This window comes from Actinocorallia aurea (assembly GCF_054783995.1).
In genome coordinates, this window is record NZ_BAAGPQ010000002.1 from 280,003 (window position 1) to 505,867 (window position 225,865).

208 protein-coding genes, 4 tRNA genes, 2 pseudogenes and 1 riboswitch (2 of these 215 running past the window's edge) are annotated in these 225,865 nt (G+C 71.7%); of the genes and pseudogenes, 102 read left to right on the plus strand and 112 right to left on the minus strand.

Features of this window, described 5'->3' with window-relative positions; translation table 11 throughout:
* Positions 1–1,452, plus strand: the 3' portion of a protein-coding gene (locus ACYVOM_RS01525; protein ID WP_460301356.1) for a beta-propeller domain-containing protein. It extends 474 nt beyond the left edge of the window; the window shows 1,452 of its 1,926 coding nt (coding positions 475–1,926); the start codon falls outside the window, past its left edge; its stop codon occupies positions 1,450–1,452.
* A gap of 48 nt (positions 1,453–1,500) precedes the next feature.
* Here ACYVOM_RS01525 and ACYVOM_RS01530 read toward each other — a convergent pair whose 3' ends face one another.
* The 3 genes from ACYVOM_RS01530 to ACYVOM_RS01540 all read right to left on the minus strand — a co-directional run bounded on the left by ACYVOM_RS01530 (position 1,501) and on the right by ACYVOM_RS01540 (position 4,984).
* Positions 1,501–2,601 carry a D-alanine--D-alanine ligase family protein gene (locus ACYVOM_RS01530; RefSeq protein WP_460301357.1) on the minus strand — a complete coding sequence of 367 codons (1,101 nt, stop codon included), beginning with the start codon at positions 2,599–2,601 and terminating at the stop codon, positions 1,501–1,503.
* A gap of 33 nt (positions 2,602–2,634) precedes the next feature.
* On the minus strand, positions 2,635–3,912 hold the full coding sequence (locus tag ACYVOM_RS01535; RefSeq protein ID WP_460301358.1) for a trans-sulfuration enzyme family protein: 1,278 nt from the start codon (positions 3,910–3,912) through the stop codon (positions 2,635–2,637).
* Positions 3,913–3,976: 64 nt separating this feature from the next.
* The gene (locus tag ACYVOM_RS01540) at positions 3,977–4,984 is read right to left on the minus strand and encodes an NAD(P)H-dependent glycerol-3-phosphate dehydrogenase (protein ID WP_460301359.1); all 1,008 of its coding nucleotides are present in this window, start codon (positions 4,982–4,984) and stop codon (positions 3,977–3,979) included.
* A 271-nt stretch (positions 4,985–5,255) separates the two neighbouring features.
* On the opposite strand from ACYVOM_RS01540, the gene cofC reads away from it, so the two are divergent.
* Both cofC and ACYVOM_RS01550 read left to right on the plus strand, forming a co-directional pair.
* Positions 5,256–5,903 (plus strand): 2-phospho-L-lactate guanylyltransferase, encoded by a 648-nt coding sequence (gene cofC / locus ACYVOM_RS01545; protein WP_460301360.1) that lies wholly within the window; start codon positions 5,256–5,258, stop codon positions 5,901–5,903.
* A gap of 10 nt (positions 5,904–5,913) precedes the next feature.
* Positions 5,914–6,114 (plus strand): hypothetical protein, encoded by a 201-nt coding sequence (locus tag ACYVOM_RS01550; RefSeq protein ID WP_460301361.1) that lies wholly within the window; start codon positions 5,914–5,916, stop codon positions 6,112–6,114.
* A gap of 105 nt (positions 6,115–6,219) precedes the next feature.
* Here ACYVOM_RS01550 and ACYVOM_RS01555 read toward each other — a convergent pair whose 3' ends face one another.
* The 4 genes from ACYVOM_RS01555 to leuC form a co-directional block, all read right to left on the minus strand.
* Entirely contained in the window at positions 6,220–6,498 is a 279-nt protein-coding gene (locus tag ACYVOM_RS01555; RefSeq protein WP_460301362.1) for an HU family DNA-binding protein, read from the minus strand.
* A 171-nt stretch (positions 6,499–6,669) separates the two neighbouring features.
* The gene (locus ACYVOM_RS01560; RefSeq protein WP_460301363.1) at positions 6,670–6,927 is read right to left on the minus strand and encodes an SCO5555 family protein; all 258 of its coding nucleotides are present in this window, start codon (positions 6,925–6,927) and stop codon (positions 6,670–6,672) included.
* A gap of 207 nt (positions 6,928–7,134) precedes the next feature.
* Positions 7,135–7,722, minus strand: coding sequence for a 3-isopropylmalate dehydratase small subunit (gene leuD / locus ACYVOM_RS01565; RefSeq protein WP_460301364.1), 588 nt, complete (start codon positions 7,720–7,722; stop codon positions 7,135–7,137).
* Positions 7,723–7,761: 39 nt separating this feature from the next.
* Positions 7,762–9,159 (minus strand): 3-isopropylmalate dehydratase large subunit, encoded by a 1,398-nt coding sequence (gene leuC, locus ACYVOM_RS01570; protein ID WP_460301365.1) that lies wholly within the window; start codon positions 9,157–9,159, stop codon positions 7,762–7,764.
* 79 nt (positions 9,160–9,238) lie between these two features.
* Here leuC and ACYVOM_RS01575 point away from each other — a divergent pair, with 79 nt between their 5' ends.
* Positions 9,239–9,955, plus strand: a complete 717-nt coding sequence (locus ACYVOM_RS01575) for an IclR family transcriptional regulator (protein ID WP_460301366.1) — start codon at positions 9,239–9,241, stop codon at positions 9,953–9,955.
* A 58-nt stretch (positions 9,956–10,013) separates the two neighbouring features.
* Here the strand turns inward: ACYVOM_RS01575 and ACYVOM_RS01580 are convergent, their stop codons facing one another.
* The 4 genes from ACYVOM_RS01580 to pdxR all read right to left on the minus strand — a co-directional run bounded on the left by ACYVOM_RS01580 (position 10,014) and on the right by pdxR (position 15,839).
* The gene (locus ACYVOM_RS01580; RefSeq protein ID WP_460301367.1) at positions 10,014–10,823 is read right to left on the minus strand and encodes a class I SAM-dependent methyltransferase; all 810 of its coding nucleotides are present in this window, start codon (positions 10,821–10,823) and stop codon (positions 10,014–10,016) included.
* A 44-nt stretch (positions 10,824–10,867) separates the two neighbouring features.
* Positions 10,868–12,598, minus strand: a complete 1,731-nt coding sequence (locus ACYVOM_RS01585; RefSeq protein WP_460301368.1) for an AMP-dependent synthetase/ligase — start codon at positions 12,596–12,598, stop codon at positions 10,868–10,870.
* A gap of 54 nt (positions 12,599–12,652) precedes the next feature.
* Positions 12,653–14,260, minus strand: coding sequence for an AMP-binding protein (locus ACYVOM_RS01590; protein WP_460301369.1), 1,608 nt, complete (start codon positions 14,258–14,260; stop codon positions 12,653–12,655).
* Positions 14,261–14,441: 181 nt separating this feature from the next.
* On the minus strand, positions 14,442–15,839 hold the full coding sequence (pdxR, locus tag ACYVOM_RS01595) for a MocR-like pyridoxine biosynthesis transcription factor PdxR (protein ID WP_460301370.1): 1,398 nt from the start codon (positions 15,837–15,839) through the stop codon (positions 14,442–14,444).
* A gap of 103 nt (positions 15,840–15,942) precedes the next feature.
* Between pdxR and ACYVOM_RS01600 the strand changes: the two genes are divergently transcribed.
* On the plus strand, positions 15,943–16,593 hold the full coding sequence (locus ACYVOM_RS01600) for a pyridoxamine 5'-phosphate oxidase family protein (protein WP_460301371.1): 651 nt from the start codon (positions 15,943–15,945) through the stop codon (positions 16,591–16,593).
* Between the two features lie 67 nt (positions 16,594–16,660).
* Positions 16,661–19,885, plus strand: coding sequence for a translocation/assembly module TamB domain-containing protein (locus ACYVOM_RS01605; RefSeq protein WP_460301372.1), 3,225 nt, complete (start codon positions 16,661–16,663; stop codon positions 19,883–19,885).
* Positions 19,886–19,922: 37 nt separating this feature from the next.
* On the opposite strand, the gene ACYVOM_RS01610 is transcribed toward ACYVOM_RS01605, so the two are convergent.
* On the minus strand, positions 19,923–20,606 hold the full coding sequence (locus ACYVOM_RS01610; RefSeq protein WP_460301373.1) for a hypothetical protein: 684 nt from the start codon (positions 20,604–20,606) through the stop codon (positions 19,923–19,925).
* Between the two features lie 349 nt (positions 20,607–20,955).
* Here ACYVOM_RS01610 and ACYVOM_RS01615 point away from each other — a divergent pair, with 349 nt between their 5' ends.
* Positions 20,956–21,327 carry an ATP-binding protein gene (locus ACYVOM_RS01615; protein WP_460301374.1) on the plus strand — a complete coding sequence of 124 codons (372 nt, stop codon included), beginning with the start codon at positions 20,956–20,958 and terminating at the stop codon, positions 21,325–21,327.
* 45 nt (positions 21,328–21,372) lie between these two features.
* Positions 21,373–22,854: a serine/threonine-protein kinase gene (locus ACYVOM_RS01620; protein ID WP_460301375.1), complete on the plus strand. Its 1,482-nt coding sequence runs from the start codon at positions 21,373–21,375 to the stop codon at positions 22,852–22,854.
* A 26-nt stretch (positions 22,855–22,880) separates the two neighbouring features.
* Here ACYVOM_RS01620 and ACYVOM_RS01625 read toward each other — a convergent pair whose 3' ends face one another.
* The 4 genes from ACYVOM_RS01625 to ACYVOM_RS01640 form a co-directional block, all read right to left on the minus strand.
* Positions 22,881–25,145, minus strand: a complete 2,265-nt coding sequence (locus ACYVOM_RS01625) for a HelD family protein (RefSeq protein WP_460301376.1) — start codon at positions 25,143–25,145, stop codon at positions 22,881–22,883.
* 79 nt (positions 25,146–25,224) lie between these two features.
* A tRNA-Glu gene (locus ACYVOM_RS01630) sits at positions 25,225–25,297 on the minus strand.
* 56 nt (positions 25,298–25,353) lie between these two features.
* A tRNA-Glu gene (locus ACYVOM_RS01635) sits at positions 25,354–25,429 on the minus strand.
* A 93-nt stretch (positions 25,430–25,522) separates the two neighbouring features.
* The gene (locus ACYVOM_RS01640) at positions 25,523–26,137 is read right to left on the minus strand and encodes a TetR/AcrR family transcriptional regulator (protein WP_460301377.1); all 615 of its coding nucleotides are present in this window, start codon (positions 26,135–26,137) and stop codon (positions 25,523–25,525) included.
* Between the two features lie 202 nt (positions 26,138–26,339).
* Here ACYVOM_RS01640 and ACYVOM_RS01645 point away from each other — a divergent pair, with 202 nt between their 5' ends.
* The 10 genes from ACYVOM_RS01645 (at position 26,340) to ACYVOM_RS01690 (ending at position 37,487) form a co-directional block, all read left to right on the plus strand.
* Positions 26,340–27,986 (plus strand): MFS transporter, encoded by a 1,647-nt coding sequence (locus ACYVOM_RS01645; RefSeq protein ID WP_460301378.1) that lies wholly within the window; start codon positions 26,340–26,342, stop codon positions 27,984–27,986.
* Between the two features lie 180 nt (positions 27,987–28,166).
* The gene (locus ACYVOM_RS01650; protein WP_460301379.1) at positions 28,167–29,156 is read left to right on the plus strand and encodes a phosphotriesterase family protein; all 990 of its coding nucleotides are present in this window, start codon (positions 28,167–28,169) and stop codon (positions 29,154–29,156) included.
* 47 nt (positions 29,157–29,203) lie between these two features.
* Positions 29,204–30,160: a phosphotriesterase family protein gene (locus tag ACYVOM_RS01655; RefSeq protein WP_460301380.1), complete on the plus strand. Its 957-nt coding sequence runs from the start codon at positions 29,204–29,206 to the stop codon at positions 30,158–30,160.
* A 12-nt stretch (positions 30,161–30,172) separates the two neighbouring features.
* The gene (locus ACYVOM_RS01660; protein ID WP_460301381.1) at positions 30,173–31,303 is read left to right on the plus strand and encodes an FAD-dependent oxidoreductase; all 1,131 of its coding nucleotides are present in this window, start codon (positions 30,173–30,175) and stop codon (positions 31,301–31,303) included.
* Between the two features lie 3 nt (positions 31,304–31,306).
* Positions 31,307–32,227: an alpha/beta hydrolase gene (locus tag ACYVOM_RS01665; RefSeq protein ID WP_460301382.1), complete on the plus strand. Its 921-nt coding sequence runs from the start codon at positions 31,307–31,309 to the stop codon at positions 32,225–32,227.
* Positions 32,228–32,277: 50 nt separating this feature from the next.
* Positions 32,278–33,228: an MBL fold metallo-hydrolase gene (locus ACYVOM_RS01670; RefSeq protein ID WP_460301383.1), complete on the plus strand. Its 951-nt coding sequence runs from the start codon at positions 32,278–32,280 to the stop codon at positions 33,226–33,228.
* A gap of 17 nt (positions 33,229–33,245) precedes the next feature.
* Entirely contained in the window at positions 33,246–34,970 is a 1,725-nt protein-coding gene (locus tag ACYVOM_RS01675; protein ID WP_460301384.1) for a CocE/NonD family hydrolase, read from the plus strand.
* A 5-nt stretch (positions 34,971–34,975) separates the two neighbouring features.
* Positions 34,976–36,163, plus strand: coding sequence for a thiolase family protein (locus tag ACYVOM_RS01680; protein ID WP_460302328.1), 1,188 nt, complete (start codon positions 34,976–34,978; stop codon positions 36,161–36,163).
* A complete protein-coding gene (locus ACYVOM_RS01685) occupies positions 36,160–36,855 on the plus strand; it encodes a 3-oxoacid CoA-transferase subunit A (protein ID WP_460301385.1) in 696 nt (231 codons plus the stop codon). The genes ACYVOM_RS01680 and ACYVOM_RS01685 overlap by 4 nt, the downstream gene beginning before the upstream one ends.
* On the plus strand, positions 36,855–37,487 hold the full coding sequence (locus ACYVOM_RS01690; RefSeq protein WP_460301386.1) for a 3-oxoacid CoA-transferase subunit B: 633 nt from the start codon (positions 36,855–36,857) through the stop codon (positions 37,485–37,487). Before ACYVOM_RS01685 ends, ACYVOM_RS01690 begins: the two co-directional genes overlap by 1 nt.
* A 168-nt stretch (positions 37,488–37,655) precedes the next feature.
* Here ACYVOM_RS01690 and ACYVOM_RS01695 read toward each other — a convergent pair whose 3' ends face one another.
* On the minus strand, positions 37,656–38,783 hold the full coding sequence (locus ACYVOM_RS01695) for an LUD domain-containing protein (protein WP_460301387.1): 1,128 nt from the start codon (positions 38,781–38,783) through the stop codon (positions 37,656–37,658).
* A 114-nt stretch (positions 38,784–38,897) separates the two neighbouring features.
* Here ACYVOM_RS01695 and sigJ point away from each other — a divergent pair, with 114 nt between their 5' ends.
* The 3 genes from sigJ to ACYVOM_RS01710 all read left to right on the plus strand — a co-directional run bounded on the left by sigJ (position 38,898) and on the right by ACYVOM_RS01710 (position 40,395).
* Positions 38,898–39,839 carry an RNA polymerase sigma factor SigJ gene (gene sigJ / locus ACYVOM_RS01700; protein WP_460301388.1) on the plus strand — a complete coding sequence of 314 codons (942 nt, stop codon included), beginning with the start codon at positions 38,898–38,900 and terminating at the stop codon, positions 39,837–39,839.
* An 80-nt stretch (positions 39,840–39,919) separates the two neighbouring features.
* Entirely contained in the window at positions 39,920–40,117 is a 198-nt protein-coding gene (locus ACYVOM_RS01705; protein ID WP_460301389.1) for a hypothetical protein, read from the plus strand.
* Entirely contained in the window at positions 40,114–40,395 is a 282-nt protein-coding gene (locus tag ACYVOM_RS01710; protein WP_460301390.1) for a hypothetical protein, read from the plus strand. Before ACYVOM_RS01705 ends, ACYVOM_RS01710 begins: the two co-directional genes overlap by 4 nt.
* A 2-nt stretch (positions 40,396–40,397) precedes the next feature.
* Here ACYVOM_RS01710 and ACYVOM_RS01715 read toward each other — a convergent pair.
* From ACYVOM_RS01715 to ACYVOM_RS01725, 3 genes are all read right to left on the minus strand, one after another.
* Positions 40,398–40,469: transfer RNA gene (locus tag ACYVOM_RS01715), tRNA-Gln, on the minus strand.
* A 100-nt stretch (positions 40,470–40,569) separates the two neighbouring features.
* Positions 40,570–41,337, minus strand: coding sequence for a fumarylacetoacetate hydrolase family protein (locus ACYVOM_RS01720; protein WP_460301391.1), 768 nt, complete (start codon positions 41,335–41,337; stop codon positions 40,570–40,572).
* A gap of 25 nt (positions 41,338–41,362) precedes the next feature.
* A complete protein-coding gene (locus ACYVOM_RS01725) occupies positions 41,363–42,595 on the minus strand; it encodes a cellulose binding domain-containing protein (RefSeq protein ID WP_460301392.1) in 1,233 nt (410 codons plus the stop codon).
* A gap of 380 nt (positions 42,596–42,975) precedes the next feature.
* On the opposite strand from ACYVOM_RS01725, the gene ACYVOM_RS01730 reads away from it, so the two are divergent.
* Positions 42,976–43,338 (plus strand): antibiotic biosynthesis monooxygenase family protein, encoded by a 363-nt coding sequence (locus ACYVOM_RS01730; RefSeq protein WP_460301393.1) that lies wholly within the window; start codon positions 42,976–42,978, stop codon positions 43,336–43,338.
* A gap of 106 nt (positions 43,339–43,444) precedes the next feature.
* Here the strand turns inward: ACYVOM_RS01730 and ACYVOM_RS01735 are convergent, their stop codons facing one another.
* From ACYVOM_RS01735 to ACYVOM_RS01750, 4 genes are all read right to left on the minus strand, one after another.
* Positions 43,445–43,723 carry a GNAT family N-acetyltransferase gene (locus ACYVOM_RS01735; protein WP_460301394.1) on the minus strand — a complete coding sequence of 93 codons (279 nt, stop codon included), beginning with the start codon at positions 43,721–43,723 and terminating at the stop codon, positions 43,445–43,447.
* A gap of 18 nt (positions 43,724–43,741) precedes the next feature.
* Entirely contained in the window at positions 43,742–45,316 is a 1,575-nt protein-coding gene (gene cimA / locus ACYVOM_RS01740) for a citramalate synthase (protein WP_460301395.1), read from the minus strand.
* 261 nt (positions 45,317–45,577) lie between these two features.
* A complete protein-coding gene (locus ACYVOM_RS01745) occupies positions 45,578–46,669 on the minus strand; it encodes a branched-chain amino acid aminotransferase (RefSeq protein ID WP_460301396.1) in 1,092 nt (363 codons plus the stop codon).
* Positions 46,670–46,857: 188 nt separating this feature from the next.
* Positions 46,858–47,907, minus strand: coding sequence for a 3-isopropylmalate dehydrogenase (locus tag ACYVOM_RS01750; protein WP_460301397.1), 1,050 nt, complete (start codon positions 47,905–47,907; stop codon positions 46,858–46,860).
* A gap of 125 nt (positions 47,908–48,032) precedes the next feature.
* A riboswitch (adenosylcobalamin (AdoCbl) riboswitch) is annotated at positions 48,033–48,174 on the plus strand.
* Positions 48,175–48,176: 2 nt separating this feature from the next.
* On the opposite strand from ACYVOM_RS01750, the gene ACYVOM_RS01755 reads away from it, so the two are divergent.
* Positions 48,177–48,371, plus strand: coding sequence for a CbtB domain-containing protein (locus ACYVOM_RS01755; protein WP_460301398.1), 195 nt, complete (start codon positions 48,177–48,179; stop codon positions 48,369–48,371).
* Entirely contained in the window at positions 48,371–49,114 is a 744-nt protein-coding gene (locus tag ACYVOM_RS01760) for a CbtA family protein (RefSeq protein WP_460301399.1), read from the plus strand. Before ACYVOM_RS01755 ends, ACYVOM_RS01760 begins: the two co-directional genes overlap by 1 nt.
* 81 nt (positions 49,115–49,195) lie before the next feature.
* Here ACYVOM_RS01760 and ACYVOM_RS01765 read toward each other — a convergent pair whose 3' ends face one another.
* From ACYVOM_RS01765 to ACYVOM_RS01775, 3 genes are all read right to left on the minus strand, one after another.
* Entirely contained in the window at positions 49,196–51,280 is a 2,085-nt protein-coding gene (locus ACYVOM_RS01765; RefSeq protein WP_460301400.1) for an AAA family ATPase, read from the minus strand.
* Positions 51,281–51,730: 450 nt separating this feature from the next.
* On the minus strand, positions 51,731–53,320 hold the full coding sequence (gene serA, locus ACYVOM_RS01770) for a phosphoglycerate dehydrogenase (protein ID WP_460301401.1): 1,590 nt from the start codon (positions 53,318–53,320) through the stop codon (positions 51,731–51,733).
* Between the two features lie 90 nt (positions 53,321–53,410).
* The gene (locus tag ACYVOM_RS01775; protein ID WP_460301402.1) at positions 53,411–54,160 is read right to left on the minus strand and encodes a hypothetical protein; all 750 of its coding nucleotides are present in this window, start codon (positions 54,158–54,160) and stop codon (positions 53,411–53,413) included.
* Positions 54,161–54,318: 158 nt separating this feature from the next.
* Here ACYVOM_RS01775 and ACYVOM_RS01780 point away from each other — a divergent pair, with 158 nt between their 5' ends.
* The 3 genes from ACYVOM_RS01780 to ACYVOM_RS01790 are packed head-to-tail and all read left to right on the plus strand — an operon-like array spanning position 54,319 to position 57,478.
* Positions 54,319–54,822 carry a PadR family transcriptional regulator gene (locus ACYVOM_RS01780; protein ID WP_460301403.1) on the plus strand — a complete coding sequence of 168 codons (504 nt, stop codon included), beginning with the start codon at positions 54,319–54,321 and terminating at the stop codon, positions 54,820–54,822.
* A 32-nt stretch (positions 54,823–54,854) separates the two neighbouring features.
* Entirely contained in the window at positions 54,855–55,535 is a 681-nt protein-coding gene (locus tag ACYVOM_RS01785; RefSeq protein WP_460301404.1) for an ABC transporter ATP-binding protein, read from the plus strand.
* Entirely contained in the window at positions 55,532–57,478 is a 1,947-nt protein-coding gene (locus ACYVOM_RS01790; protein ID WP_460301405.1) for an FtsX-like permease family protein, read from the plus strand. Before ACYVOM_RS01785 ends, ACYVOM_RS01790 begins: the two co-directional genes overlap by 4 nt.
* 56 nt (positions 57,479–57,534) lie before the next feature.
* Here the strand turns inward: ACYVOM_RS01790 and ACYVOM_RS01795 are convergent, their stop codons facing one another.
* The 15 genes from ACYVOM_RS01795 to ACYVOM_RS01865 all read right to left on the minus strand — a co-directional run bounded on the left by ACYVOM_RS01795 (position 57,535) and on the right by ACYVOM_RS01865 (position 75,904).
* Entirely contained in the window at positions 57,535–58,434 is a 900-nt protein-coding gene (locus ACYVOM_RS01795; protein ID WP_460301406.1) for an RpnC/YadD family protein, read from the minus strand.
* A 138-nt stretch (positions 58,435–58,572) separates the two neighbouring features.
* Complete coding sequence (locus tag ACYVOM_RS01800) at positions 58,573–59,517, minus strand: NADP-dependent oxidoreductase (RefSeq protein WP_460301407.1); 945 nt, start codon at positions 59,515–59,517, stop codon at positions 58,573–58,575.
* A 122-nt stretch (positions 59,518–59,639) separates the two neighbouring features.
* The gene (gene ilvC / locus ACYVOM_RS01805) at positions 59,640–60,623 is read right to left on the minus strand and encodes a ketol-acid reductoisomerase (RefSeq protein WP_460301408.1); all 984 of its coding nucleotides are present in this window, start codon (positions 60,621–60,623) and stop codon (positions 59,640–59,642) included.
* Between the two features lie 36 nt (positions 60,624–60,659).
* Positions 60,660–61,187, minus strand: a complete 528-nt coding sequence (gene ilvN, locus ACYVOM_RS01810) for an acetolactate synthase small subunit (RefSeq protein WP_460301409.1) — start codon at positions 61,185–61,187, stop codon at positions 60,660–60,662.
* The gene (locus ACYVOM_RS01815) at positions 61,187–62,929 is read right to left on the minus strand and encodes an acetolactate synthase large subunit (protein WP_460301410.1); all 1,743 of its coding nucleotides are present in this window, start codon (positions 62,927–62,929) and stop codon (positions 61,187–61,189) included. Before ACYVOM_RS01815 ends, ilvN begins: the two co-directional genes overlap by 1 nt.
* A gap of 262 nt (positions 62,930–63,191) precedes the next feature.
* The gene (locus tag ACYVOM_RS01820) at positions 63,192–65,879 is read right to left on the minus strand and encodes a putative bifunctional diguanylate cyclase/phosphodiesterase (protein ID WP_460301411.1); all 2,688 of its coding nucleotides are present in this window, start codon (positions 65,877–65,879) and stop codon (positions 63,192–63,194) included.
* Positions 65,880–66,218: 339 nt separating this feature from the next.
* Positions 66,219–67,721 carry an Asp-tRNA(Asn)/Glu-tRNA(Gln) amidotransferase subunit GatB gene (gene gatB / locus ACYVOM_RS01825; RefSeq protein ID WP_460302329.1) on the minus strand — a complete coding sequence of 501 codons (1,503 nt, stop codon included), beginning with the start codon at positions 67,719–67,721 and terminating at the stop codon, positions 66,219–66,221.
* Complete coding sequence (locus ACYVOM_RS01830) at positions 67,712–68,044, minus strand: hypothetical protein (protein WP_460301412.1); 333 nt, start codon at positions 68,042–68,044, stop codon at positions 67,712–67,714. The genes gatB and ACYVOM_RS01830 overlap by 10 nt, the downstream gene beginning before the upstream one ends.
* Positions 68,035–68,520 (minus strand): AAA family ATPase, encoded by a 486-nt coding sequence (locus ACYVOM_RS01835; RefSeq protein ID WP_460301413.1) that lies wholly within the window; start codon positions 68,518–68,520, stop codon positions 68,035–68,037. Before ACYVOM_RS01835 ends, ACYVOM_RS01830 begins: the two co-directional genes overlap by 10 nt.
* A gap of 26 nt (positions 68,521–68,546) precedes the next feature.
* Positions 68,547–70,031, minus strand: a complete 1,485-nt coding sequence (gatA, locus tag ACYVOM_RS01840) for an Asp-tRNA(Asn)/Glu-tRNA(Gln) amidotransferase subunit GatA (protein ID WP_460301414.1) — start codon at positions 70,029–70,031, stop codon at positions 68,547–68,549.
* The gene (gene gatC / locus ACYVOM_RS01845; protein ID WP_460301415.1) at positions 70,028–70,324 is read right to left on the minus strand and encodes an Asp-tRNA(Asn)/Glu-tRNA(Gln) amidotransferase subunit GatC; all 297 of its coding nucleotides are present in this window, start codon (positions 70,322–70,324) and stop codon (positions 70,028–70,030) included. Before gatC ends, gatA begins: the two co-directional genes overlap by 4 nt.
* 85 nt (positions 70,325–70,409) lie before the next feature.
* Positions 70,410–70,862, minus strand: coding sequence for an EAL domain-containing protein (locus tag ACYVOM_RS01850; RefSeq protein WP_460301416.1), 453 nt, complete (start codon positions 70,860–70,862; stop codon positions 70,410–70,412).
* Positions 70,862–72,475: a putative bifunctional diguanylate cyclase/phosphodiesterase gene (locus tag ACYVOM_RS01855; RefSeq protein ID WP_460301417.1), complete on the minus strand. Its 1,614-nt coding sequence runs from the start codon at positions 72,473–72,475 to the stop codon at positions 70,862–70,864. The genes ACYVOM_RS01850 and ACYVOM_RS01855 overlap by 1 nt, the downstream gene beginning before the upstream one ends.
* A 180-nt stretch (positions 72,476–72,655) precedes the next feature.
* Positions 72,656–74,818 (minus strand): NAD-dependent DNA ligase LigA, encoded by a 2,163-nt coding sequence (gene ligA / locus ACYVOM_RS01860; RefSeq protein ID WP_460301418.1) that lies wholly within the window; start codon positions 74,816–74,818, stop codon positions 72,656–72,658.
* Positions 74,819–74,899: 81 nt separating this feature from the next.
* Positions 74,900–75,904: a methionine synthase gene (locus ACYVOM_RS01865; protein ID WP_460301419.1), complete on the minus strand. Its 1,005-nt coding sequence runs from the start codon at positions 75,902–75,904 to the stop codon at positions 74,900–74,902.
* Positions 75,905–76,129: 225 nt separating this feature from the next.
* On the opposite strand from ACYVOM_RS01865, the gene ACYVOM_RS01870 reads away from it, so the two are divergent.
* Positions 76,130–76,561: a hypothetical protein gene (locus ACYVOM_RS01870; protein ID WP_460301420.1), complete on the plus strand. Its 432-nt coding sequence runs from the start codon at positions 76,130–76,132 to the stop codon at positions 76,559–76,561.
* Positions 76,562–76,675: 114 nt separating this feature from the next.
* Positions 76,676–76,969, plus strand: a complete 294-nt coding sequence (locus ACYVOM_RS01875; RefSeq protein WP_460301421.1) for a SemiSWEET family sugar transporter — start codon at positions 76,676–76,678, stop codon at positions 76,967–76,969.
* A gap of 78 nt (positions 76,970–77,047) precedes the next feature.
* Here ACYVOM_RS01875 and mnmA read toward each other — a convergent pair whose 3' ends face one another.
* Complete coding sequence (gene mnmA, locus ACYVOM_RS01880; protein WP_460301422.1) at positions 77,048–78,127, minus strand: tRNA 2-thiouridine(34) synthase MnmA; 1,080 nt, start codon at positions 78,125–78,127, stop codon at positions 77,048–77,050.
* Between the two features lie 89 nt (positions 78,128–78,216).
* On the opposite strand from mnmA, the gene ACYVOM_RS01885 reads away from it, so the two are divergent.
* The gene (locus tag ACYVOM_RS01885) at positions 78,217–79,230 is read left to right on the plus strand and encodes a DUF695 domain-containing protein (protein WP_460301423.1); all 1,014 of its coding nucleotides are present in this window, start codon (positions 78,217–78,219) and stop codon (positions 79,228–79,230) included.
* A 27-nt stretch (positions 79,231–79,257) separates the two neighbouring features.
* Here the strand turns inward: ACYVOM_RS01885 and ACYVOM_RS01890 are convergent, their stop codons facing one another.
* Positions 79,258–80,439 carry a cysteine desulfurase family protein gene (locus ACYVOM_RS01890; RefSeq protein WP_460301424.1) on the minus strand — a complete coding sequence of 394 codons (1,182 nt, stop codon included), beginning with the start codon at positions 80,437–80,439 and terminating at the stop codon, positions 79,258–79,260.
* A gap of 94 nt (positions 80,440–80,533) precedes the next feature.
* Here ACYVOM_RS01890 and ACYVOM_RS01895 point away from each other — a divergent pair, with 94 nt between their 5' ends.
* From ACYVOM_RS01895 to ACYVOM_RS01910, 4 genes are all read left to right on the plus strand, one after another.
* Positions 80,534–81,052, plus strand: a complete 519-nt coding sequence (locus ACYVOM_RS01895; RefSeq protein WP_460301425.1) for a TetR/AcrR family transcriptional regulator — start codon at positions 80,534–80,536, stop codon at positions 81,050–81,052.
* A gap of 136 nt (positions 81,053–81,188) precedes the next feature.
* Positions 81,189–82,367: an MFS transporter gene (locus ACYVOM_RS01900; RefSeq protein WP_460301426.1), complete on the plus strand. Its 1,179-nt coding sequence runs from the start codon at positions 81,189–81,191 to the stop codon at positions 82,365–82,367.
* A gap of 86 nt (positions 82,368–82,453) precedes the next feature.
* Positions 82,454–83,182, plus strand: coding sequence for a hypothetical protein (locus ACYVOM_RS01905; protein ID WP_460301427.1), 729 nt, complete (start codon positions 82,454–82,456; stop codon positions 83,180–83,182).
* A complete protein-coding gene (locus tag ACYVOM_RS01910) occupies positions 83,179–84,228 on the plus strand; it encodes a J domain-containing protein (protein ID WP_460301428.1) in 1,050 nt (349 codons plus the stop codon). Before ACYVOM_RS01905 ends, ACYVOM_RS01910 begins: the two co-directional genes overlap by 4 nt.
* A gap of 57 nt (positions 84,229–84,285) precedes the next feature.
* Here the strand turns inward: ACYVOM_RS01910 and ACYVOM_RS01915 are convergent, their stop codons facing one another.
* The 5 genes from ACYVOM_RS01915 to ACYVOM_RS01935 form a co-directional block, all read right to left on the minus strand.
* Positions 84,286–85,230 (minus strand): electron transfer flavoprotein subunit alpha/FixB family protein, encoded by a 945-nt coding sequence (locus tag ACYVOM_RS01915; protein WP_460301429.1) that lies wholly within the window; start codon positions 85,228–85,230, stop codon positions 84,286–84,288.
* A 13-nt stretch (positions 85,231–85,243) separates the two neighbouring features.
* Positions 85,244–86,023, minus strand: a complete 780-nt coding sequence (locus ACYVOM_RS01920; RefSeq protein ID WP_460301430.1) for an electron transfer flavoprotein subunit beta/FixA family protein — start codon at positions 86,021–86,023, stop codon at positions 85,244–85,246.
* A 258-nt stretch (positions 86,024–86,281) separates the two neighbouring features.
* The gene (locus ACYVOM_RS01925) at positions 86,282–88,186 is read right to left on the minus strand and encodes a serine/threonine-protein kinase (protein WP_460301431.1); all 1,905 of its coding nucleotides are present in this window, start codon (positions 88,184–88,186) and stop codon (positions 86,282–86,284) included.
* A gap of 132 nt (positions 88,187–88,318) precedes the next feature.
* Positions 88,319–89,251 (minus strand): acyl-ACP desaturase, encoded by a 933-nt coding sequence (locus ACYVOM_RS01930; RefSeq protein ID WP_460301432.1) that lies wholly within the window; start codon positions 89,249–89,251, stop codon positions 88,319–88,321.
* Between the two features lie 179 nt (positions 89,252–89,430).
* Positions 89,431–90,204 carry an SDR family NAD(P)-dependent oxidoreductase gene (locus ACYVOM_RS01935; protein WP_460301433.1) on the minus strand — a complete coding sequence of 258 codons (774 nt, stop codon included), beginning with the start codon at positions 90,202–90,204 and terminating at the stop codon, positions 89,431–89,433.
* Between the two features lie 176 nt (positions 90,205–90,380).
* On the opposite strand from ACYVOM_RS01935, the gene ACYVOM_RS01940 reads away from it, so the two are divergent.
* The 12 genes from ACYVOM_RS01940 to hutI all read left to right on the plus strand — a co-directional run bounded on the left by ACYVOM_RS01940 (position 90,381) and on the right by hutI (position 105,456).
* Positions 90,381–93,443: an SNF2-related protein gene (locus tag ACYVOM_RS01940; protein WP_460301434.1), complete on the plus strand. Its 3,063-nt coding sequence runs from the start codon at positions 90,381–90,383 to the stop codon at positions 93,441–93,443.
* Entirely contained in the window at positions 93,443–94,204 is a 762-nt protein-coding gene (locus ACYVOM_RS01945; RefSeq protein ID WP_460301435.1) for an SWIM zinc finger family protein, read from the plus strand. Before ACYVOM_RS01940 ends, ACYVOM_RS01945 begins: the two co-directional genes overlap by 1 nt.
* A 488-nt stretch (positions 94,205–94,692) precedes the next feature.
* Positions 94,693–95,523 (plus strand): glycosyltransferase family 2 protein, encoded by an 831-nt coding sequence (locus tag ACYVOM_RS01950; protein WP_460301436.1) that lies wholly within the window; start codon positions 94,693–94,695, stop codon positions 95,521–95,523.
* A complete protein-coding gene (locus ACYVOM_RS01955) occupies positions 95,520–96,590 on the plus strand; it encodes a GNAT family N-acetyltransferase (RefSeq protein WP_460301437.1) in 1,071 nt (356 codons plus the stop codon). Before ACYVOM_RS01950 ends, ACYVOM_RS01955 begins: the two co-directional genes overlap by 4 nt.
* Complete coding sequence (locus tag ACYVOM_RS01960) at positions 96,587–97,684, plus strand: glycosyltransferase family 2 protein (RefSeq protein WP_460301438.1); 1,098 nt, start codon at positions 96,587–96,589, stop codon at positions 97,682–97,684. Before ACYVOM_RS01955 ends, ACYVOM_RS01960 begins: the two co-directional genes overlap by 4 nt.
* A gap of 2 nt (positions 97,685–97,686) precedes the next feature.
* Complete coding sequence (locus tag ACYVOM_RS01965) at positions 97,687–98,484, plus strand: polysaccharide deacetylase family protein (RefSeq protein WP_460301439.1); 798 nt, start codon at positions 97,687–97,689, stop codon at positions 98,482–98,484.
* Complete coding sequence (locus tag ACYVOM_RS01970; RefSeq protein ID WP_460301440.1) at positions 98,477–99,952, plus strand: lipopolysaccharide biosynthesis protein; 1,476 nt, start codon at positions 98,477–98,479, stop codon at positions 99,950–99,952. Before ACYVOM_RS01965 ends, ACYVOM_RS01970 begins: the two co-directional genes overlap by 8 nt.
* Positions 99,949–102,162, plus strand: coding sequence for a hypothetical protein (locus tag ACYVOM_RS01975; protein WP_460301441.1), 2,214 nt, complete (start codon positions 99,949–99,951; stop codon positions 102,160–102,162). The genes ACYVOM_RS01970 and ACYVOM_RS01975 overlap by 4 nt, the downstream gene beginning before the upstream one ends.
* Positions 102,159–103,085, plus strand: coding sequence for a glycosyltransferase family 2 protein (locus tag ACYVOM_RS01980; protein ID WP_460301442.1), 927 nt, complete (start codon positions 102,159–102,161; stop codon positions 103,083–103,085). Before ACYVOM_RS01975 ends, ACYVOM_RS01980 begins: the two co-directional genes overlap by 4 nt.
* A gap of 20 nt (positions 103,086–103,105) precedes the next feature.
* Positions 103,106–103,390 carry a hypothetical protein gene (locus ACYVOM_RS01985; protein ID WP_460301443.1) on the plus strand — a complete coding sequence of 95 codons (285 nt, stop codon included), beginning with the start codon at positions 103,106–103,108 and terminating at the stop codon, positions 103,388–103,390.
* A gap of 74 nt (positions 103,391–103,464) precedes the next feature.
* A complete protein-coding gene (locus ACYVOM_RS01990; RefSeq protein WP_460301444.1) occupies positions 103,465–104,130 on the plus strand; it encodes a hypothetical protein in 666 nt (221 codons plus the stop codon).
* Between the two features lie 171 nt (positions 104,131–104,301).
* Positions 104,302–105,456: an imidazolonepropionase gene (gene hutI / locus ACYVOM_RS01995; RefSeq protein WP_460301445.1), complete on the plus strand. Its 1,155-nt coding sequence runs from the start codon at positions 104,302–104,304 to the stop codon at positions 105,454–105,456.
* Here the strand turns inward: hutI and ACYVOM_RS02000 are convergent.
* Genes ACYVOM_RS02000 through ACYVOM_RS02015 form a run of 4 tightly spaced genes read right to left on the minus strand, consistent with a single transcriptional unit; the run spans position 105,453 to position 109,715 of the window.
* Positions 105,453–105,929 carry a flavin reductase family protein gene (locus ACYVOM_RS02000; RefSeq protein WP_460301446.1) on the minus strand — a complete coding sequence of 159 codons (477 nt, stop codon included), beginning with the start codon at positions 105,927–105,929 and terminating at the stop codon, positions 105,453–105,455. The two genes, hutI and ACYVOM_RS02000, sit on opposite strands and share 4 nt — an antisense overlap.
* Positions 105,926–107,629 carry a signal peptide peptidase SppA gene (gene sppA, locus ACYVOM_RS02005; protein ID WP_460301447.1) on the minus strand — a complete coding sequence of 568 codons (1,704 nt, stop codon included), beginning with the start codon at positions 107,627–107,629 and terminating at the stop codon, positions 105,926–105,928. The genes ACYVOM_RS02000 and sppA overlap by 4 nt, the downstream gene beginning before the upstream one ends.
* Positions 107,630–107,639: 10 nt before the next feature.
* Positions 107,640–108,128: a PaaI family thioesterase gene (locus tag ACYVOM_RS02010; RefSeq protein ID WP_460301448.1), complete on the minus strand. Its 489-nt coding sequence runs from the start codon at positions 108,126–108,128 to the stop codon at positions 107,640–107,642.
* Between the two features lie 60 nt (positions 108,129–108,188).
* A complete protein-coding gene (locus ACYVOM_RS02015; RefSeq protein WP_460301449.1) occupies positions 108,189–109,715 on the minus strand; it encodes a serine/threonine-protein kinase in 1,527 nt (508 codons plus the stop codon).
* A gap of 110 nt (positions 109,716–109,825) precedes the next feature.
* Between ACYVOM_RS02015 and ACYVOM_RS02020 the strand changes: the two genes are divergently transcribed.
* Positions 109,826–110,224 (plus strand): NYN domain-containing protein, encoded by a 399-nt coding sequence (locus tag ACYVOM_RS02020; RefSeq protein ID WP_460301450.1) that lies wholly within the window; start codon positions 109,826–109,828, stop codon positions 110,222–110,224.
* 16 nt (positions 110,225–110,240) lie between these two features.
* On the opposite strand, the gene ACYVOM_RS02025 is transcribed toward ACYVOM_RS02020, so the two are convergent.
* Positions 110,241–111,002 (minus strand): GntR family transcriptional regulator, encoded by a 762-nt coding sequence (locus ACYVOM_RS02025; RefSeq protein ID WP_460301451.1) that lies wholly within the window; start codon positions 111,000–111,002, stop codon positions 110,241–110,243.
* A 125-nt stretch (positions 111,003–111,127) separates the two neighbouring features.
* On the opposite strand from ACYVOM_RS02025, the gene ACYVOM_RS02030 reads away from it, so the two are divergent.
* From ACYVOM_RS02030 to ACYVOM_RS02040, 3 genes are all read left to right on the plus strand, one after another.
* Positions 111,128–111,352: a hypothetical protein gene (locus tag ACYVOM_RS02030; protein WP_460301452.1), complete on the plus strand. Its 225-nt coding sequence runs from the start codon at positions 111,128–111,130 to the stop codon at positions 111,350–111,352.
* Positions 111,353–111,541: 189 nt separating this feature from the next.
* Positions 111,542–112,921, plus strand: a complete 1,380-nt coding sequence (locus tag ACYVOM_RS02035) for a GH39 family glycosyl hydrolase (protein ID WP_460301453.1) — start codon at positions 111,542–111,544, stop codon at positions 112,919–112,921.
* On the plus strand, positions 112,918–114,159 hold the full coding sequence (locus ACYVOM_RS02040; RefSeq protein WP_460301454.1) for a cytochrome P450: 1,242 nt from the start codon (positions 112,918–112,920) through the stop codon (positions 114,157–114,159). Before ACYVOM_RS02035 ends, ACYVOM_RS02040 begins: the two co-directional genes overlap by 4 nt.
* A gap of 51 nt (positions 114,160–114,210) precedes the next feature.
* Here the strand turns inward: ACYVOM_RS02040 and ACYVOM_RS02045 are convergent, their stop codons facing one another.
* The 4 genes from ACYVOM_RS02045 to hutH are packed head-to-tail and all read right to left on the minus strand — an operon-like array spanning position 114,211 to position 119,975.
* Positions 114,211–115,551 carry a formimidoylglutamate deiminase gene (locus ACYVOM_RS02045; RefSeq protein ID WP_460301455.1) on the minus strand — a complete coding sequence of 447 codons (1,341 nt, stop codon included), beginning with the start codon at positions 115,549–115,551 and terminating at the stop codon, positions 114,211–114,213.
* Positions 115,551–116,753 (minus strand): allantoate amidohydrolase, encoded by a 1,203-nt coding sequence (locus ACYVOM_RS02050; RefSeq protein ID WP_460301456.1) that lies wholly within the window; start codon positions 116,751–116,753, stop codon positions 115,551–115,553. Before ACYVOM_RS02050 ends, ACYVOM_RS02045 begins: the two co-directional genes overlap by 1 nt.
* A 3-nt stretch (positions 116,754–116,756) precedes the next feature.
* On the minus strand, positions 116,757–118,406 hold the full coding sequence (hutU, locus tag ACYVOM_RS02055; protein WP_460301457.1) for a urocanate hydratase: 1,650 nt from the start codon (positions 118,404–118,406) through the stop codon (positions 116,757–116,759).
* A gap of 9 nt (positions 118,407–118,415) precedes the next feature.
* Positions 118,416–119,975: a histidine ammonia-lyase gene (gene hutH / locus ACYVOM_RS02060; protein WP_460301458.1), complete on the minus strand. Its 1,560-nt coding sequence runs from the start codon at positions 119,973–119,975 to the stop codon at positions 118,416–118,418.
* A gap of 143 nt (positions 119,976–120,118) precedes the next feature.
* Here hutH and ACYVOM_RS02065 point away from each other — a divergent pair, with 143 nt between their 5' ends.
* Both ACYVOM_RS02065 and ACYVOM_RS02070 read left to right on the plus strand, forming a co-directional pair.
* Complete coding sequence (locus tag ACYVOM_RS02065; RefSeq protein WP_460301459.1) at positions 120,119–120,673, plus strand: RNA polymerase sigma factor; 555 nt, start codon at positions 120,119–120,121, stop codon at positions 120,671–120,673.
* 34 nt (positions 120,674–120,707) lie between these two features.
* Entirely contained in the window at positions 120,708–121,487 is a 780-nt protein-coding gene (locus ACYVOM_RS02070; protein ID WP_460301460.1) for a hypothetical protein, read from the plus strand.
* A gap of 296 nt (positions 121,488–121,783) precedes the next feature.
* Here the strand turns inward: ACYVOM_RS02070 and ACYVOM_RS02075 are convergent, their stop codons facing one another.
* The 10 genes and pseudogenes from ACYVOM_RS02075 to ACYVOM_RS02120 all read right to left on the minus strand — a co-directional run bounded on the left by ACYVOM_RS02075 (position 121,784) and on the right by ACYVOM_RS02120 (position 130,577).
* Complete coding sequence (locus ACYVOM_RS02075; RefSeq protein ID WP_460301461.1) at positions 121,784–122,689, minus strand: ABC transporter substrate-binding protein; 906 nt, start codon at positions 122,687–122,689, stop codon at positions 121,784–121,786.
* Positions 122,686–123,354, minus strand: a complete 669-nt coding sequence (locus ACYVOM_RS02080) for an ABC transporter permease (protein WP_460301462.1) — start codon at positions 123,352–123,354, stop codon at positions 122,686–122,688. The genes ACYVOM_RS02075 and ACYVOM_RS02080 overlap by 4 nt, the downstream gene beginning before the upstream one ends.
* Complete coding sequence (locus ACYVOM_RS02085) at positions 123,351–124,001, minus strand: ABC transporter permease (protein ID WP_460301463.1); 651 nt, start codon at positions 123,999–124,001, stop codon at positions 123,351–123,353. The genes ACYVOM_RS02080 and ACYVOM_RS02085 overlap by 4 nt, the downstream gene beginning before the upstream one ends.
* Before the next feature lie 35 nt (positions 124,002–124,036).
* A pseudogene (locus ACYVOM_RS02090) lies at positions 124,037–124,840 on the minus strand (ABC transporter ATP-binding protein); the annotation flags it as partial.
* A complete protein-coding gene (locus ACYVOM_RS02095; protein WP_460301464.1) occupies positions 124,837–125,871 on the minus strand; it encodes a LacI family DNA-binding transcriptional regulator in 1,035 nt (344 codons plus the stop codon). The gene ACYVOM_RS02095 and the pseudogene ACYVOM_RS02090, both read right to left, overlap by 4 nt.
* A 101-nt stretch (positions 125,872–125,972) precedes the next feature.
* Entirely contained in the window at positions 125,973–126,941 is a 969-nt protein-coding gene (gene egtD / locus ACYVOM_RS02100; protein WP_460301465.1) for an L-histidine N(alpha)-methyltransferase, read from the minus strand.
* A gap of 9 nt (positions 126,942–126,950) precedes the next feature.
* On the minus strand, positions 126,951–127,697 hold the full coding sequence (egtC, locus tag ACYVOM_RS02105) for an ergothioneine biosynthesis protein EgtC (RefSeq protein ID WP_460301466.1): 747 nt from the start codon (positions 127,695–127,697) through the stop codon (positions 126,951–126,953).
* Entirely contained in the window at positions 127,698–128,960 is a 1,263-nt protein-coding gene (gene egtB, locus ACYVOM_RS02110; protein WP_460301467.1) for an ergothioneine biosynthesis protein EgtB, read from the minus strand.
* Complete coding sequence (egtA, locus tag ACYVOM_RS02115; protein ID WP_460301468.1) at positions 128,948–130,078, minus strand: ergothioneine biosynthesis glutamate--cysteine ligase EgtA; 1,131 nt, start codon at positions 130,076–130,078, stop codon at positions 128,948–128,950. The genes egtB and egtA overlap by 13 nt, the downstream gene beginning before the upstream one ends.
* 202 nt (positions 130,079–130,280) lie before the next feature.
* The gene (locus ACYVOM_RS02120; RefSeq protein ID WP_460301469.1) at positions 130,281–130,577 is read right to left on the minus strand and encodes a 4a-hydroxytetrahydrobiopterin dehydratase; all 297 of its coding nucleotides are present in this window, start codon (positions 130,575–130,577) and stop codon (positions 130,281–130,283) included.
* Positions 130,578–130,746: 169 nt separating this feature from the next.
* Between ACYVOM_RS02120 and ACYVOM_RS02125 the strand changes: the two genes are divergently transcribed.
* The 3 genes from ACYVOM_RS02125 (at position 130,747) to ACYVOM_RS02135 (ending at position 132,991) form a co-directional block, all read left to right on the plus strand.
* The gene (locus ACYVOM_RS02125) at positions 130,747–131,235 is read left to right on the plus strand and encodes a hypothetical protein (protein ID WP_460301470.1); all 489 of its coding nucleotides are present in this window, start codon (positions 130,747–130,749) and stop codon (positions 131,233–131,235) included.
* A 113-nt stretch (positions 131,236–131,348) separates the two neighbouring features.
* The gene (locus ACYVOM_RS02130) at positions 131,349–132,245 is read left to right on the plus strand and encodes an ABC transporter ATP-binding protein (protein WP_460301471.1); all 897 of its coding nucleotides are present in this window, start codon (positions 131,349–131,351) and stop codon (positions 132,243–132,245) included.
* Positions 132,242–132,991, plus strand: coding sequence for a hypothetical protein (locus ACYVOM_RS02135; protein WP_460301472.1), 750 nt, complete (start codon positions 132,242–132,244; stop codon positions 132,989–132,991). The genes ACYVOM_RS02130 and ACYVOM_RS02135 overlap by 4 nt, the downstream gene beginning before the upstream one ends.
* Positions 132,992–132,994: 3 nt before the next feature.
* Here the strand turns inward: ACYVOM_RS02135 and ACYVOM_RS02140 are convergent, their stop codons facing one another.
* From ACYVOM_RS02140 to ACYVOM_RS02180, 9 genes and pseudogenes are all read right to left on the minus strand, one after another.
* Positions 132,995–133,660 (minus strand): response regulator, encoded by a 666-nt coding sequence (locus tag ACYVOM_RS02140; RefSeq protein WP_460301473.1) that lies wholly within the window; start codon positions 133,658–133,660, stop codon positions 132,995–132,997.
* Complete coding sequence (locus tag ACYVOM_RS02145) at positions 133,654–134,925, minus strand: sensor histidine kinase (protein ID WP_460301474.1); 1,272 nt, start codon at positions 134,923–134,925, stop codon at positions 133,654–133,656. Before ACYVOM_RS02145 ends, ACYVOM_RS02140 begins: the two co-directional genes overlap by 7 nt.
* 139 nt (positions 134,926–135,064) lie before the next feature.
* The gene (locus tag ACYVOM_RS02150; protein WP_460301475.1) at positions 135,065–136,075 is read right to left on the minus strand and encodes an HAAS signaling domain-containing protein; all 1,011 of its coding nucleotides are present in this window, start codon (positions 136,073–136,075) and stop codon (positions 135,065–135,067) included.
* Positions 136,072–136,392 (minus strand): PadR family transcriptional regulator, encoded by a 321-nt coding sequence (locus ACYVOM_RS02155; protein ID WP_460301476.1) that lies wholly within the window; start codon positions 136,390–136,392, stop codon positions 136,072–136,074. Before ACYVOM_RS02155 ends, ACYVOM_RS02150 begins: the two co-directional genes overlap by 4 nt.
* Positions 136,393–136,567: 175 nt before the next feature.
* On the minus strand, positions 136,568–137,755 hold the full coding sequence (locus tag ACYVOM_RS02160; RefSeq protein ID WP_460301477.1) for a lipid-transfer protein: 1,188 nt from the start codon (positions 137,753–137,755) through the stop codon (positions 136,568–136,570).
* A complete protein-coding gene (locus tag ACYVOM_RS02165; RefSeq protein WP_460301478.1) occupies positions 137,752–139,005 on the minus strand; it encodes an OB-fold domain-containing protein in 1,254 nt (417 codons plus the stop codon). Before ACYVOM_RS02165 ends, ACYVOM_RS02160 begins: the two co-directional genes overlap by 4 nt.
* Before the next feature lie 10 nt (positions 139,006–139,015).
* Positions 139,016–140,170: an acyl-CoA dehydrogenase family protein gene (locus ACYVOM_RS02170; RefSeq protein ID WP_460302330.1), complete on the minus strand. Its 1,155-nt coding sequence runs from the start codon at positions 140,168–140,170 to the stop codon at positions 139,016–139,018.
* Positions 140,171–140,245: 75 nt separating this feature from the next.
* A pseudogene (locus ACYVOM_RS02175) lies at positions 140,246–141,244 on the minus strand (acyl-CoA dehydrogenase family protein); the annotation flags it as partial.
* Positions 141,244–142,815 (minus strand): AMP-binding protein, encoded by a 1,572-nt coding sequence (locus ACYVOM_RS02180; RefSeq protein WP_460301479.1) that lies wholly within the window; start codon positions 142,813–142,815, stop codon positions 141,244–141,246. The pseudogene ACYVOM_RS02175 and the gene ACYVOM_RS02180, both read right to left, overlap by 1 nt.
* A gap of 157 nt (positions 142,816–142,972) precedes the next feature.
* Between ACYVOM_RS02180 and ACYVOM_RS02185 the strand changes: the two genes are divergently transcribed.
* Together ACYVOM_RS02185 and ACYVOM_RS02190 are read left to right on the plus strand one after the other, a co-directional pair.
* Positions 142,973–143,551 carry a TetR family transcriptional regulator gene (locus tag ACYVOM_RS02185; protein WP_460301480.1) on the plus strand — a complete coding sequence of 193 codons (579 nt, stop codon included), beginning with the start codon at positions 142,973–142,975 and terminating at the stop codon, positions 143,549–143,551.
* Between the two features lie 98 nt (positions 143,552–143,649).
* On the plus strand, positions 143,650–143,946 hold the full coding sequence (locus ACYVOM_RS02190; RefSeq protein WP_460301481.1) for a DUF397 domain-containing protein: 297 nt from the start codon (positions 143,650–143,652) through the stop codon (positions 143,944–143,946).
* A 17-nt stretch (positions 143,947–143,963) separates the two neighbouring features.
* On the opposite strand, the gene ACYVOM_RS02195 is transcribed toward ACYVOM_RS02190, so the two are convergent.
* From ACYVOM_RS02195 to ACYVOM_RS02215, 5 genes are all read right to left on the minus strand, one after another.
* Positions 143,964–144,893, minus strand: coding sequence for an NAD-dependent epimerase/dehydratase family protein (locus ACYVOM_RS02195; RefSeq protein WP_460301482.1), 930 nt, complete (start codon positions 144,891–144,893; stop codon positions 143,964–143,966).
* Positions 144,893–146,401, minus strand: coding sequence for a class I adenylate-forming enzyme family protein (locus tag ACYVOM_RS02200; protein ID WP_460301483.1), 1,509 nt, complete (start codon positions 146,399–146,401; stop codon positions 144,893–144,895). Before ACYVOM_RS02200 ends, ACYVOM_RS02195 begins: the two co-directional genes overlap by 1 nt.
* Positions 146,402–146,469: 68 nt before the next feature.
* Entirely contained in the window at positions 146,470–147,663 is a 1,194-nt protein-coding gene (locus tag ACYVOM_RS02205) for a cytochrome P450 (RefSeq protein ID WP_460301484.1), read from the minus strand.
* A complete protein-coding gene (locus ACYVOM_RS02210) occupies positions 147,660–148,412 on the minus strand; it encodes a glycosyltransferase family 2 protein (protein ID WP_460301485.1) in 753 nt (250 codons plus the stop codon). Before ACYVOM_RS02210 ends, ACYVOM_RS02205 begins: the two co-directional genes overlap by 4 nt.
* 11 nt (positions 148,413–148,423) lie before the next feature.
* The gene (locus ACYVOM_RS02215; protein ID WP_460301486.1) at positions 148,424–149,404 is read right to left on the minus strand and encodes a 3-oxoacyl-ACP synthase III family protein; all 981 of its coding nucleotides are present in this window, start codon (positions 149,402–149,404) and stop codon (positions 148,424–148,426) included.
* Positions 149,405–149,534: 130 nt separating this feature from the next.
* Here ACYVOM_RS02215 and ACYVOM_RS02220 point away from each other — a divergent pair, with 130 nt between their 5' ends.
* The 12 genes from ACYVOM_RS02220 to ACYVOM_RS02275 all read left to right on the plus strand — a co-directional run bounded on the left by ACYVOM_RS02220 (position 149,535) and on the right by ACYVOM_RS02275 (position 162,061).
* The gene (locus ACYVOM_RS02220; RefSeq protein ID WP_460301487.1) at positions 149,535–150,704 is read left to right on the plus strand and encodes a cytochrome P450; all 1,170 of its coding nucleotides are present in this window, start codon (positions 149,535–149,537) and stop codon (positions 150,702–150,704) included.
* A 44-nt stretch (positions 150,705–150,748) separates the two neighbouring features.
* Entirely contained in the window at positions 150,749–151,903 is a 1,155-nt protein-coding gene (locus ACYVOM_RS02225) for a steroid 3-ketoacyl-CoA thiolase (RefSeq protein WP_460301488.1), read from the plus strand.
* A 206-nt stretch (positions 151,904–152,109) separates the two neighbouring features.
* Positions 152,110–153,051, plus strand: a complete 942-nt coding sequence (locus ACYVOM_RS02230) for an MBL fold metallo-hydrolase (protein ID WP_460301489.1) — start codon at positions 152,110–152,112, stop codon at positions 153,049–153,051.
* Positions 153,052–153,181: 130 nt separating this feature from the next.
* Complete coding sequence (locus tag ACYVOM_RS02235) at positions 153,182–154,078, plus strand: SDR family NAD(P)-dependent oxidoreductase (protein ID WP_460301490.1); 897 nt, start codon at positions 153,182–153,184, stop codon at positions 154,076–154,078.
* 51 nt (positions 154,079–154,129) lie between these two features.
* Positions 154,130–155,368 carry a cytochrome P450 gene (locus ACYVOM_RS02240; RefSeq protein ID WP_460301491.1) on the plus strand — a complete coding sequence of 413 codons (1,239 nt, stop codon included), beginning with the start codon at positions 154,130–154,132 and terminating at the stop codon, positions 155,366–155,368.
* Positions 155,369–155,533: 165 nt separating this feature from the next.
* The gene (locus ACYVOM_RS02245) at positions 155,534–156,799 is read left to right on the plus strand and encodes a glycosyltransferase family 4 protein (protein WP_460301492.1); all 1,266 of its coding nucleotides are present in this window, start codon (positions 155,534–155,536) and stop codon (positions 156,797–156,799) included.
* Between the two features lie 48 nt (positions 156,800–156,847).
* Positions 156,848–157,570, plus strand: a complete 723-nt coding sequence (locus ACYVOM_RS02250) for a class I SAM-dependent methyltransferase (protein WP_460302331.1) — start codon at positions 156,848–156,850, stop codon at positions 157,568–157,570.
* The gene (locus ACYVOM_RS02255; RefSeq protein WP_460301493.1) at positions 157,560–158,645 is read left to right on the plus strand and encodes a prenyltransferase; all 1,086 of its coding nucleotides are present in this window, start codon (positions 157,560–157,562) and stop codon (positions 158,643–158,645) included. Before ACYVOM_RS02250 ends, ACYVOM_RS02255 begins: the two co-directional genes overlap by 11 nt.
* Before the next feature lie 126 nt (positions 158,646–158,771).
* On the plus strand, positions 158,772–159,548 hold the full coding sequence (locus ACYVOM_RS02260; RefSeq protein WP_460301494.1) for a hypothetical protein: 777 nt from the start codon (positions 158,772–158,774) through the stop codon (positions 159,546–159,548).
* 121 nt (positions 159,549–159,669) lie between these two features.
* Positions 159,670–160,287 carry a DUF998 domain-containing protein gene (locus tag ACYVOM_RS02265; RefSeq protein ID WP_460301495.1) on the plus strand — a complete coding sequence of 206 codons (618 nt, stop codon included), beginning with the start codon at positions 159,670–159,672 and terminating at the stop codon, positions 160,285–160,287.
* Positions 160,284–161,408: a sensor histidine kinase gene (locus ACYVOM_RS02270; RefSeq protein WP_460301496.1), complete on the plus strand. Its 1,125-nt coding sequence runs from the start codon at positions 160,284–160,286 to the stop codon at positions 161,406–161,408. Before ACYVOM_RS02265 ends, ACYVOM_RS02270 begins: the two co-directional genes overlap by 4 nt.
* Positions 161,405–162,061 (plus strand): response regulator, encoded by a 657-nt coding sequence (locus ACYVOM_RS02275; protein ID WP_460301497.1) that lies wholly within the window; start codon positions 161,405–161,407, stop codon positions 162,059–162,061. Before ACYVOM_RS02270 ends, ACYVOM_RS02275 begins: the two co-directional genes overlap by 4 nt.
* On the opposite strand, the gene ACYVOM_RS02280 is transcribed toward ACYVOM_RS02275, so the two are convergent.
* Positions 162,058–162,717, minus strand: a complete 660-nt coding sequence (locus tag ACYVOM_RS02280; RefSeq protein WP_460301498.1) for a class I SAM-dependent methyltransferase — start codon at positions 162,715–162,717, stop codon at positions 162,058–162,060. The genes ACYVOM_RS02275 and ACYVOM_RS02280 overlap by 4 nt on opposite strands.
* Positions 162,718–162,981: 264 nt before the next feature.
* Between ACYVOM_RS02280 and ACYVOM_RS02285 the strand changes: the two genes are divergently transcribed.
* Positions 162,982–163,170 carry a ferredoxin gene (locus ACYVOM_RS02285; protein WP_460301499.1) on the plus strand — a complete coding sequence of 63 codons (189 nt, stop codon included), beginning with the start codon at positions 162,982–162,984 and terminating at the stop codon, positions 163,168–163,170.
* An 89-nt stretch (positions 163,171–163,259) separates the two neighbouring features.
* Here the strand turns inward: ACYVOM_RS02285 and ACYVOM_RS02290 are convergent, their stop codons facing one another.
* Together ACYVOM_RS02290 and ACYVOM_RS02295 are read right to left on the minus strand one after the other, a co-directional pair.
* The gene (locus ACYVOM_RS02290; RefSeq protein ID WP_460301500.1) at positions 163,260–164,060 is read right to left on the minus strand and encodes an enoyl-CoA hydratase/isomerase family protein; all 801 of its coding nucleotides are present in this window, start codon (positions 164,058–164,060) and stop codon (positions 163,260–163,262) included.
* 3 nt (positions 164,061–164,063) lie between these two features.
* Positions 164,064–164,960: an SDR family oxidoreductase gene (locus ACYVOM_RS02295; RefSeq protein ID WP_460301501.1), complete on the minus strand. Its 897-nt coding sequence runs from the start codon at positions 164,958–164,960 to the stop codon at positions 164,064–164,066.
* A 272-nt stretch (positions 164,961–165,232) separates the two neighbouring features.
* Here ACYVOM_RS02295 and ACYVOM_RS02300 point away from each other — a divergent pair, with 272 nt between their 5' ends.
* From ACYVOM_RS02300 to ACYVOM_RS02320, 5 genes are all read left to right on the plus strand, one after another.
* A complete protein-coding gene (locus ACYVOM_RS02300; protein ID WP_460301502.1) occupies positions 165,233–168,883 on the plus strand; it encodes a multifunctional oxoglutarate decarboxylase/oxoglutarate dehydrogenase thiamine pyrophosphate-binding subunit/dihydrolipoyllysine-residue succinyltransferase subunit in 3,651 nt (1,216 codons plus the stop codon).
* A 132-nt stretch (positions 168,884–169,015) separates the two neighbouring features.
* Complete coding sequence (locus tag ACYVOM_RS02305) at positions 169,016–169,204, plus strand: DUF6104 family protein (RefSeq protein ID WP_460301503.1); 189 nt, start codon at positions 169,016–169,018, stop codon at positions 169,202–169,204.
* 530 nt (positions 169,205–169,734) lie between these two features.
* Positions 169,735–170,913 (plus strand): NAD(P)-dependent malic enzyme, encoded by a 1,179-nt coding sequence (locus ACYVOM_RS02310; protein ID WP_460301504.1) that lies wholly within the window; start codon positions 169,735–169,737, stop codon positions 170,911–170,913.
* Positions 170,914–171,133: 220 nt separating this feature from the next.
* Positions 171,134–172,102, plus strand: a complete 969-nt coding sequence (locus ACYVOM_RS02315; protein ID WP_460301505.1) for a zinc-binding dehydrogenase — start codon at positions 171,134–171,136, stop codon at positions 172,100–172,102.
* Positions 172,103–172,131: 29 nt separating this feature from the next.
* Positions 172,132–172,707 carry a CGNR zinc finger domain-containing protein gene (locus ACYVOM_RS02320; RefSeq protein WP_460301506.1) on the plus strand — a complete coding sequence of 192 codons (576 nt, stop codon included), beginning with the start codon at positions 172,132–172,134 and terminating at the stop codon, positions 172,705–172,707.
* Here ACYVOM_RS02320 and ACYVOM_RS02325 read toward each other — a convergent pair.
* Entirely contained in the window at positions 172,665–172,979 is a 315-nt protein-coding gene (locus tag ACYVOM_RS02325) for a S24 family peptidase (RefSeq protein ID WP_460301507.1), read from the minus strand. The genes ACYVOM_RS02320 and ACYVOM_RS02325 overlap by 43 nt on opposite strands.
* A 92-nt stretch (positions 172,980–173,071) precedes the next feature.
* Between ACYVOM_RS02325 and sodN the strand changes: the two genes are divergently transcribed.
* The 6 genes from sodN to ACYVOM_RS02355 all read left to right on the plus strand — a co-directional run bounded on the left by sodN (position 173,072) and on the right by ACYVOM_RS02355 (position 177,270).
* On the plus strand, positions 173,072–173,464 hold the full coding sequence (sodN, locus tag ACYVOM_RS02330; RefSeq protein ID WP_460301508.1) for a superoxide dismutase, Ni: 393 nt from the start codon (positions 173,072–173,074) through the stop codon (positions 173,462–173,464).
* Between the two features lie 157 nt (positions 173,465–173,621).
* Positions 173,622–174,065 carry an RrF2 family transcriptional regulator gene (locus ACYVOM_RS02335; protein WP_460301509.1) on the plus strand — a complete coding sequence of 148 codons (444 nt, stop codon included), beginning with the start codon at positions 173,622–173,624 and terminating at the stop codon, positions 174,063–174,065.
* A 75-nt stretch (positions 174,066–174,140) separates the two neighbouring features.
* The gene (locus tag ACYVOM_RS02340) at positions 174,141–175,367 is read left to right on the plus strand and encodes a globin domain-containing protein (RefSeq protein WP_460301510.1); all 1,227 of its coding nucleotides are present in this window, start codon (positions 174,141–174,143) and stop codon (positions 175,365–175,367) included.
* Positions 175,368–175,438: 71 nt separating this feature from the next.
* Positions 175,439–175,918, plus strand: a complete 480-nt coding sequence (locus tag ACYVOM_RS02345) for a GNAT family N-acetyltransferase (protein WP_460301511.1) — start codon at positions 175,439–175,441, stop codon at positions 175,916–175,918.
* Between the two features lie 75 nt (positions 175,919–175,993).
* Entirely contained in the window at positions 175,994–176,422 is a 429-nt protein-coding gene (locus tag ACYVOM_RS02350) for an ATP-binding protein (protein WP_460301512.1), read from the plus strand.
* Positions 176,423–176,550: 128 nt separating this feature from the next.
* Positions 176,551–177,270: an RNA polymerase sigma factor SigF gene (locus ACYVOM_RS02355; protein ID WP_230612830.1), complete on the plus strand. Its 720-nt coding sequence runs from the start codon at positions 176,551–176,553 to the stop codon at positions 177,268–177,270.
* A gap of 32 nt (positions 177,271–177,302) precedes the next feature.
* Here ACYVOM_RS02355 and ACYVOM_RS02360 read toward each other — a convergent pair whose 3' ends face one another.
* Positions 177,303–177,770, minus strand: a complete 468-nt coding sequence (locus ACYVOM_RS02360) for a hypothetical protein (RefSeq protein ID WP_460301513.1) — start codon at positions 177,768–177,770, stop codon at positions 177,303–177,305.
* Positions 177,771–177,823: 53 nt separating this feature from the next.
* Here ACYVOM_RS02360 and ACYVOM_RS02365 point away from each other — a divergent pair, with 53 nt between their 5' ends.
* The 3 genes from ACYVOM_RS02365 (at position 177,824) to ACYVOM_RS02375 (ending at position 179,999) form a co-directional block, all read left to right on the plus strand.
* Positions 177,824–178,759, plus strand: a complete 936-nt coding sequence (locus tag ACYVOM_RS02365) for a diacylglycerol/lipid kinase family protein (RefSeq protein WP_460302332.1) — start codon at positions 177,824–177,826, stop codon at positions 178,757–178,759.
* A 332-nt stretch (positions 178,760–179,091) separates the two neighbouring features.
* On the plus strand, positions 179,092–179,355 hold the full coding sequence (locus ACYVOM_RS02370; RefSeq protein WP_460301514.1) for a WhiB family transcriptional regulator: 264 nt from the start codon (positions 179,092–179,094) through the stop codon (positions 179,353–179,355).
* Between the two features lie 254 nt (positions 179,356–179,609).
* On the plus strand, positions 179,610–179,999 hold the full coding sequence (locus tag ACYVOM_RS02375) for a hypothetical protein (protein ID WP_460301515.1): 390 nt from the start codon (positions 179,610–179,612) through the stop codon (positions 179,997–179,999).
* Positions 180,000–180,036: 37 nt separating this feature from the next.
* On the opposite strand, the gene ACYVOM_RS02380 is transcribed toward ACYVOM_RS02375, so the two are convergent.
* On the minus strand, positions 180,037–181,566 hold the full coding sequence (locus ACYVOM_RS02380) for a sensor histidine kinase (protein ID WP_460301516.1): 1,530 nt from the start codon (positions 181,564–181,566) through the stop codon (positions 180,037–180,039).
* 41 nt (positions 181,567–181,607) lie between these two features.
* On the opposite strand from ACYVOM_RS02380, the gene ACYVOM_RS02385 reads away from it, so the two are divergent.
* Positions 181,608–182,783 carry an 8-amino-7-oxononanoate synthase gene (locus ACYVOM_RS02385; RefSeq protein ID WP_460301517.1) on the plus strand — a complete coding sequence of 392 codons (1,176 nt, stop codon included), beginning with the start codon at positions 181,608–181,610 and terminating at the stop codon, positions 182,781–182,783.
* A 108-nt stretch (positions 182,784–182,891) separates the two neighbouring features.
* On the plus strand, positions 182,892–183,629 hold the full coding sequence (locus tag ACYVOM_RS02390) for a GntR family transcriptional regulator (RefSeq protein ID WP_460302333.1): 738 nt from the start codon (positions 182,892–182,894) through the stop codon (positions 183,627–183,629).
* 372 nt (positions 183,630–184,001) lie between these two features.
* On the opposite strand, the gene bioB is transcribed toward ACYVOM_RS02390, so the two are convergent.
* From bioB to ACYVOM_RS02415, 5 genes are all read right to left on the minus strand, one after another.
* Positions 184,002–184,997: a biotin synthase BioB gene (gene bioB / locus ACYVOM_RS02395; protein ID WP_460301518.1), complete on the minus strand. Its 996-nt coding sequence runs from the start codon at positions 184,995–184,997 to the stop codon at positions 184,002–184,004.
* Position 184,998: 1 nt separating this feature from the next.
* The gene (bioD, locus tag ACYVOM_RS02400) at positions 184,999–185,721 is read right to left on the minus strand and encodes a dethiobiotin synthase (protein WP_460301519.1); all 723 of its coding nucleotides are present in this window, start codon (positions 185,719–185,721) and stop codon (positions 184,999–185,001) included.
* Between the two features lie 146 nt (positions 185,722–185,867).
* The gene (gene bsaP / locus ACYVOM_RS02405; protein ID WP_460301520.1) at positions 185,868–186,086 is read right to left on the minus strand and encodes a biotin synthase auxiliary protein BsaP; all 219 of its coding nucleotides are present in this window, start codon (positions 186,084–186,086) and stop codon (positions 185,868–185,870) included.
* 17 nt (positions 186,087–186,103) lie between these two features.
* Positions 186,104–186,316, minus strand: coding sequence for a biotin/lipoyl-binding carrier protein (locus ACYVOM_RS02410; RefSeq protein WP_460301521.1), 213 nt, complete (start codon positions 186,314–186,316; stop codon positions 186,104–186,106).
* A gap of 77 nt (positions 186,317–186,393) precedes the next feature.
* The gene (locus ACYVOM_RS02415) at positions 186,394–187,143 is read right to left on the minus strand and encodes a methyltransferase domain-containing protein (protein ID WP_460301522.1); all 750 of its coding nucleotides are present in this window, start codon (positions 187,141–187,143) and stop codon (positions 186,394–186,396) included.
* 283 nt (positions 187,144–187,426) lie between these two features.
* On the opposite strand from ACYVOM_RS02415, the gene ACYVOM_RS02420 reads away from it, so the two are divergent.
* From ACYVOM_RS02420 to ACYVOM_RS02445, 6 genes are all read left to right on the plus strand, one after another.
* A complete protein-coding gene (locus ACYVOM_RS02420) occupies positions 187,427–188,044 on the plus strand; it encodes a sigma-70 family RNA polymerase sigma factor (RefSeq protein WP_460302334.1) in 618 nt (205 codons plus the stop codon).
* A complete protein-coding gene (gene rsrA, locus ACYVOM_RS02425) occupies positions 188,041–188,307 on the plus strand; it encodes a mycothiol system anti-sigma-R factor (protein WP_460301523.1) in 267 nt (88 codons plus the stop codon). The genes ACYVOM_RS02420 and rsrA overlap by 4 nt, the downstream gene beginning before the upstream one ends.
* Before the next feature lie 58 nt (positions 188,308–188,365).
* Positions 188,366–189,280: an NAD-dependent epimerase/dehydratase family protein gene (locus ACYVOM_RS02430; protein WP_460301524.1), complete on the plus strand. Its 915-nt coding sequence runs from the start codon at positions 188,366–188,368 to the stop codon at positions 189,278–189,280.
* Positions 189,281–189,424: 144 nt separating this feature from the next.
* Positions 189,425–189,562, plus strand: coding sequence for a hypothetical protein (locus ACYVOM_RS02435; protein ID WP_460301525.1), 138 nt, complete (start codon positions 189,425–189,427; stop codon positions 189,560–189,562).
* A 40-nt stretch (positions 189,563–189,602) separates the two neighbouring features.
* On the plus strand, positions 189,603–190,928 hold the full coding sequence (locus tag ACYVOM_RS02440) for an HD-GYP domain-containing protein (protein WP_460301526.1): 1,326 nt from the start codon (positions 189,603–189,605) through the stop codon (positions 190,926–190,928).
* Entirely contained in the window at positions 190,922–192,232 is a 1,311-nt protein-coding gene (locus ACYVOM_RS02445; RefSeq protein ID WP_460301527.1) for an HD-GYP domain-containing protein, read from the plus strand. Before ACYVOM_RS02440 ends, ACYVOM_RS02445 begins: the two co-directional genes overlap by 7 nt.
* Positions 192,233–192,266: 34 nt before the next feature.
* On the opposite strand, the gene ACYVOM_RS02450 is transcribed toward ACYVOM_RS02445, so the two are convergent.
* From ACYVOM_RS02450 to ACYVOM_RS02470, 5 genes are all read right to left on the minus strand, one after another.
* On the minus strand, positions 192,267–193,049 hold the full coding sequence (locus tag ACYVOM_RS02450) for an SOS response-associated peptidase (RefSeq protein ID WP_460301528.1): 783 nt from the start codon (positions 193,047–193,049) through the stop codon (positions 192,267–192,269).
* 9 nt (positions 193,050–193,058) lie between these two features.
* On the minus strand, positions 193,059–194,675 hold the full coding sequence (gene cydC / locus ACYVOM_RS02455) for a thiol reductant ABC exporter subunit CydC (protein WP_460301529.1): 1,617 nt from the start codon (positions 194,673–194,675) through the stop codon (positions 193,059–193,061).
* 125 nt (positions 194,676–194,800) lie between these two features.
* Complete coding sequence (gene cydD / locus ACYVOM_RS02460) at positions 194,801–196,408, minus strand: thiol reductant ABC exporter subunit CydD (RefSeq protein ID WP_460301530.1); 1,608 nt, start codon at positions 196,406–196,408, stop codon at positions 194,801–194,803.
* Positions 196,405–197,433: a cytochrome d ubiquinol oxidase subunit II gene (gene cydB / locus ACYVOM_RS02465; protein ID WP_460301531.1), complete on the minus strand. Its 1,029-nt coding sequence runs from the start codon at positions 197,431–197,433 to the stop codon at positions 196,405–196,407. The genes cydD and cydB overlap by 4 nt, the downstream gene beginning before the upstream one ends.
* Before the next feature lie 10 nt (positions 197,434–197,443).
* Positions 197,444–198,826, minus strand: a complete 1,383-nt coding sequence (locus ACYVOM_RS02470; protein WP_460301532.1) for a cytochrome ubiquinol oxidase subunit I — start codon at positions 198,824–198,826, stop codon at positions 197,444–197,446.
* Positions 198,827–198,970: 144 nt separating this feature from the next.
* On the opposite strand from ACYVOM_RS02470, the gene aroA reads away from it, so the two are divergent.
* Positions 198,971–200,251: a 3-phosphoshikimate 1-carboxyvinyltransferase gene (gene aroA, locus ACYVOM_RS02475; RefSeq protein WP_460301533.1), complete on the plus strand. Its 1,281-nt coding sequence runs from the start codon at positions 198,971–198,973 to the stop codon at positions 200,249–200,251.
* Positions 200,224–201,270, plus strand: coding sequence for a ribosome small subunit-dependent GTPase A (rsgA, locus tag ACYVOM_RS02480; RefSeq protein WP_460301534.1), 1,047 nt, complete (start codon positions 200,224–200,226; stop codon positions 201,268–201,270). Before aroA ends, rsgA begins: the two co-directional genes overlap by 28 nt.
* A 9-nt stretch (positions 201,271–201,279) precedes the next feature.
* Here the strand turns inward: rsgA and ACYVOM_RS02485 are convergent, their stop codons facing one another.
* Together ACYVOM_RS02485 and ACYVOM_RS02490 are read right to left on the minus strand one after the other, a co-directional pair.
* Entirely contained in the window at positions 201,280–202,065 is a 786-nt protein-coding gene (locus ACYVOM_RS02485) for an MHYT domain-containing protein (RefSeq protein ID WP_460301535.1), read from the minus strand.
* Positions 202,066–202,112: 47 nt separating this feature from the next.
* A complete protein-coding gene (locus ACYVOM_RS02490) occupies positions 202,113–202,949 on the minus strand; it encodes a hypothetical protein (RefSeq protein ID WP_460301536.1) in 837 nt (278 codons plus the stop codon).
* A gap of 152 nt (positions 202,950–203,101) precedes the next feature.
* Between ACYVOM_RS02490 and hisN the strand changes: the two genes are divergently transcribed.
* The 3 genes from hisN (at position 203,102) to ACYVOM_RS02505 (ending at position 205,006) form a co-directional block, all read left to right on the plus strand.
* Positions 203,102–203,884 carry a histidinol-phosphatase gene (hisN, locus tag ACYVOM_RS02495; RefSeq protein WP_460301537.1) on the plus strand — a complete coding sequence of 261 codons (783 nt, stop codon included), beginning with the start codon at positions 203,102–203,104 and terminating at the stop codon, positions 203,882–203,884.
* A gap of 62 nt (positions 203,885–203,946) precedes the next feature.
* Positions 203,947–204,138 (plus strand): hypothetical protein, encoded by a 192-nt coding sequence (locus ACYVOM_RS02500; RefSeq protein ID WP_460301538.1) that lies wholly within the window; start codon positions 203,947–203,949, stop codon positions 204,136–204,138.
* Positions 204,139–204,238: 100 nt separating this feature from the next.
* Complete coding sequence (locus ACYVOM_RS02505; protein WP_460301539.1) at positions 204,239–205,006, plus strand: VOC family protein; 768 nt, start codon at positions 204,239–204,241, stop codon at positions 205,004–205,006.
* 78 nt (positions 205,007–205,084) lie between these two features.
* Here ACYVOM_RS02505 and ACYVOM_RS02510 read toward each other — a convergent pair whose 3' ends face one another.
* The 7 genes from ACYVOM_RS02510 to ACYVOM_RS02540 all read right to left on the minus strand — a co-directional run bounded on the left by ACYVOM_RS02510 (position 205,085) and on the right by ACYVOM_RS02540 (position 215,511).
* On the minus strand, positions 205,085–208,084 hold the full coding sequence (locus tag ACYVOM_RS02510) for a bifunctional polysaccharide deacetylase/glycosyltransferase family 2 protein (protein WP_460301540.1): 3,000 nt from the start codon (positions 208,082–208,084) through the stop codon (positions 205,085–205,087).
* 3 nt (positions 208,085–208,087) lie between these two features.
* On the minus strand, positions 208,088–208,576 hold the full coding sequence (locus ACYVOM_RS02515; RefSeq protein WP_460301541.1) for a hypothetical protein: 489 nt from the start codon (positions 208,574–208,576) through the stop codon (positions 208,088–208,090).
* A gap of 326 nt (positions 208,577–208,902) precedes the next feature.
* Entirely contained in the window at positions 208,903–209,688 is a 786-nt protein-coding gene (locus ACYVOM_RS02520) for an SDR family oxidoreductase (RefSeq protein WP_460301542.1), read from the minus strand.
* Entirely contained in the window at positions 209,685–211,028 is a 1,344-nt protein-coding gene (locus tag ACYVOM_RS02525; RefSeq protein WP_460301543.1) for a cytochrome P450, read from the minus strand. Before ACYVOM_RS02525 ends, ACYVOM_RS02520 begins: the two co-directional genes overlap by 4 nt.
* Before the next feature lie 160 nt (positions 211,029–211,188).
* Positions 211,189–212,838, minus strand: a complete 1,650-nt coding sequence (locus tag ACYVOM_RS02530; protein WP_460301544.1) for an AMP-binding protein — start codon at positions 212,836–212,838, stop codon at positions 211,189–211,191.
* Between the two features lie 109 nt (positions 212,839–212,947).
* The gene (locus ACYVOM_RS02535; protein WP_460301545.1) at positions 212,948–214,129 is read right to left on the minus strand and encodes a winged helix-turn-helix domain-containing protein; all 1,182 of its coding nucleotides are present in this window, start codon (positions 214,127–214,129) and stop codon (positions 212,948–212,950) included.
* A 296-nt stretch (positions 214,130–214,425) separates the two neighbouring features.
* Complete coding sequence (locus ACYVOM_RS02540; RefSeq protein ID WP_460301546.1) at positions 214,426–215,511, minus strand: hypothetical protein; 1,086 nt, start codon at positions 215,509–215,511, stop codon at positions 214,426–214,428.
* 44 nt (positions 215,512–215,555) lie between these two features.
* Here ACYVOM_RS02540 and ACYVOM_RS02545 point away from each other — a divergent pair, with 44 nt between their 5' ends.
* The 3 genes from ACYVOM_RS02545 to ACYVOM_RS02555 all read left to right on the plus strand — a co-directional run bounded on the left by ACYVOM_RS02545 (position 215,556) and on the right by ACYVOM_RS02555 (position 218,903).
* On the plus strand, positions 215,556–216,926 hold the full coding sequence (locus tag ACYVOM_RS02545) for an MFS transporter (protein WP_460301547.1): 1,371 nt from the start codon (positions 215,556–215,558) through the stop codon (positions 216,924–216,926).
* 20 nt (positions 216,927–216,946) lie between these two features.
* Complete coding sequence (locus ACYVOM_RS02550) at positions 216,947–217,987, plus strand: glycoside hydrolase family protein (protein WP_460301548.1); 1,041 nt, start codon at positions 216,947–216,949, stop codon at positions 217,985–217,987.
* Between the two features lie 346 nt (positions 217,988–218,333).
* Positions 218,334–218,903 carry a hypothetical protein gene (locus ACYVOM_RS02555; RefSeq protein ID WP_460301549.1) on the plus strand — a complete coding sequence of 190 codons (570 nt, stop codon included), beginning with the start codon at positions 218,334–218,336 and terminating at the stop codon, positions 218,901–218,903.
* 417 nt (positions 218,904–219,320) lie between these two features.
* Here the strand turns inward: ACYVOM_RS02555 and ACYVOM_RS02560 are convergent.
* The 5 genes from ACYVOM_RS02560 to ACYVOM_RS02580 all read right to left on the minus strand — a co-directional run bounded on the left by ACYVOM_RS02560 (position 219,321) and on the right by ACYVOM_RS02580 (position 224,461).
* A tRNA-Met gene (locus tag ACYVOM_RS02560) sits at positions 219,321–219,397 on the minus strand.
* A gap of 61 nt (positions 219,398–219,458) precedes the next feature.
* On the minus strand, positions 219,459–220,223 hold the full coding sequence (locus ACYVOM_RS02565) for a 3-oxoacyl-ACP reductase (RefSeq protein ID WP_460301550.1): 765 nt from the start codon (positions 220,221–220,223) through the stop codon (positions 219,459–219,461).
* A gap of 33 nt (positions 220,224–220,256) precedes the next feature.
* Positions 220,257–221,615 carry an aldehyde dehydrogenase family protein gene (locus ACYVOM_RS02570; RefSeq protein ID WP_460301551.1) on the minus strand — a complete coding sequence of 453 codons (1,359 nt, stop codon included), beginning with the start codon at positions 221,613–221,615 and terminating at the stop codon, positions 220,257–220,259.
* A complete protein-coding gene (locus tag ACYVOM_RS02575) occupies positions 221,616–222,959 on the minus strand; it encodes a glutamine synthetase family protein (RefSeq protein ID WP_460301552.1) in 1,344 nt (447 codons plus the stop codon).
* Positions 222,956–224,461 (minus strand): amino acid permease, encoded by a 1,506-nt coding sequence (locus ACYVOM_RS02580; protein ID WP_460301553.1) that lies wholly within the window; start codon positions 224,459–224,461, stop codon positions 222,956–222,958. The genes ACYVOM_RS02575 and ACYVOM_RS02580 overlap by 4 nt, the downstream gene beginning before the upstream one ends.
* Before the next feature lie 148 nt (positions 224,462–224,609).
* On the opposite strand from ACYVOM_RS02580, the gene ACYVOM_RS02585 reads away from it, so the two are divergent.
* Positions 224,610–225,335, plus strand: a complete 726-nt coding sequence (locus ACYVOM_RS02585; RefSeq protein WP_460302335.1) for a FadR/GntR family transcriptional regulator — start codon at positions 224,610–224,612, stop codon at positions 225,333–225,335.
* 92 nt (positions 225,336–225,427) lie between these two features.
* Positions 225,428–225,865 carry the start of a carotenoid oxygenase family protein gene (locus tag ACYVOM_RS02590; RefSeq protein ID WP_460301554.1) on the plus strand. 1,230 nt of this gene lie beyond the right edge of the window, so 438 of the gene's 1,668 nt are visible here — the first part of the coding sequence; the start codon lies at positions 225,428–225,430; its stop codon lies beyond the right edge, outside the window.

Below are 225,865 nucleotides of genomic sequence, written 5' to 3' on the forward strand. Positions count from 1 at the left end.
GCCGAGATCGACCTCCCCGAGGGCTTCGGCAGAGGGTCCCGGCTGTTCCTGCACGGCGACACCGTTCTTGTCCTCGGCACCGCGATGGACCCGAGGATCGCCTACGACTACTACGACGACGCCTACTTCGACCTTCACGCCGTCCAGATCGACCTCAAGACCCGACAGATCGTCTCCGAGCTGAAGGTTCCCGGGAACCTCGTGGACGCCCGGATGGTCGGGTCGAGCGCCCGCCTCGTCGTCAACGCCGAACCGCGCCTCGACCTCCCCCGCCCGACGAGGCGGCAGATGCGGCACTGGGACGAGGCCGAGTCCCGGCTGCTCGACCGCAACCGCGAGCTGGCCGCGCAAGCGCCTCTGGAAGCGTTCCAGCCGTCCTACACCGTCACCGGGGCAGGCGGCTCCCCCGCGGAGTACCGGGTCCCGTGCGAACGGATCAGCCATCCCGCCGAAGCCGAGGGCCTGTCCATGACGACGATCATGGCATTCGACCTCGCCCGCCCACTCGGCGAGACGAAGGCCTCCACGGTCGTCGGCGGCAGCGGAGAGACCGTCTACGGCACCGCCGACAGCCTGTACGTCACGGAGACCACCAACAGAGACGCCTTCTACGACTGGGAGCCGTCGAAGCTGACGCGTCCGGTGTCTTCCGAGGCCCCCAGCACCCGCGTCCACCGCTTCGCCTTCGACGGGCAGGAGCCGCGCTACACGGGCTCGGGAGAGGTTCCGGGCCTGCTGCTCAACCAGTACTCGCTGTCCGAGCACGAAGGGAACCTCCGCGTCGCCGTCACCGACGCGTCGCAGGAGGAGAGCAGCGTCCACATCCTGTCCACGCAAGGCGCCGAGTTGAGCGAACTCGGCGCGCTCGGCGGGCTGGGGAAGGACGAGCGCATCTACTCGGTGCGCTTCATCGGGGACCGGGGCTACGTCGTCACCTTCCGGCAGGTCGACCCGCTCTACACGCTCGACCTCTCCGACCCGGCCGCACCGCGCGCCCTCGGCGAGCTGAAGATCACCGGCTACTCCGCCTACCTGCACCCGACGGCCGAAGGGCGGCTCCTCGGCATAGGCCGGGAGGCGGACCGCGAAGGCAGGTCCCAAGGGTTCCAGGCGTCCTTGTTCGACGTCTCCGGCGACGAGCCCGCCCGCCTGTCCCGGCTCCACCTGGAGGACACGTACATGGCCGCCGTCGAGTACGACGCCCACGCGTTCCTGTACTGGCCGCAGACAGGCCTGACGGTCCTGCCCGCCGACGACAAGGCCCTAGTCCTGTCAGTCACGCCGGAGAAGATCACCCGGCTGGGCGAGATCGCCCATCCCAGGAGGTACCAGCAGATCAGCCGCGCGCTCTACATCGACGGGTCCCTGTGGACCTTCTCGAACGCGGGCTTCCGGATCTCCGACGCCGCCACCCTGAAGTCCCGGGCGTGGGTCGTCCTGCCCGAGAACTGAGCGCAGGCCGCCCGGATGCCCTCAGGCGTCCGGGCGGGCCGCCGGGCCTCAGCGCAGGCCGAGCGGGCGGGCGAGCGCCGTCTGGATGAGCCGGTCGACCAGTGCGGAGTACTCCAGGCCGGTCGCCGCCCACATCTGCGGGAACGCCGAGGTCGGGGTGAACCCGGGCATGGTGTTGATCTCGTTGAGGACGAGTTCGTGCTCGGGCGTGACGAAGAAGTCCACCCGCGCGAGCCCCTCGCAGCCGAGCGCGTCGAACGCGCGGACGGCGGTGGCGCGCAGCCGCTCGACGACCTCGGCGGGCATCGTCGCGGGGATCTCCAGCCGCGAGGTGCCGTCGAGGTACTTGGTCTCGAAGTCGTAGAAGTCGTGCTCGCCGATCATGACGATCTCGGCCGGGAGGCTCGCCTCGTTGGGGCCGTCGCCCACGCCTTCGAGGACGCCGCACTCGACCTCGACGCCCTCGACCGCCGACTCGATGATCAGCTTCGGGTCGTGCTCGCGCGCGGCCTCGATCGCCGGGACGAGGTCCTCGGCGCGGCTCACCTTGGAGATGCCCATGCTGGACCCGGCGCGGGCGGGCTTGACGAACACGGGCCAGCCGAGCTGCTTCACCTCGTCCAGCTTGCGGTCGCGCTCCAGCCGCCACTCGCGGTCGGTGATGATCACGTACGGGCCGACCGGCAGGCCCTGGGCCTGCCAGACGAGCTTCATGAACGCCTTGTCCATGCCGACGGCGCTGGCCAGCACGCCCGCGCCCACGTAGCGCAGGTTCGCCAGCTCCAGCATCCCCTGGATGGTGCCGTCCTCGCCGTAGGGCCCGTGCAGGAGGGGCAGGACCACGTCCACCTTGCCCAGCGCCCGCGGGATCTCGTGGGGCTCGATGGTGACGAGGCCGGAGGCGTCCGGGTCGAAGGGCAGCGCGAGCGCTGGGCCCTGCCCGGAGACCTCGGGCAGCGCGCCGTCGCTGATCGCCAGCCGCTCGTCGCGGGCGAGGACCCAGCGTCCGTCGCGGGCGATGCCGATGGGCAGCACCTCGTAACGGTCGGGATCGATGGCGGCCATGACGCTGCCCGCGGTGACGCAGGAGATGGCGTGCTCTGAGCTTCGGCCGCCGAACACCACGGCGACTGTGATCTTTTCCGGCATGATGGTTCCGACTCTATCGCCCTCGGCGGCCTGTCAGCCGGGCACGGCCTCCTCGCTGAGACACCCGGCCCCGGACGTCGCACCTCCAGAGTGGGCGACGGCGGCCAGCGTGTCGAGGGCCTCGACCGCGTCCCGGATCAGATCCTCGGCGTCCTCCAGGCCGATGGAGAACCTGACGGCGGCCGGTGCCACCCCGCCTCCGGCGAGCAGCGCGTCGTCGCGGCCGGTCAGCGCGGTGGTTCCGACGTGCGCGACGGTGGTGCGGGTGCCGCCGAAGGAGGTCGCGGGACGGGCCAGGCGCAGCGCGTCGCACAGGGCGATCCCGGCCTCCCGGCCGCCGTGCGGGGTCACGGTGACCAGCGCGCCGAAGCGGGTGCCCTCGGGGCCGCGGTCGAACATGCGGCGCGCCAGGGCGTGCCCGGGATGTCCGGGCAGCCCCGGATATGCCACGGATGCGACCGCGGGATGCCGGGCCAGCGCGGCGGCGAACCGGGAGGCGGTGTCGCACTGCCGGCGCACCCGCAGCGGCAGCGTCTCCAGGCCCCGGCGCAGCAGGAACGCCTCGTCCGGGCCGAGCACCGCGCCGGTGGCGACCCGGACGCGCCGCAGTTCGGCCACCAGTTCCGCGCGTCCCGCCACGGCCCCTCCCACGGCGTCGCCGTGCCCGCCGAGGTACTTGGTCGCCGAGTGGACGACGAGGTCCGCGCCATGCTCCAGCGGACGGCACAGGACCGGGGTGGCGGCCGTGGAGTCCACCGCGAACAGCGCGCCGTGCCCGCGGGCGACCGCGGCGAGCGCGGGCAGGTCGGCGACCTCCATCGCGGGCGTGGACAGCGCCTCGGCCCACACCAGCCGGGTCGCCGGGCGCAGTGCCGCCCTGACCCGCTCGGGATCGGTGAAGTCGACGAAGTCGGCGGTCACCCCGAACCGGGACATCAGCCCGGCGAGCACCTCGTACACGCCCCCGTACAGCGCGCGCGGGGCCACGACATGGCTTCCGGACCGGGTGAAGGCGAGCAGCACGGCGCTGACGGCGGCCATCCCGGAGGCGAAGGCCTGGGCCCCGACGCCCGCGGTGGCCGCCCCTTCGAGGGCGGCCACCGCATCGGCGAACGCGTCGCTGGTGGGGTTGTCGATGCGGCCGTAGAGGTAGCCGCCGCCGTCGTGGACGAGATCGGCGTGCTCGGCCGCGCCGGAGAAGGCGAAGGCGCTCGTGCGGTAGACGGGAAGCCCTACCGGCCGCTGGGCGGGCACGGGCGGCTCGGGAAGCTGGACGGCCCGGGTGTTCTCGCCCCGGGGCCGCTCAGTCATCGACTCTCTCACTCATCGCGACCATGATGTCACGACACGTGAGCGCGGGGTGTGCTTTCGGTGGCTAGACCCCGTAGCGCTCGGGTTTGGGGGAGCGCGACATGAGCTTGAGGTACGCCTCCTCGATCGGCACGCCGTCGTGCATGACCGCCGCGACTACCTCGGTGATCGGCATTTCCACGGCGTGCTCGCGGGCGAGGGTGAGGACGGGGCGGGCCGACTTGACGCCCTCCGCGGTCTGCTTCGTCACCCCGATGACCTCCTCCAGCGTCATGCCCCGGCCCAGGTTCTCGCCGAAGGTCCGGTTGCGGGAGAACGGCGAGATGCACGTGCCCACGAGGTCGCCGATCCCGGCGAGGCCCGCGAACGTCGGCTCCTGCGCCCCGAGCACCACGCCCAGCCGGATGATCTCGGCGAGGCCGCGGGTCATGAGCATCGCCTTGGTGCTGTCGCCGAAGCCGAGCCCGGTGGCGATGCCGACGCACAGGGCGATGACGTTCTTCACCGCGCCGCCGACCTCGCAGCCGATGACGTCGGTGCTGGTGTAGACGCGGAAGTACGGGTTCATGCAGGCGGCCTGGAGGCGCAGCGCGGTCTCCTCGTCGGCGCAGGCCGCGACGGCCGCGCCGGGCTCGCCGCGGGCGATCTCGGGCGCGAGGTTCGGCCCGCACACGACGCCGACGCGCTCGGGGCCGCAGCCCAGCACCTCGGTGATCACCTGGGACATGCGCAGGCTGGTGCCCGACTCGATGCCCTTCATCAGGCTGACCAGGACCGCGTCCTCGGGGATCAGCGGCGCCCACGCGGCGAGGTTCTCGCGCAGCGTCTGCGCGGGGACGGCCAGGCACACGAACTCCGCGCCCGCCAGCGCCGCGGCCACGTCGGTGGTGGCGCGCAGGCCCTCGGGCAGGGACACCCCCGGCAGGTACTCGCTGTTCTGGTGCCGCTCGTCGATCTCACGGACGACCTCGGCCCTGCGCCCCCACAGCACCACGTCGCTCCCGGCGTCCACCAGGACCTTCGCGAAGACGGTCCCCCAGGACCCGGCTCCCATCACCGCAACGCGCGTCACGTCTGTCTACGCTCCTCATGGACGTACGGTCTTTCGGACGGCTCCCGCTCGCACTGGCCCGTCCGGCAGCGCCGTGATCTTCCGCATGATCTCACCGCCGCCGCTCTGAGGGTATCGGCGTCGGGGGGCGCGTCCGCATAAGCCGGTCAGGTCGACCTGTTCACCCCTGCCTCCGCGCCGACCCTGGCGCACATCGGCCATTGCGGAGCCCGGGCCTTCCCGGCGGGCTGGCCGCGGCGAGCCGACCGCGACACCCTAATGTCGTCCTTGTATGTCGAACACCGTCGTCGCCGGTTGGACCCTGATCGTCCCGGTGAAGCCCCCGATGCTCGGCAAGTCCCGGCTGGCCGGGGCGGCCGGAGCGCATCGCGCCGCGCTCGCGCTCGCGGTGGCGCTCGACACCGTGGAGGCGGCGCTGCGCGGAGCCGCGGTAGCCGACGTGCTGGTGGTGACCGGAGATCCTTCGGCCGCCGCCGAGTTCGCCGCCTTGGGCGCCCGTACGCTGCCCGAAGGCCCGCCGCAGGGGCTCAACGAGGCCTTGCGGCGCGGCGCCGAGGCCGTAGGCCCGACCGTGCCCCGGGCGGCGCTGCAAGCCGACCTTCCCGCACTGCGCCCCGACGACCTCTCTTACGCGCTCTCCCTGGCCGCGGACCTTCCCGAGGCGTTCCTCTCCGACATCGCGTCCACGGGCACCGTCCTGTACACCGCGTCCCCCGGCGTCCCGTTCTCTCCTGCCTTCGGCGGGCCGTCACGGGCGCGTCATCTGGCGCAGGGAGCCGTCGAGCTGCCCTGCCCGGAGCTCGGGAGCCTCCGCACCGACGTCGATACCCTCGACGACCTGCGCGCCGCCCTCACCCTGGGCGTGGGCCCCCGCACCGCCGACGTCGCGTCCCGGATCCTGGCGGGCTCCCCCGGCTAGGGTGGCTGCCATGCAGGGCACAGTGAGGGACTTCGACACCGCGACCGCCTCGGGCAGCGTGCTGCTCGACGACGGGAGCGAGCTGGCTTTCGACGCCGAGGCGTTCGCCGCGGGCGGGCTGCGCCTGCTGCGCTTCGGACAGCGGGTGAACCTGGCCCACGACGGCTCCCGCGTCACCGCGATCACCCTGTCGACGCTCCCGCTCCCCTGACCCGGGCCACGCCACCCGGTGCCCGCCGCCCCTGGACGCGCCCGCCCCTGGACGGACGAAGACGCCCGCACATTCTTGCCGTGCGGGCGTCTTCGCGTCGGTCCTCTACTTGCCGGCGACCAGGTTCTTGAAGTCGGCACCGGCCTTGAATTTGGGCACCGACGTCGCGGCGACCTCGATGGTCTTGCCCGTGGCGGGGTTCCTCGCGGTACGGGCGGGGCGGTGCGCCTTCTCGAACGAACCGAATCCGGTGATCGCGACCTTCTCCCCCTTCGCGACCGTCGTCTGGATCGTGTCAAGGAACGCCTCGACGGCTTCGGCGGCTTCTTTCTTGCTGCCGTTCAGCCGTTCGGCGATCGCGTCGACCAGCTCACGCTTGTTCATAGGGTTTACTCCTCCGGCCTTCCCCCGTTGCGCCCCCGAAACTAAGGGCATCGCACGACCCGCACAATCACCTTGTCGCGAGTTTTCCCATGTCATGGGCGAATCCAAAGGCAGATATCGCCCTGCTTATGGTGATTCGTTGGGAAAAGTCGTCAGCGCTCAGGGGCGGCTTCAGGGGTGACCTGAGCCGCTGTCCATGTGGCTGGGGCCGGTGTCCATGTCGTCGAGGAACGCGCCCAGCCGGCGTGCGGCGAGCTCGTGATCGCGCTTGGCGAGGTCGGTGATCGCCAGGAGCTGCCGGTGCAGCCGTCGCCTGGTCTCCCGCGGCAGGGGGGAGATCCGCTGGTGGGCGGTGCGCAGCTGAGCGGCGAGCAGCATCAGGAGCGGGTCGTCCCAGGCCGGTCCAGACCGGTCATCCTCAGCACCCATGGGGCAATTGTCGCAGCCGCCCCGCGGGAGCGGTCCGCGCGGGCCCGGAAAGGCCGGAGAACAGGGCATGTGCCCAGAACACGGACGCGCGCCCCCCGAAACAGTGCGTTCGGAGGGCGCGCGCTCGGACGTGCGGCGGCCGCGTTGGTGTGCGCCCGCCCATCTCTCGGCCTTGGTGCGGGCCGGGGTCTGGCGGCTGCGCCGGACTTACTGGGTGACGGGCAGCCAGGACGGACGGGCCGCCTCGAAGGCGGTGATGTCCTCGGCGTGGCGGAGGGTCAGGCCGATGTCGTCCAGGCCCTCCATCAGGCGCCAGCGGGTGTAGTCGTCCAGGTCGAAGGAGGCGGTGAGGTCGCCGCAGCGGACCTCGCGGGCCTCCAGGTCGACGGTGATCTCGGTCTGCGGGTCGGCCTCGGCGGCGGACTGCAGCTCCTCGACGATCTTCTCGTCCAGGATGACGGGCAGCAGGCCCATCTTCGTGGAGTTGTTGCGGAAGATGTCGCCGAAGCGGGGCGCGATGACGACCCGGAAGCCGTACTGCTGGAGCGCCCACACCGCGTGCTCGCGGGACGAGCCGGTGCCGAAGTCGGGGCCGGCGACCAGGATCGAGGCGCCCTCGTAGACCGGGTTGTTCAGCACGAAGGACGGGTCCTCGCGCCAGACCGAGAACAGGCCCTTGTCGAAGCCGGTCCGCGAGACCATCTTCAGCCAGACGGCCGGGATGATCTGGTCGGTGTCGACGTTGCTGCGCCGCAGCGGCACCGCGCGGCCCGTGTGGACGGTGAACTTCTCCATCGTTGGATCCCCTTCCGGAGGAAAGTGCGGACCGTGCGGCTACAGGTCGGCGGGGGCGGCCAGGCGGCCCTTGACGGCGGTGGCGGCGGCCACGGCCGGAGAGACCAGGTGGGTGCGCCCGCCCTTGCCCTGCCGGCCCTCGAAGTTGCGGTTCGAGGTGGACGCGCTGCGCTCGCCCGCGGTCAGCTTGTCCGGGTTCATCGCGAGGCACATCGAGCAGCCCGCCTCGCGCCACTCGGCGCCGGCCTCGGTGAAGACCTTGTCGAGGCCCTCGGCCTCGGCCTGGATCTTGACCTCGACGGAGCCGGGGACGATCAGCGCGCGCATGCCCTCGGCGACCTTGCGGCCCTTGAGGACGTCGGCGACGGCCCGCAGGTCCTCGATGCGGCCGTTGGTGCAGGAGCCGACGAAGACGGTGTCGACCTTGACGTCGCGCAGCGGGGTGCCGGCCTCCAGGCCCATGTACTCCAGCGCGCGCTCGGCGGCGGACCGCTCGATCGGGTCGGAGAACTCCTCGGGCGACGGGATCGAGGCGCCCAGCGGCAGGCCCTGGCCCGGGTTGGTGCCCCAGGTGACGAACGGGGTCAGCGTGGAGGCGTCGATCGTGACCTCCTTGTCGAAGACCGCGTCGTCGTCCGTCTTCAGGGTCTTCCAGTACGCGACCGCGGTGTCCCAGTCCGCGCCCTTGGGCGCGTTCTCGCGGCCCTCCAGGTACGCGAAGGTGGTCTCGTCCGGCGCGATCATGCCGGCCCGCGCGCCCGCCTCGATGGACATGTTGCAGACCGTCATGCGGCCTTCCATCGACAGGTCGCGGATGGCCTGGCCGCGGTACTCGATGATGTAGCCCTGGCCGCCGCCGGTGCCGATCTCGGCGATGATCGCCAGCACCAGGTCCTTGGCGGTGACGCCTTCGGGCAGCGCGCCCTCGACGTTGACGGCCATCATCTTCGGCTTGATCTGCGGCAGCGTCTGGGTGGCCAGGACGTGCTCGACCTCGGACGTGCCGATGCCGTGCGCGAGGGCGCCGAACGCGCCGTGCGTGGAGGTGTGGGAGTCGCCGCAGACCACGGTCATGCCGGGCTGGGTCAGGCCCAGCTGCGGGCCGATGACGTGCACGATGCCCTGGCCGCGGTCGCCCATGGGGTGCAGCCGCAGGCCGAACTCCGAGGCGTTCTTGCGCAGCGTCTCGACCTGGGTGCGCGACACCGGGTCGGCGATCGGCTGGTCGATGTTCTGGGTCGGGACGTTGTGGTCCTCGGTGGAGATCGTCAGGTCGGGGCGGCGGACCTTGCGACCGGACATCCGCAGGCCGTCGAAGGCCTGGGGCGAAGTGACCTCGTGGACGAGGTGCAGGTCGATGTAGAGGAGGTCGGGTTCGCCCTCGACCCGACGCACGACGTGTGCGTCGTAAACCTTGTCGGCCAGTGTGCGGCCCATCGGTGCACCTCTCTCCGTTGAGATCTTCATCATCTACCTTCGAGTTGCGTCTCATCTATCGAGACGGCAATATCGAGGTATGGACAACTCTAGCGGAGTCGGCGTACTGGACAAAGCAGTTCTCGTCCTCAACGCCCTCGAAGCCGGCCCCGCGTCGCTGGCCCAGCTCGTCACGGCCACCGGATTGGCCCGCCCCACGGCCCACCGGCTGGCCGTCGCGCTGGAGCACCACAGGATCGTGCACCGCGACACGCAGGGCCGGTTCATCCTCGGGCCGCGCCTCGCCGAACTCGCGGTCGCCGCGGGCGAGGACAGGCTGCTGGCCCTGGCCCAGCCGATCCTCACGCAGCTGCGCGACCTGACCGGCGAGTCCGCCCAGCTCTACCGGCGGCAGGGCGACGTGCGCGTGTGCGTCGCGGCCGCGGAACGGTCCAGCGGCCTCCGTGACACGGTACCCGTGGGCGCGTCCCTGCCCATGACGGCCGGATCCGCGGCGCAGATCCTGCTCGCCTGGGAAGAGCCCGACCGGCTCCACCGGGGCCTGCGCGGCGCCAAGTTCACCGCGGCGACCCTCGCCTCCGTCCGCCGCCGCAACTGGGCCCAGTCCATCGGCGAGCGCGAGCCCGGCGTCGGCTCGGTCTCCGCCCCCGTCCGCGGCAGCGGCGGCCGCGTCATCGCCGCGATCTCCGTCTCCGGCCCCCTGGAACGGCTCACCCGCTCCCCCGGCCGCGTCCACGCCGGCCCCGTCGTCGCCGCCGCGGAGAAGATCTCCGAGTCCATGCGGCGCTCCTCCTAGCGCCGCCTCCGACGCGGTGATCGGGCGTTCGAGGGCCCGGCTTCGCCGGGAAGCCCGATCACTCCCGGGTGCTCTCCCGTCTGGGCTCGGGCACCGGTGCCGATTTCGTCAGGCGGAGCTTGCTGTGGGGGGACGGGCCGGCCTCCCAGTCGTCCATGAGGCGGGCGTGGAGGCCGTGCGCCTCGGCGAGGGCGACGAGGGTGTCGGTGCGGTAGTAGAAGTCCTCCTGGAGGACCTGGTGGTCGGTCCGCTCGGTGCGGTCGAAGGTCAGGTCGAAGAAGGCCGCCGCGCGCATGACCCGGCCGACGTGCGCGAAACACTCGTCGATGACCTCGATCGGGGTGTGGCTGAACACACTGTGCGCGTGGATCACGTCGAAGTGATCGTCGGGAAGGCCGGAGAACGTCAGATCGGCGACCAGCATCAGATGCGGCAGCTTGTCCTGGAGGCCGTACTGGACGACGGTGTCGCCCGCGGCGAGCAGGATGTCGGGCGAGATGTCGATCCCGTGGTACCCGCCGGTGTCCAGATAGCGGATGATCCGCCAGCCCGCGCGCAGGTTCCCGCAGCCGATCTCCAGCACCGTGTGGCCCGGCATCAGGCCGTGCGCGCGCAGGTACTCGAACTGGCGGCGCCCGTTGCGCAGCCAGTGCCCGTGACTGGGGCTGCCGACCGCGTCGAACGGGCTCTTGTCGGCGACCTCCGCGCGCATCACCTCGCGGTAATAGGCGACATGGTCCGGCGCGCCCGCGCGCAGCACGAGATCGCGGGCGTACCGGGTCAGGTAGGGCCGGATGCGCGACGGATTGCGCATCGCGTGCCCTACCTGGAACAGAAGACTCGATCGCTGACGCTGCGTGAAGGCCATGCCACGATTCGTACACCCTCAGTAACGAACGTGCCACTCGAACGTCACGCGTACAGGTGGTCGATCTCCGCGGCGTACTTCTCGTGGATGGGCTTGCGGCGCAGCTTCATCGTCGGGGTCAGCTCGTCGCCGCCCGGCTCCCAGTAGCCGCCCACGATCGCGAACTTCTTGATCTGCTCCACCCGCGACAGCTTCGCGTTGGCCTGCTCGACGCCCTCCTGGACGACGGTGAGGATCGCCGGCTCCTTGGCCAGGACCTCCGGGTCGGCGGGCAGGCCGTTCGCGGCGGCGTAGGCGGCGGCCGCGTCGGGGTCGAGCGAGAACACCGCGACGTTGTAGGGCCGCCCGTCGCCGACCACGATGATGCCGCCGAGCAGCGGGTTGTGCGCCCGGATCGTGTTCTCGATGTTGGTCGGCGACATGTTCTTGCCCGCCGCGTTGATGATCAGTTCCTTCTTGCGGTCGATCAGGGTGACGTAGCCGTCGGCGTCGATCGTCGCGACGTCCCCGGTGTGCAGCCAGCCTTCGGCGTCGATCGCCTCGGCGGTCTTCTCCGGGTCGCCCCGGTACCCCTTCATCACCCAGGCCCCGCGCACGAGCAGCTCGCCGTCCTCGGCGATCTTGACCTCGATGCCCTTCAGCGGCCTGCCGACGGTGCCGATGCGGGGCGCGTCGATCGGGTTGGAGATGGCCACCGAGGTCACCTCGGTCATGCCCCAGGCCTCGACGACCCGCAGGCCCATCGCGAGAAGGAACTCCAGGGTCTCCTTCGGGGCGGCGGCCGCTCCGGAGAAGGCGTAGCGCATCTCGTCGAGGCCCAGGAGCTGGCGGATCGTGGCGAAGACGAGCTGGTCGGCGAGCTCGTACTCCTTGGCCAGCTCCGCCGGCACCTCCTCGCCCGCCTGCTCCAGGCGCACCTTGCGCAGGCCGACCTCGAAGGCCCACTCGGCGGCCTTGCGCTTGTCGTCGTCGGCGGCGGCCAGCAGGCTCTGGATGCCGTTCTTCATCTTCTCCCAGACGCGCGGCACCGCGGCCCAGACCGTCGGGCGGACCTCGCCGAGCGCGCCGAGGATCTGGGTGATGTCGGCGACCGACGTGACGACCGTGCCGTGCAGCATGTGCAGCCAGTGCGAGGCCATCCGGTCGACCGCGTGCGCGGACGGCAGGTAGGAGGTGACGCGGTCTCCGCGCCGGACCTCGAAGTCGTGCGCGAGGCCGACGGCGTTGGCCAGGGCCGCCCGGTGGGTGGTCTCCACGCCCTTCGGCGGACCCGTGGTGCCCGAGGTGTAGATGAGGGTGATGACGGCGTCGGCGTCGACCGACTTCCACGCGGAAGCGAAGTCGAACTCTTCGTCCGGCTCCAGGCCGTCCAGGTCGGCGACGTTGATGAGGTGGTCCAGCGAGGCCGCGCCGCCCTCGGTGAGGCGCGCGATGAACTGGTCCTCGGCGACGGCCACCTTCGGTCCGGCGTGGCCGATGATGTAGGCGATCTGCTCGGGCGAGCTGGTGTTGTAGATCGAGAACGGGATCGCGCCCAGGTGCAGCGCCGCGGTGTCGACGAAGTTGAACTCCGGGCGGTTGGTGAGCATCAGCGCGATCCGGTCGCCGGGCCTGATGCCGAGCCTGTGGAGCGCGCGCGCGATCCGCTCGACCTTGGCGGCGTACTCCGCCCACGTGTAGCTCTGGGCTCCGCCCGGAGTGCGCAGGGCCACCTCGTCGGGGATCTCGGCGACCGTGTTCTGGAACGCCTCTACGAGGGTCTTGGGGTGGGACATGGGCGGGCTCCCGGGGAGGTAGGGGGCTGTGCGGTGCGGTCGTGCGGCGGAGGCCTACTTGGTGAGCGCCCTGGCCGTGCCGTAGTCCGCCTTGCCGTTGGGCAGGCGGAGGTCGCGGTCGGTGCGGACGAACGTCTTGGGGATCTTGTAGCGGGCCAGGCGGGCCGCGCAGGCGTCGCGCAGCTCGTCGTCGGAGAGGTCCGCGGTGAGCCTGACGACCGCGACGATCTCGGTGCCCCACCGCTCGGACGGGCGGCCCAGCACGAGCGCCTCGGCGACGCCGGGGACCGCCCGCACGACCGCCTCGACCTCCTCGGCGAAGACCTTCTCGCCGCCGGTGTTGATGGTCATGGAGTCGCGGCCGTGCATCTCGATCCTGCCGTCGGCCAGGTGCCGCGCCCGGTCGCCCGGCAGGACCCAGCGCCGGCCGGCGATCTCCAGGAAGGTCGCCGCGGTCTTGGCGCCGTCGCCGAGGTAGCCGAGCGGGATGGACCCGCCCTTGGCGAGCCAGCCCAGCTCGTCGTCGCCGGGTGCGAGCAGGCGGGTGCGGTCCTCGCTCACGACCACCGCGCCGGGCGTCGCCTGGAAGGCGCTGTCGGCGGTGCCGTACCGGGTGATGTGCAGGCCGCTCTCGGACGAGCCGACCACGTCGAAGATCTTGGTGTGCGGCATCAGCTCGGCCAGGCGCGCCTTGGTGGCCGGGTTGATGGCCGCGCCGGAGTTGATGAGGTGGCGGATGCGGGAGGTGTCGCGCGGCGCGCGCTCCAGCTCGGCGACGAGGGGGCGCACGAACGCGTCGCCGACGACCGGGATGCGGGTCGCGCCCTCGCGCTCCATGAGGTCGAGGGTGGCGACGGGGTCGAACCTGTCGACGGCATCGGGGATGAGGACCGTCGCGCCGCCGAGCCAGCCGCCGAGGGCCGTCCAGGTGCCGGAGCCGTGCATCATCGGCGGCAGGACGAGGACCTTCGCGGCCTCGCGGGCCGCGGCGATCCGGACGATCTCCTCGTTCCCGGCGTAGTGGCCGCCGTCCTTGCGGAGCATGCCGAGGGGGCCTTCGACGAGGTCCTCGATCCGCCACAGGACGCCCTTCGGCATGCCGGTGGTGCCGCCCGTGTACAGGATGTGGAGGTCGTCGGCTCCGGGGGCGGCTTCAGGCGCGCCGTCGGGGGCGGCGGCGAGGGCGTCCTCGTAGTCGAGGGCGCCGGGCAGGAGCGGGTTGCCCGAGTCGTCGGCCACCTGGAGGAGCAGCGGCGCGGTCGCCAGGGAGGGCAGGACGCGCTCCAGGACGGGCGCGAAGGCCGCGTGGTAGAGGATCGCCTTCGGGCGGGCGTCGTTGAACAGGTAGACGAGTTCGTCGTCGACGTACCGGTAGTTGACGTTGAAGGGGGCGACCCTGGCCCGGTGCGCGCCCACGAGGCCTTCGAGGTAGGCGGGCCCGTTGTGGAGGTACAGGGCGAGGTGGTCGTGGTTGGACGTCCAGGCCTCGGCGGGCTCGCCGGTGCGGCCGAGGCCCCGGGCCTCCAGGACGCGGGCCAGCCGGCGCACGCGGTCGGCGGTCTCGGCGAACGTGCGGCGGGTGCCGCGCCAGACCACCGCCTCGCGCTCGGGGATCGCGGCGGCGATCGCTTCGAACAGGTTCGCCAGATCCAACCCAGACATCCGGTGCTGTCCCCCTTCGTAAGCTCTGCGGGGTAGTAAATCATCGCTTACCGGTCATTTTGAAGGCGGGTCTCACCCTAGGGTGACCAGGACCACTCCCGTCAATATGTTCCGGACCGATGCCTCCCCGTCGATGCCTCCCCTTCGATGCCTCGCTGCCGATGCCTCGCGCTCCGGACCGTCAGCCGTCGGGCAGGAGTGCGGCGAGGATCTCGCAGCCCCGGCGCAGCGCGCTCATCGGGGGGGTCGCGTAGCCGAGGACGAGGCCGTGGTGCGCGTGGGGCGCGTGGCTGTAGCGGCGGGTGTCGTCCAGGAGCAGGCCCCGCCCGCGCGCGGCGGCGCGCACCTCGGGAAGGCGCTCCTCGGCGAGCGGGATCATGACGTGCAGGCCCGTGGCGCCGCCGGTGACGCGGTCGCCGAGGACCTCCACCACGAGGGAGCGCCTGCGCGCGTACTCCAGGCGCATCCGGCGCAGGTGCCGGTCGAGGTCGCCGCGCTCCAGCAGCTCGGCCATCGCGTGCTGCACCGGGACGCTGGTCCGGTCGACCAGGTCGAGGCGCAGCTCCGCGATCCGGTCCGCGGTCTCCGGCGCCGCGACGATCCAGCCGACGCCCGGATCGGGGCTGAGCGTCTTCGACAGCGTGCCGAGGAGGACCACCCGGGAGGGGTCGAGGCCGTACAGGGCGGGCAAGGGCGCGACGTCGTAGCGGAACTCGGCGTCGTAGTCGTCCTCCACGAGCAGCGCGCCGGTCCGTCTCGCCCACTCCAGCAGGCGCTCCCGGCGGGCGATGGGCAGCCGGCCGCCGAGCGGGTACTGGTGCGCGGGCGTCGTGTAGAGCAGGGCGAGGTCCTCGGGCAGCCCTTCCACCACGATCCCGTCCCGGTCGACCGGGCAGGCGACGGGTTCGGCGCCGCGCGCGGCGAGGATCGACCGCGCGCGGGTGTACCCGGGGTTCTCCACGCCCGCCCGCCTCCCGGCCGCCAGGAGCGCGGCCACGAGGTCGAGGCCGTTGCCCGTCCCCCGGGTGACGATGACGTTCTCCGGTCCCGCGGCGACGCCCCGGGCGCGGCGGAGGTGGTCGCAGAGCAGGGCGCGCAGGCGCGGCAGCCCGCGGGGGTCGGGGTCGTCGCCCGGCGGATGCGCGGCGGCGGCCCGCCACGCGCGCTTCCACGCGGCACTCCCCACGTCGCCGATCCACGGGCCGCCGGGCCTGAGGTCGATCAGCCCGAGGGCGCGCGCCTCGTCTCGGCTGAGGTACGCCGGCCGCTGCGGCGCCGACTCGGGCCTCGGCGCAGGCGTCGGCTCGGGTGCTCTGGAGCCGACCTCCGCGACGTATGTGCCGGACCCGTGCCGCCCTTCCAGCCAGCCTTCGGCGTAGAGCTGCTGGTAGGCCTCGGTGACGACGGTCCGGCTCACGCCCAGGTCGGCGGCGAACGCGCGGCTGGAGGGCAGCCGCTCGCCCGCGGGCAGCGCACCCGCCCGGATCCGCGCGCGCAGCACCCCCGCGAGCTGGACGCGCAGGGGCTCGGCCGAGGCGCGGTCGAGCAGGACGGGCAGGTCGGCATGGGTCCGGGCCATGGGCGCTCCGTGTCGGGAAGGCTGCTGCGCGGGAAAGTGGTCTTCGATTACCGGGCTGAAGTGGCCATGTTCCGGCGGTCCACTCGGGCGAAGGATAGGGGGCATGCTCTCCTCGACCGAACGCACCCGGCTCCGCCGGGGCGCGCACCGCGCCGGCACCGATCCCGCCGACCTCTACGCGATCCTCGACGCGGGGCTCGTCTGCCACCTCGGCGTGCTCCGGCCGGACGGCGCCCCGATGGTCGTGCCGACGGGGTACGGCCGCATCGGGGACACCCTCTACCTCCACGGCTCCTCAGGCGCCCGCTCGCTGCGGCTGGAAGGCGAGGTCTGCGTCACGGTGACCCACCTGGACGGCATCGTGCTCGCCAGGTCGGCCTTCCACCACTCGCTGAACTACCGCTCGGCGATGGTCTACGGCACACCGCGCAAGGTCACCGACCCTGATGAGCGGATCGGGGCGCTGCGCGCGATCACCGAGCAGCTCGCCCCCGGGCAGTGGGACGCCGTCCGCGCCCCCGACCGCAAGGAGCTCGCCGGCACCCTCGTCGTCGCGCTGTCCCTCGCCGAGTCCTCCGTCAAGATCCGGACGGGGCCGCCCGTCGACGCCGACGAGGACTACGCGCTGCCCGTGTGGGCGGGAGTCCTCCCCCTGCGCACGTCCTACGGCACGCCGGAACCCGATCCGCTGCTCTCCTCCGCCCTGCCCGTCCCCGCCCACATCGCCGAACGCGTCTACCCGCCCGCCCCCTGACGCACCGGTGCCGGTGGTTTCTTTCGGAACTGTGGAAACTTGTGGTGGTTTCTGCGAGATTGGCCTGATGGTTCCGGAGGGGCTGACGGCGGCGGAGCGACGGCTCTGGGCGGCGTATCCGGACGGGGCCACGGTCGACCTGACCAACGCCGACGGCGACCGCGACGTCCGGGCGCGGGTGATCGCCGCGCTGCTGCTCGGGGCCTGCGACGCGGCGCCGGGCAGTTCGCCGGGGATCCGGCTGCGGGGCGCGCGGATCACCGGACGGCTCGAACTGCGGGCCGCGACGGCGGGCTGCCCGCTCGTGCTGACCGAGTGCGTGCTCGAAGAGGCGCCCCAGTTCATGGAGTCGACGACCCGGACCGTCCGGTTCGTCCGGTGCCGGATGCCGGGGCTCGGCCTGGCCCGGCTGCACCTGGAAGGCCTGCTGTCGCTGCGCGGCTCGATCATCGAGGGCGAGGTGCGGCTCGACCACGCCAGGATCGAGGGCGAGATCCACCTGTCCGGCGCGCAGATCGGCGCCGGCCCCGAGAAGTCCGCCCTGTACGGCGAGGGCCTGCGGGTGACCGGGACCGCCGAGTTCAACCGCGGGTTCTCCGCCACCGGCTCCGTGCGCCTCACGCACGCGCGCTTCGGCGGCCGCCTGAACTTCTCCGACGCGGCCGTGGAGGCGGCCGACCAATGGGGCGCGCTGCTGGTCGACAACACCCAGATCGAGGGGCCGTTCGCGCTGTCCGGCGCCTCGGTGCGCAACCCGGGCTCGGTGTCGGTCAGCGCGGGCGGCCTCACCGCGCACGGCTCGGTCTGGATGAACAACGGCTTCCGGGCCGAGGGCGAGGTCCGCTTCATCGGCGCGACGCTGCGCGGCCACCTCACTCTCAACACCGCCCGGCTCGACCGCGCCTCGCTCAATTTGGAGGGCGCGGTGATGTCGGGGCTGGAGGCGCGCGGCCTCATCGTCGACGGCGGCCAGATCCGGCTGGTCAACGCCCAGCTCATCAGCGACGTGGTGCTGCCCGGCGCCCGGGTCACCGGCGGCCGGGACGGGGTCGCGGTGGCCGCCGACGGGATGAGCGCCGCGGCCGTCGAACTCGGCGGCCTGCACGCGACGGGCCGCGTGTCGCTGCGCAACGTGCGGATCGGCGAGGCCGGGCTCGACGGCGCGGTCCTCGTCGCGGGGCCGGACGGCTACGCGCTGCGCGCCGACCGGGCGCACGCGGGCGCGCTGTCGGCCGAGAACCTCACCGCCGAGGGCCGGGTGACGCTGCGGGGCGCGACCTTCGCCGGGGACGTCCGCTTCGGCGAGGCAAGGCTCACCGCCGGCGACGACGGCCTCGCGTTCGTCGCCGACGGCATGGACGCCGCCCACCTCGCCCTCGGCGGCGCGCACGCCACCGGCCTGGTCTCGCTCGACGACGCCCGGATCACCGGGGAGTTCGACCTGCGCGGCGCCGTCCTCGCGGGCGACGACCACGGCGCGGCGCTCAGCGCCACGGGCCTCCACGCGGGCGGCGTGCGGAGCTCCCACCTGCGCGCCGAAGGCCTCATCGCCCTCGACGACGCCCAGATCGTCCGAGAGGTCGACTTCACCTCCGCGTCCCTGGCCGCCGACGAGACGGGCCTCTGCCTTTCCGCCGACGGACTCGCCGCGGGCGGGCTCACCCTGGAGTCCGCCGCCGCGGCCGGGCGGATCTCGCTGCGCGCCGCGGAGATCTCCGGCGACGTCAACCTGGTCTCCGCGGAGGTCGGCCGCGACCTCGAAGGCCGCGCCCTGTCCGCCGACGGCCTCCAGGCCGTGCACGTCCTCGGCTGGGACGCCCGGGTCGCGGGCCGGATCTCGCTGCGCGGGGCCCAGGTCGTCGGGGACCTCGACCTGCGCCAGGCGCGGATCGCGGCGGGGCTGAGCGGGGTCTCGCTGGTCGCCGGCGGGATGAGCGCCGCCCGGATCAACCTCGACGACATGCGCGCCGAAGGCCGCGTCTCGATGCGCGGCGCCCAGGTCGCGCGCGACATCTCCGCGCGGAACTCCCGCACGACCGCCGACGAGAAAGGCTACGCCTTCACCGTCGAGGGCTCCACCGCGGTCAACATCTACCTTTCCGGACTCCATGCCGACGGCGTCGTCTCGGTGCGCGGCACGAACGTCACCAGCGTCATCGACCTGGCCGACGCCGTCCTGCACTCGCCCGGCGGCATCGCGCTCGGCGCCGACTGGCTGACGGCCGGGGGCATCTGGGCGCCGGGCCTGAAGGCCCAGGGCCGGGTCATGCTGCGCGGCTCCCAGGTGAGCGGCGAGATCCGGATGGAGGACGCCCGCCTGGCGGGCGACGGCGCCAAGGCGATCGTCGCCGACGGGCTCAGCGCCGGCTCACTGCGGATGAACAGGGCCGAGGCCACCGGCGAGGTGGCCCTGCGCGGCGCGCGGATCGTCGACATGGTCGACGGCAGGGACGCGGTGTTCTCCCATCCGGGAGAGGTCGCGCTGCGCCTGTCCCTCGCCGACGTCACCGGCGATGTGTTCCTCGGCCGCTCCCGCATCGTCGGGGCGCTGCGCGTGGCCGAGGCGAAGATCGGCCGGATCCTGCAGCTCACCGATGCCGACCTGGTGAACCCGGGCGGCCACGCGATCGAGGCGCGCGGCCTCCACGCGGGCCGCCTGACGCTGCGCCCGGACTCGCTGGCCGGCTCGATCGACCTGGAGCACGCCAGGCTCGGCGTCCTGTGCGACGACGCGGCCTCCTGGCCGGACGTGATCGGGCTGAACGGCCTCACCTACGAGGCGCTGGAGCCGCGGATGCCGGCCGAGCAGCGCCTGGAGTGGCTGCGCCGCGACGAGGACGGGTTCCAGCCGCAGCCGTACGAGCAGCTCGCCGCGCATTACACCCGGACCGGCCAGGAGCGGGAGGCCCAGACGGTCCTGCTGGCCCGCGAGCGCCACCAGAGCGACGGCTCGAACTGGACGGGCCGCGTGTGGGGCCGCCTCCAGGACGTCACCGTCGGGTTCGGCTACCAGCCGCTGCGCGCCGCGACCTGGCTCGCCCTCCTCGTCGCCCTGGGCTCCCTCGTCTTCGCCGTCTCGCCTCCGCAGCCCATCAAGGCCGACGAGCACCCGCACTTCAACGCGGTCATCTACACCCTCGACCTCCTCCTGCCCATCGTCGACCTGGGGCAGGAGCGCGCCTTCGACCCCGCGGGCGCCGACCAGTGGTTCTCGTTCCTGCTCGTCGCCGCGGGCTGGATCCTCGCCTCCACCATCGCCGCGGCCGCCGCCCGCACCATCGGCCGCCGCTGACCGCGCCGCCCCCTCCGCGGCGCGGGCGCGGCGCGCGTCAGCGGCGGGAGAAGGCGAACCCGAGGCCGAGCACGGCGACGAGCAGCGGGCCGGGGAAGCCGGCCATGTACTGGAGCGGCGAGACGCCCGTGAGGAGGGTGAGCCCGCCGAGGACTACGCCGACCCAGCCCAGCCAGGCGGGGACGGCCCGGTGCCGCAGGGACGCGGCGGCGACGGTCACGCCGGTGAGGCCGGAGCCGACCCACAGCCACGGGATCGTGCCGACCCAGTGGGCGCCGACGGTGAGGAACTCGTCCGACAGGGTGGCCTCCTCGCCGAAGCCGAAGATCAGCTCGGTGTCGAGGCCGGTGCCGAGGAGGGTCGCCACCGCCGTCAGGAGCAGGCCGGAGGCGGCGACCGCGGGCAGCAGGCTCTCGGCCGGGAGTGCGCGGCTCAGCCTGCGGTGCAGGCCCGCGGCGAACACCGGCAGGAGCACGGTCGCGGCCATCATCGCCGAGTGCATCACCAGCAGCGGGGTCGTGTGCTCGCCGAGGCCCGCGGCGACCTTGGCCGCGTCGTGCACGGTCGCCGGGTCGTAGGCGGCGCTGATCGCCATGCTCGCCTGGATGCCGACGATCCCCGCGACCCCCGCCGCCGCGCCCGCCCACGCCCAGAGCGACCCGCCCGCGCGCCCCTGCCCTGTCCGCCCTGCCGTGTGCCGTGCCTCTGGAATGCTCGTCATGTCTTCCGCCCGTGTGCGAGGTGTCCGGCCGCCGTCCGGCGACCGTCCCAAGGTCCCCGCCGGGCGGTCCCGCGGACCAGAGACCCCGGTCGCGACCCGCCGCACGGCCCCGGCCGGACCCGTGTCCCCGACCTGTCCCGGCCCTGTACGGGACGGCCTCCGGGACACCGCCGCACCGGGCCGCCGATCACCCCCGCGCCGTCAAAAACAAACAGGACGAAACCGCGTCATGGGCTCGGCGTTCGGGCGTCTGTCAGGCGAATCCCGAGGCAGGCCCCGGCCGGGCGCCCCGGCGCAGCCACGCTCGCCGGCCGCCCGGCCACCGGGCCCATGAGAAAACGGAGCCTGAATGTACGCCCGATCGCGTACCTGGAATCTCGACGACGTGCCCTCCCCGGTCCGGCACGCGCGCCGCGCGGCGGTGAGCACGCTGGCCGAGTGGGGCCTCGCGGCCCTCGCCGACACCGCGGCGCTCCTCGTCTCCGAGCTGGTGACGAACGCCGTCCGGCACGGCAAGCCGCCGGTGCGGCTCACCCTGTCGGTGCGGGACGGCGTCCTCAACGTCGGCGTCCGCGACGCGCTGCGCGATCCGCCCGCGCCCCGGCCCGGCGACGAGACCGGCGGCTTCGGCCTCACCGTGCTCGGCGCGCTCGCCGAACTGAGCACGACGCCGCTGCCCACCGGCAAGATCGTGGAGGCGAGGCTGCGGCTGGCCCACTGATCGCCGGGGCTCTTCATCCCGCTTCGTCCGTGAAACGATGCGGGCATGGACCACTCCCCCGGCGCCGTCGTCGCGGAGCGCTACCGGCTCGTCAAGATCCTCGGCCGCGGCGGCATGGGCGTCGTCTGGCAGGCCTCCGACGAGAGGCTGCGCCGCGACGTCGCCCTCAAGCAGCTCGTCCTGCCGCCGGGGCTGAGCGCCGAGCACCGCCGCCTGCTCGTGGCGCGGGTCGAGCGCGAGGCCCTGGCGGCGGCCAAGCTCAAGCACCCCGGCATCGTCACGGTCCACGACCAGGTGACCGACGCCGAGGGCATCCCCTGGATCGTCATGGAGTACGTCCAGGGGCGCTCGCTCGCCGACGCCGTCAAGGCCGACGGGCCGCTGAGCCCGCGCGAGGCCGCCCGGATCGGCGAGGCGGTCCTCGCGGCGCTCGAGGCCGCGCACGCGCGCGGAGTCGTGCACCGCGACGTCAAGCCCGCGAACATCCTGCTGGAGGACGGCAGGACCGTCGTCACGGACTTCGGGATCGCCGCGGTCGAGGGCGAAGGGCACCTCACCCAGACGGGCTCGGTCCTCGGCACACCCAGCTACATGGCGCCCGAGCAGGTCGGCGCGCAGCCCGTAGGCCCGGCCGCCGACCTCTGGGCGCTCGGCGCGACCCTCTACTACGCCGTCGAGGGGCGTCCGCCGTTCTCCGCGGCCTCTCCGAGCGCCGTCTTCGTGGCCATCGTCCAGCAGGATCCCGCGCCTTCCGCCCACGCCGGACCCCTCGGCCCCGTGCTGGACGCCCTCCTGCGCAAGGACCCTGCGGCGCGTCCCACGGCCGCGGAGACGACGGCCATGCTCGCCCGGGTGGGCTCGGCCCCCGACACGGTCCCGGTCCCGGAGACGGTCGTCGCGTCGCCCGCCGTCCCGGATCCCCTCACCCCCGCGCCCGTGGCCTCAGTGCCGATCACCCCCATGCCGATCACCCCCATGCCGGCCTCGGGCAGGCAGACCACAACCGTGTCGGGCCCTCCGGCCCCGCCCGCGACCGTCGGCCCCGGACCGGAGCATCGGACGCCCCGCCCCGACGGGACGACGGCGAAGAAGCGGTCCGGCAAAGGCAAGCCGATCGCCGCGGCCGTGGCCGTCGCGGCGGTCGCCGCCGCCGCGTTCCTGCTCACGCAGGGCGGCGATCCCGAGACGGGCGGCGGCGGTTCCGGCACGCCCTCGCCGGACCCGACGCTCGCGTCGGTGCCCTCGGCGTTCGTCGGCACCTGGGAGGAGGAGTCCGACTCCTTCTCCCTGCGCCTCGACATCGACAACGGCTCGGTCGGGTCGCACATCGCGCAGCTCAAGGTCGAACGCGGCCAGAACAGGTGCGAGACGCTCGGCAGCCTCGCCTGGGCCACCACCGACAAGATCGTCATCAGGATGGACGACGTCTGCGAGGGCGACGACCGGGTGAGCCTCACCCTCCTCGGCGACGGCCGAGCCCGGTACACGGCCGGAAGCGCCGACGTCACGCTGGGCCAGGAAGACTGAGCCGACGCTGAGCCGACGCCGAACCGCTACCCCTGGAGCCGCCGCAGCGCGGTCGGGAGCGGCCCGGTGTGCGCGACGGTGAGGCGCCGCGTGGCGCGGGTCACCGCGACGTACAGGTCGTGTCCGCCCGCCGGGGACTCGGTGCGGATCCCGGCGGGGTCAGCGATGATCACGGCGTCGAACTCCAGCCCCTTGGACTCGGCCGCCGTCAGAATGACGACGGGTTCGTCCAGGGCCTCGGGGGTGACGCCCCGGGGCACGCCGGGAAGGGCCGCGGTGACGGCGGGATGCCAGGCCGCCGACGTGATGACGGCCACCCTTCCCTCGCCGATGCGCGCGCGCTCGGCCTCGACGAGGGCGGGCAGTCCACTCGGCGAGTCCAAGGGCACCGCGACGGGCGGGTCGCCCTCCTCCCGCACCGAAGCCGGTGCCTCGGCTTCGGGGTCCACCTCGGCGAGGACGTCTTCGGCGAGCCGCATGATGCCCGCGGGCGTCCGGTAGTTGACCAGCAGCCTCAGCTCGCGCCAGCGGTCGTGCACGTAGGGCGAGAGCATCTCGCCCCAGGATGTCGCCCCCGCCGCGCTGCCCGTCTGGGCGAGGTCCCCCACCACGGTCATGGACCGCGCCGGGACGCGCCGCATGACGGCCCGCCAAGCCATCGCCGAGAGCTCCTGCGCCTCGTCCACGATGATGTGGCCGTAGGCCCAGTCGCGGTCGGCGAGCCGTTCCGCGGCGGTGACGGGCCCGCGGTCCTCGCGCTGCCGCTCGGCGAGGTCGGCCGCGGTGATCCCCTCGATCCCGGTCACCTGCAGGACGCCGAGCGCGTAGCGCGCCTCCTCCTCGCGCCGGGCCTCCTCGCGGCGCTCGCGCGCCCGCCCCTCGCGGTCGTCGGTGCCGAGCAGTTCGGCGGCCTCGTCCAGCAGGGGCACGTCCCCGACGGTCCAGGCCGCGCCGGGCTCCCGGTGCAGCGCGCCGAAACCTGCGCTCTCCAGGTACTCGCGGTCGGCGTACAGGTCGGTGAGGAACTCCTGAGCGGTCAGCTCGGGCCACAGCCCGTCGATGAGCGCGCGCACGGCGGGGTCCTGCCAGAGCTGCTCCTTGGCGTACTCCGCGTCGTGCTCGTCGCGCAGCAGCGAGGACCTGTCCTCCAGGATCTCCCGCAGCTCGGCGCTGAGGCCGCCCTCTTCGAGGAGCTTCAGCAAAGGCTCGTCGACCGCCTTCTCCATCCGCTCCAGCTGGTCCTCGGCGAGGGCCGCGAGCACGTCGTGGACGTAGATCCGCCTCTGCAGGTTGTGCGGGGCGCGCAAGGCCAGCGCGTGCTCGTGCGCGCGCAGCGCGGCGACGGTACTGAGCGTCAAGGGCATCCCGTCGGCCTCGATCGTGAGGTCCTCCTCCGGGACGGGCCGGAGGTCGGCGAGCGCGGCGGCCAGGAAGTCGGCCATCTCCGGGCTCCCCTTCACCACCGCGACGTCCGGCGGGTCCGCCGCGGTCGCGTGGACGCCGGGGAACAGCTCGCCGAGGGTGGCGAGGCCCACGTCGGTCTCGCCGAGGCCCGGCAGGACCCGCTCGATGTAGCGCAGGAAGGTCGGGTTCGGGCCGATGATGAGGACGCCGCGGCGGCTCAGGGAGTCGCGGTGCGTGTAGAGCAGGTAGGCGGCCCGGTGCAGCGCGGCGACGGTCTTGCCGGTGCCCGGCCCGCCCTGGACGACCAGGACGCCCTGGAACGCGGCCCGGACGACCTCGTCCTGCTCGGCCTGGATCGTGGCGACCACGTCGCTCATCCGGCCGGTGCGGCCCTTGCGCAGCGTCGACAGCAGCGCCGCCTCGCCGACGAGCCCGGCCCGGTCGGCGGGCCGCATCCCGGCCAGGTCGAACACCTCGTCGTCGAGGTCAACGACCCGGCGGCCCCGGGTGTGGATGTGCCGGCGGCGGGTGAGCGGCCCTGGGTCGAAGGACGTGGCGGTGTAGAACGGCCGGGCGGCGGGCGCCCGCCAGTCGATCAGGACGGGTTCGCCGTCCTGGTCGCGCAGCCCCATCCGCCCCACGTAGAGGGTGTCTCCGCCCTTGCCGTCGATCCTGCCGAAGCACAGGCCGTGCTCGACGGCGGCGAACTGGGCGAGCCTGCGGTACCGCTCGTTCTCGGCGGTGTCGCGGTCGACCTGCTGCTGGAATCCGCCGCCGCCCCCTGCCTCGGCCCGCGCCGACCCCTCGGCCCGCTCGCGGGCCGCGTCGAGCAGCCCGTAGAGCCAGGTGACCTTGCGCTGTTCGTGGTCGATCGCGCTTTCACTCAAGACCCGCAGCTCCCGAACGTCGATGCCCCGGACGTCGAAGAAGCCCCGATCCCATCAGGGATCGGGGCTCTCGAACACGTACCTCCGAGCGGATTCGAACCGCCGCTACCGCCTTGAGAGGGCGGCGTCCTGGGCCACTAGACGACGGAGGCAAGCCTCATATGCAATTGTTTCTTACCACATGCAGTTTTCTTCACTTCGTGAGAAGTGGTACCTCCGAGCGGATTCGAACCGCCGCTACCGCCTTGAGAGGGCGGCGTCCTAGGCCACTAGACGACGGAGGCAGGGAGCCGATCACCGGGGCTTTTTCCTCCCCGGCGGGCCAGCGAGGTAAACAATACCGTCTTCCCAGCCCAACGCAAAACGGGTTCCGCGGGTCAGCGGGGGCCCAGAAGGTCGGACCAGCTGGAGGCGAGTTCGTCGAGCATCTGGTCGCGGTCCAGTTTCCAGTCGGCGCCCGCCCAGTTCTGGGCCACGAAGTCGAGCTGCGCCATGGCGAGGACACCGCGGAAGCGGCGCTGGTGCGGCGCGAAGCGTCCGGCGGCGATCAGGCCGTCCTCGACGTCGCTGATCGCCTCCTCCATCCAGCGCTCGACGAGGTCGCGCAGTTCGGGTTCGGCGGCGGCGGCCTGGCGGCCGATCCGGATGATCGGGTGGATCGCGGGCCACTGCTCGGAGGTGCGCCGGAGCCAGGCCGCGATCACCTCGCGGCTGCCGTCGCGCACCGCCTCGACCAGGCCGAGCGCGGTCGAGCCGTGCTCCGGTGACCGCTCGCGCTGGAGGACCTCGTTGAGGCGCTCGGACACCAGCGCCTTCATCAGCTCCCCCTTGGACGGGAAGTGCGCGTAGAAGGTCACCCGGGTGGTGCCGGCCGCGCTGGCGATGTCCTCGACGGTCGTGGCGAGGTAGCCCTTGCCGGTGAACAGTTCGAGCCCGGCGTCGAGCAGCATCCGCCGGGTCATTTCCTTCTGTGCTTCACGCAGGCTGGCCACGCATGCACCCTAACGCAGGCACAACGCCCCTGATCAGGCAGGAAGCTAAACTTACAGATCAGTCGCTCACTTGACGCCACGTAAGTCAATATGACAACGTGCACAGCTACAGAGCGGGTGATCTCAATCACAAAACACTTGCCGTCCACCCTCGGCTGTGAGCACGAGACCTCCCCGTGAAGACACAAGGAGTCCCATCCCCATGGCCAAGAACCCGCCCGGCCGGACGCCGGGCTACCTCCCCACGGTGGTCGCCGGCTGCTTCGCCGTGCTGCTCGCACAGGTGGCGTACTCGCTCCCCGGCGCCCTCAACGGCACCTTCCAGCAGGAGTTCTCGACGACCGGGTCCCAGCTCACCTGGATCACCGCGGCCTTCGCCATCCCGATGGTCGTCCTGGAGCTCACCACCGGCGTGATCGGCGACCTGTTCGGCCGCAAGCGCCTGCTCCAGGCGGGCGCGGCCCTGACCGTCGTCGGCTCGCTGATCTGCGCCCTGGCGGGCACCGTCCACGTCATGTGGGCGGGCCAGGTGGTCGCCGGGCTCGGCGCGGCGGTCCTCTACCCGATCTCGTTGGCGATGATCGCCGCCGTCGCGTCCGACGAGGAGGGCCGCGCCAAGGCGATCGCGCTGTGGGCGGGCTTCCTGTCGATCGGCGCGGCCATCTCGCCGCTGCTCGGCGGCGCGTTCGCCGACGGGGGCAACTGGCGCGGCGCGTACGGCGTCGTCATCGCCGCCGCCGTGGTCTCCATCCTGATCACCTTCAAGGCGACGGACTCGGCCGCGCCCGAAGGCCGCAAGCTCGACGTCCCCGGCCAGGTCACCCTCGCGGTCGGCCTCGTCGCGCTGCTGTTCGCCGCCACCCAGGGCTCGGAGACCGGCTTCGCCGACCCGAAGATCGTCGCGGCGACCATCGCCGGCGTCGTGCTGCTCGCCGCGTTCGTGGTGATCGAACTGCGCGCCGAGGTGCCGCTGCTCAACCTGCGCCTGTTCGCCAACCGCGCCTATGCGATCGTCGCGATCTCCACGGTCGTCGGCATGTTCGCCTTCCTGGCGATCTGCTACTCGATGAGCATCTGGCTCGGCGCGATCCAGCACCAGAACGCCCTCAGGATCGGCGTCCTGTTCCTCTTCATCCAGGGCCCCGCGCTCCTGCTCGTCCCGGTGGTCTCGCACCTCATCCGCAACGTGGCCCCGCGCTGGGTGCTGAGCGTCGGCTTCGCGCTCATCGCCGTCGCCGGCCTCTGGTGCTCGACGTTCGACGTCGCCGACATGGGCTGGACCCGCTTCATCGCCCCCATGGCGATCATGGGCGTCGGCTTCGCGCTGACCGTCGGATCGATCACCGCGGTCGCGATCAACACGGTCCCGCTCCCGCTCGCGGGCATGGCCAGCGCCACCACCAACCTGCTGCGCGACCTCGGCTTCGCGCTCGGCCCCGTGCTGATCGCCGCGCTGGCGATCGGCAAGGCCAACGACGAGATGCTCGACGGGCTCGGCCAGGCGATCGGGACCTCGGGCCTCCAGTCGCCGTACTCCGACATCGCGGGCGGCATCGCCCACGAGGGCGGCGCCATGGCCATCAACGCCATGCCGGTCGTGCCGGGCCCCGGCGCGAACGCGGCCCCGGTGCCGATGCCGCACCAGCTGACCGACCTCGCGTTCACCTCCCTCGGCGGCGCCTACAACACCGCCTTCCTGGTGGCGGGCCTCTGCGCCGCCGCCGCCGGCGTCCTCACCCTCTTCGGTCTCTTCGGCCGCCACGGCAGGCACGCGCAGACCGATTCCGACGCGGTTTCCCAGCCCGGCGCCCACGGCGGCGAACCGTCACCCGGCCTCATCGGAGCGTGACTTAGACCACGTCGGAGCAGGGCGTCGACAGGGCCTCCACCCTTGCGGGTGGGGGCCTTTCGCCATGGCAGCAAACTTTACTCTGAGAGTGTTTGATTGACATGACGTAAACTCAAGTGACAGCATTCACATCGCGGCGTGATCGCTGTCACTCGCCACCACCCGAGAGGAGTACCAGTGATGGGTGCCCAGACTGCCGAGGACACCGGCAAGACCGTCAACACCGTCCTCGGCCCCGTTCCCGCACGGGAGCTGGGGGTCGTCGCGGTGCACGAGGCCCTGCTGTCGGTGCTGCCGGGCGCGGAGCACGCGTTCGACGTCACCATCGACCGCGCCGAGATCTTCGAGATCCTCGCCGGCCGGCTCCGCGACTTCCGTGCTCACGGCGGCGGCACCGTCGTCGACGCCACCGGCATGTTCCACGGCCGCGACGTGAACCTCTACGAGGCGCTCTCCCGCTCGACCGGCGTGCACATCGTCGCGTCGACCGGCCAGGGCCCCGAGGAGCTGCTCGGCGGCTACTTCCGCACCCCGCAGACCGACCCGCCGACCCCGTGGCCTGCCGAGAAGTTCGCCGACCTGTTCGCCAAGGAGGTCGCCGAGGGCATGGTCGTGCCCCGCGTCGAGCGCCGCGGCGCCGCAGGGCTGGTCGCCACCGCGGGGACCCGCGCGGGCCTGACCGCGACCGACGAGAGCCTGTACCGCGGCGCAGCCCGCGCCGCCCTCGCCACCGGCGTCCCGGTCTCCGTCCGCTTCGGCGGCGACGCCGTGCGCGAGCTCGACGTCGTCCTGGACGAGAAGCTGCCGGCCGACCGCGTCGTCGTCGGCGGACTCGACCGCGAGGACGCCGTCGCCGCCGGAGCGCCCGCCGAGATCGCCCGCCGCGGCGCCTATGTCGCGATCGACCACGTCGGCACCGAGGACGAGCGGCACCTCTCCGACAAGGAGCGGGCCGCCCTCGTCGCGCGCCTCGCGGGAGCCGGCTTCGGCGACCGGATCCTGCTCTCCAGCAGCGCGACCGGCGTCGCCAAGGGCCACGACGGCAACGACGTGCCCTACAGCCACGTCCTGACGACGTTCGTCCCCCTCCTCAAGGCCGAGGGCCTGAGCGACGAGGACGTCCGGCGGATCCTCGTCGCGAACCCCGCGGCCCTGCTGACCGTGCGCTGAGCGCGCGCGACAGCCGAAGACTTCGAACGCCAATTGAGGTGAGTGTTGTGTCGAGAGTGAACACGGTCCTCGGACCGATCCCCACCGAGGAGCTGGGTCTCGTGGCCGTCCACGAGCACATCGGCTACGGCATGCCCGGCTCCGAGCTGGACACCAGGTGGTGGAAGACGCCCGAGCAGCGGTACGAGGAGACCGTCCCCAAGCTGCGCAGGTTCCACGGGTACGGCGGCGGCACGTTCGTCGACGCCACGGGCATCTGCAACGGCCGCGACATCAACTACTACCAGTCGCTGTCGGAGAAGACCGGCGTCCACATCGTCGCCTCCACCGGCTTCGTCGGCGGCGACACCGCCCTGCCGTTCTTCGAGCGGGCGAGCGTCGAGTACCTCGCGGACCACTTCGTCCACGAGATCACCGTCGGGATCGGGAGCACCGGCGGCAAGGCCGGGATCATCAAGGTCGGCGTCAGCCGCGGCGGCCGCATGACCGACCTCGACAAGCGCATCTACCGCGCCGCCGCCCGCGCCGCCAAGGAGACCGGCGTCGGCATCCTGACGCACCTGGCCATCGACGCCGAGAACGCCATCGCGATCTTCAACGAGGAGGAACTCCCCCTCGACCGCGTCCTGTTCGGGCACGTCGACGACGGCGTCAACGCCGACAAGACCCGCGACACCTGGATCGCCGAGCAGGGCGGCCGGATCGGCTTCGACACCTTCGGGTACGAGACCGAACTCCCCGACCCGCCGTTCTGGGCCCGCCCCCGCAAGGACCGCCTGGACCACTTCCTGCGGTTCATCTCCGGCGAAGGCCGCATCAAGCAGGTGCTCGCCTCCGCCGACGCCAACTGCAGCGCGCTGGGCTGGCCGGGCGTCAGGGGCCACACGGTCAACTACATCTTCGAGGACCTCATCCCCGACCTGCGCGCCGCCGGTCTCGACGAGTCCGCCATCAAGACGATCTTCGTCGACAACCCCGCCGACTTCCTCTCGATCAAGAACTGAGGGCCCACCCCCATGAAGTCCGAAGAGCTCAAGAACCTCGACATCGCCATCGTCGGCGCCGGGTACGGCGGCGCGGCGGCGGCCAAGGCCCTCAGCCTGCTCGGCGCGAACGTCAACGTGTACGAGCAGGCGGGCCAGATCCGCGAGGTCGGCGCCGGCATCGGCCTGCGGCCGTCCACGATGGCCCGGTTCCAAGAGTGGGGCATCGCCGAGGCCATCCAGAAGGTCAGCTCCGCGAGCGACTACTTCGAGATCCTCACCGGCGACGCCCACCCGATCATGCAGGAGGAGTGGCCCGAGAAGGAGACCTTCGGCTTCACCACCCACCTGATCCACCGCGGCGACTTCATCGAGGCGCTGCTGTCGGTGCTGCCCGAGGGCATGGTCCACCTCGGCCACAAGCTGGAGAAGATCGAGGACAAGGGCGCCACCTCCGTCCTGACGTTCGCGGGCGGCGCCACCGTCGAGGCCGACCTCGTCATCGGCGCCGACGGCATCAAGTCGGTCGTCCGCAAGGCCCTGTTCTCCGACAACGAGCCGGTCTTCTCCGGCGAGCACGCCTACCGCGCCGTCATCGACATCGACGCCGCCCACGGCATGGTCGTGGACGACAACCTGCGCATGTACATCGGCAAGGGCACGAAGGTCTACCTGCTGCCGCTGCGCCACCGCGGCCAGGTCTCCTTCGACATCACCGCGCTGTGCCCGGACGGCACCTGGGCCCCCGACATCACCGTCGACGACATGGTGAAGACCGTCGAGGGGTTCGACGAGCGGCTCGTGGCGATCACCCGCGAACTCGACCTCGGCACCGTCAACTGCCGCGCGGTCTACGACATCGACCCCGTCGACACCTGGCACACCGGCTCCGTCGTGCTGATCGGCGACGCCGCCCACTCGATGCTGCACCACCAGGGCCAGGGCGCGAACTCCGCGATCCTCGACGCCGGCGCGCTCGCCGACGCGCTCCGCGAGGCCGACTCCGTCGAGGACGCGCTGGCGCTCTTCCAGGCCACCCGCAAGCCGGTCACCGACGAGCTCCAGCGGATCTCCCGCCAGGGCTGGACCGAGGACGAGGTCGACGACGTCTTCCCGGGCCAGAAGCCCGCGTCCCAGAACCCGACCGAGAAGCCGGGGGCCTGAACCATGCCGCTGCATCCCGAGATCGCGCGGATCCTCGCGAGTCTGCCCGCCCCGCCGCCCGGCCCGCTGGACCCGGTCGCGATGCGCGCGGGCGAGGAGGCCGAGGTCGCGCCCGTCGCCGAGCGCCTTGCGCTGCACCGCGTCGAGGACCGCACCGTGAAGACCGCCGCCGGGGACGTCCCGGTGCGGATCTACACCGCGGCCGAGGCCGACTCCTACGGCGTCCTGGTCTACTTCCACGGCGGCGCGTTCTTCCTCGGCAGCCTGGAGACGCACGACCACGTCGCGCGCCACCTCGCCAAGGAGACCGGGCTCAAGGTCGTCTCCGTCGGCTACCGGCGCGCCCCCGAGGCCGCCTTCCCGGCGGGGCTCGACGACAGCTACGGCGTCGTCCGCTGGGTCGCCGAGAACGGCGCGGAGCTGGGCTGGAACGGCCGGGCCCTGGCCCTCGCGGGCGACAGCTCCGGCGGCACCTTCGCCGCCGCCGTCTCCGCGATGGCGCTCGACGACGGCTTCGACAAGATCACCCACCAGGTGCTCTTCTACCCGTCGCTCGACCTCGACTTCGCCGAGGACCGCTACGCGTCGCTGCGCGACAACGCCGTCGGCCACGGGCTGGAGACCGCCGGGCTGAAGCCGTTCAACGCGTTCTACACGGGCAGCGGAGCCGACCCGGCCGACCCGCGCGTCTCCCCGATCAAGCGGGCCGACCTCTCCGGGCTGCCGAAGACACTCGTCATCACCGGCGAACTCGACCCGCTGCGCGACGAGGGCGAACTCTACGGCCGGAGGCTCAAGGAGGCCGGCGTGGACGCGACCGTCAGCCGGTACGACGGGGCGGGCCACGGCTTCGTGCAGCACTTCTTCTGGCTGCCCGAATACCACCGGGCCTTCGAGGAGACCGCCGCCTTCCTGGCGGGCTGAGCCCGCACCGCCGACGCCAGGGCCCCACGACAGAGATCGGAAAGAGCACCATGACCACCGCGAAAGTTCACCCCCTGGTCTCGCCGTGGGGTCGCTTCGGCCTCTACAGCTTCTTCATCGACGCGCCCGAGCCCGCGATCGTCGACACCGGCATCGCCTCCTCGCCCACCGAGGGCATGGCCCCCGCGCTGGCGGCGATCGGCCGCCGCATCGAGGACGTCCGCTGGATCCTGCTGACGCACGGGCACATCGACCACATCGGCGGGGCACACGCCCTGTGGGAGATGACCGGCCGCAGGGCGCAGGTCGTGATCCACGAGGCCGACGCGCCGTTCCTGCGCTCGCGGCAGGCCCACGTGGATGAGTACCTCGCGAACCGCGGGCGGTACCTGAACGACGCCGACGGCGCCGCCAAGGTGGGGGCCGCCGCGAACGCCGTCATCTCCGGCGAGATGGAGCCGACCCTGCTCGTGAAGGGCGGCGAGACCCTCGACCTCGGGGGCGTCGAGGTCTCCGTCCACGCCGTCCCGGGCCACACCGCGGGCTCGGTCGCGTACGTGATCGACGGGCAGCGGTCGGTCTTCGTCGGCGACGCCGTGCAGGTCCACGGCGCGGCCAACGGGTTCCCCGGCTTCGCGGACCCTGCCGCCTACCGCGCCAGCCTCGCCTACCTGCGCGACGAGGTCCGCCCGAACCACCTCTATCTCGGCCACCCGTACCGCCGCACCGACGGCACTCCCTACGGCGTCGAACTCGACGCCGAGCAGGCCGCCGAGGCGCTGCGCGAGAGCCTGGAGATCGAGGGCCGCGTCGGCAAGGCCGCCCACGACTGCCTCTGCGGCGCCGGTGGGCCCCTCGGACTCTTGGAGACCGCGTCTCCCTACTCGCCCTTCCAGCCCGTCGCCGAGGCGGTCGGCTACGAGGGCGACCCCACGCTGGAGCCGTCTCCGTTCTTCACGTCGATGCACGGCTACCGCACCCAGTTCACCGAGCACTCCTGAAAGAGAGGCTTCGCACCATGGCTGAAATCCAGATCATCCAGGCGGGCCTGGACGAGATCACCGTCCGCAAGGACCTCAACGTGCCCATGCGCGACGGCGTCGTCCTGGCCGCCGACGCCTACCAGGGGCTCGACGACAAGCCGCGTCCGGCGCTCGTCGCGCTCAGCCCCTACGGCAAGGAGCTCCAGGCCCTCGCCCTGACGACGCCGCCGCAGCGCCGCCCGAGCCCGATGTGGGACGGCTGCATCGAGGCCGGCGACATCGCGCGCGTCGTCAAGGAGGACTACGTCCACGTCATCGGCGACCTGCGCGGCTCCGGCGCGTCCGAGGGCGAGCACATCGGCAACTACAACGCCGGCGGCGTCCCCCTCGGCCAGGACGCCTACGACTTCATCGAGTGGGTCGCCGCCCAGCCGTGGTGCGACGGCAACGTCGGCATGATCGGCATCTCCTACTTCGGCTCCATGCAGGTGCTGGCCGCGGCCGAGCGCCCGCCGAGCCTCAAGGCCATCTTCGTCTCCGGCGGCCACTACGACTTCTACGAGACGACCTACCACGGCGGCGTCATGTGGTTCATGCCGCGCGCCGCCCGCGAGGGCCGCGGCGGAGACTCCGGCTGGGCGTTCACCGACGGCGTCAAGTCCCGCATGCTGGAGACGTACTCCCCCGACGAGATCAAGCGGAAGGTCGCCGAGCGGCTCAAGGACCCGGACGTCGCGGCCTGGCCGAACCTCGTGCACACCCTGAACTACCCGAAGAACCACGAGGCCTGGTTCGACATCGTCATGAACGAGGTCGACGGCGCGTGGTACGAGGAGCGCAACCCCGTCAACCTGGCCCGGAACATCGACATCCCGGTGTGGCTCCAGATCGACCAGGGCCGCGGCTGGACGATGGACGGCACCATCGAGGCCTACCACGCACTCAAGGGCCCGAAGAAGCTCGACATCGGCCCGTACCCGCCCATGCAGTCGCGCCCCTTCATCGAAGAGCACGACAAGATGTTCCGCTGGTACGAGTACTGGCTCAAGGGCGTCGACAACGGGATCATGGACGAGCCCGCCGTCACCGTCCACGTCGAGGGGTCCCGCCAGACCGTCACCGGGCCGACGTGGCCGCCGAAGGACGTCGAGCACAGGTCGCTGTACTTCCGGCCGCGCCGCAAGCTCTCCTGGGAGCCCGAGCTGATGGGCGCCGAGTACGCCGCGCCCGACGGCTTCTACCAGGCGCCGCTGACGGTCACCGACAAGGTGGAGATCCTCAGCTGGAGCACCGAGGCGTTCACCGCGCCGACCGAGATGATCGGCCAGGGCGCCGCGCACCTCTTCGCCGAGATCGACCAGCCGGACACCAACTTCATCCTGCGCCTGTGGGACGAGGCCCCGGGCGGCAAGCGGCAGCTCATCACGACCGCCTACCTGAAGGCCTCGCACCGCGAACTCGACACCGAGCGCACCACCGAGGGCGACCCGTGGCACCCGCACACCCGCGCGGTGCCCGTCGAACCCGGGAAGATCGAGGAGTACGTGCTGCGGGTCTACCCGTTCGCGGCCACCTTCCTGCCCGGCCACAGGCTGGTCGTCGAGCTGTCCAACGACGAGCCGCTGGCCGACGAGCACAACGCGCTGCTCCCGCCGGACGCGTTCCACCTGCCGGTGGGCCGCCCCGTCACCCACAAGATCTACCGCGACGCCGCGCACCCGTCCCGGCTGGTGCTGCCGTTCACGGTGGAGAACCGGTGAGGGACATGGCTTTCGTCTACGCGGCGGCCCGCACACCGTTCGGCAGGTTCAACGGGGCGCTCTCCGGCGTCCGTCCCGACGACCTCGCGGCGACCGCCGTCACCGGGGTGCTCGCCAAGGCGCCCGCGCTGGACCCGTCGGAGATCGGGGAGATCGTCTGGGGCTGCGCGAACCAGGCGGGCGAGGACAACCGCAACGTCGGCCGGATGGCCGGGCTGCTGGCCGGGCTGCCGGTGTCGGTGCCCGCGACCACCGTCAACCGGCTGTGCGGCTCCTCGCTCGACGCCGCGATCATCGGCTCGCGCGCCATCGACACCGGCGACGCCGACGTCGTCCTCGTCGGCGGCGTCGAGTCGATGACCCGGGCGCCGTGGGTCCTGCCGAAGCCGGACCGAGCCTTCCCCGCCGGGAACACCACCGCGGTCTCCACGACGCTCGGCTGGCGGCTCGTCAACTCGCGGATGCCCGCCGAGTGGACGGTCTCGCTGGGCGAGTGCAACGAGCGGCTCCAGGAGCGGTTCGGCATCCCCCGCGAGCGGCAGGACTCCTTCGCCGCGCGCTCGCACCGGCTCGCGGCCGCCGCGTGGGACGAAGGCTTCTACGACGATCTCGTAATCCCCGTCGAAGGCGTCGAGCCGGACCGGGACGAGAGCATCCGGGCCGGCTCGACACCCGAGAGGCTCGCCGGGCTCAAGCCGAGCTTCCGGCCGGACGGCACCATCACCGCGGGCAACGCCTCGCCGCTGAGCGACGGGGCAGCCGCGGTGCTCCTCGGCTCCGAGGCGGCGGCCGGCCGGATCGGGCTCGACCCGCTCGCCCGGATCGCGGGGCGCGGCGCGTTCGCGCTGGAGCCGCAGATGTTCGGGTTCGCCCCGGTCGAGGCCGCGAACCTGGCGCTGGCGCGGGCCGGGATCGGCTGGGACAGGGTCGGCGCGGTCGAGCTGAACGAGGCCTTCGCCGTCCAGTCGCTGGCGTGCGTGGACGCCTGGCGGATCGACCCCGAGATCGTCAACACCAGGGGCGGCGCGATCGCGATCGGCCACCCGCTCGGCGCGTCCGGCGCCCGGATCCTGGGCACGCTCGCCAAGGTCCTCGTCGAGAGGCGCGAGCGCTACGGCGTGGCCGCGATCTGCATCGGCGTGGGCCAGGCCCTCGCCGTGGTCCTGGAGAACGTGACGGGAGAAGCAGCGTGAGCAAGACCCAGATCCTCGCGACGCCCGACGAGGCCGTGGGCGTCGTCAAGGACGGCGACACGGTGCTCGTCGGCGGCTTCGGCCTCGCCGGGATGCCGTTCGACCTGATCGACGCGCTCATCCGGCACGGCGCGCGGGACCTCACCATCGTGTCGAACAACGCGGGCAACGCCGAGGTCGGCCTCGCCGCGCTGCTCAAGGCCGGGCAGGTCCGCAAGATCCTCTGCTCCTTCCCCCGGCAGGTCGACTCCTACGTCTTCGACGACCTCTACCGGCGCGGCGAGATCGAACTCGAGGTCGTCCCGCAGGGCAACCTCGCCGAGCGGATGCGGGCGGCCGGGGCCGGAATCGGCGCGTTCTACAGCCCGACGGCCGTCGGCACCCCGCTGGCCGAGGGCAAGGAGACCCGCACGATCGACGGACGCGACTACCTGCTCGAATACCCCATCAAGGGTGATGTCGCCCTGATCTCGGCGCACATCGCCGACACGATGGGCAACCTCGTCTACCGCAAGACCGCCCGGAACTTCGGCCCCGTCATGGCCACGGCCGCCGCGACCACCGTCGTCCAGGTCGCCTCGATCGTGGAGGTGGGCGCGCTCGATCCGGAGGCCGTCGTCACCCCGAGCATCCACGTCGACCGGATCGTCCAGGTCGAACCGCGCCACTACACCGTGCAGGGAGCCCGCTGATGCCTCTGAACCCCGACGAACTCGCCGCCCGGGTCGCCCAGGACATCGCCCCGGGCAGCTACGTCAACCTGGGCATCGGCCAGCCCACCAAGGTCGCCGACCACCTCCCCGCCTCCCTCGGCGTGGTCCTCCACACCGAGAACGGCATGCTCGGCATGGGCCCCGCGGCCTCGGGCTCCGACCTCGACCCCGACCTCACCAACGCGGGCAAGGTCCCCGTGACGGAACTCCCCGGCGCGTCCTACTTCCACCACGCCGACTCGTTCGCCATGATGCGCGGCGGCCACCTCGACGTCTGCGTCATGGGCGCCTTCCAGGTCTCGGCCGGCGGCGACCTCGCCAACTGGGACACCGGCAAGCCCGGCTCGATCCCCGCCGTCGGCGGCGCCATGGACCTCGCCATCGGCGCCAAGCGGGTCTACGTGATGATGACCCTGTTCGCGAAGAACGGCAGCCCGAAGCTCGTGCCCGCCTGCACCTATCCCCTGACGAGCGTGGCCTGCGTCAGCCGTGTCTACACCGACCACGCCGTCTTCGAGATCGCCCCCGGGGGCGTCCGACTCCTGGAATCCTTCGGCACCCCCGCCGAGGAGCTCCGCTCCCGCCTGGACGTCCCGCTGCTCACCGGCTGAGGCCGCGCCGACGCCGAACACCGGCTGGCGCGACCCCTGCGTCCTGCTGCTCGATGAGCCCTTCGCCTCCGCCGCGGGCCTCGGCGTCCTGCTCTTGGAAGGACCGGATGCCCGGCGACCCCGGCGGACCGTGCGGTCCGCCGGGGTCGGCGTGTCCCGGCCCGGGGATCAGAAGCCGATGGCCTCGCGCAGCAGCAGCACGGTGGCGCGGCCCGGGTGCGGCTCGGCGTGCAGCACGAGCAGTTTGTTGACCGCGCCCGGCGTGCCGTAGGCCTTCCGGGCCCGTTCGTCCTCCAGCGGCAGGGCGTGCTCCTCCAGGCGGCGCATCGCGGTCGGCAGGTCGGGCACGACCTTCTGCGCGCCGACGATCCAGATCGCCCGGCCCGCGCCGCCGGAGTAGGCCGGCAGCTGGCTGCCGCTGGCCGAGGCGACCAGCAGCGAGCCCGTCTCGGTGACCGCGGCGACGCTGCCGACGACGACGTCCGGGCTGCTGATCAGCCGCCGGATCTCGGCGCCCTCGGTGGCCCGGTCCAGGGCCGTCGCCCGCGGCCGGATCGCGTCGTAGCGGCCGCCGTTGAGGTCCTCCTCGATGCCGGACAGCCGCAGCGTCTCGCTCGCCCCGGTGAAGACCGACTCTCCCGCCGCGATGAGCTCACCGATCCGGCCGCGCGCGGCGGCCGCGTCGTCCAGGATCTCGACGGCGAACCCGTGCTCCCGCAGCGCCGCCGCGGCCCGCTCCAGCCGCGCCGCGGGCGCGGGCGCGGCGAAGTCGGGCCCGGAAGCGGACACGGGCGAGTCGGGTCCGGGCGCCGGCGCGCTCGGGGCATCGTCGTGCTCGTGCGGGGCCCGGCCGGCCGGAGCCGCGGGCGCGGAGCCGCCGAGCGGGGTGGTGTCGAGGTATCTGACCTCGTAGACCCGCTCGGCGAACCGCCAGCCCTCCCGGGTCCGCCGGTACCTGTCGTGGTAGACCGCGAAGTTCTGGCCTTCGAGCCCGTTGCGGAGGCGGACGAGCTCGTACACGAAGGCCCGGCCCGTCGCGGTGTCGCCGTCGATCACCACCGCGCCAGGGTGCGTGTTCTGCACGAAGAAGTCCCACTGGGCCTGCAACCGCTCGCGGCCTACGTAAATCTCCTCCCGGCCGGTCAGCTCGATCGGCACGTTGGGCATGCGCAGCACGCCGTCGTCGGTGAACAGAGCGGCCAGGCGCGCACGGTCGCGCATCATCACCGCGTCGGTGAACTCGGCGCGCAGCGCGTCGATCTCGATCCGGTCGGCCGCGGCCTGAAAATCGGTCATCGTTCTCTCCTGCCATGGGGTTCACTCGTCTTCGCCCCTTCGACCACGCGGCCGCCCGGAATGTGAGGCCGGCGCCGGCCTGACATTCCGGCGGCCTGTCCGGTCGAAGACGGTGTGGACATTCAGATGCGGGCGAGCGGCGAGGACCGGGTACGCGTGAACGGCGAGGACGTGGTCATGGACGAACGGCAGCGGCTGATCAACCTGGCTTACCGGATGCTCGGCTCACTCGCCGACGCCGAGGACGTCGTCCAGGAGACCTACATGCGCTGGTACGCGCTGACCGAAGCGGGGCGGGCGGACATCGAGGTCCCGGCCGCCTGGCTGACGACGGTGGCCAGCCGGATCTGCCTGAACCTGCTCGGTTCGGCACGGGCGAGACGGGAGACATACGTGGGCGAATGGGTCCCGGAACCGCTGCCCGAGCCGACCGAGTGGCTCACCGGGGGCGCCTCCGGCGGCGGCATGGATCCGGCCGAGCGGATCACCATGGACGAGTCGGTGAGCATGGCCTTCCTCGTCGTACTCGAATCGATGACTCCGGCCGAGCGCGTCGCGTTCGTCCTGCACGACGTCTTCCGCTACCCCTTCGCCGAGGTCGCCGAGATCGTCGGACGCAGCCCCGCGGCCTGCCGCCAGCTGGCCTCCTCGGCCCGGCGGCGGATCCGCGCGGCGCGGGCCGACGCGGGCCCGAGCGCCGCGCACGCGGCGGTCGTCCGGAACTTCAAGGCCGCCTGGGAGGCGAACGACATCGGCGCCCTGCTCGGGCTGCTCGACCCCGACGCCGTCTGGATCGCCGACGGCGGAGGCAAGGCCCTGTCCATCCTGGAGCCCGTCGTCGGCGCCGCCCAGATCGCCCGCGCCTACCTCCACATCGCCGAGTCCGCCCCCGCCCTCACCGTCCTGGAACGCACCGTCAACGGCCTCCCCGGCCTGGTGGCCCAGCTGAACGGCACTACCGTCACCGTCTACACCTTCAACATCACCGGTCACCGGATCACCCACATCTGGGCGGTCCGCAACCCGGACAAACTTCACTCCTGGACCACCCCCTGATCCCAACTCTGCGACGGACGCCGTGACACATCGGGTTGTCGGAGTGGACGTCGAGTGGACGTCGAGGGAGCGCGCGGAGCATGGCGGGCAGGAGACGGCTGGGCCGGCGGTTCGGCTGGTTGTGGGCAGAGTACGCGGTGAGCGCCTACGGGTCCGGGCTGGGGTGCGGGGCGTTGCCGCTGATCGCGGTCGGGCCACCGCTGGGCGGAGCGGCGATCGGCCTGTTCGGACCGGTCGCCACCGTGATGGCCGTCGAGCTGGCCATCATCGTCACATGAGCCTGTACACCCCGGTGCTCGCCACCTACCGGCTCGAACAGACCCCGGAACACCTCATCGCCCGCACCTTGACGGCCTGGTCGATCGGCCAGCAGACCTCCATCGCCGTCCTCACCGCCCTCGGCGAACTGCTCGCCGCCCCCGCAGATCTCCGCCTAGGCGACGCGCTGCAAATCGCCTATGTGCTGACCAGGGCGCCCGCAATGCGCTCCCGCAGAGGCCCGGGAATGACGAAGGCGCGTCCTCTTGGGAGAGACGCGCCGCAGGTCAGGCTGTGAAGCTGGGGTACCAGGACTCGAACCTAGAATAACTGAACCAGAATCAGTCGTGTTGCCGATTACACCATACCCCATCGCGCTTGGGGGCTTCCCGTTTCCGGGGGCTCCCTGGCGACCTCTGGAAGCTTACAGGACTTCGGGAGTGGTCGCCAAAACGATTGCGCGGACGCCTGTTCAGTCCCTGGCCACGACGCGGTTGGAGAGGGTGCCGAGGGACTCGATCTCGACGGTGACGGTGTCGCCGATCTCCAGGGGGCCGATGCCCTCGGGGGTGCCGGTGAGGATGACGTCGCCGGGCAGGAGGGTCATCACCTGGGTGATGTGGGCGATGAGGTTGGGGATGTCGTGGACCATCGCGGACGTGCGGGAGTCCTGGCGGACCTGGCCGTTGACCAGGGTGCGCAGGGCGAGGTCGGAGGGGTCGACGCCGGTGACGAGGTACGGGCCGAGCGGGCAGAAGGTGTCGAAGCCCTTGGCGCGCGTCCACTGGCCGTCCTTCTTCTGGAGGTCGCGGGCCGTGACGTCGTTCGCGCAGGTGTAGCCGAAGACCACCTCGTGGGCGCGGGCGACGGACACGTCGCGGCAGACCCGGCCGATGACGACGGCGAGCTCGCCCTCGTAGTCGACGCGCTGGGACAGCTTCTCCGGGTAGAGGATGGTCTGGTTCGGGCCGATCACCGAGGTCGAGGGCTTGCTGAAGATCAGCGGCTCGACGGGCGGCTCGTTGCCCATCTCGCGGGCGTGCTCGGCGTAGTTGCGGCCGATGGCGATGATCTTGTTGGGGATGATCGGCGCGAGCAGCCGCACGTCCGCCAGCGGGAAGCGGGCCCCCGTGAACGTGATGTCCCCGAGGAGCGGGTGCGCGGAGATGACCGCGATCTCCTCACCCTCGACGACCCCGAAAGCGACTTCTTCCCCGACGGCAAACCTTGCGATGCGCATCGTTCCATTTTTCCACAGGGCGCGGTCAGAACCCGCAGGGTGTGCCGCCGAACGCGCAGTCCTGGGGGCGCGACGGGGCTCCGCCGCCGCCGAACCTGATCTCGACGCTCCGGCCGGGGGCGATCGGGGACGTCTCGGCGTCGCTGACGATGGTGACCTCGTTGCCCGGGTCGGTGAGCCTGCCGCCCCAGACGTTGCGGATGTAGGCGCCGGGGTAGGCGAACGTCAGGGTCCAGGACGGGATGGGGTCCGATGAGCCGTTCGTCAGGGTGAGGGTGCCCTCGAAGTAGCCGGTGGAGACCTCGACCGTCTTGTAGACGACCTGGACGCCACCGGGGGTGACCCCCGAAATGGTCTGCGCGTTCTGGTTCGCCGGTGCAGCGGTGGTGGGGGCGGCCCCCGACGTGGGGGCCCGCTGCGGGCCTCCGGGCGTCTGCGGCCAGATGAGGGCCGCGACGGCCCCGATGACGAGCAGGCCCGTGGCGATCACCCCCGGGATGACCAGGCCGATCTTCGCCTTGGGCCGCGGCGGCGTGTAGAGCGCTTCGGCGAGGACCGGCGAGATGGGCGGGTGGACGCGCCGGTCGCTGCGGGGGCGGAGGGTCTCCTCGTCGGCGCCGCCCGGGGTCTGGGTCCGCCCGAGGAGGCCCATCAGTACGGGGAGGGGAGGCTGCGGGCCCGTCTCGTCGTCCGCTCCGACGATCGGGCCGAACACCACGTCGGGCTGCGGCCTGGGCGGCAGCCCGGGAAGTCCGCTCTCGGTCCGCGCGTCGGCGGCGCCTCCTTGGCCGACGGTCTCGGCGGCGGCCCTTCGATCGACGACGGTCTCGTCGCCTACGCCGCTCTCCGGGGGCCTCGGCCTGGGGACGCGCCGTTGGCCGTCGACGTTCGTCTTGCCGGAGATGCCGTGGCCCGCGACGGGTATGTCCCGCTGCTTCGGCGCGGCGTCCACGATCGTCTGATCGGGAGGCTCGGCCGCCTCGGGCGGGGCGTCCACCGTGGTCCGCTCCGCGTCGTCGCGCGGAGACATCGCGGAGGCGGCCTCCACGACCGTTCGTGTGCCGGGGAGCGCGGGCGGGACCGGGGTCCCCCAAGGGGTCTCCGCCATGGGCTCGGTTTCGGGGGTGCGGTCGGTGAGCGTCGCGTCGGGCTCCGTCTCGGACTCCCTCGGAGCCTCCGGCACGGTCTCCGGCGGGGCCTCGCGACGCGCCCTCGCGCGGGCCCGCCTGCCCGGCAGGGGCAGATCCCTGCGGGTCACCCGATCCTTCTTGCCGCCCAACCCCGACTCCTCCCGAACGCGTCCACGGAGTGGGACGCCCCTCGGCCATCCGGAGTTCGCCGCCATCCGCCCGCCGCGGGCCTCTGACCGGAAGTCCCCTCTCCCCTGTCTCCAACGCACGGACGCCGTGCCGGATCCCCTGTTCCGGCATGGATTCGACTCCCGTCGCGGCGCTCGTGCGCCTTCCGCTCCAGAGGGCGCTCCTGTAGCGGGACGCGAGGCGACGGCCCGCAAGCGCGCGGGGCGAGAAGCTCCGAGAGGGTTATCCACAGCGCCGTCGGATGCTCGGCGGGCCCGGCCTATAGCGTGGGGGCGTCGCGCCGGCATGGGGCCCGCGCGACGTGGTGAGGAGGCCTGCCATGTCCGTGGTGAAGATCAACGTGTTGACGGTGCCCGAAGGCATGGGCGCCGAACTGGAGAAGCGCTTCGGCGCGCGCGCAGGGCTCGTCGAGGGGTCGGACGGCTTCGAGGGCTTCGAACTGCTCCGCCCCACCGACGGCACGGACAAGTACCTCGTCTACACCCGCTGGCGCAGCGAGGAGGACTTCGAGAACTGGACCAAGAGCTCGGCCTTCGTGCAGGGCCACGCCAAGGCCGCCGCGGACGCCCAGGCCTCCGGCGAGGGCCACGGGCACGGCCACGGCCACGGCCACGGCGGCCCAGCCTCCACGGGCGCCGAGCTCTGGGGCTTCGAGGTCATCCAGAAGGTGGAGCCCAAGTAGGCGGCGGGCCGGCTCGCTCCGCCGGCCGACGACCGCCCCGCGCCGCCGGGCGGAAATAAGGCGAGCGCCCCTTCGCCGAGTGGCGGAGGGGCGCTGGGCCGCGGGGTCAGGCTCGGAGGTCTTCGTATTCGGGGTGGCGGGACATGTACTCCTTGACGAAGGGGCAGCGGGGGACGACCTTGAGGCCGCGGGCGCGGGCGTCGTCGAGTTCGCCTCCGACGAGCCTGCTGCCGAGGCCCTGTCCTTCGAAGGCCATGTCGATCTCGGTGTGCAGGAACGTGATCACGCCCTCGCGCAGCGAGTAGGTGGAGAAGCCGGCCGGCTCCCCGTCGTCGGTGAAGATCTCGTACCTGTTGTGCTGCGGGTTGTCCGCTACCTTGGGCATGATCGGATTTCTACCAGTTCAGGAAGCGTCGTAACCCGCGCGGAGCAGGCAATACGTCACAGCCTCTTCGAGGGCTTCCCACGAGGCGGCGATGATGTTCTCGCCGACGCCGACGGTGCCCCACTCGGCCTTGCCGTCGGAGGAGTCGATGAGGACGCGGGTGATGGCGTCCGTGCCGTGCGAGCCCTCCAGGATGCGGACCCGGAAGTCGACGAGCTCCAGCGACGCCAGCTCGGGGTAGAGCCGCTCCAGCGCGACCCGCAGGGCCATGTCGAGGGCGTTGACGGGGCCGTTGCCTTCGCCGGTGGCGACGATCCGCTCGCCCTTGGCGTGCACCTTGACGGTCGCCTCGCTGACCTGGGTGCCGTCGGGCCGCTGCTCGACGATGACGCGCCACGACTCGACCTTGAAGTAGGACGTCTTGGCGCCCGCGAGCTCCTCGCGCAGCAGCAGTTCGAAGGACGCGTCGGCGGCCTCGAACGTGTAGCCCCGGGATTCGAGGTCCTTGACCCGGGTGACGACCTCGGCGGCCTTCTCGCCGGAGAGGTCGTAGCCCAGCTCCTTGCCCTTCAGCTCGACCGAGGCACGGCCCGACATCGAGGAGACGAGCATCCGCATGTCGTTGCCGACGCGCGCCGGGTCGAGGTGCTGGTAGAGGTCAGGGTCGACCTTGATCGCGGAGGCGTGCAGGCCGGCCTTGTGCGCGAACGCCGAGTAGCCGACGTAGGGCTGCTGCGACCCGAGGGTGATGTTGGTGACCTCCGAGACGGCGTGCGCGATCCGCGTCATGTCGGCGAGCTGGCCCTCGCTGACGAGGTCCATGCCGCGCTTGAGCTGGAGGTTGCCGACGACGGTGAAGAGGTTGGCGTTGCCGGAGCGCTCGCCGTAGCCGTTGGCGCAGCCCTGGACGTGGGTGGCGCCGGCCCGGACCGCGGCGAGGGAGTTGGCGACGGCGCAGCCGGAGTCGTCGTGGCAGTGGATGCCGACGCGGGCGCCGGTGGAGACCACGTCGTGGACGACCTCGGCGAGTTCGTCGGGGAGCATGCCGCCGTTGGTGTCGCAGAGGGCGACGACGTCGGCGCCGGCCTCGGCGGCGGCCAGGACGGCCTCCAGGGCGTAGGCGCGGTTGGCCTTGTAGCCGTCGAAGAAGTGCTCGGCGTCCACGAAGACGCGCTGGCCTTCGGCCCTCAGGTGGGCGACGGTGTCGCGGATCATCGCGAGGTTCTCGGCGAGGGTCGTGCGCAGGGCCAGCTCGACGTGCCGGTCGTGGGCCTTGGCGACGAGCGTGACGACGGGGGCGCGGGAGTCGCGCAGCGCCGCGACCTGCGGGTCGTCGGCGGCCTTCAGACCGGCCCGGCGGGTCGCGCCGAACGCGGCGAGCTTGGCGTGCTTGAGGTCGAGTTCGGTCCGGGCGAGCCGGAAGAACTCGGTGTCCTTGGGGTTGGCGCCGGGCCAGCCGCCCTCGATGAAGCTCACGCCGAGGTCGTCCAGATGCCGCGCGATGACCAGCTTGTCCTGGACGGTCAGGTTGAGGCCCTCCTGCTGGGAGCCGTCCCGCAGGGTGGTGTCGTAGACGTGAAAGCCGTCACTCATGGGTGGTGCCCCTCAGATCGCAAGGTCCGGCGAAACAAAAAGACCCCCCACGGGACGTGAGAGGTCTGCGCGCCGGCGATGTCCTTTTAGCCGACGCGCCGTCCGATAATGATCAGGCCGGAGCGCATAGTGCTCCGCAGTCTGCCACACGTGTTACAGCCCCGTCACATGAATCTCAGATTACGAGACGCACATCACTGGCCGTCCGGAGAGTGAGACGGGCCTGACGCGTGCGCGTCAAGCCCGCTCCTTCGAGACCGTTCAGGCGAGGTTCGTGATCCACTGGTAGGGGTCGGGGCGGTTGCCGTACTGGATGCCGACGAGTTCCTCGCGAAGACGGAGGGTGACGGGGCCGCCCTCTTCGGAGATGGTGAACTCGCCCTCGGCGCCCTTGACGCGGCCGACGGGGGTGATGACGGCGGCGGTGCCGCAGGCGAAGACCTCGGTGAGGGCGCCGGAGGCGACGTCGGCCTGCCACTGCTCGACGCTGATCGGCTCCTCGGAGACCTTGATCCCGAGGTCGGGTGCGAGGCGGAGGAGGGAGTCGCGGGTGATGCCGGGAAGGATCGTGCCGGTGGTGGGCGGGGTGATGATCCGCGCGTCGGCGCCGGAGCCGTAGACGAAGAAGAGGTTCATGCCGCCCATCTCCTCCACCCAGCGGTGTTCGGCGGAGTCGAGCCAGACGACCTGGTCGCAGCCCTGCGCGACGGCCTCCTGCTGGGCGACGAAGGCCGCGGCGTAGTTGCCGCCGCACTTGGCGAAGCCGGTGCCGCCGGGGGCCGCGCGGGTGTACTCGGTGGACAGCCAGACCGAGACCGGCTTGATCGCGCCGGAGAAGTACGCGGCGGACGGCGAGGCGATCACGCAGAACAGGTACTTGGACGAGGGGTAGTTGACGCCCATGCCGGTCTCGGTCGCGATGATGAACGGCCGCAGGTACAGGCTGTGGCCCTCGCGGGTGGGCACCCAGTCCCTGTCGGCGTCGACGAGCAGGCGCAGCGCCTCGAGGAAGGTCTCCTCGGGCAGTTCCGGCATGGCCATGCGGCGGCAGGAGACGTTGAAGCGGGCGGCGTTGGCCTCGGGCCGGAAGCTGACGATGGAGCCGTCGGGCTGGCGGTAGGCCTTCATGCCCTCGAACAATTCCTGGGCGTAGTGGAAGACCTTGGTGGCCGGGTCCAGGGAGAGCGGTCCGTACGGCCGGAGCTGGGCGTCGTGCCAGCCTCGCTCGGTGTCCCACTCGATGGTGATCATGTGTTCGGTGAACACCTGCCCGAACCCGGGCTCGGCCAGCAGCTTCTCCAGCTCCTCCGGGGACTTGCGCTGCTCGGCGAGCTTGACGGTGAACTCGATCATTTGTCCAAACCTCTTCCGGGTCACCGGGGAACGACCTCCGGTGCTCTCCATTGTGTGCTCTGTCTCACGTTCACGCGACCTGGACCTTCTCGGTGACGCGGACACACCCGGAAAAACCGAAAACGGGCGCGCCGCGTCCGCGGCACGCCCGTCCTGACGACCCTTGAGGGGGACCAGGCGGCTGCCGCCTACCCGGCTACTCGCTTGGCGATGTCGTCGCCGATCTGCTGGGTGCTGCGCGCGCCCGAGCGCTCGGTGAGGTCCTCGCCGACGGCCTTCTCGATCTTGCGCGCCGCCTCGGGCAGGCCGAGGTGCTCCAGCAGCATCGCGACGGACAGGATGGTGGCCGTGGGGTCGGCCTTGCTCTGCCCGGCGATGTCGGGGGCGCTGCCGTGGACCGGCTCGAACATCGACGGCGCGGTCTTGTCCGGGTTGACGTTGCCGGAGGCGGCCAGGCCGATGCCGCCGGCGATCGCGGCGCCGATGTCGGTGATGATGTCGCCGAACAGGTTGTCGGTGACGATCACGTCGAAGCGGGACGGGTTGTTCACGAAGAACATGGTGGCCGCGTCGACGTGGACGTAGTCGGTGGCGACCTCGGGGAACTCCACCGCGACCTGCTTCATGATCCGCTGGTACAGCTCACCGGCGAAGGTGAGGACGTTGTCCTTGTGGACCAGGGTCAGCTTCTTGCGGGGCCGGGTGGCCGCGATCTGGAAGGCGTACCGCACGACGCGCTCGACGCCGAAGGCGGTGTTCACGCTCTCCTGGGTGGCGACCTCGTGCGGGGTGCCCTTGCGGACGACGCCGCCGACGCCGGTGTACGGCCCCTCGGTGCCCTCACGGACGACGATCATGTCGATGTCCTCGGGGGCGACGCCCGCCAGCGGGGTCGAGACGCCGGGGAACAGCTTGACCGGGCGCAGGTTCACGTAGTGGTCGAGGGCGAACCGCAGCTTGAGCAGCAGCCCCCGCTCCAGGGTGCCCGACGGGACGGTCGGGTCGCCGACCGCGCCGAGAAGGATGGCGTCCTGACCGCGGATCTCCTCCAGGACCGAGTCCGGGAGGACCTCGCCGGTCCGGTGCCACCGGGCGGCGCCGAGATCGTAGGCGGTCTGCTCGATCGACAGGTCGTACTGGCCGGCGATCACGTCGAGGACCTTCAGGCCTTCGGCGACGACCTCGGGGCCGATGCCGTCACCTGCGACGACTGCGAGTCGGATGTTGCGGGATGCCATGGCGGCATCCTAGTGCATTCGTCTCAGTCATCGGGCATCCGTCTCACATTTCAGAACACCTCACGAGACGCCCGAGATGTCCGCGCTTGACGGACGGCCCGGCGACAGAGGACCCTCCAAGGGACAAATCAATACAGAGGCGACGGTGTGCAGGAACCCGGTGAGAATCCGGGACGGTCCCGCCACTGTGATCCGGCCGCGTCCGGAGAGTCAGAACACTGACCCGTCGTCCTCCCTGATTCGGGGCGAGGCACCCCGAAAGGAGAACCATGAACACTCCCGAGACCACGGTGGCAACCGGCGCGCAGTCGGCCGCCGTAAGCGATCTCCGTACCTACGTGTTCCTCGCATTCGCGCTCGCCGTGGCGTTCGCCACGCTCTACGCGCTCTTCTTCGCCCCCCAGACCGTCCTGCACGAGCTCGCGCACGACGGCAGGCACCTCTTCGGCGCCCCCTGCCACTGATGGCCGCCGAACCCCTCCCCCGGCTCGTCGGCCGGGGTGTCATCGCCGGTGCCCTCGCCGGCCTGATCTCGGGCGGCTTCGCCTTCCTCGTCGCCGAACCGGTCATGGACCGGGCGGTCGAGCTGGAAGGGGAGCGCTCGGCCGCCGAAGCCGCAGCGGCGGGAATCCACGAGCACGCCGAAGAGGTGTTCACCCGCTCCGAGCAGCACCTCGGCCTCGTCCTGGCCTCGGTGGGGGCGGGCATCGCCTTCGGCATCATCTTCGCCGCCGTCTACTGGGCCGTGTTCCGCCGCACGTCGGCGGAACATCCTTGGCGGCGTGCCCTGACGCTCGCCGGAGCCGCCTTCACGGGCTACTGGCTTCTCCCGTTCGTCCGCTTCCCGCCCAACCCGCCGGGGGTGGGCGACGAGGGGACCCTGCAGCAGCGGACGCTCACCTGGGTCGCGGCGATCGTCATCGGCCTCGCCGCGATGTTCGTCGCGTGGCGGGTCGACGCGGCGCTGCGCGACAAGCCCGCGCACCTCAGGCACCTGGCGACCGGCGCGGTGCCGGTCGCGGGGCTCGCGGTGCTCTTCCTGATCCCCGGCGATCCCGACGAGCTCCCGGTGCCGCCGGAGCTGCTGTGGGACTTCCGGATCCTGGCCGCGGCCTCGGCGGTCATCCTCTGGACGTCCCTCGGCGTCGTCTTCGGGCTCCTCGGCGTCCGCGCCGCGGCGCCTGCACCGCGGCCCGTGCCGGCTTGACCCTGCCGACAGTGCCGACCGCGGCCCTGCCGGCCTGACCGGGCGCGCCGGGCGGACTCCCCTCCGCCCGGCGCGAGTCGGCTAGACCGGCGGCGAGAGCAGGACCGCGAGCCGCTCCGGCCCGGAGACCCCGAGCCGGCCGCAGATCTCGGCGATCTGGTCGGCGACGGTCTTGGCGGCGAGCCCCGTCTGCTCGGCGATCTCCGGCTCGGTCCGGCCTGCCGCGACGAGCCCGGCGAGCTCGTACTGGATGCGGCTGAGGTCGGGCACGGCGGCGGTGCGCAGCGCGGGCGTGCGGACCTGGTCGGAACGCTGGGCGAGCACCCACGCCCGGGTTCCGGCGGCCGCGGCCTGCTGCTTGTCCCAGTGCACCTCGGCGGCCTGCGCCGCGGCCTCCGCCGCGTGCAGCGTCATGCCGAGTTCCTCGAACTCGAACGACACCCCGATCAGCCCCGACCAGTCGCCGGCCGCCGACGCCTCGGCGTGCCTGGCGCACAGTGCGGCCAGGTCTCCTTCGGCGTCCTCGGCGAGGTAGGCCAGCCGGTCGGCGACGACGCCCGCGGCCCCGAGCCGCACCACGTCGTGCAGGGCGGTGAGCGCGTAAGGCCGCAGTTCCAGGGCTTCGGCCGCCGCGGCGGCGTCCAGCAGCCCGTGCACGGCGGCGCCCGTCGCGCCCTGGGCGACGAGCAGCCACGGGCGGGCGAGCGCCACGGGGAACCACAGCGCGCGCAGCGTCGGCAGCGCGCGGCGGTCGGCTTCGGCGAGCGCCTGCCGGGCGGTCGCGAGGTCGCCCGCGAGCGCCGCCGAGTGGGCGAGCTCCCCCAGGCACGGCCCGGCGAACAGCGACCTGCCGCGCGCCAGCATCCGGGCGCCGTCCCAGCCTTCGCGCAGCGCCGCGTGGATCTGGCCGCGGGCCCGCAGCACCCGCGCGCGGGTGGCGGCCCGGGCGACCGGGTCCTCGGACGGGGTGCCGTGCTCGGCGGCGGCGTCGAGGTCGCCGACGCTGATCCACACCCAGGAGCGCGCGAACTCCAGCAGCGGCTGGGACTCCGGCGCCTGCTCGCGCCAGTGCTCGGCGTGCCGCAGGCCCGCGCGCACCTTCTCCAGCGCGGCGGTCGCCTGCCCGGTGAGGGCCGCGGTGACCGCCTCGACGGTGTCGATGCGGGTGCGGATGGCCGGGTCGGCGTCGCTCAGCTCGGCGGCGTCGTCGGCGAGGTCGAACGCCTCGCGGTTGGCCGCGCGGTGCACCGCGAACGCGGCCCGCTGGGCGAGCAGCCGCTGCCGCGCGGCGGGCATGCCGACGGTCTCCAGCGCCACCGACAGGACGCGGTCGGCGTCCTCGGCGCGGCCCAGCCCGTAGGCGAGGACCGCGGCGCGGGCGCAGGCCAGCACGGTGCGGGCCTTGTCCTCGGGGCGGCGCGGCGCGTCGGCGAGCATCAGCTCGGCCTCCTCGGGCGAGCCGAGCGCCGAGAGCAGGGACGCCCGCGCGATGGCCTCCTCGAGGGAGGCGGGGCCGTCTCCGGAACGCGCGGGCACCTCTTTCCACTGGCCGCCGTCCAGGACGCCCGTGGATCTTCCGGCGCGCAGCAGCTCGTGGAGCAGGCGCAGGTCGCCGCCGGTCGCCTCGGCAAGGTACTCGGCGGTCGGCTCGTCGACGTCCTCAAGGACGCCGAGGTCGGCGAGCGGGCTCAGCTCGACGCGGCCGAGTGCGAGCCCGGCGAGCGGCTCGGGCACGTCACCGCCCGCGGCGATCAGGCACATCCGGCCGGAGGTGGCGAGCTCGGCCAGCAGCAGGCCCGAGTCCGCGTCCAGCTCGTGCACGTCGTCGACGACGACCGTGAAGGTGCCCTCCCCCGCACGCGCCAGGAGCGCGGCGGCGCCTCCCGCGACGTCCTTGACGGGCGTGCGGATCGGAAGGAGATGGGCGAAGGCGCCGAACATGACGGCAGGCGCCTGCCCGGCACGGGCCTCCAGCACCGGCGTGTCGACGGTCGCGGCGAACTCGTGGAGCAGCCGGGACTTGCCGACGCCTCCCGGTCCGACGATCACGGCCCCCGCCAGCGACGGGTCGAGGACCGCGGTGCGCACCGCGGCCATGTCGGCGTCCCTCCCGCGGAACGGCCATGCGGTCCCCACATCGGGAGCGAAGATTCCCCAGCGCGTCACGACCAGCCCTCAACTCTCCGGTGCGTCCCGGGCCACACCTCGACCTCGCGGTCACGGACCATCTGACGCCTGCCTTCTGCCGACGGTTCGCAGTTCACCAGTGTCTTTTACAGCGGGCGGTAGCCGCATTTCTCGCCGCCGGGCGGAACTCGGAGAAACAGGCGGCAGCCCTTACGCGGCCGTGAGGAAGTCAAGGCTGCCACCAGAGACGTCCGCTCCAGCATCGCACCTCGCGCCCCCCGTCGCGCGGTGACGGCCCGCGGCCGATTCCGGACACCTGCCGATCATCGGAGCGATTCCTACGGCGAAAGAACGAAATATCCGAATGCGGTGGATAGTCGTCGGTGCGAGGTCCGGCATTCGCCGTCCGGAAAAGAGAGAACGCCCGCCGGTGGCCGGCGGGCGTTCTCTCTTTTCGATCACGGGTGGGCGGCACGCGCCCGGCGGGGGCTACTCGCCCAGCTCGACCCGGCGGACCAGGCCCGCGCCGATCTCCTCGGAGATCGACTCCAGTACCTTCGGGTCGATCGCGGAGTCGACGGTGAGGACGGTGAGGGCCTTGCCGCCCTTGGCGTCCCGGCCGACCTGCATGCCCGCGATGTTGATGTTGAGGTCGCCCAGAAGGCGGCCGATGATCCCGATGACGCCCGGACGGTCGACGTAGCCGAGGACGACCATGTGCGGCGCCGGCGACAGCTCCACGTCGAAGCCGTTGATCTCGACGATCCGCTCCCAGTTGCGCGGGCCCGACAGGGTGCCGGAGACCGAGACGACCTCGCCGTCGGCCATGGTGCCCTTGACGGTGACGATGTTGCGCCACGCCGGGGACTCTTCGCTGGTGACCAGCGAGACCTCGACACCGCGCTCCTGCGCGACCAGCGGCGCGTTGACGAAGGTCACCGACTCCTCGACGACGTCGGAGAACACGCCCTTGAGCGCGGCGAGCTCGATCACCTTGACGTCGTGGGCGGTGATCTCGCCGCGCACGATCACGTCGAGGCGGGCGGGGACGCCGCCGGCCAGCGCGGTGAAGACCCGGCCGAGCTTCTCGGCGAGCGGCAGGCCCGGCTTGACGTCCTCGGCGACGGCGCCGCCCTGGACGTTGACGGCGTCCGGCACGAACTCGCCCGACAGCGCCAGCTTCACGGACTTGGCGACCTGCGTGCCCGCCTTCTCCTGCGCCTCGTGCGTGGAGGCGCCCAGGTGCGGAGTGATGACGATGTTGTCGTGCTTGAACAGCGGGCTTTCGGTCATCGGCTCGCTGGAGAACACGTCGAGGCCGGCGCCGGCGACGCGGCCCTCGGTGAGCGCAAGGTCGAGCGCGGCCTCGTCGACGATGCCGCCGCGGGCGGCGTTGACGATCCGGACCTCGGGCTTCACCAGGTGCAGCTCGCGGTCGCCGATGAGACCGAGGGTCTCCTTGGTCTTCGGAAGGTGGACGGTGATGAAGTCCGCCTGGGCGAGCAGCTCGTCCAGCGACACCAGCTTGACGCCCAGCTGGGCGGCGCGGGCGGCCTGGATGTAGGGGTCGTAGGCGATGACCTCCATGTCGAACCCGGCGAGGCGCTGGGCGACCAGGACGCCGATGCGGCCCAGGCCGAGGACGCCGACGGTCTTGCCCTGGAGCTCGACGCCGGTGTACTTGGAGCGCTTCCACTCGCCCTGCTTGAGGGCGGCGTGGCCCTGCGGGACGTTGCGGGCCGTCGCCAGCAGCAGCGCGATCGCGTGCTCGGCGGCGGTGACGATGTTGGAGGTCGGCGCGTTCACGACCATGACGCCGGCCTTGGTGGCGGCCTCGACGTCGACGTTGTCCAGGCCGACGCCGGCGCGGGCGACGACCCGCAGGCGCTTGGCGTGGTCGAAGACCTCCGCGTTGGCCTTGGTGGCCGAGCGGATGATCAGCGCGTCGACATCGGCGACGGCGGGGAGCAGGGCGGCGCGGTCGGCACCGTCCACGTAACGCACCTCGAAGTCGTTCTCCAGGACGGCGATACCCGCCGGAGACAGCTCTTCGGCTACGAGGACGACTGGCTTGCTCAACGTGGGAATCCTTGAGGTGAGATCTGTGCAGGTGAAAGGCCGCCACGCCCTCGTGCCAGGCCCGTGGTCCACTCTATCCCCGCCCGGGTGTCAGGCCCGACGAGACCGCCCGAACTCCCAGAATCGGCGTGGGCGGGGCAGGGCCGTGCCGTCGATTCCGATCCACAGGCCGTCGGAGAGGTCGATGGTGATCCCCTCGCGGACCTTGGGGTTCTTGAAGCCCGGGGCCAGGACCGTCCCGAAGGGGGCGGTCCGGCGCAGTCCGAGGACCGTCACCTCGACGTCGACGGTCCACATGCCGGCTTCCGGCACTTCGAGGGCGTACTCGAACTCCTCGCCGGAGTCCGAGACGGGGTGGGCGACCGTCTCGTCGCCGTCGCGGAAGATGAGCTGGATCTCCTGGCCCCTGGCCTGGACCCGGGAGATGGCGGCGCGGCCGACGATCTTCAGCCGTCCGCTCCGGTCCCAGGACAGGCCGGTGAGGACGTGGTCGACGCCCACCTCGGCGGTGATGTCGGCGTCTTGGCGGGGCACCCCGCGCAGGTACGGGTAGACGGCGTAGACGCGGCCCCCGACGACGACGGCGCCCTCCTTGTGTCCGGCGAGCTCGTCGGCGATGAGCCGCTCCAGCTCCTCGAACAGCTCGTTCTCGATGCAGAACGCGCGCAGCCTCTCGCCCTCGGGCAGCTCCTGCCGGACGTCGGCGGTGAGCAGACCCCCGAGCAGGCCCTTGGTCGCGGTCACGACCTGCCGTCGCACGGGCTGCTCCACCTCCAGGAACCGCTGGTCGTACACGCGCAGGATCTCGCGGGTGATGCTGAGGGTCGGTGTCGTCGTCACTGGTGAAGGGCTCCCCGTGGGGCGGGCGCGCGGGCGCTGCGGACAACCCTGAACGGTAGGCCCGGAAGGCCTTTTCGCGCGACTCCGACACGGCACACGGCGAACCGGGCGGCCTCTCCCCTTGTCCGGTACATACTCGGTATGCATACTCAGTATGTATGTCGATCCGTCACGGCCTGCTGGCCCTCCTCGCCCGGGGGCCCCGCTACGGCTACCAGTTGCGCGCCGAGTTCGAGGCGGCGACGGGCGGCGCCTGGCCCCTCAACATCGGCCAGGTGTACACGACGCTCGGCCGGCTCGAACGCGACGGCCTCGTCACACGGTCCGAGACCGATGCCGAAGGCCGGCAGTGCTACGCCGTCACCGAGGAGGGGCGGGCCGAGGCCGCCCAGTGGTTCACCGCCCCGATCACCCGCGCCGACCGACCCCGTGACGAACTCGTCGTCAAACTGGCCATGGCGCTCGACGGGCCCGGCGTGGACGTCCGCGCCGTCGTCCACGCCCAGCGCGCCTCGACCCTCGCGGCGATGCGCGACCTCACCCGGCGCAAACTGGCCGCCGCCGAACCCGCCCAGGCACTCGTCCTGGACGCGCAGATCTTCCAGGCCGAAGCCGAGATCCGCTGGCTCGACCACTGCGAACGCTCGCTGAGCGCACGCTGACCGCGTCTCCCCCGACCCCCCGAGGAACGACCATGAGTGTGCTCGACCTCCGCGACGTCCATCGCGACTACGGCTCCGGAGCCTCCCTCGTCCACGCCCTGCGCGGCCTGTCCTTGACGGTCGAGGCCGGCGAGTTCGTCGCCGTCATGGGGCCGTCGGGATCCGGCAAGACGACCCTGCTCAACATCGCGGGCGGGCTGGAGCGGCCGAGCCGGGGCGAGGTCCTCGTCGCCGACCGGCTGCTCACCGGCGACCGCGCCGTCCTGGCCGCCCTGCGCCGCCGCTCCGTCGGCTACGTCTTCCAGGACCTCAACCTCATCCCCGCGCTCACCGCCGCCGAGAACGTCATGCTGCCGCGCGAACTCGACGGCGTCCGCGCCTCCCGGGCCCGCGCCGAGGCGCTCGCCGCGCTCGACGAGGTGGGCCTGGCCGAGGCGGCCGACCGCTACCCCGACGAGCTGTCCGGCGGGCAGCGCCAGCGCGTCGCCATCGCCCGCGCCCTCATCGGCGAACGGAGCCTCATCCTCGCCGACGAGCCCGCCGGGGCCCTCGACTCGGTGTCCGGCGACGAGCTGATGAAGGTCCTGCGCGGCCGCTGCGACGCCGGGGCCGCCTGCCTGATGGTGACGCACGAGTCCCGACACGCCGCCTGGGCCGACCGGACGGTCTTCCTGCGCGACGGCGCCCTCGACGGCTTCGAGGAAACGGCGTGAACGGCCTTCGCGCCCCGCTGCGCCTCGCCTACCGGGACGCCCTGCGCGCCAAGGGGCGCACCGCGCTCGTCCTGGCGATGATCGGCCTGCCGGTCGCCGCCGTCACCGTCCTCAGCCACGTGCTGGGGGCCGTGCACACCGGGAACGCGACCGCCGACCACGTGGACTCCTCAGCGCAGGCCGCCGACTTCGCCGTCTACGCCCTCGTCGCGGCCATGGCCGTGCTCCAGGTCGTCCTGCTGGCCGGTCCCGCGTTCGCGGTCGGGCTGCGCCGGCAGCGGCTGCTGCTCGCCCAGCTCGCGGCGGCGGGAGGCACGCCCGGGCACCTGCGCGCCGTGGTCCTGTCGGCCGGGCTGCTGCTCGGCGCAGCCGCGGCGGTCCTGGGCACCGCGGCGGGGCTCCTCGTCTCCGCCGTCCTGCGCCCCGCCCTGTCCGACGGCATGGACTTCGCGCCCTGGCGGTTCGACGTCACGCAGATCGCCGTCACGGCCGCCGTCGCGGTGCTCAGCGGACTCGCCGCCGCCTACTCCCCCGCCCGCCAGGCCGGGCGCACCGACCCCGCCGCGGTCCTCGCCGGACGCCGCGACGAGCCCCGTGCGAGCCGCGGCCTGCCCGTCCTGGGCATCGTGCTCATCGGCGCCGGGCTCGTCTTCACCAAGATGTCCCTGTGGAGCCTGCGCGAATGGGGGCCCGCCCTCGGGGCCGTGCCCGTCATCCTCGGATTCGTGCTGCTCGCGCCCACCGCCGTGGCGCTGTGCGCCCGGCTCGCCGGGCCGCTGCCGCTCCCGCTGCGCCTGGCCGTCCGCGACGCGGGCCGCCACCGCGGCCGGACCGCCCCGGCCGTCGCGGCGATCACCGCGGCGGTGGCGGCCTTCACCGCCCTCGGCGTCGGCCTCGTCAGCGACACCGAGCAGCGGCGGCTCGAATACCACGGCACGGTCGCCGAAGGGCACACGGTCGTCGGGGACCTGCGGCCGGACACCGCCGTGCGGGTGCGCGCCGCGCTGGAGGCCGCCGTGCCCGAGGGCTCCGTCCACGAGGTCGTCGGGCTCGACGAGTCAGGCCCCGACCTGTCGCCGCAGTGCTCGTGCGTCACGACCGGGCCCGCGTGGGAGCTGCGGCTCGGATCCCGCCACTTCGTCGGCGGCCCGGAGGTCCTGCGGTACCTGCTCGGCCGCGACGACCCGGCGGCCACGGCGGCGCTGGCGCGCGGCGAGGCCGTCGCGCTCGTCCCGAACGGCCTGGAGGGCGGGGAACTGCGCCTCGAATACGCGGACTTCCCCGAAGACGGCTCCGAAGGCCCGTCGAAGGTCCCGGTGCGGGAGATGGCCTTCCCCGCCGTACAGGTGACCGCCTACCTCGACGGGCCCATCGCCGTGCTCCCGCCCTCCCTCGCCGAGAAGACCGGCCTGCCGTCCCACACGAGCGCCTTCGTGGTGACCAGCCCGCTCGACGAGGAGGCGACCGCCGCGCTCGCCCGGGAGCTGCGGCCCTTCGGCGCCGCGGTGATGACCGAGCGCGGCTACCGCGAGTCGATCGCGATGCCCGCTCTCGTCCTCGGCGGCGTCGCCGCCTTCCTCGTCCTGGCCGCGGCCCTGATCGCGACGGGACTGGCCGCCGCCGACTCCCGCCCCGACCTGGCCACCCTCACCGCCGTCGGCGCCCGCCCCCGCACCGTCCGCCTGATCCGCCTCGCCCAGTCCGCCTACATCACCCTTCTCGGCTGCGCCCTCGGCATCCTGGCGGGCCTCCCGCCGGGCATCGCCGTGACCCGCCCCCTCACCGCGAACCAGGAGACCTCCCAGGCCGCCCCCCACGGCGTCATCACCGAAATCCCCTGGTCCCTCCTGGCCGCCGTCTGTCTCGGCACCCCACTCCTCGTCGCCGCCCTCACCGCCCTCACCACCCGCACCACGATCCCCCCGGCCCGCCACCTCACCTGACCGGGGACGGGCAGGGGCCCTTCCCGCACTGCGGGAAGGGCCCCTGCTTCCGTGGATCAGGCCCGGAAGACGTCCTCGGCCGACCCGGCCTCGAAGGCCGCGTCGAACCAGCGGTCCAGGGTCTCCAGGTCGGTGCACTCCAGGACCCTGTCGCGCACCTCACCGGACACGTGGAGGCCGCGCCGCCGCAGCACCCTCAGGACGGACTCGGCCTTCCCCCTGGCCTCGCCCTCGGCCAGGCCCTCGGCCAGGCCCTCGGCCTTGTACTGGGCGCCGAGGCGCTTGGAGTACTCGCTGGTGAAACGGAAGTCCTTGGTGGCCATGATGTGCTCCGCGTGGGCTCGGGCTGGTCCGGTGAGGAGAGCGGTGACGAATTCACTGTACTGAGCCCCGGTGACGGGGTCCAGGGTGTTGAGGGCTTCGAAGACGGCGTCCAGAATTGCCGTTTCTCCCGATTTATCGCCATGAGTGATGGCGGAAAGGACGGCGAGTTCGACATTCCGGAGGGCACCGGACATCGTGGTGACGCGCTCGATGTGCTCGCTCGTGACGACGAGGGGGCGGAGGACGAAACCGGGGTGGCCGATCGCGAGTCCTGCCGCGCACCACTGGCGCACCCGCTCGCTCGTGGTCAGCACCAGCATGACGACGGGGCAGCGCAGGTCATGGAACAGCCGCACCACGTACATGGGCCAGGCGAAGCGGCGGGACTCGTCCTTGCGGAGCTGGACCTCGAAGCACACCGCGAACTCGGGCTCCCCTTCGGAGTTCCGGAAGATGACGGTGCGGTCCCTGGTGAGCTCGACGGGCTTGAGCTCGTTGCTCTCGTCCGAGCCGAGGAAGGGGGTGCAACCCTCCGGGGTCTTGACACCCAGGAGTTCACAGAAATGCGCGACCAGCGACGGATTGTTCCTTATCAGGAGAGTCCGTGCTTCGTGCGCCAGCGATACAGGCATGGAAGTGACGGTAGGCGCACCTGCGGAGGCGTTTCCGGGAAATCTGACTTTCCTGATTTGTATATAGAAGGGTTTGTCCAGATAGAAAAGGAAAGGTCGAGGGGGAAACGGGCCCTCCCGGAGGAGGGCCCCTGTCCGTCAGAGGACGATGACGGTTTTGCCCTTGGATCTGCCGGAGCGGAGGGACGTGATCGCGGCCGGGGCGTCCTCCAGGCGGACTTCGTTCTCCACCCGGACTTTGAGGCGGCCTCCGTCGGCGAGCTCGGCGAGGAGGGCCAGGAGTTCGGAGGTGGTGCGGTTGAAGAGGTTGGCGCCCTGGATGTCGATGGCGGCGAGGGCGTCGGGGTCGGCGGCGCCGAGGGTGCTGATGTAGATGCCGCCGCGGCGCAGGACGCCGGTGATCGGGGTGTCGCCGCGGGTGGCGGTGACGAGGTCGATGACGACATCGATGCCGCCAGGGTGGGCTTCCAGGACGTCCTCGACGACACGGCCGCGCGTGAAGTCGACGGTCTCGGTGGCGCCGAGTTCCGTCAGGTAGTCGGCCATGTCCGGTTCGGCGGTCGCGATGACATGGGCGCCCTTGTTGTCGGCGAGTTGGACCGCCGACTGCCCTACCCCGCCCGTCGCCCCGTTGATGAGCACGACGGTGCCCGGTTCGATCTTGGTGGTCTCCACCAGGTTGTAGGCGGTGCTGCTGGCCGTCGGGAGGGCCGCCGCCCACGTGAAGGGCAGCCCCTCCGGGAAGGTCGCCACGGGCCCGTGCTCGTCGGCCACCGCGTAGTCGGCGTACGACCCCAGGCCCTTCTGGACCCGCATGAACTGCCCGTAGACGGAGTCGCCCACCTTGAACCTGCTGACCCCCGGGCCGACCTTCTCGACGACCCCCGCGCCGTCCGAGCCCATGATCATCGGGAAGTGGTGGTCGACGTTCCCGCGCATGGCCCCGTCGGCGGCCTTCCAGTCGAACGGGTTGATTCCCGCGGCCCGCAGCCGCACGAGGATCTCCCCAGGGCCCGCCTCCGGAGCCGGCAGCTCCATCACCTCGGGAGTCGCCCCGAACTCCGCCACCGCCACAGCACGCATGGTCTGCTCCCCCCGAAGCCGCTGTCCCGTTACCGGGGAAGACCTACCCCGAAGCGGACCGCCCGCACACCCCAAGGGCGTACGGGCGGTAAGCGGGCCGGAAAGACCGCGTCGCGGGGACGTCAGTCGTTCAGCCAGGAGAACATCGGGCGCAGCTTGGCGCCGGTGACCTCGATCGGGTGCGAGCCCAGCTCCTCGCGGTACTTCAGGTGGTTCGGCTGCCCGGCGGCGAACTCGGCCACCAGCTCCTTGGTGAACTCACCCGACTGGATCTCGGCGAGGATCTTCTTCATCTCGGCCTTGGTGTCCGAGGTGATGATGCGCGGGCCGCGGGTGTAGCCGCCGAACTCGGCGGTGTCCGAGACCGACCAGTACATCTTCTGGATGCCGCCCTCGTAGATGAGGTCGACGATCAGCTTCAGCTCGTGGAGGCACTCGAAGTACGCGACCTCGGGCTGGTAGCCGGCCTCGACCAGGACCTCGAAGCCGGTCTTGATCAGCTCGGCGGTGCCGCCGCACAGCACGGCCTGCTCGCCGAACAGGTCGGTCTCGGTCTCCTCCTTGAAGGTGGTCTTGATGCCACCCGCGCGGAGGCCGCCGATGCCCTTGGCGTAGGACAGGGCGAGCGCCCAGGCGCTGCCGGACTCGTCCTTCTCGACGGCCACGATCACCGGGACGCCGCGGCCGGCCTCGAACTGGCGGCGGACCAGGTGGCCCGGGCCCTTCGGGGCGACCATGGCGACGTCGACGCCCGCGGGCGGGTCGATGAGGCCGAAGCGGATGTTCAGGCCGTGGCCGAAGAAGAGCGCGTCGCCCTCCGACAGCTCCGGCTTGATGTCGTTCTCGTAGATGCCGGCCTGGAGGTGGTCCGGGGCCAGGATCATGATCAGGTTCGCCTCGGCGGCGGCCTCGCGCGGGGTGACGACGCGCAGGCCGTCGGCCTCGGCCTTGGCCCGCGACTTGGAGCCCTCGGGCAGGCCGACCCGCACGTCGACGCCGGAGTCGCGCAGGGAGAGCGCGTGCGCGTGACCCTGGGAGCCGTAGCCGATCACCGCGACGCTCTTGCCCTGGATGATGCTCAGGTCAGCGTCGTTGTCGTAGAACATCTCAGCCATGGTGTGGGCTGTTGCCTTTCTCGTGGGTTACGCGCTGCGCGATTCGAGCGCACGCAGAGAACGATCGGAAATGGAGCGGGCGCCGCGGCCGACCGCGATGATGCCCGACTGCACCAGTTCCTTGATACCGAACGGCTCCAGGCACTTGAGCAGCGCCTCTAGCTTGTCACGGTTGCCGGTGGCTTCGATCGTCACGGCGTCGGGGGCGACGTCGACGACCTTGGCCCGGAACATCTGGACGATCTCCAGCACCTGGGAGCGGATCTCCGCGGAGGTGGCGACCTTGACGAGGATCAGCTCGCGCTGCACGGAGGACGACGGGTCGAGCTCGACGATCTTCAGCACGTTGACGAGCTTGTTGAGCTGCTTGGTGACCTGCTCCAGCGGCAGATCCGAGACGCTCACGACGATCGTGATGCGCGAGATCTCCGGGTGCTCGGTCTCGCCGACCGCCAGGGAGTCGATGTTGAAGCCGCGGCGGGAGAACAGGCCCGCGATACGGGCCAGGACCCCGGGCTTGTTCTCGACGAGAACGGAGAGTGTGTGCCGGCTCATCAGTCTTCGTGCTCCCACTTCGGCGCGAGGTCCCGCGCGTACTTGATGTCGTCGTTGCTGGAACCCGCGGCGACCATCGGCCAGACCATCGCGTCGTCGTGGACGACGAAGTCGATGATGACCGGCCGGTCGTTGATCGCCATGGCCTTCTCGATGGCCGCGTCGACCTCTTCGGCGCGCTCGACCCGCAGGCCCTCGCAGCCGTAGGCGTCGGCGAGCTTCACGAAGTCGGGGATACGCTTGGAGTGCAGCTTGGTGTTGGAGTAGCGGCCGTCGTAGAAGAGGGTCTGCCACTGCCGGACCATGCCGAGGTTACCGTTGTTGATGATGGCGACCTTGATGGGGATGCCCTCGATCGCGCAGGTGACGAGCTCCTGGTTGGTCATCTGGAAGCAGCCGTCGCCGTCGATCGCCCAGACGACCTTGTCGGGCGCGCCGGTCTTGGCGCCCATCGCGGCCGGGACCGCGTAGCCCATGGTGCCCGCGCCGCCGGAGTTGATGAACGATCCGGGCTGCTCGTACTCGATGAACTGCGAGGCCCACATCTGGTGCTGGCCGACGCCCGCGCAGTACAGCGCGTCCGGTCCGGCGATCTTGCCGAGCCGCTCGATGACGTACTGCGGGGCGAGCTCCCCGTTCGGCGGCGTGTCGTAGCCGAGCGCGTAGGTCTCCTTCCACGCGTTCAGTTGCTTCCACCAGGCGGTGTAGTCGGCGGTGCGGCCCGCTTCCTGCTCGGCCTTGACCGCGGTGATCAGGTCGGCGATGACCTCGCGGGCGTCGCCGACGATGGGGACGTCGGCGTGCCGGTTCTTGGAGATCTCGGCGGGGTCGATGTCGGCGTGGACGACCGCGGCGTCGGGCGCGAACGAGTCGAGGTTGCCGGTGACGCGGTCGTCGAAGCGGGCGCCGAGCGCGACGAGGAGGTCGGACTTCTGGAGCGCGCCGACCGCGCCGACGGTGCCGTGCATGCCGGGCATGCCCATGTGCTGCGGGTGGCCGTCGGGGAAGGAGCCCAGCGCCATCAGGGTGGTGACGACGGGCGCGCCGGTCAGCTCGGCGAGGACGCGCAGCTCCTCGGACGCTCCGGCCTTGATGACGCCGCCGCCGACGTACAGGACGGGCCGCTTGGCGTCCATGATCAGGCGGGCCGCCTCACGGACCTGCTTGGAGTGCGGCCGGGTGACGGGGCGGTAGCCCGGCAGCCGCATCTCCTCGCCCCAGACGAAGTCGAACGTGGCCTGGAGCGCGTCCTTGGAGATGTCGACGAGGACGGGGCCGGGACGGCCGGTGCCGGCGATGTGGAACGCCTCGACGATCGTCCGGGCGATGTCGCGCGGGTCGGTGATGAGGAAGTTGTGCTTGGTGATCGGCAGGGTGATGCCGGAGATGTCGGCTTCCTGGAACGCGTCGGTGCCGATGGCCTTGGAGGCGACCTGGCCGGTGATCGCGACGATCGGGACGGAGTCCATGTAGGCGTCGGCGATCGGGGTCACGAGGTTGGTGGCGCCCGGACCGGACGTCGCCATGCAGACGCCGACCTTGCCCGTGGCCTGGGCGTATCCCTGTGCCGCGTGTCCCGCGCCCTGCTCGTGCCGGACCAGGATGTGCCGCAGCTTCGCTGAGTCGTAGAGCGGGTCGTACGCCGGAAGGATCGCCCCGCCCGGAATCCCGAACACGGTGTCGACGCCGACGTTCTCCAAGGCACGGACCAGCGCCTGGGCCCCGGTCATCTGCTCGGTCATCTGTACTTCCTTCGGAAGGAGGGAGGGTGGTGAGACGGTGTCGATGGCGGCCGGCGAGTGGGTCCCCGGCCAACAAAAAACCCCTCGCGCCGCAAGGGCGGTCGAGGGGCGCGCACAGGCCGAGGACTTGGCTCAGGCTGCGCGCCTGCCAAGTACTACGAGGATGCGGAAGCTGTTCTGCACACCCCTACTTTTGCCGATGTGACACCTCCAGGTCAAATCCATGTTGCAGATATCTCAGGACTTGAGATAGGAGGCGGGTTCAGCCGGCCTGGACGCCGGGCATCGGGACGACCCCGGGCCTGATCTCCGCGTCGATCCGCGCGGCCGACATGGGGCGGGCCAAGTAGAAGCCCTGGCCGCGGTGGCAGCCCATCTCGCGGAGGGCCCCGTGCTGGGCGGCGCTCTCGATCCCCTCGGCGACGACGGTCAGGCCGAGGTCGGAGCCGAGGCGGATGATCGTCCGGGTGAGGAGGGTGCGGGTCTCGTCGCCGTCCAGGCCCGCGGTGAAGGACGGGTCGATCTTGATGACGTCGACGGGGAGCTGGCCGAGGAAGGCCAGGGAGGCGTAGCCGGTGCCGAAGTCGTCGATCGCCAGGCGGACGCCGAGCTCGCGCAGCACCGCGAGGCGTTCGCCGTGCTGCTCGCCGGGCGGGATCTCGCCGCTCTGGAGCTGCTCGACCAGGACCTCCTCCTTCACCTCGAGGATGAGGGCGTGCGGCGGGAGGCCCGTCTCGGTCAGCGCGGCGGCGACGGTCGCGGCGAACTTCGGGGCGGCGATCTGCCGGGCCGTGAAGTTCACCGACAGGCTGATCTCCCAGCCCTCGGCGCGCCAGCGGGCCGCCTGGGTGCATGCCTCCCGCAGGATCCAGGCGCCCAGCGGCACGATCAGCCCGGACTCCTCGGCGGCGTCCAGGAACTCCTCCGGGGGCATCTGGCGGCCGTCGCGGCGCCAGCGGGCGAGCGCCTCCACCCCGGTGACCCGGCCGTCGGCGAGCTCCACGATCGGCTGGAAGGCGACCTCGAACTCCTCCTCGGCCAGAGCGCGCTGGAGGTCGCTGCTCAGCTCCATCCGGCGGACCACCGCGGCGTGCATCTGGGTCGCGAACACCTCGACCCGGCCGCCGCCCAGCTCCTTGGCCCGGGTCATGGCCAGGTCGCCGTTGCGGATCAGGGACGCCGAGCCTGTCTCGTCGAGGCTGTGCGCCTCTGTGGTGGAGGCGAGGTCGTCGTCGGCGAACGCCACGCCCACGCCCGCGGTCAGCGCGATGCCGCGCTCCCCCACCCGGTACGGCTCGCCGGACAGCACCCGAAGGAGGCGCTCGGCCAGATCGACGACGGACTGGGCGTCGGAGGCCGTCTCGACCAGGACCGCGAACTCGTCGCCGCCCCACCGCGCGACGGTGTCGTCGGCCGGGACCGCGGCGCGCAGCCTCCGCGCGGCCTGGGCCAGCACCTGGTCGCCCGCGGCGTGCCCCGCCGAGTCGTTGACGGCGGTGAACCCGTCGAGGTCGAGGAAGATCACCGCGCTGACGGGGCTGCGGCGGGCCAGCACCTGGCGGGCCCGCTCCTCGAAGTAGGCGCGGTTCGGCAGGCCGGTGAGGCCGTCGTGGAAGGTCAGGTGGTCGACCTGGCGCTTGAGCGCCGCCTCTTCCGACAGGTCACGGATCGTGATCAGCACCCGGCCCGGGGCATAGCGGGAGAACGTGGACTCCGTGGGCAGCCAGGTGCCGTCCTCCGTGCGCAGTCGGCAGGCGAGCCTCAGCGGCTCGCGGGCCCCCTCGTCGCACCGGTTGAGCGCCGCGACGACCTCCGAGACGTCCTCGGAGTGCAGCAGGTCGGTCAGCGGGCGGCCGAGCAGATCGGGCAGGGCGTGCCCGGTGGTCCACTGCTCGCCCGCGTTGACGTACTGGACGGTGCCGGGCTCGTCGCAGATCAGTACGAGGTCCTCGACGCTCTGCGCGAGCGCCCGGAAGTGCTCCTCGCCCGCCCGGACATCCGACTTCAGCCTGTCGTTCTCGCGCAGCAGGTCGGTCAGACGGGCGATGAGGACGAGCAGGGCCGTTCCCGAGACGATCAGCACGACCGGTTCGACCGGGCGGCTGCCCGTCAGGGTGTGCCCGGCCACGAACATCGCCGCGGCGCCCGCCAGCAGCGCGGGCGCGATGCCCGGCCCGACCATCCGGCCGCGCGCCCCGCCCCGGCGCGAGCCCGTGCCGATCCAGGGGGCCGCGCCGAGCAGCAGCAGCCCGGCGAACCGGAACACGTCGCCGATGACCGAGGTGCCGCTCTCCAGCCGGACCGCGGTGTTGATCACGTCGCCGGTGGTGAGCGCGAGCAGCACCAGGTAGGCGACGACGGCGGTGGGCCGCTGCCTGCGGGCCGCGCCCAGGACGAACGGGAGCAGCGCGCACAGCAGGACTATGTCCAGCAGCGGGAAGACGAGTTCCAGAAGGAACTGCACCGGGGCCTCGCCCGACAGCCGGAAGAGGTTCCCGAAGATCGCGTCCCAGCCCAGGACGAACAGCGCCACCCCGCACACGTAGGAGTCCGCGCCGTATCTCAGCCACTGCCTCGCCGAGCGCGGCAGCCGGGTCGGCGCGATGAAGCCCGCGGCGAACGCGACGACGGCCGCCACCCCGAACAGGTCGGCCAGCGACAGGGACATGACCTGTCCCGGGATGACCAGCAGGGTGACCGCGCGGACGACCGCGCTGATCCCCCACAGCGCCGCGGCGGCCCCGAACCAGCGCCACGAGGCGGTGTCCCCGGGCTTGTGCCAGGCCGCGTACAGGAGGCTGCCGCAGGCGGCGGCGCCCGCGCCGGCGGCGAACCAGTCGCTCGTCCAGCCCAGCAGCGCACCGATCGCGTACAGCGCGGCCAACGTGCCGACGATGGTCAGCGGCAGCGCCTGCGCCGGCAGTCGGCGCGGCGATTCCTCGCCTGTCATCGTCGTTCTTGCTCCTGGTTTCGCGCGGCCCGCCGGACGGCCACGGCTCGGCGTGGAAAGCAGGCGGCGCTGCCTGTACGGGCGCCGACCCATGTCGGCACCGTGCCCATCAATCTACGTTCCGTAGGTCACGGAGCGATTGAGGGTGAGTGCCCATCCGGCGACAGAATCTCACGGCGTGTAATCGCGGCAGGGCACGCGCTGCCCCGGCTTGCCGTTTTGTGATCGGGAAGACAGCGGACTGCCGCCGTCGGGACACAGCGTGATCGCCGCGAAGTGACGGCCGGCCGCCGCGAAAGCGGCCGACCATCACGGTGTGTCGCGGATCACCGCCCGGTCCTAGGCCTGGCCGAGGCGCTCCAGGATCAGCTCGCGGGCGCGGCCCGCGTCGGCCTGGCCGCGGCTGGCCTTCATGATCGCGCCCACCAGCGCGCCGGCGGCGGCGACCTTGCCGTCGCGGACCTTCTGCGCGGCGTCGGCGTTGGCGGCGATCACCTGGTCGACGAGCGCGAGCAGCTCGCCCTCGTCGCTGACGACCTTCAGGCCGCGGGCCGCCACGACCTCGTCCGGCGTGCCCTCGCCCGCCAGAACGCCCTCGAACACCTTGCGGGCGAGCTTGTCGTTCAGCTCCCCGGCGTCGACCAGCGCCTGGATGCGCGCGACCTGCGCCGAAGTGATCGGCAGCTCCGGCAGCTCCACGCCCTGGGCCGTCGCGTGGCGGGACAGCTCGTTCATCCACCACTTGCGGGCCGCGGCCGGCGAGGCGCCCGCGGCGATCGTCTCCTCGATGAGGTCGAGCGCGCCCGCGTTGACGACGTCGCGGAACTCCTCGTCGCTCAGCGACCAGGCGGCCTTCACCCGCACCCGGCGGGCGGCGGGCAGCTCCGGCAGGGTCGCCCGGATCTCCTCCACCCACGCCCGCGACGGCGCCACCGGCACCAGGTCGGGCTCGGGGAAGTACCGGTAGTCCTGCGCCTCCTCCTTGGAGCGGCCCGGACTGGTGGACCCGTCGGTCTCGTGGAAGTGGCGGGTCTCCTGGGTGATCTTGCCGCCCGCGTCCAGGACGCCGGCCTGCCGCTCGATCTCGTAGCGGACCGACCGCTCGACGCTGCGCAGCGAGTTCACGTTCTTGGTCTCGGTGCGGGTGCCCCACTCGGCGGCGCCCTTCGGCATGAGCGACACGTTCACGTCGCACCGCATGGAGCCCTCCTCCATGCGCACGTCCGACGCGCCGAGGGCCCGGACCAGCTCGCGCAGCTCCGTGGCGTAGGCCCGCGCGACGAGCGGGGCCTTCTCCTCGGTCGCCTCGATCGGCTTGGTGACGATCTCGATCAACGGGATGCCCGAGCGGTTGTAGTCGACCAGCGAGTGGTCGGCGCCGTGGATGCGCCCGGTCGCGCCGCCCACGTGGGTCGACTTGCCGGTGTCCTCCTCCAGGTGCGCCCGCTCGATCCCGATCCGGTACGTCTCCCCCTCGACCTCGACGTCCAGGTACCCGTCGAAGCAGATCGGCTCGTCGTACTGCGAGATCTGGAAGTCCTTCGGCATGTCCGGATAGAAGTAGTTCTTCCGGGCGAACCGGCACCACTCGGCGATGTCGCAGTTCAGCGCCAGCCCGATCCGGATCGCGAACTCGATGGCCTTCTCGTTCACCACGGGCAGCGACCCCGGCAGCCCCAGGCACACCGGGCAGACCTGGGTGTTCGGGTCGCCCCCGAACGCCGTCGCGCACCCGCAGAACATCTTCGACGCCGTCCCCAGCTCGATGTGCGTCTCGATGCCGAGCACCGGCGAGTACTTCTCCAGCGCCTCACTGAAGGGAACCAGCGTGCTCACAGATATCCCAATCCTTTCAGGGCTTCTTTGGTCTCGTCCGCCCACCGGGCGAAAGCAGGTATCCGTCCCAGCACCTGCAAGCTGATGTCCTCACCGAGACGTCCAAAATAGTCGGTCGGCCGAGTGATCCCGGCCGACCGCAGCGCCTTGGCCAGCACGGCCTTGGGCTCCGCCGCCTTCTCGACAGCCGTCGGGTCGCTCGGCAGCAACCCGACGTCGGCCCCGCGCACTTTCGCGAACGCCGCCCGATCGGCGAGCATCCACGACTCGGTCTCTCGCCTGGGTACCAGGACGACGGTCCGGCAGGCAACCACGGGCTTCAGCGCCATGGCCTCATGCGCCTCGTTGTGATCGGCGTGCACGAACACGAGATGGCAGCGCTTCCCAAGGCCTGCGCAGCCTCGACGAACCGGTCTTTTCCGTGCTTCTTCACCGCAGGGGACGACACTGTCGCCGACAGGTCGAAATCCGCGGCCCGGTTCTCTACCAGCACCCCTTTCAGGAACCTATCGATCACCGGGCGCAGGAAGTCATGGTCTGGGTCTCCCTCAGCGACGAGTCCGGGGACCAGAGGACGGCTCAAAGGTCGCCCTCCCGCACCGTCTCCAGGAAGCGCTCCACGTCCCAGGGAGTGGCTGCGCTTCCCGGAGGGGCCGAACTGGAGCACGTCGGCGACGAGGGTCAGGGCGTCGAAGAGGTTGGATTTGCCGCTGGCGTTGGGGCCTACCAAGGCGAGGAAGGGGGGCACGTCGAGTTCGAAGTCCAGGAAGGACTTGAAGCCGTTGATCTTGATGTTGGTGATCATTGACGTGCCGCCCCTTCGTCGGGCCCCTAGAGGGCCGGGGCCTTGGTGAGGAGGGGGCCGTTCCAGCGGGATTCCAGGGCCTGCTCGACGGCGGCGGCCACGCGGTAGCAGCGGTCGTCGGCGAGGGTGGGGGCCATGATCTGGAGGCCTACTGGGAGGTCGTCCTCGTCGGCGAGGCCGCAGGGGACGGAGATGGCCGCGTTGCCGGCCATGTTGGACGGGATGGTGCAGAGGTCCGCCAGGTACATGGCCATGGGGTCGTCGGCGCGCTCCCCGATGGGGAAGGCCGTCGTGGGAGTGGTCGGCGAGATGAGCACGTCGACCTGGGCGAAGGCGGCGTCGAAGTCGCGCGCGATGAGCGTGCGGACCTGCTGGGCCTTGCCGTAGTAGGCGTCGTAGTAGCCCGAGGACAGGGCGTAGGTGCCGAGGATGATCCGGCGCTTGACCTCGGGGCCGAAGCCCGCGGCGCGGGTGAGGGCCATGACCTCTTCGGCGGAGCGGGTGCCGTCGTCGCCGACGCGCAGGCCGTAGCGCATCGCGTCGAAGCGGGCGAGGTTCGAGGACGCCTCGGACGGCGCGATGAGGTAGTAGGAGGACAGCGCGTAGGTGAACGCCGGGCAGGACACCTCGACGACCTTCGCGCCGAGCGACTCCAGCAGCTCCACGGTCTCGTTGAAGCGGTTCAGGACGCCGGGCTGGTACCCCTCGCCGGCGAACTCCTTGACGACGCCGACGCGCAGTCCCGCCACGTCGCCCTGCCTCGCCGCCGCGACGACCGCGGGAACCGGCTCGTTGATGGAGGTCGAGTCGCGCGGGTCGTAGCCGGAGAACGCCTCGTGCAGCAGCGCCGCGTCCAAGACGTTCCGGGCGAACGGCCCAGGGGTGTCGAGGGAGGAGGCGAACGCCACGAGGCCGTACCGGGAGGAGCCGCCGTAGGTCGGCTTCATCCCGACCAGGCCGGTGACGGCGGCCGGCTGGCGGATCGAGCCGCCGGTGTCGGTGCCGGTGGCCAGCGGCGCCTCGTAGGCGGCGACGGCGGCCGAGGAGCCGCCGGAGGAGCCGCCCGGGATGCGGGTGAGGTCCCACGGGTTGTGCGTGGGGCCGTAGGCGCTGTTCTCCGTGGAGGAGCCCATCGCGAACTCGTCCATGTTGGTCTTGCCGAGGATCACCAGGCCTGCGGCGCGCAGCCGCTCGGTGACCGTGGCGTCGTACGGCGGGACCCAGCCTTCGAGGATCTTCGAGGCGCAGGTGGTGGGCATGTCCTTGGTCGTGAACACGTCCTTGTGCGCGATCGGGACGCCGGCGAGCGGGCCCAGCTCCTCGCCCGCGGCGCGGCGGCGGTCCACGTCGGCGGCCTGCGCGAGCGCGGACTCCGCGGCGACGTGCAGGAAGGCGTTGACCTTGCCTTCGACCTGCTCGATGCGCTCCAGGTGAGCCTGGGTGACCTCGACGGAGGTCGTCTCGCCGGACGCGATGAGGGCGCCCAGCTCGGCTGCGGTCTTGAAGATCATTCGTCCTCCTCCAGGATGCGCGGCACCCGGAACCGCTCGGCTTCGGCGGCGGGGGCGCCGGCGAGCGCCTCGGCGTTCCCGAGCGACGGGCGCACCTCGTCGGCGCGGAAGACATTGGTCAGCGGCAGCGCGTGGGTGGTCGGCGGGATGTCCTCGGCCGCCACCTCCTGCACCCGCGCGACCGCGGACACGATCGCGTCCAGCTGGACGGCGAAGTGGTCGAGTTCGTCGTCGCCGAGCGCCAGCCTGGAAAGCCGGGCGAGATGCGCGACCTCGTCACGGGTGATGGACATGAGTTAAGGGCCGTTCCGGAGTGATCGACTGGGATTCCCTCCCATCCTATGGCCACCCGGCCCGCCGCCCGGCGCGAACGGGCCGTCAGCGCGGGGCGGCGGCCTCGGTGAGCCGCAGGCGGCCCCGCATCCACTCGGTGGCCTCCGCCGGCTCCATCGGACGGCCCAGGTGCCAGCCCTGGCCGCTGTCGCAGCCCATCTCGGCGAGCCGCCGCGCCGTCTCGGCGTCCTCGACGCCCTCGGCGACCGAGCGCAGCCCGAGGGTCCGCACGAGGTCGATGATCGAGCGGACGATCACGGCGTCCTCGGCCGACTCGGAGAGCCGCCGGATGAACGAGGCGTCGATCTTGACCTCGTTGACGGGCAGGCGCTTGAGGCGGACGAGCGAGGAGTAGCCGGTGCCGAAGTCGTCGAGGCTGAGCGGGATGCCGAGGTCGGCGAGGGCGCGGACGGTCTCGGAGGCGTAGGCGGACTCGTTCATGAGGATCCGCTCGGTGATCTCCAGGCAGAACGCCTCGGCGGGCAGCCGCCGCGCCATCAGCTCGCCGGTGATGGCGCGGCGAGCTGGCCGTCGAGGAGGTCGCGGCCGGAGACGTTCACGCTGACCTGGACCCGCAGGCCGTCGGACCACCAGGCGTGCGCCTGGGCGAGGGCGTCGCGCACGACGGCGTGGGTGATCGCCTTCATCAGGTAGGTCTGCTCGGCGAGCGGCAGGAACTCCTCGGGGCCGAGCAGCCCGCGCTCGGGGTGGCGCCACCGCAGCAGGCCCTCCATGCCGAGGAGGCTCCCGTCGGACAGCCGGACCTTGGGCTGGTAGTGCAGTTCGAGCTCGCGCCGGTCGATGCCGCGGCGCAGGTCGCCGAGCAGGCCGAGGCGGGCCGGGGAGTTTCGGTCGCTGGCCGGGGAGTAGATCTCCACGCCCGAGCGGGACTCCTTGGCGACGTACATGGCGACGTCCGCGCGCTGCAGGAGCAGTTCGAAGTCGGGGGCGTGGTCGGGGCTGAGCGCGATGCCGACGCTGCCTTCGAGATCGAAGCTCATGCCGTCGAGGCGGACGGGCTCGCTGAGCGCCGCGCGGAGCCGGACGGCGACCTCCCGGGCGGCGTGCACGTCGCGGACGGACGGCAGCAGGACGGCGAACTCGTCGCCGCCGAGCCTGGCGACGAGGTCGCCGGGGCGGACGCTGTGGGTGAGCCGGTGGGCGATGATCTGGAGGAGCCGGTCGCCGGTGGGGTGGCCGAGGGTGTCGTTGACCTCTTTGAAACGGTCCAGGTCGATGAGGAACAGGCCGACCTTCTGGAGCCTGTCGCCGCGGGCCTCGCGCAGCTGCCGGGCCGTCAGCGCCTCCTCCGCGCGCATGAACAGGAGCTTGCGGTTGGGCAGGCCGGTGAGCCCGTCGTGCAGGGCCTGGTGCTCGCGTCGGACGGAGGCCGCCGCGGTGAGGTAGACGGCGGTGAACGGCAGGATGATCAGCGGGATGAACGCCGGGGACCGGTCCACGACCACCACGACGATCGGGGCGAGCCCGAGCAGGGCGAGGTGGGCCAGCACCTGGTAGGCGAAGTCATGGCGCAGCACCCGCACGAGCCCGATCCGCTCGTGCAGCGCGACGGCCCCGGCGACGAGGACGTCGTTGACGAGGAAGTACGTCATTCCGGCGAGCATCACCGCGGCGAGGTCGTCGCCGTGCGGCACCCACACGTGCGACGGGCCCGCGCCGACCCCGAAGCCCCACAGCACGACCGCGGCGGCGGCCTGCGCGACGGAGTACTGGGCGACGTTGAAGGCCGTCCGGTGCGGGGAGTGCCGCCGGAAGACCCCGCAGACGACCAGCGCGGCGCCCTGGAGCAGCAGGGACGTCGGCAGGCCGGCGTACAGGAGGGTGGCGAAGGTGAACGTGGTGGAGGTGGACGCGCCGTTGTTCTCGTTGGACCCGGGCGTGATGATCGGTTTCAGCTCACCGAAGACCACGAAGCCGGCGAGCAGCCAGAAGCGCGGCTCGGTGAACAGCGCGTCGAGGTCGCGGCCGCTGAGCTGGGGCAGGGTGAACAGCAGCAACAGGGTGCCTGCGGCGGTGACCGCGGTCAGGTAGCCCCACAGCGGCGAGCCGATGCGGGGACACGTGTCCCGCGTGTTGTTCGGGTCCTTCATTCAGCTTCCTCAAGGGACACACCGGATTGAGGTTCAAACAGGTGCTCATGAGGAGAGTACGGCTTTGACTCAGCTTTACGAAACCGGATGCGTACGTTCTGTTACTCACCGATTGATAGCCAAATCGGCATTTGTGCCGGTTTTTCGCCTAGCCTGTGGGCCTTCCCCGCCGAAATCCGGTTACTCCTGGTTCAGGGTTACGGCCTTGGCCGCATCCGGCCCCTGCTCGATCAGGATCTGGAACCCCGCCTCGTCCAGGAGGGGAACGCCCAGCTCAACGGCCTTCGCCTCCTTGGAACCCGCGTTCTCGCCGACCACGACGAAGGACGTCTTCTTCGACACCGAGCCCGCGGCCTTCCCGCCCAGCCTCTGGATCGCGTCCTTGGCCGAATCCCTGCTGAAGTTCTCCAGCGAGCCCGTCACCACGATCGTCAGGCCCGCCAGGGGACGTGGGAGGTCCTCGGCCGTCGTGTCCTCGAGGACGACGCCCGCGGCCCGCCACTTGGCGACGATCTCGCGGTGCCAGTCCACCTTCCACCACTCGATGATCGACCGCGCGATGGTCGGACCGACGCCGTCGACCGCCGTCAGCTCCTCCTCGGTGGCGCTGAAGATCCGGTCGAACGAGCGCAGCTCCCGGGCGAGGTCCTGCGCGGCCCGCGGGCCGACGTGCCGGATCGACAGCGCGACCAGGAACCGCCAGAGATCCTTGGTCTTGGCCTTCTCCAGCTCCGCGAACAGGGTCTCGACGACCTTCCTCGGGCTGCCGTCCTTGTTGACGAAGAAGGTGACGACCTTGTCCTCGCCGGTCTTCGGGTCGATCTTCGGCGTGCCCGAGTCCTGGTCGAGGACGAGGCTCACGATGGGCAGCAGCTTGTCTTGCGTGAGGTGGAACAGATCGCCCTCGTCCTTGACGGGCGCGTCCGCGGGCGCCATCGGCTGGGTGAGCGCGGTGGCCGCGACGTAGCCGAGCGCCTCGATGTCCAGGACGGTGCGCCGGCCCATGAAGAAGATCCGCTCGCGGAGCTGCGCCGGGCAGTGCCGGGTGTTGGGGCAGCGGATGTCCTTGTCGGCCTCCTTGGCGGGGGCCAGTTCGGTGCCGCACTCCGGGCAGTGCGTCGGCATGACGAACTCGCGCTCGGTGCCGTCGCGCAGCTCGGCGACCGGGCCGACGATCTCGGGGATCACGTCGCCCGCCTTGCGCAGCACCACGGTGTCGCCGATGAGCACGCCCTTGCGCGCCACCTCGAACCTGTTGTGCAGGGTGGCCCGCTCGACGGTCGAGCCCGCGACCGAGACCGGCTCCATCAGGCCCCACGGGGTGACCCTGCCGGTGCGCCCGACGCCGACCTTGATGTCGAGCAGCTTGGTGCGCACCTCCTCCGGCGGATACTTGAAGGCGATCGCCCAGCGCGGCGCGCGGCTGGTGGAGCCCAGCCTGCGCTGGATCGCCAGGGAGTTGACCTTCACCACGACGCCGTCGATCTCGTAGGCGGGGTCGTGCCTGTGCTCGCCGTAGAAGGAGATGTACTCCCTCACCGCCGCAAGGTCGGGGACCACCTTGTAGCGGTCGCTGACGGGCAGCCCCCAGGCCGCCAACAGGTCGTAGACGGCGCTCTGGCTCTCGGGGACGGCCGGACCACCCTGCCAGGCCCCGAAGCCGTGCACGATGAGCGTGAGGGGCCGCTGGGCGGTGATCCGCGGGTCCTTCTGGCGCAGCGCGCCCGCGGCGGTGTTGCGCGGATTGCGGAAGGGCTCCTCCCCCGCCGCCTCGCGCTCGGTGTTGAGCTTCTCGAAGACGTCGACGAACATGACGACCTCGCCGCGGATCTCCACGAGGTCGGGCACGTCGTCCCCGGTCAGGACGGTCGGCACCGACGGCATGGTCCTGACGTTGTTCGTGACGTCCTCGCCCACGACGCCGTCGCCGCGGGTGACGCCGCGCACGAGCCTGCCGTTCTCGTAGGTCAGGGCGATGGCCAGGCCGTCGATCTTCAGCTCGCACAGGTAGCCGCCGACGGGCGCGCCCTCCAGCGAGGCCTCGAGGCGCTCCGCCCAGACGGACAGCTCCTCGAAGTTCATCGCGTTGTCGAGGCTCTGCATCTTCTCCAGGTGCGCCACCGAGACGAAGTCGGTGGTGATCGGCGTGCCGACGTTCTGGGTGGGCGAATCGGGGGTGACCAGCTCGGGGAAGGTGAGCTCGATCTCCTCGAGCTCGCGCATCTTCAGGTCGTAGTCGATGTCGCTGAGGGTGGGGTTGGCGAGGATGTAGTACTGGTAGCTCGCCTCGCGCAGCTCCCGCGAGAGCTCCGCGTGCCGCTCGAAATACTGCTCGGCGTCCATCCCTGAACCTCTCTCTCGGCATGCGGCCCCTACCGCGCCCGCACCCCTATCTTCCCGCCCCCCTCTGACAGTTTCCGCCGGTCACTCGGGGGTGTCGGCCAGCGACTTCGCGGCCTTGACGCAGTGCGCGAGCGCCTGTCGGACATATCTGGAAGAAGCTCCGGCCATTCCGCAGGCCGGGGTCACCACGACCTGGCGCGCGATCTCCTCCGCGGGGAAGCCGAAGCGCCGCCACAGCTCGCGGACGGGCGCGACGGACCTGGCCGGTTCCGGCAACCTGGCGTCCACGCCGGGCACGACCCCGAAGAGGAACCCGATCCCGCTCTCGATCGCCTCGCCGATCACGTCGTCGTCTCGCGCGGGGATCGCCGAGACCTCGACGGACAGGGCCTTGGCCCCCGCGCCGAGCAGCACGCCGAACGGGACGTTCGCGGCGCAGCAGTGCACGATCGGGAAGGCGTCGGAGGCCTCCAGGACGACACGCAGGCCCTCCTGGGCGTTGGGCGCGGGGATCGAGCGCAGGGTGCGGAAGCCGCTCGCGGTCGGGACCCGCCCGGAGAGCACGGCGGGCAGCGCGGGCTCGTCCACCTGGAGCAGGACCTCGGCCCCGGGAACGCGGCGGCGCACCTCGGCGACGTGCCGGGCGACCCCTTCGGCGAGCGACTCGGTGAGGTCGCGGACGGCTCCGGCGTCGCGCAGGGCCCGCGCGCCGGACCGCAGCTCGATCGACGCGGCGAGGGTCCACGGCCCGCACACCTGGATCTTGATCGATCCCCCGTCGCGGGCCAGTGGCGAGGCCTGCTCCTCCAGGAGGTCGAGGTCCCGCTTCATGAGGTCGTGGGCGCGCCGCAGGTCGAGGCCGGGGCGGTCGGCGAACCGCCACCCCGACGGCTGGAGGTGGACGGGCAGTTCGACCAGCAGTCCGGCCGAGCGGCCGATCATGTCGGCCCCCGGTCCGCGCTCGGGCAGTTCGGGCAGATGGGGCAGCGGCAGCTCGCCGAACGCGATCTTGGCGACCTCGCCGGCGTCGGTGCCCGGGTAGGAGCCGACACCGGTCGCGCTCGCCTCGGGCCAGGGGAAACTCACCCGCCCATTGTGCCGCCCTTAGCGTGGGCCCCGTCCCGTGCCCTATTCTGCGTCGGCATGCGCGCCCCCCGGCCAGGCTCGGCCCCTCGCAGAGCCCTGAGGGCCTTTCCCACGGCGGTCTGTCTCCTCCTGGCGGCGGCGTGCGGAGGCTATACGCCCACCGGACGGCTCGACTCCGCGCCGCTCCCGACCCCCGATGTCTGTGCGGGCATCCCGGCCGACCTTGTGAAGGACACCCTGGACGCCAAGTCCTTCGTGTGCGATTCCGGCACCGCGGGCGGCACGCACGGGGCCCGGTTCACGGCCGGCAAAGGCAAGCAGGCGGTAGTGCTCGTCATTTCCTACATCAGCAGGTACGACGCGAACTCGAGCCTGGATCTGTGGGAGGTCTACGGCTACGTGGAGAAGGGGCGGGTGTCCCTGATCGGGGTGGGCGCGGGCGAGGACGGCGTCTACGACCCGGCGACGGGCATCGCGGCGGCGCCAGGTGAGCATTTCATCGTCCGGGTGGCCGTGCAGAGCTCCGCGGACCAGCAGAGCTTCGGCGACGGAGGGAAGCTCGTGCCCGTCCTGGAGGCGGCGCTGGTCCTGGGCCAGAAGGCTGTCGCGTCGGCCGCTCCGACCGGGACGGCTTCCCCTCCCGTAATAGCCCCGTAACCAGGAGTTCCCATGTCCGTATCCTGCCTTATGCCGGACATGTGAATGTGACGCGGGTTACTCTCCTGGAACGGTCCCAACACTGGACAAGACCGATGAAGGGAGTTGCGGGCAATGACGAGCCTCGGACTGCTCGCCGGAGCACTGACCACGGGCTGCTGGCTTCCCCAGCTACTGCGATCCTGGCGCACCCGTTCCACCGACGACATCTCCTGGACCTACCTGGCACTGCTCGGCTCGGGCATCGCGCTCTGGCTCGCCTACGGCCTGATGAGCGCGGACCTCGCCCTGATCGCGGCCAACGGCATCACCCTGCTGTTCATCACGGCCATCGCCGGCATGAAGTCCCGCGAGACCGCGCGTCCCGACGTCGCCGAGCCCTCGGCCGACACCCTCACGGGCTCCTGAGCCCCGCCTTCCCCCATCCCCGCCGCGAGACGCGGACCGGACGCGCAGACACGCCCGGTCCGCCCCGTACGGGGGCTCTCAGGAGACCGCCGCGACCCGCGCCGCCGAGACGATCGTGGCCGAGCCGAGGACCGTCTCCCCCGCGTACAGCACCGCGGCCTGGCCCGGCGCGACCCCGCGGGCCGGCTCCAGCAGCCGCAGCCGCAGCTCGTCGCCCTCCCGGGAGGGCTCGCACGGGTAGACCTCGCCGTGCGCGCGCAACTGGACCGCGCAGCGCTCCGGCAGCGGCCCGTCGAGGCCGATGATCCTGTCCGCGACGATCTCGGTGACGTCGAGGGCCTCGCGCGGGCCCACCCGCACGGTGTTGGTCACCGGCGAGATGTCCAGGACGTACCGGGGCTTGCCGTCCGGGGCCGGAGTGCCGATCCGCAGGCCCTTGCGCTGCCCGACGGTGAAGCCGTACGCGCCCTCGTGCTCGCCGACGACCTCGCCGGACTCATCGTCCACGATCGGGCCCTTGGCCGCGCCGAGCCGGGCCGCGAGGAAGCCCCGGGTGTCGCCGTCGGCGATGAAGCAGATGTCGTGGCTGTCGGGCTTGTCGGCGACGAGGAGGTCGCGCCGGGCCGCCTCGGCCCGGATCTCGGTCTTGGTGGTGTCGCCGAGCGGGAACATCGCGTGCCGCAACTGCTCGCGGGTGCAGACCGCGAGGACATAGGACTGGTCCTTGCCCTCGTCGACGCCCCGGCTCAGCACGCCGTCCGACACCTGGGCGTAGTGGCCGGTGCAGACCGCGTCGAAGCCCAGCGCCAGCGCACGGTCCAGCAGCGCGGCGAACTTGATCTTCTCGTTGCAGCGCAGGCACGGGTTCGGGGTGCGGCCCGCGGCGTACTCGGCGACGAAGTCGTCGACGACGTCGGAGGCGAACCGCTCGGCCATGTCCCAGATGTAGAAGGGGATGCCGATCACGTCGGCGGCACGGCGGGCGTCACGGGAGTCCTCGACGGTGCAGCAGCCGCGGGCCCCCGTCCGGTAGGACTGGGGGTTGGCCGACAGCGCCATGTGGACGCCGGTCACGTCATGGCCGGCCTCGGCGGCACGGGCCGCCGCTACTGCGGAGTCGACGCCGCCGGACATGGCGGCGAGCACGCGAAGAGTCATGGTGTTCCCAGGATATCGGCGCCGTCCACCGGTTTACCTGCCGAGCGGGAGGCACCCTCCCCTGAGAAGGCCTTAGCATGGGCGGCGATATGGGCATCTTCAAGCGTTCACGCGACAACTCCCCGGCGGCAGCGGCCATCGCCGAGTTCTGGGAGCGGTGGCCTGAGCTGCGCGAGCGGATCGCGGCGGCGGGCGAGACCCTGCCGACCGACCTGCACGAGGAGATCACTCTGCTGGTCCATCGGATCCACCCGGACCTCGTGTGGGAGATCGACCCCGGCGCGCCCTCCTTCACCGTCAGCGGGCAGGGCGAGGACGAGCTGCGTGGCCTGGCCGAGCGCTGGCGCAAGGGAAGGCCGCGGCGCGACCGCTGGGCCTTCCACGCCGCCCGCCAGGCCGACCCCGAGGCGCTGGGCACCAAGCTCGCCCTCGGCGACCATGAGTTCGACCTCTCCTACGTCAAGCTGGGCATGCGGGTCGACCAGGCGCGGGCGCGCATCGACATCGCCGCCTACCACCCCGACTTCCTGTTCGTGGACGAGGACACCCAGCTCCAGGTCGCCCGGACGGTGCTGGTGTGGGCGCTCGGCGAGGACGACGTGGCCCGCTGGATCGGGGACGTGACCATCGCGATCGAGGCGCCGATGGACGCGCTGCCACCGAACCTCCTGGCCTCGGTGGTGGAGCAGATAGCCGAGCCTTTTAAGGAAGGGGCGTGGCTGAAGGGCGAAGGCCGCACCCCGAGAGGACATCCCGCCCAGATCACCGTCAGGTTCCCGCTGCACCGCCAGGACCACCCGCTGTCCGACCTGCACGTGAGCCTTTCGCTCCCGTACGCGAACTCCGGACCGGACCGGCTGCCCGTGGCGCCGTCGTCGCAGGCGCTGCGCGAGGTGCAGGAGCGGATCGAGGAGCTGGCCGGCGCGGTGCTGTTCCTGCGCGAGACCGGTGACGGCCTGCGCGTCTTCCACCTGTACGCCGACCCCGACTCCGCGGTGGTCGCCGAACTCGACCAGATCGCCGCCGCCTGGCCGGAGGGCAAGGGCAAGATCGAGTCCCGGCAGGACCCGGCCTGGCGGACGGTCCAGCCCTACCGCCTCTGAAGACTCCGGCCCGCCCTGCTCGGCGCCTCAGGTGAGGCCGGCGCGGCGGGCCCGTTCGACGACGGGGCCGATCACCGCGGCGAGCGCCCTGACCTCGTCTTCGGTGGAGCCGTGGCCGAGGGAGAACCGCAGGCTGCCGCGCGCCTGCTCCGAGCTCATCCCCATGGCCAGCAGCACGTGGCTCGGCTGGGCGATCCCGGCCGAGCAGGCCGAGCCGGTGGAGCACGAGACGCCCCGGGCGTCGAGCAGCATGAGCAGGGCGTCGCCCTCGCAGCCGGGGAAGGAGAAGTGGGCGTTGCCCGCGAGCCTGCCGACGGGATCGCCGTTCAGCACCGCGTCGGGGACCTCGGCCCGCACCAGCTCCACGAGCAGGTCGCGCAGCGCGGCGACGCGCCGCACCGTCTCGTCGCGCCGGGCGACGGCGGTCTGCACCGCCGCGGCGAATCCGGCGATCGCCGGGGTGTCGAGAGTGCCCGAGCGCACGTCGCGCTCCTGGCCGCCGCCGTGCAGCACCGGGGTCGGATCGACGCCCTTGGCCAGCAGCAGCGCGCCCACGCCGAGCGGGCCGCCGAGCTTGTGCGCGCTGACGGTCAGCGTGTCGGCGCCCTCGGCGAGGGAGACCGGCAGGAACGGGGCGGCCTGGACGGCGTCGGAGTGGAAGGGGACCCCGCGGGCACGCGCGAGCGCGGCGAGTTCGGCGACGGGCTGGATGGTGCCGACCTCGTTGTTGGCCCACATGACGGTGACCAGGGCGGTGTCGTCGGTGAGGGCGGCCTCCAGGTCGGCGGGGGCGACGCGGCCGAGGCCGTCGACGGGGAGGTGGACGACTTCGGCCGCTTCGTGCTCGGCGAGCCAGTGCACGGCGTCGAGGACCGCGTGGTGCTCGATCGCGCTGGTGATCACCCTGCGGTGGCCGAGGTCGCGGCGCTGCCAGTACAGGCCCTTGACGGCGAGGTTGTCGGCCTCGGTGCCGCCGCTGGTGAAGATCACCTCGGACGGCCGGGCCTGGAACGCCTCGGCGATGATCTCGCGGGACTCCTCGACGACCCGACGGGCACGGCGGCCCGCGGCGTGCAGGGAGGAGGGGTTGCCCACCCGGCCGAGCTGCTCGCTCATCGCGGCGACGGCCTCGGGGAGCATCGGCGCGGTGGCCGCGTGGTCCAGGTACGCCGCGTGTTCTGCGTACGCCGCGCGATCTCCGAGAACCAACGGGGGCTTCCTTCCTCCAGTTCGCCCCATCCTATCCGCCGTCGGGGGGACCCGCATTTGCCTACTGTACCGTCCGGACGGTACAGTAGCCGGTATGAAACGCGAGGCCCTTCTCGACGCCGCGGAGGCCGTGCTCGGCGAGCACGGCAGCCAGGCGCTGACGCTGAACGCGGTCGCCGAGCGCGCCGCCGTCAGCAAGGGAGGGCTGCTCTACCACTTCGCGACCAAAGAGGCCCTGATCGGGGCTCTCGTCGGCCGCGTCATCGACGAGTTCGACGCGCTCGTCGCCGAGCACGCCGAACGCGAAGGCTCCTACACCCGCGGGTTCGTCGAGGCCAGTTTCGCGATCCTCGCCGCCCCCGAAGGGGTGCGCACCACGCGCCGCTGGGCCGCGATCACCGCCGCCGCCTGTTCCGCCGAACTGCGGACCCCGCTCGCCGAGGCCATGCACCGCTGGCACCACCGCGACCCCGCCGAGGAGCCCGACCCGGTCGCGGCCTCCGTCGTCCGGCTGGCGGCCGAGGGCCTGTGGGAGGTCTCCGCGCAGGACCCCGGCGGGTACTCCGCCGAGCAGTTCGCCGCGCTGCGACGAAAGATGCTCGACCTCCTTTAAACCGGCGGCCTCCCCTTCCCTCTTCCAGCGCGTCCGGGTGATCCCGGTCGCGCTTTCCCGGGTCCCCCCCACCTCACCTTCTCCCTCGTCTGTTCCCTCTCGTCTTGTTCTTCGCGTCTTGCCTGGAGTGTGCATCATGCTGTTCCGCGCCCGCTGGGGCACGTTCTTGACCTTCGCGCTCGCCGGGCTGCTCTCGGGGGTGTGGGTCACCCGGATGCCCGCGCTGAAGGACACGTTCGGTCTCGGCGCGGGCTCGGTCGGCGTCGTCCTGCTGGTGTGGGGCCTCGCCGCGATCGTCGCCATGCAGGGACTGCGGTCCTTCATCTCCCGCGCGGGCAGCCGCGCGGTCCTGCGGGTGTCCACCCCCGCCACCGCGGCGTCCGTCGCGCTGCTCGGGCTCGCGCCGGACTTCGGCACGCTGCTCGCCGCGGTCGCCCTGTTCGGCGTGGCGTTCGGCCTCACCGACGTGTCCATGAACGCCCAGGGCTCGGTCGTCGAGCGGGCGGAGCGCCGGCCGATGATGAACCGGATGCACGCGGGCTGGTGCGTCGGCGCGATGACCGGCGGCCTGCTGGGCGCGGGCACGGCGGCGCTCGGCTGGTCGTTCGGCGCCGCGGTGCTGGCCGTCGGCCTCGTGGCGCTGCCTCCGGCGCTGGCACTCGGCCGCACCTACCTGCCCGACCCGCCCGCCGAAGCCGCCGCCGCGGCCGCCCGGGGACGCCGCCGCCTGCCCGGCGTCGTCTACCTGATCGGCGCGGTCACGTTCCTGGCGTTCATGGCCGAGGGCGCGGTCGCGGACTGGAGCGGGCTGCTCCTGCACGACGACCTCGGCGCCGCCCAGGCCGTCGCCGCCCTCGCCTACCCGGCGTTCGAGGCCGCGATGCTGCTCGGCAGGCTCGTCGGCGACCGGGCGCGGGTGCGGTTCGGCAGCCGCGGCCTGCTCACCATCGCCGGAAGCGGGACCTTCCTCGGCATGGTCGTGGTGCTGCTCTCGCCGAACGTCGGCCTCGCCTTGTCCGGGTTCTTCCTCACCGGCCTCGCGGTGAGCGTGATCGTCCCGACGATGATCTCGCTCGCCGGAACCGCCGCGCCCGGCAGCTCGGCGGCCTCCGTCGCCCAGGTCGGCGCCATGGGCTACGGCGGCCTCCTCCTCGGCCCCGTCGTGATCGGCGGCATCGGCGAGTCGACCTCGGTCCGCGCCGCCATGACCGTCGTCCTGCTGCTGTCCGTCGCGATCGTCCTGGCCACCCGCCGCATCCCGCTGCGCGAGGCCTCCGACATCGCCCAGACCGACCGCGAACTCCAGCCGGCCTGACCGGGCCGGTGGACGCGGACGCGCCCGTCTTGGCAAGATTCTCAGCGGAACTCCTCACACCCCCCGAAGGACCGGAGGCCCCGCCGTTGAACCTGCGCCCGATAGGCCCCGGCGAGAACCAGGTGACGCCGGCCAGGCGGTCGGTGCCGGCGCCGACCGGCCCCGGAGCCCCCACGCACAGGGCCGAGCAGCTGGGTCTCGGCGGGACGCGCCTGCGCGACGAGTGCTGGAACGCGCTCGGCCCGAAGGTCCGCGCGAGGCTGGAGGAGACCGCCGGCCGGACCATCGCCTGGTTCGCCGCCGATGACGCCTCCGACCCCGACCGCAGGCCCCTCGCCGCGGTCTTCGGGGACTCGGCCCTGTGCGTCGCCCGGCCCCGGCTCGACGGCGAGCACCGGCCGGTGTACGCGCTGTCGTCCTACCATCTCGGGCCGGTCCGCCACCTCGACGTCGACCACCGGCCCGCGGCCTCCAGCGGCCCCTCGGGCGGCGCGCCGGGCTTCGGCGGTCCGGGCGCGGGCTCCGCGCCCTCCGGCCTGACGGCCGCGGCCCGCGGCGTGCTGGGCAACCTCCCCGAGAAGGCCCAGGTCCTCCTCCAGACGCCTTTCACGGACGGCTCTCCCGTCTCCTACTGCGACTGGTACTACCAGGGCTTCGAGCACCACCTCGACGTGTTCGTCCTCGTCCTCGCCGGAGCCCGGCACGTGACGGTGGCGGCCGGGAGCAAGATCATCCCGGTCGGGCACACCGATGCCACGGCGCACTGGTCCCTGCGCTGCTACCGGGCCGACGTCGTGCGCCGCGTAGGCGCGTGACCGCCTTCGGCGCGCTCCAGGGCCACGACGCCTACGCCGTTCTCGGGCTCTCTCCCGACGCCACGGACAAAGAGGTCCAGGCGGCGCACCGCAGCCTCGTCTTCGCGCACCATCCGGACCGCAACGGAGACGACCCCGCCGCGCGCGAGCGCACCGTGCTGATCAACGCCGCGCGCGACGTGCTCCTCACCGACCGGGCCTCCTACGACAGGTGGCGGACGGCGGAGGACGACGACGGCACGCGGGACCCCTGGGAGCCGCCGGACTCCGATCCATGGGCCGGCGCGGCCTACGGCGCCCCGGCCGAAGCGCCCGACGACCCGTGGGCGGATGCCTCCCCCACCGGGAGCACCCCGGAGCAGGACCTCTCCGACGACCCTTATGACGACCCGTACGAAGACCCCTGGGACGATCTCGACGACCCCTGGGACGACGCGGTCCCCTCCGCCTGGTCGCAGGAGCAGCCGCCGCCGCACTACCCTCCTCCGCCGTATCCGCCGCCTCCCTATGCCCAGCCCGCATATCCCCCGCCCGCATATCCCCGGCCCCCGTACCCTCCGCCCGCGTATCCCCCGCCCCCGCATCACGGGGCGCCGTACCGGGTGAAGCACCGGCTGAGCACCCCGCGCAAGATCGTGCTGGGCGTGCTGGCCCTGTTCTTCTTCTGCCCCTGCTTCCTCAGCCCCCTCGTGGACCTGGTCTCCCGCGCAGAGCCCGTCCCGGAGGTCCCCGCCGCCCTGCGCGGCACCTGGACCGGCACCATCAAGCCCGCCGACAAGGGCGAGGACCCGTGGAAGGTGAGGCTCGTGCTCACCGCCGAAGGCGGCACGACCTCCTACCCCGGCCACAAGTGCAAGGGCACGCTGACGGTCGGCGACAACGGCGAACTCGCGGCCTCGCTGTGGGAGGACTCGACCGGCGGGGACTGCGGCGACTCCCGGATCCGCGTCCTGCTCGACGACTCGCGCCGCCTCGGCATCAAGTACTGCCCGGACGCCGCTTGCGACCGGCCCACCTGGACCGGGGTGCTCAAGCGCGGGTCGTGAGACGCCGAACGCCCCCGGCCGGTGTGGCCGGGGGCGTTCGGTCGAGGAACCGAGCGCTTACTTGCGCTTGGCGATCTCCTCGGTGAGCTGCGGCACGACCTGGAACAGGTCGCCGACCACGCCGTAGTCGACGAGCTCGAAGATCGGGGCCTCAGGGTCCTTGTTGATCGCGATGATCGTCTTGGACGTCTGCATGCCCGCTCGGTGCTGGATCGCGCCGGAGATGCCGGCGGCGATGTAGAGCTGCGGCGAGACCGTCTTGCCGGTCTGGCCGACCTGGAACTGGTGCGGGTACCAGCCGGCGTCGGTCGCGGCGCGCGAGGCGCCGACGGCCGCGCCGAGGCTGTCGGCCAGACCCTCGATGACCTTGAAGTTCTCGGCGTTGCCGACACCACGGCCACCGGAGACGACGATCGACGCCTCGGTCAGGTCGGGGCGCTCGCCCTTCTCCTGCACGACCCGGTCGGTGATCTTCGCGGCCTTGGCGGCGTCCGACAGGGCCACCGAGACCTGCTCGACGGCCGGGCTGCCGGGCGCGGCCGCCAGGGCGATCGCGTTCGGGCGGACCGCGATGATCGGGGTGCCCTTGGTGACCTTGGCGTGCGCGATGACCCCGCCACCGAAGATGGAGTGCTCGGCGACCAGGTCGCCGGTCACGCCCACGACGTCGGTGAGGACGCCGGAGTCGAGGCGGATCGCCAGGCGGCCCGCGATCTCCTTGCCCTCGGCCGTGGCCGGGACGAGGACGGCGCCGGCGCCGGCCGCGAGCTGCTGGAGCACCTCGACCTTGGGCGCCACGACGTAGTCGTCGAGTTCGGCGTCGGCGGCCACGTAGACCTTGGCCGGGCCGTACTCGGCGATCTTGTCGGCCGCGCCCTCGTAGCCCGGACCGATCCAGACCGCGGAAGCCTCGCCCAGGGAGCGAGCGAGGGTCAGGAGCTCGAAGGTGACCTTCTTGACCTCGCCACCCGCGTGGTCGACGAGGACCAGAATCTCTGCCATGTCCCTACTCCCCTTACACGAACTTCTTGCTGGCGAGGAAGTCGGCGATCTTCACGCCGCCGTCACCCTCGTCGCCGACGATCTCGCCCTTGGCGCGCGCGGGCGCGTCGGCGTGGTCGACCACGGCGGAGTAGGCGTTCGCGACGCCGACCTGGCCCGCGTCGATGCCCGCGTCCGCGATGGACAGGGACTCGACCGGCTTCTTCTTGGCCGCCATGATGCCCTTGAAGGACGGGTAGCGCGGCTCGTTGATCTTCTCCACGACGGAGATGACCGCGGGCAGCGACGCCTCGACCTTGTCGAAGCCGGTGTCGGTCTGCCGCTGGACGGTGACCGCGGTGCCGGCGATCTCGACCTTGTTGGCCAGGGTGAGCTGCGGCCAGCCGAGGCGCTCGGACAGCATCGCGCCCAGGACGCCGGTGCGGGCGTCGGTGGACTCCGAGCCCAGGATCACCAGGTCGGCGTCGGCGCGGCTGATGAGCTGCTGCAGCGCGTAGGAGGTCTGCAGCGCGTCGGACCCGACGAGCGCGTCGTCGACCAGGTGGATCGCCTTGTCGGCGCCCATGGCGAGGGCCTTGCGGATCGACTCGGTGGCCTTGTCCGGACCCATGGTCAGGACCGTCACCTCGCCGCCGTGCGCCTCCTTGATGAGCAGCGCCTCCTCGATGGCGTACTCGCAGAGTTCGTTGATGACGCCGTCCGCTGCAGCGCGGTCGAGGGTGTTGTCATCGGACTTCAACTTACGCGGGCTCTCCGTGTCGGGAACCTGCTTCACGCATACGACGATGTTCATGGCCGCTGGCCGACCTCCCTGCAACTTCATCTCTGGGGCTGACTGAATCCTTTGTTGGCTACAGCCTGCCAAACGCCCGAACGTGCTTCGGATCCGGGGGTCAGTCAGACCGTACCCCGATGTTACTCACCGGTAGCACGCACCCGACACCTTGGGGGCCCCGTGCAGGGGATCTCGGGCGCACACGTGGCGAGGATCACACTAACGTGTGCGCGGGACCGCCCGCGGATCTTGCCGGTCCGCGGGACGCGCCGGGCGCTAGGCGATGTCCCCGACCCAGCCCTTGACGGTGTGCCAGGTGTCCTCCAGCCAGGTCGCGAACGACGCGAAGGCACCGGGATCGGGCGGGTTGTCGTAGACCATGAGGGCGAGCACGGCGACCGCCGCACCCACGCACAGCACCGCGATCAGCGCGGGCTCGCGGCGCGGCAGGACCCCGGCCCAGATCCGGGCGAGCTGACGCCGCGTGCCGGTGCCGCCCATCCCCCAGAACTGCAGGAGCACGGCGAGGACCACCCCGACCGTCACCGCGGTGTTGCCCGGCTGCCCGGCCACCACGAGCGCGGTGGCGAGCAGCATGCCGAGCAGCAGGTTCGCCAGCGTGATCACGGCGGTGCCGATCAGCGTGCTCGGCAGGTGCAGCGGGGTGCGCAGGAGCGTGCCGGCGAGATCGGAGTCCCGCTCGCCGCGCCTGACCTGGCGCGACTCGGTGCCCTTGGCGGCCTTGTCGCCCGCCCGCAGCAGGGTCGCCGCGACGAACGCGACCACGAGGGCCGTCGACGGGACCGCCCACGCCAGCGCCAGGACGCCGACGAGCAGCAGGAAGCCGAGCAGCCGGTAGAGGCCGAAGGGCTTCGGCTCGTCGGGCCGTCCGGCCCGCTCCCCGCCCCGGTCGGGCCGGGTCTCGTACCCCTGGTCGCCGCCGCCCCGCTGGGGCTGCCCCTGGGGCTGGTAGGGCTGCTGGGGCTGCTGGGGCTGGTACGGCTGCGCGGGCGGCGGGTACGGGTTCTGGCGGCCCTGCGCGGACGGAGGGCCGTACAAGGACGACGGCGGAGGCGGCGGCGCGTACGGCCGGTCGTCGCTCGTCGCGTACGGGTCGTAGGCCTCGTACGGGTTGACCCCGGTGAACCTCCGGGTCTCGCCCAGCGGCTCGGGGGGCGGCGCGACCGGGGGAAGCTGCCCGACGAAGTCGCTCGGCTGCGCCATCCTCGCGTCGGTCGGCGGCCGGCGCGGGATCTCCCGCATCTCCGGCGGCGGCGAGACGGGCAGCGGCGGCACCGGCGGCCGATGGCTGCGGTGCGCCGAGCGGTCGTCCATGAGCGTCTGGTCGAACATCGTCATCTCGAGGTCGATCCGCTCCGCCAGGCTCGCGATGTGCTTGGCGGTGGGGCGCTCGGCCGGGTGCTGCGCCATCGCGCTGCGCAGCAGCGGCAGCAGCGGCGCGGGCACCCCGTCGAGATCGGGCGTGCCCTGGATGATCTTCGCGAAGATCTGCTCGAAGGTCCCGTTGCCGAACGGCGGGCGCCCGGTGGCCGCGTAGATGACCGTGCCGGCCCAGGCGTGGACGTCGGCGGGCGCCCGGAAGTCCTCGCCGCTCAGCAGCTCGGGCGCGAGGTAGCCGGGCGTGCCGATGACCATGCCGGCCGAGGTCAGCCGGGTGGCGTCGACCGGCTGGGCGATGCCGAAGTCGATGAGGATCGGATCGCCGTTCTCGGCGAACATGACGTTGCCGGGCTTGAGGTCGCGGTGCACGATCCCCGAGGCGTGGATCGCCGCGAGCGCCTCCGCCAGGCCCCATGCCAGCCGCTTGAGCGCGAGCCCCGACAGCGGCCCGGAGTCGTCGATCGTCTGTTCGAGGGTCTTGCCGGAGACGTACTGGGTGACGATGTAGGGCGGCTCGTGGGTCACGTCCGCGTCGATGATCTGGGCGACGAACGGGCTGCGCACGCGCCGCATCGTGTCGACCTCGCGGGCCAGCCGGCGCAGCGCGGTCTCGTCGGAGGCGCCGCGCAGCAGCTTGACGGCCACGGCCCGCCCGGCCGGGTCGGTTCCCCGGCGCACGACTCCCATACCGCCCTCGCCGAGCACCTCGGCGAGCCGGTACGGGCCGATGCTGTCCCCGGACGTGGCGCTACTCCGATCGCTTCGGCCTTGCTGGCTCATCGCGGCCAACCCTACCCCCGGAACATCACGGCCGGGGCGGACGGACGAGGCCCCGGCACCCGTCTCCAGATGAGACGAAGGGCCGGGGCCTTTGGTTGCGTCCGCGACGATTCCGGTCTGCGGAGCGGGTCGTCAGCCGCGCGCGGCGATGCGGGCGCGGCGGGCCTCGCGGCGCTCCTCGAACTTGGTGGCGGCGGCGTCGAGGCCGGCCATGAACTCGGCGAGCTCCTCGCGGGCCTTCTCGCCCTCGCCGTCGAGGCCCTCGATGCCGAAGACGTTCCACTTGCGCAGGACGGGCATGATGACCTCGTCGTGGTGCAGGCGGAGGTCGTAGATGCCGGCGTTGGCGATCGCGACGGACTTGCGCAGGAAGCCGTCGATCGTGTAGCCGGGCATCTGGAAGCCCTTGACGACGTCGACGACGGCCCGCATGGCCTCGTTCGGCGCCACCTCGAAGCCCGCCGAGATGACGTTGCGGTAGAAGATCATGTGCAGGTTCTCGTCGGCCGCGACGCGCTGCATCATCTGCTCACAGAGCTCGTCGCCGGAGGCCCTGCCGGTGTTGCGGTGCGAGACGCGGGTGGCGAGCTCCTGGAAGGAGACGTAGGCGATGCCGTGCAGCACCTTGTCGCCGTGGTCGGGCTCGTAGCCGATCTCCATGTGCTGCATCCGGGCGCGCTCCAGCAACACCGGGTCGATCGCCCGGGTCACCGTGAGGAAGTCGCGGATGACGATGCCGTGCCGGTTCTCCTCGGCGGTCCAGCGGTTGACCCACTGGCCCCAGGCGCCCTCGCGGCCCATGATGCGGCCGATCGTCGCGTGGTAGCCGGGGAGGTTGTCCTCGGTCAGCAGGTTGACCAGGAGGGCCTCGCGGGCCGCGTCGCTGACCTTGGAGTCCTCGGGCACCCAGTCCTCGCCGCCGAGGAACGCGAAGTCGCGGCCTTTGCCCCACGGCACGTACTCGTGCGGGAACCATTCCTTGGCCATCGACAGGTGCCGGTTCAGCTCCCCTTCCACGACCGGTTCGAGCTCGTTCAGCACCTTGATGTCAATAGCTTCCGGCATACCTGGACCTTTCCGGATCTCTGTTGATCGGCCAGGGCTGGGACCCCGGGCCCGGACGCCCTCGCGCCGGGCGCCCCGACGACAGCGTCGGATGACGACGGTTCACCATGCTAGGGCGGCGGGCCCCGCACCGATATGAGCGACGGCTACAACTCCTCCGGGCAGGCTTTGGGGGTAGCTCACAAGTCTTGGTGCCCCTGGGCCAAGTCTTGGTGCCCCTCGGCCTTGAGAAGCCGCCTCCACAGCGCGCCGGATCCGGCCCGGCGCAGCGCGGCGGGCGCCAGCGCGAGAACGGGGAGCAGCGCGCGGTACTGCGCGCCGGGTACGCACCTGTCCTTGCCCCGCGCGACGGCGGCCAGTCCCTCGGCGGCCACCTTCTCCCGCGCGAGCCACACGAGGCCGGTCGGCGCGTCGTCCTCGGTCCGGGTGAAGCCGGGGCACAGCGCCGTCACGTGGACGCCCGCGGCCTTGGCCTCCACGTGCAGGCTCTCGGTGAACGACGCGACGAACGCCTTGGACGCCCCGTACACGGCGCTGCCGGGCGACGGCGCGTAGGCGGCCACGGAGGCGACGTTCAGGATGCCGCCGCTCCCCCGCGCGGCCATCCCGCCGAGCGCGGCATGGGTCAGCTCCATGAGGGCGGTCACGTTGAGCGCGACCTGTCTTCTGGCGTCGTCGGCGGGCAGGTCGGCGAACGCCCCGAACGCGCCGAAGCCCGCGTTGTTCACGAGCAGGTCCACCTCGGACGCCCGCGCGCACACGCGCGCCAGGTCGTCGGGCCGGGTCAGGTCGGCGGGCAGGACCTCAGCCCCGCCCAGCTCGGCGGCCAGCCGCTCCAGCACCTCGCCCCGCCGCGCGACCAGCACCAGGCCCACCCCGCGCCCGGCGAGCCGCCGCGCGAAGCTCTCCCCGATCCCGCTCGACGCCCCCGTCACCATCGCCGTCCGCCACATGGAGCCGCACCCTAAGCCCCGGTGGGCTCCCCGCACAGACCCCGGCCCCTTCTTGCCGGCCGGTCTCGTTTCCGCGGCCGGTCCGCTCCGAACCGGTTCTGTCCCCCGGCTGGTTCTGTTCCCGCAGGTCCCGTCCCCGGCGGGTTCTGTCGGATGCCGCTGGTAGCTTCGCGGGCATGCTGGTGGCGCACGGGGTGTGGCATGGCGGGGCGCTGTGCCTGTGGGCCGAGCACGACGGGAGGCGCGCCGCCGATTCCGGCGTGCACCCGTTCGCGACGCGGGAGTTCGCGGGGACCGCCCTGGAGGGGCAGGTGCGGGGCGCCGCGCGCGTCATGCTGGAGATGCTGCTGCCGAGCGCTGGGGGCGCACCGCTGGCGTCGGGCGAGCTGGGGGTCGCCGCGGCGGCGGAGTCGCCGGAGCTCGCGGTGTGGAAGGTGCCCGCGCTGGTGCTCGATCCGTTCGCGGCGATGGGCGTGCTGAACGCACCGTTCTGGCACGCGGAAGCCGACGAGGGTGCGGACGGCCCCGTCGAGCGCGGGCTCGTGGCCGGGAGCGATCTGCGGTTCCTCGCCGTCGTCGCCGAGGACGCGCTGGAGCTGGCGCGGCGCGGCAGGGTGCTGCCCGCGCTGCGCGAGGAGGACCGCGAGCTCGTGGCGCACTGGCGCGCGGTCGCCGATCCGGGCCGCCTCGCGCGGCTCGCCGCGGCGATGCCCGCCGCCTGCCGTGCCGCGGTGCCGGGCGGCCCGGCCGCCCGGGTGCTCGGCGAGGCGCTGGACGGCCTGGTCGACACCGCGGTGCGGGCGAGCGCCCCGCACCCGCTGCTGCCTGCCCGCACCGGCAAGGCGCCCGAGCGGATCCCGCTCGCCGAACGCTGGACCGAGGCGCTGACGGGGCCGTCCGGGCTCGTCGTGCGCGAGCCCGGCGACGATCCTGCCGAGCTGCGCGCCGAACTCGACTCCTGGCTGCGCGCCGCGCGGCCCGCCGAAGGGCTGCTGCGGCTGACGTTCCGGCTCGTCGAGCCGGCGGCCGAGCCTCTGGAGCCGGAGAAGCCCGCCGAGACCCTCTTCGCCGAGGAGGTCCCGGTGGTCGACGCGCGGCCGTGGCGGGTGGAGTTCCTCGTGCAGGGCACCGAGGATCCGAGCCTTCTCGTGCCCGCCGCGCGGATCTGGGAGGGCGACGCGTTCCTCGAAGGCGCCGAGGAGACGTTGATGGCGGGGCTCGGCCGCGCCCTGCGCGTCTTCCCCGATCTGTCCGGCGCGCTGGACTCGCCCGTCCCGGCCGAGCTGCCGCTGGACGTCGCCGGCGCGTTCCGGTTCCTCAAGGGCGCGGCGCCGCTGCTGGCCGCCGCCGGGTTCGGCGTCCTGCTGCCGACGTGGGCGGGCCGGGAGCGGCTCGGGCTGAAGCTGCGCACCGCCGACCCCGCCGAGGAGAACCCGGACGGCGCGTCGGCGAAGTCCGGGTTCGGGCTGGGCGACCTCGTGGAGTTCCGGTGGGAGCTGGCCGTCGGGGAGGAGACCCTCGCCGAGGACGACCTCGCCGAGCTGGCCCGGCTGAAGACCCCGCTGGTCAGGCTGCGCGGCCGCTGGGTGGAGCTCGACCCCGAGCAGTTGGACACCGCGCTGGACTTCCTGCGGCACGGCGGCTCGGGCGCGATGACCGCGGGCCAGGTCGTGCGCGCGGTCATCCACGCGGGCGAGCAGTCGCTGCCGCTGGTGGCGGTCGAGGCCGAAGGCGCGCTCGGCGACCTGCTGTCCGGTGAGGCCGACCGCCGCATCGCGCCGGTCCCGACGCCCGAGGGCATCGTCGCGACGCTCCGCCCCTACCAGGAGCGGGGCCTCGCGTGGCTGGCGTTCATGGAGGACCTCGGCCTGGGCGCGCTGCTGGCCGACGACATGGGCCTCGGCAAGACGCTGACGGTGCTGTCCCATCTGGTGCGGTCGGTCGAGGCCGGAAAGCGGGAGCCGACCCTCGCGGTGGTGCCGATGTCGCTGGTCGGCAACTGGAAGCGCGAGGCCGCGCGGTTCGCGCCGAAGCTGCGGGTCCACGTGCACCACGGCGCGGCCCGGCACAAGGACGCCGCGAAGCTCGCCGCCGCGGCGGGGGCCGCCGATCTCGTCCTCACCACCTACGGCACGGCCATGCGCGACGCCGACGCCCTGTCCGCCGTCCCCTGGGCGCGGATCGTGTGCGACGAGGCGCAGGCGCTGAAGAACAGCTCCACACGGCAGGCCAAGGCGCTGCGGGCCATCCCCGCGCCGAGCAGGATCGCGCTGACCGGCACCCCGGTGGAGAACCATCTCGGCGAGCTGTGGTCGGTGATGGAGTTCGCCAATCCGGGGCTGCTCGGCCCCAAGCAGGCGTTCCGCGAGCGGTTCGCGGCCCCGATCGAGGCCGAGGGCGACGAGGCCGCCGCGGCGGCGCTCCAGCGGGCGACGCGGCCGTTCATCCTGCGCCGCCTCAAGACCGACAGGTCGATCATCTCCGATCTGCCGGAGAAGCAGGAGATGAAGGTCTACTGCACCCTGACGGTCGAACAGGCGTCCCTCTACCAGGCGACGGTCGAGGACATGCTGGAGCGGATCGCCGAAGCCGACCCGCGCAAGCGGCGCGGGCTCGTGCTGGCCACGATGGCGCGGCTGAAGCAGGTCTGCGACCATCCGGCGCTGCTGCTGAAGGACGGCTCCCGCCTCGAGGGCAGGTCCGGCAAGCTGGACCGGCTGGAGGAGCTGTGCGGGCAGATCCTCGAAGCGGGTGAGAAGGTCCTGGTGTTCACGCAGTACGCCGAGTTCGGCACGATGCTCCAGCCGTACCTGGAGGCGCGCCTCGACCGCCCGGTGCTGTGGCTGCACGGCGGCACCACGCGCGACCAGCGCGACGCGATGGTCCAGCGGTTCCAGGGCGGGTCCGGGCCTTCGGTGTTCCTGCTGTCGCTCAAGGCGGCGGGCACGGGGCTGACGCTGACGGCGGCCAACCACGTCGTGCACTTCGACCGGTGGTGGAACCCCGCGGTCGAGGACCAGGCGACGGACCGGGCGTTCCGCATCGGCCAGACCCGCGACGTCCAGGTCCGCAAGTTCGTGTGCGCCGGGACGATGGAGGAGCGCGTCGACGAGATGATCGAACGCAAGAAGGCGCTGGCCGAGGCCGTCGTCGGCACGGGCGAGGACTGGCTGGGCGAGCTGTCGGTCGCCGAGCTGCGCGAGGTGCTCGCGCTCTCGCCGGACGCGGTGGGCGGCTGATGGCGGCCCCGATCCGCGTCCGCAAGGTGACCCCGCGCGAGACGGCCTCCCCGGCGGACTCCCACTGGTCGCGCCTGTTCCTCACCGCGCTGGCGGGCTTCCTCGGCACCGCCGCGCTCGCCCGCGGGGTGGCCGCCCGCGACCGCGTGCTGCGGCTCGACGTGCGCGCGTACGAGGTGACGGGCCTGGTGCAGGGATCGCGCGAGGAGCCCTACCAGGTGACCCTCGGGCTGCCGGAGATCGAGGGCTGGGAGGAGATCGAGGGCGAGCTGGCGCGGCGCTCGGTCGTCCGGGCGCGGATCCTCGGCGGGGAGCTGCCGCGCGAGGTCGAGCGGGTCTTCGCCGACTGCGGCGTGCCGCTGTTCCCCGAGTCGGCCGAGGATCTGCACGTCATGTGCGACTGCCCGGACTGGGGCGGCGCCTGCGACCACGCGCTCGCCGCGCTGGCGATGCTGGCCGAGGCGTTCGACGACGATCCGTTCCTCATCCCGGCCTGGAACGGCAGGACCCCCGAGGAGCTGCGCACGGCGCTGCGCCGCCGTCCGGCGGCGGCCGCGGCGCGCGAGCCGGAGGGCCCGCCGCTGTCCGCCGAGGGCTTCTGGACGCCGCCCGCGGGCCTCGCCGCGCTGCGCGAGCGCCAGAGCGCGCCGCCCGCTCCTTCGGACCTCCTGCTGACCCTCCTCGACCCGCCCGAGGTGCGGGTGCGGCGGCGCAAGCTCACCGAGGTCCTTGCGCCGGTGTACCGCGCGCTGGGCGACTGAGGTTCCCGCGCACCCGAGTGGCGCCGACAAACCCCTACAAGATCCACCGAGAACCTACAACTCGGGAATTATCAACAAAGCGACCAGATCCGGACGTGGTCGACTTTTCGCACGCGGATACACCTGTGCGTTCAAGAATCTCCGGACGTTTTCAAGATCAATACGAAGATCTGTCCTCGGCGTCATATACCGGTTCCTGCGGGAATGCACGGTGCCGATCTTCGCGTGCGCTAGGCCGAGGCCCATTCGAATGACGAGTCAGACGCCACGGGCCGTCCGAAATGTCCTAGGCATACCACCATCAACCGACCATTTCCATAACGCCGAAGGCTACCAACTCGTTGTAGTGGACCCCTGACTGTCCGCATCGACCCGCTGGTCGTAGGATGGCGGCGTCACCTAACGGATGGCCTTCCGCGTACATCTGAACATCATGAGGGTGGCCTACATCAAACAAGAGCAGATACCCACTCCGCACGGGGGCCCTCATGAACACCCAGCACTCCCTCGGGCCGGCGATGCTGTCGCAGACCGCCCGGCGCAACCGGCTGGACCTGTCCAGGCGGCGGACCCAATGGCCCACGGTCACCGCCGTGATCCCTACTCTCAATGAGGCCGACAATCTCCGATGGCTGCTGCCGCGACTGACCGCGGTGGACGAGGTCGTCATCGTCGACGGGGAATCGACGGACGGCACCGTGGAGATCACCCGGCTGCTGCGGCCCGACGCGGTCATCATCGTGGAGCCCCCGACGGGGAAGGGCACCGCGATGCGCACCGGGATGGCCGCCGCCACGAGCGAGGTCATCATCATGCTCGACGCGGACGGGTCCATGGACCCGGCCGAGTTCGACAGCTTCCTGTCCCTGCTCTGCCGGGGCTTCGAGTTCGTGAAGGGCTCCCGCTACAACTGCGGCGGCGGCTCCGACGACCTCACCTGGCTGCGCGACAAGGGCAACCTCTGGCTCACCCGCACCGCCAACATCCTGTACGGCCAGAAGTGGACCGACCTGTGCTACGGGTACGTCGCGATGCGCCGCAACGTGGTCGAGAAGCTCCAACTCCAGTCGACGGGCTTCGAGATCGAGACCGAGATCTGCGTCAACGCGGTCCGGGCCGGGCTCAAGGTGGCCGAAGTGGCCAGTCATGAGTCCCACCGGCGATTCGGCGAGTCGAACCTCAACACCTTCCGGGATGGTTGGCGGGTGCTGAAGACGATGTTCAAGCTCCGGTTCGCCGGCAAACTCGACAATTCCCACCTGAATCCGACTTTCGAGCCGGTCTCCGTCGGCAGTCTGGCGGCGGCGAGGGCCAAATGAGGACGCACGTCGTCCGACCCTCCGAGCTGGGCGAGCCGGAGGTGCGCCGATGGCGCGAACTGCGCGGAACGGACCCGGCGCTGGGCAACCCGTTCCTCGCCCCGGAATTCGTCCTGGGCGTCGCGCGGTTCCGGGACGACGTGCGGGTGGCGGTCGTCGAAGACGGCGCGGGGGTCGCCGCCTTCTTCCCGTTCGAACGCCACCGGGGCGGCGTCGGCCACCCGGTGGGGTTCGGCCTGACCGACCTCCAGGGCATCGTCGCCGACCCCGCCCTCGACCTTCCCGCGGGCGAACTGCTGCGCGCCTGCGGGCTCGGGGTGTGGGACTTCGACCACCTCATCGCCGGACAGCGCATGTTCGCCCCCTACCACCAGGTGGTGCGGGTCGAGCCCATCATCGACCTGGCCGCCGGCTTCCCCGCGTGGGAGGCCGAGGCCCGGGCGATGGCCCCCAAGACGCACAAGACGATCCGCTACAAGGAGCGCAAGCTCGGCCGGGAGGTGGGCGAGCTGTCCTACGACTTCGCCTCCGCCGAGCCGGACGACCTGCGCCTGCTCATGCGCTGGAAGTCCGCCCAGTACCAGCGGACCGGGCGCACCGACAGGTTCACCCGGCCCTGGATCGTCTCCCTCATGCGGCACTTCCACGAGACGGGCTTCGGCGTGCTGAGCGTGCTGCGCGCCGGGGATCGTCCCGTCTCGATGCACTTCGGCCTGCGGGACGGGGCGTCGATGGCGGGCTGGTTCCCCGCCTACGACACCGGGTTCGCGCGCTACTCGCCCGGGATGATCGGCCATCTGCGGCTGGCGGAGGGCGCGTCCGGATCCGGCCTCGACGAGATCTGGATGGGCCGGGGCGGCAAGGAGTTCAAGGAGTGGCTGAAGAGCCGCGAGATCCCCATCGCCGAAGGCCGGGTGGCCCGTCCGTCGGCGGGAGCGGCCCTGCACTGGGTTCGGCACGTGCCGCTGAACCGGCTGCGCGACAGGGCGCTGGACAATCCGAAGTTCTACCGGCAGGCCGACCGGGTACTGAAGGGCTACGCCAAACTGCGGGGACGGTCGGCATGACTGACACCGGCCGGGAACCCGGCCAGAGCGCAGGCCGCGGGCCTTGCGGGATCCGCGTCTCGGTGGTGATCTGCGCCTTCACCGACAGGCGCTGGGAGGACGTGCTGGCGGCCGTGGAATCGGTCCGCAGGCAGCGGCACCCGGCCCACGAGATCATCCTGTCCGTCGACCACAACACCGATCTGTACCGGCGGCTCAGCGAGACGCTGCCGGACGTGCGCGTGGTCGAGAACGCCGAGGCGCGCGGCCTCTCCGGCGGGAAGAACACCGGGGTGTCGCTGGCCGAAGGCGACGTGGTGGCCTTCCTCGACGACGACGCCGTGGCCGCGCCCGGGTGGCTGGAGGCCTTCGCCGCCGCCTACGCGGCCGACCCGAAGGTCCTCGGCGTGGGCGGGCGCACGCTCTCGCTGTGGCCGGGCTCGCCCGCCTCCACGGAACTGCGCACGCACCTGGAGAAGGGAAGGCTTCTGCGGATCCAGACCGGAGACCCCCATCTTCACCCCGACTCCGCAGAAGCCTTCACCGTCGAAACGGGCCGAAGGCCGCGATGGTTCCCGGATGAGTTCGAATGGACCGTGGGCGGAACGTACCGGGGCATGCTGCCCGGCCCCGTCCGCAACGTCCTCGGCGGCAACGCCTCGTTCCGCAAGGAGGCGTTCGAGGTCGCGGGCGGGTTCTCCAGCGACATCGGCCGCACCCACGCCATCGACCGGCCGCTCGGCTGCGAGGAGACGGAGTTCTGCATCCGCCTCGGCCAGCGCAGGCCGGACGCCGTCCAGCTCTTCGAGCCCGCGGCCGTCATCTGGCACCGGGTCCCTGCGGAACGCACCCGCTTCGCCTACTACCGCTCGCGCTGCTACGCCGAAGGCCTGTCCAAGGCGCTCGTGGCCTCGATGGTCGGCAGCCAGGACGGCCTGTCGAACGAGCGGGCGCACGCCTTCAAGACGCTTCCCCTGGGAGCCCTGCGCGGGGTCGGCGACGCGGCGCGCGGCGACGTCGCCGGGCTCGGCAGGGCCGCGGCCATCACCGCGGGCCTCGGGTTCACCGCCACCGGGTACCTGGTGGGCCGGCGCGCCGTCCGCAAGGGGGGCTGACCATGCCCGGCGTCCCGATCCTCATGTACCACTCGGTCCGCGCCGATCCGCCGCCGGAGACCAAGGGCCTGTCGGTGGACCCGGGGATGTTCGCCGAACAGCTCGCCGTACTGCGGGACCGGGGGTTCACCCCGGTCCCGCTGTCCGGTCTGGCCGGCCTGCACGCGGCGCCGGGCAGCGGCCCGTACGCCGCGGTGCCCAAACCGGTCTGCATCACCTTCGACGACGGCTACGCCGACTTCCACTCCGAGGCGCTGCCCGTCCTTGCGACCTTCGGGTTCCCGGCCACGGTGTTCGTCACCACGGGCTGGCTCGACGACGCAGGACCGGACGCCGCGGGCCGTCCGCTCGACTCGATGCTCTCCTGGGCGCACGTCAAGGAGATCGTCGAGCACGGGATCGAGGTCGGCGCGCACAGCCACAGCCATCCGCAGCTCGACCAGCTCCCCGACGGGGCGCTGCACGACGAGCTGACCCGCAGCAGGCTGCTCCTGGAGGACTCGCTCCAGCGGCCCGTCAAGACGATGGCCTATCCCTACGGTTACTCCAGCGCTCGCGTCAGGCGGGCCGTGGCGCGCGCCGGATACGCCTCGGCGTATGTGGTCGCCAACGACATCGCGCAAGTGCGCTCCGGCTACGCGATCCCCAGACTGACGGTGCAGCGGTCCACCTCCCTTGGCCTTTTCGAGGAGATCGCCGAAGGGAGGCATGGGTTCTTCCGGGAGAAGGCACTGACCAAGGGGTACGCGCTCGTACGCCGCTCCAGGTACCTCTACCGGAAGACGATGCACCATGGCTGACCCCAAGGCCGCGAGCGCGGCCGGCGCCGCCGCGGCCGGCGAGGACATCGCCGGGCTCCTCGGACCCGAGCACGTCGGCCCTGCCCCGCGCGGGCCGCGGCTGGCATGGCTGCGCGGGGAGCTGGGCAACCCGCTGTTCCGCAACGCCTACGCGCTCATGCTCAACGGCGGCCTCACCGGGATACTCGGCCTCGGCTTCTGGATCGCCGCCGGGCACTTCTACGGGCCCGCCGACTTCGGCCGCAACGCCGCGGTCATCCAGGCCGTCATGTGCATCGGCGGCATCACCACGCTGAACTACGTGCTGATGCGCTTCATCCCGCAGGCGGGCCGCTCGTCCGGGCGGCTCATCCTCGCCACGTACCTGTTCGGCTCGGTCCTCGCCGTCCTGCTCGGCGTCGGCTTCGTGCTGTCGCTCGCCTGGTGGGACAGCGCCAACTACGACCACCTCGCCGACCCTGCGCACGCGATCCCGTTCATCGTCTTCATCGCCGCGTGGAACGTCTTCACCCAGCAGGACGCCGCCCTGACGGGGCTGCGCCACGCCGGATGGGTGCCGGTGAAGAACACCGCGTACGGGCTGGTGAAGTTCGTCGTCCTCGCCGGACTCGCCTGGACCCTCGCGCCGTCCGACGGCATCCTGCTCGCCACGATGGTCCCGGTGATCTTCCTGGTGCTGCCGATGGACTTCTTCGTCTTCCGGCGGCTCCTGCCCGAACACGTCGAGCTCACCAAGGACCGCCACCACACCCCGACGCCGCGCGAGATCGGCCGCTACCTCCAGGGCGACTTCATCGGCACGGTCGCCTCCCACTCGGCCATCAACTTCATTCCGCTGCTCGTCGCGGCGAAGGTCAGCGAGGCGGCCAACGGCTACTTCGCGATGGCCTGGATCTTCGGCCTCATGCTCGACCTGCTCGCGCTCAACATGGCGATGTCCCTCACCGTCGAAGGCTCGCACTCGGCCGACGACCTCGCCTCGACCACCCGCGACGCGCTGCGCCGCACCCTGATGCTGCTGGTGCCCGTCTCGCTGCTCGTCGCGCTCGCCGGGCCGTACGTGCTGAACCTTCCGTTCCTGTTCGGCCCGCGCTTCGGCGACGAGGCGGGGCTCGTCCTCGTCCTGCTGGCGCTGTCGACACTGCCGAAGGCGCTCATCGAGCTGTACGTCGGCGTGCTGCGGGTGCGGTCGCGGACCCGTCCCGTCGCGCTCATCCAGGTGCTCCGGTTCGCCGGAGTCGTCGCCGGCGTCGCCGTCTTCGTGCACGACGACCACCTGGCCGCCGTCGGCTGGTCGGTGCTGCTGGTGCAGACCGCGGTCGCGCTCACCGTGCTCCTCCCGCTGCGCCGCGCGGCCCGCGCCGGATCGACCGGCCCGCTGCCCGCCCAGGCGCAGTCCCCGGACTCCATCACCCCTCAGAACCCCGGCCACGACGTGCCGCAGTCTCCGACGGAGGATGGAAAGTGAGCGTGACGACCCGCTCGGCGTCCGAGCCAGAGGTCCTGCCCGCAGATCCGCTGGAGAAGCTGCCGGTCGTCCTGCTGAGCCTGTGCGTCGGGCTCGGCGCGGTCCTGTACTGGGTGCCGCTGCGCGGGGTCACCCCGCGCGACGCGAACGGCCTCGGCCTCATCAGCGTGCTCCCGGCGCCCACCCTGGTCGGCGCCGCAGTCCTCACCCTCACCTTCGTGGCGACGCTCGCGCTGCGCAGGGCCTCGCGGCCGCTCCTCGGCGCGCAGGTCGTCCTCGTCGTCTTCGCGCTGCACACGCTCGCCCAGATCATGGAGCCGGTGGCCCGGTTCCCCACCGTCTGGCAGCACGCCGGATTCATCGAGTTCATCACCCGCACCGGCAGCATCGGCACCAACCTCGACGCCCGCTTCTCCTGGCCCGCGTTCTTCGCGTTCGTCGGATTCGTGGCCAAGGCCGTCGGGGTCACCGACTTCAACCAGGTCTTCAAGTGGTCGCCGGTCGTCATCCAGCTGCTCTACCTGCTGCCGCTGGCGATGATCGTCCGGGTGATGAAGGCCAACTGGCGGGCCAAGTGGTTCGCCGTCTGGCTGTTCCCCGTCGCCAACTGGGTCGGCCAGGACTACCTCGCCCCGCAGGCGTTCGGGTACCTCGTCTACCTGTTCTTCCTGGCGATCCTGCTCACCTGGTTCCGGCCGGCGGTGCTGCGCACCCGGATCCGCGGCAAACGAGGCAGAGGCGACGAGCCGGGCAGGCTGTACTCGTTCTTCTTCGGACCGAAGACCCCCGGTGAGGAACCCGTCCGCGAGGTCGGCCTGTGGGAGCGCCGGTTCCTCGTGCTCCTGCTCGTCGTGCTGCTGCTCGTCGGCACCGCGGCGCACCAGCTCACCCCGTACCTGCTCATCGCCTCCTCGGCCGCGCTCGCGCTGGTCGGCCGCAACGAGCTGCGCGGGCTGCCGATCATCGGCGGGGTGATCTACCTGGCGTGGATCTCCTTCATGGCCTACGGCTACTGGGGCTACGACCCGAAGGGCACCCTGTTCGCGGGCGGCGGCAACCCCCTCCAGACGATCCTGGAGAGCACCTCGGGACGCATCGGCTTCGGCGACCCGGACCTCGGCATGATCCAGCGGCTCCGGATCGTCATCGTGCTCGTCGTCATGGCGCTCACCGTCATCGGGCTGCTGCGCCGCAGGTTCCGCGGCATCGACGACCGGGTCGCGCTGATCCTGCTCATCGTCCCGATCAGCTCGTTCGGCCTGCAGTCCTACGGCGGCGAGATCGCGCTGCGCACCTACATGTTCATGCTGCCCGGCGCGGTGTTCCTCGCCGCGTACGCGTTCTACCCCGACCCCAAGCCGGTCCCGGTGGTGCGTTCGGCGCCGCGCCGCCAGCGGCTGCGCCGGTGGGGTCCGACGGTCCTGGCGAGCACGTTCGCGGTGCTGCTCATGGGCGGGTTCCTCGTCGTGCGGTACGGCAACGAGGCGTTCGAGCAGGTCCGCCCCGGCGAGCTGCGCGCGATCGGCGCGATGCTGGACGACGCGGGCGGCAAACCGATCACCCTCGTGTGGATGTCCGGCGAGATCGTCACCCTGGAGGCGGCGTCGAGCCAGACGCCGCAGGGCCCGTGGGGCTACCGGAACTTCGAGGACTTCACCTACTCCGCGACGCACTTCGCCCAGGAGCCGTACCGGACCCGGATGCTGCAGAAGCCGCCGGTCGGGCCCACCAAGAGCGAGGCGCGCGAACGCCGCCCGAACGTCGCCGACGTCATCGCGGCCATGCAGGAGGAACCGGGCAGCTACCTGTACTCGTCTCGGACCAACGACACCTACCAGGTGCTCAACTTCGGCCTCGCTCCCGACTGGAACCAGCGGCTCATCGCCGAGGTGAAGGCCTCAGGCAAGTTCAAGGAGGTGTACGCGGGCGGCGACGCGTCGGTCTACAAGCTCGTCGAGCAGAAGGGCGAGCCGGCCGAGCGCCCCACCCCGACGGGCCTCGTCGTGGGCATCAGCAACTGGACCCCCGCGGGCCTCATCTACCTGCCCGTCCTCCTCGGCGTCCTGACCGCCCGCGAACTCCGCCGCATCCGCCTCACCCCCGACCAGTGGAGCCGCCTGCGCCCCTACACCGTGGTCGCCTTCCCCCTCTTCATCGGCTTCCTCGCCATCGTCATAGAACGCTTCATCACACTCAAGGGCATGCAATGACGACTCCCCCCTCCCCCGTCCTGACGACCGCGCCCTCCGTCGGGGTGGTCATTCCCACGCTCGATCGGCCTGCGCTGCTTCGGGAGACGTTGGAGTCGGTGCTGGGGCAGGAGTACGCGGGGGTGGTGAAGGCCGTCGTGGTCTATGACCGGAGTGAGCCGGATGGGACGCTGGAGTCGGACGACGCGTTGCGGCCGGTGCGGGTGCTGGCCAACGGACGGACGCCGGGGGCGGCCGGGGCGCGGAACACCGGGCTGCTGGCGGCGGAGACGGACTATGTGGGGTTCTGCGACGACACCGACCTCTTCCTGCCCGGCAAGATCGCCGCTCAGGTCGAGGTGCTGACCGCGGAGCCGGACACCGAAGTGGTCTGCTGCGGGCTGCGCCTGTTCGGCAGGACCATCGAGGAGACCGACCGGGGCGTCCCCCGGCCCCGCGTCACCCGGGAGGACCTCCTCGGCGGGCACAACCCCAACCTGCACCCGTCGGCGCTGCTGCTGCGCGCCTCCGCCGGACTGCTGTTCGACGAGGACATCCCGGGCAGCTACGGCGAAGACTACGAGTTCGTCCTGCGGGCCGCCGGACGCGCGCCCATCCGGCAGATCCCGTTCGTCGGACTGGGCCTGCGCTGGCACGAAGGCTCGTACTTCTCAGTGCTGAACAACGCGCCGCTCATCTCCGAGGCCGCGCAGTGGATGCTCGACCGGCACGACTTCCCGTGCAACGGCTACGCGCACTGGGCGGGCAAGGTCGCCTTCGCCGAGGCGGTGAGCGAACGCAAGGCGTCGGCGCTCAGGTGGATCGGGCGGACCATGGCGGCCCGGCCGCTCGACCCGCGGGCACTGCTCGCGCTCGCGGTCACCGCCGGTGTCCCGGCCTCCTTCATCATGAAGAACCTCGATCGGATCGGACGGGGCGTGTGAGTGCACTGCTGATTCTTGTGATGATCGCCGTTCCGGCGGTCTGCTTCGCCTGGCTGCTGCGCGGCCTCGACCCGCTCGGGAGGGCGATGGTCGGGGTGGCCGCGTCGCTCTGCCTGCTGGTCCTGGTGCCGCAGACCATGATCATCGTCAGGGCGTGGTCGCCGGTCGGCGGCCTCGCGGTGGTGGCCGGGATCTGCGCCTTCCTCGCGGCGGCGGCGTGGCTGCGGCGCCCGTCGACCGGTGCGGAGGCCGCCGCGGTGCCCGCCGCGCGCGCCGATGACGAAGACTGGATTTTCGACGAATAAGGCGAACTCCACGTGAACTGTGGTACTCCAACCGCTGAGGTGGGAGAGTCCCGCCGTCATCGACGGGAGCAGCCGTGTCCGAGTTCAACAGGGTGCAGGAGTTCAAGCAGAGCAGATCGGGGGCTCGCGCGCTGCGCGTGGGCCTCGCCGCGGCGGTCGCCGCGAGCGGTGTGCTCGCGGTCTCCGCGGTGCCCGCTGCGGCCGCGCCGAAGAAGTGCTACACGGGCCAGTGGGTGACCACCGGCCTCAAGGCGAAGATCACCGGTAGGTCCAACGAGACCAAGAAATTTCAGAACGTCTCCTACCAGGGCATGGCGGGCATCAAGCTGAAGCTGCACCCGACCAAGGGCCTGGTCTACGACTTCACCGGCTCCAAGCGCGAGACGTTCGCGGGCGTCGACGTCAACGGCAAGAAGGTCGCGGGCTGGGAGAAGCTGACCGGTGTCCTGAACCTGCCCGCGAAGATCACCGGTGACATGAAGGGCACCATCACCAGCCGCAACAAGAAGGCGAACGGTCCCGCGACCGGCACGGGCATGAACACCAAGCCCGTGCAGGCCTCCTGGGGCACCTGGAAGGTGAAGGACCACGCGAAGATCGGCCACTTCGACACCCCCGTGGTGAAGAAGGCGACCTTCACCTGCACCCCGGGCAAGAAGCTCGTGATCAAGGACGTCCGCAAGTGGGACACCTTCACCGAGACCCTGACCATGAACTTCAAGCCCAAGAAGAAGGCCTAGCTCCCGGCCTGACGACATGGCCCGTCCGTACCCGGGCCTCCTCCGCCGCCGAAGGCGCCCCCACCGCGGGGCGCCTTCGGCGTCTCCGGGGCCGGTGAAGGCTCCTCGGGGCGGGTGCGCGGGCCGACCCCGTCCGTCGCGCGGTGCTCGCGAGATGGGACCCTTGACCCTGTGAGCACGGTCATCACCGGCATCGGGGAACTCCTGACCAACGCGGGGCGGCGGGGAGAGCCGGAGATCCTGAAGGACGCGGCGGTCGTCATGGAGGGCGGCCGGATCGCGTGGGTGGGCGACGCGAAGCGCGCGCCCGCCGCCGACGAGCGCTTCGACGCCGGGGGGCGGGCCGCGCTGCCCGGGTTCGTCGACTCACACGCGCATCTGGTGTTCGCCGGGGACCGCGGGCAGGAGTTCGCGGCGCGGATGTCGGGCCGCGCCTACTCCGCGGGAGGCATCCGGACGACCGTCGAGGCCACCCGCGACGCCGAGGACGACGTGCTGCGCGCGAACGTGGCCCGGCTCGTCGCCGAGATGGCCCGGCAGGGCACGACGACCGTCGAGTGCAAGTCCGGCTACGGGCTGACCGTCCGGGACGAGGTCAGGTCGCTGCGGATCGCCGGGGAGATGGCCGACGAGGTGACGTTCCTCGGCGCGCACGTGGTGCCCGAGGGCATGGACACCGACTCCTACGTCTCCCTCGTCTGCGGCGAGATGCTGGAGGCGTGCGCGCCGTACGCGGACTGGATCGACGTGTTCTGCGAGCGCGGCGCGTTCGACGGCGACCAGACCCGGGAGATCCTGCGCGCGGGCGTCGCGGCGGGCCTGCGGCCGCGGCTGCACGCCAACCAGCTCGGCCCGGGGCCCGGGGTCCGGATCGCGGTCGAGTTCGACGCGGGCTCGGCCGACCACTGCACGTTCCTGACCCGGGCCGACGTCGACGCGCTCGCCGCGTCCCGCACCGTCGCGACCCTGCTGCCGGCCGTCGAGTTCGCCACCCGCCAGCCCTACCCCGACGCCCGGGGCCTGCTGGACGCGGGCGTCGCCGTCGCGCTGGCCACCGACTGCAACCCCGGCTCCTGCTACAGCTCCTCGATGCCGTTCTGCGTCGCACTGGCCGTCCGCGAGATGGGCATGACCCCCTTGGAGGCCGTCCAGGCCGCGACCCTGGGCGGCGCCCAGGCGCTGCGCCGCGACGACATCGGCCACCTGGTCCCCGGCGCCCGCGCCGACCTCCAGATCCTCGACGCCCCCTCCCACCTCCACCTCGCCTACCGCCCCGGCGTCCCCCTCACCGTCGCCGTCTGGAACGCCGGCCAGCGGATGCGCTAACGGTAGCGGCGGCCGATGCGGATGAGGGGGTCGGCGCGGGTGAGGTAGTCGACGGCGAGGACTTCGGCCACGAAGAGGACGTGGTCGCCGGCGGGGATGCGCAGGCGGGTCTCGCATTCGAGGGCGGTGAGGCCGTCCTCGATGATGAGGGCTTCGGAGCGGCGGCCGCGGTGGTGGGGCTGGCCCGCGAGCAGGAGGCGGGCCGACGGCCTGCCTTCGGCGGCGAAGCGGCCCGCCAGGGCGCGCTGGGCGGCGCTCAGCACCGTCACCGCCCAGGCGGGCCTGCGGTGCAGCACCTCGCACAGGTAGGACGCGGCGGCCACGCCGATCATCAGCATCGGCGGGTCGAGCGAGACCGAGGCGAACGAGGTGACGGTCGCGCCGATGTCGTCGCGGCCCTCGCTGACCGTGACGACCGTGACGCCGGTCGCGAAGGACCCCAGCGCCGCGGTGAAGTCCTGCGAGGAGATCACCAGCGCAGATCCCCGGGCATGACCAGCGGGCCGGCCGTCGGGAAGCCGAGCCGGGCGGCGGCGCCGGCGAGCGAGCCCCACGCCTCGAAGCGGGCGGTCGCGGCGGTCCTGTCGTCGCTGGACTCCGGCGGGCGGAACCTGTCGAGCGGCGAGACGTGCGGGAACGACCGGACCGGGGCGTCGGCGGGCAGGCGGGCCTTGCGCCGGGCGAGGTCGAGGGTGTGGTCGAGGCCGCCGAGCTCGTCGACGAGGCCGCGCTCGGCGGCGTCGGCGCCGGTCCAGACGCGGCCGCGGGCCAGGCTCTCGATCTTCGCCAGTTCCATGCCGCGGCCCTGGGCGGCCTTCGCGGTGAAGTCGGCGTAGATGCGGTCGAGTGAGGTGTTGATCCGCGCCCACTCGCCTTCGGAGAAGTCCCGGACGGTGCTGTGCATCGCGGCGTGGTCGCCGAAGGCCGCGGCGCCGAAGCCGACGCCGAGCCGCTCCAGCAGCCCGGTGACGACGGGCTTGCCGGTGTAGACGCCGATCGAGCCGGTGAACGTGCCGGGCTGGGCCACGATCGTGTCGGCGGCCATGGCGACGAAGTAGCCGCCGGAGGCCGCGACGTTGCCCATGGAGACCAGGACGGGCTTGCCGGCGCGGCGGGCGAGGATCACCTCGCGCCAGATGACGTCGGAGGCCACGTAGGAGCCGCCGGGGCTGTTGACCCGCAGCACGATCGCCTTGGTCTTCTCGTCGCGCACGGCCGCGCGCAGCGCGGCGGCGAGGGTGTCGGAGCCGACGGCGCCGCCCTGGCCGGGCACGGGCCCGCGGCCGGAGCGGCCGAGCCGGATCATGCCCTGCGCCTGGATCAGCGCGATCCCGTCGGCGGGCTTGCGCGGCACCCGGTCGGCGAGGCCCGCCCGGGCGTAGCGTGCGACGTACAGTAGCCGGGCGTCGGGTCCGGCGGCCTCGCGGACGCGGGCGTAGACCTCGTCGCGGTAGCAGAGCTCGTCGACGAGGCCCGCGTCCAGCGCCTCGGACGCCAACAGGGGGGCCCGGTCCACGAGGGCGCGGACGTCTTCCTCGCTCAGCCCGCGCGAGGCCGCCACCCCGCCGGTGAACTGCTCGCCGACGGAGGCGACGAGCCGCTCGGAAGCCTCGGCGTGCTCTTCGGTGTAGTGGTTCTCCAGGAACATGTTCGGCGCGGTCTTGTACTCCGCGCGACGCCCGAAGCTAAAGGAGATGCCCGCTTTGTCCAGAGCGTCCTTGACGAACGGCTCGGACAGCGCGAACCCGGTGATGCCCACGTCGCCCGACGGCTGGAGGCACACCCGCTCGAAGGCCGAGGCCAGGTAGTAGGCGGGGGTGCCCTGGCCGGACTCGCCGAACGTCTCGGTCCAGGCGACGGTGAGCTTGCCCGCCGCGCGCAGGCCCGCGACGGCGTCGCGCAGCTCCTGGGCGAGGGCGATCCCGACCGGCCCGTTGATCCGGGCGACGAGCGCCTTGACGCGCGGGTCGGTGCGGGCCTTGCGCAGGCCGTCGAGGACGTCGCGCAGGTGGGTCCGCCGAATCGACATCAGCGCGCTGACGGGGTCGGGCGGGGAGCCCTCGACCAGCCCCTCGGACAGGTCGAGTTCGAGGATCAGCGGAGCGTTGCGGCGGTCGCGCAGCTCCTTCACCGGGCCGAGGGCCGTGAGCGTGTCGAGTCCTTTGAACGCCATGGGTCAAACCCTACGCGCCCGCGCCACCCGCCAGACCGCGCTGGAAGGCCTTGTTGGGGGTCGTGCTGGCCGTGGCGGAGGCCGCGACGGCGCCGTCGGGGTCGACGAGCCGAGCTGCGCAGACCGTCCGGCGGCGGCCGTGGTGGGTGACGGTCCCGATGACGCGGTAGGGCACGCCCTTCTGGACGGTGCGCAGGTAGTCGACGTTCAGGTTCAGGGTGAGCTGGGGGATGAAGTGCTCGCCGAGGCTGGCCGCGGCCAGTCCGACGGCGTTGTCGAGAACGAGGGCGATGAAGCCCCCGTGGGCGCTGCCGCCCGGGTTGCACAGTTTCTCCTCGGGCGTCCAGCCGAGCACGACCCGGCCCGGGTCCGCCTCCAGGACGCGGTCTCCGACGTAGTCCGAGACGCCGCCGAGGCCTTGGCCGATCCGCCCGTCGGCCAGGGCGCGCAGGACTTCGGCCCCCGACAGGGTCTTCCACAGTTCGAATTCGCTTGCCACGAGCGCAGCGTAACCGCTCACTTATGCCAGGTCGGCGGCCGGGGCGGGCCGGGCGGCCGGTCAGGAGTCGCGCTGCACAGTTCCGTCGCCGCCCGCGCCGTCGCCGCCGGTGTAGGCGAGCTGCGCGGTGCCGTCGGAGGCCGTCGTCATCACCAGGGTGCCGCTGGGGCAGGTGCCCGCCGCGTGACTCAGCTCCAGGTCGACGCTGGCGGCCGTGGCCTTGGTCACGGTGACCGTCCCCGAGCACAGGGCGCCGTTCTCCAGCTCGGACTGGCCCGAGCCCTGGCCCTGGAACAGGGTGATCTTGGCGCGGTAGTACACGTCGCCCGCGGCCGCCTTGACCGTCAGGCCGCCCGACCAGTTGCCGGCGAGGGCCGCGGGCACCACGTACGCGCCGTCGCCCCCACCTCCCCCGCCGCCGCCCTGGCCGTTCGGGGAGTCCTCGGCGAAGGCGAAATAGGCGCCCGCGGCCACCAGGCCCGCGACGAGCACACCCGCCACGGTCTTGCCGACCCAGGCGGACCCCCGGCGCGGCCCCTGCTGCGGGGTGAACGGCTGAGGAGTGAACGGCTGGGGCGTGAACGGCTGGGGGGTCGCCACTCCGACGGGGGTCGGCGGGAACGTGGTGGGCGGGAACGTCGCGGGAGGCGGGGGGAACGAGTGGCCGTCACCGGCCTGGCCGGGCCACGGGCCGACGCCCGGGTGGAAGGCCCCCGGCGGCGTCATGGGCGGCGCGAAGGGCAGCGGCCCGGAGGCGTCGCCGTGCGGGACGTCGGCCTCCAGCGCGGACTCCAGCCTGTCGCGGAGCTGGCGGGCGGTCGGCCGGCGCAGCGGGTCCTTGTCGAGGCAGGTCAGGAGCAGCGGGGCGAAGTCGGCGAGGCCGTCGCCGAGGCGCGGCTCGGCGTGCATGACCCGGCCGAGGATCGCCGCGACGTTGGAGCCGTCGTCGTCGAACGGGCCGAAGGGAGCGTGGCCGGTGGCCGCGAAGACCATGGTGCAGGCCCAGGCCCAGATGTCGGACGCGCGCGAGGCCTGCTCCTCGCGCAGCAGTTCGGGCGCCAGGTAGGACGGGGTGCCCATGAGCTGGGGGCGGGTGTGGTGGTCGACGTGCCGGGCGATGCCGAAGTCGACGACGCGCGGCCCGTCGCGGCCGAGCAGCACGTTGGCGGGCTTGAGGTCGCGGTGCACGATCCCCGAGCCGTGGATGGTCACCAGGGCCTGCGCGGTGAAGATCATCAGCCGCTCCAGGTCGCCGTCGCGCAGCGGGCCCGCCTCGGCGACCCGGTCGAACAGCGACGGCCCGTCGACGTACTCGGTGACGATGTAGGGGCGCGGGCCCTCGAAGTCGAAGCCGATGACGCGGGCGATGCAGAACCGCAGCCGCACCTGGAGCGCGGAGTTCATCTCGCGTTCGAGCCTGCGGCGGGCCTCGGCGTCGGTCGCCTTGAGCACCTTGACGGCGACGAGCTCAGGTGAGTCGGCGGAGCGGCCTAGGTAGACGATGCCCTGCCCGCCTTCGCCCAGCCGTTCGAGCAGAGTGAAACGCCCGAGTTCGCGTGGATCGTCGGGCCTGAGTGCTTCGCCCATGGTCCCTCCTGGTTTGCAGGTATCCAACCAAGCGATCGAGAGGGCCGCAACCACCCGACGCCCTTCCGTGATCAAGCGTGTTCTCCTGCCGTCACCCTTACGCTGCCGACATGCGCACCGTGCTGATCGTCGACGCCGCCAACGTCATGGGATCCCGTCCGGACGGGTGGTGGCGGGACCGCCTCGGCGCCGCGCGAAGGCTCCGGGACTCCCTCGCCGGGCTCGGACCGGTCTCCTTCGGGCCCGAGGAGCCCGTCCAGGCCGAGGTCGTCCTCGTGGTGGAGGGGGCGGCGCGGAGCCTTCCGGGGATCGAGGGCGTCACGGTGGTGGCCGCGCCGGGCAGCGGCGACGACACCATCACCGACCAGGTCGGCGCGTTCGGCGACCCGGACGGCGACCCGCCGGTCCGGTACGTGGTCGTCACCGCCGACCGGGGGCTGCGCGCCCGGGTCCAGGCCCGCGGCGCCGAGGTCGCCGGGCCCCGCACCCTGCTCGACCGGCTCGGCTGACGCGCCGGACCGCCCGTCAGAGGTCGATCGCGTAGTCGAGCACGACCCGGTCGGCCGGGATGACGATGTCGCGGCACACCTCCAGCACCCGCTCCCCCGCCATCATCCGCCGCGTGACGGTGATGACGGGCACGCCCGCGCCCATCCGGAGCGTCTCGGCCTCCTCGCGCGAGGGCATCCGCGAGCGCACCGACTCCTCCACCCGGGTCGCCGGATGGCCGAGGTAGGCCAGCTGGGCGGGGGTGCCGCCGGGCCACGGCTCGCGCGCGGGATCGGCGACGGGCGTGCCCGCGACGAAGTCCCAGGGCAGATAGTTCACCGAGATCTGCTGCGGCTCCTCGCGGGCGAAGAACACGAACCTGCGGCGCAGGAGGGCGGTTCCGGCGGGCAGCCCGAAGAGCGCGGCGAGTTCGGGATCCGCGCCGACCCTGCGGTAGCGCCGCTCCAGCCGGTAGTCCGCCCACTCGATCCGCTGGTCGCGGGTGAAGGACGTCGCGGGCTCGGCCGGCGGGGGGTCGGCGGCCTCCGCCCTGTAGCGGTCCATCGCGACCCGCCGGACGGTCGGCCTTGTGCGCACGACCGTGCCGCCGCCCCGCCGCGTCTCCACCAGTCCCTCCGCGCCGAGCACCGCGACGGCCTGCCGGACGACGATCTGGGAGACCTCGTGCCGGGCCGCCAGCTCGACGAGCGTCGGCAGTTTCGTCCCCGGGGCATACGCACCGGAACGAATTCCTTCGCGCAGTTCGTCCGCGATCTTGAGATATGCCGGTCTCGGCACGCGCCACCTCCTCACAGCCACCGCCTCACCCGAGGGAAACGTTCCGGTTACCTGCGGCTTGACGGTTCATCTCGCACGTATCACTTTTGTATACGGAATGTATTGATCGGGGAAGGGACCGGGCGATGGGAGACTTCGCGGATCTGAAAGCGCTGATCGAGGCGGCATATCCGGGATGGCAGGTCTGGCGGAGCGACGCGGGCCGCTGGTACGCGACGAGAACGGGGGACCTCTCCGACGCCCAACTCCAGGCGGGATTGGCCATGACCCTCGCGTCGGACGACGAACCGGGCCTGCGTGAGCTTCTCGCCGACCAGGCGACGAAAAATAACGAGGACGGCGAAACCTAGGAAAACGGCCACTTCCGGCGCGGGGTGCGGGGTCCGGTATGGCTGATCGCTTTCCGGGCAGAGTCTCGGTACCGTGGGTAATTGAACCGTACTTTCCGGGTAAGCCATTCCGGCTGTGAATCCGGGTGAACCAGGGCGGCGGTCCGGCGTTCATACACGGGGAAAGCACAATCCGACTCTGGAGGCACCGTGCAAGGCCACCCTTCGCCGCCGCAGATCCGCAACGCGACAGCTCCCAGGCGCGGCCGGCACGGTCGCAGGAGACCGCTGTGGATCATCGCGCTCGCCGCCCTCGTCACCGGAGCCGCCGTCGCGTCCCTCGTCCTGTACGTCCTCGGCGGCGGCGAGGAGGACCCGGCGCGGCAGCCCGGCGGGGTCGGGGTGGCCCAGGTCGGGCAGATCAGCGCCGGACTTCCCGGTGACTGGACGAACTGGGGCTTCACCCACACCCAGACCAGCCTGGAGACCACCCCGTCGGCCAAGGCCGCCGTGCGCGAGGTGCCGATGCTCCAGGTCCAGCACATCATGGGGTTCGGCGCCGACAACCCCCAGCTCACTCCCGGCCGCTACGACTGGAGCTCCCTCGACCGCCGGATGAAGGACATCAAGGACACCGGCGGCGTCCCGATGCTCACCCTGTGCTGCGCGCCCGACTGGATGAAGGGCGGCCCCGAGGGCGCCACCGACTGGAGCCACCTGGAGGACTCCCCGCTCCCCCAGTTCTTCGACGCGTTCGCCGCCCAGGCCGCCGAGGTCGCCCGCCGCTACCCGGACGTCAGGTACTACTTCGTCTGGAACGAGTTCAAGGGCTTCTTCAACCAGGACGCCAACCGCTGGGACTTCGAGGGCTACACGCAGCTCTACAACAAGGTGTACACCGCGCTGAAGAAGGTCGACCCGGACCTCCAGGTGGGCGGCCCCTACATCCCGGTGAACTCCTACGCCGACGCGCACTCCGCGGCGTCCCGGAGCCTCCGCGGCGAATGGGGCGCCGCCGACCAGCGCGCGATGACCGCCGTCGAGTACTGGCTGGAGCACAAGAAGGGCGCCGACTTCGTGGTCGTCGACGGGTCCTCGCTGCCCGAGGACCGCACCGCCCACGAGGACCCGTTCCGCGACAACGCCAAGTTCGGCGCGGTCACCGAATGGCTGCGCGGCAAGACCGACCTGCCGGTCGTGTGGGCCGAGTGGTACACCGAGCCTGAGGACTCCGGCTGGTCCTCCTCGAAGCTCGCCGCGGTCCAGGCCGACGCGATGATCCGGTTCGCCGCGTCCGGCGCGGCCGGCGCCCTGTACTGGAGCCCGCAGGGCATCGCCAACTGCACGAGCTGTCTGTGGAACGCCAGGGGCGAGGCGCTGCCGCCGCTGGAGCTGCTCCAGAACTTCGTCCGCGCGTTCCCGCCCGGCACGGAGCTGCGCAAGACGGAGGTGTCCGACCCCCAGATCCACAGCCTCGCCTCCGGCACCGACCTCCTGGTCGTCAACACCTCCGAGTCCGCGGTCAGCGCCACCGTCGACGGCGCGCCCCTCGACCTCCAGCCCAACGAGATCAGGTGGATCAAGCTATGAGCACAGCCGCGGACCTCGTCGGCACGGAGTTCTGGGGGCGGCCGCACGCCGAGCGGCACGCGGAGTTCGCCCGGCTGCGGAGTCTGAACGCGCCGGTGTACTACGCCGAGCCGCGGATTCCGCTGGTGCGGGCCGGCAAGGGGTTCTACGCGCTGGTCAGGCACGCCGACGTGGTGGAGGCCAGCCGGAACACCAAGGTGTTCTCCAGCGAGCCGGCGGCGACGTCGCCGGAGCCGCCGCCGTGGATCGCCGCGCTGTTCGGCAGGCCGATGGTGAACATGGACGATCCGCGGCACGGGCGGCTGCGCCGGATCGTCTCGCGGGCGTTCAGCCCCAAGATGCTCGCCGACCTCGCCGACGACATCCAGGCGACCGCCACGGGGATCGTCGACGACGTCCTGCGCGACGGCCCCGCGGACTTCGTCGAGCAGGTCGCGGCCCGCCTGCCGATCGAGGTCATCTGCGCGATGATGGGCATCCCGCCCGAGCAGCGGCCCTACGTCCTCAAGCGCATCGACGTCATGACCGAGTACTCCGGCGTCCGCGGCTCCCTGTTCAGCCCGCGCACGCTGCGGCTGCTCGGCGGGAACCTCAAGGCGATCGTCGACCTGCACCGGCTGGTGGCGAAGATGGGCCGGGAGCGGCGCGGGAACCCGCGCGGCGACCTCGTGTCCGCGCTGGTCAACGCGAACGTCGACGGCGAGGCCCTCACCGTCAGGGAGCTGGGCTCCTTCTTCGACCTGCTGCTCGTCGCGGGCAACGAGACCACCCGCAACGCGCTGTCGCACGGGCTCCGGCTGTTCACCGAGAACCCCGACCAGCGCGCCTATCTGCTCGCCGACTACGACGCGCGGATCGGCCCGGCCATCGAGGAGATCGTCCGGTACGTCTCGCCGATCATCCAGTTCCGGCGCACCCTCAAGGAGCCGTACACGCTCGGCGGCCACGAGTTCCAGGCCGGCGACAAGGTCGTGCTGTTCTACCAGGCGGCCAACCGCGACCCCGAGGTCTTCCCCGACCCGGACGCCTTCGACGTCTCCCGCTCGCCCAACCCGCACGTCGGGTTCGGCGGCCCCGGCGCCCATCTGTGCCTGGGCGCGAACCTCGCCCGGATGGAACTGAAGATCATGTTCCGCGAGCTGTTCACCCGCCTCCCGGAGCTCCGCACCAAGGGCGACCCGGAGCTCCTGCTCTCCAACTTCGACAACGGCGTCGTCAGGCAGGCCTTCGACTTCTGAGACCGCCCCGTCCTTGCGGCCGTGCCCTCCGGGGCGCGGCCGGAGGCGTCCCTAGCCCTTCCAGACCTCGCGGATGGCCGCGTCCAGGTCGGCCTCCAGGGTCGGCAGGAGGAGGTGGCGGCCGTCGCGGACGACGGTGCGGCCGGAGACGACGACGTGGGTGATGTCGGTCGGCGCCGCGGCGAAGACCACGGTGGCGGCCGCGGTGGCGAGGTCGGTGCCGGCGAGGGCGACCGAGTCCAGGGCGACGGTGACGAGGTCGGCGCGGGCGCCCGGCTCCAGCCGTCCCGCGTCCGGCCAGCCGAGCGCCTCGTGCCCGGTGGACGTGGCCGCGGTGAGCAGTTCGAAGGCGGTGAACGAGCCGCGCTGGCCGCTCTTCAGCCGCTCGCCCCACTCGACCGAGCGGGCCTCGGCGAACATGTCGACGAGCGCGTGCTGGTCGGTGCCCAGGCTGAGGTCGCATCCGCCGTCGCGCAGCGCCGCCGCCGGGCCGATCCCGTCGGCGAGGTCGCGTTCGGTCGTCGGGCACAGGCACACCCCGGTCGACGTGCCCGCCAGCAGGTCGAGGTCGGCGGCCGTGACGTGGGTGGCGTGCACCACGACCGTGCGGGGGCCGAGCGCGCCCGCCTCGGCGAGCAGCCGGGCGGGCGAGATGCCGTGCTCGGCCAGGCACTCCTCGTTGTCGGCGCGCTGCTCCGACAGGTGCAGGTGCAGCGGGGCCGCGTGGTCGCGGGCCCAGGCCGCGGCGATCGGGATCTGCTCGCGCGGGACGGCCCGCACCGAGTGGACCGCCGCGCCGATCCTGGCGTGCGGCCGGCGCAGGGCCCGCGCGCGCAGCGCCGACACCCGCCGCGCCCAGATCCGCGCGTCGCCGTCGCTGAACCGCAGCTGCGCGCCGTCCAGGTCGCGGCCGTAGCCGCCGCGCAGGTACAGCGCGTCGAGCAGGGTGATCCGGACGCCCGCCTCCGACGCCGCGTCCAGCAGCGCCTCCCCCATCGCGTTGGGGTCGGCGTAGGGCGTGCCGTCCGGGCCGTGGTGGAGGTAGTGGAACTCCCCCACGCAGGCGATCCCCGCGCGGGCCATCTCCCCGTAGACGGCCCGCGCCAGCGCGAAGTACGTCTCGGGCGTCAGTCTCTCGGCCACCGAGTACATCAGCTCACGCCACTTCCAGAACGTGGCGGCGCCGTGCTGGGCCCTGCCGCGCAGCGCCCGGTGGAAGGCGTGCGAGTGCGTGTTCGCGAAGCCCGGGAGGGTGAGGCCGTGGAGCGGGTAGGCGTCCGACGGGCGGGGCGTGCCGGGGCGGATCGCGGTGAACCTGCCGCCGGAGGCCTCCAGCAGGACGTCGGCGGCCAGTCCGTCCCCGGTCCAGGCGAGGTCCGCGTGCCAGCGCATCACGCCGCCGCCAGATCGCGCAGGACGGCGGCCAGCGCGGCCACCCCGGCCAGGCAGTCCGCCTCGGTGACGTGCTCCTCGGGGGCGTGGGAGACGCCCGTCGGGTTGCGCACGAAGAGCATCGCGGTCGGCAGCCGGGAGGCGAGGATGCCCGCGTCGTGGCCGGCCGCCGTCGGCAGCACGGGCGCGCCGCTGAGGACGGCGAGGATCCTCTTGCGGAGGTCGGCGTCGAAGTCGACGAGCGGCGTGTAGGACTCGGGGGTGAGGCCGAAGTCGACCCCATGGTAGGCCGCGGCCAGCGAGACCCGCTCCCGGATCTCCGCGACGGTCGCGCGCACCACCTCGTCTCCGGGGCCGCGCGCGTCGAGCCAGGCCGTCACGTGCGAGGCGATGACGTTGGTGCCGCCGGGCAGCGCCCTGACCCGTCCGACGGTCGCGCGGGCGCCGTGCCGTTCCGCGGCCTCGCGCGCGGCGATGACGGCGTGCGCGAACGGCTGCATCGGGTCGTGCCTGTCCTCCAGGCGGGTGGAGCCCGCGTGGTCGCCGCGCCCGGCGAAGTCCATGCGCCAGCGGCCGTGCGGCCAGATCGCCCCGGCCACCCCGATGGGGACGTCCAGGGCCCGGCCCTGCTCGACGTGGAGTTCCACGAAGCAGCCGATCCTGCCGAGCAGTCCGTCATCACGGCCTATCTCGTCGGCGCCGCCATCGTCGGTGGCGCGATCGTCGGAGACGGTCTCGGCGAAGGTCGTGCCGGAGGAGTCGGTGAGGACGCGCGCCCGGTCGGGGTCGATCTCGCCGGCCAGCAGGCGCGAGCCGAGGCAGGCGACACCGAACCTGGCGCCCTCCTCCTCGGCGAACGCGGCGACGCCGATCGGGTGGCCCGGCCGGAACCCCTCGGCGCGCAGCAGGTCGATCGCGGCGAACGCCGAGACGATGCCGAGCGGGCCGTCGAAGGCGCCGCCGCCGGGCACCGAGTCGAAGTGGCTGCCGGTCAGGACGGCCTGCCCCCTGCCCTCGGACCACCAGGCGAACAGGTTGCCGTTGCCGTCCCGCTCCACCTCCATGCCGCGCCGCTCGGCCTGCTCGGCGAACCAGGCCCGGCAGCGCAGCTCCGGCTCCGTCCACGCCTGGCGGAAGTAGCCGCCGGTGCCGTCGTCGCGGCCGATCGGCAGCAGCGACGCCCACAGTTCCGTGAAGGTCACCCTTCATCCCTCCATCGGAAGACGCACGCCGCGCTCGGCGGCGACCTCGCGGGCCCGGTCGTACCCGGCGTCCGCGTGCCGGACGACGCCGAGGCCCGGGTCGTTGGTGAGCACCCGCTCCAGCTTGCGGGCGGACAGGGCGCCGCCGTCGGCGACGCAGACCTGGCCCGCGTGCACCGACTTGCCCACGCCGACGCCGCCGCCCTCGTGGATCGACACCCAGGAGGCGCCGGATGCGGTGTTGAGCAGGGCGTTGAGCAGCGGCCAGTCGGCGATCGCGTCGGAGCCGTCGGCCATCGCCTCGGTCTCGCGGTAGGGCGAGGCGACCGAGCCGCAGTCGAGGTGGTCGCGGCCGATCACGAGCGGCGCGGTGATCTCGCCGCGCGCGACCATCTCGTTGAACCGCAGGCCCGCCTCGGCCCGCTCGCCGTAGCCCAGCCAGCAGATGCGCGCGGGCAGGCCCTGGAACCTGACGCGCCGGCCCGCGAGCCGGATCCACCTCCCGAGCGCCTCGTCGCGGGGGAACAGGTCGAGGACCGCCCGGTCGGTGGCCGCGATGTCGGCCGCCGAACCGGACAGGGCGGCCCACCGGAATGGGCCCTTGCCCTCGCAGAAGAGCGGCCTGATGTAGGCCGGGACGAAACCCGGGTAGTCGAACGCCCGCTCGTAGCCGCCCAGCCTCGCCTCGGCGCGCAGCGAGTTGCCGTAGTCGAACACCTCGGCGCCGGCGTCCTGGAACCCGACCATCGCCTCGACGTGCCGGGCCATCGAGGCGCGGGCCCGGCGGGTGAAGCCCGCGGGGTCGTCCTTTCGCAGCTCGGCCATCCGCTCGAACGGGACGCCCTCGGGCAGGTAGCGCAGTGGGTCGTGGGCGGACGTCTGGTCGGTGACGATGTCGACGGGGGCGCCCGCGGCCAGCAGGTCGGGCAGGACCTCGCAGGCGTTGCCGAGCACACCGATCGACAGCGCTCTGCGCTCGTCGCGCGCCTGGACGGCGAGTTCCATCGCCTCGGCGACGGTGAGGACCTGGACGTCGCAGTAGCCGCCCTCGACCCTTCGGTCGATCCGGGACGGGTCGCACTCGACGCAGATCGCCACGCCGCCGTTCATGGTGACGGCCAGGGGCTGCGCGCCGCCCATCCCGCCGAGCCCCGCCGTCAGGGTGATGGTCCCGGCGAGGGAGCCGTCGAAGCGCTTGCGGGCGACCGCGGCGAAGGTCTCGTAGGTGCCCTGGAGGATGCCCTGGGTGCCGATGTAGATCCACGACCCGGCGGTCATCTGGCCGTACATGGTGAGGCCGAGCGCCTCGAGCCTGCGGAACTCATCCCAGGTCGCCCATTCCGGGACGAGATTGGAGTTGGCGATGAGGACGCGCGGCGCCCACTCGTGCGTCTGGAACACCCCGACGGGCTTTCCGGACTGCACCAGCAGGGTCTCGTCCTCGGCGAGGTCCGTCAGCGATCTGACGATCCCCTCGTAGCAGGCCCGGTTCCTCGCCGCCTTGCCCGTTCCGCCGTAGACGATGAGGTCGTCGGGGTGCTCGGCGACCTCGGGGTCGAGATTGTTGTCGAGCATCCGCAGGGCCGCCTCCTGGGGCCAGCCCCGGGCGGTCAGGATCGTGCCGCGCGCTGCGCGCACGGGGAAGTGGCTCATCGCGTCCTCCTACGCCAGCGGTCCGGTGACGGCCTCTGCGGCTTCGAGCAGGGTGCCCCGTCTGACGAGCCGCACGGCGGCCTCTATCTCGGGGGCGAGGAAGCGGTCCGGCCCGGGCGGGAGGACCCGGTGGCGCAGCGCGGCGGTGGCCGCGGCGGTCGCGGGCGCGGCCCGCAGCGGGGCGCGCAGGTCAAGGGCGCGGGCCGCGGTGAGGATCTCGACGGCGAGCACCCGGGCGAGGCCGTCGATCGCGCGACGCAGCTTGCGGGCGGCGTTCCAGCCGAGCGAGACGTGGTCCTCCTGCATCCCCGACGACGGCAGCGAGTCGACGGACGCGGGGACCGCGAGCCGCTTCAGCTCGGCGACGATGGACGCCTGCGTGTACTGGGCGATCATCATCCCGGAGTCCACGCCAGGGTCCTCGGCGAGGAAAGGGGGCAGGCCCGCCGAGCGGGCGCGGTCCAGCATCCGGTCGGTCCGCCGCTCGGACATCGAGGCGAGGTCGGCGACGGGGATGGCGAGGAAGTCGAGCGCGTAGGCCAGCGGGGCGCCGTGGAAGTTCCCGTTCGACTCGACCCTGCCGTCGGGCAGGACCACGGGGTTGTCGATGGAGGCCGCGAGTTCCCGTTCGGCTATCGCGACGGCGTGCGCGAGGGTGTCGCGGGCGGCTCCGGCGACCTGCGGGGCGCAGCGCATCGAGTAGGCGTCCTGGACGCGGTTGCAGTCGGGCCCGCGGTGCGAGGCCATGATCATCGAGCCGGAGAGCAGCGCCCTGAGGTTCGCGGCGGAGACCGCCTGGCCGGGGTGCGGGCGCAGGGCCTGGAGGTCCGCGGCGAACGCCCGGTCGGTGCCGAGCAGGGCCTCGACGCTCATCGCCGCGGCGAGGTCGGCGGTGCGCAGCAGCAGCCGCAGGTCCGCGACGGCCAGGGCCAGCATGCCGAGCATGCCGTCGGTGCCGTTGATGAGGGCGAGCCCTTCCTTGGCGGCCAGTTCCACCGGCCGCAGGCCCGCGGTCTCCAGCGCGGCCGCGGCGGGGACGACCGCGCCGGACGCGTCGCGCACGTCGCCCTCGCCGGTGAGCGCCAGCGCGCAGTGCGCGAGCGGGGCGAGGTCGCCCGAGCAGCCGAGCGAGCCGTACTCGCCGACGACGGGGGTGATCCCCGCGTTGATCATCGAGGCGAGGGTGAGCGCGGTCCGCGGGCGGATGCCGGTGTGCCCGCTGGCCAGCGTGGAGAGCCGGAGCAGCATCATCGCGCGGACCACCTCGCGCTCCACCTCGGCGCCGCTGGTGGCGGCGTGCGAGCGGACGAGCGAGATCTGCAGGCGCACCCGCTGGGCCGGGCCGATGTGCCGGGTGGCGAGCGCGCCGAATCCGGTCGAGATACCGTAGACCGGAGTGGACCGGGCGGCCTGCTCCTCCACCCTCGCGCGCGCCTCGGCCATCACGGCGAGCGCGTCGGCGGTCAGGCCGACCAGTGCGCCGTGCCGGGCCACGGCGACGACCTGCTCCAGGGTGAGCGGGCCCGTGCCGACCTCGATCAGCGGGTGTCCGGCCCGCGCTGCCCCCATGTCCCTAGTCCTGCCCGGATGGGCGGACCCGACACACCGACCCGCCCGCAGGATGCTTGGAGCGACGAAAAGGAGCTCGAAAAGTCCTGTCCTGTTCACTTATGCCCCGCTGAGCGACCATAGTTAGGCGGGTGGATCGGAAGGTGGCGCAGCGAGCGCCGGCCGACGACGCCGAGCTCTCGGCGGCGGTAGGCGCGGCGCAGCAAGGGGACGAGGCGGCTTTCCGGTGCGTCTACCAGGACCTCCAACCCAGACTGCTGCGCTACCTGCGCGCTCTGGTCGGGGAGGACGCGGAGGACATCGCGTCGGAGGCCTGGCTGCACATCGTGAAGGACCTTCCGTCGTTCCGCGGCTCCTACGATGGTTTCCGCGGCTGGGCGACGACGATCGCCCGCAACCGCGCCCTCGACCATGTCAGGATGCGGCAGCGACGGCCCCGCGCCGACACGCAACTGGAAGAGCTGGCCGGGGTCGCGGGCGACGAGGACACCGCGCTGCGCGCGCTCGACGGCCTGGGCACCGAACGGGCGCTGCGGCTCATCATGCGGCTGCCGCGCGACCAGGCCGAAGCGGTGCTGCTGCGGGTCGTCATCGGGCTCGACGCCAAAACCGCAGGCCAGGTGCTCGGCAAGCGGGCCGGAGCGGTGCGGACCGCCGCCTACCGCGGGCTCAAAAAACTCGCCGGAGAAATCCAGTGACACTTCCGACCCACCTGACGCTGAGAAGAGTGAGATGAACGCCAAACGGATCAGCCGAAGGGCCGCCGAGCAGATGCTCGGCGGTGATTCGGCAGGCCATCAGGGCCCTCTCGCCGATCTGCTCGCAGCGGCGGCCGCACCCGGCCGGACCGAGGAGCTGGTCGGTGAGGCCAAGGCCTTGGCGGCCTTCCAGGAGGCGTATCCCGACGGACCGAAGATCGACCTCGACTCCGCCGCAGCACGGTGGGACGAGCAGGAAAGGGCGAAGTCATCATCGCTGGCAGCCGTACTCAGCCGCAGGTCGGCCCGAGCCTGGAGCATCAGGATCTTCGGGACGGTCCTCGTGGTGGGCGCGGTCGGCGGCGTGGCGATCGCGAGCAACGGGGTGCCCGGCCGCAATCCGGCGTCCGCCCCCAAGACGCCGAAGCCCTCGATGACCGCCCCGCAGCTCACCCGCAAGCAGGCCCCGGCCCCCTCGCCGCAGCCCACCGCGCAGTCGTCGCTGGTGGAGATGTGCCGCACGCTGATCGACGGCGAGGGCCGCAAGCAGCTGGAGCCCTTCATCAAGGCGGCCGGCGGCAGGCAGAAGGCGCTCGCCCTCTGCAAGGCGCTGGTCACCGGGCAGGGCGGGGAGCCCGTCCAGTGGCCGGAGGACTGGCCCGGCATGAAGGACTGGCCCACGGCGCTGCCGTCCTGGCCGCGGGAATGGCCGGGCGCGGACCGCACGGACCGGCCCAAGAAGCCGAAGCACGCCAAGCCGCACAAGACCCCCTCCTCGGAACCTCCCTGGTACTCCGGCCTGGAGGACGACTGACCCCATGACCCCGGGCCCGTCCGCGGGCCCCCGACCACAACTGAAGACTCCGGACACCCACGACGGGTTCTGCCCCCGTTCCCGTCAGCCCGGGGTGTCCGGTACCGCCGGAGATCTCCTAGCGCCCTCCGGTCCGGGTGGTGCAGCGTTCCCATGTGCGAGCGGCCGCCCGGTCGCGCGAAGGATCGCCGGCGGAGGAAGCCGTGTTCGCGGACTTTGCCCGGGTCCGCGAACACGGCTCACCGTTTTCAGCCGGTCGGCCGATCAGGGGTGGTCGGCCGACCGGCTGCCTTGTCTCACAGGTTCGCCGACAGCCACTCCTCGGCCACCGCGGCCGCGTCCGTCTTGTCGGTGACGACCTTGTTCACCAGGTCCAGCAGGCCCTGGGTGGTGAGCTTGGCCGAGATCGCGTCGAGCGCCTGCTGGCCGGCGGCCGGGACATCGTCGCCGCGGACCAGCGGGGTGACGTTCTGCAGGCCGAAGACGCCCTTCGGGTCCTCCAGCACCACGAGCTTGTCGAGCACGACCGCCGGGGCGGTGGTGAAGACGTTGCCGACCTGGATGTCGCCGCTCTTCAGCCAGGTGGAGATGTTGCCGCCGCCGGAGCGGTCCGGCTTCCACTCCTTGAAGGTGATCCCGTAGACCTCGTTCAGCTTGTCCTTGAAGCGCTTCTCGAACGGCGCGGGCCCGCCGACGGTGAAGTCCTTGGCCACCGGGGCGAGGTCCTCGATGGTCTTCAGGTTGTTCTTCTCGGCAGTCTCGGCGGTGACGGTGAGGGAGTCGTTGTCCTGCGCGGGTGAGGAGGCGAGGATCTTCAGCCCGGCGGGCAGCTTCGCGGTGACCGCCGCGTTGGTCTCCTCGGTGGTGGCCGGCAGCGCCGCGTTCGCGTCGAGGTAGGCCAGCAGGGCGCCGTTGTACTCGGGCAGCACGTCGATGTCGCCGCTCTCCAGCAGCTTGTAGTAGACCTCGCGCTCGCCGATGCTCAGCTTCTTCTCGACCTTCACCCCGGCCTTCTCCAGCGCGCCGGAGTAGATCTCGGCGAGCAGCACGCTCTCGGGGAAGGCGGCGGAGCCGACGGTGACGGTCCCGCTCTCGGCCGGCGACGCCCCCGAGTCGAGGGGGTTGTCGCTGGAGCCGCCGCCGCAGCCGGCGGCGGCCATGGCGACCAGTGCGGCTCCGGCGATGATCCGCAGGGATCTCATGAGGTGGTGTCCTTTCGCAGTCCCCTGGGGGTGACCAGGCGGGTGAGGAGGGTGAACAGTCCTTGGACGGCGACCGCCAGCACCACGACCAGCACCGAGCCGCCGACGGCCTCGCCGTACTCGCGCAGCAGGATGCCGTCCATGATGTAGCCGCCGAGGCCGCCGAGATTGATGTAGGCGGCCACGGTGGCGGTGGCCACGACCTGCACGGCGGCGGTGCGCGCGCCGAGCAGGATGAGCGGGACGGCGATGGGCAGCTCGACCCGCAGCAGCACCTGCCGCCCGGTCATGCCCATGCCGCGCGCCGCGTCGCGCACCTGTGGCTCGACCTGCCGGATGCCCTCGCAAGAGTTGATGAGGATCGGCGGCACGGCCAGCACGACGAGCGGGATGAGCGCGGCGATCGAGCTTCCGGTGGTGAGCAGGAAGATGAGGACGAGCAGGCCGAGCGTCGGCAGCGCGCGGGCGCCGTTGGCGGTGTTGATCACCGCGAACGCCCAGCGCGGCCCGGCGTGTGCGATGAGCAGGCCGAGCGGGAGGCCGATGAGCAGCGCCACGGCCAGCACCAGCACGGTGTAGCCGACGTGCTCGGCGAGGCGCGTGAGGATGCCGTCCGGACCGTGCCACTGGGCGGGGTCGGTGAGCCACTCCCAGCCGGCGTTCATCGCGTGCTCCAGGGGGTGAGAGCGCGCTGGAGCAGCACGAGCGCGAGGTCGAACACCACGGCCAGCGTGATGATCAGGACGATCCCGGCCAGGACGGGCGTGGTGAACTGGAGGTCGAAGCCGTCCTTGAACAGCTTGCCGAGGCCGCCGATGCCGATGAGGGCGCCGACGCTGACGAGGCTGATGTTGGAGACCGTGGCGACCCGCACCCCGGCCATGATCACCGGGACGGCGATGGGCAGCTCGATCGCCAGGAGGCGGCGCAGCGGGGTGTAGCCCATGGCGATCGCGGCCTGCCGGGTGCTGTCGGGGACCTGGCGCAGGCCGTCGACGACGTTGGGGACCAGCACCGACAGGGTGTAGAGGGTGAGCGGGATGACGACCGTCCAGATCGTGAGGCCGGTGAAGTCCAGCAGCACGAGGAACAACGCGAGGGACGGCACCGCGTACAGGATGTTGGCGACGGTGAGCACGGGCGGGTAGAGCCAGCCCCAGCGGGCGCACAGCACGCCCAGCGGCACCGCGAGGAGCAGGCCGAGCAGCACCGGCAGCAGCGACAGCTTCAGGTGCTCCAGCGTGAGGTCGCCGAACTGGCCGAGATGGCTCGCGATCCAGTCCCACCGGACCAGGGGCTCGTTCTCATTCACAGGGACGCACCGGGCCCCTCCCCGTTCCCGGGGCCGACCGAGTCTTCGGGGCCGACCGGGCGGTCGGCCTCGGGGGTGGCGTCGAGCTCGGCGAAGAACCGCAGCTTGCGCAGGCCGCGCTCGCCGCCGAGGAACTCGGTGACGAACCCGGGCTCGGGCGCGGCGAGCAGCTCGCGCGGCGCGGCGAACTGGGCGACCCGGCCGCCCTTGGCGAAGACGGCGATGCGGTGGCCGAGCCGGACCGCCTCGTCGATGTCGTGGGTGACGAACACGATGGTCTTGTGCAGTTCGGCCTGCAGGCGCAGGAACTCCTCCTGGAGCCCGGCCCGGACCACCGGGTCGACCGCGCTGAACGGCTCGTCCATGAGCAGCACGGGCGGGTCGGCGGCCAGCGCCCTGGCCACGCCGACGCGCTGCTGCTGCCCGCCGGACAGCTGGTGCGGGTAGCGCGCGCCGAGCGCCTCGTCGAGGCCGACCCGCGGCAGCAGCTCCAGCGCCCGGTCGCGGGCCCGCTTCTTGTCCCAGCCGAGCAGCAGCGGGACCGTCGCGATGTTGTCGACGACCGTGCGGTGCGGGAAGAGGCCGCCCTGCTGGATCACGTAGCCGATGCCGCGCCGCAGCTCCGCGGGGGGGCGGGAGGTCACGTCGGCGCCGTCGATGGCGATGGTTCCCTCGGTCGGCTCGACCATCCGGTTGATCATGCGCAGCGTGGTGGTCTTGCCGCAGCCCGAGGGACCGACGAGCACGGTGATCTCGCCGGTCGGGAGGCTGAGGTCGAGGCCGTCGACCGCGACCGTGCCGTCGGCGTACCGCTTGGTGACGCCGGAGAAGGTGATCACTGGGACATCCGATCATTGTGCGGCGCGGCGCCTGCGGGCGGGGCCGTGGAGGCGCGCGGGACCAGGGCGGGCTCGCGGACGACGCGGCGGCCCGGCGGCCCGCCGTCGATGCCCGCGAGGACGAGGCCGACGGCGTCGGCGGCGACCTCGGCGAGCCGCCAGTCGACCGTGGTGAGCGGCGGGGTGAGCAGATCCGAGAGGGCGTGCCCGTCGTACCCGCACACCGAGACGTCGGCGGGGACGCGCAGGCCGAGCGTCCGGGCCGCGTCGTAGACGCCGTAGGCGATCGAGTCGGAGAAGCAGAAGACCGCCGTCGGGGGCGGGGCCTCGGTGAGCAGCTCCCGCGCGGCCTCCGCCGCCTCGGCGCGGCCCGCGCCGCTGATCGCCACCCGCGCGGTGAGGCCGAGCCGGGCGGCCTCGGCGTGGACGTGCAGGTCGGCCGGCCGGTCCGGGGTGCCGGCCAGGGTCGTGGTGAGCACGCCGACGCGGCGGTGGCCGAGGCCGTGCAGGTGCTCCAGCGCGAGCGTCACCCCGCGGCGGTTGTCGAAGACGACCTCGCCGTGTGGGTTCCCGGCGAGGGCGTCGCCGATCGGGACCAACGGGACGGTCTCGGCGAGTTCCGCCCACAGTGCGGCGGCGGGATCGAGGGCCTGCACGATGAGGCCGTCGACCCGCTGCTCGCGCAGCCGCAGCGCCAGGGCGGCCTCCCGGGCCGGATCGCCCGCGGCGTCCAGGATGATGGCGTACCGGCCGCCGGCGAGGAGCTCGCGGCCCACGCGGACCGCAAGATCCTGCTGCCAGTAGTCCTCCAGCGAGCCGCACAGCACCCCGACGGTGCCGGTGCGCCCGCTGGCCAGCGCCCGCGCGATCGGATCGGCCCGGTAGCCGAGTTCGGCCGCGGCCCGCCGCACCCGCCGCTGGGTCTCGGCCGAGGTGTGGATCCCGCGCAGCGCGTAAGAGACCGCGGCCGGCGACAGGCCCGTGGCCCGCGCCAGCTCGCGGATCGTGACACGGCCCCGCGGACTCGGCATGGGACCAGCCTAGATCGGCTCTGTGACAGTTCTTTAGCAGCGTGTTTCGCGGGGTCTTCGTCACACCTCCGTTTCGCCGCCCGTGGAGTGGATCCGGACGCTCATCCGGCGGCGGGAACGGCGAGGGTGAGACTGAAGTCACCGTCGGGATCGGTCCAGAGGGCCCGGATGCCGAACCCGGCCGCGGTCAGTTCCTCCTTCAGCCCCTCGGGGCGGAACTTGGCCGAGATCTCGGTGCGCATCTCCTCGCCCGCGGCGAACTCGACGGTCAGGTCGAGGGCCGCGATCCGCACGGTCTGCGCCGACCGCGCCCGAAGGCGCATCTCGATCCACTCGTCCTCGGCGTTCCACACCGCGACGTGCGCGAACTCCTCGGGCCGGAAGTCCCCGCCGAGCCTGTCGTTGATGACGGCGAGAACGTTGCGGTTGAAGGCCGCGGTGACGCCCTCGGCGTCGTCGTAGGCGCGCACCAGCCTTGCCGGGTCCTTCACCAGGTCGGCTCCGAGCAGGAACGCGCCGTCCTTCCCGACGAGGGAGCGCACCGCGGCCAGGAAGCCGCGGCGCTCGGCCGGGACCATGTTGCCGATCGTGCCGCCGAGGAAGACGACGAGTTCGGCAGGCCCGCCGGGCACCTCCGCGAGGTGCTCCTCCAGATCGGCCACCACCGGCCGGACCGCGAGGCCCGGGTAGTCGGCGGCGATCTTCGAGGCCGCGTCGGCGAGGAACTCCCCGCTGACGTCCACCGGCACATAGGTGTCGAGGGGAAGGGCGTCCAGCAGGAGCCGGGTCTTCTCCCCCGAGCCCGCGCCCAGCTCCACAAGGGTGCGGGCGCCGGTGAGGGTCGCTATCTCCGGAGCGCGCTCGACGAGGATCGCGCGCTCCCTTCGGGTCGGGTAGTACTCCTCCAGACGGGTGATCCGATCGAACAGGGCGCTTCCCCTGTCGTCGTAGAACCACTTGGGCGGGAGCGTCTTGGGCGTCGCGGTGAGGCCGGCGCGTACGTCGGCCCGCAGTGCGGCGTCCAAGGCTCCCGGGGCAAGCAGGATCTCGGGCTTGGGGTGGGCGTCCATGTCACTCCTTCAGCGCAGCGGATGGATGGCCAGTCGGACGGTGTCGCCGTGCCGGTGCGCGGCGACGAGCGAGCGGTCGGGCACCCGCTGCCAGGCGGGATTGCCGTCGTAGGGCTCCGAGGCGATGACCGCCGCCTGGTCGGTCGCGCGCACGAACAGGGAGGCGCCCCAGGCCGTCGCGGCCAGGGAGGCGCCGTCGGAGGCGAGCAGGTTGTAGTCGCCGGGCGCGATCGCGGCGACCGTCCGGACGGTCTCGGCCAGCCCCTCGGCGAGCGCCCGGCCGCCCCGCCAGAACCTGACGGCCCGCGCGAACAGCAGCGCCGAGTCGAGCGGGGCGCGCGCCTCGGGCACCAGCGAGAGGTCGCCGGCCAGCTCGCGCAGCTTGGCCTCGACCGCGCTGAACCCCTCGACGCGCCCGTTGTGGCTGAACAGCCAGCGCCCGCAGCGCATCGGCTGCGCGCCCGACTCCTCGACCGGGAACCCGGGGGTGGCGCTGCGCACGGCGGCGAGCGCGACCGAGGCCGTCAGGATCTCGCTGAGCTCGGCGAACCCGGTGTCGGTCCAGATGGGCTGGGCGCGGCGGTAGCGCAGGGTCCGCTCGCCCGCGTACCAGCCGACGCCGAACCCGTCGGCGTTCAGCTTGTTGCGCGCGCACAGCTTGGGCTCCCACGACTGCCGCTCCAGGGAGTGCGGCGGGCCGTAGACGAGCGAGTGCAGGCTGCGGGGCGGGCCCAGGTAGGCCAGGTGCCTGCACAACTAGACACTCCTCGCGCAGCGGAAGCCGGCGAAGATCTGGCGGCGGATCGGGAGGTCCCAGTTGCGGAACGTGCCGCGGGCGGCGACCGGGTCGGTCGCCCAGGACCCTCCGCGCAGCACCTTGTAGTCAGGGCCGAAGAACACCTGCGAGTACTCCTTGTACGGCTTGACCTGGAACCCCGGGTAGCCGTGGAAGTCCGTGGCCGTCCACTCCCAGACGTCGCCGAGGAGCTGCCGGACCCCCGTCGGCGAGGCCCCATTGGAGAAAGATCCCGTTTTGGCGGGCTGCAACCACTTCTGACCGAGATTGGCCCTCTCCGGGGAGTAGATGTCACCCCAGGGATATCTGCGGGAGCGCTGGGCCGCCTCGTCCCAGCGCGCCGCCTTCTCCCACTCCGCTTCCGTGGGCAGCCTGCGCCCCGCCCAGCGCGCGTAGGCGTCGGCCTCGTACCAGCTGACGTGCTGGACGGGCCGGTCCGGCGGCACGGGCTCCACGTCGCCGAACCTCCGGCGGAGCCAGACCCCTTCGCGGAACCAGAAGGCCGGGGCCTTGGCGTCCTTGTCCTTCCGCCACGCCCAGCCCCGCGGATCCCACCACTCCGGCCGGTCGTAGCCGCCGTCCTCGATGAAGGCCATGTAGTCGGCGTTGCTCACCGGGACCGTGTCGATGAAGAACGGCGGGACGTCCACGACGTGGGCGGGACGCTCGTTGTCGTAGGTCTCGGGGTCGTCGGTGCCCATCGTGAACGGGCCGCCGGGGATGAAGGTCTCGGGGGCGAAAGGGACGATCGGCGAGGGGTCGCCGGCCGGGGGCTCCGCGAGGCCGGCCGGTTCCTTCCGGAGCTGGTGGGTCGCGAGCATCGTCTCGTCGTGCTGGTGCTCGTGCTGGATGACCATCTCGTACAGGTAGAGGCGGTCCTCCCGGAGGTCCTTCAGGGAGTCCAGGACCATGTCCCGGACCGTCCCGATGTAGGAGCGGGCCTCCTCTGGCGGCAGCAACGGCAGCGAAGGGCGGCTCGCGCGGGGGTGCTCGAAGGCGTCGTACAGACCATCGATCTCCGGTCGGAGCGGCTCCACGCCCGCCGCCGCGCGCAGCAGCCACAGCTCCTCGTAGTTGCCGACGTGGGCCAGGTCCCACACCAGCGGCGACATCAGCGGCGACACCTGCGTCGTCAGATCCCGGTCCTCAAGGGCGGTCAGCAGGTGGCTGCGCTCCCGCGCGGCGACGAGTTCCGCCGCGATCCGCTCCTTCACCGCGTCCATGCGTGCTCCCTCTTCAGAACGTCGTCCGCCGGGCACAGCCCCCGGATCACGTACCTTTCGGCGTACTCCTCCACGAGATGCTTGAGCGGCCCGTCCAGCCGTGCCGCCGCGGCCTCGAAGCAGGCGACCGCGGCGCGGGCCAGGACCGGGTCGCGCACCCCGTCGCGCGCCGCGCGCGCCCACAGGCCCGCGGCCGGGGCCGCCGCCTGCTCGGCGGCGTCGGGCGCACGGTCCAGCAGGGCCGCGACGAGCGCGACGGGCACCCGCCAGTACGGCTCGGGCAGCTCGTCGATCATCCGCAGCTCCAGCCAGCCCTGCGGCCGGACCGGCGGGAACAGGGTCGTCAGGTGGTAGCGCAGGTCGTCGGCGGTGGGCGAGCCCTCGTGGATCCACTGCCGGAACGTGAGGCCGGGGTCGCCCAGCCAGCCGTCCTCCCTCCGGATCAGCATGACCCGGGCGTCGAGGGCGTATTCGGCCCAGGCCGTCTCGGGGACGGCGCCGACGGGCGCGGAGGTCCGGCAGCGGTCCAGCCCCGCCCAGACCGCCTGGCGGGTCGAGGCGTAGCCGGTGCGGCGCCCGCCCAGCAGCGGCGAGTTGGCGAACGCGGCGACCAGCACCGGGCCGAGCAGGTGGGCCAGGCGCCAGCGGCGCGCGGCCTCGGCGGCGTCGCCGCCGATGTCGAGGCAGACCTGCACCGAGGCGGTCGAGCACATCATCGTGATGTCCCCGAAGTAGTCGCTCATCGCCCGGTAGCGCGCGTCGTGCACCTGAAGACGGGACGGGCGGTCGGGATCGACGCCCATGCCGACGAGCTCCAGCCCCGGCAGCCTGCGGCGGGTCTCGGCGAGGTCGGCGGCCAGCGCCGCGCAGGCGGCCTCCGGGCCGTCCATCGGCGCCGAGCTCAGCTCCAGCTGACCGCCCGGCTCGAACGTGACCTTGCTCCCGGCGGGCAGCGGCGCGGCCATGGCCTGGCGCAGGCGCTCCACCGGGACGGGCGCGAGGGGCCTGGCCCTCTCGCGGACGAACCATTCGGTCTCGGCTCCGACCGTCCCCGGCGGGCCCTTCTTGAAGCACACTCCATGGACGTACTCATAGACGTCCTCCACGGTCACCGGCACTGCGCCTCCCCATGGGCGTAGGGTCAGTAGCCCTTCCCAGGTGAACCGGATCAGTTGCCACGGACACCCTAGAAAATTCGGTGAAGTCCCGAGATAACTCCCCCACCAGGGCGAATGCCGACATCTTTGGACTATCCCCTTATCGAAGGACGGCTAGTACCAAACGACGGCAAACCCCAGATGATCACCTGCCTCGTCCGGCTCAGGCGCTGCTCTCGCGGGCCGCCCTGTCGATCCGCTCGGCGAGATCGAAGTCCTTGGCTGTGAGCGTCGAACCCGCATCGTGGGTGGTGAGCGTGAACGTCACGTTCCGCCACCGGATGTCGATGTCCGGGTGGTGGTTCATGTCCTCGGCCTCGCGGGCCACCTCGTCCACGATGGCTATCCCGGCCAGGAAGCTCGGCGCCTCCACCGTCCGGGTGATCACGTTGCCGCTGCGCTTCCACCGCGGCACGTCCACCAGTCGCACCAGGATCTCGTCCTCCGACAACCGCGCCATGACGACCCCCTCGCTTCGATGCCGTTCCTCGGGGCCCAGCGAGCACGACGCGGCCCCGGCACCTTCCACCCTAACCGCCCGGCCGCGACCCATCGGTGCACATTTGTTTACAGAGAGTGACGACAGTGGGATAACCCAGTCATCGTCCGCAACTCACCCTGGGAGCCCTTTGCAGACCCGCTGGCTGATCCCGCCCGCGCTCGTCGTCCTCACGGCGGCGTTCTTCGCCGGGCGCCACTGGGCCGAGGGGCCTTATCCCGAAGGCGTCGTGTTCCACGGCACCACGAGGCCCGACCGTGTGGCCCTCGCCGACTTCGTCACCGCCCTGCGCGCAGGCGACGCGGCCCGCCTCAAGTCCCTCGACAGCACCTCGCCCGAAGCCACGGGGCAGGACATAGACGCCGCGGCCACCTACCTCGTCACCGAGTACTCCCGCATTCCCGGGCCCGTCACGGTCACCGTCACGCACCCGTCCCCCACGTCCGCCGCCATGACGGCCTGCCTTCACTTCCCCCCGGACCGCAGCCTCCAGTTCGCCGGGACCACCGCCCGCTTCCCCGGCACCTCCTCCCTCTACTTCGCCGACGCCCACCACTTCGCAGACGAGGCGGAACCCTCCGGCAGCCCCACCTGCGCCGCCCTTTCAGCGCCCCAGTAGTCCCGCTCACCTACGCACCCCTGACGAAAGTGGGGGGCGGCTCCTCTCCTTCGCCCCAAGATCAGGGCCCGCCTCCGTCCGTAGCTTCGGAGCATGCGAGAAGGAGGCGGAACTTGATCACTCTGACGGACCTGACCAAGCGCTACGGCGACGTGACCGCCGTGGACGGGCTCAGCGCCCGGATCGAACCCGGGCTCGTCACCGGATTCCTCGGCCCGAACGGCGCAGGCAAGAGCACCACCATGCGGATGGTCCTCGGGCTCGACTCCCCCACGCGCGGAAGCGCGCTGGTGAACGGGCGGCCTTACCGGGAACTGAAGTGGCCGCTGCGGGAGGTCGGCGCACTGTTGGACGCCCGCGCGGTGCATCCGGGACGCAGCGGGCGCAACCATCTGCTCGCCTTGGCCCGGTCGGGCGGCTTGCCCGCCTCCCGGGTGGACGAGGTGCTGGAGACCGTCGGGCTCGCCAAGGCCGCGCGCCGCCGTGCGGGCACGTACTCGCTCGGCATGAGCCAGCGGCTCGGCATCGCCGCCGCGCTGCTCGGCGACCCTGCGGTGCTGCTGTTCGACGAGCCGGTGAACGGCCTCGACCCCGACGGGGTGCGCTGGGTGCGGACCCTCATGCGGTCGCTGGCCGCCGAGGGCAGGACCGTGCTCCTGTCCAGCCACCTCATGAGCGAGATGCAGCTGACCGCGGACCGCCTCGTCGTCATCGGCCGCGGAAGGCTGCTCGCGGACACCACCGTCGCCGACCTCGTCGCGGACGGCGCGGGCGTGCGGGTCGCGTCGCCGGACGCCGCGGGCCTCGCCGCGCTGGCCGCCCGGCTGCCCGGAGCCCGCGAGACGGGCCCCGGAACGCTGCGCGTCACCGGCACGGCGCCCGAGCGGATCGGCGACCTCGCGCACGAACTCGGCCTGCGCCTGCACGGCCTGGCCGTCGAGGAGGCGTCACTGGAGCAGCGGTACATGGAGCTCACCGGCGAGTCGGTGGAATACGGGGTGCGGGCATGAGCGGGGAACTGCGCGCGGCGGCGGCCGCGGAGTGGACGAGGCTGACGACGGTCCGCTCCACCTGGTGGACGCTTGCGGCGGCGGCCGTCGTCATGGCGGCGAGTTGCGCCCAGATGGGGATCATCCACGCGAACGAGAACACCGACGACCTCGCGGACAACGACTCGGGCGTGCACGCCGTGGGCGCCGTCGCCATCGACTCCTTCACGATGGGGCAGTTCGTACTCTTCGCCCTGGTCGTCCTGTCGGTCAGCGCCGAGTACGCGGGCGGGGGGATCCGCTGGACGTTCCAGGCCGTGCCGGTGCGGGGGCGGGTCTTCCTGGCCAAGGCCCTGGTGCTGGCGCCGGTGATGTTCGTCGCCGGTAGCGTCCTGTGCCTTCTCGGGGCCCTGGCCGCGCTCCCCTTGCTGGGCGAGTGGGGAACTCTGGACGGCCTGGTCGGCGATGCCCTCGTCATGGGCGTCTACTCGGCCTTCATGGGGGTCCTCACCCTCGCGATCGTGTTCGTCCTGCGCAGCGCGGCCGGAGCCTTGTCGGCGCTGTTCGTCCTGCTGATCCTGGTTCCCATCTTCGCGATGGAGGCCGAGTGGCCCGCGGCGGAGGCCCTTCCCAGCCTCGCCGGGAGCGTGTTCATGTCGGGCGTCTCCGACCCCTACCCTCCGGCGGCCGGTCTCGCGATCGTCATCGCCTGGACGGTCGCGGCGTCCCTCGGCGCCGTCCAGGTCCTGCGCAGGCGGGACGTCTGACCGTCAGATGAGCCCCGCCTCATGCGCCTGGATCGCCGCCTGCACCCGGTTGGCGGCGGCCAGGCGCACGAGGATGGAGCTGACATGGGCCTTCACGGTGCCTTCGACGAGGTGAAGGCGGCGGCCTATCTCGGCGTTGGACAGCCCTTGGGCCACGAGCGCGAGAACGTCGCGTTCCCTGGGCGTCAGGCGGGCGACCGCGTCCCTGGCCCTGGCCGCGCGGGCGAAGCGCTCGCCGCCGAGGCCGTCGACGAGGCGGCGGGCTACGGACGGGGCAAGGCAGACCCCGCCGAAGGCCGCGGCCCGGATCCCGGCGAGGAGGTCGCGCGGGTCGCCGGTCTTGAGCAGGAAGCCGTCGGCGCCTTCGGCCAGGGCGCGGGTGATGTAGGCGTCCTCGGAGAAGGTCGTGAGGATCACCACGGCCGTCTCCGGGGCCGTCCTGCGGAGTTCGGCCGCCGCCTCAAGGCCGTCCATGCGGGGCATCCGGATGTCGAGCAGCACGACGTCCGGCCGGTGCGCGAGCACCCCGGCGACGGCCTCGTGCCCGTCCCCGGCCTCGGCCACCACCTCAAGGCCCGGATCGGCGGCGAGGACGGCCCGCACCCCGGCCCGCAGCAGCGGCTCGTCGTCGGCCAGCAGCACCCGCACCCGCGCGCCTTCGGTCACCATGGGCAGCCTTTCGTGTGAACGTGGTAGGCGAGCATCGCGACCCCGAGCGCCCCGACGAGGAGCGCCGGGACCGCCACGGCCGCCGCGAGGCCCCGGCGGGCCGCGCGCCGCCGTGACGTCCGGGCCGCCGCGGACTCACCCTCCTCCGCGGGCTCGGGCTCCATCGCGGGCGGCGGGACGTGCGGCAGCCGCGCGCGGACCGCGAAGCCCTCACCGTCCGGCCCCGCCGCCAGTTCACCGCCGCTCAGCCTGACCCGCTCGCGCAGCCCCGTCAGGCCGTGGCCGCCCCCTGACGCGCCGGGCAGGGCCCCCGCGGGCGGCCGCTCGTTCACGACCTCCACGGCGGTCTCCGCGCCCGTCCGGACCAGGCCGACGCGCACGGCCGCGCCCGGCGCGTGCCGCGCCGCGTTGGTCAGCGCCTCCTGCACGATGCGGTGCGCGGCCCGGTCGGCCAGGGCGGGCGCGGCAGGCCCGGACTCGGTGAGCACGACGGCCATCCCGGAGCCCGCTGCGCGCTCCACCAGATCGGCGACGGTCTCGCCCGCGGGACGCGTGGCCGCCTCGCCCGGCCGGAGGATGCCGAGGATCTCCTGGAGCCGCTCGGTCGCCGCGGCGGTGCCCTCGCGCAGGTCGCCGGCCGCGGCCCGGTGCCGCTCCGGCAGGTCGGCGGCCAGTTCCAGGGCCGCCGCGCGCAGGGCGAGCAGGCTCAGTTCGTGGCCGAGGGAGTCGTGCAGGTCCGCGGCGATCCTGCCCCGCTCGCGCAGCCGCTCGCGCTCCCCCACGAGGCGCTGCTCGTGCTCCAGGCGGCGCGCCCGCTCCCACCCCGCTTCTTCGAGATCGGCGCGCAGCCGCCAGTACCTGCCGAGCAGCCAGGGCAGGACGCCGGCCACGACGAACCACCACGTCAGCACGAACCAGGTCTGCGCGGGCACCCCGTACGCGAGGTTGAGCGCCGCACCCGCGACGAACACCCCGCACAGCGTCCAGACGACGGGCAGGACCCGCTCCATCCGCCGCCCCGCAAGGAGGCTCATCACCGGAATCCCGAACACGAAGTTCCCGTGCACGGCCGTCAGCGCGAGCACCGCGCCCAGTGCCGCCGCCGGGAGCCGCCGCGCCACGGCCACCACCCCGGCCAGCCCCACGAGCCCGAACACCTGCGGCAGGTCGGACTCGCCGACACCGCCGGGGCCCGCCAGCGCGGCGCAGACCGGCGCGGCGAGCACCAGGAACAACCCGGCGTCCTCCCACGTCTCCCTCCGCATGCGCCCGAACCTACCTCTGCCGGGACAGAGGCGCCCCGAACGGGCCCGCCCAGTCCCGCGATCCGCGATGATCGGCTCGTCCACGCTCACCGGGTCGTCGCGCTCAGCACGCCGTCCACGGTCACCGGGTCGGTCGCGGTCATTCGGTGGGCGCGGCGCTCGGCGTCGCGGTGGGGCTCTCGGACGGCGAAGGCCGCGCCTCAGGGGAGGCGCTCCCGGTCGGGACCGGTTCGGGCTCGAAGGGCTCCGCCGGGACCGTCGCCGTGGGGGCCACCGCGGGGAAGGTCGGAGCGCTGTCGTAAGGGTCGAACCCCTGGGCCTCCCCAGGGCAGCTGGGGACCATCGCGCTGACCATCCCGTTCACCGCGCAGATCTCCTTGGGGTAGAGGTTGCCCATCAGGGGGTCCCCTCCCCGTTCGATGTAGCCCCAGCCCTCCGGCGCCGTCAAGATCGGCTCGCCCCACTGGTCGTACAGGAGGACGTCCTTGACCGGTTTGCCGTCTTTGGTGAAGACGTAGATGTTGGCGACGTCCCCCAGCGGTCCCGCGGAGATCGCGACCGCCTCGGCGTGGTCGTCCTCCGCCGTCGCGGCGAAGGCCATCCCGCCGAGGAGGCCGAGGCCGGTGAGGGCCGCGACCGCGAGCACCGCGGCCGTCCGGCGCGGCGCGCCGCGGCGCGCCCTGCTGCCGAGCCACACCGAGCCGCACACCGCCAGCAGCATCACGAGGAGGGCGAAGGGGTCGTTCGGGATGTACGCGCGGCCCTCGCCGAGGATCGCGTTGAGGAGGAACCCGGTGAAGTAGCCGCGGGCGACCCACCAGATCGGGCGCAGGTCTCCCAGGACGACACGCAGGGTCGAGCCGGGCGGGAGCACCGAGTCCTTGACCCGCCGGCGGCGGACGTCGACGGTGGACAGCAGCTCACGGGCCCCCCGCCGCGTCTTGACGGGAGCGGCGTCGGTGTAAGCGGCGCGCAGTTCGGCCGCGTAGGACTGAGGCGTGCCCAGGCGGCCTTCCAGGGGGCCGTCGTGTTCGGCGGCGACCTCGGCGAGGTGCTCTTCCAGGTCCTCCAGGAGCTCCTCCCGGTCGGCCTGGGGGATGTCGGCGAGGGCCGCGCGGACGGCGGCCGCGTACTCGGTGACGGTGCTCATCTCTGCTCCAGGAGGGTGTCCATGGTCCGGGCGAATCCGCTCCACGTCGCCCGGGAGTCCTTCAGGGTCGTGCGGCCCGTGTCGTTCAGGCCGTAGTACTTGCGGTGCGGCCCTTCCTCGGAGGGCACCACGTAGGACGTCAGGGCACCCGCCTTGAACAAGCGCCGGAGCGTGCCGTACACCGAGGCGTCTCCGACGTCGTCCAGGCCGGCCTCCCTCAGCCGCCGGACGACCTCGTAGCCATAGCTGTCGCGCTCGTCGAGCACCGCGAGCACCGCCACGTCCAGCACCCCCTTCAGCAACTGCGTCGTGTCCATGCGCCTCCTCTTTCGCACTACGCACTATTACGTATTCCGAAATAGTGCGCAAGAGAGAAGCCCGCACCCCGGTAGGGATGCGGGCCCTTACTCATTGAGCCCGGTGGCAGGCTCTTGGAGAGCCCGGCTTCGCCGGGGAGCCTGCCACCGGGCCCTTACTCATTGGGCCCGGGCCTCAGCCCGCGCTGAGGACCAGTCCGCTCGTGGGGACGCCGGTTCCTGCGGTGACCAGGACGTTCGCGACGTCGGCGACCTGGTTGGCCGCCGTGCCGCGGATCTGCCGGACCGCTTCGGTGATGCCGTTCATTCCGTGGATGTAGGCCTCGCCGAGCTGGCCGCCGTGCGGGTTCACCGGGAGGCGGCCGTCGATCTCGATGCCGCCGCCGGCCAGGAAGTCGCGGGCCTCGCCGCGGGGGCAGAAGCCCAGTTCCTCCAACTGGTAGAGGACGAACGGGGTGAAGTGGTCGTACAGGATGGCGGTCTGGACGTCGGCCGGGGTCAGGCCCGAGTCGCGCCAGAGCTTCTCGCCGACGACGCCCATCGCGGGCAGCTCGGTGAGGTCGTCGGCGCCGTAGTAGCCGAACATCATGTACTGGTCCTTGGCCGCGCCCTGCGCCGCCGCGGCGATCACCGCGGGACGGTTCGGGAGGTCCCGGGCGCGCTCCGCCGACACCACGAGGATCGCGACGCCGCCGTCGGACTCCTGGCAGCAGTCCAGGAGGTGGAGCGGGTCCACGATCCAGCGGGAGTCCTGGTGCTCCTCCAGCGTGATCGGCCGCTCGTAGAACCAGGCGGCCGGGTTGGTGGCCGCGTGGCGGCGCATCGCGACGGCGACGCGACCGAAGTCCTCGCTCGTCGCGCCGTACTTGTGCAGGTACCGGCGCGCGCACATGGCCACCCAGGCGGCGGGCGTGGACAGCCCGTAAGGCAGGTGCCAGGAGAACTCCAGCCCTTGCGAGGTCGCTCCGCGCGTGGAGTTGGTGGCCTGTCCGAAGCGGTGCCCTGAGCGCTCGTTGAACGCGCGGTAGCAGACCACCGCGTCGGCCTGCCCGGTGGCGACCGCCATGGCCGCGTGCGCCACGGTGCCGCAGGCCGCGCCGCCGCCGTACTCGACCCGCGAGAAGAACCGCAGCTCCCCGATCCCGGTCTCCCGAGCGACGGCGATCTCGGTGTTCACGTCCGCCGAGAACGTCACCAGCCCGTCCACGTCGGCCGGGGTGAGGCCCGCGTCGCGGATCGCCGCGAGAACGGCCTCGGAGGCGAGCTGGAGCTCCGAGCGCCCCGACTCCTTGGAGAACTCGGTCGAGCCGATCCCCGCAATGGCCGCCTTGCCGGAGAGCGTCCGGCCGTTCGATCCGCTCATCGCAGCGTCACCGTCGCGTTCACGTGGTCGCCGAGCGAGACGGTTCCCCGGACGGTCACGGTGTCTCCTTCTCTGGTGCCGGTGAGGACCAGCGCGTCGCCCGCGTAGGCGGGGGCGCCGAGCCTGACCTTCATGCCGGCCAGGACCGCGCCGGGGTTGTTCTCCAGGACGTAGCGCTGGACGAGGGCCATCGTGGTGAGGATGTTGAGGAAGATGTCCTTGGAGCCTTGCGCGCGCGCGAGCGCCACGTCGTGGTGGACGGGAGTGAAGTCCCGCGTCGCGATGGCCGTGGAGATGATGAAGGTGGGCGTCAGGGCGACCTCCAGGGACGGCCAGTCCGAGACGCGCTCGGGAACCGGCTTCGGAGCCGGTGCCGGACGGCCTTCGGGACGCCACTGCGGCAGCGTCACCTCGTCGTCGACCTTCTCGAAGGACAGCTCGACGGGCATCCCGACGGACACCTCCGACGGCTCCGCCCCGAGGACGTTCCCGATGATCCGGGGCCCTTCCTCCAGCTCCACAAGGGCGACCACGTAAGGCGGGGTCCTCCCGGGCACCGGAGGGTGGTGGTGCACGACGTAGCTGTAGACGGTGCCCCGCCCGGACACCACCACGTGGTCGCGCTTCGTGGAGTTGCACGCCGGGCACATCGGCCCCGGCGGGTGCCGCAGCTCTCCGCACTCCCCGCACTTCTGGATGCGCAGCTCGCCTTCGCGCGCGCCCTCCCAGAAGAACTCCGTGTCCTGCCCCACGGCCGGCGCGGAGGGCTTGCCCTTCGGCCTTCGCTTGACGGGCTGGAACTTCAGCACCCTGAACAGCATCTCGGCGACGCGTTCCTCGCCGACGTACCAGGACTGGTACCAGGTGACGAAGTAGCCGAGCCCCATGGCGGTCTGCTTGGGCCCGGCCAGGGCGCCGAACCGCGCGGTGGAGCGCAGCCGCTCCCCCAGCCGGACGGGCCGGTCGTAGGTGTGCTCGCAGTTGACGGCGACGACGCCGGTGTAGCCGCCCGCGTTGAGCGCCTGGAGCACGTCGTCGGCCGCCGAGGGCTCCTTGCGGGTGACCAGGCCGGGCATCGACCACACCTGCGCCATCGCGGGCGGGGCCTCCTCGCCCCAGTCGCGGGTGTCGCCCATGGCCTGCCGCCAGTTGCGGATCATCGCCTCGTTGACGGCGTCCTGCGGCGGCGGAGCGGGCCGCTCGCCTTGCGCGATGAGTCTTTCGGCGAGCGCGGTGAGTTCCTCGTGCACGTCGGTCCTCCTACCGGGGCGCGCGGGGCAGGCCGAGGCCGAGCATCGCGATGAGCTCGCGCTGGATCTCGTTGACGCCGCCGCCGAAGGTGAGCACGACGGCTCCCTTGACGGAGTGGTCGACCAGGTCCATGAAGTGCGCGGTGCCCGGGTCGCCGGGGTCGCCGAACCGGGCGAGGGTCTCGCCGATGATCCGGCCGGTGTCCTGCATCCGCTCCGAGCCGTAGATCTTGGTGGCCGAGGCGTCGGCGGCGCCGAGCCAGCCGAGGGCGGCGTTGGCGGCGACCTGCCAGTTCAGGAACTCGTTGACCCGCAGGAAGCCGTACACCTGCGCCAGGGCGCGCCGCACGGCCGGCTCCTCGATCGTGCCCGTGCGCCGGGCCCACGCCGCGAACCTGTCGTAGTGGTGGCCGATGTTGCCGGCCGGGCCGAGGGTGACGCGCTCGTGGTTGAGCTGGTTGACGATGAGGTTCCAGCCCCGGTTCACCTCGCCGATGACGTCCTTCACCGGGACGTGGATGTCCTGGTAGTAGGACGCGTTGGTGTGGTGGCGGCCGTCCATGGTGACGATGGGCGTCCAGGAGTAGCCGGGGTCCTTGCAGTCCACGATGAGCATCGTGATGCCCTTGTGCTTGGCGCCCTCCGCCGACGTCCTGGCGGCCAGCCAGATGTAGTCGGAGTAGTGGCCGCCCGAGGTGAAGATCTTCTGCCCGTTGACGATGAAGTGGTCGCCGTCCAGCACCGCGGTCGTGCGCAGGGAAGCCAGGTCGGTGCCTGCGCCGGGCTCGGAGTACCCGATGGCGAAGTGGCACTCTCCGGCGAGGATCTTGGGCAGGAAGAACGCCTTCTGCTCGTCGGTGCCGTACTCGATGATCGTCGGCGCGACGGAGTTGAGCGTGATGATCGGGTAGGGCACCTCGGCGCGGGCGATCTCGTTGGCGAAGATCTGCTGCTCCATCGGGCCGTAGCCGCGGCCGCCGTACTCGACGGGGAACGCGACGCCGAGCATCCCGTCGCGTCCGAGCTTGCGGCAGTGCTCGATGTAGGCCCCGCCGAAGGGGTCGCCGGCGATGGCCTTGCGCTCCTCGTCGGTGAGGCACGAGGTGAAGTAGGCGCGCAGCTCGTCGCGCAGGGCCCGCTGCTCGTCGGTCAGCTCGACGAGCAGGCCCTCGCCCTGCGGGGTCGGGCCGGGCTTCTCCGCGGGGTGCCGGAGGTGCGCGCCGAGTGCGTCGAGGGCCGCCTCGGCGCCGCCCAGGAAGTGCGCCCGGTGCTTGCCCTCGGCGAAGTAGCGGTGCAGCGGGTAGGTGACGTCGAGGCCGATGCCGCCGTGCAGGTGCTGGCAGGTGTACAGGGCCTTGGCCACGGGGTCGGCGGCGTTGGCCGCCGCGATGGCGAGCACCTCGTCGACGTCGGGGCGGCCGTGCGCGAGCCGCCAGGCCGCGGCCCACACGGCGACGTCGAGGGCGGTCCGGGCGATGTAGACGTCGCCGACCTGCATGGTGACGGCCTGGAACTCGGCGAGCTTGCGGTCGAACTGCTCGCGGGTCTTGACATACTCGGTCGTCAGCTTCAGGGCGCCGTCGATGACGCCGGAGACCAGGGCGACCGCGCCGAGCGAGGCGTACCGGCGCAGGGCGGTGCCCGCTCCGGAGCCGACCTTCTCGCCGGGGGCGCCGTTCAGCTCGACGCGGGAGAGCGGCTCGGAGGTGGCCGAAGGCTGCGCGGTGAGGACGGCGTCCGAGGTGTTGACGAGGTACGCGTCGTCCCCGACGGGGACAAGGATCCGCTCGGCCTGCGCCGCGTAAGGCACGTAGACGGCTACGCCCGTCAGACGTCCGTCGTCGCCAAGGGTGATCTCTCCGCGCGTGCGAGGTGCGAAGGTGAGGAGCTTCGCGCCTTCGGCGACCGGGGCGAGCGCGGCCACCTGGGCGTCGTCGCCGTGCGCGGCGACGACCGCGCCCGCGGTGAGGACGGCGAGCGCGGGGACGGGGGCGACCGCCCTGCCGATCTCGCGCAGGATCACGGTGTACTCCACCGCGCCCAGGCCCGCGCCGCCCACCGCCTCGGGCAGCACCGCGCCGACCAGGCCGGTCTGCACGAGGGAGGCCCACAGCGCGGCGTCGTAGGGCTCGCCCGAACGCTCGAAGGACTCCAGCCGTTCGGGGGTCGCCTCCTTGGCCAGCAGGTCGGTCGCTAGCGACCTCAGTTCCTTCTGGTCGTCGTCGAGGTCGAAGTTCATCAGCGCCCTTCCAGGAGATGAATGCGGCCGGTCCGCGCGAACTCCGCGCGCAGGTCCGTCACGTCGTCGGGGGTGAGCGGCCGGTAGGCGGTGCCGCGGCCGGACCGGTACCAGACCGGGTCTGCGGTCAGCCACGCCTCGGCGGCGAGCGAACGCTTGAGGATCTTGTTGGAGGCGGTGAGCGGAAGCTCCCGGCAGACCCGGACGAACCGGGGCACCCATTTGGGGTTGAGCCGACCGGCCAGCACGGCGAAGGCCGCGGGGTCGAACTCTCCGGTCACGGCGAGCATCACCTGGTCGCCGGACGCGGTGTCGGGGACGCCATAGACGGCGAAGGGGGAAGGCAGCTCGCCGAGGGCGCGTTCCACTTCGGCGGCGCCGAAGTTCTCCCCGTCCACGCGCAGCCTGTCGAGGGAGCGTCCGACGAAGAAGACGTAGCCGTTCTCGTCGGCGTAGGCGTGGTCTCCGCTCCAGAACATGCCTTGGCGGGTCTGCTCGGGGGCGTCGTCCCGGTAGTAGCCGTCGAAGAGGCCCATGCCGGTGGCCACGAGTTCGCCGGTGACGCCGGGTGGGCACGGCTCGCCCGTCACGGCGTCGAGGATGACGACCCCTTCGCCGAGTTTCCCGAGGGAGTTGGGCGGTCCGAAGGGGTCGGGGCTGAAGGTGATCGCCGTCTCGGTGGAGCCGTACGCGTCGATGACGTGGCAGCCGTACCGTTCGGCGAAGGCCGCCTGCTCGGCGGGGGCCGCCTCGTTGCCGAAGGCGAACCGCAGAGGGTTGTCGACCTTCTCGGGGGTCGCCATGAGGGCGTAAGACAGGGCCTTGCCTACGTAATGCATGTAGGTGACGCCGTGCTCGCGCAGGTCCGGCAGCAGCCCGGAGGCCGAGAAGCGCCGCCGCAGCACGAGGTGGGCTCCGGCGGCCAGGGCCGGCGCGAAGGCTGCCATGATCGCGCCGCTGTGGAAGAGCGGCATCGGGCTGTAGACCACGTCGGCGGCGTTCACGAGGCGTCCGGCGAGGTTCTCCCCGGGGACCACCACCTTGCGGTGGGTGATGCGGACGGCGCGCGGATCCCCGGACGTCCCGGAGGTGAAGATCAGCATGAGCAGCGTGCCCGGGTCCGCGGGGACGTCCGGAGCGGGCCGCCCGAGGTGGGGCGCGAGCGCGGCGGCGTAGGAGGCGTCCTCGTGGTCGACGACCTCCAGTCCGGCCTCCTTTCCGAGTGTCCGCGCGGCCTCCAGATGCCGGGGCTCGGTGAGAATCAGGTCACAGTCCGACCGCTCGGCGTCGACCGCGAGGCGGTCGGGCGGGCGGGTCGTGTTGAGCGCGACGAGCACGGTTCCCGACAGCGCGGCGCCGCCCAACAGGAACAGCATCTCGGGCACGTTGTCGAGCAGCACGCCGAGATGGAGGGGCCGCGCCGGATCGGCCGCGCGGAGCCCGCGCAGCCAGTGCGCGCGGACCGCGCACTCTCCGGCCAGCTCACGCCACGTCCAGGTGCGTCCTTCGAACGTGAGGCCGGGCGCGTCCTCGGCGCTCCGGGCGGCGAGCAAGGCGGTGACGGTGTTCAAAAGACCCCCTTCGTCCACCAGATCACGACGAAACTAGAACAGATTCTAGTTTCTGTCCATAGCGCAGATCGGGCCGCATAAACGTAGGTAGAGCGGGCCGGAGCCGGGCATCTCGGGGGATAACAGGTTCTCGCGAGTGCCCCTAGAATGAGCGGCTGTGACTACCGATCCGGCTCCGGCGCCCACTCGGGCGCGCAGCCAGCACCTGCGCCGCAAGCGCATCGTGCAGGCCGCCGCCGCGCTCGCCTCGCGCGGCGGGGTCGAGGCGATGCAGATGCGCACGGTCGCCGAGCGCGCGGGGGTCGCCCTCGGCACGCTCTACCGCTACTTCCCGTCCAAGATGGACCTCGTGGTGGCCGTCGTCAGCGAGGAGATGGACCTCCTCGAAGGCAGCATGGAGCGCCGCCCGCCGGGCTCGTCCACGCCCGCCTCGCGCGCGGTCGAGCTGCTCATGCGCGCCACCCGCGGCCTCATGCGCGAGCCGGAACTGGCCGACGCGCTCATCCGCTCCCTGCTGCTGTCGGACGTCAAGACCAACTTCGGCTCCCGGATGACGGGGATGCTGCTGCGCGTCGCGTCCGAGGGCGAGGCCACCGAGGAGCAGCGCACGCTCGTCGGCGCGCTGAACAGCGTGTGGGTGATGGAGATGATCGAGATCCTGCGGGGCCACGCCACCCCGGAGGAGACGCACGGCCGCCTAGACGTGGCCGCCGAAAGGCTCCTGGCCGGCTTCTGAGCAGGCTTCTGAGCCGCCGCCCGGCGGCCCGGGACGGATCGCGCGCAGTAGCCGGAATCAGCCTCCCCCGGCCCCTGCCCGGCGACTACGCTGAGGGCATGACCGAGTACCGCAAAGAGTTGTACGGCGACGAAGAAGACGGCGTCATCATCGAGTTCATCCCGTCCGAGGACGTCCCGGACGAGATGCGCAAGGACAACAAGATCTTCCTGCCGGGCACCCAGGCCATCGTGATGAGCAACGCGGCGGAGCCCGACGGCCCCCGCCTGTACTTCACCGAAGGCGAGTGGGAGGCCTTCGTGCTCGGCGTCAAGGACGGCGAGTTCGACGACCTGCTGGAGGACCTGCCCGAGGACGCCGAAGGCGAGCCCGCCGACGGCGCCGCGACCTCCTGATCCGCCGGCCCCGCCCGCTACCAGGAGTAGGCGCCCGCGAAGGACGTCGGCTGCGGCTGGAAGCCCAGGCGGGTCCGCGCCGCGGTGATGTCCAGGGTCCGCTCCACCGCGAGGTGCCCGAGCGCGTACCTGGTGAGCCGCGGCGCCTTCCTGGCCCCCGCCAGCAGGTGCAGCCCCTCGGAGACCGCGGCGAGGCGCAGCGCCGGTCCCGCGGGCAGGTAGACGCGCTCGGCCTCGATGCCCCGCTCGGCGAGGATGAGGGCGAGGGCGTCGTCGAGGACGACGGGCTCGGCGTCCGTCACGTTGAACACCCCTGTCGCGTCCCGCTCGCAGGCCAGGACGCAGGCCTGCACGAGGTTGCCCACGCTCGTCAGGCTGATCCGCTGCCTTCCGCTGCCCACCGCGACCAGCCACGGACCGCGTACCGAGGCCTCCACGCGCGGCAGAAGGGTGGTGTCGCCGGGTCCGTAGACGGCGTGCGGGCGGAGGATGACGCTCTCCACGCCCGATTTCAGCACCGCCCTCTCGGCGGCGGCCTTGGACGCCCCGTAGCCGTTCATGTAGCGGCGGACGGGGGCCTGGTGCTCGGCCGCCATGACGGTCGGCAGATAGGGGTCGTAGACGCTCGCCGTGCTCACGTGGACGAAGCGCGCGCCGGGGAAGCTGCCGAGGGCGTGCCGGGTGCCGTCGAGGTTGACGGCGAAGAACTCCTTCACCGGCCCCCAGTCGGTGACGCTGCCCCCGCAGTGCACGACGGCGTCGACGGCGGGCGCCGATTCGAGCGGCCCCCGGGTGAGGTCCCAGGACCGGTAGCGGGCGCCGGCCACGTGCTCGGGCCGCACCGCGGCCCGGCGGCCGTAGGCCTGGACCCTGGCGCCCCGGGCGACGAGCGCGCGGCACACGGCGCCGCCTACGAATCCGGACGCGCCGGTCACAGCAACCCTCATCAACTCTCCCCTGGCGAAACCATTCCTCTCAGAACATTCCGGTCGAGTTTGCGGCCCCGTCCCCCGTAGGGCAACTCCTCCACCCTCACGATCCGGTCGGGCCACGCCCCCGCGTCCAGAACGCCCTTCAGACGCACCGCGAGCTCATCCGGCTCCACGTCTCCGGTGACGACGAGGACGACCTCCTCATCGCCCGTCTCGGCGTCGGCGCACCCGACGAAGGCCGCCTCGCGGACGCCGTCGAGGGCCATCACGGCGGGCTCGTAAAGCCCTGGATAAAGATTGAACTTCCCCCGGATCACCATGTCCTTCTTCCTTCCCATCAGAACCAGCCTTTCCCCCTCTGACCTGGCCAGATCACCCGTCGCGAGTTCCGTGTGGTCCTCCTCGCCCAGGTAGCCCTTGCAGAGGTTCGGTCCGGAGAGCAGCAGTTCGCCGTCGGGCGCGATGCGCGCCGTCACCCCCGGGAGCGGCTCGCCGAGAAGGTCACCGCCCTTGGCCGCCTCGGCGTGCGCGAGCTTCTCGGCCGCGGAGGCGATCGCCACAGGGACGATCTCGGTCATCGCGTACACCGAGAGGATCTCGGCGTGCGGCGCGGCGGCCGCGGCGCGGCGCAGGATCCCGGCGGGCGCGGGCGCCGCGCCGAGCAGCACGTGCCGCAGCGTGTCCGGCAGCGGCCCGGGGGCCGCGTCGAGCACCTCGGCGAGGTGGACCGGCACGCAGAAGGTGTGCGTGGCCCCGCGCTCGGCGAGCTGGGCGCGGAACCGCTCCGGCGGGCAGCCGAGCGGCGGCATCGACCAGCAGGCGCCGGCGACCAGCGTGGGCAGGCCCAGCATGAGCTGGTCGGTGTGCACGGTGTCGCCGGCGGCCAGCGGCACCCGCGCGCGGAACAGGTCGAGGCCGGAGGCCAGGGACGCCTCGGTGTGCACGACGGCGCGCGGCGCGGACGTCGTCCCGGAAGTGAAGATCACCACGGCCGGGTCGCCCGGAGCGGCCTGCCTGACCGGGGCCTCGGACGGGCGCGAGCGGGCCCAGGCGTCCAGGGACGCCGCCCCGCGCGGCACCCCCGGCAGCCACCGGCCGCTGTAGACGTGCCTCAGGGACAGTCCGGCCAGGCGCGGCAGCAGGAGGCCCCTGCGGCGCGCGTAGGCCCGCACGGGGCCGATCCGGCTCGCGGCGTACAGCAGGGACTCGGCGGCCGACCAGCGCGGCGCGGCGAGCCGCAGCCGGGCCTCGAACATCTCCGGGCCCGCCCCCGGGTCGGCGAAGACGACGACGCCGCCCGCGGCCACCACCCCGAGCGCCAGGACGAGCGACTCCGGCGACGGGCGTACCGAGAACAGGACCCCGTCGCCCTCCGCGAGCCCTTCCCTGACGAACCCGTCGCGGACGGCGAGGACACGCCGCCGGAGGTCGCCGTAGGTCAGTGCCGTGCCGTCCCCGGCGATGAGGGCCGTCCGGGAAGGGTGCTCCTCGGCCCGTTCCAGCACCTGCCTGACAAGGCTCAACTCTCACCCCTCGGTAAAGCGCCCGTCCCGGGCGTCATCTTGTTCTCTCCCGATCCCGCCGGAAGCGTTCACGGGGCGCCTGCGCGGCGCACCTTGAGCGAGGCGTACGTCGGGATGAGGACGCCTCGCGCGGCGCGCCGGGAGACGATCTCCAGAGGCGCGTGGTCGAGCAGGGCCCGCATGACGGCCCTGATCTCCGCGTGTGCGAGCGGGTAGCCGAGGCAGAAGTGGGGGCCGGCCCCGAACCAGAGCCTGCGCAGGGCGGCCTTGGCAGGGTCGCCGTCCAAGGCGAAGGGGCCGAGGGCGCGGCAGCACGTGTGGGTGGCGATGAGGACCCGGTCGCCCGGTCTCACCCGGACCGCTCCGGCCGTCCCGGTCCGGCCCAGCACGGCTGCCGCGTGCACGCTGCGCAGCATGACCGGGGTCGGCGTGGTGACCCGCATGGCCTCGTCGATCGCCGGGTCGAGCAGCGCCGGGTCGGCGGCGACGCGGCCGAGCTCGCCGTGGTCGTGCAGCAGCGCGACGAGGCGCGGGACCAGCGTGGCGACGGTCTCGGTGCCGGTGAGGAAGAACGCGCCGGCCGCGCCGCGCGCCTCGCCCTCCGACAGGCCGAGGGCCCGCATCCGGCCCATGACGGTCGTCTCGTCCCCGTTCCGGAAGGCGCGGGCGGCGACGTCGCCGATGGGGTCGAGCACCTCGCGCGCGACCGCGATCCGGGCGGGCGACAGGGTGCGGGTGCCGAGGCTCACCATCGACACGATCCGCTCGCCCGCCTCGAACATCTCGCGGCAGGCGTGCTCGTCGATGTCGGGCAGCCCGATCACCTCGCAGATGACGCCTCCGGCCATCACCCGCATGACGTCCACGAGGTCCACCTCCTCGCCCTTGTCCAGGCGTGAAGACAGGTCCCGCAGGGGTGCTTCGAGTACGCGGGCGCAGAGCGCGGACGTGGACGACGGCGTGAACAGCTCGGCCAGCTTGCGGCGAAGGGCCCGGTGCGCCTCGCCCTCCATGTTCAGCAGGACCGACGGCCCGAGGATCGGCGTCCACAGGTCGCCGGGCGAGCCCGGCCCGTCCTTGCGGAAGGTCTCCCCGTCCAGCAGGACGTCGCGGGCCGTGGCGGCGTCGTTGACCACGACCCCGAGGCCGGGCACCCGCACGACGTCTCCGAGCCGGGCCAGCGCGCGCAGGAGCGGGTAGGCGAAGGGGTGGGCGCTCATGTAGAGCCGCCGCTCCCAGTCCTTCGCCCTCGCCGGGCTCATCTGATGTCCACGTTCGGCCGACCGTCCGCGGTGGTGGGCTGGTAGCGGTGGTCGGCGTACCAGGCGAGGGTTCCGGCGAGGCCGTAGGCGCGCAGCCGCCTTACGGAGCCGTAGACGGTCATGTCCTTGCGCAGCCCGTACGCGCGGGTGATCTTCCGGACGCGGTTGACCAGCGCCCTGTCCTCGTGGACGTCCTCGATCCTGGTGCGGGGGAAGCCGCCGGCCTTCTCGTACAGGGCCGCGGTGATGGCCATGTTGCAGCCCGGCATCATCAGGTAAGGGCCGAGGTACTCCGGGTCGCGGTTGCCGGGCCGGAACCTGCCGAACGTCGCGGCGATCGAGACGACGGCGGGCAGCAGCCTGCGCTCCCACAGGCGGAGCCGGAACTCGTCGGTGCGGGGCCGCAGCGGGCCGCTGGCCATCTCCAGGCCCGCGGCGAACGCGGCCCGCACCGCGGCGATCCAGGCGTCGTCGGGCAGGCAGTCGGCGTCGGTGCGGGCGATGTGGGTCGCGCCGCCGAGGATCGCGTGGCGGAACCCGGTGTCGGCGGCCGAGCCCGTGCCCTTCTCGGGTTCGGCGACGAGCCGGACGCCGGGGAAGCCCCGGACGACCTCGGCGGTCCCGTCGGTGCTGCCGTTGTCGACGACCAGGACGGTGAAGTCCCGGTCGGTCTGCTGGGCGAGCCGGGCGAGGGTCGCGCCGATGGACCGCGCCTCGTTGTAGGCGGGGATGACGACCCAGAGGTTCACGCGCGCCCCTTTCAGGACCACTCGGCGAAGGCGACGCCGAGGCTGACGCCCCCGGCCAGCCCCACGAACGCGACCTTGTCCCCGGGCGTGAGCCGCCCTTCGGCGACGGCCTGGGCGAGCTGCAGGGGCAGCGTGGCCGACGCGACGTTCCCGTGCTCGGGAAGGGTGACGACGAGCTTGTCGGCCGGGATGCCGAGGATGCTCCGCAGCGTCTCCAGGTAGGGAAGGGTGACCTGGTGGACGAGGACGACCTTGAAGTCGTCCCACGTGAGCCCGTTCTTGTCCAGGGCGTCGAGCCAGAGCCCTGGGCCCTGTCCGAGGAACGCGTCCTTGAGCCTGCGCCCGTCGCCGGAGAAGTAGGTGTACTCGGGGTCGCGCGGATGCATCGACCCTCCGGCGGGAAGGGTGCCGACCTGCCATTTGGCGGAGACCGCGGCGAACTCGAAGCCGAACAGCCCGGTGGGCGCGGCCTCCAGGAGCATCGCCGCGCCCGCGTCGGACAGCGTGTAGCCGGCGAAGGAGTCGACGAACTGGGCCCGGTCGCGCACGCTCCAGCGGACGGCCCGCGAAGGGCTCTCCCCGCTGCACACCAGGACCCTGCGGTACTGGCCGGTGCGGATGAGCGCGTCGCCGACCTGCATCGCGTTGAGGAAGCTGTTACAGGCGTTCTTGACGTCGAAGACCGGGCACGTCAGACCGAGCTTGGCGGCGGCGATGTGCGCGGTGGCGGGCTCGATGAGGTCCTGGGAGGCCGACCCGAACAGCAGGAGGTCGGGCTCGTCGCCGGAGTCGGCCAGGAGCTTGCCCGCGGCCTCCACGGCGAGGTCGGAGGCCTGCTGGTCGGCGCGCATGACGTGCCGGGAGCGGATGCCGGTCATCCGCTCGACGATGGTCGGATGCGGCCGGTAGGGCCCGATCCGGGACTCCACCTCCGCGCTGGACACCGTGTGGTCGGGCAGGTAAGCCGCGACCCCCGCGATCCGTGCTCTCATGCGTCCAGCCTGTCCCCTCGTGACGCGCGCGCCCATGCGTTCCCGTACTCAAGTGCTTTGGGGGTTAGTACCTACTTTGACCAGCTTTGTTCGCGGCATCATCGCACGGGGACAACGGACGGAGAACGCAATGGACCGGTACGAGGCGCGCCTGCTGCGCCAGGGCAATCCCTGGCTCTACGCCCTGCTGAGGGGCTCGCGGCTCGCGGGCCGGATCACCAAGGTGCCCCGGCTGGGCTGGCTGGTGACCGACCCCCTCATAGCGCGCAGGGTCCTCAAGGACCACGGCGGCTTCACCATGGCGGGCGAGGGCGGCGTCGGGCACATGTGGAGCCAGCTGTTCGGCTCGGAGATGGCAGGGCTGTTCGACGGCGCCGCGCACACCCGGGTGCGGGCCGCGGCGCGGGACCTGTTCACCGAGCAGGCCGCGGCCGAACTCGTCGAGCGGGCGCAGGGCGAGCACTACAGGCGGCTCGCCGACAGGCTGCGCGAGGGCGAGACCGTTGACGTGGCCGTGGCGACCCGCGTCCTTGCCGGACGCCTGGTGGCCGACCTCTTGGGGCTTCGCCTGGGCCCGGAAGACTCGCCGTATGAGAACCTGTTCTCCCTGGGCGAGCGGCTCGCCGCGCTCGCCCTCGGCACCACCTCCTCGACCGACCTTCCCGAGGCGAAGGTCGCGGAGGCGTCGCGGATCGCGGCCGAGCTGACCCGGGCCGTCCCGCAGGCGTACGCCTCGGCGGGACCCGACACGATCCTGGGCCGCTGCCGCGCCCTCGGCTTCAGCCTCGACCTCACCCGCGGGCTGGCCACCCTCCTCGCCGTCGCGGGCACCGAGACCGGCGCGTCGGGCACGTCTCGCACCGTTGCGCTACTGCACGACACAGGGCAGCTCCGCACACTCCTGACCAGGCCCGACCTCATGCCCAACGCCGTGCGCGAGGGCCTGCGGGTCGCCACTCCCGCGCCCCTCATTGGCAGGCACGTGGCCAAGGACGTGACGGTCGAGGGGAGGCTGATCCGCGAAGGCGAGCGCGTCATCGTGCTCACGCACAGGGCGAACAACGGGGCCGGGGCCTTCGACGTCACGCGCGAGTACGTGGCCGAGACGCGGCAGTTGTGGTTCGGCGCGGGACGGCACCTGTGCCTCGGGGCGGCGGTGGCCCGCACCCAGGTGACGCGGATGCTCCAGGCGCTCACCGAGACGGGCCGCCCTTACCGGGTCGTCTCCCGCCGTGCCGCGCGCGGCGTACTCGTGCCGACCTACCACTCCCTCAAGGTGACCCTCGACGCGCCAAACTAGAACACGTTACAGTTAGCCCCGAACCTTATTCGGGAGGAGCGGGCATGGGACGACCGGTCATAGTCGAGGCGGTGCGGACCGCGCAGGGCAGGCGGGGCGGCTGGCTCGCGGGCGTCAAGGCCCAGGAGGTGCTGGGCCGCACCCTGAAGGCCCTGGTCGAGCGGGCGGGCATCGACCCCGCCGAGGTCGGCCAGGTCTTCGCGGGCTGCGTCACGCAGTCCGGTGAGCAGGGCGGGCACGTCGGCCGCCAGGCGTGGCTGTACGCGGGCCTGCCCTGGCAGACCGGCGTCACCACCATCGACGCGCAGTGCGGCAGCGCCCAGCAGAGCGTGCACCTCGCCGCCGCGCTCGTCCAGGCGGGCATCGTGGACGTCGCGATCGGCTGCGGCGTGGAGGTGATGAGCCGCGCCCCGCTCGGCTCCAACGTGCTGCCGGCCAACCCGCGCCCGCCGGACTGGGACCTCGACCTGCCGAACCAGTTCGAGGCCGCCGAGCGGATCGCCGACCGGCGCGACCTCACCCGCGAGGACCTCGACGCGTTCGGCCTGCGCTCGCAGCAGCTCGCCGCCAAGGCGTGGGCGGACTCCCGGTTCGACCGCGAGATCGTGCCGCTGCACGACGTGCCCCAGGTCGACAAGGAGGGCAACGAGACGGGCGAGCGCCTCACCGTCGCCCGCGACCAGGGTCTGCGCGAGACCACCCTTGAGGGCCTCGCCAAGCTCAGGCCCGTGCTGAAGCGGCACACCGCGGGCAGCAGCTCGCAGATCTCCGACGGGGCCGCGGCCGTGCTCGTCATGTCCGAGGAGAAGGCCCGCGCCCTCGGCCTGCGCCCGCGCGCGGCCTTCCGCGCCCAGGCCCTGGTCGGCGCCGAGCCGTACTACCACCTCGACGGCCCCGTGCAGTCGACGGCCAAGGTGCTGGAGACCGCCGGGATGTCCCTCGGCGACATCGACCTCGTCGAGATCAACGAGGCGTTCGCCTCCGTCGTCCTGTCGTGGGCCTCCCAGCACCGGCCGGACATGGACAAGGTGAACGTCAACGGCGGCGCCATCGCCCTCGGCCACCCCGTCGGGGCCACCGGCGCCCGCCTCATCACCACGGCCCTCCACGAACTGGAGCGCCGTGACGGCGAGACCGCACTCGTCACCATGTGCTGCGGCGGAGCCCTCTCCACCGCCACCATCATCGAGCGCGTGTGATCCGGAAGGTCCCCTCCACCAAGGCTCCCGCCCGCCCCCGCGCCGCAGGCCTCGACGAGGAAGCACACTGAAGTGATCGGGCGCCCCGGCGCCGCCCATCGGCCCCCAGGGCCGGAGCGGCGGCGCCGGGATCCCCAGCGGCCGATCACGGAGCGACGAAGGAGCGACCAGAAGAAATGCCGGATCTCGGTGGCGGTTTGTGGAGCGTGCCAGTGCCCATTCCGGGCAATCCTCTGGGGCGGACCATCGTGTACGTCCTGGAGAGCCCCAAGGGGCCTGTGCTCATCGACGCGGGGTGGGAACACCCCGAGGCGTGGAAGGCGCTCAAGGAAGGGCTCAGCGGGATCGGCGCCTCGATCGAGGACGTGTACGGGGTCGTGGTCACGCACATGCACCCCGACCACGCGGGCCTCGCCGGGCGGATCCGGGAGCGGTCCGGGGCGTGGATCGCGATGCACCGGGCGGACGCGGCGCTCATCAGGCTGATGCGGGAGCGGACCGACGAGCGGCTCGGCGACTGGATGGTGCGGGCGGGCGCGAGCGAACCTGAGGGCGCGGCGTTCAGCGACGGCGACCACCGGCCCGACCCGCCCGCGGTGCCCGACCGCGAACTGGAGCACGGCGACCTGATCGACCTGCCGGGCAGGGCGCTGCGCACGGTGTGGACGCCGGGCCACTCCCCCGGGCACATCTGCCTCCACCTGGAGGACCGTGACGCGCTCTTCACGGGCGACCACGTGCTCCCCGAGATCACCCCGCATGTGGGCCTCTATCCCTACGACCTCCCCGACGTCGACCCCTTGGGCGACTACCTGCGCTCGCTCACCATGACGGCCGACATGGGCGTCGAAGACGCGCTGCCCGCCCATCAGTACTCCTTCAGCGGGATCCCCCGCCGCTCGAAGGAGATCATCGAGCACCACGAGGAGCGGCTGAGCGAGGTGCTCGGCCTCCTGACGCCCGAGCCGCAGACGCTGTGGGCCCTGACCTCGCGGTGCCATTGGAGTTACCCGTGGGACACGATGCCGGCCGTCAGCCGCCATCTGGCCACCGGCGAGACCGCGGCGCATCTGCGCGTCCTGGAAGTGCGGGGCTTGGCCCGGCGCGCGGGCGGGCAGGCTCCTCTGCGATACGCGCTCGCCCCCTGACCGTCCGCGACCACCACCCCGATCTGTGGCGTGGGACACACGCCGCACCCGAGTGAGACCCTTGACGAGACTGGCGTCTCACCGTTGACTGGACACAAACCAAGCAAGCGTTAGATCATCCGGAGCGTTCATGAGCGACACCCCTGCCGCCGCCGACACCCGCCTGGACGGGCGCGCCGCGATCGTCACCGGCGCGGCCCGCGGCCTCGGCCGCGCCGAAGCCCTCGCCCTGGCCGGCGAAGGCGCCCGGCTCGTCCTGAACGACCTGCCCAGTGCCGCGCTCGACGCGGTCGCCGAGGAGATCCGCGACGGCGGCGGAGAGGCCGTCGTGCACGCGGGCGACGTCGCCGACTGGAACACCGGCGAGGGCCTGGTCAAGGCGGCCCTCGCCGCGTACGGCTCGCTCGACATCCTGGTCAACAACGCCGGGTTCACCCGGGACCGGATGATCTTCAACATGTCCGAGGAGGAGTTCGACTCGGTCGTCCGCGTCCACCTCAAGGGCCACTTCGTGACGTCGCGCCACGCCGTCGTCCACTGGCGCGGCCTCTCCAAGGCCCAGGGCGGGCCCGTTTACGGGCGCATCATCAACACCTCGTCCGAGGCGTTCATGATCGGCGCACCAGGCCAGCCCAACTACGCGGCGGCCAAGGGCGGCATCACCGCGCTCACCCTCTCGACGGCGCTCGCGGCCGGCCGCCTCGGCGTCCGCACCAACGCGATCTGCCCCCGGGCCCGCACCGACATGACGACCGCGGTCTTCGGCGCCGCCCCCGAGGACGGCCCGGACCCGCTGTCCCCCGCGCACGTGTCCCCGCTCGTGGCCTACCTGGCCTCGCCCGCCGCCGACTCCGTCAACGGCCAGGTGTTCATGGTCTACGGCGGCCACGTCGCCGCCCTGGTCCCGCCGACCGTCGCCGAGGTCGCCACCGCCCCGGACGGGGCCGCCTGGACGCCCGAGGGGCTCGCCGGCGCGCTCCGCGTCCCCGACGGGGGCTTCATCACCCCGTTCCCCAAGCTCGGCTGAGCGACCGCAAGCCCACTCCTGAAACCGACGCCCACCCTTCGAGGAGTCCGCATGTCCGCACCCGAGATTCCGAAGATCGACATCATCGCGCTCGACCAGTACGAGCAGAGCGGGACCCCGCACGAGCAGTGGACGTGGCTGCGCCACCACGACCCGGTGCACTGGCACTACGACCCGGACCCGAACGTCCCCGGCTTCTGGGCGATCACCAAGCTCGACGACATCATCCACGTCTCGCGCAACCCCGACCTGTTCTCGGCGGCGATCCGCACGTCGATGTTCCAGGAGATGACCGACGAGGACCTCGCCCTCCAGCAGCAGATGATGCTGTTCATGGACCCGCCCAAGCACACGCGGCAGCGGTCCTACGTCAACCGCGGCTTCACCCCGCGCATGATCAACAAGCTGCGCTCGCACATCGAGGAGATCACCCACCGGCTGATCGACGACGTCTGCGAGACCGGCGAGGCCGAGTTCGTCCGGCAGATCGCCGCGCCGCTGCCGCTGCAGACCATCTGCGAGCTGATGGGCGCGCCGATCGAGGACGCCGACTTCCTCTTCGAGAAGTCGAACATGCTGGTCGGCTACGACGACCCCGAGCTCCAGGCCACCCCCGAGGTCGCCCAGGCCGCCGCCGCCGAGATCTACATGTACGCCCAGAACATCGCCGAGCAGCGCAAGGCCGAACCGCGGGACGACATCGCCACCAAGCTCCTGCAGCCGGACGAGAACGGCAACCTGCTCACCGACGACGAGTTCAACCTCTTCATCCTGATGCTCACCATCGCCGGGAACGAGACGACCCGGACGGCGACGGCCGGCGGCATCGTGGCGTTCTTCGAGCACCCCGACCAGTGGGCGCGGCTCAAGGAGGACCCGTCGCTGATCGCGTCGGCGGCCGACGAGATCGTGCGCTGGACCAGCCCGCTGAACCTGTTCCGGCGGACCGCGACCCAGGACGTCGAGCTGCGGGGCAAGAAGATCAAGGCGGGCGACAAGGTCGTCATGTTCTACCCGTCGGGCAACCGGGACGAGGAGCACTTCGAGAACCCGTTCGCCTTCGACATCGGGCGCGGCCTGAACCCGCACATCGGGTTCGGCGGCGGCGGCCCGCACTACTGCCTCGGCACCCACCTGGCCCGGATGAACCTGACCGTCCTGTTCGGCGCCCTGGCCGAGCGCCTGCCGGACATCGAGCAGGCGGGCGAGGTGCGCCGGATGCGGTCGAACTTCGTCAACGGGTTCAAGGAGATCCCGGTCCGGTTCACGCCCACGCCCAGGCGCGGCTGAGAACCCTAATACCCGGGCGAATACCCTCAAATAAGGCGGGTCACCCCAAGGTGGCCCGCCTTTCACCATAGAAGTGCAAGGAACCCATCGGTAACATGTTCGGGCTAGAGTCAGACACTCCGTACAACACTGGATTGATCCGGGCGCGATGATGAAGAGGTGGGCGTGAGCGCTGAGAAGCCGCTGCGGATTGCACTGCTTTCCTACCGGAGCAAGCCCCACTGTGGAGGACAGGGCGTCTACCTGCGGCACCTGAGCCGCGAACTGGTCGACCTCGGCCACACCGTCGAGGTCTTCTCCGGACAGCCGTACCCCGTCCTCGACCGCGAGTCGATCACCCTCACCAAGATCCCCAGCCTCGACCTCTACAACGACGAGAACCCGTTCCGGAACCCCGCCCTCGGCGAGTTCCGCGACTGGATCGACGTCCTGGAGTTCGCGCACATGCGCACCGGCGGCTTCCCCGAGCCGCTGACGTTCAGCCTCCGGGTCCTGCGCGCCCTCAAGAAGCGCCGCCGCGACTTCGACATCGTGCACGACAACCAGGTGCTCGGCCTCGGCAACCTCGGCATCCCCAAGATCCTGCCGTTCGTCACCAGCATCCACCACCCGATCAGCCAGGACCGCAAGATCGAACTGGAGGCCGCCCGCAAGGTCGGCGGCTGGGCCGGCGTCAAGCAGTACCTCGGCAAGATGCGCTGGTACGGCTTCGTCCGGATGCAGGCCTACGTCTCGTCCAGGATCGGCCGGGTCCTCACCGTCTCCAGCTCCTCCAAGCGCGACATCGCCGCCGACTTCAAGACCGACCCGGCGAAGATCCACGTGCTGCCGCTGGGCGTCGACACCTCGATCTTCCACCCGCGCGGGCCCCGCGAGGAGCGCGTCGCCGGCCGGATCGTCGCGATGGCCAGCGCCGACTCGCCCCTCAAGGGCGTCGACGTGCTCCTGCGCGCCGTCGCCAAGCTCGCCACCGAGCGCGACGTGCACCTCGTCGTGGTCAGCCGCCCGCAGAAGGACGGCCCCACCGAGAAGCTCGTCAAGGAACTCGCCCTCGGCGACAAGGTCCGGTTCGTCTCCGGCGTCTCCGACGAGGAACTCGGCGACCTCCTGGCCTCCGCCGAGATCGCCGTCGTCCCGTCCCGCTACGAGGGCTTCTCCCTGCCCGCCGTGGAGCACATGGCCTCCGGCACCCCGCTGGTCGCCAGCGCCGCCGGGGCGCTGCCCGAGGTCGTCGGCGACGCCGCCGTCCTGGTGCCGCCCGGCGACGTCGAGGAACTCGCCGCCGCCCTGCGTCGGCTGCACGACTCCCCCGACGAGCGGGCGCGCGTGGGCGAGGCCGGATACCTGCGCGTCCAGGAGCGCTACACCTGGTCCGCGGTCGCCAAGGCGACCGTCGAGCACTACCGGGCAGCGATCGCATCCGCACGCTGACCCTACGTTCGCGGATCTGCCCCGATCCGCAGGTGGAAGGAGCCCCCACTGCTTACCGTTGACTTCCAGCGGTTCCCCATCGCCCTGGGGGAGCGCGTCCTCGACATGGGCTGCGGCGGCGGACGGCACGCTTTCGAGCTGTACCGCCGAGGCGCCGCCGTGACGGCGTTCGACATGGACGCCGAGGAGCTGAAGAGCGTCCAGACGATGTTCGGCGCGATGGAGCTGGAGGGGCAGGCCCCCGAAGGCGCCTCCGCCGAGACCGTCGAAGGCGACGCGCTCGCGCTCCCCTTCGGGGACGACACCTTCGACAAGATCGTCGCCGCCGAGGTGATGGAGCACATCCCCGACGACATGAAGGCGATGCGGGAGCTGTTCCGCGTCCTCAAGCCGGGCGGCCAGGTCGCCGTCACGGTGCCGTCGTGGCTGCCCGAGCGGATCTGCTGGGCGCTGTCGGAGGACTACCACACCGCCCCCGGCGGCCACGTGCGCATCTACACGCGCGCCGAGCTGGAAGCCAAGCTCAAGTCCATCGGCTTCCGCATCGACGGGCACCACCACGCGCACGGGCTGCACTCGGCCTACTGGTGGCTCAAGTGCGCGGCGGGCCTGGAGAACAACGACAACCCCGCGGTGAAGGCCTACCACCAGGTCCTGGTGTGGGACATCATGAAGCAGCCCCTGGCGACCCGTCTGGCGGAGAAGGTGCTCAACCCGGTCATCGGCAAGAGCGTCGTCGTCTACCTGACCAAGCCGTCCTATGCGGGCTGACGTCATCCTCACCCCCGAGCAGGTCAAGGCGACGGCCCTTTCCATCGTCCGTCAGCAGTACCCCTCGGGGGCCATCCCTTGGTACTCCTCCTTCGACGGCTACCCGGCCGGGAAGGTCGACGCCTGGAACCACATCGAGGCGGCGATGGCCCTCTCGGCGTCCGGGTTCGGCGCGGAGGCGCGGCGCGCTTACGCCTGGCTGGCGGGCGAGCAGAGGCCGGACGGCTCCTGGCCCGCCAAGTGGGAGGACGAGCAGGTCACCGACACCGGGGGCGAGTCCAACCACGCCGCCTACATCGCGGTCGGCATGTGGCACGAGCTCCTCGTCACCGGCGACGAGGACTACGTCAGGTCCATGTGGCCGACGGTCCGCGCCGCGATCGACTTCGTCGTCGGCCTCCAGACGCCGCTCGGCGACGTCAAGTGGATCCGCTGGGAGGACGGCTCGACCGGCGCCGAGTCGCTGCTGACGGGCTGCTCGTCGATCTACCAGGCGCTGCGCTGCGCGGTGGCGCTCGGCGAGCGGCTGGGCGAGCCGCAGCCGGAGTGGGAGCTGGCCGCCGACCGGCTCGGCCACGCCATCGCCCACCACCCGGAGCTGTTCGCCGACAAGTCCCGCTGGTCGATGGACTGGTACTACCCGGTGCTCGGCGGCGCGGTGCGCGGCGAGGCCGCCGACGCGCTGATCGCCAAGGGCTGGGACACCTACATGGCCCCGGGGCTCGGCTGCCGCTGCGTGTCGGACCAGCCGTGGGTGACCGGCGCCGAGACGTGCGAGCTGGTCATGGCCCTGGACGCCGCAGGAGACCCCCGCGCCTACGACGTCTTCGCCGACATCCAGTTCCTGCGCCACGAGGACGGCTCCTACTGGACCGGCTGGCAGTTCGAGCACCAGCGCCACTTCCCAGGGGACCGCTCCACCTACACCGCTGCGGCCGTCCTGCTGGCCTCCGAGGCCCTCGCGGACGCCACCCCGGCCGCCCGCATCTTCAAGGAGATCGCCGGCCGCCCCCTGGGCCCGTCCCCCACCCCCGCCCCACCGGCCTGCGACTGCCCCCAGCCCGCCCGCACCTGACGCCGGAGCGGCAGGGACACGGACGGGACGTTGTCCCGGCCGGACGGGACGGCGCGGACCGAACCCGCACGCGCGGCCGCCCGTCGGTACCCGGAGACGATCCGGTACCGACGGGCGGGAGCAACGATGGACGGCAAGGCGGAAGGGCCCTCGCAGCCCGCCGGCAAACGCGCGGCGCGCACGGAGTGGCGGCCCTCCCCGCGGACGCGCGACAGCGGCCTCATCGCCGTGTTCGGCGGCGTCCTGTACCTCGTCTCCTACGTCCTGCAGGATTCCTACGGCCTCGACGCCGCGAACGTGTCCTTCATCGTCCCCGGGTTCGTCGCGCTGCTGGCCGCGGCGGGCCTGCTCGTCGCTGAGCGCACACGCGTCGCCGGGGCCGGACTCGTCATCGCCTACGCCGTGCTCGACGCGGGCTGGCTGACCTACGACTACACGGAGAGCGACCACTACCCGGCGACGTTCGCCGTCGGAGCCGCACGCCTCCTGATGTACGTCGGAGCGCTGGGGACCGCGGCCAGGCTCTTCGCCTCCCGCCCGCGCCCGTTCCGGCCCACGGTCGGCAGCCTGTTCTTCCTCATCACCACGGCCGTCCAGCCGATCGCCCACCTCGGCATCGTTCACGCCGAGGGAGCGCCTCTCGTCATCGACGCCACCCTGATCTCCGTGGCGATCGCCGGCACCCTGGTCATCGGCGGCGCCACCTGGTCGGTCGAACGCTCCCCCGCGCTCTCCCTCGGCCTCCTCGGCGGGTGGGCGAGCCTGCTCGCCTCGCTGGTCCTCTACTCCGCGACAGGCTCCGGCGTGGTGAACTCCCCTTGGCTGGAGATCATGATCAGCATGTACCTGGTCGCCCTCGGCGTCCACTTCGGCATCAACGCCGAAAAGCGCCCTCGCGCCTGAGCACTCCCCTCCACCGCCGCGCGAGTACTCCGTCCGGTGTACGCGGTACTCGAAAGGAGCAGGCCGAAGAGCCTGCTTCTGGACGACGTGCGGGGGCGGCCGGAAAAATAGCTTTTCGACCATGACGCACACGACGACCCGGCCGGGCACCTCGGCCGGAACCCTCCGCAGAACCGCCGGCACCGCCGCGGCCGTCGCCTTCGCCGCCTTCACCCTCTCCGACCTGGTGCACCCCGGCTACGACCCCGTCGCCGAGCCGGTGAGCAGGTACGTCAACGGGGCGCACGGGTGGCTGGTGACCCTCGGGATCGCCGCCCTGGCCCTCGCCGTCGCCGCCGCGGCCGCGCTCGCCGGGCGGGGGCGGCGGCTCCTCGCCGCGTCCGCCGCGGGCTTCGCGGTCGCCGCGGTGTTCCCGGCGGACCCGCCCGGCCGCTGGCAGGCCCCCTCGCTCTCCGAGTCGGTCCACGGCGCCGCCGCCTGGACCGCGCTGATCCTCCTGTGCGCCGCGGCCCACGTCGTCACCCGCTCGCTGCGCCGCTCGACGGGCCTCCCCCTGCACGCCCTCCGCGCCTGCTCCGCCACCATGACGACCGGGCTGGTCCTCTTCGCCCTGAGCCTCGCCGACCGCATGGCCCTCACGCACAGCGCCCCCCTGGGCCTCGCCGAACGCCTGCTCCTGGCCGGCGCCCTCGCCTGGCTCGCCCTCGCCGCCGCCTCCACCCGCGAGGCCGCGGGATGAGGCGCGACCTTCTTGTCCAGTCCGCTGCTTACGCGGCGGTCTGCCCCCTGATCTTCATCGCCGTCGTCCTAGCCCCGGCCGTTGTGGGCGCTCCCATCAGCTGGGAGGGTTCGTTCGCGCTGGGAGCCGCGCTCAGCGTCCTCCTGATGCTGCGGGATCGCGCACCGGGAACCGTGCTCGTCCTCTCGGCCCTCGTCCTCTGCGCTTTCCGCACCACCGGTCTCTACGAATCGGGCTGGGCGTGGCCGCTCGTACCGGCCCTGCTCGCGGCATACTCCGCGAGGCGCTATGCGGTGGCCGCTACCACCGTCTCCGCACTCCTCGCCTTCGCGGTCTTCGGCGAGATCGTCTTCTTCTCCACCTCGGTACCCGAGTCGGTCATCCGGGTCGCGACGGAGGCACTCTGGCTCGGGCTTCCGCTCGCGCTCGTCACGATCGTGCGGCAGAACGCCCAGCGGCGGTCCCAGCAGAAGGAACTGCGCGAGCAAGAGGGAAGAGCCCTCCTCGCCGAACAGCGGGTGGAGATAGCGCGGGAGGTCCACGACGTCGTGGCGCACACCCTGGCCGTCGTGGGCGTCCACCTCAACGTCGCAGCCGACGCGCTCTGCGACGACCCCGACGGCCCTGGCGTCGATCTCGACGCCGCCCGCGCGGCGCTCGCCACGGCGCGGGAGGCGCGCGGCGCGGCCATGGCGGACCTGAAGGCCTTCGTCGGGGACCTGCGCGGCGCGCCCCAGGCCGGCCTCCCGGAGATCGAGCGCCTCCTGGACTCCGCCCGCGCGGCCGGGCTGGAGATCGAGTCCTTCCAGGGCTGGGATCTGGCCGCCGTCCCGGCCGCACAGAGCCTCGCGGCTTACCAGGTGGTCCGCGAGGCCGTCACCAACGCCCTCAAGCACTCCGGGGCCACCCACCTCTCCGTTTCCCTGGTGGCCGGTTCCCGCGCGCTACGCGTCGAGGTGTCCGACGACGGCACGCCGGCCTCCCCCGTCGTCCCCGGGCACGGCCTGACGGGCATGCGGGAGCGGGTCACGGCGCTCGGGGGGTCGGTGCAGTGGGAGTCCGGCGACGGGTTCACCGTCCGCGCGGTCCTGCCCCTCGATGCGGGAGGATCGGCGGCGTGACCGTCACCGTGCTGCTCGCCGATGATCAGGCGCTCGTGCGAGCGGGCTTCCGTAGTCTGCTCGCCCGGGCCAGGGACATCGCGGTCGTCGGGGAGGCCGCGTCCGGGACCGAGGCCGTCGCGCTCGCGGACCGGCTCGCGCCGGACGTCGTACTGATGGACATCCGGATGCCCGGGATCGACGGGATCGAGGCGACGCGGAGGATCCTCGCGGCCCGGCCGGAGACGAAGGTCGTGGTGCTGACCACCTTCGACACCGACGAGCACGTCTTCGAGGCGCTCGCGGCCGGGGCGAGCGGGTTCCTCACCAAGGAGGTCGAGCCGGCGGAGCTGCGGCGCGCTGTGGCCGTCGCGGCGGCCGGGGAGGCGCTGCTGTCGCCCGGGGTGACGCGCCGCGTCGTCGCTCGGTTCGCCGGGGCCGCCGCCCGCCCGTCCGCGCCGCTGGAGGCGTTGACGGCGCGGGAGAACGAGGTGGTCCGCCTGGTCGCGCGGGGCCTGTCGAACGAGGAGATCGCGCGCGAGCTGGTGATCAGCCCGCTCACCGCCAAGACGCATGTGACGCGGGCGATCGCCAAGCTCGGGGTGCGCGACCGCGTCCAGCTCGTCATCCTCGCCTACGAGCGGGGCCTCGTCGCGCCCGGTGACGGGGCCTAGGCGATCGGGTCGGCGTCTGAGGTGCGTTCCAGGATGCGTAGGGAGCCTTGGATGCGGCGTTCGGTGAAGGCGCCGGAGGCCATCGCGCGCTCGTAGACGTGGAAGGGGGCCTGGCCGCCGTCGGCGGGGTCGGGGAAGACGTCGTGGATGGCGAGGCAGCCGCCGATCATGATCTTGCCGGCCCAGTGGGTGTAGTCGGCCTGGGCGAACTCCTCGCTGTGGCCGCCGTCGATGAAGAGCAGGGACAGCGGGGTCGACCACAGGGGCGCGACGGTCGCGGAGGTGCCCACGACGGCGACGACGACGTCCTCCAGGCCCGCGGCCCCGATGGTCTTGCGGAAGACCGGGAGGGTGTCCATGCGGCCCGTGCAGGGGTCCACCAGGGACGGGTCGTGGTGCTCCCAGCCCGCCTGGTTCTCCTCGCTGCCGTGGTGGTGGTCGACCGTCACCAGGACCGTCCCCGCCTCGCGGGCCGCGGCGCCGAAGTAGATCGCGGACTTCCCGCAGTAGGTGCCGACTTCGAGCATCGGGCCGAGGCGGCCGTAGTGCACGGCGGTCTCGTACAGCGCCCTGCCTTCGTCCGGGGGCATGAAGCCCTTGGCGTTGAGGGCGGCCCGCAGGAGTTCGGCGGGCATCTCCGGAAGGGTCTCGGTCATCGTTCAGGCGCCTTCGTCCAGCGGGTTCGGGGTGGGTAGGAAACACTCCCGCATAGGGCCCTCGCATCCCAGGGGCAGGGGGTGTGTGCTAGGCCACACCTGGTGGGGCGGGGACTTGTGCGGCCATATTAGAACGTGTTCTACTTCGGCGAGGCGGAGGGCACCCCGGTCCCGGGCGGCACGGAACCGAACGAGATTCGGCGAGTCGGGCCACTCGTGGTACAACCCCCGGGACACCGCAAGCTCGGCTGAGGAGGAACTGCCATGAAGGTCACCGTCGACTACCTCGTGTGCGAGGCGAACGGAGTCTGCGTCGGGCTCGCCCCGGACGTCTTCGACCTCGACGACGACGACAACCTCACGGTTCTCACCGAGGAGGTCCCGGCCGGCCAGGAGGACAAGGTCCGCCACGCCGTCCGCTCCTGCCCGAAGGCTGCCCTCTCGGCCGAGTGACGCAGCCCCGCGGGCGGGATGAGAGGGCATGACAAGAGCCCCCCGGAAGCCTCCGAGGGGCTCTTCGCGCGTGCACGCCGCGCCCGAGGTCAGCGGTCGCGGAACTTCGGCGCCCGCTTCTCCATCGTCGCCGCGATGCCCTCCAGGAGGTCCTCGGTGAGGAACCCGAGGGTCTGCGTGCGGTTCTCGATCGCGAGCTGGGTGCGCAGGCCCGGCGCGTCGAGCGAGAGGTTCAGCAGTTCCTTGGTGTGCCGCAGCCCGAACGGCGAGCGGGTGAGCAGCTCGGCGGCCAGCGCCTCGGCGCCCGCCACGTCGTCCTCGGCGATCTCGGTGACCAGCCCCAGCTCCAGCGCCTTCTCGGCGCCGATCGACCGAGCCCGGTAGAAGATCTCGCCGGCGCGCGCCGTGCCGATGAGGCGCGGCAGCATCCAGGTGAGCCCCAGGTCGCCCGCCGAGAACCCGAGGTTCAGGAACGGGGTGTGGAACTTCGTCGACGGCGCCGCGACGCGCAGGTCGCAGGCGAGCGCCATCGAGAAGGCCATGCCCACCACGGGGCCGCGCAGCGCCGCGATGACGGGCTGGGGGATCTCGCGCAGGCCGAGGACGATCTCCCCGGATCTGACCATGCCCTGGTAGATCTTCTGGATGCGGCCCTGGCCCTCGCCCTTGCCGCCTCCGGAGCCCGCCAGGCCCTGCCCCTGGATGTCCATCCCGGCGCAGAACCCGCGGCCCTCACCCGTCAGGATGACGACCTTGGTCTCGGTGTCGGTCTTGAGCCCGTTCAGGATCGCGAGGATCTCCTCGACGTTCTCCGGGGTGATCGCGTTGAGCCGCTCCGGACGGTTCAGGGTGATCGTGGCGATCCCGTCCTTGCGGGTGAAGCCGACCACGGGTTACGCCAGGGCCTGGAAGGTGGCGGTGGTCTGCTCGCCGATGTTGGCGTAGATCGCGAACGGCTCCTGGGTGGAGATCTGCTCCCAGTTGTCGCGGATGTCCTCGACGCTCAGGCCGTCCTTCTTGGTGAAGCCGGGGCCCTCGGCGACGAAGATCTTCGCGATGTGGCCGCCGCCCACGGTGTAGACCTGGCCGCTGTCCGGCACGCTCTCGTGCGCCAGGAAGACCACCAGCGGGGTGACCTGCTCGACGCCCAGCTTCTCGGCGAACTCCGCAGGGAAGAGGTCGGCGGTCATGCGGGTGTAGGCGACGGGGGCGATCGCGTTGACCTTGATCCCGGCCTTCTTGCCTTCGGCGGCGAGGGTCCGGGTGAAGCCGACGAGGCCCATCTTGGCGGTCGAGTAGTTCGCCTGGCCGAAGTTGCCGAACAGGCCCGCGGGCGAGGAGGTGTTGACGACCCTGCCGCCGGACTCGACGAGGTGGGGCCACGCCGCCTTGGTGACGAGGAACGCGCCGCGGAGGTGGACGGCGATGACGGCGTCCCACTCGCCCGTGGTGATGTTCTTGAAGGACTTGTCGCGCAGGATGCCCGCGTTGTTGATCAGGATGTCGATCCGGCCGAACGTGTCGATCGCCGTCTGGACGATGGACGCGGCCCCCTCCTCGGTGGCCACGTTCCCGCCGTTGGCGACGGCCTCGCCGCCGTTCTTGACGATCTCCGCCACGACCTCCTGGGCCGGGCTCGTCGAGGCGCCCTCGCCGTGGAGGTCGCCGCCGAGGTCGTTCACGACCACCTTCGCGCCGCGGGAGGCGAGCTCCAGCGCGTGCTGGCGGCCCAGACCGTGGCCGGCGCCGGTGATGATCGCGACTTTGCCGTCGTACCTCAGTTCAGACATTGCTTGCGCTCCCTGTCGTTGACGAATCCGGCACTCGGGCGTCGGCGGGCGAGCCGAGAGCGGGTGGGACCCCAGTGGACCATGGGCCGGGTACCCATTGGTAGCACTGAACCGAATCCGGCTCTAGTGGGACCCCACCCCTTCCGAACCCTCTCCGGCGGCGGCCGTCTCCGGATACGACGGAGGTCACGGCAGCGCGCGCTCCCTGAGGCGAGTAGCCTTATGGACGTTTAGAACCCACCTGCGAGCTGCGGAAGAGGGCGATCTCCGCCGTGTCGAGCGAGTCGCACACCCCTGCCGATCTAAGTGATTTCGGCGCCAACGAGTGGTTGGTCGATGAGCTCTACCAGAAGTACTTGGAAGACCCTGAGACGGTCGACAAGGCCTGGTGGAGCTTTTTCGCGGATTACCAGCCGGGCGCGAAGCCCGCTCAGCCTGTGAACGGCGCCGCCGCCGCGGCAGCCCCGAGCACCCCCGCGGCGCCCAGCGCGCCCGCGGCACCCAAGGCTGCGCCCGCCCCCACCGCGAAGGCGGCGCCCAAGGCGCAGCCCATTCCGGTGACCTCCGGTGCGGAGGAGGTGAAACTGCGTGGAGTGGCCGCCAAGACGGTGGCCAACATGGAGAACAGCATCTCCGTGCCGACCGCGACCAGCGTGCGCGCCGTCCCGGCGAAGCTGCTGATCGACAACCGCATCGTGATCAACAATCACCTCAAGCGGGGCACCGGCGGCAAGGTCTCCTTCACCCACCTGCTCGGCTATGCCATCGTGCAGGCGCTCAAGGTGATGCCGGAGATGAACGCCTACTACACCGAGGTGGACGGCAAGCCCACCATGGTGAAGCCGGAGCACGTCAACTTCGGCCTGGCGATCGACATCAAGAAGGCCGACGGCCAGCGCCAGCTCGTGGTGCCGTCGATCAAGGCCGCCGAGACACTCGACTTCCGCCAGTACTGGGCGGCGTACGAGGAGCTGGTCCGCAAGGCCCGGGCCAACAAGCTCACCATCGAAGACCACATGGGCGGCACGATCAGCCTGACCAACCCGGGCACGATCGGCACGGTCCACTCCGTGCCGCGGCTCATGCCGGGGCAGGGCACGATCATCGGCGCCGGCGCCATGGAGTACCCCGCGCAGTACGCGGGCGCCTCCGAGGAGAGCCTCGCCCGGATGGCGATCTCGAAGGTCATGACGCTCACGTCGACCTACGACCACCGCATCATCCAGGGCGCCCAGTCCGGCGACTTCCTGCGCGTCGTCCACCAGTTGCTGCTGGGCCAGAACGGCTTCTACGACGAGATCTTCGAGTCTCTCCGGATCCCGTACGAGCCCGTCCGCTGGGTCCAGGACATCTCGGCGACCCACGAGAACGACATCGCCAAGATCGCCCGCGTGCACGAGCTGATCCACGCCTACCGCGTGCGCGGCCACCTCATGGCCGACACCGACCCGCTGGAGTACAAGCAGCGCCGCCACCCGGACCTCGACATCCTCCAGCACGGCCTCACCCTGTGGGACCTGGAGCGCGACTTCGCCACCGGCGGTTTCGGCGGCAAGCCGACCATGCGCCTGCGCGACATCCTGGGCGTCCTGCGCAGCTCGTACTGCCGCACCGTCGGCATCGAGTACATGCACATCCAGGACCCCGAGGAGCGCGCCTGGATCCAGGAGCGCGTCGAGCGGCCCTTCGAGGCCCCCTCGCGCGAGGAGCAGCTGCACATCCTGCGCCGGCTGAACTCGGCCGAGGCGTTCGAGACGTTCCTGCAGACCAAGTTCGTCGGCCAGAAGCGGTTCTCGCTGGAGGGCGGCGAGTCCCTGATCCCGCTGCTCGACGCGGTGATCACCGCCGCGGCGACGGCGCACCTGGACGAAGCGGTCATCGGCATGGCCCACCGCGGCCGCCTCAACGTGCTCGCCAACATCGTCGGCAAGTCCTACGGGCAGATCTTCAACGAGTTCGAGGGCAACCTGGACCCGCGCTCGGCGCAGGGCTCCGGCGACGTGAAGTACCACCTGGGCGCCGAGGGCGACTTCCAGGCCTGGAACGGCAACGGGATCCGCACCTCGCTGACGGCCAACCCGTCGCACCTCGAGGCGGTCAACCCGGTCCTCGAAGGCGTCGTGCGGGCCAAGCAGGACGTCATCGACATCGGCGAGTCCGGCTTCTCGGTGCTGCCGATCCTGATCCACGGCGACGCGGCGTTCGCCGGGCAGGGCGTGGTCGCCGAGACCCTGAACCTGTCCCAGCTGCGCGGCTACCGCACCGGCGGCACCGTGCACATCGTGGTGAACAACCAGGTCGGCTTCACGACCGCGCCGGAGTACTCGCGCTCGTCGGTGTACTCCACCGACGTGGCCCGGATGATCCAGGCGCCGATCTTCCACGTCAACGGCGACGACCCCGAGGCCTGCGCCCGGGTCGCCCGCCTCGCGTTCGAGTACCGGCAGGCGTTCAAGAAGGACGTCGTCATCGACATGGTCTGCTACCGGCGCCGGGGCCACAACGAGGCGGACAACCCCTCGTTCACCCAGCCGCTGATGTACGACCTGATCGACGCCAAGCGCTCGGTGCGCAAGCTGTACACCGAGGCCCTCATCGGCCGCGGCGACATCACCGTCGAGGAGGCCGAGCAGGCCCTCCAGGACTACCAGCAGCAGCTGGAGCGGGCGTTCACCGAGGTCCGCGAGGCCGCGGGCGCGCCGACCCCGCCCGGGGCCGTCGTGCGTCCGCCCGACGAGGACCGCATCCCGATCGACCACGGGGCCGCCGGTTCGGCGATCTCCGCCGAGACGGTCAAGCGGATCATCGAGACCCAGGCGAACCTGCCCGAGGGCTTCCAGGTGCACCCGCGCCTGCAGCCGGTGCTCGACCGCCGCGTCAAGAGCGTCGACGAGGACGCCATCGACTGGGCGACCGGCGAGATGCTCGCGTTCGGCTCCCTGCTGATCGACGGCCACCCGGTCCGCCTGGTCGGCCAGGACGTCCAGCGCGGCACGTTCGGCCAGCGCCACGCGGTGCTGGTGGACCGCCGGACCGGCGAGACGCACACCCCGCTGTCGGCGTTCATCCAGGGCGTCAACAAGTTCTACGTCCACGACTCGCTGCTCAGCGAGTACGCGGCGATGGGCTTCGAGTACGGCTACGCGCTCCAGCGGCCGGACGCCCTGGTCATGTGGGAGGCCCAGTTCGGCGACTTCGCCAACGGCGCCCAGTCGATCGTCGACGAGTTCATCTCCTCGGGTGAGCAGAAGTGGGGCCAGCGCGCGCCGCTGACGCTGCTGCTGCCGCACGGCTACGAGGGTCAGGGCCCGGACCACAGCTCGGCCCGCATCGAGCGGTACCTGCAGATGTGCGCCCAGGACAACATGACCGTCGTGTACCCGACGACCCCGGCGAACTACTTCCACATGCTGCGCTGGCAGACCCTGTCGGGCCGCAAGAAGCCGCTGATCGTCTTCACGCCGAAGTCGCTGCTGCGCTCCAAGGACGCCACCTCGGCCGCCGCGGAGTTCACCTCGGGCGCCTTCCAGCCGGTCATCCCGGACCACAAGATCGACCCTGCGGGCGTCAAGCGCGTCGTCCTGACCACGGGCAAGATCTACTACAACGTGGTCCAGGCCCGGGACAAGGCGGGCATCACCGACACCGCCGTCGTCCGGATCGAGCGGCTCTACCCGCTGCCGATCGACGAGATCAAGGCCGAGCTGGCCAAGTACCCGGCCGGCGTCGAGATCACCTACGTGCAGGACGAGCCGAAGAACATGGGCGCCTGGCCCACCTTCGCGCTGGTGCTGCCGAGCTACCTCGACACCAAGCTCAACCTGGTCTCGCGGCCCGCGTCCTCCTCGCCGGCCGTCGGGTCCGCCAAGACCCACGCCGCCGAGCAGGAGGCCATGCTGAAGCGGCTGTTCCCGAGCGCCTGAGCGCACCGGAACACCAGGCGGCCCCGGCCGCCGACCTGAGCGGAAAGGCCCCGGCGCGCGCGCCGGGGCCTTCTGGCTACCCCGAGCATCCGATCCGTTGACACCCCGATCCCTTCAGACGAGGAGACGGCCATGTACTTCACCGACCGCGGCATCGAGGAACTGGTCGCCCGCCGCGGCGAGGAGGAGGTCTCGATGGTGTGGGTCGCCGAGCGCCTGCGCGAGTTCGTCGACCTCAATCCCGAGTTCGAGATCCCGGTCGAGCGGCTGGCCACCTGGCTGGCGCGGCTCGACGACGAGGACGACGACGACCTGGACTGAGCACTCCCCCGAAGCGCCCGGACGGCTCGCCTCCGCCGAGAAGTGGCCGGATCCGGGCGCTCGGCGTTTCTACGGAATACAGGGCGTTCTCGGCTCCCGCGGGCCTCCTGAGCCCGTCCAGCACCTTCCACCGCACTGCCTCGCTCCCGTCCCCACCTCCACAGATGTCTGTGAAGCATAAATCTGTCCCAACAGGCAAGACAGCACCGCAGGAAATATTGCGCTCTTTTGCTTCATTGCTAAATAATGCTCTGAGGGGCATTGAGCTCATGGGTGCGGGACCGCGTCCCATCCGGGCGGAACCCGCCCAAGCCCCGTCCAGCAAACGCCGAAGAAACGGACAAGAGTGACCTATCCCTCACCCGGGACCTGCTGTTTGAAGTCCGGCACGGGTATGTCACAATCGCTGGACGGGTGACCCCCGTGTTCCTCGAGAGGCGACCAACCCGACACCCCCCCACCTGAAGGCAGGGTGTCTACCTCTGGCGTCTGCCCGAAATTCCGAAACTTCTTCTTTCAGTGGGGTCGCTGTGGCTACTGATCTTCCCGATTACTCCGACGATCCGGCTTTCGCGCTCCACGTGGGCGGCAAGCTCGAGGTCCGCTCGACCATCCCGGTCCGCGACAAGGACGACCTGTCCCTCGCCTACACCCCCGGGGTGGCCCGCGTCTGCACCGCCATCGCCGACCACCCGGAACTGGCCTACGAGTACACCTGGACCTCCAAGGTCGTCGCCGTCGTCACCGACGGCACCGCGGTCCTCGGCCTCGGCGACATCGGGCCCGCCGCGTCCATGCCGGTCATGGAGGGCAAGTCCCTGCTGTTCAAGGAGTTCGCCGGCGTCGACTCGGTGCCGATCGCGCTCGCCACGACCGACGTGGACGAGATCGTCGACACCGTCATCCGGATGGCCCCGTCCTTCGGCGGGATCAACCTGGAGGACATCAGCGCCCCCCGCTGCTTCGAGATCGAGGACAGGCTGCGCGCCGCCCTCGACATCCCGGTCTTCCACGACGACCAGCACGGCACCGCGATCGTCTCGCTCGCCGCGCTCAAGAACGCCTCCCGCCTCATCGGCAAGCCGCTGTCGCAGATGCGCGGCGTCATCGCCGGCGCGGGCGCCTCGGGCATCGCGGTCTGCCGCATCCTGCTGAACGCGGGCGTCGGCGACATCGCGGTCTCCGACAGCAAGGGCCTGGTCTACGCCGGGCGCGACGGCCTCAACGACAGCAAGAAGGCGCTGGCCGCAGTCACCAACAAGGCGGGCCTGACCGGCTCGACCGAGGAGGCCCTGCGCGGCGCGGACTTCTTCATCGGCCTGTCCGGCTCGACCGTCGCCGAGGACGCCATCGCCACGATGGCCGAGGACGCGATCGTCTTCGCCCTCTCGAACCCGACCCCCGAGGTCCACCCCGAGGTCGCCCGCGCCCACGCGCGCGTCGTGGCCACCGGCCGCAGCGATTTCCCCAACCAGATCAACAACGTGCTGGCCTTCCCCGGCATCTTCAAGGGCGCCCTCGACGTCCGCGCGCACTCGATCACCGAGGGCATGAAGGTCGCCGCGGCCGAGGCGCTTGCCTCCGTGGTCACCGACGCGGAGCTGTCGGAGGACTTCATCATCCCCAGCCCCTTCGACGAGCGCGTCGCCCCCGCGGTGATCGCCGCGGTCTCCGCCCAGGCCCGCGCCGAAGGCGTCAACCGCATCTGACCCGGCCCGAAGAACACGGCCTGGCAAGGCGTCCCGGCGAAGCCGGGCTCTCAAACGCCTGGCCAGGCCCGAAGAACACGGCCTGGCAAGGCGTCCCGGCGAAGCCGGGCTCTCAAACGCCTGGCCAGGCCCGAAGAACACGGTCCCGGTGCGGGGCGGTCCGTCGCCCCGGACCACCCCGCGCCGGGGCCGGGCATCCCCGTCCGGCTAGGGTGCGGCCATGTTCGCTGTCACCGCCGCGCGTATCGACGCGGAGAATCCCCTGTCCGGACTTCAGCTCGGGGAGCACCCCGACCCCGCGGTGCCCGAAGGCTGGACGACCGTCACCGTCAAGGCCGCCGCGCTCAACCGCCACGACCTGTGGACCCTCAAGGGCGTGGGCGTGCGGGCCGAGCAGCTTCCCCTGGTGCTCGGCTGCGACGCGGCGGGGATCGACGAGGACGGCAACGAGGTCGTCGTGCACGCGGTGATCGGAGACCCCGATCGCGGGCACGGCGACGAGACCCTCGACCCGAAGCGCTCGCTGCTCTCCGAGGTCCACGACGGGACCTTCGCCGAGAAGGTCGCGGTGCCGCGCCGCAACCTCGTCGCCAAGCCCGCCTCGCTCTCCTTCGAGGAGGCCGCCTGCCTCCCGACGGCATGGCTCACCGCCTACCGGATGCTCTTCGAGAAGTCGGGCGTCCAGCCGGGCGGGACCGTCCTGGTGCAGGGTGCGGGCGGCGGCGTCGCGACGGCGCTGATCGCGCTCGGCGGGGCGACCGGCTACCGGATCTGGGCGACCAGCCGCAGCGAGGCCAAGCGCGCGCGGGCGCTCGAACTCGGCGCCGCCGCGGTGTTCGAGACCGGCGCGCGGCTCCCCGACCGGGTCGACGCGGTCATGGAGACCGTCGGCGCGGCCACCTGGGCGCACTCCACGAGGTCGCTGCGGCCGGGCGGCCGGATCGTCATCTCCGGCGCCACGTCGGGCGACGCGCCCCCCGCCGAGCTGACCCGCACGTTCTTCCTCCAGCTCCAGGTCGTCGGCTCCACGATGGGCACCCGCGACCAGCTCACCCGGCTGGTGAACCTCCTCGACACCACGGGTCTGCGGCCGTCGATCGACCGGGTCATACCGCTCACCGAGGCCCGCGACGGATTCGCCGCGATGGCCGCCGGAGAGCAGTTCGGCAAGATTGTTTTCACCATGTGAATCCTGCCGGAGAATTCACGGTTCACCGGGTGCTGCCTGATGTGATACTCACAGACAAGGGCGAATTCGGCATTTCTGTGATCACCGTGAGGGCGCTCGTGGACCTCCTTTCTTACGCGGACCTGGTGGTCGAACTGGTCAACACGCGCGATCCCGCGGTGGACGCGCTGCGCGATCTGGACACGCTGCGGGAGCTGCTGCTGATCCGGCCGCACCTCATGGGCCGGGTGACCTACCGCGACCTGGAGGCCATGCGGCAGCTCCGGCAGAACCTCCGCACCGTCTTCGAGGCGGCCTCCGGAGGCGACCACGACAGCGCCGCCGACGGCGTCAACCAACTCCTGCTGCGCCATCCGATCCACCCGGCGCTGTCCAACCACGACGGCCGCGACTGGCATCTGCACCTGATCGAGGACGGTTCCGTACCGGACCGTTATGCGGCGGGCGCGGCGATGGGCCTCAGCCTGGTGATCGGCACCCGCGGATTCCGCGCGCTCGGGGTGTGCGCCGCCGATAACTGCGACAACATCTTTCTCGCCGAGGACGTCCGGAAACTGCGCCGCTACTGCTCCGGCGTTTGCCGCAAACGCAGCAGAGGCCAATAGCGGAACAGCACGCGGCCGATGATCGCGTCTTGAGAGACGGCCCCGAAGTCCCAGCTGTCCCTTCTGCCCGGCGCCTTCTGGTTGTCGCTTTCCAGCCACCACCCGCCGTCCTGCCGGAACGTCGCCCGCTTGACCATGAGCGTCCCGGCGTGCTCGGCGACGACCACGTCCCCCGGGCGCACCGCGGCGCCCGTCCGGACGATCAGCAGGTCACCCGGGGCGAGGCCGGGCAGCATCGAGCGCCCCTCCACCCGCACGGGCTTCCATCCCATCCCGACCTCCTCGATCACGCCGCCCCGCGGCCGGAGTAATGTCGTTACGACAAGATCCGATCCACCATGACCCACGAAGGGAACCACGACCCGTGAGCGTTCTCCGACCCACCACGGTCGTCTCGGCGCACTGCGACCTGCCGTGCGGCGTCTACGACCCCGCGCAGGCCCGCATCGAGGCCGAGTCCGTCAAGGCGACCATCGAGAAGTACCACGCCAGCGACGACGAGACCTTCAAGGCCCGCGCGATCGCGATCAAGGAGGAGCGGTCCGACCTGGTCAAGCACCACCTGTGGGTGCTGTGGACCGACTACTTCAAGCCGCCGCACTTCGAGAAGTACCCGCAGCTCCACGAGCTGTTCAACGAGGCCACCAAGCTCGCCGGCGCCGGTGGCACCAAGGGCAGCCTCGACGTGAAGGTCGCCGAGAACCTTCTCGGCAAGATCGCCGAGATCGACACCATCTTCTGGGAGACCAAGAAGTAAGGGACCCGATCCCGACGGCGCCCGGCTCCTCACGCGAGGGGCCGGGCGCCGTCGTTCCCGGACCGTCTTGGACGCCCCGAGGACCGTCCACGTTCGGGTGATTCTTCCCACCCATCGTAAATTGGTATTAAAGATGCCACTTTGCTAGTTTCAAAGGGTGCGCCTCACCAAGTTCACCGACCTGTCGCTCCGGGCGGTCATGCGGCTGGCGTCCTCCGAGGAGGACGCGCCCCTGACGACCCGTGAGATCGCGGTCGCCGTGGAGGTGCCCTACGCGCACATGGCCAAGGCCATCAGCAGGCTCGGCCGGCTCGGCGTCGTCACCGCCCGGCGCGGCCGCGGCGGCGGCCTCGAACTCACCGCGCTCGGCCGCCGCGCCTCGGTCGGCTGGCTGGTGCGCGAACTGGAGGGCGAAGAGGAGGTCGTCGCCTGCGAGGGCGACACCCCGTGCCCCCTGCGCGGCGACTGCCGCCTGCGCGGCGCCCTCCGCCGCGCCCAGGAGGCGTTCTACGCCTCCCTCGACCCGATCACCATCGAGGACCTGACCTCCTCCCCGGAAGGCCCGGTCCTCGTCGGACTGACCCTCCGACCACCCGGCTGAGCCTTCCCGCGCTCCCGCGCGGCCTCAGCCCGCCGTTGAATCAGTAGATGATCTACCAATTATCTGGAGTTCCCCATGCTGCTCTCCGAGACCGCGGCCCCCGTCGTCCGCGCGACCCTCCCCGTCGTCGGCGCCCATCTCGGCCAGATCACCGAGCGCTTCTACGCCAGGCTCTTCGAGGCCCGCCCCGAACTCCTGCGCGACCTGTTCAACCGCGGCAACCAGGCCAACGGCGACCAGCAGCGCGCCCTCGCCGGCTCCGTCGCGGCCTGGGCCGGGATGCTGCTGGCCGAGCGGGACGATGCCGACGAGCAGGCCCCGGACCCGCGCGCGGTGATCAGCCGGATCGCGCACAAGCACGCCTCCCTCGGCATCCTCGCCGACCAGTACAAGCTCGTCTACGAGCACCTGTTCGGCGCGATCGTCGAGGTGCTCGGCGACGCCGTGACCCCCGAGGTCGCCGCCGCCTGGGACGAGGTCTACTGGTCGATGGCCGACGCGCTCATGGCCGCCGAGGCCGACCTCTACCGGGCCGCCGGCATCGGACAGGGCGGCGGGCTCCCCGGCGCGGTGTGGCGCCGGATGCGGGTCACCGGCCGCACCCGGGAGACCGCCGACATCGTCTCCTTCACCCTCAGCCCCGTCGACGGCGAGCCCGCGGGGACGTTCCGGGCCGGCCAGTACGTGAGCGTCCAGGTCGAACTCGCCGACGGCGCGCGCCAGATCCGCCAGTACAGCCTCTCGGAGGCCCCCGGCGGAGCCGAGTGGCGGATCAGCGTGAAGCGCGAGCGGCCCCTGGACGGCCCCGTGGGCGAGGTCTCGGCCCTGCTGCACGACGAGGTCTTCCCTGGCGACGAGATCACCGTCTCCGCCCCGTTCGGCGACCTCGTCCTGCCCGAGGGCGACGGCCCCCTGCTGCTGGCCTCCGCCGGCGTCGGGATCACCCCGACCCTGTCGATGCTGCTCGACCTCGCCTGGCACAAGTCCGACAGGTCGGTCACCGTCGTGCACGGCGACCGCCACCCCGACACGCACGCCCACCGCGTCCAGCAGGAGGCCTGCGCGGCCGAGCTGCCCGGGGCCGACCTGCACGTCTGGTACGAGGAGCCCGGCGAGTCCGGCGCGCGCTCGGGCTACCCCGACCTCTCGGCCGTCGACCTCCCCGAGGACGTCACCGCCCTGCTCTGCGGCCCGCTGCCCTTCCTGCGCGCCGCCCGGACGGCGCTGCTGGAGCGCGGCGTGCCCGCCGAACGCATCCACTACGAGGTCTTCGGCCCCGACCTCTGGCGCGGCGCCGCCTGACGCCCCGCCCCACGCGGCGCCGCGCCAAGAGCGCGGCGCCGTCCGCGTCCGCCCCCGGTTAGGCTGACTCGATGAGCACGAAGGTCCGCACCGCCACGATCGCCGACGTCCCCGTCATCCTGGGATTCATTCGCGACCTCGCGGAGTACGAGAAGGAACTGGACAAGGTCGAGACCACCGAGGACGACCTGCGAGCGGCCCTTTTCGGCCACGAGCCGAAGGTCTTCGCCCACATCGCCGAAGACCCCTCGGGCACTCCGGTCGGTTTCGCCCTCTGGTTCCTTAATTTCTCCACCTGGACCGGTAAACACGGAATCTACCTGGAAGACCTCTACGTCTCTCCCGAAGCCCGCGGCGGCGGCCATGGCAAGGCCCTCCTCGCCGAACTCGCCCGCGTGGCCGTGACCCGCGGATATGCCCGGTACGAGTGGGCCTGCCTGGACTGGAACACCCCTTCCATCCGCTTCTACGAGTCCCTCGGCGCCAAGGCGATGACCGAGTGGACGGGCTACCGGTTGGCGGGCGAAGCGCTCCAGGCCGTCGCTCGATAGCGTGTGGCATCGCGCCGAAGTGGTCGGCACGCGGTAGTTTCAGAAGGAGCGGAGCAACCCCGAAGAGGGAGACACGTGACTGAGGAAACCGCTGCCATGACGGCAGGCACCAAGCTCACCCTGCGTGACGTCGTCACCGTGAAGCTGCCTGCCGCGAGTGCCTATCTGTCGGTGCTCCGCACCGCTACGGCCGGGCTCGCGGTAAGGCTGGACTTCACGATCGACGAGATCGAAGACCTGCGCATAGCCGTCGACGAGGCCTGCGCGATGCTGCTCGCACAGGCGGTGCCAGGCACCGACCTGACCTGTGAGTTCGAACTCACCGGTGATGCCATGCGCATCTCGGTCTCGGTGCTGACGGTCGACGGCCGCACACCGAGCCGCGACACTTTCGCCTGGACCGTTCTGTCGTCTCTGGCCGGAGAGGTGGATGCCACCGCCGGGCCGGACGACCGCGTGACGGTCACGCTCCAGAAGCGGCGCGGCGCGGGCGGAGCGGCGTGACGCCGGCCGAGCGCACCTCCCCCGAGGAGACCCAGGAGGAAACGGTGGCCGACGAGGTCGTGGTGCCGGAGCCTCCCCGGTCCAGTGCGGTCCCCGACCGCACCAGGGCCAAGGAGCTCTTTCACACGATGCGGGCGCTGCCCGAGGACGATCCTGAGCGGCAGCGCATCAGGGACCAGCTCGTCGAGATGCATCTGCCGCTGGTGGAGTATCTCGCGCGCCGGTTCCGCAATCGCGGCGAATGGCTGGACGACCTGGTCCAGGTCGCCACGATCGGCCTGATCAAGTCGATCGACAGGTTCGACCTGGAGCGCGGGGTGGAGTTCTCCACCTACGCGACGCCCACCATCGTCGGCGAGATCAAGCGGCACTTCCGCGACAAGGGCTGGGCGGTGCGCGTCCCGCGCCGCCTCCAGGAGCTCAAGCTGAGCCTCACCAAGGCGATCAGCGAGCTGGCCCAGAAGGAGGGCCGCGCGCCCACCGTCGCGGAGCTCGCCGCCCATCTCCAGATGACCGAGGAGGAGGTGCTGGAGGGCCTGGAGTCCGCCAACGCCTACTCGACGGTCTCCCTGGACGCGCCCGACTCCGGCGACGAGGACGCGCCCGCCGTCGCCGACAGCCTCGGCATGATCGACGAGTCGCTGGAGGGCGTGGAGTACCGCGAGTCCCTGAAGCCGCTGCTGGAGAAACTGCCGCCGCGCGAGAAGAAGATCCTCCTGCTGCGCTTCTTCGGCAACATGACGCAGTCGCAGATCGCCACGGAGCTCGGCATCAGCCAGATGCACGTCTCCCGCCTGCTGGCCAGGACCCTCGCCCAGCTCCGCGAGGGCTTGACCGCCGAGGACTGAGTGATCGACCCCCAGGGCCGTCTGAGCGCCGCTCAGACGGCCTTGTCGTTCCCGCGCTTCCCGCCGGGCGGCACAGCCTTCGCGTCCCGCTCCTTCTCGGCGTCCTGCTCCTCCTCGACGATGTCGTCGGCGTAGAGGGCTTCGAGGACGGGGCGGCTGAGGAGGGTCAGGAGGGCGAGGACGGCCACGGCGATGAGGGGGTAGCCCAGCCAGGGGCGGTCGCCCTGGATCAGCGAGACCGACACCGGCACGGCGAACAGCTGGGTGAGGACGGCCGGGGAGCGGCTCCAGCGCTGGAGGTTCCACAGCCCCTTGGCGATCCACAGGATGAGGACGCCGCCGCCCGCGGTCAGCACCGAGACCGACACGGCCGTCGCCATGTTCGTGCGGTGCCCGAGCACCGTCTCGACGGCGATCAGGAGCCCCCATCCGAGGGCGACCAGCCCCGTGGCGGACTGGAGGACAGCGGCTGCGGCGAGGGCCCGGGGACGTTGTGGCACGCCCGCCAGACTACCTCCGCGGACCTGTGGCATACGCTGGCGCCGTGCGCGCCATGCTGATCGCCAACCCCCGGGCCTCGACGACCACCCGCCAGGTCAGAGACCTTCTCGTCCGGGCGTTCGTGGGCGATCTGGAGGTCGAGCCGGCCGAGACCGGGCACCGCGGGCACGCGATCGAGCTCGCCGAGCGGGCGGCCCGCGAGCACTACGACATGGTCATCGCACTCGGCGGCGACGGCACCGTCAACGAGGCGGTCAACGGGCTCATGGCGGTGCCGGGCACGGCCGAGACCAGGCCGGCGCTGGTGATCCTGCCGGGCGGCAACGCCAACGTCTTCGCCCGCGCCCTGGGCCTGCCGGGCGATCCGATGCGCTCCCTCGCCGCCATCCTCGGGGCGCTGCGCGGCGGGCACACCAGGACCGTCGCCCTCGGCCATGTGACGACGCCGAAGGAGAGCCGCTACTACACGTTCACCGCCGGAGCCGGGCTGGACGCCGAGGTCGTCAAGGCGGTCGAGGAGGCGCGCGAGCAGAGGCGGTCGGGCAAGGCCTCCAACCTGCTCTACGTGCGGTGCGCGCTCAGCCGGTTCTTCGCCGGCACCAACCGCTCCCTGCCCGCGCTGGAGGCCCGCGCGAACGGGCGGGTGGCGCGCGGCCTGTTCCTGGCGTTCGTCTCCAACACCTCTCCCTACACCTATCTCGGGCCGCGTCCAATCGTGCCGAGCCCCCGGGCGAGCCTGGGCGCCGGGCTCGATCTCTTCGCCATCCGCTCCCTGCGGACGGCGCCGGTCGTCGCCGCGCTCGCCCAGATGCTCCTCCCGGCGACCGGCGGACCCAGGGGAAGGCAGATCGTGGAATTGCACGACGCGGAGGAAGTCGTCCTCACGGCAAGGCGGCCGATCGCTTTGCAGGTGGACGGCGATTATGTGGGAACACGCGAGCACATGGTGTTCCGCAGCGTGCCAGCAGCGCTACGAGTGGTCATCTGAGACCGTTTCGAGACCCTGGAGAGGTCCGCCACAAATCTCCTGAGACCTAGCTCTCGTTGCACTGAGCTGCGGGAACGTCTAAGGACAACCACTTAGCCGGTGAATGTGTCACCCATGTTCCAACGGTGTGACACAACCGACAGCCATACCAGGAGAAACCTTTCTCCAAGTACTTGCGCGGTCCATTGCCGCCCTGACACGCTCAAAGTGCGCCGCGAGAGACCCTGCAGTAGGGATGCGCAGGCGCACTTCCCGGATGCCACACCCCGGCCCGGGCGACCAACATCGTGAAACCATTCACATGGGTTTCATGGCGAGTAAGGAGTGGACGCATGGACTGGCGCCACCGCGCAGCCTGCCGTGACGTGGACCCCGAGCTGTTCTTCCCGATCGGCAACACCGGCCCCGCTCTGCTTCAGATCGAGGAAGCCAAGCAGGTGTGCCGCAAGTGCAATGAGACCGACGCCTGCCTGCGGTGGGCGCTGGAGTCCGGCCAGGACTCCGGGGTCTGGGGCGGCATGAGCGAGGACGAGCGCCGCGCCATCAAGCGCCGCGCCGCCCGGGCCCGCGCCCGCGCCAACACTGCGACCGTCTGACACTGCGACCGTCTGACACCTCGACCGCCTGAACATCTGAAACGTCCGGCATTTCGAGCGTCTGACACCGCACCCTTACTCGCCGGCCTCGCGCGGCGTGCGGCCATGGGCCTGGATCATCCGGGACCCGGCAGCACGCCGCGCGAAGTCGTCTTTATGGCGATGCAATGGGATCGCAGCGAGCTGACCATTGTTGTGGCGGTTTCTCCGAAGTCGACCGTCGTGACATGGGGGGTTAGGTGTAGGTTCGCCGCATGATGCGGACGGTGATCATGGTGAGTGCTGCGGCGGGTCTCCTCGCGGCGCTCGCCGCATGCGGCGGCGAAAGCGACACCCCCGAGAAGACGCCGGAACCCGTGCGCAGCGTGGCCGGGCTCCCGCAGGAGCTCATCGGCCCCTGGCAGGTCGCCGAAGGCGAAGGCTCCTACGAGTTCGTCGTCGACGGGACGTGGACCTGGAGCGAACCCGGCTGCCAGGCCGCGGGCGGATACACCGCCGAGGCGTCCCGGCTGGCCCTGACCGTCTCCCGCGAAGGATGCGGACGCGAGGCGGGCGACCTTACCTGGAAGATCGCCGACGCCCGGCTCACCCTGACCCGTCCCGACGGGCAGGCCGAGGTGTACGTCCGCCCGCAGGACGGCTGACCCGGCCCGGCTCGACCCGGTGCCACCGACCGGCCCGTCAGCTCCGCGGCGGCCCCTGCGGCCGGTGCTCCAGCGGCAGGTCGAGCACGACGCTCGTGCCGCCGCCCTGCCGGTCCCCGAACGCGATGGTGCCGCCCAGCTCCCCCTCGGTGAGCGCCCGGACGATCTGGATGCCCAGGCTGTCGGCGCTCTCGGGATCGAAGTCCGCCGGAAGGCCGACGCCGTCGTCGGTGACCTCGACCCGCAGCCGCTCCTCGGTGCGCGAGACGAGCACCTCGAGGTTCCCGCCGTGCTCGGCGAGGCCGTGCTGGAGCGCGTTCTGGAGCAGCTCGGTGAGGACCATCGCGATCGGGGTGGCGATCGCGGCGGGCAGCACCCCGAAACCGCCGAGCCGGCGCGGATGCACCCGGATCTCCAGCGACATGAGGTCGCCGGACATCGCGATGACGCGGTCGGCGATCTCGTCGAAGTCGATCAGCTCGTCCGGGGTGTGCGACAGCGTCTCGTGCACGATCGCGATCGACCCGACCCGCCGCACCGCCTCCTCCAGCGCCTCCCTGCCCTCCGGGACGCGCAGCCGCCGCGCCTGGAGCCGCAGCAGCGCGGCGACGGTCTGGAGGTTGTTCTTCACCCGGTGGTGGATCTCGCGGATCGTCGCGTCCTTGGTCATCAGCTCGCGGTCGCGCCATCGCAACTCGGTCACGTCGCGGATGAGGGCGATCGACCCGATCTGCTCCCCCGCCACGATCAGCGGGAGCATTCTGAGCTGGACGAACGCGCCGTGCGCCTCGACCTCCACCTCCCGGTGCGCCTTGCCGCTCAGCATCCCGATGAAGGACTCGTCGATCGGCTGGCCGGTCTCCGCCAGCTTCGCCGTCGTCTCCCCCAGGTGGTCGCCCACCAGGTCGGTGGCCAGGCCGAGCCGCCGGTAGGCCGACAGCGCGTTGGGGCTGGCGTACACGACGCGTCCGGTGCGGTCCACGCGCAGCAGGCCGTCGCCGACGCGCGGGGACCTGATGAGGTTCGCCTCCGCGCCCGGGACCGGGAACGTGCCCTCGGCGATCATCTGGGCGAGGTCGCTCGCGCTCTGCAGATAGGTCAGCTCGAGCCGCGACGGGGTGCGCGCCGAACTGAGGTTGGTGCTGCGCTGGATGACGCCGATCATCTTGGCCTGGCCGCCGTGCCTGGCCAGGATCGGGATCGACTCCTCCCGGACGGGGATGCCGCTCCCCCACTCCGGATCGCCCTCCCGCACGATGCGCCGCTCCCGCCACGCCACGTCGATGAGGCCGCGCTTGCCCGTCCGGACGATCCTGCCGACGAGGTCGTCGGGGTAAGCGGTCGGGCCGGTGGTCGGGCGCATCTGGGCGACGCACACCCAGCCGTCGACGGCCCTGGGCGGCCAGTGCCCCTCCCCGGTGGGGCGCTTCTGCGGCACCCACAGCACCAGGTCGGCGAAGGACAGGTCGGCGAGGAGCTGCCAGTCCGAGACCAGCGCGTGCAGCCATTCGAGATCTCGCTGGTCCAGATCAGTCTGCTTGCGGACGAGGTCGGGCAAGGTAGGCACCTGCCCATCATTCCAGCCCTGCCCCCTGCGAGGATGGGCAGGTGAGCGCGACAGACCGCACGGGCCGTCCCGACCCCCTCCGCCGGCTGACCGAGGCGACCGAACGGCGCGACGCCGCCGGGCTGCGCCGGCGCCTGCGCCCCCGCACCGGCGACTTCGACGGCCTCGTCGACCTCGCCTCCAACGACTACCTGGGCCTGTCCCAGGACCCGCGCCTCATCGACGGGGCCGTCCGCGCCCTGCACGGCTTCGGGACGGGATCGACCGGGTCCCGGCTCGTCACCGGCACCACCCTCCTGCACGACGAGCTCGACGCGAGGCTCGCCGCCTTCTGCGGGGCCGCTTCCGGGCTGACCTTCTCCTCCGGATACCTCGCCAACCTCGGCGCGGTGACCGCCCTGTCCGGGCCGGGCGCCCTGGTGATCTCCGACCAGGTCAACCACGCGTCGATCGTCGACGCCTGCCGGCTCTCCCGGGCCAGGGTGCGGATCGTCCCGCACCGGGACGTCGCCGCCGTCGAGAGGGCGCTGGCCGAGCGGGAGGAGGAGACCGCCGTCGTCGTCACCGACGCGGTGTTCTCGGTCGACGGGGACGTCGCGCCCCTTGCCGCGCTGCACCGGGCCGTCCGGGCGCACGGGGCGCTGCTCGTCGTGGACGAGGCGCACGCCCTCGGCGTCGTCGGGGAGCACGGGCGCGGAGCGTCCTGGGCCGCGGGCATCGCCGGGGAACCCGACGTGGTCCTCACCCTCACCCTGTCGAAGTCCCTCGCGTCCCAGGGCGGCGCGGTGCTGGGCGCCCCCGAGGTCCGCGAGACGCTGATCGACACCGCCCGCAGCATGATCTTCGACACCGGCCTCAACCCCGCGGCGCTCGGCTCCGCGCTCGCCGCCCTCGATGTGATCGAGAACTCACCCGAGCTGCCCGGACGGGCCAGGGCCGTCGCACGGCAGGTCGTGAAGATCGCCGAAGCGCACGGCCTGGAGACTCGCATACCGGACGCGGCGGTCGTTCCAGTCTTTCTCGGACAGCCCAAAAAGGCCCTTCAGGCTGCGGAGATCTGCCTCGACCACGGGTTGCGGGTTGGCTGTTTCCGGCCACCGTCCGTGCCCGAGGGACGCGCGTGCCTGAGAATCACGGCGCGGGCCAGCCTCGGCGAGGCGGAACTCACAGCCCTCGACCAGGCACTCGCGGCGGTCGCCCGCGCTGTGGACCCGTAACCTGCTCGCGTAACATCGAGCCAAACCGGCGGTGAACAAGGAGCTTCGTTGACAGCCGAACACGCACTGGGCGACTTCGGGCTCTCGGCCCCGCCAGGCAGGCCGCAGATGCCGGGCAACCCCCTCGCGAGCTCGCCCCGCGTGCCGAAGTACTACCGGCTGAAGGAACTGCTCGTCGAGCTGATCACCTCGCTGCCGGCCGGCAGCCCGCTCCCTCCCGAGCGGACCCTGGCCGAACGCTACGGCACCTCCCGCACGACGGTCCGCCAGGCGCTCGCCGAACTCGTCGTCGAGGGACGGCTCCAGCGGATCCAGGGCAAGGGCACCTTCGTGGCCAAGCCGAAGGTCCCGCACCAGCTCCAGCTCGTCGGCTACACCGAGGACATGCGCCACCACGGCCTCCTGCCGGAGACCCGGATGCTCGACGTCGCCTACCTGACCGCCGACGAGCGGCTGGCGAACCTCCTCGGCATCCGCCCCGGCGGCCGGGTCCTGCGCATCCACCGGCTGCGCCTCGCCGACGGCGACCCGATGTCGATCGACTACACGCACCTGCCCGCACGGCGCTTCCCGGGCCTCCGCAAGGAGCTGTCCCGCAACCTGTCCCTCTACGAGACACTCGCCGCCGCCTACGACGTCCACCTCGCCGAAGCCGAGGAGACCATAGAGACGGTCCTGGCCACCCCCTACGACGCCCAGATCCTCGGCGTCGACGTGGGCCTCCCCCTCATGCTGATCTCCCGCCAGTCCTTCGACACCACGGGCGAACCCGTCGAATGGGCCCAGTCCTTCTACCGCGGCGACAGGTACAAATTCGTGACGCGCCTGCGGCGCCCTGGGGATTGACCCTTCGGGGAGACAGAAGATTCAAAGCCTAGGATTCCCGCCGCAGGCGCTGTCTTGAATTGCGCCGCCTCCGGCGACGCGTGATCGGGCGCTTGAGATCCCTGGACCGTGTCCGATTGCGCCGCCTCCGGCGACGCGTGATCGGGCGCTTGAGATCCCTGGACCGTGTCCGATTGCGCCGCCTCCGGCGACGCGTGATCGGGCGCTTGAGATCCCTGGACTGCCCCTCCGGCCCTGGGGGCCTACGGGGCAGCCCAGGGGCGCCCGATCACTGGTCCTCGGCCCCAGGGGGCCTGCGGCGTGCAACTTGCCCGGGGCGATCCCGCTGGCTCTCGGCGTTCGGCCGATCCGGTCTCCCGGTGCTTCCCGACCTCACAGAGTCTGGCTGAGGGCCTTGATCGGCATCTGGAGTTCGGTGAGGAGGTCCAGGTCCTTGGTGGCGTCGCGGCCGAGGGTCGTCAGGTAGTTGCCGACGATCATGGCGTTGATGCCGCCGAGGAGGCCGTCCTTGGTGCCGAGGTCGCCGAGGGTGAGCTCGCGGCCGCCGGCGTAGCGCAGGATCGTGCGGGGGAGCACGAGGCGGAACGTGGCGATGGTCTTGAGGGCCTCCGCGCCCTCGACCAGGGGGAAGTTCGCGAAGGGGGTCCCGGGGCGGGGGTTGAGGAAGTTCAGGGGAACCTCGTGGGGGTCGAGCTCGGCGAGCTGCGCCGCGAACTCGGCGCGCTGCTCCAGCGTCTCGCCCATGCCGATGAGGCCGCCGCAGCAGACCTCCATCCCGGCCTCTCGCACCATCTGGAGGGTGTCCCAGCGCTCTTCCCATGTGTGGGTGGTGACCACCTGCGGGAAGTGGGAGCGGGCCGTCTCCAGGTTGTGGTTGTAGCGGTGGATCCCCCACGACGCCAGGTCGTCGACCTGCTCCTGGGTGAGCATGCCGAGCGAGCACGCGATCTGGATGTCGACCGCCGCGTTGATCGCCTCGACGCCCTGCTTCACCTGGTCCATCAGCCGCTTGTCCGGCCCGCGGACCGCCGCGACGATGCAGAACTCCGTCGCGCCCGTCTTGGCCGTCTCCCGGGCCGCCTCGACGAGCGACGGGATGTCCAGCCACGCGGCCCGCACCGGGGAGGAGAACTGGCCGGACTGCGAGCAGAAGTGGCAGTCCTCGGGGCAGCCGCCGGTCTTGACCGAGACGATCCCCTCGACCTCGACCTCCGGGCCGCAGTGCCGCATCCGGACCTCGTGGGCGAGGCCGAGCAACTCTTCCAACCGGTCGTCGGGGAGGGAAAGGCATTCCAGGGCCTGGGCGGCGTCCAGCCCCCTGCCTTCTTCGAGCACCTGCTGCCTGGCTACCGCAAGGATGTCAGTCACGCTATGCGCCTCTCGATTGAGTCTGACGGAAGGTACCAGCGTCGAAAATGCCGCCGAAGACCGGGGAGAGCCCGGTTCTGGCGGCGAGCAGGAACTCGGGGGCGTCCATCCGTCCGGCCCCCGCGGGCAGGACGCCGCCGAGTGGGCGGGCCGAAAGCGTCTCCAGGTCGCGCAGGTTGCTGCGCATCGCCAGATCGGGCTCCTGCGGCCATGATCCGACGACGAGCCCGGCGAGCTGGACCCCGCGGTGGGCCAGCGCCTCAAGGGTCAGCGCCGTGTGGTTCAGGGTGCCGAGGTCGGGCCGCACGGTGACGACGACGGGCGCGCCGAGCCAGCGCGCGAGGTCAGCGATCGTGTTGCCCTCCTCGTCGAACCTGACGAGGAGGCCGCCGGCGCCTTCGACGAGGACGAGGTCCCGGGTCGCCGCGAGGTCGCGGATCAGCGGCACGGCCTGCGGGAGCTGGGCGGGGGGCCGCCCGCTCACCCGCGCCGCCGCCGCGGGCGACAGCGGATCGGGGAACCGGGTCCCCTCGTGCAGGTCGGTGATCCCGGCCAGCCGGCCCACCTCGAAAAGATCACCGGGTTCGTCCGGCTCCACACCGGTCTGCGCGGGTTTGACCACGGCGACCTTCGCGCCGCGCGCCGCCGCCAGCGCCGCCAGCGCCGCAGTGACGACGGTCTTGCCCACCTCGGTATCGGTACCGGTGACCACGAGCACACTCACGGGACCCGACCCTAGCGCCGCACCCTCGGCCCGCCCGCTCGCGGATTCCGACAGAAAACCGGGTGGCCTCTTTGTTCGCCGGCGCGCCGCGCCCAGAACGAGACCGAGGTCACAGCCCCGGCCTCGACCGACCGCCGACGCGCCGCCTAGGACGGGACGGAGGTCACTGCCCCGTGCTCGACGCAGTGGGCCCGCCACCCGAGCGGCGTCACCTGGACGACCATCCGCCTGCGGCAGCCCGCGCAGTAGCGGGGCGGCTCCATGACCAGCGCCGCCCGGCACCCCGCGTGATCGCCGCCGGACTCGTCGCCGCAGTGCGCGCAGAACACGTCCATGACCCGACCCTCCACGGCCCGATTCTCCATGGCCGAGAACCTATCCGCTAGGCGACGACGGCGATGAGGTCGCCCTCCTGCAGAACGTCGCCTTCGGCGACCCGGACCTGGGCGACGACGCCCGGGATCTCGGCGAGGACCGGGATCTCCATCTTCATCGATTCGAGGATCACCAGTTCGTCGCCTTCGGCGACCCGGTCCCCCTCGGCCACCAGGACCTTCCAGACATTCGACACCAGCTCCGCCCGGACCTCGCCCATGGCTCCCCCTCGCCTCGCCCCGCTGACCAGCCCGAACCTAGCGAGGGCCTCGCGCCCCCGGTGCTTGGACGCGCTGTTCAGAAGGTTTTAATGGCGCTCGCGAGGAGGTGGATGCCCACCGACTCGTCCTCGACGCGGGTGTCGTAGGGGGTCTGGAGTTCGGTGCGGACGAGACGGTCCAGGGCGCCGGGGTCCTTGGTGAGGACGTGCTCGGCCGTGGACGGGGACACGACCGTCCGGGGCCTGATCCACTCGACTTCGAGGCCCGCGTCGGCGAGGAACTCGCGGAGCTGGTCGGACCAGAAGCAGCGGGTGATCGTCCCGTCGGGCCAGGGCACGAGGACGACCTCGGCCCGGGGCACGTCGGACAGGTGGGGCCACAGGTTCTGCTCGGCGAGGACGGCGAGGCCGAGCGTCAAGGAGTCGACGCACAGCAGGACGCGCCCTCCGGGCCGCAGGACCCGGGCGATCTCGTGCACGGTCTGCTCGGTGGCGAGGCTCCGGGACAGGACCCCGTCCTCGGCTATGACGGCGTCCATGCTCCCGTCGACGAGGAAGTCGAGGGCGAACGGGTCGGCGACGACCCGCTGGTGGCCGGCCGGCCCGTCAGGCCGGGAGACGACCTCCAGCACGTGGTGCCCGGCGGCCGCGGCCTGCTCGGCGGACCGGCTCACGCCGCCGGAGACGTCGAGGATCACCGAACTGTGCCGTGGCAGCCAGCGTGCGAGCTGGGCGTGCGCCACGGCCCGGTAGAACTTCCAGTAGCCGGTGTGGGGATCTTCGGCTGGTGAGCGCAGCGTGTGAGGCCTGCCCGGGAGCGGCAGCAAGGCGGGAACTCCTTAGAAAGCGTGCCAGCTCATCTTCCCCCGTCCAGCCCCCCAAGTAACCCTCTGTAAGAAAACAAAGGCGTTTCTTCCCTGAAATTCTCAGGTCCGCGGCCCGGCCGGAGCCGGGGCGGCGAACCGGGAATGTCAAGAGGGTCTTGGCTGTTGCCCCAAGACGTACAGGAGGAGGGGACGGATGCCGGTGCTGACCGGGCCCGCTGACACGTTCGGTAAGGGCCTACCGCTATTGTCGTACAGACCGCAAGAGGGTCTGGATCATCCGACGATGGTCCCTGCACAGGGGGTGGGTACCGTACCGGGCACCGCGGAGACCGGAGCGCAGCGCCGCGAGCGCTTCCAGCGTGATGTGCTTCCGTTCCTGGACCAGCTGTATCCGGCGGCGTTGCGGATGACCCGCAATCCCGCCGACGCCGAGGATCTGGTGCAGGAGACGTTCGCGAAGGCGTTCGCCTCATTCCACCAGTTCAAGGAGGGCACGAACCTCAAGGCGTGGCTGTATCGGATCCTCACCAACACCTTCATCAACTCCTACCGCAAGAAGCAGCGGGAGCCGAAGAACTCGGGCACGGAGGAGATCGAGGACTGGCAGCTGGCGCGGGCGGAGTCGCACACGTCGTCGGGGCTCAAGTCGGCCGAGGCCGAGGCGCTGGAGCACCTTCCGGATTCGGATGTGAAGCACGCGCTGCAGGACCTCCCCGAGGATTTCCGCATCGCGGTCTATCTCGCGGACGTCGAGGGCTTCTCCTACAAGGAGATCGCCGACATCATGAACACGCCGATCGGTACCGTGATGTCCCGGCTTCACCGTGGTCGGCGGCAGCTCCGTTCGATGCTGGAGGACTACGCTGCCGAGCGCGGCCTCACGCGGGAGGGTTCGAAATGAGCTGCGGCAACGAGCATGCGACACCGTGCAGCGAGGTGCTGGCGAAGGTCTACACCTACATCGACGGTGAGCTCGCCGACGCGAGCTGCGCCGAGGTGACCGAGCACCTCGACGAGTGCGGGCCGTGCCTGCGCGAGTACGGCCTCGAAGAGGCGGTGAAGAAGCTGGTGAGCAAGTCCTGCGGCTGCGATCCGGTGCCGTCCGATCTGAAGGCCAAGGTCCTCGGCCGCATCGAGAGCGTTCTCGCGGGCGACGAGGACTAGCGGGCGCGCCCACCGCTCGCAGCGGGGCCTGACCGCCCTTGACGGGTAGGGTTGGCGGGTGCGCATCCTCGTCACCGGCGCCGCCGGGTTCATCGGGTCCCATCTGGTCGACCGCCTGCTCGGCGACGGGCACGAGGTCGTCGCGGTGGACAATCTCGCCTCCGGTCGGCGCGCGAATCTGGCCGACGGGGTGGAGCTGCACGAGGTGGACGTCGCCGATCCGGCGTTCGTGGAGCTGGCGGCCAAGGCCGAGCCCGAGGTGATCTGCCATCTGGCCGCCCAGGTGAGCGTCCGGGTGAGCGTGGCCGATCCACTGCGGGACGCCCGCACGAACGTGCTCGGCACCATCAACGTGCTGGAGGCGGCCCGCGCTTCGGGCGCCCGCAAGACCCTCTACACCTCTTCCTGCGCCGTCTACGGCGTCCCGGACTCCCTGCCCGTGGGGGCGGACGCCCCGCTGCGCCCCCGCTCCCCCTACGCGGCCTCCAAGACCACGGGCGAGACCTACGCCCAGGCCTACCGGGACCTGCACGGCCTGGACTTCACGACGCTGGCTCTGGGCAACGTGTACGGCCCGCGCCAGACCCCCGAGGGCGAGGCGGGCGTCATCTCCATCTTCACCGCGGCCCTGCTCAAGGGCGAGCCGACCATCGTGTTCGGCGACGGGAGCCAGACCCGCGACTACGTCTACGTGCTCGACGTGGTCGACGCGTTCGCCCGCGCCCTCGCCACCGGGTCGGGCGGACGCTTCAACATCGGCACAGGTGTTCAGACGTCCGATCGTGAGCTGCACGCGCTCGTCGCGCGGGCCGCGGGCGCGCCGGACACGCCGGGCTCGGCACCCGTCAGGCTGGGCGACCTGCCCGCGATGGTCCTCGACCCGGCTCCGGCCCGCGAAGGGCTCGGCTGGCGTCCGACGACCGCGCTAGCGGACGGCCTTGAGGCGACCGTTGAATGGGCCCGTTCGCACTGAAACCGGCCGAACCGGCGAAACGGTCGTCTGTCGCGCGAACACAGAGTGACGCACAGTTCACGCTTTGCTCTCGATTTCCTTTGTTCCTGTAGGACGATCACCGGGTTGGCTAGTCTTGTCATTGGCCAGTGGCCGGGAGCAAGGATGGAGTCCGGGGAGACCTCCCCGGATTCACTTCGGGGGGAGTACATCGCCATGCTCAGGTACTTGATGGTCGCCGCGGGAGCCGCGGTGTCCGCGATGGTGCTGCTGACCGATCCCGCGGGCGTTTCCTGGGTCTGACCCCGGCGGCGTCGGTCACCTCGTCACCTCGGAGGCGGCAATGCCGGTCGCAGGTCTTCCCCTCGCTGCCTGGACGTATGTGGGCACCGTGGTCGCGCTCGCCGCGACCCTCATGGCCACCGCGTCCTACACGGACGTCACGTGGACGAAGCTGGCGGCGATGGCGGTCCTCTTCCTGATCTGCGACTCCGTGCCCGCACTGCTCAGTCTGGAGCGGGCACGGGTCTCCCTCGGATTCTCCGCCTGCCTCGCGTCGGTCGTGCTGCTCGGCCCGGCCGGCGCGGGGCTGGTCGGCGCCTGCGCGCTGTTCACCTGGCAGCGGGTCGCACCCGTCAAGCGGGTCTACAACGGGGCGCAGTTCGCGCTGTGCGGCTGCGTCGCCGGCCTCATCTTCGACGCGCTCAGCCCGGGTCCGCACGCCGACACGGCCCAGCAGATCCTGCCGTTCGCGGTCGCGCTGGTCGCCTACGTCACGTGCAACCTCGCGCTGGTGTGGGGCATTCTGCTGCTCACCAAGTCCGCGACGGTCCGGGAACTGCGCGCCGAGACCACCCAGCTCGCGCCGGGGCTGCTCGGCTACGGCTCGTTCGGGCTGCTCATCGCCGAGTTGTACACGACGATCGGGGCGTTCTCCGCGGTGCTGGTGCTGCTGCCGCTGCTCGTCGCCCGGTGGGCGTTCGCGCAGACCCTCGCCCAGCAGCGCGCGCACGAGGCCACCCTCGCCACGCTCTGCCAGGCCGTGGAGACCAAGGACTTCTACACCCGCGGGCACAGCGAGCGCGTCTCGCGCGGCTCGGTGATGATCGCCGAGGAGATCGGGATGAGCCGCGCCCGCGTCGAGGCGATCCGGTTCGCCGGAATGCTGCACGATGTCGGCAAGCTCGGCGTGCCGACGAAGGTCCTCCAGAAGGAGGGCCCGCTCAGCGAGGAGGAGTTCGCCGCCATCCAGCTCCACCCGATGCGCGGGCGGGAGATCATCCGCGAGATCGGCTTCCTTGACGAGGCCCTGACGGGGATCATGCACCATCACGAGAAACTGAACGGGCGCGGCTACCCGATGGGCCTGGCCGGGGACGAGATCCCCGAGTTCGCCCGCATCATCGGGGTCGCCGACGCCTTCGACGCGATGACGTCGACCCGCTCCTACCGGCCCGCCCGGTCCGTCGCCGAGGGGATCGCGGAACTGGAACGGTGTAGCGGCGCCGACTTCGACCCCGAGATGGTCGCGGCGTTCCTGCGGGCCCTGGACAAGAAGGGCTGGGCCTCCCCCGACCGGGTCGTCGCGCCCGCCGAGGCGCAGACGACCATGCAGGACCACGACGACCCCAGCGCGCCGATCCGGGTCTCCGGGGAGGGCGCGTGGTAGCGGGCAGCAGGCTCCAGGCGACCCGGGAGAAGCCGGGCTGGCAGCATCTGGACTCGGCTCAGCTCGTCGTGATGGGCGCGGCCGCCGCGCTGGTGGTCGCGGCGCTGGCGTGGCTCGCCGCCAACGGCGGGGTCGACGACCTGGAGCCCGCCATCATCTTCGGCGTCCTCATCGCGCTCGGCGAGCTGTTCCGGATGAACATGCCGGGCGGCCGGGAGGTCGCGCCGATCAGCCGGGCCGGCGCGCTCGCCTACGGGATGCTGCTGAGCGTCGGCGGCGACCCGGTCATGCACTCGCCGTTCCAGGTCGTCGCGGTGACGGCCTGCGGCATGGTCGCCGGGACGCTTCCGCACGTCGCGGTGAACCGCGCGCCGAAGATCGACGCGATGGCGCGGCGGCTGGTCGCGGCGGCGGTCGTGGCGATCCTGTTCCGGCCGCTCACCGACGTGCTGTTCACCGGGGAGCCGCTGACCCGGCACGAGTGGTGGACGGCGCTGGGCCTCATGACGGCGATCTCGGCGGCCGCGGCGATCGCCGACATGACGGTCTCGGCGCTGATCCGTTCGGAGGCGGTGCGGGCCAGGTTCGGCATCGCGTTCGTCGACGAGTTCCGCGCCAGCGCGCTGCTGTGCGCGGCGTCGTCGGCGACGGGGATGCTCATCGCGGTCGCCACCTCGGTGATGGGCCTCGCGGCGCTGCTGCTGTTCACCGCGCCGATCCTCACCACCCAGTTCGCGTTCCGCCGCTACGCCGCGGTGCGCACCACCTACCTCCAGACGGTCCGGGCGCTCTCCCAGGTGACGGAGGTCGGCGGCTACGTCGAGACGGGCCACTCGCTGCGGGTGAGCAGGCTGTCGGTGGCGATGGGCCGCGAGCTGGGCATGGCCGAGGCGGAGCTGCTGGAGCTGGAGTACGCGGCGCTCATGCACGACATCGGGCAGCTGTCCCTGCCCGACCCGATCCCGGGCGGGGCGACGGTCCTCGCCGCACCGGAGGACCAGCGCCGGATCGCCGACCTCGGCGCGGCGGTCATCGAGCAGACGGGCGTCCTGGACATGGTCGCCCGGATCGTCCGCGCCCAGTGCGACCCGTACCGGGACCCGGCGGGCGTCCGGCCGGGGCCGCCGCTGGCGAGCCGGATCATCAAGGCCGCCAACGCCTACGACGACCTCATGGGCGACTCGCGCGACCGCGACCGGGCCGCGGCCGTCCTGGACAGGCTGCGCGCCGACTCGGCGTACCAGTACGACCCCGCGGTGATCGAGTCGCTCGCGCGGGTGCTCGACCGGCGGGTGCTGCGCTGACCCGTCAGAAGGGCGGGCCTCGGAAGACCGGGTGTCAGAAGAGGGTGTCGCCCTCGTCCGGGGTGTCGGATGGCTCGGCGTCCGGGATCTGCGCCTCGGCGATCGGCCGGATGAGCTGCGGGCCGCTGCTGCGGACGTTCCCGACCTCCTTGCCGACGGGGTAGGCCTCCAGCCGCCGGGACATCGCGGGCACGAGGAGGCGGCCCGCCGCCGCGGTGTCGGTGAGCCCGGGGTCGAGCCAGGCGTCGGGGTCGGTGACGGTCATCGGCATCCGGTCGTGGATGTGGCCGAGCTCGTCGGCGGCCTGGGCGGTGATGACGGTGCAGGTGAACAGCCACTCGCCTTCGGGGGACTTCCACAGCTCGTACAGGCCCGCCATGGGCAGGACGCCGCCGTCGTCCGGCCGGATGAAGAAGGGCTGCTTCTTGCCTCCCTCGCCCCTGTACCACTCGTAGTAGCCGTCGGCGGGCAGCAGGCAGCGGCGGCGGGCGAAGGCACGGCGGAAGGCGGGCTTCTCGGCGAGGGTCTCCACCCGGGCGTTGATCATCCGGTTGCCGATGGCGAGGTCCTTCGCCCAGGACGGCACGAGACCCCACCGGACCATGCGGAGGGTGCGCACGGCCTCCTCGGGGGTGTCATGGCCGCCCGAGCCGTGCGGCGGGCGGATCAGGACGGCCGGGACGTCCTTGGTCGGGGCCGCGTTGTAGTCGGGGACCAGGAGGTCCCTGCCGTCGTCGGCGACCGTCTCGTCCACCTCGATCCGGAAGGTGTCGAGGAGTTCCTGGCGCGCCCGTGCCGTCGCGTATCGCCCGCACATGCCGTCAGCCTACGCAGGGGCGCCGACAGGATCACGCGGTCGCGGCGGCGTCAGGGTGACCACCTCGTCGATGTGCCGCAGAACGGGGTCGGCGCCGGGCACTCCGGGCCGGTGGGTGATGAGCAGGACGGTCCGGTCGCCGGCGGCGGTGAGGAGGTCGGTGAGGACCCTGCCCGCGGTGTCCTCGTCGAGGTGGGCGTCGGGTTCGTCGAGGATCAGGACGGGGAAGTCGGCGAGCAGAGCCCGGGCGAGGGCGATGCGCTGCCGCTCCCCGCCGGAGACCGCGGCGCCGTGCTCGCCGACCCGCCGGTCGAGGGGCAGGTCGAGACCTGCGCGGCGCAGCACCTCGGCGACCTCGGCGTCGGACGATCCGGGCCTGGCCAGCCTGACGTTCTCGGCGACCGTGGTGTCGAAGACATGGGCGTCCTGGGCGCACAGGCCGATGACGCGCCGGACGTCGTCGCCCGCGAGGTCGGCGAGCTCCACCCCGTCGAGGGTGATCGACCCTTCGTAGCCGGTGAAGCGCAGGAGGGCCGCGGCGAGGGTCGACTTGCCCGCGCCGCTCGCGCCGAAGACGGCGACCTTCCGGCCGGGCGGCAGGTCGAAGTCCAGCCCGGCGAGGGCGTCGGTGTCTGCGCCGTCCCAGCGCACCCGCAGGTCCCGGACGCGCACGGTGACGCCCTCGGGCAGGGGCGCGGGGGCCTCGGGGTCCCGCACGGGCGGTTCGGCGTCCAGGACGCGGCCGAGCAGGGCGTCGTCCGCGCGGGAGCGCAGGAGCTGCTGGGCCGACGCCGAGAGCGTCGAGATCGCCTCGAACGCGGCGAGCGGGGTGAGCGCGAGGACCGCGACGTACAGCGGGTCGAGGTCGCCCGCGCGGGCCGCCGGGACGGCCAGGGCCAGCGCGCCGAAGACCGCGGCGCCGCAGGCCAGGACGGTCATGCCGGAGGCCACGCCGAGGGACCAGGCCGATCTGCCGCTCGCCCGGTCGAGGTCCGCGTCGGCCTCCTCCAGCTCCGCGAGCCGCTCAGGCACCGCCCCGTAGGCGACGAGTTCAGGCAGCCCGTGCAGGGTGCGGGTCGCGACCTCGGACATGCGGTCCCTGCCCCGCGCCTCGCGGACCGCGGCCCGGCGCGCCGCCGCCGCGGCGACGAGCGGGGCCGCGACGCCGCCGAGGGCGAGGGCGGCCAGGAGGACGAGCCCGGCCCGCGGCAGCAGCACGGTCTGCAGCGCCAGGGCGGCGAGGGCAGCGGCGGCGGCCGAGAACATCGGGAGCCTGCCGCGCAGCCACCGGTCGGCCACCCCGTCGACCCCGGTGACGACCAGGCCGAGCGTGCGGGACGCGCCGAGGCGTCCGGGGGCGAGGTCGGCGAGCCGGTCGAAGACCGCGACACGGGTGCGGGTGAGCAGCCGCAGCGCCGCGTCGTGCGAGGCGAGCCGTTCGCTGTAGCGCAGGACGCCCCGGCCGAGGCCGAAGGTCCGGACCGCGGTGATGGCGACCATCAGGTACAGGACGGGCGGCTGCTGGTCGGCCCGCGAGATCAGCCAGCCGGACGTGGCCATGAGGCCGATCCCGCAGATCAGCGCGCCAGCGCCGAGGGCCGCGCCCAGGGCGAGCCGGGAGCGCACCGGGTGCGAACGCCCGGCCGTCGACCGCGCAGAGTCCGATCCCGCAGGGCCGGACCGCACGGAGTCGGATCGCACAGGGCCGGATCGCACAGGGCCGGACCGCACAGGGCCGGATCGCACAGCGGTCACAGGAGCGCTCCCGTCTTCTCGCCGGCCTGGGCGCAGGCGTCCCAGACGACGGTCTGGTCGGCGTGGTCGGCGAGGCCGCGCCGGTGGGTGATGAGCAGGGCGGTGCGGCCTTCGGCGAGCCGCTCGATTCCGCCGGCGAGGTCGAGTTCGGTGCCGGTGTCGAGGTGGGCGGTGGGTTCGTCGAGCAGCAGGAGGGTGATCGGCAGGAGCGCGCAGCGCAGGTGCACCCGGGCGAGGGCGACGCGCTGGCGCTGTCCGGCCGACAGCCCGTGGCCGTCCTCGCCGAGCACCTTGTCCGGGTCGGCTCCGGTGGCCAGGGCCGCCGCCCGGACGGCGTCGGCGGGCGCGCCGGGGACGGCGAGGGCGATGTTCTCCGCGACGGTCCCGGGGAACAGGTAGGGCCGCTGCGGCATCCAGGCGACCGTCCCGCGAAGCCCCTCCCAGTCGGTCCCCTCCCCCAGCTCCGCGCCGTCGAGCACGACCCGTCCGGCGTGCGGGGAGAGCAGCCCGAGCAGGACCGCGGCGACGCTCGACTTGCCCGTCCCGGACGGGGCCATGAGCGCCGTGCTCGTCCCCGCCTCCAGCACGAGGTCGAGCGGCGGCAGCCCCTCCCGGGCGACGAGCCCCTCGACGGTGACGCGCGGCGGCCCGTCCTGGGCCGCGAACGGCACCGGGGCGGCCTCGCGGACCGTGCCGTCGGGAAGCACCGCGAAGATCTCCTCCGCCGCCGCAAGGCCCTCCTGGGCGGCGTGGAAGTGGGTGCCCACCTGGCGCAGCGGAAGGTAGGCCTCGGGCGCGAGGATCAGCACGAACAGGGCGGTCTCGAAGGGCAGGCCGCCGTGCACGAGCCGCAGGCCGATGGAGACGGCGACGACCGCCACCGAGAGCGTCGCGGCGAGCTCCAGCACGAGCGCCGAGCTGAAGGCGATCCGCAGCGACGACATGGTGGCCTTGCGGTGCTCCTCCGACACCCGCTCGATCTCGCGGAGCTGGGCGCGGGCCCGGCCGAAGACCTTCAGCGTGGTGAGCCCGGCGACGACGTCGCCGAAGTGCCCGGCCAGCAGACTGAGCGTGCGCCACTGCCTGCGGGTGCGCACTGCGGTGTAGGTGCCGATGAGGAAGCCGAACATCGGGATCAGCGGCAGCGTCACCGCCACGATGACCGCCGAGGCCGGGTCGAGGGTGAACAGCGCGACGACCACCGCGACGGGCACGACCAGGGCGAGCACGAGCTGCGGAAGGTAGCGGGAGAAGTACGGGTCGAGGGCGTCGACGCCGCGCGTCACCAGGGCGGCGAGCGCGCCCGACGGGCCGGGCGCGCTCCCCTCGCGGGTGACCGAGCGCAGCACCGCCGCGCGCAGCTGCGCCTTGACCCCCGCCGACGCGCGGTGCGCGGCGACCTCCTGGAGCCAGGCGAGCACGGCCCGCCCGGCGAACACCGCGAGCAGCGCCGCCGGGACGGTCAGGGCCGCGATCGCGTGCGCGAGCAGCCACGACTGGGCGATGACGAGCGCCGCGGCGGCGACGCCCAGCACCACGCAGACCAGGAGGTAGGGGACGGTGGCCCGGGCGTACCGGGCCAGCCGCGGGTCGAACGGCCTCATGACGTCGCCGGGTTCATCTCGTGCTCGCCGGCCGGGATCTGGTCGACGTGGATGCGCTTGCGGAACACCCAGTACGTCCAGCCCTGGTAGATGAGCACGATGGGCAGGAAGACGCCCGCGACCCAGGTCATGATGCCGAGCGTCTTGGCCGTCGACGAGGCGTTCTGCACGGTGAGGCTGTGGGTCGCCTCCGCGATCGTCGAGGGCATCACGTACGGGTAGAGCGACAGGAACAGCGTGGCCACCGCGAAGACGATGGCGAGGCCCGAGAGCAGGAACGCCCAGCCCTCGCGGACCCGCAGCGACACCGCGATCGACGCGGCGAGGAGCACCGCGGCGAGGACCGCGGTGGCGACCGCCCACCCGTCGGAGCGGTGGACCAGCGTCCACACCAGGAAGATCCCGGCGGCGACGAGGGCCGCGGCGCCGAGTCCGATCGACATGCGGTTGGCGCGGGCCCGGATCTCGCCGTCGGTCTTCAGGGCGGTGAAGACCGCCCCGTGGAAGGTGAACAGCACGAGGGTGACGACGCCGCCGAGCAGCGCGTAGGGGTTGAGGAGGTCCCAGAAGGACCCGACGTAGTCGTGGTCGGCGTTGAGCTTCACGCCCCGCACGATGTTGGCGAAGGCCACGCCCCAAAGGAACGCGGGGATGAGCGAGCCCCAGAAGATGCAGCGGTCCCAGTTGTCGCGCCACCGCTGTGTGTGGCCCTTGCCCCGGTAGTCGAAGGCGACGGCCCGGAGGATGAGCGCGATGAGGATGATCAGCAGCGGCAGGTAGAACCCGCTGAACAGCGTCGCGTACCACTCGGGGAACGCCGCGAAGGTCGCGCCGCCCGCGGTGATGAGCCAGACCTCGTTCCCGTCCCAGACGGGCCCGATCGTGTTGATCAGCACGCGCCGCTCCCGGTCGTCACGCGCCAGGAACCTCGTGAGGATCCCGACCCCGAAGTCGAACCCCTCAAGAAAGAAGTAGCCGATCCACAGCACCGCGATGGCGATGAACCAGAGGTCGTACAGGTGCATGTCCCCGTCCCTAGTACGCGAATTCGAGCTTGGATTCGTCTGGGGTCTTCGGGTCCTCCGGGGGGTCCTTGCGGGCGAACCTGATCATGAGGCCGAGTTCGACGACGGCGAGGACGCCGTAGAGGAGGGTGAAGACGAGCAGTGAGGTCAGGACGGTACCGCCGGGCACGGTCGGGGACACCCCGTCCTCGGTCTTGAGCAGGCCGAACACCAGCCAGGGCTGGCGGCCCATCTCGGTGAAGATCCAGCCGAAGGAGTTGCCGATGAAGGGCAGCACCACCGACCAGATGGCGAGCGTCCAGATCCACTTCTTCTGCGGGAGCCTGCCCTTGCGCGTCAGCCAGAGGCCGACGACGGAGACCAGGGCGATGAGCATCCCCGCGGTGATCATGATCCGGAAGCCCCAGTAGGTGATGGGGATGTAGGGGCGGTAGTCGCCCGGGCCGAACTCGGCCTCGTACTGGGCCTGGAGGTCGTTGATGCCCTTGACCTCGCCGTCGAAGGTGCCCGTCGCCAGGAAGGACAGCAGGTCGGGGATCTCGACGGAGAACGTTGGAGCGGTCCCGTCCAGGGTGCCGAGGGTGAACAGCGAGAACGAGGCGGGCTGGCTGGTCTCGTAGAGCGCCTCGGCCGCGGCCATCTTCATCGGCTGCGTCTCGGTCATCACCTTGCCGAGTTGGTCGCCCGACAGGAAGAAGCCGATGGAGCCGATGAGGGTGAAGGCCAGGCCCAGCCGCAGGGAGGCGCGCATCGGCTCCAGGTTGCGGCCCCGCTTGAGGTGCCAGGCGGCGATGGCGGACATGAGGATGCCGCCGGTCACGATGCAGCCGGTCAGCGTGTGCGGGAACGCCCAGAGCAGCACCTTGTTCGTCAGCACGTCGGTGAAGCTGGTCAGCTCGGCCCGCTGGGTCTGCTCGTTGAAGGTGTAGCCGACCGGGTTCTGCATCCAGGAGTTGGCGGCGAGGATGAAGTAGGCCGACAGGACGGTGCCGATCGCCACCAGCCAGATGCACGCCAGGTGGACGAGTTTGGGCAGCCGCCCCCAGCCGAAGATCCAGATGCCGAGGAACGTGGACTCCAGGAAGAAGGCCAGCAGCGCCTCGATCGCGAGCGGCGCCCCGAAAATGTCCCCGACGAACCTCGAATAGTCACTCCAGTTCATGCCGAACTGGAATTCCTGCACGATCCCGGTCACCAGGCCGAGGGCGAAGTTGATGAGGAAGAGCTTTCCCCAGAATTTGGTGGCTCGCTTGTAATGATCCCGCCCGGTACGCACCCAAGCCGTCTGGAGCAGCGCCACCAGCAGCGACAGGCCGATCGTCACGGGCACGAACAGGAAGTGGTACACCGTCGTCACGCCGAACTGAAGGCGCGCGAGGAGCAGCTCATCCATGAAGGCACCTTCCCCGAAAAGACATCAGGACAAGCATTTACCGCGGCCCCTCCCAAATGGGGAGGACTAAGGTTCTCTTCGACCCTACATTGGTCCTTTCCACACCCCGATCCACCCCCTCTTCGACCCCGATAGGCTGGTCACATGACCACCAGCACGGCCCCCTGGGCCGCTCCGGCCGCCGAAGAGCCGGTCTCGGCAGTCGTGGAGCTGCCCGGCTCCAAGTCCATGACGAACCGTGCCCTGATCTTGGCCGCGCACTCACGGGAGGGCGCGGTCCTCACCGGCGCTTTGCGCTCCCGCGACACGCTGCTGATGGCCGCCGCCCTGCGCGCGCTCGGCATCGGCGTCGAGGAGGAGGGCACCACCTGGCGGGTCCTGCCGGGTGAGCCCTCGGGCCCCGCGGCGATCGACTGCGGGCTGTCGGGCAACGTCATGCGCTTCGTCCCGCCGCTCGCCGCCCTGGCCGACGGCCCCGTCGCCTTCGACGGCGACCCGCACGCCCGCACCCGTCCGATGGGCCCGCTGCTGGGCGCGCTGCGCGACCTCGGCGTGCGGGTCGAGGACGAGGGGCGCGGTCTCCTCCCCTTCACCCTGCACGGCACGGGCGCGGTCGCGGGCGGCACCGTCGTCCTCGACGCCTCGAGCTCCTCCCAGCTCGTCTCCGGCCTGCTGCTCAGCGCGCCTGCGTTCGGCAAGGGCGTCGAGCTGCGGCACGAGGGGCCGCCCGTGCCGTCGGCGCCGCACCTGGAGATGACGGTCCGGATGCTGCGCGAGGCCGGCGCGACCGTGGAGACCGAGCCCGACGTGTGGCGGGTCGCCCCGGGCGCGCTGCGCGGCGGCGCGTGGAACATCGAACCCGACCTCTCCAACGCCGCCCAGTTCCTCGCGGCGGCGCTCGTCACCGGTGGCGAGGTCACCGTGCGGCACTGGCCCGAGCACACGACCCAGCCGGGCGACAGGCTGCGCGATCTGCTGGCCCGGATGGGCGGCGAGGTGTCCTGGTCGGCCGAGCGCGGGCTCACCGTCCGCGGCACGGGCCGGATCGAGGGCATCGAGGCCGATCTCAGCGAGTGCTCCGAGTTGGCCCAGGTGCTGGCGATGGTCGCCGCGCTGGCCGACTCCCCCTCCCGGTTCACCGGCATCGCGCACATCCGCGGCCACGAGACCGACCGGCTCGCCGCGCTCGTCGCGGAGCTCACCCGGCTCGGCGGCGACGCCGAGGAGACCGCCGACGGCCTCGTCGTCCGGCCCCGTCCGCTGCACGGCGGCCTGTTCCGCACCTACGACGACCACCGGATGGTGATGGCCGGGGCGACCCTCGGCCTGGCCGTCCCCGGCATCGAGGTGGAGAACCCCGCGACCGTGGGCAAGACCCTCCCGACGTTCACCGAACTGTGGACCCGGATGTTGGAGCGGTCATAGCGCGCGACTGGAAACATCTCGACGAGGACGACGTCCGGGTGCGGCCCGGACGCGGCTCCCGTCCGCGTACCCGCCAGCGGCCCGCCCACGACGACGCCGTGGAGGGCCTGGTCGTCGCAGTCGACAGGGGCCGGTACCGGGTGCTGGTCCGGCACTCGCGTCGCAAGCAGACCGCCGTCACCGCGATGCGGGCGCGCGAGCTCGGCCGCAAGGGCGTCGTGGTGGGCGACCGGGTGGCCCTGGTCGGCGACACCTCCGGGGAGCCGGACGCGCTCGCCCGGGTCGTCCGGGTGGAGCCGCGCACCTCGGTGCTGCGCCGCACCGCCGACGACACCGAGGACGTCGAGCGCGTCATCGTCGCCAACGCCGACCAGCTCGTGATCGTCACCGCGCTGGCCGACCCCGAGCCGCGCATCGGCATGATCGACCGCTGCCTGGTCGCCGCCCGGGACGCGGGCATGGAGGCGCTGCTCTGCCTCACCAAGGCCGACCTCGCCTCTCCCGAGAAGCTCCTGTCGATCTACGAGCCGCTCGGGGTCAGGTCGTTCTCGACCCACCGGGGCGGGGACCTCGCCGGGCTGCGGGAGCTGCTGGCCGATCGGATGAGCGTGCTCGTCGGGCATTCCGGCGTCGGCAAGTCGACCCTGGTCAACGCGCTGGTGCCGGACGCCGGGCGGGCCGTCGGCCACGTCAACGCGGTCACCGGGCGGGGCCGGCACACCTCGTCGTCGGCGCTGGCGCTGGAGCTGGACGACGGCGGCTGGATCATCGACACGCCGGGTGTGCGCAGCTTCGGGCTCGCCCACATCCCGCCGGCGGACCTCATCCTCGGCTTCCCCGACCTGGTCGAGGGCTCGGCGAACTGTCCGCCGCAGTGCTCGCACCTGGAGGAGGCCTGCGCGCTGGACGCCTGGGTGGCGGCGGGGCACTCCTCCCCCGAGCGCCTCGACTCGTTCCGGCGGCTGCTGACGAACCGGGACGAGAATCGCGAAGAGGGCAGGGACGAGTCCGGCGGCTGAGCGGCCGGCTCAGTCGAGCAGGCGCATCTGCCGGTCGAGCCGGTCCATGAACTCCTTGTCCCGCTCGCGCTCCCGCTTGCTGGCCGAGCCGCCGACGAGGACGAGCAGCACCGCGGTGACCAGGCCGACGCTCGCGATCAGGGGCAGCAGCACATGGGACATCCCGGTGCCCTCGACGGCCCGGTCGGCGACGTCCGTGACGCGCAGCGCGGCCATGCCGGTGTAGTGCATGCCGCTGATGGCGAGGCCCATGATCATCGACGCGCCCAGGATCGGCGCCCAGCCGTCGAGGCGGACCGCGCACCACAGCGCGGCGGTGGCCGCGGCGATGGCGATGAGGATCGAGACGATGACGAGGTCGAGCGCGTAGTCGATGGTGGCGCCCGCGTTCATCGCGGCCATGCCGGTGTAGTGCATGATCGCGATGCCGCAGCCCGCGAGGACGCCGCCGGGCAGCAGGGGCCGGTGGAACCCGACGAAGAACAGCCCCGCGCCGACGACCGCGATGGCGAACAACGCGCTGAAGACGGTCAGCGGCACGTCGTAGCCGATGCGGGTGCCGGGGATGCTGAAGCCGAGCATTCCGACGAAGTGCATCACCCAGATGCCGGTGCCGCCGAGGGCCACCGCGGCCCCTGCCAGCCACGCGCAGCGCTGCTGGAGGCTTCGGACGGCCCGTGCGCGGGCCGTGCACTGGAGACCGAGCATCGACCCGAGGACGGAGAAGAGGTACCCGATGACCGGGGTGACCGGGCCGTAGGTGAATTGCGTGACATGGGACACGTGATCATGCACGAGGCGGTCCACCCACCTTTGGTCTCGAAAATCGGGACCATGGTCTCTTACCGGACTGTTTCCGGCAAATCGCCTGACGTTTCCGTGGTGAACCGGGCCAGCACACGACGCTCAAGATCACTGAGCGACCTGAGGTGCTCCGGCGCCAGTTCGGCGACCTCCCCCGCGAGCGCGGCGGCGACCTCGCCGAACGCGGCCTCCTCCGCGGCCCGCAGCGCCGTGCACGCCGTCGCCGCGCGCGCCCCGGCCATCGACCACTCCAGCTCCAGCCGGGCCAGAGTCTCGTCGGCGACGACGGCGAGACCCGCCGCCTCGGCGAGCACCCAGGCGGGCAGTTCACCGTGCCCCTGCGCGCGCACCCGTCCGGTGAGGCCGGAGATCCGGCCCGCGAGCCCGAGGCCCTCCTGCGCCGCGGGCAGCACCTGGCGCACGAGCTCCGCGGCCGAGGCGGCCAGCTCCGACGTCCGGTCCAGCAGGAGTTCGGCCGCGCGCTGCACGGCGGCCCCGGTGCACGCGCCGAGCCGCTCGGCGACCTGCCGCTGCCGCTCGGCCAGCTCGGCGACGACTTCGGCGCGCAGCTCAGCGCGCCCCTCGGGCGCCTCCCGGGCGAGCAGGCGGGCCAGCCTCGTCCGCGCGGTCTCCTCGATCTCCGCGTTCACCTCGGCGAAGGCGACCTCCGACCTGCGCTGGAGTCCGTCGACCAGTGCGCGCAGCTCCTCGGTCGCGAACGGCGCGTTCAGGGCGGTGAGCTGCTCCTGGAGCCTACGGGAGACGTCGACGGCCTGCTCCGCGAGCGGGACGAGCCTGTCGGCCAGCTCCTCCAGGGTCCGCGCGCGGCGCGGATCGGTGAGTTCGGCCACCCAGTCGGGGAAAACGTGCGGCATGCCGCCATCGTCCCACCGCGGCCCGGCACCCAGTCCGTTACTCACAAGTAGACAGCGGTTGCGTCACGAACACGGATATGTCTCACCGCTGGACCGAGAGTCAGCCTCCCGACCACCCTGACAACGCCCCCGATACAGTAGATTTTCCAGTCGTGGCCGATGGATACTCTGACGATCTCCGCCTCGCCCACGTCCTGGCGGACGCGGCCGACGACCTGACGACGCGCCGATTCAAGGCGCTCGACCTGCGCGTGGAGACCAAACCCGACCTCACCCCGGTGAGCGACGCCGACCGAGCCGTCGAGGAGCAGATCCGCGGCACCCTCGGACGCGCCCGGCCCCGCGACGCGGTGATCGGCGAGGAGTTCGGCAAAAGCGGCTTCAGCCAGCGCGTCTGGGTGATCGACCCCATCGACGCCACCAAGAACTTCGTGCGCGGCGTACCCGCCTGGGCGACCCTCATCGCCCTCATGGAGGACGGCGAGGTCGTCGTGGGCCTCGTGTCCGCGCCGGCCCTCGGCAAGCGCTGGTGGGCCGCCAAGGGCGGCGGGGCGTGGACCGGGCGGAGCCTGGCCAAGGCCCAGCGCATGCGGGTCTCCCAGGTCTCCGCTCTGTCGGACGCCTCCTTCTCCTACTCCAGCCTCAGCGGCTGGGAGGCGCGCGGCAGCCTCGACGGATTCCTCGGCCTCACCCGGAACGTGTGGCGGACCAGGGCCTTCGGCGACTTCTGGTCGCACATGATGGTCGCCGAAGGGGCCGTCGAGATCTCGGCCGAGCCCGAGGTCAGCCTCTGGGACATCGCGCCGCTCAAGGTGATCGTCGAGGAGGCCGGCGGGACCTTCACCTCCCTCGCCGGCGAGCACACCGCCGAAGGCGGGAGCGTGGTCTGCTCCAACGGCCTCCTCCACCAGGAGGTCCTCGACTACCTCTCGTGAGGGAGGACGCCGCCCCGGGACCGACATAGTGTGGAAGGGACCCCGCGGGAAAGGCGGAGCACATGACACCCCGTACGAAGACCGTCCTCATCGGCGGCGCGGCCGCGATCATCGCCTGGTGGATCCTGCCCACCTGGCTGGCCGTACTGATCATCCTCGGCATCATCGCGGTGCCGGCGGTCGCCTACCTGATGCTGGACCCGTCGCAGAAGCGGAGGCTCCGCGAGCAGGGCCGCCGCCGCCTCGGCCCATAGCCCTCGCGGCAGTGATCTCCGGGTCCCCGATGGGGGACAGTCGCGGTAAAGCTTCCGACTAGCCCGGTTTCGCCGGATGGCCCCGGGCGACGATGGCTGTATGTCGCAACGTCACGGATTCGACCCGGGAACGCCCTGCTGGGTGGACGTGTCGGTGCCCGACACCGACGCCGCCGCGCGCTTCTACGACGCGCTGCTGGGCTGGCGCGCGGGGTTCGACGCCAACCCGGAGGCGCAGGGGTACGGCCAGTTCCATCTGAACGGCAAGGTCGTCGCGGGCATCGGCCCGACCATGAGCCCCGACTCGCCGCCGCACTGGACCACCTACGTGGCGACCGACGACATCGACGCCACCTCCGAGCGGGTGCGCGAGGCGGGCGGCACCGTCGTGGTGCCGCCCATGCGGGTGCTCCAGGCGGGCAGGCTCGCCGGGTACACCGATCGCGAAGGCGCCTACTTCGCGGCCTGGCAGCCGCTCGACCACAAGGGCGCCGAGATCGTCAACGAGCCCGGCGCGTGGGCGTGGAACGAGCTCAACACCCGTGATCCCGCCGCGGCCCGCGATTTCTACCCCCAGGTCTTCGGCTGGGAGCACGGCGGCGACGCCTACTACACCGAGTGGAAGACCGGCGACAAGACCATCGCCGGAATGATGCCGATGCCGCCTGATCTGCCGCCGGACGTGCCGCCGCACTGGCTCGTCTACTTCGCCGTCGACGACGTGGACGCCTCCGTCAAGCTCGCCAAGGAACTCGGGGGCGAGCAGGCCGGTCCCTTCGTCGACAGCCCCGCGGGCCGCCTGGCGACCGTCCGGGACCCGCAGGGCGCCGTCTTCGCCCTGATCTCGGGCCTCCAGGAGCACCACTGAGCAAGCACCCCTGACGGGAGCACACTGACGGGTGCTCCTGCGCCTGTCGGCCGTAGGCCGGGGGTCGCCCGCCGGGGGTCAGTGCGTGTCGGCGGTGTCGTCGTCGTGGTCGGGGGCCGGCTCAAGCTGAGCTGGCGGTTCGGGGACGGACGAGCGGGCCGCGGCCATGACGACCGAGCCCTGGCGGGGCGTGCTCACCGGACGGACGGGCTCGGCGACGACGTCCGAGACGGCAGTCTCCTCGGACTCCTCGTCAGGCCCGGTACCGGAGTCCCGGACGAAACCGGGCAGCGGCAGTGCCATCGTCGCGTCGGACAGGCGGGGCGCGGGCGGGTCCAGCGGAACCCACTCGTCCTCCTCGCCGTCCGAAACTCCCTCGCCGTCCGGCACGTCCTCGACATCGTCGGCCGCTTTCGCCTCTTCGGACTCTTCGGGCTTCTCCACCTCTTCGGGCTTCGCGGCCGAGTCCACCGGAGCGTCCTCCCACCAGGGGCGGGGGTCTGCGGGCTCCTCGTCGTCGGCGTCGTCCTCCCACCACGGACGGGCGACGGGCTCGTCGACGGCCGTCACCGTCGCGGTCGGCGCCTCTCCGATCTGCGGCTCCTCAGTGTCCGGCTCCTCAGTGTCCGACTCCTCGGTGTCCAGTTCCTCCGGAGGCTCGGCCCGGTCGACGACCGTGCGGAGCGGGAGCAACGACGTCGAGTCGAGCATCGTGCGGGTCGGGTCGCCCCCGTCCCGCGGCGCGGGCACCTCGACGGGCTCGGACTCGGCCGGCTCAGACGCGGTAGGTTCGGGCGCCACCGGCTCGGGCTCTGCCACCGGCTTGGCGAATCCGGCGGCCTCGACGAACCTCTCCGCCGTGAGCGGTTCGACGGGCGCGACGGGGCTCCCGGCGACCTTGATGGCCTGCGAGTCGGTCTTGGGCCTGCGGAACTCCGCGGGCACCGCGATCGGTCCGGTGTCGGTGACGACCATCGGCACGACCGCGCCGGGCTCGTTGAAGGTGCCCGCCCGCTCCATGGTCTGCCAGCGCAGCCGGGAGCCGAGCACCGCGGTGACCAGCGACTGGATGACGATCAGGTACATCAGCTGCCGGTAGACGATCTGCTGGAGCGGCAGCGTCCACAGCGGCGTCAGCCTCTCCTTGTCGAGGATGAGCGCGAGCGCCCCGCCGAGCAGCTGGACACCGACGAAAGCCACCCAGATCAGGGCGATCTCGCCGCGGTCGCCGAACAGCAGCGCGTGCAGCGCGAACACGTCGACGGCGGGCGCGAGCAGCGGGAAGAAGACCTGGAAGAGCACGAGGTACGACAGGCACCGCCTGCCGTTCTTCACCCGGAACCACGGCTTGTGCTTCCACATCGCCTGCATGGTGCCGTAGCACCACCGGTAGCGCTGCCGCCAGAGCTGCCCGAGTGAGCCGGGCGCCTCGGTCCAGGCGATCGCCGACTCCTCGTAGGCCACCCGGTAGCCCGCCCGGTTGATCGCCATGGTGAGGTCGGTGTCCTCGGCGAGGGTCTCCTCGCTGACGCCGCCGACCTGGTGGAGCGCGGCGGTGCGGAACGCGCCGATGGCTCCGGGGACGGTCGGCATGCAGTCGAACACGTCGAACATGCGGCGGTCGAGGTTGAAGCCGATGACGTATTCGATGTGCTGCCAGCGGCCGAGGATGCCGCGCCGGTTGGCGACCTTGGCGTTGCCGCTGACCGCGCCGACGCGCGGGTCGCGGAACGGGCGGACGATCTTGCGCAGGGTGTCGCGCTGGAAGACGGTGTCGCCGTCGACCATGACGAGGATCTCGCTGGTGGCGTGCGCGATGCCCGCGTTGAGCGCGGACGGCTTGCCGCCGTTGGCCTTGGTGATGAGCGTCAGGCCGGGTTGGGCGAGCCCGCGGACGATCTCGGCGGTCCGGTCGGTGGACCCGTCGTCCACGACGATGATGCGCAGGTCGCCGCTGAAGTCGGTGTCGCGCAGCGAGGCGATCGTCGCGGCGATCCCGACCTCTTCGTTGTAGGCCGGGACGATGACGGTGAGCGAAGGCGGATCGTCGTCTATGCCGGGCACTTTCCGGCCGCGCCGGGTGGCTCTGGCGTGCCGGACGGCGACGACCATGAGGAAGACGATGCGGATCAGGCCGAGCGCGCCGCCGACGAGGAACAGGATGCCGAGGACGTCGACGGAGAAGTGCGCCACACGCTGGCTGTTGACGATGAGCTTGCCCGCGAGCTGGCTGCGCACTGACGCGGTCACCTCCGCGCGGGGCAGCTCCAGCGCCTCGGCGAGGGTGGTGAAGCGGTAGCCCTTGGCCTGGAGGAGCGGGATGAACTCCCTCAGCGCCTGCACGGTCTGCGACCGGTCGCCGCCGGAGTCGTGCAGCATGATGATGGCGCCTTCGCCGGAGTCGGTGTTCTCCAGCGCCTCCGCCACCATGAACGGCACTCCGGGGCGTTCCCAGTCCTTGGTGTCGCGGTCGGTGTAGACGACGATGTAGCCCTGTTCACCGGCGATCCGGGTGGCCCGCCACTGCCCTTCGGTCGCGCCGGCCGTGCTGCCCGAGTAGGGCATGCGCATGAGCCGCGTCTTCACCCCGATGGTGCCGGCCAGCGCGCGCTGGGTGAGGCTCAGCTCTAGCTTGATCCGCCATTCGGGGGACGTGGCGAGGTCGACGTGCGAGTAGGTGTGGTTGCCGATCTCGTGGCCCTCGTCCAGGACCCGGCGGGCCAACTCCGGATACCGGGCGACATGGCCGCCGATCATGAAGAAGCTCGCCTTGGCGTCGTACTCGGCGAGGACGTCGAGGATCTGCGGAGTCCACTTCGGGTCGGGGCCGTCGTCGAACGTCAGGGCGATGGTCTTGTCGGGCATCCGGGCGGACTGGACCGCGCCCTGGCCCGTGTCGACGACCGCGCCGGCCTCGGTGAGCTGGGCCGGGCCGTCGAGGCCGCCGCCCGCGGTCTCGACGTTCTTGGTCTCGCCGACGACGCCCTGCACGAACCCGTCGAGGAGCAGGAGGACGGCGAGGAGGAGGGAGCCGAGCCCGATCAGGAACCAGTGGGCTCGGGGATCGCGTTGCTTCATCCGTCAGCCGCCCGCCGGGACTTCTTCCACCGGGTCGGTGGTCTCCTCCGGTTCGGGCGCCGGCTCCGGCTCGACGGTCGGCTCGGCTTCGGGCTCCGGCTCCGCGGTCGGGTCGTCCGACTCGGTGGCGGCGGGCCGCGGGCTGACCGGCGTGCTCGGCTCCTCCTCGTCGTCGGAGGTCGCGGACGGTTCGTCGGCGGGGTGCGTGCCGGCGGGCTGCACGGGCGCGGGGTTCTGCCGCCCGCCGTCCGGCTGCGCCTTGCGCGCGTCCTGGCTCGGCGAGACCTGCTTCGGAGCCTTGCCCGTCGGGCTCTCGCTCGGTTCGTCGGGGAGCACCCAGGTCGTGATGGGCACGTCGGATCCCACGGCGACGCTCACCGCGAGAACGGCGACGTAGCCGCACACCAGGACGCTCAGGACGATGCCCCCGACGCGCAGCAGGCGCCGCCGTCTGCCGCTGCCGTCCACGAAAACCGGCCGATCTTCACTCACGTTGCGAGTTTAGGACGAATCCCTACCCGAGCAGGCTTCGATATCGGTATGAAAGGCGTGTTACCGACTGGGACGATCTTGACTTCGGGAACAATTCGTTAACACCGGCCTGCACACCGATACCACAGAGCCCACAGAACAGACGTCAGCGCGGGAAACCGCCTCCGCCGCACCGGTGATCACCAGCCGGTCCTGCCGAAAATTAAGCTGTGGTAACGATCCTGATGGATCAAAGCGACCTGTCCGATTCCGGGCCTGCTCCGCGGGAACCATCACGCACAGAACAGGACCCGGAACGCAGACGGGACTGAACAGGCGGAACCGGGTCAGGACCGGATTCGCGCGTCGTAGCCCTTGCGGGCCGACTCGTCGAAGTCCAGGAAGATGCTGTCGAGCCCGAGCCTGGCGTTCAGCTTGTCCTGGACGCCCTGCGGCAGCAGGCTCGCCAGCTTGAGCTGGGCCCCGAACTTCGCCGGCACGGTGACCCGCGGCCGCGGCTTGGCGACGATCTTCAGCACGGCCGCCGCGATGTCCTCCGGCTCGGCGTTCTTCTGCCCCTTCGGGCTGCGCGTCCCCGCGATCAGATCGGTGTTGGTGAAGGTCGGCAGCACCGCGCTGACGTGCACGCCGTGCCTGGCGACCTCCTGGCGGGCCGCCTCGGTGAACATGACGACGGCGCCCTTGCTGCCGTTGTACAGGGCGAGGCCCGGCGTCGGGAGGATGCCCGCGATGGAACCGACGTTGATCACGTGGCCGCGGCCCTGGGCGACGAACTTCTTCAGCGCCAGCTTCGTGCCGAGCATGACGCCGTGCACGTTGATGTCGATGCAGCGGCGGGCGTCGGCGTCGGACTCGTCGAGGATCGAGCCGATCGGCATGATGCCCGCGTTGTTCACCAGGACGTCGTAGTCCCCGGCCTCGGCGAGGAACGCCTCGAAGGACGCCCGGTCGGTGACGTCCAGGCGCACCCCCTTCAGGCCGTTCTCCTCGGCGGCCTTGGCGACCGCCTCCTCGTCGATGTCGCCGATGACGACGGTGGCGCCCTTGGCCTTGAACGCCTTGGCGGTGGCGAGTCCGATGCCGCGCGCGGCCCCGGTGATGGCGACGATCACTGCACACGCTCCAGATTCACGGGGAGACCGTCCTTGGGGACGGGGAGGGTCGTCATGTCGAGCGGCCACGTGTAGCCGTCCGGCACGGTCCAGGAGTATCCGAGCAGCACCTGGTGGAGGATGGACTTGACCTGCATCCCGGCGAAGTGCAGCCCGATGCACTTGTGCACGCCGCCGCCGAACGGGTACCAGGCGTACTGGTGCACCTTGTCCTCGCGGCGCTCGGGCGCGAACCGCTCGGGGTCGAACTTCTCCGCGTCGGGCCAGTAGTCCTCGATGTAGTGGTTGGTGAAGGTCGCGAGGTTCACCATCGTCCCCTTCGGGATGTGGAACCCGAGGACCGAGGTGTCCTTGACGGCGACGCGGGGCAGGCCGGGCACCGGGGAGCAGAGCCGCAGCGCCTCCTTCATCACCAGGTCGAGGTCGGTGAGCGCGTCGAGGTCGCCGAACTCCAGCCGGTCCTTGCCCAGGGCGCGCGACTGCGCCCGGCAGCGCTCCTGCCACTCGGGGTGCTTGGCCAGGTAGTAGGCCATCGACGTCATGGTGATGGTCGTGGTGTCGTGCGCGGCCATCAGCGCGAAGATCATGTGGTTGACGACGTCGGTGTCGGTGAAGCGGTGGCCGTCGTCGGTCTCGGCCTGGCAGAGGGCCGCGAAGAGGTCGTCGCCGCCTTCGGCGCGCTTGGCGGCGATGTTCTTGTAAAAGAAGCCTTCCAGCTTCTTGCGCGCCTTGAGGCCGCGGCTCCAGCGCAGCCCGGGCACGGGGAAGCGGACGATCGACAGGCCGGCCCGGACCGAGTCGACGAACGCGGTGTTCACCTCGTCGCGCTCGGCGGGGTCGAGCTGGAGGCCGACGAAGACCTCGAGGGCCAGGTCGAGCGTCAGCTTCTTCATGCTCGGCAGGACCTCGAACGGTCCGGGCCGCCAGCCCTCGATGCCGCGCGCGACCTCGGGGGCCATCATGTCGAGGTAGGTGACGAGCCTGTCCCGGGTGAAGGCCTGCTGCATGATCCTGCGGTGGTGCAGGTGCTCCTCGAAGTCGAGCAGCATGATCCCGCGCTCGAAGAACGGGCCGATGAAGAAGCCCCAGGCCGGACCGTTGGCGAAGGCCTTGTCCTTGTTGGCCAGGATCTCGCGGGCGGCGTCGGGGCCCTGGAGGGTCACGACGCGGCGGCCGAGGAAGTTGTTCCAGGAGACGTCGCCGAACTTGGCCCGGCGGTCCCTGGCGAACCCGATGGGGTCGCGCATCTGCTGGAGGATGAATCCGAGGTAGGGCAGCCCCGGCTCTCCCGGAACGGGCTTGAGATCCGTGCCCTCCGGAGCGGGTGCGAGCAAGGCCATGGTCTTTCTTACCCTCCTGCCGACGTACGCCGTACGAGGTAAGTCTCGACTTACAGCGTACGTCCGGTCAAGTACCGGCAGAGGCCCTCTTGCCCACTGTAGGCCGCACGAAGAAGGGGCGCCCGGCTGTTCTCCGCCGGACGCCCCCGCTCACGCGCGATCAGGCCAGGACGCGGATGCCGTCCAGAGTGCCCGCCTGGAGGCGCTCGTACATGTAGCGCCGGCGGGGCTTGCCCGAGGAGGTGCGCTCGATCAGGCCGCGCGGACCGGTGACGATGGTCAGCTCGGCGTCGTCGAGGCGGCGGGAGAGGAACCGGCGGGCCGCGGCCGTCCAGTCTCCCTCGTCGGCCTCGACGAACAGGGCGACGCCGCGGCTGCCGACGCCCGGCACGGCCACCACGGTGATCCGGCCCTTGTGCAGGCCGGTCAGCTCCGCGAGCTTGGCCTCCAGGTCCTCCACGTAGACCGAGCGTCCGCGCACCTTGAGGCTGTCGCCCATGCGGCCGAGCACGAACAGCTGGCCCTTGTAGACGAAGCCCGCGTCGCCCGTCCAGACCTCGCCGTCGATGAAGCGGGTCGACTTGCCTTCGGCTCCCGCGTAGTAGCCGTCGCACGCCGACGCGCCGCCCGCGACGATCTCGCCGAGGTGCCCCTCGGGCAGCGGCGTGCCCTGCTCGTCGCAGATCCGGACGGGCAGCGCCGGGTCCGGCGCGCCGCAGCCGACCATCCAGCCCGACACGTACTCGACGGCCTCCGCGCCGATCCGGTGCTCGGCGTCGATCCTGACCTCCTCGCCGAAGTTCAGCGAGTCGGGGTCGGGGCGGATCGCCAGCGGGGAGGCGCTGCCGTCGAACATGGTGACGCACAGGGTGGTCTCGGCCATGCCGTAGGCGGGGCGGAAGACCGTCGGCCTGAAGCCGGTGTCCTTCAGCAGCTCGGCGAACGCCGCGAGGCCGGAAGGGTCGACGGGCTCGGCCCCGACGATCACGCTCTTCCAGCCGGAGAGGTCGAGCCCTTCGAGCTGGTCCTTCTTCAGACGCCGGGCCATGTAGGTGAAGGCGAACGGCGGGCAGCCGGCGAACTGGGCCCGGCTGAACCGCTCAAGCCAGCGCTTCGGATCGCGGATCCACTGGTCGGGGCGCATCAGGTGCAGCGTCCCCTGCCGGGTGACCGGGGTGAGGAACGCGCCGATGAGGCCCATGTCGTGGTAGAGCGGAAGCCAGGAGTTGACCTCGTCGCCGTCCTCGAACTCGGCGAACCGGGCGATGAGGTCGGTGTTGGCCTCCAGGTTCTCCCAGGTGACGCGCACGCCGCGCGGCTCGCCGCTGGACCCGGAGGTGAACTGCAGCAGCGCCAGCTCCGAGGCGGGCTTCAACTCGGCCTCGGTGTCGGCCTCGCGCGGCCGCCACGGCTCGCCGTCGATCCCGGCACGTTCCATGCACTGCTTCGTCAGCGGCGCGAGGTCGGCGGAGGCGATGGTGAGCTTCGGCTTGGCCTGGCGCAGGATCGCCGCGACGTGGTCGACGTACTCCTCGCCGGTCTGGAACAGCGGCGGCGTGATGAGGCACATGACCGCGCCGGACGCCCAGACCCCGAAATAGGTGGAGATGAGCGTGTAGTCCGTTGGGATGATGGCGCACACGACGTCGCCCGTCCCGACGCCCTCGGCCTCCAGCGCCGCGGCGATCCGCTTCGCGGACGAGGCGATCTCCGGGTAGGCGCGGTAGTCCCATCCGCCCTCCTCGGTCGCCAGGTAGACACCGCGATCGGGGTGCGGCTGGTCCAGCCAGTTCCGGAGCCACGAGCTCATCGAAGGGTCCTTCCGATGCAAGGAACGCAGTGGTTGCAGGGCATATCCGCGGGAGCTCCCGCGTACTTACCGGACCGTAGGGTAACGATGCGATGGCTCCGGATGTTACTCACCGGTGAGGTAGATCGACAGGGGTTGCTTCGTCCGCTTTTGACAACCTGTTCAGCAACGGCCGGTACTCCTGCGGCACCACCTGTTCGACCCGGACCGCGTCGCAGCCGACCCACGCCGCGGCCTCGGTGAGGGCGCGCATGGCGGGCTCGGCGTGGCGTGGGTGCTCCAGTGAGATCCGCTTGGCCACGAGGGTCCCGCCCTCCCTCGCGGGATCCACCCTGCCCACGAGTTCGCCGCCCGTCAGCAGCGGCATCGCGAAGTAGCCGTGCACCCTGTCCTTCTTCGGGGTGTAGGCCTCCAAGCGGTGCGCGAAGCCGAAGATCCGCTCGGTGCGCGGCCTGTCCCACACCAGGGAGTCGAACGGGGACAGCAGCGTGGTGCGGTGCCTGCCGCGCGGCTCCGCCGCCAGCGCGGCGGGATCCGCGTAGGCGAGGTCCTTCCAGCCCTCCACCCGGACCGGGACGAGGCCCGAGGCCTCCAGCACGCCGCGCACCTCGGCGGCGCGCAGCCTGTGGTAGTCGGCGAGGTCCTTGACGGTGGCCACGCCCATCGCCCGGCCGGCCAGGCGCACCAGCTCCGTCAAGCACGTCGCGTCGTCCGGCTCGGCCTCCCGCAGCTCCGCCGGGACGACCCGGGAAGCCAGGTCGTAGACGCGCCGCCAGCCCCGCCGCTCCACGCAGGCCACCTCGCCGATGTCCAGCAGCCACTCGACCGCGACCTTCGACTCCGACCAGTCCCACCAGGGGCCGCCGTTCTTCGCGCCGCCGAAGTCGCCCGACGTCATCGGACCCTCGCCCTGCAGCCTCGCCAGCAGCCTGCGCGCCGCGCCGTCCAGATCGTCGATCTTGTGCCAGCGGTGGCCGCGCGCGACGAACGCGCGGCGCCGGAAGGAGAACAGCGGCCACAGCTCCATCGGGATCACGCAGGCGGCGTGCGACCAGTACTCGAACGCCGACCCGTCCCAGTAGGCCGCCTCGACCTGGGCCCGGCCCACCGGACCGAGCCTCGCGTACGGGATCAGCTCGTGCGAGCGCGCGAGCACCGAGATCGTGTCGAGCTGCACCGCCCCCAGCGACCGCAGCACGCCGGGCACCCCGGCCCGCCGATCGGGCGCCCCCATCAGCCCCTGCGCGCGCAGGGCGATCCTCCGCGCCTGGCCCGCCGACATCGTCTCCATGCCCCGACCCTAGAAGGCGGCACCGACAGAAACCCGGTGACCAGCGCGAAAACCCCGCCCTCACGCGGGTTCTGGCGTCGGCTCGGGCTCCGGCGTCGGCGGCACGGGCTGCGGCGCAGGCGGTGGCGTCGGGATCGGCGGCCCGGGCGGCCGCGGCGGCCGCACCGGCATCGGCGGCGGCAGCGGCGTCGGCTCGGGCTCCGGCACCGGCCCCGGCGAGATCGGCGGAACAGTCATGCCCCACCCCTTCCCACCAAGGGAAACCCCGGGACAAACCCGCGGTAAAACCACTTCCCCTACTGCACGCTTATGTGCACGTGGTCGAAGTGGTTCTGGGTGATGGAGCCGCGATCGCCCATGAGACGCCAGCACTTGCAGACGCTGGGGTTCCAGATGTGCTGGCGCCAGATGACGTACTTGACGCCGAGGCGCTGCCAGTTGGAGATCGCGTAGTTGGCGGTGCGGTCGCCGACGGCCATCCATGCGTTCGTCGGCATGCGGCCGCCGGAACTGAGCATGTAGTCGGTGGCCTGGCCCTGGCCGTGGTCCTGCGGGTCGCCCGGCCGCATGCAGCCGATCACCGGGAACGGGCCGAACATGGCGTCCAGCTCGTTGCGGACCGCCTGCATGTGCGGCGTGCAGCCGGCCGTCCCGGTGAGCGGGGAGCGCGCGGTGCCGGCGACCTGGACCGAGCCGGCCACCTGGCGCGGCAGGACGGTGACCTTCACGCCCTTCGGCAGCACGGTCTTCAGCTTCTTGCCGAGCTTCTTCAGATCGGTCGTGGGCGCGCTCACGACCATGGCGTTGCCCGTCGCGAGGCCGAGCCGCTTCGCCTGGTCCCGCGAGACGATCGCCTGCACGCCCGGCACCCCGATGGGCGCGACCCCGCCGATCCGGGCGCTGGCCCCCAGTCCCGTCGCCCCCGCCTTGACGACCGTGCCGAGCTCCGGACCGGTGAAGGAGATGACGACGTCGCCGCCCGCCACGTTGCGCCACAGGCCGTCGAGCTTCGCCGACTCCTTGGGCGCGAGGTTGCGGAACGACGAAGGGTCGACGCCGAGCAGCCCGACCTGCTTGCCCGCCACCTGGGTGCGCGCCCCGTCGACGACCTCGGCGACCTTGACGCCCTTCACCTTCAGCACCTTCGCCGCGGAGTCCGCCGGCAGCGGCTCGGTTCCGGCGATCAGCAGGTGAGGGGTGTACCGCTTCTTCAGCGGGGCGACCGTGATGGTCTCGGCCTGTTCCGGGACGTGCGCGACCTCGTCGGAGACCTCGAGGTCGACGTACTGCGCCTGGTTCCACTCCCCCGCGATGACCGCCACGTCGATCGAGAGCGTGAGGAGGGCGGCGACGCCGATCGCCGCCGGAACCGACACCCGCACTTGGCCGTCCTTCCTCCGGAGTTCCCGCTCGGTAACCTACACGCGTGAACGGCGTGCGACTCGACTCGGCCACCGGGCGGTCCATCATCCTCGCCACCGTGCTGGGCAGCGGTGTCGCCTTCCTCGACGGCACGGTGGTCAACGTCGCGCTGCCGTCGATCGGCCGTGAGCTGGGCGGCGGCCTGACCACCCTCCAATGGGTGCTCGACGGCTACCTCCTGACGCTGGGCTCGCTCCTCCTGCTCGGCGGAGCCCTGGGCGACAGGTACGGGCATCGGAAGGTCTTCGCGATCGGGCTCGTCGCCTTCACCGTCGCGTCCTGCGTGTGCGGTCTCGCCTGGGACGCGCCCTCCCTGGTCGTCGCCCGGATGTTCCAGGGCGTCGGCGGCGCGCTGATGGTGCCGGGCAGCCTCGCCATCATCGAGGCGACCTTCCACCCTGACGACAAGGGCCGCGCGATCGGCCGCTGGGCAGGGCTCGCGGGGGTCTCCACCGCGCTCGGCCCGTTCGTCGGAGGCTGGCTCGTCGACGCCGCCTCGTGGCGGTTCGTCTTCTTCGTCAATGTGCCGATCGCGGCCGTGGCGTTCGCCGTGACGGTCCTGAAGGTGCCCGAGACCGTCACCCTCGACCGGCGCCTGGACTATCCGGGGGCGATCGCGGTCACCGTCGGGTTGGGCGGCTCGATCTACGCGCTCATCGAAGGGCCCGGACGGGGCTGGCATCCCCTCACCATCGTGGCCGGGATCTGCGGAGTGGCCGCCCTCGCCGCGTTCGCGCTCATCGAGCGCCGGCATCCCGACCCGCTCCTGCCGCCAAGGCTGCTGCGGTCCCGTGTGTTCGTGAGCGTCAATCTGACGACCCTCGCCATGTACGCGGCCCTGTCGGGTGGGCTGTTCATGCTGACCCTGCAACTCCAGGAGACGATGGGGTACTCGGCCCTCCGCGCGGGCCTGGCCACGCTGCCGCTCACCGCGGTGATGCTCCTGCTCTCCGGACAGATGGGGGCGCTCTCCCAGAAGACGGGCCCGCGCCCTCTCCTGACGGCCGGGCCCATCATCGCCGGGGCGGGAATGGCGCTGCTGACCTTCGCGCGGCCCGGGACGTCGTTCGTCGCGGGGGTCCTGCCGGGGATGCTGGTGTTCGCGCTCGGCATGTCCGTGACCGTCGCGCCGCTGACGGCGACCGTCATGGGGTCCGTGGAGCCCGCGTACGCGGGGGTCGCCTCCGGGACGAACAACGCGGTCTCCCGGATCGGGGGGCTGCTCGCGGTGGCCGTCCTCCCGCTCGTCTCCGGCGCCGACACGTCCCTCTCCGAGGGGTATCCGACGGCGATGCTCGTCGCGGCGGCCGTGTGCGTCTTGGGCGGATTGGTCTCTTGGTTCGGGATTGACAGGAGAGCAGACGGATCACCCTGATCCGTGAGAGAGTGCGTGCCGTGACCCCCCCGAGGAACCGCCGGGCTTTCGAGGCAGTGGCCGTCGGTCTGTGCACCGCGTCACTGGTCGGGCTCGCCGGATACGCCTACTTCGATTCCCAGGCCCCCGAGGCCGACGTCGCAGCCGAGGCGGCCCCGTCCGTCCCCGCGGGCCGGGAGTCGGTGCCGGTGCAGCAGCCCAAGCAGGCGGCGGCTCCCGCGGCGGCCGACCCGACCATGGCGGCCGGCCTCGGCATCGAGGTGCCGGTGCCCGTCGCGAAGTCGGCGGCGGCCACCCCGTCGCAGGACGCGAAGGCCGGGAAGTCCTGCTTCAAGGGCGTCGCGACGTGGGCGGTCGCGAACTCGTCGAAGTCGATGAAGAAGTCGAAGGCCTGCTGGTTCTACACGTGGGGCGCCGACCGGGCCGGGGTGAAGGCCCCCGCGGGTGTCGAATTCGTCCCGATGATCCACCGGGCGGACACGATCGGCGACGTCGCCAAGGCCAAGAAGGCCAAGAGCAAGTACCTGCTCGGCTTCAACGAGCCGGACCTCGGCGCCCAGGCCAACATGCCCGTCGCGCAGGCCCTCGACCTGTGGCCGCGGCTGGTCTCGACCGGCAAGAAGCTCGGCAGCCCTGCCGTCGCGACGGGCGGCGCCACTCCCGGCGGCTGGCTCGACCAGTTCATGAAGGGCGCGAAGTCCCGCGGCATGCCCGTCCACTTCGTCACCCTGCACTGGTACGGCGCCGACTTCCGCGCCCAGCCCGCCGCCACCCAGCTCCGCGACTATCTCCGCGCCGTCCACAAGCGCTACGACAAGCCCATCTGGCTGACCGAGTTCGCCCTCACCGACTTCACCCAGGGCACCCCGCGCTACCCGACCCTCAAGCAGCAGGCCGCCTTCCTCAAGGCCGCCACCAAGATGCTCGCCAAAGAGAAGTACATCAAGCGCTACGCCTGGTTCGCCATGCCCACCACCCAGTCCGGCACCGGCCTCTTCTACCCCAACGGCACCCCCACCCCCGCCGGCACCGCCTTCTCCACCCGCCCCACGTACAAGTAGCGATATAACCAGCCTTAACCCCGGTAGCCCCAGTAGCATCCCATAGGCCGGAATCGCTTCATACCGTTACTGATCAACTCCGCATTGCACACACACCCGCTGCTGTGTATCGTTAGCTTGACGGCGTGGTTGCAAAAGAGATCGAGAAACTACTCGTCGAACTGCGGAGCCTGGGATGCACGGTCGTCATGTGCGGACCTCGCGCACACTGCTACGCGAAGGTCCTCTGCGACGGGGGCTGCTGCGCCCCGATCCCCATCTACGGGACACCGCGCGTTCCTGAGCATGAGCGTCAGAGGGTGCTCAAGAAGATTTCGCGCTGTCCGACGATCACCGAGGGTGAGGCATGAAGCAGATGGCCACGTACTGGTTCACGGTGCGAGTCGCGGGGTTCTCCGAGGACATCTGCGACGTCGCGGACCGTCTCTACGAGGAGATGCTGAAGGGTGACGGCGTCGACGGGACTCTGTCGGGGGACGAGCGGGGCGGCGAAATCGACTTCTCCCGGGAGGCCGAAGACGCCGTCATCGCGGTCGTGTCGGCGATCGAGCAGGTGGAGGCGGCGGGGCTGCGCGCCCTCGGGGTCTCCGAGGATCTCGTGACCGCCGAGAACATCGCCGAGCAGGCGAAGGTCACCCTCGGCGCGGTCTCGCACTGGGTGTCGGGTGTGCGCGGCGGCGGAGGTTTCCCGGCCCCCGTCATCGAGCGGCGCAGGGGCAGCCTTTGGTCCTGGGCGGAAGTGTCCCAGTGGATCGCCGCCCGGAACCTCGGCCAGGTCGATGAGGCCGCCGTTGAGGTCGCGCACGTCGCGAAGTTCCTCAACGCTCTCATCACCGCCCACCACGAACGCGACCAGGCCGTCCCCCCGCACCGCTTCGCCCGAGTCCGCCCCTTCGTGGACCGCCTCATCGCCTAGAGCCCCAATGCCCGGCCCTCCCACCTGATCACGGGGCCGGGCTTTCAAAAGCGCGGCGAAGGCGGGCGGACGGCTTGGACACCTGAGGAAGTGCCGGCGGCCACGGGGCGCGGCTTCTTCCAAGCGCGGCGAAGCGAACAGGTGGGCGGCTCAAGGCCCTGAAAGGTGCCGCCGATCATGAGCCGGGCCTTTCACAGCGCACCGAAGACAGGCGGCCGCCCGGGCGGCTTAGGCTCTCGAAAAGGTGCCGCCGCTCACAAAACCCGAGTATCAAAACCCAGGGGGATTTTCCCTGAGGTGGACGGGGGCGTGGGGGGCGGAGCCCACCACATCGGGGGTCTGGGGGTCGCCCCCAGAAAGACCAAAGGGCCGGTGCGCGAAGCAGCGAAGCTGCGAGCACACCGACCCTCGGACCTTTGGTAGCGGGGACAGGATTTGAACCTGCGACCTCTGGGTTATGAGCCCAGCGAGCTACCGAGCTGCTCCACCCCGCGTCGTTGTGTTTTAAGACTATGGGGTGGGCGTGACTTGCGCAAACTGGTTTGGAGCGGGGGGTTACAGCGGGGTGACGTAGGCGCCGGAGATGCCGCCGTCGACGAGGAATTCGGCGGCGGTGATGAAGCTGGAGTCGTCGGAGGCGAGGAAGGCGGCGGCCGCGGCGATCTCTTCGGGTTCGGCGAAGCGGCCGACGGGGATGTGGACGAGCCGGCGGGCGGCCCGTTCGGGGTCCTTGGCGAAGAGTTCCTGCAGGAGCGGGGTGTTGACGGGGCCGGGGCTGAGGGCGTTGACGCGGATGCCTTCGCGGGCGAACTGGACGCCGAGTTCGCGGGACATGGCCAGGACGCCGCCTTTGGAGGCCGTGTAGGAGATCTGGCTGGTCGCGGCGCCCATGCGGGCGACGAACGACGCGGTGTTGATGATCGAGCCCTTGCCGCCCGCCTGCATGTGCGGGATCGCGTACTTGCAGCACAGGTACACGCTCGTCAGGTTGACTTCCTGGACGCGCCGCCACGCGTCGATGCCCGTGTCGAGGATGGAGTCGTCGTCGGGCGGGGAGATTCCCGCGTTGTTGAAGGCGATGTCGAGACGTCCGTAGGTGTCCCGGGCTGTCTGGAAGAGGTCGCGGACGTCGTCTTCGCTGGTGACGTCGGTCCGCACGAAGAGTCCGTCGACTTCGGCGGCGGCGTTCTTGCCGCCCGCCTCGTCGAGGTCGGCGACGACGACGCGGGCGCCTTCGGCGGCGAAGCGGCGGGCGGTGGCGAGGCCGATGCCTGAGGCGGCGCCGGTGATGACGGCGACGCGGTCTGCGAGACGCTGCATGTGAACGGGTGCTCCTCGAATGGTGCGGGTGGCTCAGTACTCGGTGGAGAGGAAGACGTTCTTGGTCTCGGTGAAGGCGTCGAGGGCGTCGGGGCCGAGTTCCCTGCCGAGTCCGGACTGCTTGTACCCGCCGAACGGCGTCCAGTAGCGGACCGACGAGTGGGAGTTCACCGACAGGTTCCCCGCTTCGATGGCGCGTGCGGTGCGCAGGGCCCTGCCGACGTCGCGGGTCCAGATGGAGCCGGACAGCCCGTAGGCGGTGTCGTTGGCGATGGCGATCGCGTCGGCTTCGTCGGTGAACGGCGCGACGGTGACGACGGGCCCGAACACCTCCTCGTGCCAGGCGGGGAAGCCCTGGACGTCGGGGGGCGTGAGGACGGTCGGCGCGAACCAGTATCCGGGCCCTTCTGGCACGTTCCCGCGGAAGGCGACGGGCGCGTCCGCGGGCACGTACGAGCGGACTCTCTCCAGGTGGGCAGCGCTGATGAGCGGCCCGACCTCGGTCTTCTCCTGTTCCGGATCTCCGACGACGACGCCCGCGACGGCGGCTTCGAGCAGTTCCATGAACCTGTCGTAGACGTCGCGCTGCACGAGGATGCGGGAGCGGGCGCAGCAGTCCTGTCCGGCGTTCTCGAAGACCGCGTAAGGCGCGGTCGCCGCCGCGCGCTCAAGGTCGGCGTCGGCGTAGACGATGTTGGCGCTTTTGCCGCCGAGTTCCAGCGTGAGCCGTTTGACGTCGGGGGCGCAGGCCGCCATCAGCTCCTTGCCGACCCGCGTCGATCCCGTGAAGACGATCTTGCGCACGTCGGGGTGGTCGGCGAGCCGCCGCCCGGCGACGGGCCCCTCCCCCGGGACGACCTGGAGCACCCCTTCGGGAAGTCCGGCGTCCTGGGCGAGTTCCGCGATCCGCAGGGCGGTGAGCGGCGTCCATTCGGCGGGTTTGACGATGACGGTGTTGCCCGCCGCGAGCGCCGGCGCGACGCCCCAGCCGAGGATCGGCATGGGGAAGTTCCACGGGACGATCACCCCGACGACCCCGAGCGGCTCCTTGAAGGTGAGGTCCACGCCTCCCGGGACGGGGATCTGAAGCCCCGTCAGCCTTTCTGGCGCCGCCGAATAGTAGAAGAGCGTGTCCCGTAGGTTCCCCGCTTCCCAGCGCGCTTGCCCGATCGGGTGGCCCGCCTGGCGGACCTCCAGGAGGGCGAGTTCCTCGGCGTGGAGGTCGATCTTCTCGGCGAACGCGCGCAGCAGCCGCGCGCGGTCGCCGGGCGCCACCGCGCGCCACGCCGGGAACGCCGCGCGGGCCCGTGCGACGGCCTGGTCGACGTCCTCGGTCGAGGCGGCGGGGACTGTGGCGACGACCTGTTCGGTCGCCGGGTTGAGCACCTGCATCTACAGCCTTTCGAAGCCCCTGAACAGTTCCCAGTCGGTGATGGCCCGGTCGTAGGCGTCGAGTTCCACGCGCGCGTAGTTCGCGTAGTGCTCGACGACCTCGCGGCCGAACATCCCGGTGGTGAGCGGGCTGGCGGTCCAGTCCGCGGCGGCGTCCCGGAGCGTCCGGACGACGGTCGGGGCGTCACTGGCATAGGCGTTCCCCTGGAAGGGCTCTTCCAAGTCCAGTTCCTCGTCGATGCCGTGCAGGCCTGCCGCGATGAGGGCGGCGACGGCGAGGTAGGGGTTCACGTCACCGCCCGGCACCCGGTTCTCCACCCGCAGCGACGGCCCCGCCCCGACGAGGCGGAGCGCGCACGTCCGATTGTCGAGCCCCCACTTGACGGCGGTCGGCGCGAAGGAACCGGGTTGGAAGCGCTTGTAGGAGTTGATGTTCGGCGCGTACAGGAGGGTGAGGTCTCTAAGGCAGGCGAGTTGTCCGGCGATGAACCTCTCCCCTATCTCCGACAGTCCGTGCGGCCCGTCCCCGGCCATGATCGGGATGTCGTACTCGTCGCGCAAGGAGATGTGGATGTGGCAGGAGTTGCCCTCACGGTCGTTCGGTTTGGCCATGAACGTCAGGGACATCCCCTCCTGGGCGGCGATCTCCTTCGCGCCGGTCTTGTAAAGGGTGTGGTTGTCGCAGGTCTCCAGCGCCTCGGCGTACCGGAAGGCGATCTCGTGCTGGCCGAGGTTGCACTCGCCCTTGGCGGACTCGACGTACATGCCCGCGCCCGTCATCTCGTTGCGGATGCGGCGCAGCAGGGGCTCCACGGCGGCCCCGCCCAGCAGCGAGTAGTCCACGTTGTACCGGCTCGCCGGGGTGAGGTCGCGGTATCCGCGCTGCCACGCGGACTCGTAGGTGTCGGCGTAGACGATGAACTCCAGCTCGGTGCCGACGAAGGCCCGCCAGCCCCGCGCCGCCAGCCTGTCGAGCTGGCGGCGCAGGATCTGGCGGGGCGAGGCGACGACTTCGCTTCCGTCCTCCCAGCACAGGTCGGCCCGCACGAGGGCAGTGCCCTCGTGCCACGGCACGATGCGCAGGGTCGATAGGTCGGGCTTCAGTACGAAGTCGCCGTAACCGCGCTCCCACGACGACATGGCGTACCCGTCGACGGTGTTCATCTCGACGTCCACGGCCAGGAGGTAGTTGCAGCCCTCCGAGCCGTGCCCTGCCACTTCCTCCAGGAAGTAGCGCGCTGACAGCCGCTTGCCTTGCAGACGGCCCTGCATGTCGGTGAACGCGATGACGACGGTGTCGACCCGCCCGGTGTCGGCGGCGACGCGCAGCTCTTCCAGTGTCAAACCGACCTCAGATCCTCTTCGATCGCGGCGAGCTCTTCGGCGGTGCCCTGCACCTTCGGCCCGGTGAACCACTTGCGCGCCGACACGAACCACCACAGCGCCGCCCCGCCGAGGACGACGGCGAACGCCAGGGGCGCGTAGTTGAAGGTGTCGACGGTGATCGGGCTGGCGGGCGGCAGCATGAACAGAATCGCGATGAAGGCTACCCAGACGACGGCGACCGTACCCACGGGCCGGCTCCACTTCCCGAGTGTCCAGGGACCCGCCTCGAAGGCGTCGCCCTGGCGCAGCCGCAGGAACGTCGGGATGACGTAGGCGATGTAGAGCCCGATGACGGCGATGGACGTCACCGCGAAGTAGGCGGTGAGGTTCCACAGCGCCGGAAGGGTGAGCACGAACGCGCCTCCGGCGGCGAGCCAGATGGCGTTGGTCGGTGTCCGCGTCCGGTGGTTGATCTTGTGCCAGAAGGACGAGAAGGGCAGCGCCCCGTCCCGGGAGAACGCGTAGACCATGCGGGAGTTCGCCGTCACCGAGGCCATGCCGCAGAAGAACTGGGCCCCGAAGCAGACGAGGATGAGGAACTTGCCGATCCCCTCGCCGGTCGCCTCCAGGAAGATCGCGGTGGGTCCGCCCGCGACGGCGTCAGCGTAGTCCTGGATGGCGAAGGTGACGCCCAGGAGCAGAATCCAGCCCGCGACGACCGAGACGAGCACCGAGTTGACGATGCCCTTAGGGCCGGAGCGGGCGGCGTCGACGGTCTCCTCGGTCATGTGGGCCGAGGCGTCGTAGCCGGTGAGGGTGTACTGCGAGAGCAGCAGGCCGATGAGGGCCGCGTACGCGCCGTACTGCCAGCCGGTCTCGTTGGAGAACTCGGTGAAGACGAACGAGAACGACTGGTGCTCGGCCGGCTTGAACACCAGCACCGCGACGACGATCGCGACACCCGCCACGTGCCACCAGACGCTCACGTTGTTCAGCAGCGCGACGAGCGTCACGCCGAACTGGTTGACGGTCGCGTGGATGAGCAGCAGGATCCCGAACAGCAGGAAGGTGTGGCCGAGCGAGACCTCGAACCCGAACTGGAGGTCCAGCAGCGCGTTGAGGAACCCTGCCGACCCGTAGGTGATGCCCGCAGTGACGGCCACCTGCCCGATGAAGTTGAACCAGCCGGTGAACCAGCTCCACGCGGCCTTGTTGCGCTTGGCGAGCTTGGCCGACCAGTAGTAGAGGCCGCCCGCGGTCGGGTAGCTGGAGCAGACCTCGGCCATCGCGAGCGCGACGAGCAGGGTCATGCCGCCGACGAACAGCCAGCCCCAGGTGATGACGACGGGGCCGCCGCCTTTGAGGCCGATCGTGTACGACGTCAGGCAGCCGGTGAGGACGGAGATGATGGTGAAGGAGACGGCGAAGTTGGAGAATCCGGACATGGACCGGCTGAGTTCCTGGGCGTAGCCCAGTTCGTGCAGCCTCTTCTCGTCATCGGACAGGGGCGTCTTACTCATGGACGACCTCCGCGGCTGGGGGGACCGCTCCCTGAAAGGGTCTGATGCCAGACCATTAATGATCGGCGGGGTGCGTCCGTCAAGGCCTGAAACCGGGAAGTAACGTGGGACGTCCAGATTTGCCCCTTCTGAGGCTGGAGGCCGTGCCATCGACGCCGAAGCGCGCGCCCTGGCCGCCGTCCTGGGGCCCGTCCGGGCCGGGAACGCGTTCGAGGAGACCGTCGAGCGGCTCCTGCGGGTGATCAAGCTGCGGCTCGTCGACCACGGCGAGCGGCTGCCGCCCGAGCGGGAGCTGGCCCGCAGCCTCGGCATCAGCCGCGTGACGCTGCGCGAGGCGATCCGGGTGCTCACCGAAGAGGGCTATGTGGAGTCGCGGCGCGGCAGGACCGGCGGCACGTTCGTCCTGTACCGGCCGCGCGCGCCCGAGGCGGGCGACCTCGCCCGGGTCGCGGCAGGAAGGACCGCCGAGCTGCGGGACGCGCTGGTGTTCCGGATGGCCGTCGAGACGGGCGCGGCCACCCATCTGGCCGCGACGGGCCTCGCCTCCGAGGACACCGAAAGGCTCGTCGCCGCCTTGCACGCCGTCAACGAGGCGGCGCCCTCCGACTACCGGCGGCTCGACGTGCGGTTCCATCTGACGATCGCGGAGCTGACCGGATCGCCGCTGCTCGCCGCGGCCTGCGCCGAGGCCCGCCTGCGGGTGACCGACCTGCTCAACGCGATCCCGGTGCTGCGCCCGAACATCGCGCACGCCGCCGTCCAGCACGCCGCTATCGTCGCGGCGATCCTCGCCCGCGACCCGGCGGGCGCGCACCGCGCGATGGCCGAGCACCTCGACGGGACGGCCTCACTGCTGCGCGGCTTCCTCGGCTGAGTCCGAACCCGCACACTCCCGGACGATCAGGGGACGAATCCCGCCATCGAAGGTCATTGACGGACAGTCCGATACGGAGTTGTCTGACGGGCATGCCGATCCCCCGCTCCATCCTCGCCAAGGACGACCCCGAAGACCTCGACCTGACCGTCGTGTCCGGCGCCTGGCCTTCCGACGTGGGCGGGCACTTCGTCGTCAGCACCTCCGACCAGCGCACCCACCCGATCCACGCGTTCTTCGGCGACGGCATCCTCGTGCGCCTCCCGCTGCGGCCCGACGAGAACGGCGTCTTCCCCTGGCGGCCCCGCCTCGTGGAGACCCCTTCGGTGCTGCTCCGCCGGGCCTGCCCCGATCTGTTCGTGAACGGGCCGGTCGGGACGAGTTCGCCGTTCGGGATGGTCAACGCGGCCAACACCGCGCCGCTCCCGTGGGGCGACCGGCTGTTCGTGACCTGGGACGCGGGCCGTCCCGTCGAGGTCGACCCGGTGACGCTGGCGTTCGTCGGCGAGGTCGGGCACCGCGACGACTGG

Coding starts and splice junctions, on each gene's coding strand:
- ACYVOM_RS01530 (WP_460301357.1), bottom strand. CDS start 2,601: ATGCCGGAAAAGATCACAGTCGCCGTGGTGTTCGGCGGCCGAAGCTCA.
- ACYVOM_RS01535 (WP_460301358.1), bottom strand. CDS start 3,912: ATGACTGAGCGGCCCCGGGGCGAGAACACCCGGGCCGTCCAGCTTCCC.
- cofC (WP_460301360.1), top strand. CDS start 5,256: ATGTCGAACACCGTCGTCGCCGGTTGGACCCTGATCGTCCCGGTGAAG.
- ACYVOM_RS01550 (WP_460301361.1), top strand. CDS start 5,914: ATGCAGGGCACAGTGAGGGACTTCGACACCGCGACCGCCTCGGGCAGC.
- ACYVOM_RS01555 (WP_460301362.1), bottom strand. CDS start 6,498: ATGAACAAGCGTGAGCTGGTCGACGCGATCGCCGAACGGCTGAACGGC.
- ACYVOM_RS01560 (WP_460301363.1), bottom strand. CDS start 6,927: ATGGGTGCTGAGGATGACCGGTCTGGACCGGCCTGGGACGACCCGCTC.
- leuD (WP_460301364.1), bottom strand. CDS start 7,722: ATGGAGAAGTTCACCGTCCACACGGGCCGCGCGGTGCCGCTGCGGCGC.
- leuC (WP_460301365.1), bottom strand. CDS start 9,159: ATGGGCCGCACACTGGCCGACAAGGTTTACGACGCACACGTCGTGCGT.
- ACYVOM_RS01575 (WP_460301366.1), top strand. CDS start 9,239: ATGGACAACTCTAGCGGAGTCGGCGTACTGGACAAAGCAGTTCTCGTC.
- ACYVOM_RS01580 (WP_460301367.1), bottom strand. CDS start 10,823: ATGGCCTTCACGCAGCGTCAGCGATCGAGTCTTCTGTTCCAGGTAGGG.
- ACYVOM_RS01585 (WP_460301368.1), bottom strand. CDS start 12,598: ATGTCCCACCCCAAGACCCTCGTAGAGGCGTTCCAGAACACGGTCGCC.
- ACYVOM_RS01590 (WP_460301369.1), bottom strand. CDS start 14,260: ATGTCTGGGTTGGATCTGGCGAACCTGTTCGAAGCGATCGCCGCCGCG.
- pdxR (WP_460301370.1), bottom strand. CDS start 15,839: ATGGCCCGGACCCATGCCGACCTGCCCGTCCTGCTCGACCGCGCCTCG.
- ACYVOM_RS01600 (WP_460301371.1), top strand. CDS start 15,943: ATGCTCTCCTCGACCGAACGCACCCGGCTCCGCCGGGGCGCGCACCGC.
- ACYVOM_RS01605 (WP_460301372.1), top strand. CDS start 16,661: ATGGTTCCGGAGGGGCTGACGGCGGCGGAGCGACGGCTCTGGGCGGCG.
- ACYVOM_RS01610 (WP_460301373.1), bottom strand. CDS start 20,606: ATGACGAGCATTCCAGAGGCACGGCACACGGCAGGGCGGACAGGGCAG.
- ACYVOM_RS01615 (WP_460301374.1), top strand. CDS start 20,956: ATGTACGCCCGATCGCGTACCTGGAATCTCGACGACGTGCCCTCCCCG.
- ACYVOM_RS01620 (WP_460301375.1), top strand. CDS start 21,373: ATGGACCACTCCCCCGGCGCCGTCGTCGCGGAGCGCTACCGGCTCGTC.
- ACYVOM_RS01645 (WP_460301378.1), top strand. CDS start 26,340: ATGGCCAAGAACCCGCCCGGCCGGACGCCGGGCTACCTCCCCACGGTG.
- ACYVOM_RS01650 (WP_460301379.1), top strand. CDS start 28,167: ATGGGTGCCCAGACTGCCGAGGACACCGGCAAGACCGTCAACACCGTC.
- ACYVOM_RS01660 (WP_460301381.1), top strand. CDS start 30,173: ATGAAGTCCGAAGAGCTCAAGAACCTCGACATCGCCATCGTCGGCGCC.
- ACYVOM_RS01665 (WP_460301382.1), top strand. CDS start 31,307: ATGCCGCTGCATCCCGAGATCGCGCGGATCCTCGCGAGTCTGCCCGCC.
- ACYVOM_RS01670 (WP_460301383.1), top strand. CDS start 32,278: ATGACCACCGCGAAAGTTCACCCCCTGGTCTCGCCGTGGGGTCGCTTC.
- ACYVOM_RS01675 (WP_460301384.1), top strand. CDS start 33,246: ATGGCTGAAATCCAGATCATCCAGGCGGGCCTGGACGAGATCACCGTC.
- ACYVOM_RS01680 (WP_460302328.1), top strand. CDS start 34,976: ATGGCTTTCGTCTACGCGGCGGCCCGCACACCGTTCGGCAGGTTCAAC.
- ACYVOM_RS01690 (WP_460301386.1), top strand. CDS start 36,855: ATGCCTCTGAACCCCGACGAACTCGCCGCCCGGGTCGCCCAGGACATC.
- ACYVOM_RS01695 (WP_460301387.1), bottom strand. CDS start 38,783: ATGACCGATTTTCAGGCCGCGGCCGACCGGATCGAGATCGACGCGCTG.
- ACYVOM_RS01705 (WP_460301389.1), top strand. CDS start 39,920: ATGGCGGGCAGGAGACGGCTGGGCCGGCGGTTCGGCTGGTTGTGGGCA.
- ACYVOM_RS01710 (WP_460301390.1), top strand. CDS start 40,114: ATGAGCCTGTACACCCCGGTGCTCGCCACCTACCGGCTCGAACAGACC.
- ACYVOM_RS01720 (WP_460301391.1), bottom strand. CDS start 41,337: ATGCGCATCGCAAGGTTTGCCGTCGGGGAAGAAGTCGCTTTCGGGGTC.
- ACYVOM_RS01730 (WP_460301393.1), top strand. CDS start 42,976: ATGTCCGTGGTGAAGATCAACGTGTTGACGGTGCCCGAAGGCATGGGC.
- ACYVOM_RS01735 (WP_460301394.1), bottom strand. CDS start 43,723: ATGCCCAAGGTAGCGGACAACCCGCAGCACAACAGGTACGAGATCTTC.
- cimA (WP_460301395.1), bottom strand. CDS start 45,316: ATGAGTGACGGCTTTCACGTCTACGACACCACCCTGCGGGACGGCTCC.
- ACYVOM_RS01745 (WP_460301396.1), bottom strand. CDS start 46,669: ATGATCGAGTTCACCGTCAAGCTCGCCGAGCAGCGCAAGTCCCCGGAG.
- ACYVOM_RS01750 (WP_460301397.1), bottom strand. CDS start 47,907: ATGGCATCCCGCAACATCCGACTCGCAGTCGTCGCAGGTGACGGCATC.
- ACYVOM_RS01755 (WP_460301398.1), top strand. CDS start 48,177: ATGAACACTCCCGAGACCACGGTGGCAACCGGCGCGCAGTCGGCCGCC.
- ACYVOM_RS01760 (WP_460301399.1), top strand. CDS start 48,371: ATGGCCGCCGAACCCCTCCCCCGGCTCGTCGGCCGGGGTGTCATCGCC.
- ACYVOM_RS01780 (WP_460301403.1), top strand. CDS start 54,319: ATGTCGATCCGTCACGGCCTGCTGGCCCTCCTCGCCCGGGGGCCCCGC.
- ACYVOM_RS01785 (WP_460301404.1), top strand. CDS start 54,855: ATGAGTGTGCTCGACCTCCGCGACGTCCATCGCGACTACGGCTCCGGA.
- ACYVOM_RS01795 (WP_460301406.1), bottom strand. CDS start 58,434: ATGCCTGTATCGCTGGCGCACGAAGCACGGACTCTCCTGATAAGGAAC.
- ACYVOM_RS01800 (WP_460301407.1), bottom strand. CDS start 59,517: ATGCGTGCTGTGGCGGTGGCGGAGTTCGGGGCGACTCCCGAGGTGATG.
- ilvC (WP_460301408.1), bottom strand. CDS start 60,623: ATGTTCTACGACAACGACGCTGACCTGAGCATCATCCAGGGCAAGAGC.
- ilvN (WP_460301409.1), bottom strand. CDS start 61,187: ATGAGCCGGCACACACTCTCCGTTCTCGTCGAGAACAAGCCCGGGGTC.
- ACYVOM_RS01815 (WP_460301410.1), bottom strand. CDS start 62,929: ATGACCGAGCAGATGACCGGGGCCCAGGCGCTGGTCCGTGCCTTGGAG.
- ACYVOM_RS01820 (WP_460301411.1), bottom strand. CDS start 65,879: ATGACAGGCGAGGAATCGCCGCGCCGACTGCCGGCGCAGGCGCTGCCG.
- ACYVOM_RS01830 (WP_460301412.1), bottom strand. CDS start 68,044: ATGGCGCTGAAGCCCGTGGTTGCCTGCCGGACCGTCGTCCTGGTACCC.
- ACYVOM_RS01835 (WP_460301413.1), bottom strand. CDS start 68,520: ATGATCACCAACATCAAGATCAACGGCTTCAAGTCCTTCCTGGACTTC.
- gatA (WP_460301414.1), bottom strand. CDS start 70,031: ATGATCTTCAAGACCGCAGCCGAGCTGGGCGCCCTCATCGCGTCCGGC.
- gatC (WP_460301415.1), bottom strand. CDS start 70,324: ATGTCCATCACCCGTGACGAGGTCGCGCATCTCGCCCGGCTTTCCAGG.
- ACYVOM_RS01850 (WP_460301416.1), bottom strand. CDS start 70,862: ATGGCGCGGCGGCTGCCCGCCGAGGCGTTCTGCCTGGAGATCACCGAG.
- ACYVOM_RS01855 (WP_460301417.1), bottom strand. CDS start 72,475: ATGAAGGACCCGAACAACACGCGGGACACGTGTCCCCGCATCGGCTCG.
- ligA (WP_460301418.1), bottom strand. CDS start 74,818: ATGGACGCCGAGCAGTATTTCGAGCGGCACGCGGAGCTCTCGCGGGAG.
- ACYVOM_RS01875 (WP_460301421.1), top strand. CDS start 76,676: ATGACGAGCCTCGGACTGCTCGCCGGAGCACTGACCACGGGCTGCTGG.
- mnmA (WP_460301422.1), bottom strand. CDS start 78,127: ATGACTCTTCGCGTGCTCGCCGCCATGTCCGGCGGCGTCGACTCCGCA.
- ACYVOM_RS01885 (WP_460301423.1), top strand. CDS start 78,217: ATGGGCATCTTCAAGCGTTCACGCGACAACTCCCCGGCGGCAGCGGCC.
- ACYVOM_RS01895 (WP_460301425.1), top strand. CDS start 80,534: ATGAAACGCGAGGCCCTTCTCGACGCCGCGGAGGCCGTGCTCGGCGAG.
- ACYVOM_RS01900 (WP_460301426.1), top strand. CDS start 81,189: ATGCTGTTCCGCGCCCGCTGGGGCACGTTCTTGACCTTCGCGCTCGCC.
- ACYVOM_RS01915 (WP_460301429.1), bottom strand. CDS start 85,230: ATGGCAGAGATTCTGGTCCTCGTCGACCACGCGGGTGGCGAGGTCAAG.
- ACYVOM_RS01920 (WP_460301430.1), bottom strand. CDS start 86,023: ATGAACATCGTCGTATGCGTGAAGCAGGTTCCCGACACGGAGAGCCCG.
- ACYVOM_RS01925 (WP_460301431.1), bottom strand. CDS start 88,186: ATGAGCCAGCAAGGCCGAAGCGATCGGAGTAGCGCCACGTCCGGGGAC.
- ACYVOM_RS01930 (WP_460301432.1), bottom strand. CDS start 89,251: ATGCCGGAAGCTATTGACATCAAGGTGCTGAACGAGCTCGAACCGGTC.
- ACYVOM_RS01935 (WP_460301433.1), bottom strand. CDS start 90,204: ATGTGGCGGACGGCGATGGTGACGGGGGCGTCGAGCGGGATCGGGGAG.
- ACYVOM_RS01940 (WP_460301434.1), top strand. CDS start 90,381: ATGCTGGTGGCGCACGGGGTGTGGCATGGCGGGGCGCTGTGCCTGTGG.
- ACYVOM_RS01945 (WP_460301435.1), top strand. CDS start 93,443: ATGGCGGCCCCGATCCGCGTCCGCAAGGTGACCCCGCGCGAGACGGCC.
- ACYVOM_RS01950 (WP_460301436.1), top strand. CDS start 94,693: ATGAACACCCAGCACTCCCTCGGGCCGGCGATGCTGTCGCAGACCGCC.
- ACYVOM_RS01955 (WP_460301437.1), top strand. CDS start 95,520: ATGAGGACGCACGTCGTCCGACCCTCCGAGCTGGGCGAGCCGGAGGTG.
- ACYVOM_RS01960 (WP_460301438.1), top strand. CDS start 96,587: ATGACTGACACCGGCCGGGAACCCGGCCAGAGCGCAGGCCGCGGGCCT.
- ACYVOM_RS01965 (WP_460301439.1), top strand. CDS start 97,687: ATGCCCGGCGTCCCGATCCTCATGTACCACTCGGTCCGCGCCGATCCG.
- ACYVOM_RS01970 (WP_460301440.1), top strand. CDS start 98,477: ATGGCTGACCCCAAGGCCGCGAGCGCGGCCGGCGCCGCCGCGGCCGGC.
- ACYVOM_RS01980 (WP_460301442.1), top strand. CDS start 102,159: ATGACGACTCCCCCCTCCCCCGTCCTGACGACCGCGCCCTCCGTCGGG.
- ACYVOM_RS01985 (WP_460301443.1), top strand. CDS start 103,106: ATGATCGCCGTTCCGGCGGTCTGCTTCGCCTGGCTGCTGCGCGGCCTC.
- sppA (WP_460301447.1), bottom strand. CDS start 107,629: ATGGCGTTCAAAGGACTCGACACGCTCACGGCCCTCGGCCCGGTGAAG.
- ACYVOM_RS02015 (WP_460301449.1), bottom strand. CDS start 109,715: ATGGGCGAAGCACTCAGGCCCGACGATCCACGCGAACTCGGGCGTTTC.
- ACYVOM_RS02020 (WP_460301450.1), top strand. CDS start 109,826: ATGCGCACCGTGCTGATCGTCGACGCCGCCAACGTCATGGGATCCCGT.
- ACYVOM_RS02030 (WP_460301452.1), top strand. CDS start 111,128: ATGGGAGACTTCGCGGATCTGAAAGCGCTGATCGAGGCGGCATATCCG.
- ACYVOM_RS02040 (WP_460301454.1), top strand. CDS start 112,918: ATGAGCACAGCCGCGGACCTCGTCGGCACGGAGTTCTGGGGGCGGCCG.
- ACYVOM_RS02045 (WP_460301455.1), bottom strand. CDS start 115,551: ATGCGCTGGCACGCGGACCTCGCCTGGACCGGGGACGGACTGGCCGCC.
- hutU (WP_460301457.1), bottom strand. CDS start 118,406: ATGAGCCACTTCCCCGTGCGCGCAGCGCGCGGCACGATCCTGACCGCC.
- hutH (WP_460301458.1), bottom strand. CDS start 119,975: ATGGGGGCAGCGCGGGCCGGACACCCGCTGATCGAGGTCGGCACGGGC.
- ACYVOM_RS02070 (WP_460301460.1), top strand. CDS start 120,708: ATGAACGCCAAACGGATCAGCCGAAGGGCCGCCGAGCAGATGCTCGGC.
- ACYVOM_RS02075 (WP_460301461.1), bottom strand. CDS start 122,689: ATGAGATCCCTGCGGATCATCGCCGGAGCCGCACTGGTCGCCATGGCC.
- ACYVOM_RS02080 (WP_460301462.1), bottom strand. CDS start 123,354: ATGAACGCCGGCTGGGAGTGGCTCACCGACCCCGCCCAGTGGCACGGT.
- ACYVOM_RS02095 (WP_460301464.1), bottom strand. CDS start 125,871: ATGCCGAGTCCGCGGGGCCGTGTCACGATCCGCGAGCTGGCGCGGGCC.
- egtD (WP_460301465.1), bottom strand. CDS start 126,941: ATGGACGCCCACCCCAAGCCCGAGATCCTGCTTGCCCCGGGAGCCTTG.
- egtB (WP_460301467.1), bottom strand. CDS start 128,960: ATGGACGCGGTGAAGGAGCGGATCGCGGCGGAACTCGTCGCCGCGCGG.
- ACYVOM_RS02120 (WP_460301469.1), bottom strand. CDS start 130,577: ATGGCGCGGTTGTCGGAGGACGAGATCCTGGTGCGACTGGTGGACGTG.
- ACYVOM_RS02135 (WP_460301472.1), top strand. CDS start 132,242: ATGAGCGGGGAACTGCGCGCGGCGGCGGCCGCGGAGTGGACGAGGCTG.
- ACYVOM_RS02140 (WP_460301473.1), bottom strand. CDS start 133,660: ATGGTGACCGAAGGCGCGCGGGTGCGGGTGCTGCTGGCCGACGACGAG.
- ACYVOM_RS02145 (WP_460301474.1), bottom strand. CDS start 134,925: ATGCGGAGGGAGACGTGGGAGGACGCCGGGTTGTTCCTGGTGCTCGCC.
- ACYVOM_RS02150 (WP_460301475.1), bottom strand. CDS start 136,075: ATGAGCACCGTCACCGAGTACGCGGCCGCCGTCCGCGCGGCCCTCGCC.
- ACYVOM_RS02155 (WP_460301476.1), bottom strand. CDS start 136,392: ATGGACACGACGCAGTTGCTGAAGGGGGTGCTGGACGTGGCGGTGCTC.
- ACYVOM_RS02160 (WP_460301477.1), bottom strand. CDS start 137,755: ATGAGCGGATCGAACGGCCGGACGCTCTCCGGCAAGGCGGCCATTGCG.
- ACYVOM_RS02190 (WP_460301481.1), top strand. CDS start 143,650: ATGACCGAGTACCGCAAAGAGTTGTACGGCGACGAAGAAGACGGCGTC.
- ACYVOM_RS02195 (WP_460301482.1), bottom strand. CDS start 144,893: ATGAGGGTTGCTGTGACCGGCGCGTCCGGATTCGTAGGCGGCGCCGTG.
- ACYVOM_RS02205 (WP_460301484.1), bottom strand. CDS start 147,663: ATGAGCCCGGCGAGGGCGAAGGACTGGGAGCGGCGGCTCTACATGAGC.
- ACYVOM_RS02215 (WP_460301486.1), bottom strand. CDS start 149,404: ATGAGAGCACGGATCGCGGGGGTCGCGGCTTACCTGCCCGACCACACG.
- ACYVOM_RS02220 (WP_460301487.1), top strand. CDS start 149,535: ATGGACCGGTACGAGGCGCGCCTGCTGCGCCAGGGCAATCCCTGGCTC.
- ACYVOM_RS02225 (WP_460301488.1), top strand. CDS start 150,749: ATGGGACGACCGGTCATAGTCGAGGCGGTGCGGACCGCGCAGGGCAGG.
- ACYVOM_RS02235 (WP_460301490.1), top strand. CDS start 153,182: ATGAGCGACACCCCTGCCGCCGCCGACACCCGCCTGGACGGGCGCGCC.
- ACYVOM_RS02240 (WP_460301491.1), top strand. CDS start 154,130: ATGTCCGCACCCGAGATTCCGAAGATCGACATCATCGCGCTCGACCAG.
- ACYVOM_RS02255 (WP_460301493.1), top strand. CDS start 157,560: ATGCGGGCTGACGTCATCCTCACCCCCGAGCAGGTCAAGGCGACGGCC.
- ACYVOM_RS02260 (WP_460301494.1), top strand. CDS start 158,772: ATGGACGGCAAGGCGGAAGGGCCCTCGCAGCCCGCCGGCAAACGCGCG.
- ACYVOM_RS02265 (WP_460301495.1), top strand. CDS start 159,670: ATGACGCACACGACGACCCGGCCGGGCACCTCGGCCGGAACCCTCCGC.
- ACYVOM_RS02270 (WP_460301496.1), top strand. CDS start 160,284: ATGAGGCGCGACCTTCTTGTCCAGTCCGCTGCTTACGCGGCGGTCTGC.
- ACYVOM_RS02280 (WP_460301498.1), bottom strand. CDS start 162,717: ATGACCGAGACCCTTCCGGAGATGCCCGCCGAACTCCTGCGGGCCGCC.
- ACYVOM_RS02285 (WP_460301499.1), top strand. CDS start 162,982: ATGAAGGTCACCGTCGACTACCTCGTGTGCGAGGCGAACGGAGTCTGC.
- ACYVOM_RS02295 (WP_460301501.1), bottom strand. CDS start 164,960: ATGTCTGAACTGAGGTACGACGGCAAAGTCGCGATCATCACCGGCGCC.
- ACYVOM_RS02305 (WP_460301503.1), top strand. CDS start 169,016: ATGTACTTCACCGACCGCGGCATCGAGGAACTGGTCGCCCGCCGCGGC.
- ACYVOM_RS02315 (WP_460301505.1), top strand. CDS start 171,134: ATGTTCGCTGTCACCGCCGCGCGTATCGACGCGGAGAATCCCCTGTCC.
- ACYVOM_RS02325 (WP_460301507.1), bottom strand. CDS start 172,979: ATGGGATGGAAGCCCGTGCGGGTGGAGGGGCGCTCGATGCTGCCCGGC.
- ACYVOM_RS02340 (WP_460301510.1), top strand. CDS start 174,141: ATGCTGCTCTCCGAGACCGCGGCCCCCGTCGTCCGCGCGACCCTCCCC.
- ACYVOM_RS02345 (WP_460301511.1), top strand. CDS start 175,439: ATGAGCACGAAGGTCCGCACCGCCACGATCGCCGACGTCCCCGTCATC.
- ACYVOM_RS02355 (WP_230612830.1), top strand. CDS start 176,551: ATGCGGGCGCTGCCCGAGGACGATCCTGAGCGGCAGCGCATCAGGGAC.
- ACYVOM_RS02365 (WP_460302332.1), top strand. CDS start 177,824: ATGCTGATCGCCAACCCCCGGGCCTCGACGACCACCCGCCAGGTCAGA.
- ACYVOM_RS02370 (WP_460301514.1), top strand. CDS start 179,092: ATGGACTGGCGCCACCGCGCAGCCTGCCGTGACGTGGACCCCGAGCTG.
- ACYVOM_RS02375 (WP_460301515.1), top strand. CDS start 179,610: ATGATGCGGACGGTGATCATGGTGAGTGCTGCGGCGGGTCTCCTCGCG.
- ACYVOM_RS02390 (WP_460302333.1), top strand. CDS start 182,892: ATGCCGGGCAACCCCCTCGCGAGCTCGCCCCGCGTGCCGAAGTACTAC.
- bsaP (WP_460301520.1), bottom strand. CDS start 186,086: ATGGAGAATCGGGCCGTGGAGGGTCGGGTCATGGACGTGTTCTGCGCG.
- ACYVOM_RS02410 (WP_460301521.1), bottom strand. CDS start 186,316: ATGGGCGAGGTCCGGGCGGAGCTGGTGTCGAATGTCTGGAAGGTCCTG.
- ACYVOM_RS02420 (WP_460302334.1), top strand. CDS start 187,427: ATGGTCCCTGCACAGGGGGTGGGTACCGTACCGGGCACCGCGGAGACC.
- rsrA (WP_460301523.1), top strand. CDS start 188,041: ATGAGCTGCGGCAACGAGCATGCGACACCGTGCAGCGAGGTGCTGGCG.
- ACYVOM_RS02435 (WP_460301525.1), top strand. CDS start 189,425: ATGGAGTCCGGGGAGACCTCCCCGGATTCACTTCGGGGGGAGTACATC.
- ACYVOM_RS02440 (WP_460301526.1), top strand. CDS start 189,603: ATGCCGGTCGCAGGTCTTCCCCTCGCTGCCTGGACGTATGTGGGCACC.
- ACYVOM_RS02450 (WP_460301528.1), bottom strand. CDS start 193,049: ATGTGCGGGCGATACGCGACGGCACGGGCGCGCCAGGAACTCCTCGAC.
- cydD (WP_460301530.1), bottom strand. CDS start 196,408: ATGAGGCCGTTCGACCCGCGGCTGGCCCGGTACGCCCGGGCCACCGTC.
- cydB (WP_460301531.1), bottom strand. CDS start 197,433: ATGCACCTGTACGACCTCTGGTTCATCGCCATCGCGGTGCTGTGGATC.
- ACYVOM_RS02470 (WP_460301532.1), bottom strand. CDS start 198,826: ATGGATGAGCTGCTCCTCGCGCGCCTTCAGTTCGGCGTGACGACGGTG.
- aroA (WP_460301533.1), top strand. CDS start 198,971: ATGACCACCAGCACGGCCCCCTGGGCCGCTCCGGCCGCCGAAGAGCCG.
- ACYVOM_RS02490 (WP_460301536.1), bottom strand. CDS start 202,949: ATGCCGCACGTTTTCCCCGACTGGGTGGCCGAACTCACCGATCCGCGC.
- ACYVOM_RS02500 (WP_460301538.1), top strand. CDS start 203,947: ATGACACCCCGTACGAAGACCGTCCTCATCGGCGGCGCGGCCGCGATC.
- ACYVOM_RS02505 (WP_460301539.1), top strand. CDS start 204,239: ATGTCGCAACGTCACGGATTCGACCCGGGAACGCCCTGCTGGGTGGAC.
- ACYVOM_RS02510 (WP_460301540.1), bottom strand. CDS start 208,084: ATGAAGCAACGCGATCCCCGAGCCCACTGGTTCCTGATCGGGCTCGGC.
- ACYVOM_RS02525 (WP_460301543.1), bottom strand. CDS start 211,028: ATGGCCTTGCTCGCACCCGCTCCGGAGGGCACGGATCTCAAGCCCGTT.
- ACYVOM_RS02530 (WP_460301544.1), bottom strand. CDS start 212,838: ATGAGCTCGTGGCTCCGGAACTGGCTGGACCAGCCGCACCCCGATCGC.
- ACYVOM_RS02535 (WP_460301545.1), bottom strand. CDS start 214,129: ATGGAGACGATGTCGGCGGGCCAGGCGCGGAGGATCGCCCTGCGCGCG.
- ACYVOM_RS02555 (WP_460301549.1), top strand. CDS start 218,334: ATGAAGCAGATGGCCACGTACTGGTTCACGGTGCGAGTCGCGGGGTTC.
- ACYVOM_RS02565 (WP_460301550.1), bottom strand. CDS start 220,223: ATGCAGCGTCTCGCAGACCGCGTCGCCGTCATCACCGGCGCCGCCTCA.
- ACYVOM_RS02570 (WP_460301551.1), bottom strand. CDS start 221,615: ATGCAGGTGCTCAACCCGGCGACCGAACAGGTCGTCGCCACAGTCCCC.
- ACYVOM_RS02580 (WP_460301553.1), bottom strand. CDS start 224,461: ATGAGTAAGACGCCCCTGTCCGATGACGAGAAGAGGCTGCACGAACTG.